This is a genomic window from Gordonia sp. 135, from assembly GCF_009720185.1.
Classification (GTDB): Bacteria; Actinomycetota; Actinomycetes; order Mycobacteriales; family Mycobacteriaceae; genus Gordonia; species Gordonia alkanivorans.
In genome coordinates this window covers 1,438,882-1,669,567 of the sequence record NZ_CP046257.1, presented here as the reverse complement: position 1 = coordinate 1,669,567, position 230,686 = coordinate 1,438,882, and the positions used below count along the sequence as shown (strand labels likewise).

The 230,686-nt window shown below is 67.7% G+C and carries 206 protein-coding genes, 3 tRNA genes and 9 pseudogenes (2 of these 218 running past the window's edge); 95 read left to right on the top strand and 123 right to left on the bottom strand.

Annotated elements, in window-relative coordinates; genetic code table 11:
• On the top strand, positions 1-380 hold the 3' portion of the coding sequence (gene greA / locus GKZ92_RS07660) for a transcription elongation factor GreA (RefSeq protein WP_005195705.1). The gene continues 115 nt to the left of window position 1, outside the view; the window shows 380 of its 495 coding nt (coding positions 116-495); its start codon lies off the left edge, out of view; its stop codon occupies positions 378-380.
• A 142-nt stretch (positions 381-522) separates the two neighbouring features.
• Here greA and GKZ92_RS07655 read toward each other — a convergent pair whose 3' ends face one another.
• Both GKZ92_RS07655 and GKZ92_RS07650 read right to left on the bottom strand, forming a co-directional pair.
• Positions 523-960 (bottom strand): Ltp family lipoprotein, encoded by a 438-nt coding sequence (locus GKZ92_RS07655; RefSeq protein WP_035750500.1) that lies wholly within the window; start codon positions 958-960, stop codon positions 523-525.
• 115 nt (positions 961-1,075) lie between these two features.
• Entirely contained in the window at positions 1,076-2,005 is a 930-nt protein-coding gene (locus GKZ92_RS07650) for a type IV toxin-antitoxin system AbiEi family antitoxin (RefSeq protein ID WP_155225157.1), read from the bottom strand.
• A gap of 183 nt (positions 2,006-2,188) precedes the next feature.
• On the opposite strand from GKZ92_RS07650, the gene GKZ92_RS07645 reads away from it, so the two are divergent.
• Positions 2,189-2,707, top strand: coding sequence for an SRPBCC family protein (locus GKZ92_RS07645; protein WP_155225156.1), 519 nt, complete (start codon positions 2,189-2,191; stop codon positions 2,705-2,707).
• A 15-nt stretch (positions 2,708-2,722) separates the two neighbouring features.
• Here the strand turns inward: GKZ92_RS07645 and GKZ92_RS07640 are convergent, their stop codons facing one another.
• Genes GKZ92_RS07640 through GKZ92_RS07625 form a run of 4 tightly spaced genes read right to left on the bottom strand, consistent with a single transcriptional unit; the run spans position 2,723 to position 7,270 of the window.
• The gene (locus tag GKZ92_RS07640) at positions 2,723-3,472 is read right to left on the bottom strand and encodes a hypothetical protein (RefSeq protein ID WP_155225155.1); all 750 of its coding nucleotides are present in this window, start codon (positions 3,470-3,472) and stop codon (positions 2,723-2,725) included.
• A 10-nt stretch (positions 3,473-3,482) separates the two neighbouring features.
• Entirely contained in the window at positions 3,483-4,685 is a 1,203-nt protein-coding gene (gene ilvA / locus GKZ92_RS07635; protein WP_155225154.1) for a threonine ammonia-lyase, read from the bottom strand.
• A gap of 5 nt (positions 4,686-4,690) precedes the next feature.
• Positions 4,691-5,863: a cystathionine gamma-synthase gene (locus GKZ92_RS07630; RefSeq protein WP_005195687.1), complete on the bottom strand. Its 1,173-nt coding sequence runs from the start codon at positions 5,861-5,863 to the stop codon at positions 4,691-4,693.
• Between the two features lie 12 nt (positions 5,864-5,875).
• Positions 5,876-7,270, bottom strand: a complete 1,395-nt coding sequence (locus GKZ92_RS07625; RefSeq protein WP_005195686.1) for a cystathionine beta-synthase — start codon at positions 7,268-7,270, stop codon at positions 5,876-5,878.
• A gap of 98 nt (positions 7,271-7,368) precedes the next feature.
• Between GKZ92_RS07625 and GKZ92_RS07620 the strand changes: the two genes are divergently transcribed.
• On the top strand, positions 7,369-8,316 hold the full coding sequence (locus GKZ92_RS07620; RefSeq protein ID WP_196222036.1) for an SGNH/GDSL hydrolase family protein: 948 nt from the start codon (positions 7,369-7,371) through the stop codon (positions 8,314-8,316).
• A gap of 50 nt (positions 8,317-8,366) precedes the next feature.
• Complete coding sequence (locus tag GKZ92_RS07615) at positions 8,367-9,590, top strand: acetyl-CoA C-acetyltransferase (protein ID WP_006357692.1); 1,224 nt, start codon at positions 8,367-8,369, stop codon at positions 9,588-9,590.
• Here GKZ92_RS07615 and GKZ92_RS07610 read toward each other — a convergent pair.
• The 5 genes from GKZ92_RS07610 to GKZ92_RS07590 all read right to left on the bottom strand — a co-directional run bounded on the left by GKZ92_RS07610 (position 9,583) and on the right by GKZ92_RS07590 (position 15,537).
• Complete coding sequence (locus GKZ92_RS07610) at positions 9,583-10,143, bottom strand: DUF6790 family protein (RefSeq protein WP_006357691.1); 561 nt, start codon at positions 10,141-10,143, stop codon at positions 9,583-9,585. The genes GKZ92_RS07615 and GKZ92_RS07610 overlap by 8 nt on opposite strands.
• Positions 10,144-10,279: 136 nt before the next feature.
• Positions 10,280-11,146, bottom strand: a complete 867-nt coding sequence (locus GKZ92_RS07605) for a Bax inhibitor-1/YccA family protein (protein ID WP_006357690.1) — start codon at positions 11,144-11,146, stop codon at positions 10,280-10,282.
• Positions 11,147-11,272: 126 nt separating this feature from the next.
• Positions 11,273-11,974 (bottom strand): TetR/AcrR family transcriptional regulator, encoded by a 702-nt coding sequence (locus GKZ92_RS07600; protein ID WP_035750487.1) that lies wholly within the window; start codon positions 11,972-11,974, stop codon positions 11,273-11,275.
• Positions 11,931-14,258, bottom strand: coding sequence for an MMPL family transporter (locus tag GKZ92_RS07595; protein WP_035750484.1), 2,328 nt, complete (start codon positions 14,256-14,258; stop codon positions 11,931-11,933). The genes GKZ92_RS07600 and GKZ92_RS07595 overlap by 44 nt, the downstream gene beginning before the upstream one ends.
• Before the next feature lie 61 nt (positions 14,259-14,319).
• On the bottom strand, positions 14,320-15,537 hold the full coding sequence (locus GKZ92_RS07590) for an oxygenase MpaB family protein (RefSeq protein WP_042375960.1): 1,218 nt from the start codon (positions 15,535-15,537) through the stop codon (positions 14,320-14,322).
• Positions 15,538-15,628: 91 nt separating this feature from the next.
• Here GKZ92_RS07590 and GKZ92_RS07585 point away from each other — a divergent pair.
• Positions 15,629-15,702 (top strand) — tRNA-Leu (locus GKZ92_RS07585).
• A gap of 14 nt (positions 15,703-15,716) precedes the next feature.
• Here GKZ92_RS07585 and GKZ92_RS07580 read toward each other — a convergent pair.
• Positions 15,717-16,577: an SGNH/GDSL hydrolase family protein gene (locus tag GKZ92_RS07580; protein WP_230461918.1), complete on the bottom strand. Its 861-nt coding sequence runs from the start codon at positions 16,575-16,577 to the stop codon at positions 15,717-15,719.
• A gap of 84 nt (positions 16,578-16,661) precedes the next feature.
• Complete coding sequence (locus GKZ92_RS07575; protein WP_006357685.1) at positions 16,662-17,501, bottom strand: SDR family NAD(P)-dependent oxidoreductase; 840 nt, start codon at positions 17,499-17,501, stop codon at positions 16,662-16,664.
• A 131-nt stretch (positions 17,502-17,632) separates the two neighbouring features.
• Between GKZ92_RS07575 and GKZ92_RS07570 the strand changes: the two genes are divergently transcribed.
• The 4 genes from GKZ92_RS07570 (at position 17,633) to GKZ92_RS07560 (ending at position 21,001) form a co-directional block, all read left to right on the top strand.
• Entirely contained in the window at positions 17,633-17,878 is a 246-nt protein-coding gene (locus GKZ92_RS07570; protein WP_006357684.1) for a hypothetical protein, read from the top strand.
• A 129-nt stretch (positions 17,879-18,007) separates the two neighbouring features.
• Positions 18,008-18,286 (top strand): TetR/AcrR family transcriptional regulator, encoded by a 279-nt coding sequence (locus GKZ92_RS23945; RefSeq protein ID WP_006357683.1) that lies wholly within the window; start codon positions 18,008-18,010, stop codon positions 18,284-18,286.
• Positions 18,283-18,648, top strand: coding sequence for an acyl-CoA-like ligand-binding transcription factor (locus GKZ92_RS23940; RefSeq protein ID WP_006357682.1), 366 nt, complete (start codon positions 18,283-18,285; stop codon positions 18,646-18,648). Before GKZ92_RS23945 ends, GKZ92_RS23940 begins: the two co-directional genes overlap by 4 nt.
• Position 18,649: 1 nt before the next feature.
• Positions 18,650-21,001, top strand: a complete 2,352-nt coding sequence (locus GKZ92_RS07560) for an MMPL family transporter (RefSeq protein ID WP_155225153.1) — start codon at positions 18,650-18,652, stop codon at positions 20,999-21,001.
• A gap of 12 nt (positions 21,002-21,013) precedes the next feature.
• Here GKZ92_RS07560 and GKZ92_RS07555 read toward each other — a convergent pair whose 3' ends face one another.
• The gene (locus GKZ92_RS07555) at positions 21,014-21,334 is read right to left on the bottom strand and encodes a putative quinol monooxygenase (RefSeq protein ID WP_006357680.1); all 321 of its coding nucleotides are present in this window, start codon (positions 21,332-21,334) and stop codon (positions 21,014-21,016) included.
• 184 nt (positions 21,335-21,518) lie between these two features.
• Between GKZ92_RS07555 and GKZ92_RS07550 the strand changes: the two genes are divergently transcribed.
• On the top strand, positions 21,519-22,943 hold the full coding sequence (locus GKZ92_RS07550; RefSeq protein ID WP_006357679.1) for an aldehyde dehydrogenase family protein: 1,425 nt from the start codon (positions 21,519-21,521) through the stop codon (positions 22,941-22,943).
• An 82-nt stretch (positions 22,944-23,025) separates the two neighbouring features.
• Here GKZ92_RS07550 and GKZ92_RS07545 read toward each other — a convergent pair whose 3' ends face one another.
• Positions 23,026-24,261, bottom strand: coding sequence for a benzoate/H(+) symporter BenE family transporter (locus GKZ92_RS07545; RefSeq protein WP_006357678.1), 1,236 nt, complete (start codon positions 24,259-24,261; stop codon positions 23,026-23,028).
• A gap of 118 nt (positions 24,262-24,379) precedes the next feature.
• Here GKZ92_RS07545 and GKZ92_RS07540 point away from each other — a divergent pair, with 118 nt between their 5' ends.
• The 3 genes from GKZ92_RS07540 to GKZ92_RS07530 all read left to right on the top strand — a co-directional run bounded on the left by GKZ92_RS07540 (position 24,380) and on the right by GKZ92_RS07530 (position 27,327).
• Positions 24,380-25,183, top strand: a complete 804-nt coding sequence (locus tag GKZ92_RS07540) for an alpha/beta fold hydrolase (protein WP_006357677.1) — start codon at positions 24,380-24,382, stop codon at positions 25,181-25,183.
• 94 nt (positions 25,184-25,277) lie between these two features.
• Positions 25,278-26,777: an alpha/beta hydrolase gene (locus GKZ92_RS07535; RefSeq protein ID WP_035750474.1), complete on the top strand. Its 1,500-nt coding sequence runs from the start codon at positions 25,278-25,280 to the stop codon at positions 26,775-26,777.
• A gap of 106 nt (positions 26,778-26,883) precedes the next feature.
• Positions 26,884-27,327 (top strand): hypothetical protein, encoded by a 444-nt coding sequence (locus GKZ92_RS07530; protein WP_035750471.1) that lies wholly within the window; start codon positions 26,884-26,886, stop codon positions 27,325-27,327.
• A gap of 12 nt (positions 27,328-27,339) precedes the next feature.
• Here the strand turns inward: GKZ92_RS07530 and GKZ92_RS07525 are convergent, their stop codons facing one another.
• Positions 27,340-28,179 (bottom strand): alpha/beta hydrolase, encoded by an 840-nt coding sequence (locus GKZ92_RS07525; RefSeq protein ID WP_035750468.1) that lies wholly within the window; start codon positions 28,177-28,179, stop codon positions 27,340-27,342.
• Between the two features lie 50 nt (positions 28,180-28,229).
• Positions 28,230-28,610, bottom strand: a complete 381-nt coding sequence (locus tag GKZ92_RS07520) for a hypothetical protein (RefSeq protein ID WP_005195626.1) — start codon at positions 28,608-28,610, stop codon at positions 28,230-28,232.
• Positions 28,611-28,738: 128 nt separating this feature from the next.
• Between GKZ92_RS07520 and GKZ92_RS07515 the strand changes: the two genes are divergently transcribed.
• Genes GKZ92_RS07515 through GKZ92_RS07505 form a run of 3 tightly spaced genes read left to right on the top strand, consistent with a single transcriptional unit; the run spans position 28,739 to position 30,924 of the window.
• Positions 28,739-29,710, top strand: a complete 972-nt coding sequence (locus tag GKZ92_RS07515) for a pirin family protein (protein ID WP_035750462.1) — start codon at positions 28,739-28,741, stop codon at positions 29,708-29,710.
• 3 nt (positions 29,711-29,713) lie between these two features.
• A complete protein-coding gene (locus tag GKZ92_RS07510) occupies positions 29,714-30,196 on the top strand; it encodes a MarR family winged helix-turn-helix transcriptional regulator (protein WP_035750459.1) in 483 nt (160 codons plus the stop codon).
• Positions 30,196-30,924 carry a pirin family protein gene (locus tag GKZ92_RS07505; RefSeq protein WP_035750457.1) on the top strand — a complete coding sequence of 243 codons (729 nt, stop codon included), beginning with the start codon at positions 30,196-30,198 and terminating at the stop codon, positions 30,922-30,924. The genes GKZ92_RS07510 and GKZ92_RS07505 overlap by 1 nt, the downstream gene beginning before the upstream one ends.
• A 13-nt stretch (positions 30,925-30,937) precedes the next feature.
• Here the strand turns inward: GKZ92_RS07505 and GKZ92_RS07500 are convergent, their stop codons facing one another.
• Positions 30,938-31,870 (bottom strand): LLM class F420-dependent oxidoreductase, encoded by a 933-nt coding sequence (locus tag GKZ92_RS07500; RefSeq protein WP_035750455.1) that lies wholly within the window; start codon positions 31,868-31,870, stop codon positions 30,938-30,940.
• A 139-nt stretch (positions 31,871-32,009) separates the two neighbouring features.
• Between GKZ92_RS07500 and GKZ92_RS07495 the strand changes: the two genes are divergently transcribed.
• A complete protein-coding gene (locus GKZ92_RS07495; RefSeq protein ID WP_035750453.1) occupies positions 32,010-32,426 on the top strand; it encodes a DUF6764 family protein in 417 nt (138 codons plus the stop codon).
• An 81-nt stretch (positions 32,427-32,507) separates the two neighbouring features.
• Here the strand turns inward: GKZ92_RS07495 and GKZ92_RS07490 are convergent, their stop codons facing one another.
• The gene (locus tag GKZ92_RS07490; RefSeq protein WP_035750450.1) at positions 32,508-33,011 is read right to left on the bottom strand and encodes a mycothiol transferase; all 504 of its coding nucleotides are present in this window, start codon (positions 33,009-33,011) and stop codon (positions 32,508-32,510) included.
• Between the two features lie 149 nt (positions 33,012-33,160).
• Here GKZ92_RS07490 and GKZ92_RS07485 point away from each other — a divergent pair.
• The 5 genes and pseudogenes from GKZ92_RS07485 to GKZ92_RS07465 all read left to right on the top strand — a co-directional run.
• A pseudogene (locus GKZ92_RS07485) lies at positions 33,161-34,614 on the top strand (LLM class flavin-dependent oxidoreductase); the annotation flags it as partial.
• Positions 34,542-35,546 (top strand): annotated as a pseudogene (locus tag GKZ92_RS07480) (methionine ABC transporter ATP-binding protein); the annotation flags it as partial. The pseudogenes GKZ92_RS07485 and GKZ92_RS07480, both read left to right, overlap by 73 nt.
• The gene (locus GKZ92_RS07475) at positions 35,543-36,250 is read left to right on the top strand and encodes a methionine ABC transporter permease (RefSeq protein WP_042375949.1); all 708 of its coding nucleotides are present in this window, start codon (positions 35,543-35,545) and stop codon (positions 36,248-36,250) included. The pseudogene GKZ92_RS07480 and the gene GKZ92_RS07475, both read left to right, overlap by 4 nt.
• Before the next feature lie 73 nt (positions 36,251-36,323).
• Positions 36,324-36,969 (top strand): annotated as a pseudogene (locus GKZ92_RS07470) (MetQ/NlpA family ABC transporter substrate-binding protein).
• An 89-nt stretch (positions 36,970-37,058) separates the two neighbouring features.
• Positions 37,059-38,390 (top strand): YibE/F family protein, encoded by a 1,332-nt coding sequence (locus tag GKZ92_RS07465; protein WP_035750444.1) that lies wholly within the window; start codon positions 37,059-37,061, stop codon positions 38,388-38,390.
• 11 nt (positions 38,391-38,401) lie between these two features.
• On the opposite strand, the gene GKZ92_RS07460 is transcribed toward GKZ92_RS07465, so the two are convergent.
• Positions 38,402-39,247, bottom strand: a complete 846-nt coding sequence (locus GKZ92_RS07460; RefSeq protein ID WP_139319433.1) for a serine hydrolase — start codon at positions 39,245-39,247, stop codon at positions 38,402-38,404.
• Between the two features lie 244 nt (positions 39,248-39,491).
• On the opposite strand from GKZ92_RS07460, the gene GKZ92_RS07455 reads away from it, so the two are divergent.
• On the top strand, positions 39,492-40,691 hold the full coding sequence (locus GKZ92_RS07455) for a TerD family protein (RefSeq protein ID WP_035750885.1): 1,200 nt from the start codon (positions 39,492-39,494) through the stop codon (positions 40,689-40,691).
• 3 nt (positions 40,692-40,694) lie between these two features.
• Here the strand turns inward: GKZ92_RS07455 and GKZ92_RS07450 are convergent, their stop codons facing one another.
• The 4 genes from GKZ92_RS07450 to GKZ92_RS07435 form a co-directional block, all read right to left on the bottom strand.
• Positions 40,695-41,942 carry an SfnB family sulfur acquisition oxidoreductase gene (locus GKZ92_RS07450; protein WP_035750441.1) on the bottom strand — a complete coding sequence of 416 codons (1,248 nt, stop codon included), beginning with the start codon at positions 41,940-41,942 and terminating at the stop codon, positions 40,695-40,697.
• Positions 41,939-43,051 carry a dimethylsulfone monooxygenase SfnG gene (gene sfnG / locus GKZ92_RS07445; protein WP_035750440.1) on the bottom strand — a complete coding sequence of 371 codons (1,113 nt, stop codon included), beginning with the start codon at positions 43,049-43,051 and terminating at the stop codon, positions 41,939-41,941. Before sfnG ends, GKZ92_RS07450 begins: the two co-directional genes overlap by 4 nt.
• Before the next feature lie 44 nt (positions 43,052-43,095).
• Positions 43,096-44,274, bottom strand: coding sequence for an LLM class flavin-dependent oxidoreductase (locus GKZ92_RS07440; RefSeq protein ID WP_035750437.1), 1,179 nt, complete (start codon positions 44,272-44,274; stop codon positions 43,096-43,098).
• Between the two features lie 338 nt (positions 44,275-44,612).
• A complete protein-coding gene (locus GKZ92_RS07435) occupies positions 44,613-45,272 on the bottom strand; it encodes a TetR family transcriptional regulator (RefSeq protein ID WP_035750435.1) in 660 nt (219 codons plus the stop codon).
• A gap of 160 nt (positions 45,273-45,432) precedes the next feature.
• On the opposite strand from GKZ92_RS07435, the gene GKZ92_RS07430 reads away from it, so the two are divergent.
• From GKZ92_RS07430 to GKZ92_RS07415, 4 genes are all read left to right on the top strand, one after another.
• Positions 45,433-46,557, top strand: coding sequence for a ferredoxin reductase (locus tag GKZ92_RS07430; RefSeq protein ID WP_042375946.1), 1,125 nt, complete (start codon positions 45,433-45,435; stop codon positions 46,555-46,557).
• Positions 46,558-46,619: 62 nt separating this feature from the next.
• Positions 46,620-47,834, top strand: coding sequence for a fatty acid desaturase family protein (locus GKZ92_RS07425; protein ID WP_035750430.1), 1,215 nt, complete (start codon positions 46,620-46,622; stop codon positions 47,832-47,834).
• Positions 47,835-47,958: 124 nt separating this feature from the next.
• Positions 47,959-48,459 (top strand): hypothetical protein, encoded by a 501-nt coding sequence (locus GKZ92_RS07420; RefSeq protein ID WP_035750429.1) that lies wholly within the window; start codon positions 47,959-47,961, stop codon positions 48,457-48,459.
• Positions 48,460-48,563: 104 nt separating this feature from the next.
• Positions 48,564-49,061, top strand: coding sequence for a DUF4395 domain-containing protein (locus GKZ92_RS07415; protein WP_035750883.1), 498 nt, complete (start codon positions 48,564-48,566; stop codon positions 49,059-49,061).
• Positions 49,062-49,184: 123 nt separating this feature from the next.
• On the opposite strand, the gene GKZ92_RS23550 is transcribed toward GKZ92_RS07415, so the two are convergent.
• From GKZ92_RS23550 to GKZ92_RS07390, 6 genes are all read right to left on the bottom strand, one after another.
• Positions 49,185-49,358: a hypothetical protein gene (locus GKZ92_RS23550; RefSeq protein WP_006867454.1), complete on the bottom strand. Its 174-nt coding sequence runs from the start codon at positions 49,356-49,358 to the stop codon at positions 49,185-49,187.
• 27 nt (positions 49,359-49,385) lie between these two features.
• Positions 49,386-50,333: a Ppx/GppA phosphatase family protein gene (locus tag GKZ92_RS07410; protein WP_035750427.1), complete on the bottom strand. Its 948-nt coding sequence runs from the start codon at positions 50,331-50,333 to the stop codon at positions 49,386-49,388.
• Complete coding sequence (locus GKZ92_RS07405) at positions 50,330-50,860, bottom strand: DUF501 domain-containing protein (protein WP_035750424.1); 531 nt, start codon at positions 50,858-50,860, stop codon at positions 50,330-50,332. The genes GKZ92_RS07410 and GKZ92_RS07405 overlap by 4 nt, the downstream gene beginning before the upstream one ends.
• A gap of 11 nt (positions 50,861-50,871) precedes the next feature.
• Positions 50,872-51,570 (bottom strand): septum formation initiator family protein, encoded by a 699-nt coding sequence (locus GKZ92_RS07400; RefSeq protein WP_035750422.1) that lies wholly within the window; start codon positions 51,568-51,570, stop codon positions 50,872-50,874.
• Positions 51,571-51,582: 12 nt separating this feature from the next.
• Entirely contained in the window at positions 51,583-52,866 is a 1,284-nt protein-coding gene (gene eno / locus GKZ92_RS07395) for a phosphopyruvate hydratase (protein ID WP_035750420.1), read from the bottom strand.
• Positions 52,867-52,992: 126 nt separating this feature from the next.
• On the bottom strand, positions 52,993-53,763 hold the full coding sequence (locus GKZ92_RS07390) for a lytic transglycosylase domain-containing protein (RefSeq protein ID WP_035750419.1): 771 nt from the start codon (positions 53,761-53,763) through the stop codon (positions 52,993-52,995).
• Positions 53,764-53,921: 158 nt separating this feature from the next.
• Between GKZ92_RS07390 and GKZ92_RS23865 the strand changes: the two genes are divergently transcribed.
• The 4 genes from GKZ92_RS23865 (at position 53,922) to efeB (ending at position 57,691) form a co-directional block, all read left to right on the top strand.
• Complete coding sequence (locus tag GKZ92_RS23865) at positions 53,922-54,047, top strand: hypothetical protein (protein WP_268902891.1); 126 nt, start codon at positions 53,922-53,924, stop codon at positions 54,045-54,047.
• Between the two features lie 139 nt (positions 54,048-54,186).
• Positions 54,187-55,164: an iron uptake transporter permease EfeU gene (gene efeU, locus GKZ92_RS07385; RefSeq protein ID WP_035750417.1), complete on the top strand. Its 978-nt coding sequence runs from the start codon at positions 54,187-54,189 to the stop codon at positions 55,162-55,164.
• On the top strand, positions 55,161-56,369 hold the full coding sequence (gene efeO, locus GKZ92_RS07380) for an iron uptake system protein EfeO (protein ID WP_035750415.1): 1,209 nt from the start codon (positions 55,161-55,163) through the stop codon (positions 56,367-56,369). Before efeU ends, efeO begins: the two co-directional genes overlap by 4 nt.
• Complete coding sequence (gene efeB, locus GKZ92_RS07375) at positions 56,366-57,691, top strand: iron uptake transporter deferrochelatase/peroxidase subunit (protein ID WP_035750412.1); 1,326 nt, start codon at positions 56,366-56,368, stop codon at positions 57,689-57,691. Before efeO ends, efeB begins: the two co-directional genes overlap by 4 nt.
• Before the next feature lie 26 nt (positions 57,692-57,717).
• Here the strand turns inward: efeB and GKZ92_RS07370 are convergent, their stop codons facing one another.
• The 5 genes from GKZ92_RS07370 to GKZ92_RS07350 form a co-directional block, all read right to left on the bottom strand.
• The gene (locus GKZ92_RS07370; protein ID WP_035750409.1) at positions 57,718-58,623 is read right to left on the bottom strand and encodes a MazG family protein; all 906 of its coding nucleotides are present in this window, start codon (positions 58,621-58,623) and stop codon (positions 57,718-57,720) included.
• A 56-nt stretch (positions 58,624-58,679) separates the two neighbouring features.
• The gene (gene mfd, locus GKZ92_RS07365; RefSeq protein ID WP_042375942.1) at positions 58,680-62,255 is read right to left on the bottom strand and encodes a transcription-repair coupling factor; all 3,576 of its coding nucleotides are present in this window, start codon (positions 62,253-62,255) and stop codon (positions 58,680-58,682) included.
• Positions 62,256-62,302: 47 nt separating this feature from the next.
• Positions 62,303-63,559, bottom strand: a complete 1,257-nt coding sequence (locus GKZ92_RS07360) for a Dyp-type peroxidase (RefSeq protein WP_006359490.1) — start codon at positions 63,557-63,559, stop codon at positions 62,303-62,305.
• Positions 63,552-64,097 (bottom strand): copper chaperone PCu(A)C, encoded by a 546-nt coding sequence (locus GKZ92_RS07355; protein ID WP_006359491.1) that lies wholly within the window; start codon positions 64,095-64,097, stop codon positions 63,552-63,554. Before GKZ92_RS07355 ends, GKZ92_RS07360 begins: the two co-directional genes overlap by 8 nt.
• A gap of 76 nt (positions 64,098-64,173) precedes the next feature.
• Entirely contained in the window at positions 64,174-64,713 is a 540-nt protein-coding gene (locus tag GKZ92_RS07350) for a hypothetical protein (RefSeq protein ID WP_035750405.1), read from the bottom strand.
• A 74-nt stretch (positions 64,714-64,787) separates the two neighbouring features.
• Here GKZ92_RS07350 and GKZ92_RS07345 point away from each other — a divergent pair, with 74 nt between their 5' ends.
• Positions 64,788-65,336: a GNAT family N-acetyltransferase gene (locus GKZ92_RS07345; protein WP_006359493.1), complete on the top strand. Its 549-nt coding sequence runs from the start codon at positions 64,788-64,790 to the stop codon at positions 65,334-65,336.
• 7 nt (positions 65,337-65,343) lie between these two features.
• On the opposite strand, the gene GKZ92_RS07340 is transcribed toward GKZ92_RS07345, so the two are convergent.
• A complete protein-coding gene (locus GKZ92_RS07340) occupies positions 65,344-66,927 on the bottom strand; it encodes a cation:proton antiporter family protein (protein ID WP_006359494.1) in 1,584 nt (527 codons plus the stop codon).
• Positions 66,928-67,092: 165 nt separating this feature from the next.
• Here GKZ92_RS07340 and GKZ92_RS07335 point away from each other — a divergent pair, with 165 nt between their 5' ends.
• Complete coding sequence (locus GKZ92_RS07335; protein WP_035750403.1) at positions 67,093-67,887, top strand: dioxygenase family protein; 795 nt, start codon at positions 67,093-67,095, stop codon at positions 67,885-67,887.
• Between the two features lie 33 nt (positions 67,888-67,920).
• Here the strand turns inward: GKZ92_RS07335 and GKZ92_RS07330 are convergent, their stop codons facing one another.
• The gene (locus GKZ92_RS07330; protein ID WP_006359497.1) at positions 67,921-68,622 is read right to left on the bottom strand and encodes a TetR/AcrR family transcriptional regulator; all 702 of its coding nucleotides are present in this window, start codon (positions 68,620-68,622) and stop codon (positions 67,921-67,923) included.
• Positions 68,623-68,727: 105 nt separating this feature from the next.
• Positions 68,728-69,390 carry a vitamin K epoxide reductase family protein gene (locus GKZ92_RS07325; protein WP_006361225.1) on the bottom strand — a complete coding sequence of 221 codons (663 nt, stop codon included), beginning with the start codon at positions 69,388-69,390 and terminating at the stop codon, positions 68,728-68,730.
• 197 nt (positions 69,391-69,587) lie between these two features.
• Between GKZ92_RS07325 and GKZ92_RS07320 the strand changes: the two genes are divergently transcribed.
• From GKZ92_RS07320 to GKZ92_RS07305, 4 genes are read left to right on the top strand one after another with little or no spacing between them, the layout of a single operon-like run.
• The gene (locus GKZ92_RS07320; RefSeq protein ID WP_035750881.1) at positions 69,588-70,232 is read left to right on the top strand and encodes an ABC transporter permease; all 645 of its coding nucleotides are present in this window, start codon (positions 69,588-69,590) and stop codon (positions 70,230-70,232) included.
• Positions 70,229-71,554 (top strand): ATP-binding cassette domain-containing protein, encoded by a 1,326-nt coding sequence (locus GKZ92_RS07315; RefSeq protein WP_006361223.1) that lies wholly within the window; start codon positions 70,229-70,231, stop codon positions 71,552-71,554. The genes GKZ92_RS07320 and GKZ92_RS07315 overlap by 4 nt, the downstream gene beginning before the upstream one ends.
• Positions 71,551-72,366, top strand: coding sequence for an ABC transporter permease (locus GKZ92_RS07310; protein ID WP_006361222.1), 816 nt, complete (start codon positions 71,551-71,553; stop codon positions 72,364-72,366). The genes GKZ92_RS07315 and GKZ92_RS07310 overlap by 4 nt, the downstream gene beginning before the upstream one ends.
• Complete coding sequence (locus tag GKZ92_RS07305) at positions 72,363-73,331, top strand: glycine betaine ABC transporter substrate-binding protein (protein WP_006361221.1); 969 nt, start codon at positions 72,363-72,365, stop codon at positions 73,329-73,331. Before GKZ92_RS07310 ends, GKZ92_RS07305 begins: the two co-directional genes overlap by 4 nt.
• 22 nt (positions 73,332-73,353) lie before the next feature.
• Here the strand turns inward: GKZ92_RS07305 and GKZ92_RS07300 are convergent.
• Both GKZ92_RS07300 and GKZ92_RS07295 read right to left on the bottom strand, forming a co-directional pair.
• Positions 73,354-73,425, bottom strand: a tRNA-Gln gene (locus GKZ92_RS07300).
• Positions 73,426-73,544: 119 nt separating this feature from the next.
• Positions 73,545-74,300: an SDR family oxidoreductase gene (locus tag GKZ92_RS07295; protein WP_006361220.1), complete on the bottom strand. Its 756-nt coding sequence runs from the start codon at positions 74,298-74,300 to the stop codon at positions 73,545-73,547.
• 278 nt (positions 74,301-74,578) lie between these two features.
• On the opposite strand from GKZ92_RS07295, the gene glmU reads away from it, so the two are divergent.
• A complete protein-coding gene (gene glmU, locus GKZ92_RS07290) occupies positions 74,579-76,042 on the top strand; it encodes a bifunctional UDP-N-acetylglucosamine diphosphorylase/glucosamine-1-phosphate N-acetyltransferase GlmU (RefSeq protein ID WP_035750880.1) in 1,464 nt (487 codons plus the stop codon).
• Positions 76,043-76,123: 81 nt separating this feature from the next.
• Positions 76,124-77,101: a ribose-phosphate diphosphokinase gene (locus GKZ92_RS07285; protein ID WP_006361218.1), complete on the top strand. Its 978-nt coding sequence runs from the start codon at positions 76,124-76,126 to the stop codon at positions 77,099-77,101.
• Between the two features lie 80 nt (positions 77,102-77,181).
• Here GKZ92_RS07285 and GKZ92_RS07280 read toward each other — a convergent pair whose 3' ends face one another.
• Positions 77,182-78,165: an AraC family transcriptional regulator gene (locus tag GKZ92_RS07280; RefSeq protein WP_081474321.1), complete on the bottom strand. Its 984-nt coding sequence runs from the start codon at positions 78,163-78,165 to the stop codon at positions 77,182-77,184.
• 229 nt (positions 78,166-78,394) lie between these two features.
• Between GKZ92_RS07280 and GKZ92_RS07275 the strand changes: the two genes are divergently transcribed.
• The 5 genes from GKZ92_RS07275 (at position 78,395) to GKZ92_RS07255 (ending at position 82,483) form a co-directional block, all read left to right on the top strand.
• A complete protein-coding gene (locus GKZ92_RS07275; protein ID WP_035750394.1) occupies positions 78,395-78,964 on the top strand; it encodes a flavin reductase family protein in 570 nt (189 codons plus the stop codon).
• A 56-nt stretch (positions 78,965-79,020) separates the two neighbouring features.
• A complete protein-coding gene (locus tag GKZ92_RS07270; protein WP_035750392.1) occupies positions 79,021-80,655 on the top strand; it encodes a 4-hydroxyphenylacetate 3-hydroxylase family protein in 1,635 nt (544 codons plus the stop codon).
• 38 nt (positions 80,656-80,693) lie between these two features.
• Positions 80,694-81,572, top strand: a complete 879-nt coding sequence (catA, locus tag GKZ92_RS07265) for a catechol 1,2-dioxygenase (RefSeq protein WP_006357897.1) — start codon at positions 80,694-80,696, stop codon at positions 81,570-81,572.
• Between the two features lie 85 nt (positions 81,573-81,657).
• Entirely contained in the window at positions 81,658-81,999 is a 342-nt protein-coding gene (gene arsC, locus GKZ92_RS07260) for an arsenate reductase (glutaredoxin) (protein WP_006357896.1), read from the top strand.
• Between the two features lie 133 nt (positions 82,000-82,132).
• Positions 82,133-82,483, top strand: coding sequence for a VOC family protein (locus tag GKZ92_RS07255; RefSeq protein WP_035750874.1), 351 nt, complete (start codon positions 82,133-82,135; stop codon positions 82,481-82,483).
• Here the strand turns inward: GKZ92_RS07255 and GKZ92_RS07250 are convergent.
• Complete coding sequence (locus GKZ92_RS07250; RefSeq protein WP_035750389.1) at positions 82,480-82,917, bottom strand: limonene-1,2-epoxide hydrolase family protein; 438 nt, start codon at positions 82,915-82,917, stop codon at positions 82,480-82,482. The genes GKZ92_RS07255 and GKZ92_RS07250 overlap by 4 nt on opposite strands.
• A 240-nt stretch (positions 82,918-83,157) precedes the next feature.
• Here GKZ92_RS07250 and GKZ92_RS07245 point away from each other — a divergent pair, with 240 nt between their 5' ends.
• The 3 genes from GKZ92_RS07245 to GKZ92_RS07235 all read left to right on the top strand — a co-directional run bounded on the left by GKZ92_RS07245 (position 83,158) and on the right by GKZ92_RS07235 (position 85,501).
• Positions 83,158-83,784, top strand: coding sequence for a 50S ribosomal protein L25/general stress protein Ctc (locus GKZ92_RS07245; protein WP_035750873.1), 627 nt, complete (start codon positions 83,158-83,160; stop codon positions 83,782-83,784).
• A 28-nt stretch (positions 83,785-83,812) separates the two neighbouring features.
• Positions 83,813-84,379 (top strand): aminoacyl-tRNA hydrolase, encoded by a 567-nt coding sequence (pth, locus tag GKZ92_RS07240; protein ID WP_040004037.1) that lies wholly within the window; start codon positions 83,813-83,815, stop codon positions 84,377-84,379.
• A gap of 105 nt (positions 84,380-84,484) precedes the next feature.
• On the top strand, positions 84,485-85,501 hold the full coding sequence (locus GKZ92_RS07235) for a beta-ketoacyl-ACP synthase III (RefSeq protein WP_006357891.1): 1,017 nt from the start codon (positions 84,485-84,487) through the stop codon (positions 85,499-85,501).
• A 62-nt stretch (positions 85,502-85,563) separates the two neighbouring features.
• Here the strand turns inward: GKZ92_RS07235 and GKZ92_RS07230 are convergent, their stop codons facing one another.
• Positions 85,564-86,433: a type IV toxin-antitoxin system AbiEi family antitoxin domain-containing protein gene (locus GKZ92_RS07230; protein ID WP_035750870.1), complete on the bottom strand. Its 870-nt coding sequence runs from the start codon at positions 86,431-86,433 to the stop codon at positions 85,564-85,566.
• A gap of 142 nt (positions 86,434-86,575) precedes the next feature.
• Here GKZ92_RS07230 and GKZ92_RS07225 point away from each other — a divergent pair, with 142 nt between their 5' ends.
• Both GKZ92_RS07225 and GKZ92_RS07220 read left to right on the top strand, forming a co-directional pair.
• Positions 86,576-88,180: a peptide chain release factor 3 gene (locus GKZ92_RS07225; RefSeq protein ID WP_035750387.1), complete on the top strand. Its 1,605-nt coding sequence runs from the start codon at positions 86,576-86,578 to the stop codon at positions 88,178-88,180.
• A 19-nt stretch (positions 88,181-88,199) separates the two neighbouring features.
• A complete protein-coding gene (locus tag GKZ92_RS07220) occupies positions 88,200-88,943 on the top strand; it encodes a hypothetical protein (RefSeq protein ID WP_006357888.1) in 744 nt (247 codons plus the stop codon).
• Between the two features lie 26 nt (positions 88,944-88,969).
• Here GKZ92_RS07220 and GKZ92_RS07215 read toward each other — a convergent pair whose 3' ends face one another.
• Positions 88,970-89,971, bottom strand: coding sequence for an enoyl-CoA hydratase/isomerase family protein (locus GKZ92_RS07215; protein WP_035750385.1), 1,002 nt, complete (start codon positions 89,969-89,971; stop codon positions 88,970-88,972).
• Positions 89,972-90,169: 198 nt separating this feature from the next.
• On the opposite strand from GKZ92_RS07215, the gene GKZ92_RS07210 reads away from it, so the two are divergent.
• The 5 genes from GKZ92_RS07210 to GKZ92_RS07190 all read left to right on the top strand — a co-directional run bounded on the left by GKZ92_RS07210 (position 90,170) and on the right by GKZ92_RS07190 (position 95,710).
• Positions 90,170-91,756 (top strand): ATP-binding cassette domain-containing protein, encoded by a 1,587-nt coding sequence (locus GKZ92_RS07210; RefSeq protein ID WP_040004031.1) that lies wholly within the window; start codon positions 90,170-90,172, stop codon positions 91,754-91,756.
• 128 nt (positions 91,757-91,884) lie between these two features.
• Entirely contained in the window at positions 91,885-93,006 is a 1,122-nt protein-coding gene (locus GKZ92_RS07205) for an MBL fold metallo-hydrolase (protein WP_006357885.1), read from the top strand.
• 67 nt (positions 93,007-93,073) lie between these two features.
• Positions 93,074-93,835, top strand: coding sequence for a crotonase/enoyl-CoA hydratase family protein (locus GKZ92_RS07200; protein WP_035750381.1), 762 nt, complete (start codon positions 93,074-93,076; stop codon positions 93,833-93,835).
• Between the two features lie 57 nt (positions 93,836-93,892).
• Positions 93,893-94,795, top strand: a complete 903-nt coding sequence (locus GKZ92_RS07195) for a LysR family transcriptional regulator (RefSeq protein ID WP_035750379.1) — start codon at positions 93,893-93,895, stop codon at positions 94,793-94,795.
• A 6-nt stretch (positions 94,796-94,801) separates the two neighbouring features.
• The gene (locus GKZ92_RS07190) at positions 94,802-95,710 is read left to right on the top strand and encodes a LysR family transcriptional regulator (protein ID WP_035750377.1); all 909 of its coding nucleotides are present in this window, start codon (positions 94,802-94,804) and stop codon (positions 95,708-95,710) included.
• Positions 95,711-95,800: 90 nt separating this feature from the next.
• Here GKZ92_RS07190 and GKZ92_RS07185 read toward each other — a convergent pair whose 3' ends face one another.
• Positions 95,801-97,024 carry an acetyl-CoA C-acetyltransferase gene (locus tag GKZ92_RS07185; RefSeq protein WP_035750375.1) on the bottom strand — a complete coding sequence of 408 codons (1,224 nt, stop codon included), beginning with the start codon at positions 97,022-97,024 and terminating at the stop codon, positions 95,801-95,803.
• Positions 97,025-97,075: 51 nt separating this feature from the next.
• Entirely contained in the window at positions 97,076-97,834 is a 759-nt protein-coding gene (gene fabG / locus GKZ92_RS07180) for a 3-oxoacyl-ACP reductase FabG (protein ID WP_035750374.1), read from the bottom strand.
• 179 nt (positions 97,835-98,013) lie between these two features.
• On the opposite strand from fabG, the gene GKZ92_RS07175 reads away from it, so the two are divergent.
• Positions 98,014-99,213, top strand: a complete 1,200-nt coding sequence (locus GKZ92_RS07175) for an acyl-CoA dehydrogenase family protein (protein WP_042375935.1) — start codon at positions 98,014-98,016, stop codon at positions 99,211-99,213.
• A 159-nt stretch (positions 99,214-99,372) separates the two neighbouring features.
• Here the strand turns inward: GKZ92_RS07175 and GKZ92_RS07170 are convergent, their stop codons facing one another.
• From GKZ92_RS07170 to GKZ92_RS07155, 4 genes are all read right to left on the bottom strand, one after another.
• Positions 99,373-101,034, bottom strand: a complete 1,662-nt coding sequence (locus tag GKZ92_RS07170; RefSeq protein WP_155225152.1) for a class I adenylate-forming enzyme family protein — start codon at positions 101,032-101,034, stop codon at positions 99,373-99,375.
• On the bottom strand, positions 101,031-101,795 hold the full coding sequence (locus GKZ92_RS07165; RefSeq protein ID WP_006357877.1) for an SDR family NAD(P)-dependent oxidoreductase: 765 nt from the start codon (positions 101,793-101,795) through the stop codon (positions 101,031-101,033). The genes GKZ92_RS07170 and GKZ92_RS07165 overlap by 4 nt, the downstream gene beginning before the upstream one ends.
• 49 nt (positions 101,796-101,844) lie before the next feature.
• Complete coding sequence (locus GKZ92_RS07160; protein WP_006357876.1) at positions 101,845-102,978, bottom strand: thiolase family protein; 1,134 nt, start codon at positions 102,976-102,978, stop codon at positions 101,845-101,847.
• Between the two features lie 166 nt (positions 102,979-103,144).
• Positions 103,145-104,566: an MFS transporter gene (locus GKZ92_RS07155; RefSeq protein ID WP_006357875.1), complete on the bottom strand. Its 1,422-nt coding sequence runs from the start codon at positions 104,564-104,566 to the stop codon at positions 103,145-103,147.
• 392 nt (positions 104,567-104,958) lie between these two features.
• Here GKZ92_RS07155 and GKZ92_RS07150 point away from each other — a divergent pair, with 392 nt between their 5' ends.
• Positions 104,959-106,155, top strand: coding sequence for an acyl-CoA dehydrogenase family protein (locus GKZ92_RS07150; RefSeq protein WP_040004029.1), 1,197 nt, complete (start codon positions 104,959-104,961; stop codon positions 106,153-106,155).
• 38 nt (positions 106,156-106,193) lie between these two features.
• Positions 106,194-107,351 carry an acyl-CoA dehydrogenase family protein gene (locus GKZ92_RS07145; RefSeq protein WP_006357873.1) on the top strand — a complete coding sequence of 386 codons (1,158 nt, stop codon included), beginning with the start codon at positions 106,194-106,196 and terminating at the stop codon, positions 107,349-107,351.
• Positions 107,352-107,398: 47 nt separating this feature from the next.
• Here the strand turns inward: GKZ92_RS07145 and GKZ92_RS07140 are convergent, their stop codons facing one another.
• Positions 107,399-108,283, bottom strand: a complete 885-nt coding sequence (locus GKZ92_RS07140) for a type IV toxin-antitoxin system AbiEi family antitoxin domain-containing protein (protein ID WP_006357872.1) — start codon at positions 108,281-108,283, stop codon at positions 107,399-107,401.
• Between the two features lie 178 nt (positions 108,284-108,461).
• Between GKZ92_RS07140 and GKZ92_RS07135 the strand changes: the two genes are divergently transcribed.
• A complete protein-coding gene (locus GKZ92_RS07135) occupies positions 108,462-109,346 on the top strand; it encodes an SGNH/GDSL hydrolase family protein (RefSeq protein WP_006357871.1) in 885 nt (294 codons plus the stop codon).
• A 32-nt stretch (positions 109,347-109,378) separates the two neighbouring features.
• Positions 109,379-111,184 carry an ABC-F family ATP-binding cassette domain-containing protein gene (locus tag GKZ92_RS07130; protein ID WP_006357870.1) on the top strand — a complete coding sequence of 602 codons (1,806 nt, stop codon included), beginning with the start codon at positions 109,379-109,381 and terminating at the stop codon, positions 111,182-111,184.
• A 14-nt stretch (positions 111,185-111,198) separates the two neighbouring features.
• Here the strand turns inward: GKZ92_RS07130 and GKZ92_RS07125 are convergent, their stop codons facing one another.
• Genes GKZ92_RS07125 through GKZ92_RS07115 form a run of 3 tightly spaced genes read right to left on the bottom strand, consistent with a single transcriptional unit; the run spans position 111,199 to position 114,078 of the window.
• The gene (locus GKZ92_RS07125) at positions 111,199-112,344 is read right to left on the bottom strand and encodes an alpha/beta fold hydrolase (RefSeq protein WP_414538642.1); all 1,146 of its coding nucleotides are present in this window, start codon (positions 112,342-112,344) and stop codon (positions 111,199-111,201) included.
• 55 nt (positions 112,345-112,399) lie between these two features.
• On the bottom strand, positions 112,400-113,350 hold the full coding sequence (locus tag GKZ92_RS07120; protein WP_006357868.1) for a 4-(cytidine 5'-diphospho)-2-C-methyl-D-erythritol kinase: 951 nt from the start codon (positions 113,348-113,350) through the stop codon (positions 112,400-112,402).
• 59 nt (positions 113,351-113,409) lie between these two features.
• A complete protein-coding gene (locus GKZ92_RS07115; protein ID WP_035750868.1) occupies positions 113,410-114,078 on the bottom strand; it encodes an HAD family hydrolase in 669 nt (222 codons plus the stop codon).
• Between the two features lie 109 nt (positions 114,079-114,187).
• On the opposite strand from GKZ92_RS07115, the gene GKZ92_RS07110 reads away from it, so the two are divergent.
• The gene (locus GKZ92_RS07110; RefSeq protein WP_155225151.1) at positions 114,188-115,180 is read left to right on the top strand and encodes an LLM class F420-dependent oxidoreductase; all 993 of its coding nucleotides are present in this window, start codon (positions 114,188-114,190) and stop codon (positions 115,178-115,180) included.
• Positions 115,181-115,323: 143 nt separating this feature from the next.
• Here the strand turns inward: GKZ92_RS07110 and rsmA are convergent, their stop codons facing one another.
• The 4 genes from rsmA to GKZ92_RS07090 all read right to left on the bottom strand — a co-directional run bounded on the left by rsmA (position 115,324) and on the right by GKZ92_RS07090 (position 119,299).
• The gene (rsmA, locus tag GKZ92_RS07105) at positions 115,324-116,226 is read right to left on the bottom strand and encodes a 16S rRNA (adenine(1518)-N(6)/adenine(1519)-N(6))-dimethyltransferase RsmA (protein ID WP_035750359.1); all 903 of its coding nucleotides are present in this window, start codon (positions 116,224-116,226) and stop codon (positions 115,324-115,326) included.
• A complete protein-coding gene (locus GKZ92_RS07100; protein WP_187346474.1) occupies positions 116,190-117,338 on the bottom strand; it encodes a resuscitation-promoting factor in 1,149 nt (382 codons plus the stop codon). The genes rsmA and GKZ92_RS07100 overlap by 37 nt, the downstream gene beginning before the upstream one ends.
• A 153-nt stretch (positions 117,339-117,491) precedes the next feature.
• Positions 117,492-118,418 (bottom strand): TatD family hydrolase, encoded by a 927-nt coding sequence (locus GKZ92_RS07095; protein WP_035750356.1) that lies wholly within the window; start codon positions 118,416-118,418, stop codon positions 117,492-117,494.
• A 41-nt stretch (positions 118,419-118,459) separates the two neighbouring features.
• The gene (locus tag GKZ92_RS07090) at positions 118,460-119,299 is read right to left on the bottom strand and encodes a PhzF family phenazine biosynthesis protein (protein ID WP_035750354.1); all 840 of its coding nucleotides are present in this window, start codon (positions 119,297-119,299) and stop codon (positions 118,460-118,462) included.
• Positions 119,300-119,462: 163 nt separating this feature from the next.
• On the opposite strand from GKZ92_RS07090, the gene GKZ92_RS07085 reads away from it, so the two are divergent.
• From GKZ92_RS07085 to GKZ92_RS07050, 8 genes are all read left to right on the top strand, one after another.
• On the top strand, positions 119,463-120,134 hold the full coding sequence (locus tag GKZ92_RS07085; RefSeq protein ID WP_262338886.1) for a GntR family transcriptional regulator: 672 nt from the start codon (positions 119,463-119,465) through the stop codon (positions 120,132-120,134).
• Positions 120,135-120,192: 58 nt separating this feature from the next.
• Positions 120,193-120,915: an HAD family hydrolase gene (locus GKZ92_RS07080; RefSeq protein ID WP_035750865.1), complete on the top strand. Its 723-nt coding sequence runs from the start codon at positions 120,193-120,195 to the stop codon at positions 120,913-120,915.
• Positions 120,912-123,263 carry a glycoside hydrolase family 65 protein gene (locus GKZ92_RS07075; protein ID WP_035750352.1) on the top strand — a complete coding sequence of 784 codons (2,352 nt, stop codon included), beginning with the start codon at positions 120,912-120,914 and terminating at the stop codon, positions 123,261-123,263. The genes GKZ92_RS07080 and GKZ92_RS07075 overlap by 4 nt, the downstream gene beginning before the upstream one ends.
• Positions 123,264-123,345: 82 nt before the next feature.
• Positions 123,346-124,002: a HEAT repeat domain-containing protein gene (locus GKZ92_RS07070; RefSeq protein ID WP_035750348.1), complete on the top strand. Its 657-nt coding sequence runs from the start codon at positions 123,346-123,348 to the stop codon at positions 124,000-124,002.
• On the top strand, positions 123,996-124,976 hold the full coding sequence (locus tag GKZ92_RS07065) for a HEAT repeat domain-containing protein (RefSeq protein ID WP_035750346.1): 981 nt from the start codon (positions 123,996-123,998) through the stop codon (positions 124,974-124,976). Before GKZ92_RS07070 ends, GKZ92_RS07065 begins: the two co-directional genes overlap by 7 nt.
• A gap of 58 nt (positions 124,977-125,034) precedes the next feature.
• Positions 125,035-126,624, top strand: a complete 1,590-nt coding sequence (metG, locus tag GKZ92_RS07060) for a methionine--tRNA ligase (RefSeq protein ID WP_035750344.1) — start codon at positions 125,035-125,037, stop codon at positions 126,622-126,624.
• A 15-nt stretch (positions 126,625-126,639) separates the two neighbouring features.
• Entirely contained in the window at positions 126,640-127,788 is a 1,149-nt protein-coding gene (locus GKZ92_RS07055; RefSeq protein ID WP_035750342.1) for an aminodeoxychorismate synthase component I, read from the top strand.
• Positions 127,789-127,850: 62 nt separating this feature from the next.
• Positions 127,851-129,098 carry a helix-turn-helix domain-containing protein gene (locus tag GKZ92_RS07050; protein WP_006357854.1) on the top strand — a complete coding sequence of 416 codons (1,248 nt, stop codon included), beginning with the start codon at positions 127,851-127,853 and terminating at the stop codon, positions 129,096-129,098.
• Here the strand turns inward: GKZ92_RS07050 and rsmI are convergent.
• Entirely contained in the window at positions 129,022-129,921 is a 900-nt protein-coding gene (rsmI, locus tag GKZ92_RS07045; RefSeq protein ID WP_006357853.1) for a 16S rRNA (cytidine(1402)-2'-O)-methyltransferase, read from the bottom strand. The two genes, GKZ92_RS07050 and rsmI, sit on opposite strands and share 77 nt — an antisense overlap.
• A 38-nt stretch (positions 129,922-129,959) precedes the next feature.
• On the opposite strand from rsmI, the gene GKZ92_RS07040 reads away from it, so the two are divergent.
• On the top strand, positions 129,960-131,543 hold the full coding sequence (locus GKZ92_RS07040; RefSeq protein ID WP_006357852.1) for a dolichyl-phosphate-mannose--protein mannosyltransferase: 1,584 nt from the start codon (positions 129,960-129,962) through the stop codon (positions 131,541-131,543).
• Between the two features lie 31 nt (positions 131,544-131,574).
• Here GKZ92_RS07040 and GKZ92_RS07035 read toward each other — a convergent pair whose 3' ends face one another.
• From GKZ92_RS07035 to GKZ92_RS07005, 7 genes are read right to left on the bottom strand one after another with little or no spacing between them, the layout of a single operon-like run.
• Positions 131,575-133,350, bottom strand: a complete 1,776-nt coding sequence (locus GKZ92_RS07035) for a BCCT family transporter (protein ID WP_230461917.1) — start codon at positions 133,348-133,350, stop codon at positions 131,575-131,577.
• Positions 133,351-133,382: 32 nt separating this feature from the next.
• On the bottom strand, positions 133,383-133,760 hold the full coding sequence (locus GKZ92_RS07030; RefSeq protein ID WP_006357849.1) for a GntR family transcriptional regulator: 378 nt from the start codon (positions 133,758-133,760) through the stop codon (positions 133,383-133,385).
• Between the two features lie 9 nt (positions 133,761-133,769).
• Positions 133,770-135,038: an arginine deiminase gene (locus GKZ92_RS07025; protein WP_006357848.1), complete on the bottom strand. Its 1,269-nt coding sequence runs from the start codon at positions 135,036-135,038 to the stop codon at positions 133,770-133,772.
• A gap of 3 nt (positions 135,039-135,041) precedes the next feature.
• Positions 135,042-136,277 (bottom strand): MFS transporter, encoded by a 1,236-nt coding sequence (locus tag GKZ92_RS07020; protein WP_035750334.1) that lies wholly within the window; start codon positions 136,275-136,277, stop codon positions 135,042-135,044.
• Positions 136,274-137,293: a patatin-like phospholipase family protein gene (locus tag GKZ92_RS07015; RefSeq protein ID WP_035750331.1), complete on the bottom strand. Its 1,020-nt coding sequence runs from the start codon at positions 137,291-137,293 to the stop codon at positions 136,274-136,276. The genes GKZ92_RS07020 and GKZ92_RS07015 overlap by 4 nt, the downstream gene beginning before the upstream one ends.
• A gap of 49 nt (positions 137,294-137,342) precedes the next feature.
• Complete coding sequence (gene soxR, locus GKZ92_RS07010) at positions 137,343-137,789, bottom strand: redox-sensitive transcriptional activator SoxR (protein WP_006357845.1); 447 nt, start codon at positions 137,787-137,789, stop codon at positions 137,343-137,345.
• Positions 137,790-137,814: 25 nt separating this feature from the next.
• On the bottom strand, positions 137,815-138,678 hold the full coding sequence (locus GKZ92_RS07005; protein WP_035750863.1) for a universal stress protein: 864 nt from the start codon (positions 138,676-138,678) through the stop codon (positions 137,815-137,817).
• Positions 138,679-138,832: 154 nt separating this feature from the next.
• Here GKZ92_RS07005 and GKZ92_RS07000 point away from each other — a divergent pair, with 154 nt between their 5' ends.
• Positions 138,833-139,147: a hypothetical protein gene (locus GKZ92_RS07000; RefSeq protein WP_006357843.1), complete on the top strand. Its 315-nt coding sequence runs from the start codon at positions 138,833-138,835 to the stop codon at positions 139,145-139,147.
• 51 nt (positions 139,148-139,198) lie between these two features.
• Positions 139,199-140,689: a serine/threonine protein kinase gene (locus tag GKZ92_RS06995; protein WP_006357842.1), complete on the top strand. Its 1,491-nt coding sequence runs from the start codon at positions 139,199-139,201 to the stop codon at positions 140,687-140,689.
• A gap of 25 nt (positions 140,690-140,714) precedes the next feature.
• Here GKZ92_RS06995 and GKZ92_RS06990 read toward each other — a convergent pair whose 3' ends face one another.
• From GKZ92_RS06990 to GKZ92_RS06970, 5 genes are read right to left on the bottom strand one after another with little or no spacing between them, the layout of a single operon-like run.
• Positions 140,715-141,527 (bottom strand): protein kinase domain-containing protein, encoded by an 813-nt coding sequence (locus tag GKZ92_RS06990; protein WP_006357841.1) that lies wholly within the window; start codon positions 141,525-141,527, stop codon positions 140,715-140,717.
• A 1-nt stretch (position 141,528) separates the two neighbouring features.
• Positions 141,529-143,649, bottom strand: coding sequence for a cation:proton antiporter (locus GKZ92_RS06985; protein ID WP_006357840.1), 2,121 nt, complete (start codon positions 143,647-143,649; stop codon positions 141,529-141,531).
• A 17-nt stretch (positions 143,650-143,666) separates the two neighbouring features.
• Entirely contained in the window at positions 143,667-145,070 is a 1,404-nt protein-coding gene (locus tag GKZ92_RS06980) for an FHA domain-containing protein (protein ID WP_006357839.1), read from the bottom strand.
• Positions 145,067-145,516 carry a hypothetical protein gene (locus GKZ92_RS06975; RefSeq protein WP_006357838.1) on the bottom strand — a complete coding sequence of 150 codons (450 nt, stop codon included), beginning with the start codon at positions 145,514-145,516 and terminating at the stop codon, positions 145,067-145,069. Before GKZ92_RS06975 ends, GKZ92_RS06980 begins: the two co-directional genes overlap by 4 nt.
• Positions 145,516-147,111, bottom strand: a complete 1,596-nt coding sequence (locus GKZ92_RS06970) for a hypothetical protein (RefSeq protein ID WP_006357837.1) — start codon at positions 147,109-147,111, stop codon at positions 145,516-145,518. The genes GKZ92_RS06975 and GKZ92_RS06970 overlap by 1 nt, the downstream gene beginning before the upstream one ends.
• Positions 147,112-147,538: 427 nt before the next feature.
• On the opposite strand from GKZ92_RS06970, the gene GKZ92_RS06965 reads away from it, so the two are divergent.
• From GKZ92_RS06965 to GKZ92_RS06945, 5 genes are all read left to right on the top strand, one after another.
• Positions 147,539-148,582, top strand: a complete 1,044-nt coding sequence (locus GKZ92_RS06965) for an AurF N-oxygenase family protein (RefSeq protein ID WP_006357836.1) — start codon at positions 147,539-147,541, stop codon at positions 148,580-148,582.
• A 48-nt stretch (positions 148,583-148,630) separates the two neighbouring features.
• Entirely contained in the window at positions 148,631-150,229 is a 1,599-nt protein-coding gene (locus tag GKZ92_RS06960; protein ID WP_006357835.1) for a 4Fe-4S binding protein, read from the top strand.
• Positions 150,150-150,623, top strand: coding sequence for a hypothetical protein (locus GKZ92_RS06955; protein WP_042375924.1), 474 nt, complete (start codon positions 150,150-150,152; stop codon positions 150,621-150,623). Before GKZ92_RS06960 ends, GKZ92_RS06955 begins: the two co-directional genes overlap by 80 nt.
• Positions 150,620-151,570 carry an EamA family transporter gene (locus GKZ92_RS06950; protein WP_155225150.1) on the top strand — a complete coding sequence of 317 codons (951 nt, stop codon included), beginning with the start codon at positions 150,620-150,622 and terminating at the stop codon, positions 151,568-151,570. The genes GKZ92_RS06955 and GKZ92_RS06950 overlap by 4 nt, the downstream gene beginning before the upstream one ends.
• Positions 151,571-151,726: 156 nt before the next feature.
• Positions 151,727-152,533 carry a maleylpyruvate isomerase family mycothiol-dependent enzyme gene (locus GKZ92_RS06945; RefSeq protein ID WP_155225149.1) on the top strand — a complete coding sequence of 269 codons (807 nt, stop codon included), beginning with the start codon at positions 151,727-151,729 and terminating at the stop codon, positions 152,531-152,533.
• A gap of 1 nt (position 152,534) precedes the next feature.
• On the opposite strand, the gene GKZ92_RS06940 is transcribed toward GKZ92_RS06945, so the two are convergent.
• Together GKZ92_RS06940 and GKZ92_RS06935 are read right to left on the bottom strand one after the other, a co-directional pair.
• Complete coding sequence (locus GKZ92_RS06940; RefSeq protein WP_052362819.1) at positions 152,535-154,184, bottom strand: DEAD/DEAH box helicase; 1,650 nt, start codon at positions 154,182-154,184, stop codon at positions 152,535-152,537.
• Positions 154,185-154,494: 310 nt separating this feature from the next.
• The gene (locus tag GKZ92_RS06935) at positions 154,495-155,058 is read right to left on the bottom strand and encodes a helix-turn-helix domain-containing protein (RefSeq protein WP_006357830.1); all 564 of its coding nucleotides are present in this window, start codon (positions 155,056-155,058) and stop codon (positions 154,495-154,497) included.
• A gap of 57 nt (positions 155,059-155,115) precedes the next feature.
• Here GKZ92_RS06935 and GKZ92_RS06930 point away from each other — a divergent pair, with 57 nt between their 5' ends.
• Together GKZ92_RS06930 and GKZ92_RS06925 are read left to right on the top strand one after the other, a co-directional pair.
• Positions 155,116-155,844 (top strand): AzlC family ABC transporter permease, encoded by a 729-nt coding sequence (locus GKZ92_RS06930; protein ID WP_155225148.1) that lies wholly within the window; start codon positions 155,116-155,118, stop codon positions 155,842-155,844.
• A complete protein-coding gene (locus tag GKZ92_RS06925; protein WP_155225147.1) occupies positions 155,841-156,164 on the top strand; it encodes an AzlD domain-containing protein in 324 nt (107 codons plus the stop codon). The genes GKZ92_RS06930 and GKZ92_RS06925 overlap by 4 nt, the downstream gene beginning before the upstream one ends.
• An 86-nt stretch (positions 156,165-156,250) precedes the next feature.
• Here GKZ92_RS06925 and GKZ92_RS06920 read toward each other — a convergent pair whose 3' ends face one another.
• Positions 156,251-157,555: a family 1 glycosylhydrolase gene (locus GKZ92_RS06920; RefSeq protein ID WP_372512901.1), complete on the bottom strand. Its 1,305-nt coding sequence runs from the start codon at positions 157,553-157,555 to the stop codon at positions 156,251-156,253.
• Between the two features lie 5 nt (positions 157,556-157,560).
• Complete coding sequence (locus tag GKZ92_RS06915; protein ID WP_005194021.1) at positions 157,561-158,505, bottom strand: esterase/lipase family protein; 945 nt, start codon at positions 158,503-158,505, stop codon at positions 157,561-157,563.
• 158 nt (positions 158,506-158,663) lie between these two features.
• On the opposite strand from GKZ92_RS06915, the gene GKZ92_RS06910 reads away from it, so the two are divergent.
• The 3 genes and pseudogenes from GKZ92_RS06910 to GKZ92_RS06900 form a co-directional block, all read left to right on the top strand.
• Positions 158,664-159,023, top strand: a complete 360-nt coding sequence (locus GKZ92_RS06910) for a nuclear transport factor 2 family protein (protein ID WP_155225145.1) — start codon at positions 158,664-158,666, stop codon at positions 159,021-159,023.
• Positions 159,024-159,069: 46 nt separating this feature from the next.
• The gene (locus GKZ92_RS06905; RefSeq protein ID WP_196222035.1) at positions 159,070-159,993 is read left to right on the top strand and encodes an LLM class F420-dependent oxidoreductase; all 924 of its coding nucleotides are present in this window, start codon (positions 159,070-159,072) and stop codon (positions 159,991-159,993) included.
• Positions 159,994-160,057: 64 nt separating this feature from the next.
• A pseudogene (locus GKZ92_RS06900) lies at positions 160,058-160,558 on the top strand (SDR family NAD(P)-dependent oxidoreductase); the annotation flags it as partial.
• 492 nt (positions 160,559-161,050) lie between these two features.
• Here GKZ92_RS06900 and GKZ92_RS06895 read toward each other — a convergent pair.
• The 4 genes and pseudogenes from GKZ92_RS06895 to GKZ92_RS06880 all read right to left on the bottom strand — a co-directional run.
• Positions 161,051-161,351: pseudogene (locus GKZ92_RS06895) on the bottom strand (MaoC/PaaZ C-terminal domain-containing protein); the annotation flags it as partial.
• 2 nt (positions 161,352-161,353) lie between these two features.
• Positions 161,354-162,244: pseudogene (locus tag GKZ92_RS06890) on the bottom strand (NADH:flavin oxidoreductase); the annotation flags it as partial.
• 81 nt (positions 162,245-162,325) lie between these two features.
• Entirely contained in the window at positions 162,326-162,751 is a 426-nt protein-coding gene (locus GKZ92_RS06885; RefSeq protein ID WP_005193946.1) for a DUF5994 family protein, read from the bottom strand.
• Positions 162,752-162,960: 209 nt separating this feature from the next.
• Positions 162,961-163,036 (bottom strand) — tRNA-Ala (locus GKZ92_RS06880).
• A gap of 90 nt (positions 163,037-163,126) precedes the next feature.
• On the opposite strand from GKZ92_RS06880, the gene GKZ92_RS06875 reads away from it, so the two are divergent.
• A complete protein-coding gene (locus GKZ92_RS06875; protein ID WP_155225143.1) occupies positions 163,127-163,876 on the top strand; it encodes a hypothetical protein in 750 nt (249 codons plus the stop codon).
• Between the two features lie 59 nt (positions 163,877-163,935).
• Here the strand turns inward: GKZ92_RS06875 and sepX are convergent, their stop codons facing one another.
• From sepX to GKZ92_RS06850, 5 genes are all read right to left on the bottom strand, one after another.
• Complete coding sequence (gene sepX / locus GKZ92_RS06870) at positions 163,936-165,123, bottom strand: divisome protein SepX/GlpR (protein ID WP_155225142.1); 1,188 nt, start codon at positions 165,121-165,123, stop codon at positions 163,936-163,938.
• 126 nt (positions 165,124-165,249) lie between these two features.
• Entirely contained in the window at positions 165,250-165,903 is a 654-nt protein-coding gene (locus GKZ92_RS06865) for an SIMPL domain-containing protein (RefSeq protein WP_155225141.1), read from the bottom strand.
• A 13-nt stretch (positions 165,904-165,916) separates the two neighbouring features.
• Positions 165,917-166,573 (bottom strand): GNAT family N-acetyltransferase, encoded by a 657-nt coding sequence (locus GKZ92_RS06860; protein ID WP_035755654.1) that lies wholly within the window; start codon positions 166,571-166,573, stop codon positions 165,917-165,919.
• 38 nt (positions 166,574-166,611) lie between these two features.
• Positions 166,612-167,916 carry a molybdotransferase-like divisome protein Glp gene (glp, locus tag GKZ92_RS06855; RefSeq protein WP_155225140.1) on the bottom strand — a complete coding sequence of 435 codons (1,305 nt, stop codon included), beginning with the start codon at positions 167,914-167,916 and terminating at the stop codon, positions 166,612-166,614.
• Between the two features lie 93 nt (positions 167,917-168,009).
• Positions 168,010-168,951 carry a UTP--glucose-1-phosphate uridylyltransferase gene (locus GKZ92_RS06850; protein ID WP_042378629.1) on the bottom strand — a complete coding sequence of 314 codons (942 nt, stop codon included), beginning with the start codon at positions 168,949-168,951 and terminating at the stop codon, positions 168,010-168,012.
• Between the two features lie 134 nt (positions 168,952-169,085).
• Between GKZ92_RS06850 and GKZ92_RS06845 the strand changes: the two genes are divergently transcribed.
• Complete coding sequence (locus tag GKZ92_RS06845) at positions 169,086-169,664, top strand: 5-formyltetrahydrofolate cyclo-ligase (protein ID WP_196222034.1); 579 nt, start codon at positions 169,086-169,088, stop codon at positions 169,662-169,664.
• Positions 169,665-169,765: 101 nt separating this feature from the next.
• On the opposite strand, the gene GKZ92_RS06840 is transcribed toward GKZ92_RS06845, so the two are convergent.
• Positions 169,766-170,083: an FmdB family zinc ribbon protein gene (locus tag GKZ92_RS06840; protein ID WP_155225138.1), complete on the bottom strand. Its 318-nt coding sequence runs from the start codon at positions 170,081-170,083 to the stop codon at positions 169,766-169,768.
• Between the two features lie 239 nt (positions 170,084-170,322).
• Here GKZ92_RS06840 and GKZ92_RS06835 point away from each other — a divergent pair, with 239 nt between their 5' ends.
• Together GKZ92_RS06835 and GKZ92_RS06830 are read left to right on the top strand one after the other, a co-directional pair.
• The gene (locus GKZ92_RS06835; RefSeq protein ID WP_155225137.1) at positions 170,323-171,894 is read left to right on the top strand and encodes an alanine/glycine:cation symporter family protein; all 1,572 of its coding nucleotides are present in this window, start codon (positions 170,323-170,325) and stop codon (positions 171,892-171,894) included.
• A 128-nt stretch (positions 171,895-172,022) separates the two neighbouring features.
• Positions 172,023-173,115, top strand: a pseudogene (locus GKZ92_RS06830) (IS110 family transposase).
• Between the two features lie 306 nt (positions 173,116-173,421).
• On the opposite strand, the gene nhaA reads toward GKZ92_RS06830, so the two are convergent.
• Complete coding sequence (gene nhaA, locus GKZ92_RS06825) at positions 173,422-174,711, bottom strand: Na+/H+ antiporter NhaA (protein WP_230461916.1); 1,290 nt, start codon at positions 174,709-174,711, stop codon at positions 173,422-173,424.
• Between the two features lie 228 nt (positions 174,712-174,939).
• On the opposite strand from nhaA, the gene GKZ92_RS06820 reads away from it, so the two are divergent.
• Entirely contained in the window at positions 174,940-175,611 is a 672-nt protein-coding gene (locus GKZ92_RS06820; RefSeq protein WP_155225136.1) for an SAF domain-containing protein, read from the top strand.
• 154 nt (positions 175,612-175,765) lie between these two features.
• Positions 175,766-176,605 carry a large conductance mechanosensitive channel protein MscL gene (mscL, locus tag GKZ92_RS06815; RefSeq protein ID WP_155225135.1) on the top strand — a complete coding sequence of 280 codons (840 nt, stop codon included), beginning with the start codon at positions 175,766-175,768 and terminating at the stop codon, positions 176,603-176,605.
• 770 nt (positions 176,606-177,375) lie between these two features.
• Here mscL and GKZ92_RS06810 read toward each other — a convergent pair.
• The 8 genes from GKZ92_RS06810 to GKZ92_RS06775 form a co-directional block, all read right to left on the bottom strand.
• Positions 177,376-177,993, bottom strand: a complete 618-nt coding sequence (locus tag GKZ92_RS06810; protein WP_155225134.1) for a hypothetical protein — start codon at positions 177,991-177,993, stop codon at positions 177,376-177,378.
• A 711-nt stretch (positions 177,994-178,704) separates the two neighbouring features.
• Positions 178,705-180,012 carry an ISL3 family transposase gene (locus tag GKZ92_RS06805; RefSeq protein WP_006358292.1) on the bottom strand — a complete coding sequence of 436 codons (1,308 nt, stop codon included), beginning with the start codon at positions 180,010-180,012 and terminating at the stop codon, positions 178,705-178,707.
• A gap of 587 nt (positions 180,013-180,599) precedes the next feature.
• Positions 180,600-181,286, bottom strand: a complete 687-nt coding sequence (locus GKZ92_RS06800) for an MspA family porin (RefSeq protein ID WP_155225133.1) — start codon at positions 181,284-181,286, stop codon at positions 180,600-180,602.
• Between the two features lie 69 nt (positions 181,287-181,355).
• On the bottom strand, positions 181,356-181,997 hold the full coding sequence (locus tag GKZ92_RS06795; RefSeq protein ID WP_155225132.1) for an MspA family porin: 642 nt from the start codon (positions 181,995-181,997) through the stop codon (positions 181,356-181,358).
• A gap of 692 nt (positions 181,998-182,689) precedes the next feature.
• Entirely contained in the window at positions 182,690-183,358 is a 669-nt protein-coding gene (locus GKZ92_RS06790; RefSeq protein WP_075862812.1) for a MogA/MoaB family molybdenum cofactor biosynthesis protein, read from the bottom strand.
• A gap of 90 nt (positions 183,359-183,448) precedes the next feature.
• Positions 183,449-184,918 (bottom strand): trypsin-like peptidase domain-containing protein, encoded by a 1,470-nt coding sequence (locus tag GKZ92_RS06785; RefSeq protein WP_075862811.1) that lies wholly within the window; start codon positions 184,916-184,918, stop codon positions 183,449-183,451.
• Positions 184,919-185,148: 230 nt separating this feature from the next.
• A complete protein-coding gene (locus GKZ92_RS06780) occupies positions 185,149-186,645 on the bottom strand; it encodes a HAMP domain-containing sensor histidine kinase (protein ID WP_396246694.1) in 1,497 nt (498 codons plus the stop codon).
• Positions 186,646-186,662: 17 nt separating this feature from the next.
• Entirely contained in the window at positions 186,663-187,349 is a 687-nt protein-coding gene (locus GKZ92_RS06775; RefSeq protein WP_155225131.1) for a response regulator transcription factor, read from the bottom strand.
• 239 nt (positions 187,350-187,588) lie between these two features.
• Here GKZ92_RS06775 and GKZ92_RS06770 point away from each other — a divergent pair, with 239 nt between their 5' ends.
• From GKZ92_RS06770 to GKZ92_RS06760, 3 genes are all read left to right on the top strand, one after another.
• Positions 187,589-191,692 (top strand): bifunctional nitrate reductase/sulfite reductase flavoprotein subunit alpha, encoded by a 4,104-nt coding sequence (locus GKZ92_RS06770; protein WP_042378615.1) that lies wholly within the window; start codon positions 187,589-187,591, stop codon positions 191,690-191,692.
• A gap of 298 nt (positions 191,693-191,990) precedes the next feature.
• Positions 191,991-192,287, top strand: a complete 297-nt coding sequence (locus tag GKZ92_RS06765; RefSeq protein ID WP_155225130.1) for a GIY-YIG nuclease family protein — start codon at positions 191,991-191,993, stop codon at positions 192,285-192,287.
• Positions 192,288-192,526: 239 nt separating this feature from the next.
• The gene (locus tag GKZ92_RS06760; RefSeq protein WP_196222033.1) at positions 192,527-193,840 is read left to right on the top strand and encodes an IS110 family transposase; all 1,314 of its coding nucleotides are present in this window, start codon (positions 192,527-192,529) and stop codon (positions 193,838-193,840) included.
• A gap of 500 nt (positions 193,841-194,340) precedes the next feature.
• On the opposite strand, the gene GKZ92_RS06755 is transcribed toward GKZ92_RS06760, so the two are convergent.
• The 6 genes from GKZ92_RS06755 to GKZ92_RS06730 all read right to left on the bottom strand — a co-directional run bounded on the left by GKZ92_RS06755 (position 194,341) and on the right by GKZ92_RS06730 (position 200,564).
• Positions 194,341-194,661 carry a Rieske (2Fe-2S) protein gene (locus GKZ92_RS06755; protein WP_155225128.1) on the bottom strand — a complete coding sequence of 107 codons (321 nt, stop codon included), beginning with the start codon at positions 194,659-194,661 and terminating at the stop codon, positions 194,341-194,343.
• Positions 194,658-197,156, bottom strand: a complete 2,499-nt coding sequence (nirB, locus tag GKZ92_RS06750) for a nitrite reductase large subunit NirB (RefSeq protein ID WP_155225127.1) — start codon at positions 197,154-197,156, stop codon at positions 194,658-194,660. The genes GKZ92_RS06755 and nirB overlap by 4 nt, the downstream gene beginning before the upstream one ends.
• Positions 197,156-197,503: a hypothetical protein gene (locus GKZ92_RS06745; RefSeq protein WP_042378812.1), complete on the bottom strand. Its 348-nt coding sequence runs from the start codon at positions 197,501-197,503 to the stop codon at positions 197,156-197,158. The genes nirB and GKZ92_RS06745 overlap by 1 nt, the downstream gene beginning before the upstream one ends.
• A 111-nt stretch (positions 197,504-197,614) precedes the next feature.
• Positions 197,615-197,965 carry a DUF2834 domain-containing protein gene (locus GKZ92_RS06740; RefSeq protein WP_042378813.1) on the bottom strand — a complete coding sequence of 117 codons (351 nt, stop codon included), beginning with the start codon at positions 197,963-197,965 and terminating at the stop codon, positions 197,615-197,617.
• A 59-nt stretch (positions 197,966-198,024) separates the two neighbouring features.
• Complete coding sequence (locus GKZ92_RS06735) at positions 198,025-199,641, bottom strand: 4Fe-4S binding protein (protein WP_155225126.1); 1,617 nt, start codon at positions 199,639-199,641, stop codon at positions 198,025-198,027.
• Positions 199,641-200,564, bottom strand: a complete 924-nt coding sequence (locus tag GKZ92_RS06730) for an AurF N-oxygenase family protein (protein WP_155225125.1) — start codon at positions 200,562-200,564, stop codon at positions 199,641-199,643. The genes GKZ92_RS06735 and GKZ92_RS06730 overlap by 1 nt, the downstream gene beginning before the upstream one ends.
• Positions 200,565-200,752: 188 nt before the next feature.
• On the opposite strand from GKZ92_RS06730, the pseudogene GKZ92_RS06725 reads away from it, so the two are divergent.
• A pseudogene (locus GKZ92_RS06725) lies at positions 200,753-201,521 on the top strand (SDR family oxidoreductase).
• 121 nt (positions 201,522-201,642) lie between these two features.
• Positions 201,643-202,585: pseudogene (locus tag GKZ92_RS06720) on the top strand (hypothetical protein).
• A 57-nt stretch (positions 202,586-202,642) separates the two neighbouring features.
• On the opposite strand, the gene GKZ92_RS06715 reads toward GKZ92_RS06720, so the two are convergent.
• From GKZ92_RS06715 to GKZ92_RS06700, 4 genes are all read right to left on the bottom strand, one after another.
• A complete protein-coding gene (locus GKZ92_RS06715; RefSeq protein WP_040004240.1) occupies positions 202,643-203,251 on the bottom strand; it encodes a trimeric intracellular cation channel family protein in 609 nt (202 codons plus the stop codon).
• Positions 203,252-203,375: 124 nt separating this feature from the next.
• A complete protein-coding gene (rpmF, locus tag GKZ92_RS06710; RefSeq protein WP_005193867.1) occupies positions 203,376-203,549 on the bottom strand; it encodes a 50S ribosomal protein L32 in 174 nt (57 codons plus the stop codon).
• Between the two features lie 179 nt (positions 203,550-203,728).
• Positions 203,729-204,763, bottom strand: a complete 1,035-nt coding sequence (locus GKZ92_RS23705; protein ID WP_006359672.1) for a DUF4190 domain-containing protein — start codon at positions 204,761-204,763, stop codon at positions 203,729-203,731.
• Positions 204,764-204,910: 147 nt separating this feature from the next.
• Complete coding sequence (locus tag GKZ92_RS06700) at positions 204,911-205,648, bottom strand: DUF4190 domain-containing protein (protein ID WP_035755621.1); 738 nt, start codon at positions 205,646-205,648, stop codon at positions 204,911-204,913.
• A 61-nt stretch (positions 205,649-205,709) separates the two neighbouring features.
• On the opposite strand from GKZ92_RS06700, the gene GKZ92_RS06695 reads away from it, so the two are divergent.
• Complete coding sequence (locus GKZ92_RS06695; protein ID WP_035755619.1) at positions 205,710-206,645, top strand: AEC family transporter; 936 nt, start codon at positions 205,710-205,712, stop codon at positions 206,643-206,645.
• Between the two features lie 27 nt (positions 206,646-206,672).
• Here the strand turns inward: GKZ92_RS06695 and GKZ92_RS06690 are convergent, their stop codons facing one another.
• Positions 206,673-207,311, bottom strand: a complete 639-nt coding sequence (locus GKZ92_RS06690; RefSeq protein WP_006359675.1) for a DUF1707 SHOCT-like domain-containing protein — start codon at positions 207,309-207,311, stop codon at positions 206,673-206,675.
• A gap of 133 nt (positions 207,312-207,444) precedes the next feature.
• Between GKZ92_RS06690 and GKZ92_RS06685 the strand changes: the two genes are divergently transcribed.
• Positions 207,445-208,062 (top strand): hypothetical protein, encoded by a 618-nt coding sequence (locus GKZ92_RS06685; RefSeq protein ID WP_006359676.1) that lies wholly within the window; start codon positions 207,445-207,447, stop codon positions 208,060-208,062.
• A 16-nt stretch (positions 208,063-208,078) separates the two neighbouring features.
• On the opposite strand, the gene GKZ92_RS06680 is transcribed toward GKZ92_RS06685, so the two are convergent.
• The 18 genes from GKZ92_RS06680 to GKZ92_RS06595 all read right to left on the bottom strand — a co-directional run bounded on the left by GKZ92_RS06680 (position 208,079) and on the right by GKZ92_RS06595 (position 230,453).
• Complete coding sequence (locus GKZ92_RS06680; protein WP_035755617.1) at positions 208,079-210,082, bottom strand: vWA domain-containing protein; 2,004 nt, start codon at positions 210,080-210,082, stop codon at positions 208,079-208,081.
• A gap of 11 nt (positions 210,083-210,093) precedes the next feature.
• Complete coding sequence (locus tag GKZ92_RS06675; protein WP_035755615.1) at positions 210,094-211,539, bottom strand: sigma 54-interacting transcriptional regulator; 1,446 nt, start codon at positions 211,537-211,539, stop codon at positions 210,094-210,096.
• A gap of 39 nt (positions 211,540-211,578) precedes the next feature.
• Positions 211,579-212,154 (bottom strand): maleylpyruvate isomerase N-terminal domain-containing protein, encoded by a 576-nt coding sequence (locus GKZ92_RS06670; RefSeq protein WP_006359679.1) that lies wholly within the window; start codon positions 212,152-212,154, stop codon positions 211,579-211,581.
• Between the two features lie 3 nt (positions 212,155-212,157).
• Entirely contained in the window at positions 212,158-212,652 is a 495-nt protein-coding gene (locus GKZ92_RS06665; RefSeq protein WP_035755613.1) for an SRPBCC domain-containing protein, read from the bottom strand.
• Positions 212,649-213,032: an ArsR/SmtB family transcription factor gene (locus GKZ92_RS06660; RefSeq protein WP_006359681.1), complete on the bottom strand. Its 384-nt coding sequence runs from the start codon at positions 213,030-213,032 to the stop codon at positions 212,649-212,651. Before GKZ92_RS06660 ends, GKZ92_RS06665 begins: the two co-directional genes overlap by 4 nt.
• A 154-nt stretch (positions 213,033-213,186) precedes the next feature.
• On the bottom strand, positions 213,187-214,098 hold the full coding sequence (locus GKZ92_RS06655; RefSeq protein WP_051406014.1) for a TauD/TfdA dioxygenase family protein: 912 nt from the start codon (positions 214,096-214,098) through the stop codon (positions 213,187-213,189).
• Positions 214,099-214,377: 279 nt separating this feature from the next.
• Positions 214,378-215,121 (bottom strand): sulfite exporter TauE/SafE family protein, encoded by a 744-nt coding sequence (locus GKZ92_RS06650; protein WP_081474351.1) that lies wholly within the window; start codon positions 215,119-215,121, stop codon positions 214,378-214,380.
• Positions 215,108-216,682: a bifunctional phosphoribosylaminoimidazolecarboxamide formyltransferase/IMP cyclohydrolase gene (purH, locus tag GKZ92_RS06645; RefSeq protein WP_035755609.1), complete on the bottom strand. Its 1,575-nt coding sequence runs from the start codon at positions 216,680-216,682 to the stop codon at positions 215,108-215,110. Before purH ends, GKZ92_RS06650 begins: the two co-directional genes overlap by 14 nt.
• The gene (gene purN, locus GKZ92_RS06640) at positions 216,679-217,302 is read right to left on the bottom strand and encodes a phosphoribosylglycinamide formyltransferase (protein ID WP_035755607.1); all 624 of its coding nucleotides are present in this window, start codon (positions 217,300-217,302) and stop codon (positions 216,679-216,681) included. The genes purH and purN overlap by 4 nt, the downstream gene beginning before the upstream one ends.
• A gap of 45 nt (positions 217,303-217,347) precedes the next feature.
• Positions 217,348-218,943 carry a cell division protein PerM gene (locus GKZ92_RS06635; RefSeq protein WP_051406017.1) on the bottom strand — a complete coding sequence of 532 codons (1,596 nt, stop codon included), beginning with the start codon at positions 218,941-218,943 and terminating at the stop codon, positions 217,348-217,350.
• Between the two features lie 146 nt (positions 218,944-219,089).
• Positions 219,090-220,193, bottom strand: coding sequence for a DUF5336 domain-containing protein (locus GKZ92_RS06630; protein WP_035755604.1), 1,104 nt, complete (start codon positions 220,191-220,193; stop codon positions 219,090-219,092).
• Between the two features lie 213 nt (positions 220,194-220,406).
• Positions 220,407-222,374, bottom strand: a complete 1,968-nt coding sequence (locus GKZ92_RS06625) for an acetoacetate--CoA ligase (protein WP_035755603.1) — start codon at positions 222,372-222,374, stop codon at positions 220,407-220,409.
• Complete coding sequence (locus GKZ92_RS06620; RefSeq protein WP_035755602.1) at positions 222,371-224,026, bottom strand: AMP-binding protein; 1,656 nt, start codon at positions 224,024-224,026, stop codon at positions 222,371-222,373. The genes GKZ92_RS06625 and GKZ92_RS06620 overlap by 4 nt, the downstream gene beginning before the upstream one ends.
• Before the next feature lie 81 nt (positions 224,027-224,107).
• Complete coding sequence (locus GKZ92_RS06615) at positions 224,108-225,022, bottom strand: HpcH/HpaI aldolase/citrate lyase family protein (protein ID WP_005201196.1); 915 nt, start codon at positions 225,020-225,022, stop codon at positions 224,108-224,110.
• A gap of 5 nt (positions 225,023-225,027) precedes the next feature.
• The gene (locus GKZ92_RS06610) at positions 225,028-225,528 is read right to left on the bottom strand and encodes a MaoC family dehydratase (protein WP_155225124.1); all 501 of its coding nucleotides are present in this window, start codon (positions 225,526-225,528) and stop codon (positions 225,028-225,030) included.
• Complete coding sequence (locus tag GKZ92_RS06605; RefSeq protein ID WP_005201192.1) at positions 225,525-226,670, bottom strand: acyl-CoA dehydrogenase family protein; 1,146 nt, start codon at positions 226,668-226,670, stop codon at positions 225,525-225,527. The genes GKZ92_RS06610 and GKZ92_RS06605 overlap by 4 nt, the downstream gene beginning before the upstream one ends.
• 85 nt (positions 226,671-226,755) lie before the next feature.
• Positions 226,756-228,816: an acetyl/propionyl/methylcrotonyl-CoA carboxylase subunit alpha gene (locus tag GKZ92_RS06600; RefSeq protein ID WP_035755600.1), complete on the bottom strand. Its 2,061-nt coding sequence runs from the start codon at positions 228,814-228,816 to the stop codon at positions 226,756-226,758.
• Positions 228,817-228,875: 59 nt separating this feature from the next.
• Entirely contained in the window at positions 228,876-230,453 is a 1,578-nt protein-coding gene (locus tag GKZ92_RS06595; RefSeq protein ID WP_155225123.1) for a carboxyl transferase domain-containing protein, read from the bottom strand.
• 213 nt (positions 230,454-230,666) lie between these two features.
• Here GKZ92_RS06595 and GKZ92_RS06590 point away from each other — a divergent pair, with 213 nt between their 5' ends.
• Positions 230,667-230,686, top strand: the beginning of a protein-coding gene (locus GKZ92_RS06590) for an indolepyruvate ferredoxin oxidoreductase family protein (RefSeq protein ID WP_155225122.1). The gene runs 3,559 nt beyond the window's last position; only the first 20 of its 3,579 coding nucleotides appear in the window; it begins with the start codon at positions 230,667-230,669; its stop codon lies off the right edge, out of view.

Genomic DNA, 230,686 nt, shown 5'->3' with positions numbered 1-230,686 from the left:
GCGAAGAGGGCGACCTCAAGGAGAACGGTGGCTACCACGCCGCCCGCGAAGAGCAGGGCCAGCAGGAAGCGCGCATTCGCCAGCTGCAGGAACTGCTGAACAACGCGAAGGTCGGCGAGGCCCCGACCCAGTCCGGCGTCGCACTTCCCGGTTCCGTCGTCACCGTCTACTACGACGGCGACGAGAAGGACACCGAGACCTTCCTCATCGCGACCCGCGAAGAAGGCGCCTCGGGCGGCAAGCTCGAGACCTACTCACCCAGCTCGCCCCTGGGTTCGGCCCTCATCGACGCCAAGGTCGGCGAGACCCGCGAGTACTCCGTCCCCAGCGGCGCGACCGTCAAGGTGACCCTCGTCAGCGCGGAGCCGTACCACGGCTGATCCAGACCACGAAGCGAGCCCGGGACGACGGTTGTCCCGGGCTCGCTTCGTCTGATGAACCTCAACCCGACCGGCAGACGTCGATCGACGTCTGCCGGTCGGGACTGAGGTTCGTCGGTCCGTGTCAGAGCGGACGGATCCGCTAGCTGTGGTCAGCTCCGTAAACCGCCTGCTGATAGGTGAATCCCTCGAACTCCAACTGTTCGATCAGTCCCTGCCTGGAGAACGGGGAATACTCGCGGTACTGACGGGCCGACTTTGCTGCCTGTACATACCAATTCACCTCGCCATCGGCCTCGAGCTGATCGACGGCGGCCGACGAGTCCGAGTACGAGAAGCCCTCGAACTCCAGCTGGTCGACCAGCCCCGACTTCGAGAAACTGGTGTACTCGAGGTATTCCCTCGCCTTCGCGACCGCGTTCGACTTCTCCGACACGAGCTTGATCGCGGGAGCCTGCACGCTCGGCGATGCCTGTGAGGAGACGTTCGTGCCGAAGCCGGCCACGACCCCGATCATCATCACGAACGCCGCCAGGACGCCTGCCGCCCACGGCCATCTCTTCTTCTGGGGGTTGCTCATCGTTCTTCCTTCTCTGCTCACGGTTCTGGGAAGCTGAACCGCGTCTGAGAGAAAGGTGTCACGGGGGTACGACAAAAACGTTGGCGCACAGTGTCATCCGATCAGATGATTCCGGTCAGGCCGCTGCGAACGCATCCAGCCACGGACGAAGCAGCCCCACCAGCTCGCCACGCTCGAGCGTCGCCCACGTCCAACGCACGACCATGATCCCTTGCGCTCGAAGGGCGTCCTCGCGTCGCTTCTCGCGGATCAGCGCGTCGCGCGGAGTCTCCCCCGGACGCAGCAACCGTCCGTACTTCTGCAGGCCGTCGAACTCGCCGACAAGCTCTCCCTCCCAATCGAAATCGGCACGCGCAGGTCCATCGCTCGTCTGGAACGTGTGCTGCAGACGCGGAATCGGCAGCCCGGCTGCGATCATCTGGGCACGACTCCACGATTCGCCGACGCTCTCCGACGCGGCGTCGGCAAGCAAGAGTGCGCGTCGTGCAGTACCCACGCCCCGCCATCGATCCTGCAACTCGAGGATCGTCGTCATTGCTGCGCGGTCGGCTTTCAGTGCGAGTGCTCGGTCGAAGACGACCAGAGCTCGTTCGAAGTCGCCGGCCATCGCGACATCGACGGCGGTGCGCTCGAGGGTGGTGACCGGAACACCGTCGACGTCGGTGATGTCGTCGGGCGACAACGGGCCGGCGTGGACGATGCGGTGGCCACGCACGAATCCGCCGCGCACATGTGTCTTCGTGAGATGGATGAGCTCGCGCTCCGGATGGAGCTGCGACAGTCCGAGCACGGCTGCCGCCGAGTCATGACTGAGCGTCGACGTGTCTTGGTCGCGTGCAGAGGTCGCGACAGCGATCGACTTCAGGCGGTACAGCTCATCGTCGGCGGTGTCGGATTCCGGCACCGGCACCGCACATACGCCGGGAGCAAGCCGGACGAGTTTACCTCGCCGGACCGCACCTGCGACGACATCGTCGGATATGCCCAGCCTGAGGGTGGCCTCGCGTCGGATGAGTCCGTGCCGGTCGGTCGGGAAAGCAGTCATATCTCTTGGACGCAGCACAGCCCCAATCGGTTCACTCGTATTCGCCGAGCGGCCGGCGTCCTGACCGACGAACCTCGACTCGGCAGGCAGACCTCGATCGAAGTCTGTGAGTCGAGTTGAGGTTCGCCGGTCCCATCGCGGAAGCACCTGTAGGACCGACGGGTCGATGCTTCAATGGGCCCCATGGGACGTTCCTATTCGCTGGAGACCTTCGACCTCGACTTCTTCGACGACGCACCGGTGCGCCACGTGATCGACGTCCACTTGCCGGTCACGCCGCAGCGCGCCTGGACGGAGTTCACCCGTCAGAACACCCTGGACTGGTGTCGCGCGATCAAGAAGATCGAGTTCACCTCTCCCCCGCCCTACGGAGCCGGCGCGACTCGGAAGGCGGTGCTCGGCCCGGGCTACGTGACGCTTGAAGAGGACTTCTTCCACTGGACCGAGGAACCCGAAGCGGGCAGTTTTCACAACGCATTCCGGGTCAGGAGCGCCAATGTGCCGGGTATCCGACGATTCGGCGAGGCCACCCAGATCGACCCCGCCGACGTCGGCTGCCGCCTCCAGTGGACCTTCGCTCTCGAGCTGCCCACCGACTCCAAGATAGTCACCGCTTTCTCGGGTCCGGCGTCGTCGACCGTGTACAAGACCATCGAGGCGGACACACTCAAGCACTTCGCGAATCTCTTACCTGCTACCTAGACGCCGCTGCCAGGATCACGCAGCGGAGACGATTGAGGTGTGACGATCGATCGTCTCGACCCTCAGCGATGAGAACCGATCAACGTCGAGCTCACCGACGAGACCTGCCAAGAGCTGTACTGGCAACTGACTGCGCCGCAGCCTGGAATCAACGGATGTGAGCGGCAGGGTCACCGTTCCGGCGTCGACGACAGACAATCCGTTCAACCCACGCTCAGCCGAACGCCGGAACGCTCGATGTCTCGTCAGAACGTGAATCACGAGGACGCCGAACTCGTGATCCAACTCGAGCTCATCGTATTCGTCATTCAAATCGTCGTAGTACTCACACATTTCGGCGTCCGTTGCCTCGCGCCGAAGCCAGAGGAGTCCATCGATGGAGACCTCGCGTTGTCGGAGCCCGAGATGGACGTCCCCAGCCTGATATCGACCGACGGACGATTCGAAGAGTGCAAGTCCACCTTGCTTGGCCCTGTTCCGCCCGAACATGAAGACCAGATCATCGAAGTCATAGCAGTCGAGTAGCCCTTCGACGACGTCCAGTGCGGAGTCGGTCACCCATGCGAGCGGCATCGATGCAACCTCACGCCGTGCGCGAAAGGAATTGAGAGTCAACGCATAGACCTCCTCCGAGGTCTTCCGTAGATGAGCCCACCGCTTGAGGTTCGCCAACAGTTCGTCGACGGACAATTTCTTCAGATCCGCTTCGGTGACAGCGCTGACGCCCGACGACCAGAAGACTGCACAGGTGACCGCTCCGTCCACAAACTGACGGTCACACCTCCCGCAGAAAACCTGCCTCGCTCAACGCGCGACGGACGTCGTGCTGATGGTCGGGGCCGCGAGTCTCGACGCTGACCGTCACCTGCACCTCGCCGAGGTAGAGGTCGTCGGCGACGCGTGAGTGCACGATGTCGATGACGCTGACGCCGAGATCGCGGAGCAGCTCCAGTAGTGCGAGGAGCCCGCCCGGGCGGTCGGAGACGGTGGCGGTGAAGGTCAGGAACCGGCCGGCCGCGGTGAGGCCGTGGGTCGTGACGTGGCGCAGCAGCAAGGGGTCGATGTTGCCGCCGGACAACACGACACAGACTTTCCCCGACAGGTAGAGGGTGCCGCCGACCGCCGCGGCAACGCCTGCTGCACCGGCGGGTTCGACGACCATCTTCGCCCGTTCGAGCATCAGCAGCAGCGCAGTGCTGAGTTCTTCCTCGCTGACCGTGACGACCTCGTCGACGTACTCGGTGACGTGGGCGAACGGGACGTCACCCGGCCGGGCCACGGCAATACCGTCGGCCATGGTGTTCATCGACCCCGCAGGTACCGGACGCGTCGCGGCGAGCGACGTCGGCCAGGCCGCGGCCTGCGCTGCCTGCACACCGATGACGCGGACGTCCGGCCTCGACGCCTGTACCGCCGCGGCGACTCCGGCGAGCAGACCGCCGCCGCCGAGCGGTGCGATGATGGTGCTGACGTCGGGCATCTGCTCGAGGATCTCGACCCCGACCGTCGCCTGACCGGCGACGATGTCGAGGTGATCGAACGGATGGATCAGCACCGCACCGGTCTGATCGGCGTACCGCTGGGCTTCGACGAGGGAATCGTCCACCGTCTCACCGGCCAGAACCACTTCGGCGCCATAGGCTTTCGTCGCCGCGATCTTCGGCAACGACGCGCCGGTCGGCATGTACACGCGTGCGGTGATCCCCAGCTCGGTCGCCGACCAGGCGACACCCTGCGCGTGATTGCCGGCGCTCGCCGCGACGACGCCGCGGGCACGTTCCTCGGCCGTCAGCCGAGAGATCCGCAGATAGGCACCCCGCGGCTTGAACGAGCCGGTCCGTTGCAGGTTCTCGCACTTGAGCAAGACGTCAGCCCCGCTCCGCTCGGATAGCACACGGGACGCGACCATCGGCGTCCGCCGGACGACGCCGGACAGCTCGGTGGTCGCCTTCTCGATGTCAGCCGGGGTCAGCAGCATGGCGCTCAGCGCAGCGCGTTCTCCAGGTCACCCAGGATGTCGTCGATGTCCTCGATTCCGACCGACAGGCGGACCAGGTTGGCGGGGACCTCCAGCAGCGAACCGGCCGTCGACGCGTGGGTCATCGCGCCGGGGTGTTCGATCAGCGACTCGATGCCACCCAGCGACTCCGCGAGCGTGAACACCTCGGTGCGGGCGCAGAAAGCCTTGGCCTCTTCGATGCCGCCCTTGACCAGGACCGACACCATCCCGCCGTAGCGCTTCATCTGCTTCGCCGCGACCGCGTGGCCCGGGTGGTTCTCGAGTCCCGGGTACAGGACGGCCTCGATCTTGTCGTGCGAGTTCAGGAACTCGACGACCTTCTCGGCGTTGTCGCAGTGACGGTCCATGCGGACGGCGAGCGTCTTGGTGCCGCGCATCGTCAGGTAGCCGTCGAACGGTCCGGGAACCGCGCCTGCGCCGTTCTGCAGGAACGCGAAGGCCTCGTCGAGTTCTTCGCTGTCGGTGACCAGCGCACCGCCGACGACGTCGGAGTGACCGCCGAGGTACTTGGTGGTCGAGTGCAGGACGACGTCGGCACCCAGCGTCAGCGGCTGCTGAAGGTACGGCGAGGCAAAGGTGTTGTCCACCACGAGCTTCGCGCCGGCCTCGTGCGCGATTGAGGCGATCGTCTCGATGTCGCCGACGTTGAGCAGCGGGTTGGTGGGTGTCTCGGTCCAGACGAGCTTGGTCTCCGGACGGATGGCGTCACGGACGGCGGCGACATCGGACACCGGTGCCACCGAGTAGGTGATGCCCCACTGGGTGAACACCTTGTCGATGAGACGGAAGGTGCCGCCGTAGGCGTCGTTGGGGATCACCAGGTGATCGCCAGGGCGCAGCGTCGAACGCAGCAGGCAGTCGGTGGCGGCCATGCCGGACGCGAAGGCGCGGCCGTAGGTTCCGTGCTCGAGGGCGGCGAGGTTGGCCTCCAGCGCGCGTCGCGTCGGGTTGCCGGTGCGGGCGTACTCGAAGCCGTCGCGCAGTCCGCCGACGCCGTCCTGGGCGAAGGTCGAGCTGGCGTAGATCGGCACGTTCACCGCGCCGGTCTGAGGGTCCGGATCGTAGCCGGCGTGGATGGCGCGGGTCGAGAAACCTTGCCAGCGAACCGAATCCGCGGCGCTGCGTCGTTCACTCACAGTGTGGTGCTCCTATCCGACGATCGGGTGGCTCGAGACGAACGCGAGCAGGTCGTGGCGCGTGATGACGCCGATGGGCTTGCCGTCCTCTACGACCATCAGGGCATCGCTGTCGCCGAGCGCCTTGGTGGCGGCACTGACCGGCTCACCGGAGCCGATGAGCGGGAACGGATCTCCCATGTGCGCCGAGACGGGATCGGCCAGGCTGGCACGGCCCTCGAAGACGGCGCTGAGCAGATCGCGTTCGGTGACCGCGCCGGCGACCTCGCCGGCCATGACCGGCGGTTCGGCACCGACGACCGGCATCTGCGACACCCCGTATTCACGGAGGATCTCGATGGCGTCGCGCAGCGTCTCCTGCGGGTGGGTGTGGACGAGGTCGGGCAGGGCGCCGGTCTTGCCGCGCAGCACGTCCCCGACCAGCGACTCCTTGGTGTTGGCGTCCAGCGGCGTGCGGAGGAAGCCGTAGCTGCTCATCCACTCGTCGTTGAAGATCTTCGCCATGTAGCCGCGTCCGCCGTCCGGGAGCAGGACGACGACGACGGCATCCGGTCCCTCACGCTCGGCGACCTGGAGGGCGGCCACGACGGCCATGCCGCACGAACCGCCGACGAGAAGTCCTTCCTCGCGGGCGAGGCGGCGCGTCATGTCGAACGAGTCGGCGTCGGAAACGGCGATGATCTCGTCCGGGATGCTCGGGTCGTAGGCGGCCGGCCAGAAGTCCTCACCGACACCCTCGACGAGGTACGGGCGTCCGGTCCCGCCGGAGTACACCGAACCCTCGGGGTCGACACCGACGACCTTCACCGCGCCGTTGGAGACCTCCTTGAGGTAACGCCCGGTGCCGGTGATGGTGCCACCGGTTCCGACGCCGGCCACGAAGTGGGTGACCTTGCCGTCGGTGTCCGCCCAGATCTCCGGGCCGGTGGTCTCGTAGTGGCTCTGCGGACCGGCGGGGTTCGCGTACTGGTTGGGCTTCCACCCACCCTCGATCTCGCGCACCAGGCGATCAGAAACGCTGTAGTAGCTGTCCGGGTGCTCCGGCGGCACGGCGGTCGGGCAGACGACGACCTCGGCACCGTAGGCACGCAGCACGTTACGCTTGTCCTCGCCCACCTTGTCGGGGCAGACGAACACGCATTTGTAACCGCGCTGCTGCGCGACGAGCGCGAGGCCAACCCCGGTGTTGCCGGACGTCGGCTCGATGATGGTGCCGCCGGGCTTCAGTTCGCCGGAGGCCTCCGCGGCGTCGATCATCCGGACCGCGATGCGGTCCTTGCTGCTCCCGCCGGGATTGAGGTATTCCACCTTGGCCGCGACCAGCCCGGATCCGGGCGTGGTGACAGAGTTCAGCTTGACCAGAGGGGTGTTGCCCACCAGGTCCACAACGTGATTGGCGATGCGCATGTCTCCATGGTCCCAGAACCGCCGTCGTCCCCGTCACTCGGCCGTCGTCAACCCGCGGGTCCCTCTGCCGGCCTGCCGTTCCCTCTAGACTGGCGGCCGTGTCCGGTTTGAGTCGCAGGGTCGGTACCGACGGTCGATTCTGGGGTCGGGTCGCCCGCGACGTCGGGGCCACGGCGGCAGCCACCGCGGCTGGAGCAGGCGCCGGCTGGGCGGTGTGGAACTACCTCATCGGCCAGGCCGCGACCGCCCGCACGGTGATCCCCCACCGCACCGACAACGCACCCGACGGCGACGGCGTCTACCACCCGGACGGCCGGGTCACGCGCTACACCCGCGACACCCCGATCGACCTGTTCCTGACCGTCTTCGGCGATTCCACCGCGGCCGGGCTCGGCGTCGACACCGCCGACGAGACACCCGGCGTCCAGGTCGCTCGGCGCGTCGCGGCCGAGACCGGCAGGACGGTCCGCTACGCCAACAAGGCCATCGTCGGTGCGACGTCGAAGGGTCTGGCCGCCCAGATCGACGCGATGTTCATCGCGCGCGAACGACCGGACGTCGCGATCATCCTGATCGGCGCGAACGATGTGACCTCCCGCAACGGCATCCGTGCGTCAGCCCGTCGGCTCGGTGACGCCGTGCGCCTGCTCGTCGGCGGCGGCGCGAAGGTCGTCGTCGGCACCTGTCCCGACTTCGGGGTGATCACGGCCATCCCCCAACCGTTGCGAACCGTGTTGCGGCAGTGGGGCCTTCGACTCGCAGCCCTGCAGCGCTCGGCGGTCCGCGCCGCAGGTGGACACCCGGTTCCGCTCGCCGATCTGATGGCCAAGGAATTCCGGGCCCAACACGATTTCATGCTGTCGCCGGATCAGTACCACCCGTCGGCGGCGGGGTATGCGCTCGCCGCCGAGATCCTGCTGCCGCCGGTCCTCGACGCCATCGGCGAATGGGGCTCGGCCCCACTGCCCGAGCCCCCGGAGGAATCTCCCGCCGTGGAGGAGACGCGAGTGGCCACCGGGCTCCGCCGCCTGCTCAAGCAGGTGTGATCTCCCACCCAATGCGACCAAGCATCTGCTTGGTTGGGTAGCGTGAGCGCATGGCTGAAGCAGTTATCGTATCCACCGCCCGCTCCCCGATCGGCCGCGCCGCCAAGGGATCCCTCAAAGACGTCCGTCCCGACGAACTGTCCCGTCAGATGGTCGAAGCGGCCCTCGCGAAGGTGCCCGAACTCGACCCGGCTGACATCGAGGACATCCACTGGGGCATCGGCCAGCCCGGCGGACAGGGCGGTTACAACATTGCCCGCGTGATCGCCGTCGAACTCGGTTACGACCACGTCCCCGGCGTGACGGTCAACCGTTACTGCTCGTCGTCGCTGCAGACCACCCGCATGGCGCTGCACGCCATCAAGGCGGGAGAGGCCGACGTCATCATCTCCGGCGGCGTCGAGAGCGTGTCGAGCTTCGGCGTCTCCGGCGGTGCCGACGGCGCCCCGAACTCCAAGAACCCGCTGTTCGACGACGCGATGGCGCGCACCGAACTCTCCGCCGCCGGCGACGCCGGAATCTGGCACGACCCCCGCCAGGACGGACTCATCCCGGACGTCTACATCGCGATGGGCCAGACCGCCGAGAACGTCGCCACCTTCACCGGCATCTCGCGTGAGGACCAGGACCGCTGGGGCGTCCTCAGCCAGAACCGTGCGGAGGAGGCCATCAAGTCCGGCTTCTTCGAGCGCGAGATCGACCCGGTCACCCTGCCCGACGGTACGCAGGTCACCACCGACGACGGCCCGCGCGCCGGTACGACGTACGAGAAGATCTCGCAGCTGAAGCCCGTCTTCCGCCCCGACGGCACCATCACCGCGGGTAACGCCTGCCCGCTCAACGACGGCGCCGCCGCACTGGTCATCATGAGCGACACCAAGGCCAAGGAGCTGGGCCTGACCCCGCTCGCCCGGGTCGTCGCCACCGCCGCCACCGGCCTGTCGCCGGAGATCATGGGCCTGGGCCCGATCGAGGCGATCCGCAAGGTGCTCAAGGTCTCCGGGATGTCGCTGTCCGACATCGACCTCGTGGAGATCAACGAGGCCTTCGCCGTCCAGGTGCTCGGCTCGGCGAACGAGCTCGGCATCGACCACGACAAGCTGAACGTGTCGGGCGGCGCCATCGCCCTCGGCCACCCGTTCGGTATGACCGGCGCGCGGATCACCACGACCCTGCTCAACAACCTCCGCACCCACGACAAGACCTTCGGCATCGAGTCGATGTGTGTCGGCGGCGGTCAGGGTATGGCCATGGTGCTCGAGCGCCTCAGCTGACGCGAGTCTCGACTCCTTCTTCGACGCCCCTCGCCGCGTTCGGTCCCAGGATCGCAACGCTGCGGGGGGTTGTTCGTCGGTAGATCGCCCACGCGATGACCGTGACGCCGACGATGTAGATCTCCGCCGGGATCGCCCACGCGTTGTTCGTCGCGTGGTTGTCGTGGAGGTAGTACTGCGAGATGTGGCCGGCGAGGTCGCCGCCGTAGCTGATGGCCAGCGCCCAGACCGCGGCGTCGAGCCATCCGCCGCGGTTGCGGACCCGGAAGGTCAGCACGCACAGCAGCCCGATCGCGATGTCGTTCCAGCCGAGTTCCCATTGGAACATGCCGGGAACGTAGTCGGGTCCGATGTCCTTGGCGAGCTCCGCAGCGTTGGGGCCGACATGGCCGACGCCGGCGAGGACGCCGAAGACGCCGCCGGGTACGAGAATCCACAGCAGCACCAGTTCTGCCACGCGGCCGGTGGTGCGTCTCCGCGCCGACCGGTCCACCAGTATGTGCACGATCGCGCCGACGACCATCAGCGCCAACTGAAACAGGAACCAGACCATGCTCGATGGTCGGCATGTTTCCGGTTCGCCGAGGTGCGCTTGACGACGATTTCCCCCGCTCAGATGACAACGAACCCCGCACTCGAGAGTGCGGGGTTCGTCGTCGGGTCCGGTGCGGCCGTCGCCGCGTCGGGAACTAGTCCGAGTTGAAGTAGCTCAGCAGACGCAGGATCTCGACGTACAGCCAGACCAGGGTGACGGTCAGACCGAGGGCGACGCCCCAGGCGGCGCGGTCGGGTGCGCCGGCGCGGATCAGGCGATCCGCCGAGTCGAAGTCGAGCAGGAAGCTGAACGCCGCCAGCGCGATGCAGACCAGCGAGAAGATGATCGCGATCGGGCCGCCGTCGCGCAGGATGCCGGCCTCACCGGTGAACAGGCCGATGACCAGGTTGCCCAGCATCAGCACGAGCACGCCGATCATGCCGGCGAACAGCATGCGGGTGAAGCGCGGCGTGACGCGGATGGCGCCGATCTTGTAGACGAACAGCATGCCGAAGAACACGCCGAACGTACCGAGGACCGCCTGCCCGATCAGGGCTCCGGCCGAGATGTCACCGCCGACGACCAGGTTCGCGAAGACGAACGAGATCGAACCGACGAACAGACCCTCGAATGCCGCGTAGGCGAGCACGATGGCCGGGTTGTCCTGCTTGCGACCGAAGGTCGCCACCAGGACGAGGACGAGGCCGCCGATCGCGCCGACCATCATCAGCGGCAGCGCGAGGCTCGTCTGAGCGGCCTCGGTGGCCCGGCTGGAGATGCCGAAGTAGGTCGCGATCGCGACAACCGTGAGGACACCCAGGGTGATCGCGGTCTTGGTGACCACGTCGTCGATCGTGAGCTGGCGGGTGGCCGACGGTGCCTGCGGGCTGTACGGATCAGTGGCCTGACCGTATTTGTTCATCGAGACGCCGGCGCCGGCCATGCCGGCCCCGAATCCCGCGTACCCGGATTGATTGTCGCGGACCACACCGCGCATCACCGGATTGCTGCTCTCTCGCACGAAGCGCTCCTTAATCGGTACGGATGTATACCGTCTCAACGTCGGGTCATTCCTGTGAGTTCCCTGACGGGATCACAAGACGACCGTGTCGAATGCGACTTTACCGGCTCTTGACCATTCTGTCGTTCACGACCGCTCCCCGTCCTGCCGGGAACGGAGCGTCATCAGCCAGGACCGAGCGGTTTCGGAGTCCCGAGTTCCTGCGTTCACGGTCATCACCGCACGTCCCAGGCACACGGCCTTCAGCATCGACTCGGCCCGCTCGAACTGGTCTCCCCAGCCCAGGCCGGGCTTGGCGAGCATCAGCGAGGCGATGCCATGCGCGGCGGCCCAGAGTTCGAGGACGACGTCCTTCACCTCGTCGTGGTCGAACATGCCCTCGTCGGCGAGCTCGGTCACCGTGTCCACGAACCGCGTGTAGGCGCTGGCGGTCAGCACCTGGTCGACCTTGGAGGGATGTGCGGCGTCGGCGGGCTTCCCAAAGGCGACCCGGTAGAGCACCGGGGTCGCGACGGCGAATCGGATGTAGGCGAGCCCGAGTTGCAGCGCACGGTCCAACGGGTCGGTGATGTCCTCGGTGGCGGCGTCGAGCTGGGCGTCGAGTCGCTCGAAGTATCGGGCGCACACGGCGTCGAGCAACGCGCCCTTGTCGGCGAAGTGCAGGTAGATCGACGGCGGGGTCACCCCGACGCGAGTGGCGACCGCCCGGATCGACATGGCGGTGTCGTCTCCGTGCTCGACCAGGAGGTCACCCGCGGCCTCGATGATCTCCTCGGCGAGGATCTCACCTGCCCCGCGAGGCGACCTCGCCCGTCTGCGTGTCGTCACTGTTCTCCTGCGCTCGATCCTTCTCCTGAGTCCGGTACCGACGGGATGTGTCGTCCCCCGGGAGGTCTTCGGCAACTTCCTCGGACAACCCGAAGCGGTCGTGGAGCTTCCGCAGCGGGGGCGGCGCCCACCAGTTGGCGCGTCCGACGAGGCGCATGAATGCCGGCACCAGGAACATCCTGACCAGGGTCGCGTCCATCACCACGGCCAGCGCCAGCCCCACTCCGAACATACGCATGAACGACACCTGGGAGGCCGCGATCGCGGCGAAGACGATACTCATCAACAGGGCCGCCGCGGTGATCACCCGGCCGGTACGCGCGAGGCCTAACGCGACCGCGTGGTCGTTCGCCCCGCGGGTGCGGTCGGATTTCAGCCATTCCTCTCGCACGCGTCCGAGCAGGAACATCTCGTAGTCCATGGACAGACCGAACGCCACGCAGAACAGCAGGACAGGCACGGTCGCGTTGAGTGTCCCGGTCGCCGTCGTGCCCAGGCCGTCGAGGTGACCCTCCTGGAAGAACCAGACCATCGCACCGAAGGTCGCCGACAACGAGAGGATGTTGAGCGCCAGTGCCTTCAGTGGGAGGACAACGCTGCCGGTGAAGAGGAACAGCAGCACGAATGTGGCGACGGCGATGATGGCCAGCACCCAGGGCGTGTGGGCGAAGATCGAACTGACGGTGTCATCGGTGGTCGCCGCCAGACCGGTGAACAGGGTGTCGGTTCTCTCGGGTGCGGGTACCGCACGCAACGCGTCGAGCTGAGCCATGCCTGCATCGCTCGTCGGGTCGCGATCGGTGGACACGTTGACGACGTGCACGTCGCCGCGGCTCTCGTCGGGACTGCCGGGCGCGAGCGGCTCGCCGCGGACGAAGGTCCCCGCCGACGAACCGGCCGAGTTGACGTCGTCGACCTGCGACAGCGCTCTCGTGTACGCGGCGAGCGATTCCGGCCCCGCCGGCCCCTGCACGACAATGGTGATGGCCGAGGAGAGGTCGTCCTCGTAGTCGTCGCGGATCTCCTGCTGGATGGCGTGCGAACTGGCGGACTCCGGGAGCACGCGGTCGTCGGGGAAGCCCATCCGGAGTGAGAGGAACGGTGCGCCGAGGACCAGCAGGAAGATGGTGACCACCGCGGCGACCGGCAATGCATGGCGCAGCACCCACTGGACGAGGCGGTACCACCTGGTGTCCTCCGGCTCGCGCGGCTGCGGCGGCGGCAGACGCAGCAGCCGACGCACGGGTTTCCGTGCGTCGAGAGCGTCGATCCGATCCCCGAGGACCATCAGCACGGCCGGGGTGATGATGAGCGCGGAGAACGCCGCCACGGCCACGACTCCCAGGCCGGCGAAGGCGAAGGAACGCAGGAAGTACTGCGGGAACAACACCAGCGCACTGAGCGAGAGCGCCACGGTCACGGCCGAGAACGCCACGGTCCGACCGGCGGTCGCGAGAGTACGGACGATCGCGTCGGGACGTTCGAGTCCCCGGTCGACCTCCTCCCGGTAGCGCGTGAGCAGCAGCAACGTGTAGTCGATGGCCAACGCGAGACCCAGTGCGGTGGTCAGGTTCAGCGCGAACACCGAGACGTCGGTGACCGATCCGATCGCCCGCAGCAGCGCGAACGTCAGGATGATCGAGATGATCCCGATGCCGACGGGCAGGGCCGCCGCGATCAGTCCGCCGAACACGAAGATCAGCACGAGGAAGGTGATGGGGATGGCGATCGCCTCGGCCATCAACAGGTCGGACGAGGTCTGCTCGTTGACCTGGGAGTAGACGAGCGCCTGGCCGCCGACCCGGATCGAGAACCCGTCGCGTTCCCCGGTGAACTCCTCTTCGATCTGCGCGGCCCGGGCGGGGGCCAGGTCCTCGCCGCCCTCGAGGGCGGCGATGATCAGCGTCGACGTCCGGTCGCGGCTGACCAGCGCGGAGTCGAGGGCCGGGTCGGCCCAGACCGACAGGATCTGGTCTTGCACATGCTCGTTCGCATCGAGTTCACGGATAATGTTGTCGGCCAGGGCTTTCGCGGTCGGGTCGCGCGAGATGTCCACGCCGTCGGGACCGTCGAGTTTGAGGACGACCTGGATACCGCCGCGGTTGAACGTCTCGGCGAGCACCTTGTCGGCTCTCGCGGATTCGGCGTTCGGAGCGCTGTAGCCACCGGCCAGGAGATGTTCGGCGGCGGTCGCACCGTACGCGCCGCACACCACGATCAGCACGAAGGCGCCGAGCAGCACCCTCCTCGGCATCGCGATGATCAGCCGTGTCGATCGAACCACCGTGCGTCCCCCTCGCCTCGGTCGACTTACGGCGTTAAGTTATCAGCAGTAAGTTAGCGGGTCAACGGCGTTTCCCGGCGTGAACTTCCATCCCGAGCCCGCGACGCACGGTGCGGAGCTCGCGTTCGATGACGGCGGACTCCGAGCCGAGCAGCCCGGTCGTACGGATGATCTCCCGCAACCGGATCGCCGGGCGCGCGACGTCGACGAGGTGATGCAGCGGCGAACGACGTAAGCCCATCCGCCGCGCAACCGAGCGTTCCACCCACCGCGTCGAGATGGCGGAGAACGACGATCGGAGAACGGGACCGGTCACCGCATCGAGCGCGGAGACCAGGATCGAGGGCACCGGGATCGGCGCGGCACCGTGTACGACGCCGGGCAGGTCGTAGCCCTCGTGCAGCAATGCCTTGATGAGCACCTTCGACGAGTCGTCGGGCTGGAGTTCGAATTCGGCGGCCACCCGGAACAGGTCGGCTGCCTCGGCGTGGCTGGCCGGGAGCAGGTCGTCGTCGACGCCGATGACCCAACCGATCCACCGCCACAGATGCGTGATCGCCTCGCGTTCGGCGCTGCTGTAGTGGATACCGAAGTCACGTGCGACCAGCAGCGGCAGCGCGAGGAAACCGCAGGAGATGGTCATGACCGAATACGTCTGGTTGATCGGTACGCCCCACTCGGCTTCATCCCAGCCCGGCGCACCCTCGTCATGTGGGTGGCGAAGGACATCTCGGATGTAGGCGTGAAGCAACCGAATGCGCAGTGTCCCAACCCAACCCGGGTTCCCTGGAAGCATCGCGCCCGGTGTGGTGGCCTCGGCGACCCAGCGCGCGGTCGACTGCCCCCGATCGCGGGTTCCCAACCCGAGGCGCCCGGTCGCGACCAACGGCCGGACGAAGCCCTGCGCCTTGTATCCGTAGATCAGCGATTGGTAGAGCGTCGACGACTGAAGCGTGCCGAATCGCCACCACGCACGGGCCCCCGACGCCGCGAATGCCGCGTCGAACCAGGGTGGCGGGGCGCTCGTCACCTGCAGCAGGCGACGCATCGACGCCAGCATCTCGATCCGGTCGGGATCACCCGCCTCCGAATCCGCATGGGACTCCAGGAGATCGACGAGTGTCGAGAACGACATGCCCCGTTCGCGGGCCTCGACGACCACCGCGTCGGCAAGCGGATCGCCCTGCAACAGGCCGACCTCCAGACGGTCGACGAGTTCGGGATGCCGCGTGCGGACAGCCTCCCAGTTCCGTGCGCCGGTCACCGCTGCCGCGTCCATCCTCCGATGATCACCCGCTCAGGTGAGCGGGTCAAGGAAAGACGGGTCGAGGAACAAGCAGGTCACGGAGCCTGACTATGCTCACTCCGAAGCCCCCATAGCCCAAATGGCAGAGGCAGCCGACTTAAAATCGGCACAGTGTCGGTTCGAGTCCGACTGGGGGCACCGGGTTGTCGAACTCAGCGCGAGGTGCCGAGGTCCTCCGGCAGCGCCTCGGCGATCAGGCGAGCCATGGCCTCATTCCCCTTGAGGTTCTGGTGGAATCCGAGGTAGATGCTGGTCGGCACGAAGCCCTCGAACCACTTGTCCCCGGAGCAGGCGTCATGCCCGACGACCCGGTTCTGGATGTCGACGAAGACGGCGCCGTGACGTCCGGACACCTTCTCCAGAATCGTGTTGTACCGGGCCAGGAAGCCGTTCCGGATGAACCTGATGTCGGCGTCGCTTGCCGGGTTGGCCGGATAGCATCCGCGGTCGCCGAAGTACCCGCCCTGTCCGATCACAGCGATGACCGCCTTGGGCGCCCGCTTCCGGACGGCCTCGAGCGACGAGTCGACCGAGGCCTCGAGCGCGCGCAGCCCGTCGTTGATCCCGGTGACGTAGAAGGGATTGGTCCGGCAGCGCGAGTCCATGCCCTGGATCGGCGCGATACACCAGCGCGAGAGGTTGCCCCAGTTGGCGTCGTTGGCGCCGATCGAGATCGTGATCAGGTCCGTGTCGGGACGCACCGCCTCGATCTGCGGTGGATGGAATCCGTCGAACCGCAGCTGCGGCGCCGTGGTGATGTTCTCCCCGCGGGCGCCGACACAGGCCACCGTGCGGAACGACGTCGCAGCGATGGTCTTCGCGAGCAGGTTCGGGTAGGCCGTCTCCGACCGTGAGCATCCCTGGAACTGGGTGAGCGTGGTCGGGCTGGCCGCCCGCGAATCACCCAGGGCGACGTAGCTGAGCGACCTCCGCTCCCCGGCCGACGGAGCGGCGAGCGCCGGAGCGGCACCGAGCCCCACGACGACGGACATGGCAATCGCAGCGGTAACCACACGGGTCACGATGATGCGTGCAGCAGATGACCGGGAAGATCGCATGGTCGAATTCAACCAGTAGCCTCGGCTCCCGGCTCGATGTCATCCGTTCCGACGACGCACCGGCCGATAGACGAATCGGCCCACCTGTGCATACGCCATCCGCTCGCTTAGTCGTGAACTCAGCCTGCGTGCTCCGTTGAACACGTGGGCGTCCTTGCCGACCACCGCGCGCACCCAGCCGGCGAGCGCGGCGTCGATGATCAGGCGTGCAGCCTTTTCCGGGGCCATCGCGAAGTTCTTCGCCAGGGCTTCGGGGGTGCCGAGGGCCTTGGAGGTGTTGCGGACGAGGTCGGTCCAGATGGTTCCGGGGAGGACCGTGGTGGCGGTGACCTTCGATTTCTTCCCCCGCAGATCCTGTGCGAGGCCGTATCCGAAGAACGCAACCGCCGCCTTGCTGGCTCCGTAGAACGCCGCGCCCGGGAACGGTGCGAGCCCGGACAGGCTCGACGTGATGAGGACCAGTCCACCGTCGGGACGCTGTTCCAGATGCGGCAGGAAGGCCCGGGTGAGCCACACGGTGCCGTAGTAGTTGACACGCATGAGCAGGTCGATGCGGTCGTCGTCGACCTCGGCGATGGGTTGGGTGTCCTGCGGGATGCCGGCCATGTTGAACAGTCCGTCGACCTGCTCGACGTCAGCGAGCACGACCTCCGGAAACCGTTGCACCGCTTCGCGATCACTGATGTCCAGCTTGTGCCCGTGGAACCGGGAGTCGCCCACCAGCCGTCCGGTCTCCGCGAGACCGACCTCGTTGATGTCCGCGCCGACCACCCTCGCACCGCGGGAGATCAGTTCCAGTGCGACGCACCGGCCGATACCGTTGCCCGCACCGGTCACCACGAAGACCTTGCCCGTCAGTCCCTTGCCGTCGACGTCCACGCATCCTCCTCGACCGAGCCGATGCGGGAACCCTAGCAAGCGCTTGGTTGCCCTGTCTGTCCGGTGGTCGTACACGTAAGCCGCCCGGGTCAGCGGCGGGGTGATGCTGCGGTGGTGATGTACTCGGGGACATGTCCACCCGGGTTCTGGCCGTCGACTCCCCAGCCGCCGACGCTGTAGCCGCCGATTCCTCGGCCGCGCTGCTCACCCTCGGCATCTCGCTCTACTCGATCGCGATTCTCGTGTGCCTCGGCGTCGCGATCAACGCCGCACGGTTCCGTCGCCGTCGGCTTGCGATCACCATGGCGTGGGTGGTCGGCGTGCTGACGGTCGCGGGCGTGATCATCGCGATCCTCAGCAGCGTGCACGGAGGTTAGCCCGAACGCCGCCCCGGCGGCCTGATCCAGCGTGAGCCCCACCACTCCCGGCGTCGAGTGAGAGAACACACTCAATTTTGCACACGTCTGCAAGTTTGCATGGCTCTGCAACTTCCGTACCGTGGAGGAGTGCACCCGTCAGGACTCCGTGAGGCGAAGAAGGCCGCAACGCGTAAGGCGCTCGCCCGTGCCGTGCTCCGCCTGTCGACGCGCGACGGGATCGACCACGTGACCATCGACGCGGTCGCCGCGGAGGCGAACGTCTCGGTCCGCACCTTCCACAACTACTTCGCGGCAAAGAAGACGCCCTCCTCCACCTTGTGGACCTCCTACTGGATTCGGTCATCGAGCGGATTGAAGCCCGGCCGGCCGAGGAGAGCTTCTGGTGTTCGGTCCGGACCGCGGTGACCGAGACCGCCACCTCACTCGACGTCGGCGAGCCGGCCGAGATCGTTGCATTGCTGAGGCTTCTCGACACCGACCCGGCCCTGACCGCCCGATCCCGCGACATGGACCTCGACCAGACGGTCGAATCCCGGCTCACGCTGCTCTACGCCCGCCGCGGCCAGCGGACCGATGCGATGTATCCCCACCTGGTCGTCCACACCGCAATCACCGCCGCGCGAGTCGCCCTCGAGTTCTTCGTGGCTCGCGGCCGACCCGACCTGCCTACCGTGCTCGAGTCCGCCTTCGACCAGATGTCGGCGGGTCTGGAGCATTCCATTCCGCTCATGAGCCGCCCGGCCGACGCATCCCACAAGGAGCCCTGACGTGGCAACACACCTGTACCGACTCGGACGCTGGACGTACGAGAATCGCCTCAAGACGATCACGATCTGGGTTCTCGTCCTCATCGGATTGGGTGTCGGCGCAACACTGCTGGCCAAACCCACGTCCGAATCGTTCTCCATCCCGGGCATCCCGTCGGAGAAGGCGCAGGACCTGATGGTCGAGCGCTTCCCCGACGAACCCTCGTTCGGCTCGGACGTCGGCGTCACCTATGTGGTTCGCGCACCCCAGGGATCGACGCTCACCGAGCCCCGGTACCAGCAGGCGATCGACGACATGGTCGCCGACCTCAAGAACGTCGACGGGGTGTCGAGTCCCGACTCGATCGTCAATCCGTTCGTCTCCTACGGCACCGAACAGTCCCCCGGTCGACTCCGGGAACTGTCCCAGGCCTTCCAGGAGCAGACCTTCGGCAAGAGTGCCGCCGAGGCGGCGGCCGATGCCCAGGCGACCTCACCCATCAACTCCTCGGCCACCGTCGCGCAGTTCGGTACGTCCTTCGCCGTGGAGGCGTCGTCGGACATCACCGAGAGGTCCCGCGAGCAGATGGACGCCGTCGCGGAGGACGGGCGAGCCGCTGGACTCACCGTCGAGATGAAGGGCACTGCCACACAGCAATTCGAGCTCGGTATCACCTCCGAACTCATCGGGATCGGGGTCGGCGCACTGATCCTGATCCTCACCTTCGCCTCACTCGTCGCGTGGGGCATGCCGATCATCACCGCGATCGTGGGCGTGGCGATCGGCATGCTCGGCATCCAGATGGGCACGCACTTCTTCGATCTGAGCAAAGAGACCCCAATCCTCGCCACGATGATCGGACTCGCCGTCGGCATCGACTACGCCTTGTTCATCGTGTCGCGGTATCGCCACGAGGTCCATCGATCGTCGAACCGAGCTGACGCGGCCGGGCGGGCCGTCGGCACCGCAGGCTCGGCTGTCGTGTTCGCGGGTAGCACCGTCGTGATCGCGCTCGCGGCGCTGGCGATCGTCAACATCCCGTTCCTCACCGCGATGGGTGTCGCGGCGGCGGCCACCGTGATCGTCGCGGTGCTGGTGGCCCTGACCTTGCTACCAGCGATTCTCGGCCTGTTCGGCGGCAAGGCCTTCGGCGGGCGACTCCCTCGCCTCAACGCGCCCGATGTGGAACCGCACGAGGCCGAGCGCGTGCACAACGGCCAGCGCTGGGTCCAGCGCATCGTCGCCCATCCGCGCGCCGTCACCGCTGCGATCGTCGGCATCCTCGTCGTACTCGCGGTCCCGATGACCGGCCTCAAGCTGGCTCTGCCCAACGACGGGACCGCCGAGCCGTCGACGACACAGCGACAGGCGTACGACATGCTCGCCGACGGCTACGGGCCCGGGTTCAACGGCCCGCTCGTCGTCGTCGCCGATGGGCGCGGTATCGAGGACACGGGTGACCGGCTCCGCACGTTCGGCACCCTCGTCGACGACTTCGCCCAGATCGAAGGGGTGGAGATCGCGCAGATCGGCGCCGGCGGACTGAACGAGGCCCGCGACACCGCGAAGATCACCATCATCCCCTCAACCGCCCCGTCGGACGAGGCCACCCCGCAACTCGTCCAGACCCTGCGCGACATGGAGCCCCGCGTCGCCGCGGCCACCGGCATCTCGTACGGCGTGACCGGTCAGACCGCGATCGAGCTCGACATCTCCGACCGGTTGTCCGACTCGCTCATCCCCTACCTGCTGGTCGTGGTGGGGCTGGCGTTCATCCTGTTGATCATCGTGTTCCGGTCGATCCTGGTGCCCTTGACCGCCGCGCTCGGATTCCTGCTCAGCGTTGCCGCCACTTTCGGTGTCACGGTTGCGCTGTTCACCGACGGAGCCCTGGGCATCGTCGGGAATCCCCAGCCGGTGGTGTCATTCCTGCCGATCATGCTGGTGGGCATCGTGTTCGGACTCGCGATGGACTACCAGGTGTTCCTCGTGACGCGGATGCGGGAGGCCTACGTCCACGGCGCCGATGCGAAAACCGCCGTCGTCGAGGGTTACCGACACAGCGCTCGCGTGGTGGCCGCCGCTGCAGCGATCATGATCTCCGTGTTCGCGGCGTTCATGTTGCAGGACATGGTCTTCATCAAGGTGATGGGCTTCGCGCTGGCCGCGGCGGTGTTCTTCGACGCCTTCGTCGTCCGCATGACACTCATGCCCGCGGTGCTCACGGTGCTCGGCGACAAGGCATGGTGGCTGCCGCGGTGGCTCGACCGCATCCTGCCCGACGTCGACATCGAAGGAGAGAAACTCCGGCTCGACGACTCGGGCCCGTCGACCGACACCGCCCCGGATGCGGCGGTCCGCACCGGGCCCTGACGGCGGCGTCGGTCAGGCGACCTCGAACTCGCCCAGTTTCGACCACTCGTCCCCGTCAATGGTGGTGTTGATGACGTCCGGGGTCCGCTGCAGGTACTTGGGCAGCTCCTGCTGCGCCTGCTTGAAGTGCGGCGAGGTCACATGCGCCTCGGCCGCGTCGTCGTCGAATGCCTCGACCAGCACGTAGGTGTGCGGGTCGTCCAGCGAACGCGACCAGTCGAACCACTTGTTGCCCGGTTCGGCGCGCGTCGCCTCGGTGAACTCGCGCGACAGCTCCGGCCATTCGTCCGCATACTCGGGCTTGATGGGCCATTTCACGACGATGAGAATCATGCCTCGACCTTAGTCCCCGACCTCGGGACGAACTGTCGCAAAATGCGACTGGGACGGCTGTCCCAAAATGTCCCACCCGTCGACCTCTTCCGGCTACCGGAATCGCGAGACCTCCGCCGCCTCAAGGCATAGAGTGTGAAATCGACAACAAATGTCCTCACATCAGTGCGACAACGGAGGCGATATGCCGGACATCACCAAGTTCTACATCGACGGCCGGTGGGTGGAACCCGCCGAGCTCAACGTCATCGACGTGATCAACCCGGCCACGGAGAAGGCCGCCGGCCAGGTCGCGATCGGAAGCGCTGCCGATGTCGACGCCGCCGTGGAAGCCGCCCGTCGCGCCTTCGAGACCTGGGGCCAGACCACCGTCGAGGAGCGACTCGAGGTCATCAACCGGATCATCGCCGAGTACCAGAACCGCATGGGCGATCTCGCCGCCGCGGTCACCGAGGAGATGGGCTCCCCCGTCGGCCTCACCAACGCCGCGCAGGTTCCGATCGGCCTCGGCCACCTGATGACCGCCGCCGCCCAGCTACCCGGCTTCTCCTTCAGCGAGGACCGCGGCGGACACCGCATCGTCAAGGAGCCGATCGGCGTCTGCGGTTTCATCACGCCGTGGAACTGGCCGCTGAACCAGGTCATGTGCAAGGTCGCCCCGGCCCTGGCCACCGGCTGCACCATGGTGCTCAAGCCCTCCGAGGTGGCACCGTTCTCTGCCGCCATCGTGGCCGAGATCTTCGACGCCGCAGGCGTTCCCGCCGGTGTGTTCAACCTCGTCAACGGTGACGGACCGGGCGTCGGCGCCGCGCTGGCCGCCCACCCCGACATCGACATGATCTCGTTCACCGGGTCCACCCGTGCGGGCATCGAGGTAGCCAAGACCGCGGCCCCGTCGGTCAAGCGCGTCGCCCAGGAGCTCGGCGGCAAGAGCCCGAACATCATCCTCGACGACGAGGACTTCGCGAAGAACGTCGCCGGCGGCATCGCGGCGATGATGATGAACTCCGGCCAGTCGTGCAACGCCCCGAGCCGCATGCTCGTGCCGTCCTCCCGTCTCGACGAGGTCGCCGAGATCGCCAAGTCGGTCGAGCCGAACATCACCGTCGGCGATCCGACGACCGATGTGCAGCTCGGCCCGGTGGTCTCCGAGGCACAGTTCGAGAAGATCCAGGGCCTCATCGAGCGTGCGATCGCCGACGGCGCCACCCCGGTCATCGGCGGCGCGGGACGCCCGGAAGGTCTCGAGACCGGCTACTACGTGAAGCCGACGGTGTTCACCAACGTCACCAACGACATGGAGATCGCCCGCACCGAGGTCTTCGGTCCGGTCCTCGTCGTCATCGCCTACGACTCGATCGACGAGGCGATCAAGATCGGCAACGACACCGAATACGGCCTCGCCGGTTACGTCTCCGGCAAGGACATCGACGAGGTCCGCCGCATCGGTTCGCGCATCCGCGCGGGTTCGATCGGTCTCAACGGCGCCACGGTCGACCCGGTCGCCCCGTTCGGCGGTTACAAGAAGAGTGGCAACGGCCGCGAATGGGGCGACTACGCCTTCGACGAGTTCCTCGAGGTCAAGTCGCTACTCGGCTACGGCGCCTGACGCCACATCCTCTCTCAGGTCCGGCGGGCACATCCACATGTGCCCGCCGGTTTCCGTCTGTCGGTGCCGCGTCCGTCGGTGCTCAGACCGGGTCCTCGGCGCGGAAGTCGTTGCGCTCCACGACCCAGGACACCGCCATCCCGGCGACGAGCCCCCAGAAGGCCGAACCGATGTTCAGGACCGTCAGGTCCGACACCGAGACCAGGAAGGTCAACAGCGCGCCCATCGTGAACCGAGAGCCGAATGCCCCGCGGAACGCTCCCTGCAGCGCACCGAGGAGCGCCAGACCGCCAACCGTCGCGATGAACGCGGCCGGCATCGCCTGCATGAGCGTGACGAACACCGGCGCGAACACACCGATCACGATCGCGAGAACACCGAAGGTCAGTGCCGCGATGTACTGACGGTCGCGACGGCCGCCCGCCACCAGCAAGGCATTGGTGGGGCCGGTCAGGCACGACGAGATGGCCCCGACAGACGCCGCGAGTGCCGACCACAACCCGCTCGCCACGGTGATCACGTTGACCGGCGGACGGTGTCCGGCGCCGCGCAGCACCGCGACCCCTTGTCCGTTCTGTACGACGATCACGGTGATGGCGAGCGGCACCACCAGTTCCATCGCTGCCCGGACGGTGAACTCCGGGACCGTGAAGACCGGCACCGCCACGATCGACGACGCCGGGGTGTCGATGTGAAAGGACCCGGTCGCGACGACCGCGATGGCACCCACCACGAACGCGCCGATGATCGGCGGGACCCGCCGGCTCACCGTCTGATGGCACTGGAGCGCGAAGAAGGCCACCACGATCGGTACCGCGACCCAGGGGTCGGTCCCGACCGCGCCCACGACGTCGAGGCCGAACTGCAGGAACACTCCGGCGACCATGCCCATCACGATGGGCATCGGTATCGCCGACATCGCCTGTCGCACACGCCCGGTCAGACCCACCAGGACGATCAGCAGGCCGGTCAGGAGAAACGCACCGACGACCTCTGCCCACCTCAGGTGCGCCGAAGCCGAACCGACGAGCACCGTGCCGGGGATCGTCCACGCGAACCCCAGCGGCATCTGATACACCCAGCTGGCAACCACCGTCAGGATGCCGTTGAGCACGAAGACCCCGAAGATCCACGACGACAGCTGCGCTGTGGTGAGATCGCCCGCCGCACCCGCCGCGAGGATCACCGCCACCGGTCCCGACGCGGCAAAGATCAGTCCGATCAGGCCGTTCGCCAGGTAGGTCCCGCCTGCATCGCGCAGCATCGACGACGGGCTCGGCCGGGTACCGGTGGGCCGCTCGAAGCCGGTTGCGTACATGTGGGCGAGGCTAGCTCCGTATCCGGCGAGGACAAGGACACAGATTCCCGGGATTGATCGCGTGTGTTTATCGCACGACGCCCACGCGTCGCAGGCGCCGTGAGTACGATCGGCCTTCATGCTGATCCCCACCCACCCCGACTCGACCACCGTCCTCGACGTCGAGGTGACCGGCACCGGCGAGCCGCTTCTGCTCATCGCGGGCATGTCCGCACACCGGGAGATGTGGACCGCCGAACTCCTCGACCGACTGACCCCGCATTTCCAGGTCGCCGTCTACGACCATCGCGGCATCGGCGGGAGCAGCCGCGCGGAGGGTTCGTTCACCATCGCCGACCTCGCCGACGACGCGCGTGGTGTCCTCGACGGCCTCGGCTGGGACACCGCGCACGTCCTGGGCACGTCGATGGGCGGCATGATCGCCCAAGAGCTGACCCTCGGCCACGCCGACCGTGTGCGCAGCCTGGTCCTCGGCTGCACCACCGCGGGCGGTCCGGGCGCGATCGGCACCTCAGGCGCGCTGCGCCTGGTCGAGGCCATCGCCTCCCGCGACGCCGCGCGCGTCGCCCGCACCGCGTTCGAGGTCAACCTGTCCCCCGGATTCTGTTCCGATGACGGCGCATTCGAGAAGTTCACGAAGTTCTCCACACTGCGCAAGGTGCCGTCGGCGGTGGTCGCTGCCCAGGCAGCGGCCTGTGCGGGCCACGACACCCGCGATCGGCTGGCCGCCATCGACGTCCCCACGACCGTCATCCACGGCGACGTCGACGACGTCATCGGCGTCGCCGAGGGCGAACGGCTCGCCGCGGCCATCCCCGACGCCTCCCTCGAAAGGTGGGCCGGCGTCGGGCACATGTTCTGGTGGGAACGCCCCGAGCAGACGGCCGAGGTCGCCATCCGAACAGCGAAGGCAGCAGGCTGAACAGAGCCGGCGTAACGCCGGTCGGGTCGTCGAACGACATTCTTGACATCGGCACCGACGCGATCTTCGGGTGGCCACGTATGTCAGGAGCTCTATGTCGCACTCATCCCAGGCCAGCCCTTCCGAGGCCCCCGGTTCCGAGGCCCCCAGCCCGAAGCCCCGTCGTCTCTCGCCGCGCCGGCGGGTGTTGACCGGTATCTCGGTCGTCGCCATCCTCACGCTCGGCCTGTTCGGGGCGAGCACGCTGTTCGACTCGTCGAACACCGCCAGCGCCCTGCGCGGGCATCCGGAGAAGTTGCGCCCGGGCTGCACCTGGGACTCCTCCGGATATTTCGTGCAGAACTGCAAGGTGTGGTCGGAATCCCAGCAACGTCACGTGATCGTCCAGATCCGCGCCTCCAGCGGCAGCGACAGCGGCGTCTACCTGCTCGACGGCATGCGCGCCAGCGAGACCCGCTCGGCGTGGACCACCGACGTCCAGGCCGCCCGTGTCTACGACGCCAAGGCCGACACAACGCTGGTCATGCCGGTCGGCGGCGCGTCGTCGTTCTACACCGACTGGGACGGTGGCGCAGGCAGCAACAACACCATCATCAAGCAGGAGACCTTCCTGACCTCCGAGCTCCCCGCGTACCTGGAGGAGCAATTCGGCGTCGCCCGCAACAACAACGCGATCGTCGGATTGTCGATGTCGGGCGGCCCCGCGGTGACGCTCGCCGAGCGGCACCCCGAGCAGTTCAAGGTCGTCCAGGCGATGTCGGGTTACTACCAGACCGACAACCCGATCGGCGCCCTCGGCGTCTTCGCGACGCAGAGCCTGGTGTCGAACTACGTCAGCGGCATCGTCAACATGTGGGGCAAGCCGGGCGGCACCCGCTGGACCGACAACGACCCGTCGAAGAACGTCGGCAAGCTCGCGGAGAACGGTCAGGTGCTGGTCATCTCGTCGGGCAACGGTTTCCTCACCCCGTCCGAGCTGGCGAAGCTCGCCCCGCAGGATCAGATCTCGGCGATCGCGCTGGAGATCCTGTCGGCGGTGTCGACCGTGCTGATGCAGCTGCAGGCCAAGCAGTCCGGCGCGTCGGTGATCTCGCTGCCCAACTACGGCGGCCACACCTGGGAGAACTGGGGTCGTGCTCTCGGCGACGGCAAGGGTCACGTCCTCGAGGCGCTGCGCAACAACCCGCCGGTCACCGCGAAGACGACGGTCGTGTCGGCATCGGGCAGCCCTGATCCCGAGGCCCCCGCGAAGGTCACGATGGCCGTGAAACAGGCCGCCGCGGCCTCCCCCGCCCTCGACGCCACTGTCCTGGCCGCACTGGAGTCGACCGACGCCTCCTCCCCGTCGTCGGAGACCTCGTCGTCGGAATCGGCCGGCCCGTCCGACGCCTCGGAGTCGGCTGCACCGTCGAGCGATGACGTGTCGGCATCCGTACCCGCCGCACCCGAGTCGGCAGCGGCCGAATCCGCCGCCCCTGCAGAGCAATCCGCCGCGACGACGACGGACCCCTCCGCACCGGAGCCCGCGCCGTCGGCTCCGCCGGTCTCGGAGCAGCCCGCGTCGTCGACGACGACCACGACACCGGTTCGGTAAGCCGGCTCCGTTGAGGGAGTCAGCACTAGGTATCGCTGAGCGATACCTATTGCTGACCCATCTGTCGGCCCTCGTCGCCACCGCGCACAGCGGATAGGTTTACGAGGTGAACTCCGCCGATCTGGCCGACCTCGTCGGCACCGACACCATCGCCGTGGTGATCGCCTCCGGGCTCATCCTGGTCTGGGGTCTGGCACTGGGTGTGTGGAAGTACCACGGGATCCGCACGTCGCCCGAACACACCGCGCACGTCTACGTCGACATCGCTCATCGGGCGGCGCTGATGTACTCGTTTGCGACCCTCGTCCTCGCGGCCCTCGTCGAGCTGAGTGCGTTTGGACCGGTGGTCAACCTGGTGGCCGCCGCGGTGCCGATCGTGTTCTTCGTCGCCGCGATCGCCGCGTACTGCATCCACGGCGCACTGCGCGACACCACGAATCAGTTCGAGAAACCGATGCCGGGGACGTATCTGTTCATGCTCGCGCTGATCGTCGGCGAGATCGGCGGCGTGCTGGTGCTTCTCGCCGGCGTCGCTGTCCGCCTGACCTGACCGGCGGCTGCGTTACGACGCTGCGGGCGAGTGCCGCTCCAGCCAGCTCACGACCTCGCCGAGGACCACGTCCTGCTCGGGTTCGTTGAAGATCTCGTGGAACAGGTCGTCGTAGATGACCAGCGTCTTGTCCTCCGAACCCGCGAGCCGCTCGACGAGTTCGCTGCCCTTCGGGTCGGTGAGGGCGTCGGCGCCGCCATGCATCACGAGCACCGGCAGCTGCAGTGACGGCAGGCGCTCCGGGAACGACTGCATCGTGGCGATCATCGCCCCGCCCAGCCCGGCCGGAATCTTTCCGCGCGAGACGAGCGGATCGGCGTCGTAGTCCGCGACGACGGCCGGGTCACGGGAGATGCTCGACGAACTCAACGCAGTGGTCGGCAACCCCGGCGCGATCCGCCCGAGCACCGGCGCGACCTTCACCGCCAGCGGAGACAGGTCATCCCCGGGCAGCACCGCCGCGCCCGAGAGGATGAGACCGTCGAGCTTCTCCTGATGGTCGAGTGCATAGTCGAGCGCGATACAGCCGCCCATGCTGTGCCCGATGAGGAACGTCGGGAGCGCATCGTCGGAGACGTGAGCGATGACGGTGTCGAGGTCGTCGGTGAACTCGGCGAAGCGGCGCAGGCGCATCCGCTTTCCGCCGGAGCGTCCGTGCCCGATGTGGTCGGGGATCGCCACCAGATAGCCCGCGTCGACGAGGCGCTGGGCCACGTGGCCGTACCGTCGGCCGTGTTCGGCGAGCCCGTGGGCGATCACCACGACGCCGCGCGGATCGCCCTCGGGCCGGTGCACGTCGTAGACGATGTTCTGGCCGTGCGGTCCGCGGAAACTGTGCTCTTGCGGTGTCATTCCCTGCTCTCTCGTTTCCTGCTCTGGCGCCCTGCTCACACGAACGCGGATCAGTGGAGGCCCAGCCGCGCCGCGACCGACTTGCCCGCGGACTCGAGCACTCCGAGCGGACGAAGCGCGGCCTCGCCGATCCCCACCAGCACCTCGACCCGGGCGACGACCCGCTCGAGCCGCGCCACGACATCGGACATCCGGCCGACGGTGGTGTCCACCTTGTCGAGTGTTCCCGACATCCGTACGAGAGTCGCATCCAGCTTCTCGATCGTCGCGTCGAGATTCCCCATGGTCGGGCCGAGGCCCTCCAGGGTCTCGCCCATGTCGGCGAGAATCCCCTCCAGCTGCTCGACCGTCACGTCGGCATTGAATGCGGCCTGCGCCAGCTTCTTGATGCGTTGACGCTCGGGCGGCTTCGATGACGAGGTGTCGACCATGGGCTGGATTATCGCCCACCGGTCGCCCACCGGGAGAGCGAACGCGTGAGGAATAGTCCGGCGCCCTCGACGGTTGAGGCACACAGAGTTGCTCAAATTTGAGTGACTCACGAACGAAGGAGCACCTCATGCCTGCCGTCTCCGCCGACACCTTGACTCTGGCGCGCCTGTCCTCGCCCGGGGTCGACGCCATCGAACGACCCGTCCGCTCGGTCACGCGCGGACCGCGCGGATACGAAGGAGAAGGGTTCCCGGTGGTGCGCGCCTTCGCCGGCGTCTCCGCCGCCGACCTCGATCCCTTCATCCACATGGACCAGATGGGTGAGGTCGACTACGAACCCGGCGAACCGCGGGGCACCTCCTGGCACCCGCATCGCGGCTTCGAGACCGTGACCTACATGATCGACGGCCGGTTCGCCCACCAGGACTCCGCCGGGGGCGGCGGCCTCATCGAAGACGGTGCGACGCAATGGATGACGGCCGGGTCCGGCATCCTGCACATCGAGACCCCACCGGCCGAGCTGGTCGAGTCGGGCGGGCTGTTCCACGGCATCCAGCTGTGGGTGAACCTGCCCGCCAAGGACAAGTTCCTCCCGCCCAACTACCAGAATCTCGAGGGCGGTCAGGTGGGCCTGGTGACCTCCCCGGACGCCGGGTCGCTGATCCGGATCATCGCCGGCGAGATCGACGGCCACCGCGGGCCGGGATCGACCCACACACCTATCACCCTGGCCCACGCCACGGTGCAACCGGGTGCAGGGGTGTCGATTCCGTGGAATCCCGAGTTCAACGCGCTGGTCTACGTGCTGTCCGGGCGTGGGCGGGTCGGCGCGGAGGGTCCTCCCATCGAACAGGGGTCGCTCGCGGTGCTCGGCAAGGGTGACCGGATCACCGTGGCCGCCGACGGTTCGCAGGACAGCAACCGTCCCGCGCTGGAGGTCCTGCTGCTCGGCGGCCGGCCGATCCGCGAGCGTGTGTTCCAGTACGGTCCGTTCGTCATGAACACCAAGCAGCAACTCGTCGAGGCGATCGAGGACTATCAAGCCGGCCGACTTGGTGTCATCCCCCCGGATGCGCTGATGCCGCACACCGTTCGCTGATCCATGGCCCGACACTCCCCCGCCGGGTCCGACGATCTGCAGGCCGCGTGGCGCGTCTTCATCGAGACCGCCGCGCGGCTGCAGACCATGCTCGACGACGACCTGCGTGCCACCGCCGGGATGAGTCTCGCCGACTACAGCATGCTGCTCATCCTGCACGAGAGCGAGGGCGGCCGACTGCGGATGCGAGACCTGTCTTACCGCATGGTGTTCTCCACGTCGCGTCTGTCCTACCAGGTCGACGCGATGGTCAAACGTGGTTGGCTGCAGCGCGAACGCGCCGCCGAGGACCGGCGTGGTAGTTACGCGGTGCTCACCGAGGCCGGGCGTGCCGCTTTCCGCGAAGCCGCCCACGACCACGGTCGGTGCGTCGACGACCTGTTCTTCACCGCACTCCGCCCCTCGGACGGACGCGAACTGCGTGCGGTGATGGAAAGACTCGCCGCGCATCTCGACGCCACCCACCCGAGAAACCAGGAGACCTGATGTCGCTCACCATCATCCGTGCCACCGAGCGCCATCACTGGCGCAACGAGTGGCTCGAGTCCTGGCAGTCTTTCCCGGCGACGGGCAACTTCGACCTCGCCGCGAACGCCCACGGAGTCCTGCTCGTGCACAACGACGATCGGGTCGACGCGGGCGAGGGACTCGACCGCCACCAGCACCGTGACGCCGAGATCGTCACGTGGGTCCTCGACGGAGCACTGCGCCACCGCGATTCCACGGGCAACGACGGCATTCTGAAACCCGGCGTGGTACAACGCATGACGGCCGGCCGCGGGATCGCCCACAGCGAGGGCAACGCGACCGGACGCCTGAACGGCACCGACCTGCGTGTGGTCCAGATGTGGGTAGCGCCGGACGAGGCGGGCCTGGCACCCGGGTACGCCGAGGCCGACGTCACCGACGCACTGGCGAGCGGCGAACTCGTGGTCGTCGTCTCCGGACTGTCCCGCCACGCGACGACGGCACCGGTCACGATCAACAACTCCGCCGCCGCCCTGCATGTGGCGCGGATGCCCGCCGGCAAGACGGTGACGCTGCCCGCCGCACCCTACGGTCACCTGTACGTTGCACGAGGGAGCGTCGACGTCGACGGCCACACCCTCGGCGAGGGTGATGCCGTGCGCACGAGAAAGGCCGGCGAGATCTTGCTGAACAGCCCCGGCGGAGCCGAGATCCTGTTCTGGGAGATGCACGCCGGCGTCGCCTGAGCCCGCTGCCGGGTCAACCGCCGAGCTGCGGTGCCACCTTCGACGCGACGAGGTCGAGATGGTCGAGGTCGTCGAGATCCAGTGTCTGGAGATACATCCGGGTGATACCGAGTTCGCGATAGCTCTCGATCTTGGCCGCAACCTCGTCCGGTGTGCCCGCGGCGCCGTTCTCGCGCAGTTCGTCCGGCTCCCGGCCGATCGCCTCGGCGCGACTGCGGAACTCGGCTTCGGTGCTGCCGCAACACAAGACGAGTGCTCCCGAGTATGTCATGGTCTCGGGGCGACGCCCCGCCGCGGCGCAGGCTGCCCGCACGTTGCCGATCAGCTCGCCGGCGACGTCGACGGGCTGGAACACCACGTTGAACTCGTCGGCGAACCGCGCCGCCAACGCCGGGGTGCGCTTCTTGCCGCTGCCACCGACGATGATCGGCGGGCGCGGGTTCTGCACCGGCTTCGGGAGTGCCGGCGAGTTGGTGAGCCGGAAATGCTCACCGCGGTAATCGAACTGACTACCCTCGGGCGTACCCCACAGCCCGGTGATGATCTCGAAGCTCTCCTCCAGACGATCGAACCGTTCCTTGATCGACGGGAACGGGATGCCGTAGGCCTCGTGTTCGGGCTCGTACCAGCCGGCGCCGAGCCCGAGTTCGATTCGGCCGCCGCTCATCTGGTCGACGTTGGCGACCGCGATCGCGAACGGGCCCGGAAGACGGAAGGTGGCCGACGAGACCAACGTGCCCAGACGGATGCGCGAGGTCTCACGCGCGAGACCTGCCAGCGTGATCCACGCGTCGGACGGGCCCGGCAACCCGTCGCCACCCATGCCGCTGTAGTGGTCGGAGCGGAAGAAGGCGTCGTAACCGAGATCCTCGGTCGCCTTCGCCACGGCGAGCAGCTGGTCGTAGGTCGCACCTTGTTGGGGTTCGGTGTAGATTCGCAGTTGCACGGTTTCAACTTACGCGCAGTGGGCACTCACCTCGTGGACGAGTTCCCCGGCCGCCCATCCGGCCCCGTGGCGAATCCGAATCGCATGTGTACGACACCCAACCCGGTACTCGCCGGGTACTCGACAAAGGAGTCCGAAAATGAAGACAGTTGCGCGTACAGCCCTCGGTTTCGTCGTCGCGGCGGCAGGTGCCACCGCAGTATCGCTCGCCGCCGCCCCGTCGGCGGGTGCGGCACCGTCGGTGTGTCCGGCCCTGCCCGGTCAGAGCTCCTCCACGACCTCCTGTAGCGCCGAGTCCGGCCCCAACGGTCTCGCACTCGCCATCACCGACAACGGCGGTAAGGCCAGCTCCACCGCGAACAACTTCGCCGGCCCCGCAGCCATCGCCCTGGGCCCCGGTGCCACCGTCACCATGACCGGTGAGCGCGGTGGTCTGGCCATCGGTATCGCCGGACCCGGCGCCGAGGTCGTCGTCGACGGCAAGAACGGCCCGACCTGCAAGGGCGGCCCCGCATTCGCCGGTGACTTCCAGACCTTCAAGGGCTGCATGTCCTGATCCTTCGCGCCTGACGGGTGCGAACGGGGCGACCGGCCTGGAGCCCTAGGGTCGGCCTGCCTCTCTATCCGGTACGGCGTGTCAGCCGAACAGCCCGCGCAGATATGCGGCCTGTCCGATGTGTTGCGCGTCGTCGTCGACGACGCTGACCAACCGGACGCCGAGCGTCACCGGCGGGTCCCAGTTGGTGTCGACGATCCGGTCCAGATCCGAATCGGTCAGCGCCGCAATGTAGTCCACGCTGACGGCGTGCGTGGCGTCGTAATAGTCGCGGAGCAGGCCCGCATCGTCGACGACCACCCGGGCCACCTCATCGGTCGAATGGCCATACCCGGTGTCGGCCGGCGAGAACGGCAGATCGAATCGCTCGGCCCAGCCGGCGCTCACCCACACCTCGTCGGCGCCGGCGACGTCGGCGACCTGCGCATCCTGAACGCGTGTCAGATGCCAGACCAACCAGGCGATCGTGTTGGCACCCGACGCCGGGGCCCGGTTCAAGACCTCGGGTTCCAGGCCGCTGAGCACTGCGTGAACATTCTCGGAGACGCGACCGAGACCGTCGATTAGCACATCTGTGGCACGCATGCGGCAATTTTAGTTCGCCGTGCGCGCAAAGATGGCGGGTCCGCACATCCGTCAGCATCATTCTTCCGGTGTCTGAACAGAACCAGCCTGCCGTGACCCCCGACAACGGCACGCGCTCCACCCGCAAGATCCGCTTCAACGCGTTCGACATGAATTGCGTTGCGCACCAGTCCCCCGGCCTGTGGCGCCATCCGAGCGACCGGTCGTGGAACTACAACACCATCGACTACTGGGTCGATCTCGCCCGCTTGTTGGAGACCGGCGGCTTCGACGGCCTGTTCATCGCCGACGTCCTCGGGACTTACGACGTCCTGTCCGGCACCGACGAGGCTGCGATCCGACAGGGCTCCCAGATCCCCGTCAACGACCCGCTGCTGCTGGTCTCGGCGATGGCACACGCGACCAAGAACCTCGGCTTCGGCGTCACCACCGCAACCGGTTTCGAGCACCCCTACCCGTTCGCGCGCCGCATGTCGACGCTCGACCACCTGACCCGTGGTCGCGTCGGGTGGAACGTCGTGACCGGTTACCTGCCGTCGGGTGCACGCAACATGGGCGACGACGACCAGCTCGCACACGACCGCTACGACCACGCCGACGAGTACCTGACCGTGCTCTACAAGCTCTGGGAGGGTTCGTGGGAACGCGACGCCGTGCGTCGCGACCGTGAGGCGGGCATCTTCGCCGACCCGGCCAAGGTGCACCACATCGGACACGAGGGCAAGCACTTCAAGGTCCCGGGCATCCATCTGTCCGAACCGTCGCCGCAGGGCTCCCCGGTCATCTACCAGGCCGGCGCGTCGCCGCGCGGACGCCGGTTCGCGGCGGAGAACGCCGAGGCCATCTTCGTCGCCGCTCCCACCAAGGCCATCCCGCGCGACGTCGTGAGCAAGATCCGCGAGGAACTCGTCCTCGCCGGTCGAGACCCCTACGACGCCAAGATCTACGCACTGCTCACCATCATCACCGACTCGACGCCCGAGGCCGCGCGCGCGAAAGCCGCCGAGTACCAGTCCTATGCGAGCGAAGAGGGCGCGCTGGTGTTCATGTCCGGTTGGATGGGCATCGCCCCGCGAGCTACAACATCGACGAGCCGATCGGCAACGTGGAGAGCAACGCCATCCAGTCGGCGGTCGCCGCGTTCCAGCAGGCCTCGGAGAGCGGCGAGGAGTGGCGCGTCCGCGACATCGCGGCCTGGGGCGGCATCGGCGGTATGGGCCCCGTCCTGATCGGCTCGGGCGACGAGGTCGCCGAGCAGCTGCAGGACTGGGTGGCCGAGACCGACGTCGACGGCTTCAACGTCGCGTACGCCGTCACCCCGGGTTCCTTCGAGGACATCGTCACCCACGTGATCCCCGCCCTCGAGCGCCGCGGCGTCTACGACCGTGAGTACGTCCCGGGCACATTGCGCCACAAGCTCTTCGGTCGTGGCGACCACCTGCCCGAGAACCACCGCGGTTCGACCTACCGGGTCGGCGGCGTGAACTCGACGGTCGACGACTCGATCCGTGAGCGCAACCACCTCGCCACGAAGTGGAGTTCACCGTCGACTCCGGCGAGATCTTCGCCGTCGTCGGCCCATCCGGCGCGGGCAAGAGCACGCTCGCCCGCTGCCTCAACCTCCTGGAGCGCCCCACGTCGGGCAAGGTCGTCGTCAACGGTGAGGACCTCACCGCCCTCGGCACCTCCGGATTGCGCGACGCGCGGCGTCGGATCGGCACGGTCTTCCAGTCGGCGAGCCTCCTCTCTCGGCGGACCGCCGCCCAGAACGTCGCCCTGCCGCTGGAATACCTGGGTGCGACGAAGGCATCCACGAAGTCACGGGTCGCCGACCTGCTCGACCTGGTCGGCCTGGCCGACAAGGCCGACCTGTACCCCCATCAGCTCTCGGGCGGGCAGCGTCAGCGTGTGGGCATCGCACGTGCTCTGGCGCTGAAGCCGTCGGTGCTGCTGTCGGACGAGGCCACCTCCGGACTCGACCCGGCCGCCACCGACACCTTCCTCCGGCTGCTGACCGAGGTTCGGGACGAGTTGGGCCTCGCGGTCGTCTTCATCACGCATGAGATGGACACCATCGTGCGGGTCGCCGACACCGTCGGCCGACTCGATCACGGCCGGATCGTCGAACACGGACGCCTCGAAGAGCTCGTGTTGGACCCGGATTCCGTTCTCGGACGGGCACTTCGGCCTCGTGGTCCCAGTGCGTCCGCGTCCGGCGACCAGACCGCGGTCAACGTCGTCTACAACTCGACGACCGTGCCGGCCGACTGGCTCACCCGTATCGGCGGAAGCCTGGGCATCCCGATCTCGGTCCTCGGAGCCAACGTCCAGACCATCGACGGCACCGCCTTCGGCGATCTCACCGTCTCAATCCCGACCGGCCATACCTCCGCATTCGTCGGTGCGGCGAGCGAGCTCGGACTCGCCGCGCGCGTCGGGGAGACACCCGCACCGGACACCGATCCCGTCGGCGGTCTCGAGAACCAGGCCGACAGCGTCGCGCTCGAGAAGAAGAAGGCGGGGGTGGCAGCATGAGCACGATCAACCTGGCCGCCATCACCGTGCCGCTCGACGAGATTCCCGATCTGCTGTGGCCGGCGTTCATCGACACGGTCCTCATGGTCAGCATCGTGATGGTCGTCGTCCTCGTCGTCGGCGTCCCGCTCGGTGCGCTGGTCCACAATCTCGCTCCCGGTGGACTTTTCGAGAACCGGGCGCTGCCCACGCCGCTGTCGTGGCTCATCAGCATCGGCCGCTCGTTGCCGTTCCTGGTCCTGATGACGGCGATCATCCCGTTCACCCGCCTCGTCACCGGCACCAACATCGGCATCGCCGCGGCGGTGGTCCCCATGTCGATCGCCGGTATCGCCTTCTTCACCCGCATCGTGGAGAACTCGCTGCGGTCGGTGCCTGCGTCGACCATCGACGTCGCCCGGGCCTCGGGCGGTTCGAACGCCCAGATCATCTGGAAGGCACAGGTTCCCGAGGCACTGCCGAGCATCGTGGGCGGCCTGACCATCAACACCATCGCGATGATCGAGTACTCGACCATCGCCGGCACGATCGGCGCCGGCGGCCTCGGCTACGTGGCGGTCACCTACGGCTACCAGCGCTTCGACCAGGGCGTCATGGTCGCCACGATCATCGTGCTGGTGATCACCGTGGCGCTCATTCAGCTGGCCGGCGACGCACTCGCCCGCAGCCTCAATCCGGCGACCTCCAAGCGCGTCAACCACTGACCCCAGGCCTTTCCGGGTCACCGCACGTACACCCCTCGCATCACCCCTCACCACACACTTGAAAGGTCCAACCATGTCTCAAGACACCGGCTCCGCCACCGGCGTGTCGGGCACATCGTCCGAAACACCGCCTCCCGCAGGCAATTCCGACATCGAGATCTCCCAGCGGCGGCGCTGGCCGCTGATCGCCGGCGCCCTGGTCGTCGTCGCCGTGCTGGCCGGTGTGCTCGGGTGGCGCTTCCTCGGATCGGATGAGGCCTCCCCAACGAGATCCCCGGCGCGACGCTGACCGTGGTCACCGCCGCTCGCTCTACTCCGATCCCGCGAACGAGGCCCAGGGGCTCTGGCTGCTGGAGCGCGCCGGCCTGATCACCCTCAAGCCCGGCATCGACAAGTGGAAGGCGACCCAGAAGGACATCGCCACCAATCCGCGCAACCTGCAGTTCGTGCTGCTCGACTTCGCTGCCCAGTCACGGTCGCTGGCCGACCTCGACGCCACCGTCGGCTACACCGAGTACTACCTGGCCGCGAACATCCCGATCGAGAAGCAGATCTACGCTCCCCCGGCCCCCGACGAGTTCGCCGGACAGCTCACCATCGGCACCGAGTGGGAGAACACCGACAACATCAAGAACCTCGTCGCCGCGTTCCAAGATCCCGCGGTGCAGGAGTTCCTGGCCACCGATCCGCAGGTGAAGAACATCCTCCTGCCGCTGTAGGCCACGATCTGTGACGCGTTTCCCCACAGGTACGCCGGGCGCCCGGGTCGCATACCGCGATCCGGGCGCTTGCGCATAGGCTCACCGGCGTGGAGCGCAAACATCACGGTCACCCGCATTCGCTGACCGACATCTCCCACATGCTGTCCCCGTTCGCCCGGTGGCTGGTCATCGGGACGCTGGCCGTCACCGCGGTGGCCGTGACCATCGGCATGATCGTCCTGTGGCCGTCGGATTCCGAGCATCCGGTGCCCACCCAGTTCCGGTCGGCCGACGGCGGGTCGATCCAGACGGTCAACGGCGAGGTCGTCGATCAGTTCCGCGCCAACTGCCTGAACCCGGCGGCGGGCTCGGTCCTCGAGACCGCCGACATCCCCATCAACCCGGTCGCCGGCGGTCCCTGCATCCTCAATGCGGTGCGCTTCGACTCCGGTGAGGTCGAGGGCCGGTACACAGTGCTGGAGATCCCGACGAAGGGTGCGCAGTCCGGCGCCGAACCGGGACGGGACGGCGCGCCCGTACCGGGATCGGTCGACGAGCCCCAGGCCGGACAGCCGACACTGCACGTCGGTGACGCGATCCGCCTCTCCACGGTGCCCGGCCCAGAGGGCAACCGGTACACCTTCTTCGACTTCCAGCGCGGCACCGCCACGATCATCTGGGCGATCCTGTTCATCGCGGCCATCGTGCTGGTCGCGGCGTGGCGCGGTTTCCGATCGATCATCGGCCTCGCTTTCGCCTTCATCGTCCTCGGCGGGTTCACCCTGCCGGCCATCCTCGACGGCTCGTCTCCGGTCGCGGTGGCAGTGGTGTCGTCGGCGGTGATCCTGTTCGTCGTGCTCTATCTCGCGCACGGCGTCAGCCTCCGCACGAGTTCGGCCCTACTCGGCACGCTGGTCTCGCTGCTGATGGCCGGTCTGCTGAGCTGGCTGGCGATCGAGACGATGAACCTGACCGGCCTGTCGGGCGACCAGACCACCAACCTGCAGGTCTATCAGGGCAACATCTCGGTCAGCGGCCTCCTGCTGGCCGGGTTCATCATCGGAACCCTCGGTGTCCTCAACGACGTCACCATCACGCAGGCGTCCGCGGCCTTCGAGTTGGCCGCCGCCGGTGAGCCGACCCGACTCGCGACGTTCAGGGCCGCGATGCGCGTCGGCCGCGATCACATCGCGAGCACCGTCTACACACTGGTGTTCGCCTACGCCGGCAGCGCCCTGCCGCTGATGCTGCTCTTCTCGGTGGCCCAGCAGCCGCTCGGCGGGCTGCTCACCACCGACGTGGTGGCCGTCGAGCTGGCCCGGTCCTTCGTCGGCGGCATCGCGATCGCCCTGTCGGTTCCGCTGACCACCGCGATCGCCGCAGCCCTCTGCCGGCCCGCGGGCGCACCGTCATCCGCGCCTGCGCATGCGGCGAGCTGAGCTCCGACCGCTCAGCAGCGTCCCTTGGGCAGCTCGGCCAGGTTCTTGCCGAGCCAGTTGCCCAGTCGGGTGAGCATCTTGGTGCCGTCGGTGAACGATCCGCTGCGCGGGATCGCCGCCATCGACACCGCGACCTGACCGTCGACCGTGCTGATGACGCCGAGCTGACGCACCAGATGAGCGCCGGACTTCGACGTGGCCGGTCCCCAGCCGCCCTTCACCGCGGTCACCGCCCCCTTGTTCCGTCCGACCTTGGCAATGCCCCATTGCTGGTTCGGGGCGACGTCACTCATCAGGCGGATGATGTTCTCGCTGCCGGGGAGACACGGCAGGTGCGCACCGAACAGTGCCTGATCGCGCAGGGCCCACGAGGTGTATCCCGGGAACGACGCCGGGGTGTCGACCTCCGACGAGACGTGCGTCCGGGTGTCGTGTCCTTCGCGCAGCACCGCGGTCACGGCATCCACGGAGGCATGACCACCACCGAGCACACCCCACAGCTCACCCGCGGCGTCGTTGTCGGAGAAGGTGATCGCCTTGTCCTCCATCATCGCGACGGCCGGCCCGCGCTTGCGTTGGGCCGCCAGCGAGACCGGCACCTTCAACGTCGACCACGCCCGCCCCGTCTTGAGTGATCCCAGCGAGATGACCTGGTCGCCGCCGACCGGCGCGATCGCGACGCCGAGCTGCCCGGGGAGCGACTTCTTCATCGACTTCTGGAGTGCGGCGTAGCTCTTGGCCAGCTTCTTCTCGACCGGTACCGGCGGGGTGAACCAGGACGCGAACGGCTCGGGCAGCGGCGGCAGCGCCGGGAGTGGGACAGCGTTCGCACTCCCCGCGCCGACGACGACGGACATCAACAGGGCAGCGACGACCAGCGCACACCGAGTCACAACTTTCACAATATTCTCCTGAGTCACTCTAGACACATGAGAATACGAGCCCCGTGGGTCGGGTGACCAGCTTGTATACCCAATCGGGACCTTGTTGCGACCGACGCCACGCCTGCGTCGTCGTGCAATCCGGCCTCCGGCGGCGCACTGGTGTCACCCGGCCGATCGCATACGGACACCGTCGGAGCCGGTGACTACCCTGGTCACCATGCCATCGCTGACCAAGGGCCAGAACGGCCCGCTGTCGACCTCCCAGATCGTCGTCACCGTCGACCTCGCGACCGCCGCGGACGTCTCGGCCCTGCTGGTGACCGACCGTGGCGTCGTACGCAGTGACGACGACTTCGTGTTCTACAACCAGCCGACCGGCCCCGGGGTCTCGCTGCAACCAGCGCCCAACGGACCGGCGCGACTGCACATCTCGACCAACCAGATCCCGGCGGACATCGACGCGGTCCGGGCCGTGATCACCCTCGACGACACGACGTCCACATTCGGCAGGTTCGCACCCCCGGTCGCCCGAGTCACCGACGCCGGCGGCCGCGAACTCTTCGACTTCACCGTCACCGGCCTCACCACCGAGTCCGTCGTCATCGCGTTGGAGGTGTACCGACGCAACCAGGACTGGAAGGTGCGGGCAGTCGGGCAGGGTTATGCCGGCGGGTTCGCCGACCTGGTGCGCGACCACGGCGTCAGCGTCGACGAGGAGCCCACGCCGGCACCGGCACCGGCCCAGACCGCACCGGCTTACTCGAAGCCATCGACCCCGACGCCACCGGCTGCGCCGGCCGCCCCGACGCCGCCCCCTCCCCCGGCACGCCCCTCGGAGATCAACCTCAGCAAGGACCGGCCGGTCAGCCTGACCAAGGGCCAGAAGGTGACTTTGCGCAAGGAGGGTGGCGTCCAGCTCACCAACATCCAGATGGGACTCGGATGGGACCCGGTGCGCGGCGGTCTCCGCGGGGGTTCGATCGACCTCGACGCCTCGGTGCTGATGTTCTCCGGCGGCAAGTGCGTCGAGACGGTCTACTACGGCCACCTCAACAGCAAAGACCGATCGATCCTGCATTCCGGTGACAACCTCACCGGGGCCGGCGACGGCGACGACGAGGTCATTCGCGTTGCACTGCAGTCGGTTCCGCCGCACATCGACGCATTGATGTTCATCGTCACGTCCTACCGCGGGCACACCTTCGAGAAGATCGACAACGCGTACTGCCGACTCGTCGACGAGACCACATCCGCCGAACTCGCCCGGTACACGCTCAAGGGCGGCATGCCGTTCACCGCGATCGCGATGGCGGTCATCAGCCGGGACGGCGCCGAGTGGAAGCTCCGCGCCATCGGTGACGGCTTCAACGCCAAGACACCGAAGAAGGCGCTGCCCCACGTGGGGCAATACCTGTAGGCGTCAGATCACGCCGTGCAACGGCGGATCCTCCCCGCGGAGAAGCCAGCGACCGATGTGCTGGTACTTCCACCGGACGGGGTCGTGCAGCGTGTGCGTCCGCGCATCGCGCCAGAACCGATCGAGCCTCGTTCCGGCTGCGGCACTGCGGGTTCCGCTGACCTCGAACAGTGCCGACGCCACCGGCGTCGCGACCCGGTCGGCCACGGCCTTGGCACGCGCCACCGCGATCGATGCCTCCGCGACGAGTTCACGACTCGGCGCCCCGGCCGAAGCCTCGATCGCCTCGTCGACCTTGCGACCGGCGGCGACGAGCATCGCCTCGGCGGTCGCGACATCGACCTCGAGTTCACCGAAACGCTGGACCACCAGCGGATCGTCGACGGCGCGGTCGACGCCGGCCTCGAACCACGGACGGGCCTTGGTTCGCACGAACTCGACGGCCTCGGTCAGCGCGCCGCGGGCGATCCCGGCGTCGATGGCCACGTGCAGCAGCCGCGCATACGCCCCGTAGGCGGTCGGCGCGGCAGTCGCCGACGCACGGGCCACGAGATCGGCGGCCATGACCTCGACACCCGAGAGCCGTACGGTTCCCGAGCCGGTGGTCCGCTGCCCCACGGCATCCCAGTCGTCGACGATCTCCACGCCCGGCGAGTCCGCGGGGATGAACGCCACGTACTCGCCCGGCGCGAGGTCGACGGCCGGCGCATCGAGCTTCGCCAGGACGGCGAGCGTGTGCGCGAACAGCGAACCCGTGCAGTAGAACTTCTCACCGTCGAGGACGAACCGGGCTGCGTCGCCGTCGGCCGGGGTCAGCCGCGTCGAGATGTCCGCAATGGTCTTCCCGCCGCGCTCCGACTGGGCGTTGGCCACCCGGCCACCGGCGAGAACGTCGGTGAAGATGCGCTCCTGCAAGGCCTCTCCCACGGAGAGGCGCACCAGGTTTAGATAGACGAAGTGGCTGTGCGGGATCTGCGCGATGCTCGGATCGGCGGCGGCGAGGATCGAGATGACCTCGGCCAGCACGCTCGGCGCCGCGTCGAGGCCGCCGAACCGTGCGGGCACGGTCAGCGCGAGAAGACCCGATTCCGACAGGCGATCGATCTCGGCGAACGGCAGCCGGCGGTCGCGATCACGCTCGACGGCACCTGCGGCGAACGACACGGCCAGTTCCCTTGCCACGGAGAGGGCTTCGGCGGTCGATCCGATCCGGCTCGCCAAATCGGGTCGGGCCTGACCGACAGTGGTCACGAAACCGCGACCGGGGTCTGCGATGCCTCGATCTCACGCACGAGCGGGAGCACCTTCTCGCCGAAGTACTCGATCTCCTCCTGGAAGTGGAGGAAGCCACCGAGGATCAGGTCGACGCCGAGGCGCTTGTAGGCCACGATGCGCTCGGCGATCTGCTCCGGGGTACCGATCAGCTGCGTCTTGAAGCCGTCGTTGTACTGCACGAGATCCTCGAATTTCGAGTCCGCCCACATGCCCTTCTTGTCGCCGGTCGAGTTGCCTGCCTGCTGCACGGCATCGCGGAAGCCTTCCACCGCAGGACGATTCGCCTTCTCGACGATCTCGCGCAGGGTGTCGCGGGCTTCCTTCTCGGTGTCGCGCGCGATGATGAAGCCGTTCAGACCGAACTTCACCGAGCGGTTGTGTGCCTGGGCGACGGCGCGCAGGTCGTCGATCTGCTCGGTGACGCCGTCGAAGTCCTTGCCGTTGGAGAAGTACCAGTCGGCGAAGCGGCCGCCGTTGTTGCGGGCCGCGGTCGAGTTGCCGCCCTGGAAGAGCTCCGGGTTCGGACGCTCGGGGGTGTTGAGCGGCTTCGGTTTCAGGGTGAAGTCGTGGATTCGGTAGAAGTCGCCGCGGTAGTCGACGTTGTCCTCGGTCCAGATCTTGCGGATGACCTCGAGGAACTCGCCGCTGCGGCGGTAGCGCTCGTCGTGCTCGAGCCACGGCTCACCGAGGTGGGTGAACTCGTCCTTGAACCAGCCGCTTACCACGTTGATGGCGAAACGACCCTTGGACAGGTGGTCGGCGGTGGCGCCGAGCTTGGCGAGGACCGCCGGGTGCCACAGTCCGGGGTGAACGGCGGCGATGACCTTCAGCCGCTGCGTGGCGAGGAGCAGCGCGAGGCTGAAACTCGTCGACTCGTGCTGGTTCTCGGCGCCATAACTGGCCTCGTAACGGACCTGTGAGAGGGCGTATTCGAAGCCGTTGTCCTCGGCGGTCTGGGCGAGCTTGATGTTGTAGTCGTAGCCCCAGTCGGTGCGCTGTTCGATGGTGCTGGTGACCAGGCCGCCGCTGACGTTCGGCACCCAGTAGGCGAACTTGATCTGGTCCGCGATGGATTCGGTGGACATGGTGTTACCTCCGGAGGTGATTTCTCAGGTGGAGCGTGGGTCGATCAGGACGATGCGGCCTGCAGGCGCGGCAGGAACGCGGTGCGGACCTCTTCGCTCGGGCGGGCGTCGGCCGCGTCGAGCAAGCCGCGTCGGGCGAGCGCCGGCCGGACGCCTTCACCGAAGTGGTAGGCCTCCTCGAGATGCGGGTAGCCGGACAGGATGAAGTGGTCGAGACCGAGTGCGGCGTACTCACCGATGAGTTCGGCGACCTCGTCGTAGGAACCGACGAGCGCGGTGCCGGCACCGCCGCGCACCAGGCCGACGCCCGACCAGACGCCCGGATGGATCTCCAGCGAACGCGGGTCGGGCGAACCCTCGAAAGCGGCTCCGCGGCCATGCAATTCGGACATACGACGCTGCCCCTCGGACTCCGACTGGGCGAGGTTCCGCTGCGCTGCGGCGACCTGTTCGGGATCGAGGTTGCCGAGGAGGCGTTCGGCCTCGGCCCAGGCCTGCTCGGAGGTCTCGCGGGCGATGACGTGGAAGCGGATGCCGTGATCGAGGGTGCGGCCCTGGGCTGCGGCGAGTCCGTTGATCCAGGCGATCTTCTGGGCGACGGCCTCGGGACGCTCACCCCAGGTGAGGTAGGTGTCGGCGTACTTGGCGGCCACATCACCGGCAGCAGGCGACGATCCACCGAAGAAGACCGGCGGGGCCGGGGTGGGGCGACGGCCGAGCAGGGCGTTCTCCACGCGCAGGTGCTTACCGACGAAGTCGACGGGCTCGTCCTGGGTCCACAGCCGACGGATGATCTCCAGGTATTCGCCGCAGCGCTCGTAGCGCGCGTTCTTGGCCAGGAAATCGCCGAAGGCACGCTGCTCGCTCGACTCACCGCCGGTGACGACGTTGATCAGCAGACGACCCTCGGAATGCCACTGGAAGGTCGCCGACATCTGCGCGGCGAGCAGCGGCGAGATGAGGCCGGGACGGAAGGCGATCAGGAACTTGAGGCTCTCGGTCGAATCGATCAGAGCCGCGGTAGTCAGCCACGCGTCCTCACACCACAGTCCGGCCGGGGTCAGGACGGCTTCGAAGCCGTTCACCTCGGCCGCACCGGCGAGCTGCTTGAGGTAACGAAGGTCGGCCGGCCGGTCCCCGTTCATCTGGCTGCCGTGCCCGCCCGCGATCAGGTTGCGGGAGTCACCGTAGGTGGGCAGGAACCAGTGGAAATGCAGAGACACCGCGAAGGCACCTTTCGTCGTAGAGCATCGGGGGTGGAGCGGCAGGCATGATCGGCAGTGCAGGTCGAAACCCGTGCTGCGACACACATGTCGGCCCCAAGTGTCTGGCACCGGCGAGACACGAGGCCACCATTGAAATCTCCGTGACGCCAAGTGGACATTGGTCCGCCCGGTTCGGTAGAGGCACCGTTTCCACAGGTCGGCATCACGACGGGGAGTCGGCAGGCGGCGTCGTATCGCACGCGCCGCCCATGGATCCGGCGAGCAGATCCCGATCACGCCAGACCCCGTCGCACTCTTCGGAGGGGCCCGGTCGGGACCCGTTCAGCGGGTCGAGCTCACTCGGACGGTCGCCACTGGCCCATTCCGAGGAAGACCATCACCAGTTGGCGTTCGGTGCGCTCGACGATCTCCTGCTCGGCACCGCGTCCGCGGTACTCGCCGTCGAGGAGATCGGCCACGGCGGTCAGCATGATCGTGACGATGAGCTCGGCCGCGATCTCGAGGTCTTCGGGCTGCCACGGGGCGAGGTCCGGGATCCGGGCGAGGTCGATCGTCAGCTCCTTGGAGAAGAGCCGGAGTTCGGTGTCGATGGCACGCCGGATCTCCGCGATGCCGCCGTGCTGTTCGCGGATGAGGAATCTGAACTGCGACTCGTTCTCGCGGACGTGACGCAAGAGGATGTCGAGGGAGTTCTTCGCGGTCGGCATCGCCTGACGCGCGGCGAGATCACGCCGACCCTCGCGGAGTGCGCGTCGCAGGACACGCATCGAGTCCTCGACGACGGTGACGCCGAGATCCTCCATCGAGGCGAAGTGTCGATAGAAGGCCGTGGGGACGATGCCCGCGCCGCGGGCCACCTCGCGCAGGCTGATGCTGCCGAAGCTGCGCTCGCCGACGAGGGACCTCGTGGTGTCGAGGAGCGCCTGCCGCGTCTGGTTCTTCTTGTCCGCACGCGTCTGCGCATCGCGCTGGTTCGAACTCCGCGTGCGTGTCACAGACCCGAGTGTATTCGCCACGACCTCCGGTCCCGGCCACGACCTCCTCGAAGACAGTGACAGCCGTCACACAGATCCACGCTTGACGACCCAGGGCGCCGTCATGTCACACTCGTTTGTGTACACCTGTACACCGAAATCATGTGAACGGAGCCCTTCCATGAGCATCCGCACCTCCCACAACCCGACCCCGCGCACCTCCGCCGGCAGCCCCGGCCGCTGGAATCGCCTGGTCGGCTCGATCGTCGAGGCGGCACTGTCCCCGCATCCGGTCGACCGTTATCTCGAACTGCTCGACCCGATGCTCACCTGGCGCGACCTGCGCGGCGAGATCGTCCGGGTCGAGCACCCGACGCCCCGCACGGTGCGTCTCACCATTCGTCCGACACGACAGTGGCGCGGACACCAGGCAGGACAATACGTGCAGCTCAGCGTCGTCATCGACGGCGTACGGCACACCCGTTGTTTCTCGCCGGCCAACGCCGCCGCCGGCTCGGACGGCGCCATCGAGCTGACCATCACCGCCAACGACGACGGCCTCGTCTCCAAGTACCTTGCCGCCGAGGCCCGGACCGGCGACGTCGTCGGACTGTCCCAGGCCGACGGCGACTTCGCACTACCGGAGACCGACCCGACGTCGGCCGTCTTCATCAGCGGGGGCAGCGGAGTTACACCTGTGCTCTCAATGATGAGGACGCTCGTGGCCCGAGGCTACGCAGGACCGATCACGTTCGTGCACTACGCACGCACGGCGTCGGAGGTGGCGTACCGGGACGAGCTCGCCGCCCTGGCGGCCGGGCATCCCAACCTCGACCTCCGGATGCACCACACCCGCGAGGCCCACGACGGCCACTTCACCGCCGCGCACCTCGACAACATCCCCGGCCTGGCCGACGCCGACGTCTTCGTCTGCGGACCGCAGGCCTTGATGGATGCCGTCGCCGAGGCACATACCGAGCTCGGCATCTCGCAGCCATTGCACAGCGAGGCGTTCACCCTGGCCGCACCGACGGTCGTCGACCCCGATTCGGTCGAGGGCGAACTGACGTTCTCACGGTCGGGGGCAACGGCGACCAACGACGGTCGTCCGATCCTCGACCAGGCCGAGGCCGCCGGACTCACCCCGGAATCCGGCTGCCGCATGGGGATCTGCTTCTCCTGCACCGCCGTGAAGAAGTCGGGCTGCACCCGCAACGTCCTGACCGGCGAGACCGACACCGAGTCCGACACCCAGATCCAGCTGTGCATCAACGCCCCGGTCGGTTCCGTCGACATCGAGATCTGACGGTCGGCCACCACACGCCGACCTCCACCCAATCCACTCTCCTAACTAGCAGGAGGCACACCATGACCATCGACATCGCCAAGGACACCCGTCCCGCGCCCACCGAGAACCTGCCGGCCGTAGTCGAGGCCGAGAAGATCAACACCGGAAACACCGACCCCAACACCGTCGTCCTGTCCTATGAACAGGTCGAGGCGCTGGGGCGTGACCTGGACGAGCTGCGCTCCCGGATCGTCGCCGACCTCGGCCAGAAGGATCGCGACTACCTGTACGCGGTCATCCGCGCCCAGCGCGGCTTCGAGATCGGCGGCCGCGCGCTCATGTACCTCGGGTTCTTCCCGCCGGCCTGGATCGCCGCCGTGGGGGCGCTCTCCGTGTCGAAGATCCTCGACAACATGGAGATCGGCCACAACGTGATGCACGGCCAGTACGACTGGATGCGCGAGGACACCTACAATTCGCGCGAATTCGAGTGGGACACCGTGTGTCCGGCTGACCAGTGGAAGCACAGCCACAACTACCTGCACCACACATTCACCAACATCGTCGGCGAGGACCGCGACATCGGTTACGGCATCCTGCGGATGGCGCGCGACCAGAAGTGGAATCCCTACTACCTGGGCAACCTCGGCTATGCGACCGCCCTCATGCTCCTCTTCGAGTGGGGTGTCATGCTCCACGATCTGGAGGCGGAGAACGTGATCCAGGGCAAGCGCAAGTGGAGTGACATCAAGGGCCTGGTGAAAGGTATGTGGCGCAAGGCCGGTCGACAGGTCCTCAAGGACTACGTCGTCTTCCCGGCGCTGACCGGTCCGCTGTTCGTGCCGACCCTGATCGGCAACGCAACCGCGAACCTGGTGCGCAACGTATGGACGTACTCGATCATCTTCTGCGGCCACTTCCCCACCGGTGCACAGACTTTCACCCCTGAGGAATGCCAGAACGAGACCCGGGGCCAGTGGTACCTGCGCCAGATGCTGGGTTCGGCCAACATCACCGGCAGTCCGCTGTTCCACATCATGAGCGGCAACCTGTCCCATCAGATCGAGCACCATCTGTTCCCGGACATCCCTGCCGGCCGCTACCCGGAGATGTCGGCCGAGGTGCGCGAGATCTGTGATCGCTACGGCCTCCCGTACAACACCGGCTCACTCAGTCACCAGCTGGCGTCGACCTGGAAGAAGATCGCGAAGTTGTCGCTGCCGAACTGGATGACCCGCGACGACGACGACCTCACCGTCATCGTCGAGCGTGAGAAGCCCGCGTCGGTCGCCTGATCAGCTCCTCTCCGCACCGTTTCGCCGGCTGGTCCCGGGGGTATCCTCGGGACCAGCCGCGTCGGACGGGCGTGCGCACACTCTCATGTGGGGGCAACACCCTTCAGGAACCCAGGGGGTCTAGATGGTCGACAGCATCGAACGGAACAAGGATCTGATGCAGGAGCTGATCGAGTCCACGGCAACACACGTGGGTCGCATCGCCACGATCATCACCGGTGCCGTCGCCGGGGTGACCCGCGAGATCGGCGAGATCGTCACCGACGGGTTCGAGATGCGGGAGGCCGCCCGCAAGGCGAAGGCCGACGAGCTCGCCCGCGACCCGGAGTGGGGAATCATCGACGCCGAGTTCGCCTATGCGGAGTCGATCAACGACGTCGACCTGTCCGAACCGTTCTCCGAATCCGAGCAGGCGCGAGAAGTGACTGGAGTCGACATGGACGAGATCCCCGATCGCATCGACGTCGGTGAGCAGGCCGGCATCGACCAGGAGGGAGAGGTCTCCCGAGAGGCCGAACTCCCCAGCGACGGCGGCGTGACCGACCAGGACGAGCCCGACGTCGACGACCCGCGGGAGATCGCCGCGGAGGAGCCCCGGATCGCACCCGACATCGATCACTTGTGAGACCGCGCTCACCCTCTTGAGATCTGGGTGGATACAACCTTTGCCAAACGGCGGACTCACCCGTAGCTTGGTCCTGGTTTTCCTAGTTCATGGAGGTTCTGTCGATGTCGGTGCGTGAGGTTCTCACCTTTCCCAACCCCGTGAACGACTATGCGGCCCGCACGACTGCCGGCCTGGTCGTCGCCTTGGCCGTCATCGCGGTCGCGGTCAACAACCCGATCCTCTACGGCGTGCTGGCCCTCGGTTTCGCGCTGCGCGTGGCGTCGGGCCCGACGCTATCCCCGTTCGGACAGCTGTCGGTGAAGTTCATCGTCCCGAAGATCGTCCGCAAGGAGAAGCTCGTCCCGGGTCCGCCGAAGCGTTTCGCCCAGACCATCGGCCTGGTCGTCAGCGGCACGGCGTTCGTGCTCAGCCTCTTCGGTTTCGGTCTGGCCGCACAGATCGCCACCGGCATCCTGATTTTCGCTGCGACTCTCGAGGCCGTGTTCGGATTCTGCCTCGGCTGCACCATCTTCGGATTCCTGCAGCGTGCAGGCATCATCCCCGAGTCGGTGTGCGAGGCCTGCAACAACATCTCGCTGCGCAATCCCGCGGCCGTCTAGCGCCGACAAACCCTCCCTTTTTCCGTAGACCCACCCACCCGCGCGGGGGTGGGTCTACGGAAAAAGGGAGGGTTTGCCTTGCTCCCTGAGGAGCCCGGAGCTTGCGGAGGGCGTCTCGAAGGGTCAGTCGGACTTCACCGCGCGGTCGGGCACGGTCATCGCCATCATCATGATCTCGGTCTCGCTGTAGTCCCGGCCGGGGTGTTCGGCCGCGAGGTGGGCCTGGACCTTGGGGACGAAGTCGTCTTCGAGGGCGGTGATGGACTCGCCACAGGGGCAACGCAGGTTGTATGCCATGCGTCACATCCTATCGGGGCCGGACGGTCAGTCCAGGATTCCCAATGCGATCCCGTCCAGGATGTCGTGCTCGCTGACGACGAGTTCGGTGATGCCCGCACGCTCGGCCAGCACCCTCGCCAGTTCCAGCGTGACCAGCGATCCCCCGCCGATGACGTCGACGCGACCGGGGTGCATCGGCCCCAGGGCGGCGCGGTCGGCGCGCGTCATGTGGACGAGGTCCCAGCACACGCGGTCCAGGTCGGCCAGCGAGATGCGGGAGAGGTGGATCTTCTCCGAGTCGTACTCGGTCAGCCCGGCGCCGAGCGCGGCGAGCGTCGTCATCGTCCCGGCGACGCCGACCCACGTCCGTGCAGGTTCGACGGGCACCCGCGAGAAGGCCTCGGCCAGCCGCTCGGCGGCGAACGCCCGGGCGGCGGCGATCTCCTCGGCGGTCGGCGGATCCGACGGCAGGGTGCGTTCGGTCAGGCGCACGCACCCGATGTCCGCCGAGTACGCCGCGTGGACACCGTCGGTGTCGCCGAGCACCACCTCGGTCGAGCCGCCCCCGAGGTCGGTGACCACGAAAGGTCCGGTGGCAGGGTCCAATTCACCGACAGCCCCGCGGAAGGACAGCCGCGCTTCCTCGTCCCCGGAGATGACCTCGGCGATGGCGCCGTCGGAGACACAGCCCAGCAGGTCGGCGGTCATCGCGAAGAACTCGTCGCGGTTCGACGCATCACGCGTCGCCGATGTCGCGACCATCCGAACCTTCACGACGCCGAGCGATTCCATCGTCTTGACGTAGTCGGCGAGCGCGATGCGGGTGCGTTCAATCGACTCCGGTGCGAACTGACCCGTGGCGTCGACGCCGTAACCCAGTCGTACGACGCGCATCTCGCGATGCAGGTCGACGAGGCGACCGTCGTCGCCGGCCCGGGCGACGAGGAGACGGATCGAATTGGTACCGCAGTCGACGGCGCCGACGACCGTCACGCGTCGTCTCCGGTGGCCTCCGTGGGCGGAAGCGTGTCGGGCCAGTCGGTCGGGATCGCGGTGCCCCGCAAGCCGTTTGCAGCGGCGAGAGCCACCGCCTCGTCGCCGAACGGGTTGAGACCCGGCCCCTTGGCGAGCGAATGCGCGATCAGCACGTGCAGGCACTTCACCCGGTCGGGCATCCCGCCGCCGGTGAAGTCGGTACCCAGCGACTCGATGGCGTCGCGTTCGGCGAGGTAGTCCTCGTGCGCACGACGATAGGCAGCCGCGAGCTCCGGATCGGACGACAACCGGGCGGTCATCCCTCGCATCACGCCCGCCGATTCCTGACGGCTGGCCTCGGCGGTGAGCCGCGGATCGGTCAAGTAGTACAGCGTCGGGAACGGCGTGCCGTCGGGCAGCCGCGGCGCGGTCTTGACGACGGCCGGCTGCCCGTCAGGTGTGCGGTAACTGATCTCGATGACGCCCCGCGGTTCGCGCCCCAGCTGGGCTGCGACGGTGGCGAGGTCTTCTTCTGACACGCTCACGGTCTCTGACCTCACTGCGCGGCGGGCGGAGTCGACAGGGTGTCCCAGAGGTTGCCGTACCAGGGTGCGCGGGCGCGCTCCTCGGCACGTTCGGCGGCCTCGCGGCGGGCCTGGTCGGCGGGGAACAACATCACGAGCGGGATCTCTCCTGGCTTGACGAACTGCAGACGCGTCCGCGCCTGGGCCTCGATGTAGGCGGGGTCGTTCTGCTCGTTGACCTTCTGCTGGTAGTCGGCGACCTCGCGCCGCAGCTGTTCGTTCGACGCGGTCAGTTGACGGAACTCCGACCGCTGAGTGAAGTAGGTCCGCAGCGGCATCGCCAGCGTCAGGGCGACGACGCAGACCACGACGACCGTGATGACGAGTGTCGCCACGGTCGCCGGGGTCATCTCGAAACGACGCAGACGAGCACTCAAACCGGACCGCATCCGGCTGCGGGACGCGTTCGGCCGGGGACGACGAACCGGTTCGGCCGGCGGGGCGGCTGTGTCGGCCGCGGTCCTCTGGGCTTCGTCGGCGGTGTCCTTGGTGGCGTCGGTGATCAGCTCCTGCTCACCGGTCTCGACGACCGAGGCCGGTGCGACAGGTCGGGCCGGACGTCCGGACCGATCGTGCCGTCGCGTGCGACGGGCGTCGCGTACGCGCGGATCGGCCTTCCGATCACGCGCACGCTGACGCCCGTCACCGCGGTGACGTCGCTCCGAACCCATGAAGACAGCTAATCACGAACCAAACGAGAAACGCGGGAAGGCGAGGTCGCCCGCGTAGCGTGCCGCATCGCCGAGACCCTCTTCGATGCGCAGCAGCTGGTTGTACTTGGCGACACGCTCGGAACGAGCGGGCGCGCCGGTCTTGATCTGGCCACAGCTGCAGGCGACGGCGAGGTCGGCGATGGTGGTGTCCTCGGTCTCACCGGACCGGTGGCTCATCATCGACTTGTAGCCGTTGTTGTGCGCGAGGGCGACGGCATCGAGGGTCTCGGTCAGCGTGCCGATCTGGTTGACCTTGACCAGCAGGGCGTTGGCGATGCCCTTGGAGATGCCCTCTTCGAGGCGCTCGGGGTTGGTGACGAACAGGTCGTCGCCGACGAGCTGCACCTTGTCACCGATCGACTCGGTCAGCTTGGCCCAACCGGTCCAGTCGTCCTCGGACAGACCGTCCTCGATCGAGACGATCGGGTAGTCGGCGATGAGCTTCTCGTAGAACGACACCATGTCGTCGGCGCCGAGCTCCTTGCCCTCGAGCTTGTAGGCGCCGTTGGAGTAGAACTCGGTCGACGCGGCGTCGAGCGCGATGACGACGTCACGGCCGAAGTTGTAGCCGGCCTTGCCGACGGCCTCGCCGATCACGGCGATCGCAGCCTCGGTGTTCGGCAGGTCGGGGGCGAAGCCGCCCTCGTCGCCGAGCGCGGTGTTCAGGCCCTGCTTGTGCAGCACCGACTTGAGCGCGTGGTAGACCTCGGCGCCGCAGCGGAGGGCTTCCTTGAAGGTGGGAGCGCCGACCGGGGCGATCATGAACTCCTGGAAGTCGATGCCGTTGTCCGCGTGCTCACCGCCGTTGATGATGTTCATCATCGGGACCGGCAGGATGTGGGCGTTGGGGCCGCCGATGTAGCGGAACAGCGGCAGACCGGCCGACTCGGCCGCGCCCTTGGCCACCGCGAGCGACACACCGAGCAGCGCGTTGGCGCCGATGCGGCTCTTGTCGGGGGTGCCGTCGCAGTCCAGGAGTGCCTGGTCGACGAGACGCTGTTCCTCGGCCTCGATGCCGATCACCGCGGGTGCCAGCTCGCCGAGGACACCCTCGACGGCCTTGGTGACCCCCTTGCCCAGGTACCGCTCGCCGCCGTCACGGAGCTCGACGGCCTCATGTTCGCCGGTGGAAGCGCCCGACGGAACGGCGGCGCGGGTGAAGGTGCCGTCGTCCAGGACGACCTCGACCTCGACCGTCGGGTTTCCCCGCGAATCGAGAATCTCGCGCGCACCTACCTGCTCGATGATTGCCACGGCTGAACCCCAATCTCGGTGGACGTGCCGGCTGTGATGCCGGTCGGTAGGTCAAAGAGTAGTGGCTGCACCCACGGTCCACGAGACAAGGTCTCGTGCCACGGCCGGAACCGTCCGGCTCCCGGGTCAGAAACGGACGTTGATCGAGTAGGCGTTGGCGTGATCGCGCACGTCGAGGACGTAGGCCATCGAATTGTTGTACCTGCGGACCGCCTTCTCCCAGCCCTCGGCGACGGTCATGTCGTTGCCCGAGGAGACGCACAGGTAGCGGGCGGCGGACAGCGCCGCGTCGTCGATGTTGTCCGGGTCGGGGACGCCGTCGCCGCTGGCGTCCACGCCGTAGCGCTTCCACGTCTCCGGAATGAACTGGAACGGTCCCATGGCGCGGTCGTGGGTGGAGTCGCCGTCGAGGCTGCCGCCGTCGGTGTCGCGGATCTCCATGTTGCCCTTGGTGCCGTCGAGCTGAACCCCGCGGATCGGCGGGCTGACGTCGCCGTTGGCGGCGACACTGGAACCCCGATAGTGCCCGTGCTTGCTCTCGACGCCGGCGATGCCGGCCAGCGTCGTCCACGCGATGCCGCATTCGGGGTGCTGCTGCCGCTGGATCTCCGCGGCGTTGCCGTATGCCTGCAGGGACACGACGGGGATGCCGGTCGACTCGGAGATGGGGTCGGCCCACTCGCGCATCTTGTCGGCGGTGCGGCCCGGTGCGTTGATGTCGATGTAGGGCTGCGGCACGCCCGCGCCGGGCGGGATGCCCTCGGGGATGTCGGGCCTGTTCAGCGACGGGAGGTCGATGCATGCGGAGAGCAGCACCGTCGAGGCGACCGCCACACAGCCCGCCACCAGCCCGTTCCTCCACGAGCGACGGTTCCGCCCCCGGCCCAACACACGCATTCCCCGTTCACTCCTGTCTCAGGTCTGTCGAATAGATCTGGGGCGAGCCGATGCCCGCCCGAGCGACCACGATCGCACATGCCGCGGCGTGCTCGCCTCGGCAACACACAGCGACCCGGTCACAGGGGACAACTGCCGGCGGTCGCCTTCGGTTCCCGATGGTCGGTCGGGACTTCGACGCGGCGTCGCCCACCGTGCGGAATCCGATGCTCGACGCCGATCCCGACATACCGGTCACGGCACCGGCGGAGGTCTGGAAATCACAGTGCGTCGAATCCCGCTGATCAGGCCCCCTCTGGCAGGGATCCGGCCCACCGGTGGGGCGATGTGCCCTATGCGACACACCCTCTCCGGTCTAACGTTCCTATGGCTAGCCTCACCACACACGTCGCCGCTGGGCGTCGAGGAGATGGACCACCGGGAATGTATTACGTATCGGCACTCGCCTCGAGCGGCATTGCGGTCCTGGCTGCCGACGGACCGTCGGTCTGGACGCAGATGGTAGGGAGCGCGCTCATCGGTCTGCGCGAAGGCCTCGAGACCGGGATCGTGGTCATGGTCCTGATCGCCTTCGTCGTCAAGACCGACCGCCGAGACGCCCTCAAGTGGATCTGGGCGGGCGTGGGTGCGGCGGTGGCGATGACGCTCGTGGTGTTCCTCGTGATCCACTTCGGCACATCGACGATGACGCCGCTCGCGGCGGAGACCATCGCCGGCGTCGCGTCGCTGGTGGCGGTCGGGATCGTGACGTTCATGGTGCTGTGGATGAGCGAGGCCTCCTCCCACATCTCCGCCGATCTCAAGAGCGGGATGTCGAAAGCGCTTCTCGCCGGCGGCGCCTCGGTGCTGGGTCTGGCGTTCCTGGCCGTCGGCCGCGAGGGCTTCGAAACGGCGCTGCTGATGGTCGGTTACGCCGAGAGCGTGTCGGGCGGACTGTGGCCGTTGCTCGGACTCGTGATCGGCATCCTCGCCGCCGTCGCGCTGACAGTGCTGATCTACCGCGGAGCGATCCGCATGAACCTCTCGGTGTTCTTCACCTACACCGGCCTGTTCCTGATCGTCGTCGCCGCCGGAATCCTGACCTACGGCATCCGGGCCTTGCAGACGGTCGGCTGGCTGCCCGGCCTCGGCAACACCGCCTTCGACATCTCGGCGACCTACGACGCCTCCTCCTGGTACGGCACGATCCTCGGCGGCATCTTCAACGTGCGCCCGGATCCGACAATCCTGCAGGTGATCGCCTGGATCGTCTACGTGGTGGTCGTGACCACGATCTTCTTCCGTCGACAGCGCGCCGGCCATCGGGCCCCCACCTCGAAGACCCCCGCCGCCCGGAAGAGCGCAACGCCCGACGAGAGCTCCGCGCCCGCGGAGCCCGCCCCCGAAAGGAATCCTCAGTGACTCGTAGACCCGTGGTGGCCGCAGCTGCGGCCGCGGTGGTGATCTCCCCTGTGCTCCTCGCCGGTTGTACCGAGAAGGGCAGCTCCGAGGGCGCGATCGCGGTGACCTCGACCGCCGACGCCTGCGATCTCGCGACCACCGAAGCGACGACCGGCAACGTCGATTTCGCGATCACCAACTCCGGCGACAAGGTCACCGAGTTCTACGTCTACGGCAACAACAACCGCGTCCTCGGCGAGGTCGAGAACATCGGCCCCGGACTGTCCGGCAATCTGACCGTCGAGATCGTCGAACCCGGCACCTACACGGTGGCGTGCAAGCCCGGCATGGTCGGCACCGGCATCCGAACCGAACTCAACGTCGGCGGCGAGCGCAAGGAGAAGGCCGACGTACCCGCAGACGTGACCGCCGCCAAGGCGCAGTACCTCGAGTACGTCCGCAATCAGCTGAACACCCTGCACGCCCAGACGACGTCCTTCGTCGACAGCGTCAAGAAGGGCGATCTCGACGCGGCGCGTGCGCAGTTCGGTCTCACGCGTACCCCGTACGAACGGATCGAGCCGGTCGCCGAGTCCTTCCCCGATCTCGACCCCGCCATCGACATGCGATGGGACGATACCGAGGACGGCACCCAGCCGTTCACCGGCTTCCACCGTCTCGAACGGTTCCTGTGGCCGCCGCAGCCCGCCGAGATCGGCGATGCAGCCGGCCAGATCACGCCGTCGGATGCCGCGAACGCCAAGGCGACCGACAATCCGCAGGCCATCGCCGAGATCGCCGACGGTCTGCTCGCCAACGTGACCAGGCTCCGCGACTCGGTCAGCAAGCCGGACTTCGAGTTCGAGACCCTCTCGTTCGTGAAGGGCCCGCAGGCCCTCATCGACGAGGTCGCCGCCACCAAGGTCGACGGTGAAGAGGACCGGTACTCCCACACCGACCTGTGGGACATCGCCGCCAATCTCGACGGGTCGGAAACCGCGATCGCGACGATGCAGCCGATCATCTCCGCCAAGAACCCGGCACTGATGGACAAGATCACCGCGCAGTTCACGACCGCGCGCGACTCGGTGAACAGATACCGTAACGGCGACGGCTACGTGTCCTACATCGAGGTCACGCCCGAACAGCGCAAGGAGCTGTCCACTCAGATCGACGCGCTGTCGGCCACCCTGTCCCAGGTGCCGGGAATCGTGTTGCAGCAATGAGTGATCCGGCCCGCCACCCCGACGACGCGCAACCAACCGAGCCCGTAGGCCGCACGACGCGACGTGGTCTCTCGCGTCGTGCGATCCTCGGCGGCACCGGTGCCGGACTGCTCGTCGCCGCGGGCGGGATGGCCGTCGGCCGTGCCACCACGCAGGCCCCGGCGACCGACCACATCGTCGAATTCCGGGGTCCACGGCAGGCCGGGATCATCACCGCCGCACAGGATCGGCTGCATTTCGCGAGCTTCGACGTCGTCACCGACAACCGAGACGAGCTCGTCGCGGTGCTGCAACGCTGGACCGACGCGGCCGACCGCATGACCCGCGGCGAGGAGACCGTCCCCGACGGCGCCACCGGCCTCGGTGAGTACACACCACCCGCCGATACCGGGGAAGCGTTGGGGCTGAGCGCTGCTCACCTCACGCTCACGATCGGCTTCGGTCCCGGGCTGTTCGGTCCCAGCGCGTCGGCTCCCGACCGCCCCGACCGGTTCGGTCTCGCCGACCGTCGACCGCCGGCGCTCGTCGACCTGCCGATGTTCGCCGCCGAGAAGATCGACCCCGCACGGTCGTACGGCGACATCTGCGTGCAGGCCTGCGCCGACGACCCGCAGGTGGCGGTCCACGCCATCCGCAATCTCGCCCGAATGGCGGTGGGCGTCATGGCCGTCCGCTGGTCGCAGCTAGGGTTCGGCCGCACGTCGTCGACGACGCAGTCCCAGGACACTCCCCGAAACCTGTTCGGGTTCAAGGACGGCACCGCGAACCTGCGCGCCGAGGACACCGACCTCCTCGACCGCTGGGTCTGGGTCGCCCCGGAGGACAATCCACCGTCGGCGCAGTGGATGACCGGCGGGACCTACCTCGTCGCCCGGCGGATCCGGATGGACATCGAACCGTGGGACCGCGCCAACCTCTTCGAGCAGGAACAGATCGTCGGACGCACCAAGCGATCCGGCGCACCGCTCGGGAAGGCCGGCGAGTTCGACGACCCCGACTTCGCGATCACTTCCGGTGGGACCCCGATCATCGCGCGCAACGCCCATGTGCGGCTGGCACATCCGGACAACCTCGGCGGGGTGCAGATCCTCCGCCGGGGTTACAACTTCACCGACGGGACCGACGGCTTCGGCCACCTCGACGCCGGGCTGTTCTTCATCGCCTTCAACCGCGACACCGGCAAGCAATTCGTGCCCATGCAGCAGGTCCTGTCCCGGCAGGACGCGATGACCGAGTATCTGATCCCCAACGGCTCGGCGAACTTCGCCATCCCACCCGGCCTCGGACCCGGCGAATGGTGGGGGCAGCGGCTCTTTGAGTGACCTTCCGCGACGGCGGTCGCTCACCATCAGTCCGGGAGCACGCTCTCCCAAGCTGCACGCGAATCCAGTTCGATGCCCAGCTCTTTCGCGCGCGCCTCGGCGTCCCGGACCGACGCCATCAGCGCCAGGGCCTTGTCTCGGGTCTGCGCCTCGACGCTGTCGTCGCTCGGGGCGACGGTGACCGTCCACGTCTCGGCCGGAATGGTGTCCACCGGATACGACGCCGCGGTGAGCCGTTCGAAGATCTTCTGCAGCAGGGCGAGCGACGGCTGCGTGGTGGCAACGCCGTCGAGGACGGAGCCGCGCTTCTTCTCCGCGGCCTTGCGTTCCTCCCACTCGCGGATCTGGGTCTCCAGGTCGGAGTGGGCGCCGGACAGCACGCCGGGGGTGCGGCCCATCACCTTGGAGGTGAAACTGCGTGCGACGTCGTCGATGTCGAACGGCGCGTCCGGGTCGTCGGCGGCGATGCGCGCGTGGAAGAGCACCTGCAGCAACAGATCCCCGAGTTCTTCCTTGAGCTCGAGCTGATCACCGGCCTCGATGGCGTCGAGCAGCTCGTAGACCTCCTCGAGGAGGTAGCGACGCAGCGAGTGATGGGTCTGGGTGCTCTCCCAGGGGCCGTCGCGGCGCAACGTGTCCATGAGCGCGACGGAATCGAGGAGCGCCATCCCCGAGACCTTCTGCGTGGCGATGACCTGCTCACCGCGGGCGGCGCGGGCACGCACGAGGGGGTGATCGGCGTCGGTGCTCACCAGCACGGAGTCGACGGGCGTCTCACCGAGCACCTCGTCGAAAACCGGTTCGACACGGTCGAACTCCCAGAGCAGGGCAGCGGGCACGTCCTCGGTGACCTTGACCGATCCGGTGAGCCAGGCGCGCGCCCGGATGGGGATCAGGTCGGGCCGTGCCGGGTCCAACAGCACCACCGTCATTCGTTGTACGCCCTCTCTCGACCCCCGTGGATTTTCCTGCCCCGCTGAGTGGTGTTCTAAGCGTTCGGCTCCGGCTTGAGCTGCGTGAGGAACGTCGTGAGGTACTCGATGAGCTCGTCGTCGCGCAGACGTGCCGAACCGACTCCCCCGGTCCGCGGAATCGGGAGCGTGACCACCGACGTCGTCGCGCGGAAGGTCGCCGAGGAGTAGAGCCTGCGGAGACGCACCTGCTCGCTGTCGAGGAGCGGCAGCGGCGAGATCTTGACGCCCTGTCCGGCCAGTCCGATCTCGGTGATGCCGCGCTCGCGGCAGCGCAGACGCAGGCGGGCGATCGACGCCAGACGCGTCGTCTCGACCGGCGGCGGACCGTAGCGGTCGTTGAGTTCGACGAGCACCGCGTCGACCTCGGCGTCGTCGGTGGCCGACGCCAGCTTGCGGTACGCCTCCAGACGGAGACGGTCCGAGTCGACGTATTCGACCGGGATGTGCGCATCCACCGGCAGGTCGATCCGCACCTCCCCGGTCTCCTGGGTCTCGACGGGCTTGCCGTCGGCCGCGGCGCGATACGCCTCGACGGCCTCGCCAACGAGCCGCACGTAGAGGTCGAAACCGACGCCCGCGACGTGGCCGGACTGTTCGGCGCCGAGAACATTTCCGGCGCCACGCAATTCGAGGTCCTTGAGCGCCACCGCCATACCGGCGCCGAGTTCGTTGTTCTGCGCGATCGTCGCGAGCCGGTCGTAGGCGGTCTCGGTCAGCGGCCGGTCCGGGCTGTAGAGCAGGTAGGCGTAACCGCGTTCACGACTACGTCCGACTCGTCCGCGCAGCTGATGGAGCTGCGAGAGACCGAGGTTCTCGGCGCGGTCCACGATGAGCGTGTTGGCGTTGGAGATGTCGAGACCGGTCTCGATGATGGTCGTACAGACCAGCACGTCGTACTCGCGGTTCCAGAACCCCGACACCGTGCGCTCCAGCTGATCCTCACCCATCTGACCATGCGCGACAACGACTCTCGCCTCGGGGATCATTGCGGCGATGTCCTTGGCCGTCTTGTCGATGGTCGAGACGCGGTTGTGCACGTAGAAGACCTGGCCGTCGCGGAGCAACTCACGACGGATCGCCGCGGCCACCTGTTTCGGCGCGTAGGCGCCGACATAGGTCAGCACCGGGTGGCGCTCCTCGGGTGGGGTGAGGATCGTCGACATCTCGCGGATGCCGGCCATCGACATCTCCAGGGTGCGCGGGATCGGCGTCGCCGACATGGTCAGCACGTCGACGTGGGTGCGCAGCGACTTGATGTGTTCCTTGTGTTCGACGCCGAATCGCTGCTCCTCGTCGACGATCACGAGGCCGAGGTCCTTCCACGTGATACCGGTCTGCAGGAGGCGGTGGGTGCCGATGACGATGTCGACCTCGCCCTTGGCCATCGCCTCGGTGATCTCGCGGGATTCCTTGGCATCGGTGAAGCGCGACAGTCCGCGTACCCGCACCGGGAAACCGCTCATCCGCTCGGTGAACGTCTGCAGATGCTGTTGCGCGAGAATGGTCGTCGGCACGAGGACGGCGACCTGTTTGCCGTCCTGCACCGCCTTGAACGCGGCGCGCACCGCGATCTCGGTCTTGCCGTAACCGACGTCGCCGACGATGACGCGGTCCATCGGGACCGGACGTTCCATGTCGGACTTGACCTCGGCGATGACGGTCAGCTGATCGACCGTCTCGGTGAAGTCGAAGGCGTCTTCCATCTCCTGCTGCCACGGGGTGTCGGGCCCGAAGGCGTGGCCCGGGGCGGCATGACGCGCGGCGTAGAGCTGCACCAGCTCGCCGGCGATCTCGCGAACGGCCTTGCGCGCCTTGCGCTTGGTGTTCTGCCAGTCCGACCCGCCCAGCTTGGACAGCGACGGCTGCTCGCCACCGACGTACCGGGACAACTGGTCGAGCGCGTCCATCGGCACGTACAGCCGGTCGGCGGGCTGGCCGCGTTTGCTCGACGCGTACTCGAGGACCAGGTACTCGCGACGCGCACCCGAGACGGTGCGTTCGATCATCTCGACGAACTTGCCGATGCCGTGCTGGTCGTGCACGACGAGGTCGCCGGCGGCCAGCGCCAGCGGGTCGACCTGGTTGCGGCGCTTGGCCGGGAGCTTGCGTCCGTCACGGACGTTCGCGACGCGCGTACCGGTGAGATCCGCCTCGGTGACCACGACGAGTCCGGCGTCGGCACAGACGATTCCGGCGCGGAGCGTGGCCCCGAAGACCGTGACCTCGCCCGGTTCGGGACGATGCCCCGGCTCGGCGATCACGTACGGCACCTCGGCCTCGGACAGCCGCTCGCCGACTCGCTGGGCGGTGCCCTTGCCGGTGACGACGATCGCGGCGGTCTTGCCGTCGGACACATGCGCCCGGAGCTGGGCGAACGTGGCCGCGATCTCGCGCTCGTCGCCGCGCGGTGCGGGTCCGGGGGTGAGGTCGAGTTCGAGTTCGTTCCCGCTGCCGGTGGACAGCGGTGACAGCGTCCACCACGGGCGTTTGGCCTGTAGTGTCGCTTCGCGCACGTCGCCGAGCGAACGATAGGCGCTGGCCTGCAGGTCGATGCCGGTTCCTGACCGCGGGTCGATCGGGGCGTTCGCGCCCATCGCCGCGGCCGTCCACGACGCCTCGAGGAACTCCGCACCGGTCTTGGACAGGTCCGCGGCGCGGGTCCGGACCTTCTCGGGGTCGAGGATCAGCACGCGTGTCCCGTCGGGGACGACCTCGGTGAGGAGTTGCATCTCGCCGTCGACGAGCGCCGGGATGAGCGCTTCCATTCCCTCGACGGGGATGCCCTCGGCCAGTTTGCCGAGCATCTCGGTGAGTGCGGTGTCGTCGGGGTTCTTCGCCGCGAGATCGCTTGCGCGCGTGCGCACCTTCTCGGACAGGAGTAGTTCACGACCCGGGTGGATGCGTACCTCGGACGCGTCGACCTCGGGCTGGCTGCGCTGGTCGGCGACCGAGAACGCCCGGATCTCGGTGATCTCGTCGCCCCAGAACTCGACGCGGACCGGGTGGTCGGCGGTCGTCGGGAAGACGTCGAGGATGCCGCCGCGGACCGCGAACTCGCCGCGGCGTCCAACCATGTCCACCCGTTCGTAGGCCATCTCGACGAGCTGCGCCAGCAGTCCGTCGAAGTCGACCTCGATGCCCTCGCGCAGCGTTACCGTGGCGACCTCGCCGAGGCCCGGCGCCATCGGCTGCACGAGCGAGCGGACCGTGGTGACCACGACCCGCAGCGGGTTGTCGCCGGGATTGGCGAGACGGTGCAGCACCGCCAGTCGCTGGCCGACGGTGTCCGCGCTCGGCGACAGCCGCTCGTGCGGGAGGGTCTCCCACGAGGGGAACTGGGCCACCGAGTCGGCGTCGTCGAGGAGTTCGGCCAACTCGGCCGTCAGGTCATCGGCCTCGCGACCGTTGGCCGAGACGACCAGCAGCGGGGCCTCGGCGCCGGCGGCCAGACAGGAGACGAGGAACGGCCGGGCGGCGTCGGGTGCGGTGATGTCGAGGCGACGTTCGGCACGGCGTTCGTGCACCTCGCGGAAGGATTTGTCCGCACACGCGAGCGCGGCCAGACCGGACAGGGCACGGGGCGTCGACACTCCGCCGATTGTATGTGCCGCGCCTCGTGCCCCCTCAGGCCGGTCGATCAGCCCAGCAGGCCCTGCCCCAGTACCTCTCCTCGACGAGCCCCGGGAAGGACGGCGTAGACCGCCGATCCGATGGGCGTCGTCCATTGATTCAGCGCGTCGTGTTCGGCCAGCCGCGCCTGGACCGGCACGTATTGGGCGTCGACATCGCGCTGGTAGGCGGCGAACAGGAGGCCGCTGTTGGAGATGGGGATGGTCCCGTCGGCATCGGGTTCCGGCGGGTCGTCGTAGTTGTAGCCACGCCGCAGGAATCGCTCCGTCGGTGTCCGGTGACGGGCGCGGGCGATGTGCGACGACGCCGGGATGGCGGGCAGCCCGTCGACGATCTTGTCGAAGTCCGGGTCGTCGTGTTCACCTCCCCCGCTCAGCGGCGCACCGTCGGTGAGGGTGCGTCCCACCGACAGTTCCTGGCTGCGCGGGTCGACCTCCTGCCATCCGTCGAGATCCATGGCGATCCGACGCAGCACCATCGACGTCCCGCCGGCGAACCACGGCTGTTCGGCGCCGTCGTCCCAGACCAGGGTGTCCGAGTCGGCGGGCCCGAGGTTCACGGTTCCGTCGACCTGCCCCATCAGGTTGCGCATGGTCACCTTCTCGTCCTGGCTGCCGCGGGAGTTGCGGAAGCCGCGCTGGACCCATCGCAGTCGGACCCGTCCCGCCACGTTCGCCGTCAGGACCCGGGTCGCGTGGGCGACGGTGACCGGGTCGTCGGAGCAGATCTGCAGCAGCAGGTCCGTCTGTCCCCAGCGCCGCTCGTCGAGTCGGTCGATGGGGTACGCCGGAAGCGGATGCAGCCACCGGGGCCGTCGGCCCTCCAGTCCCGTCGCGGTGAAGGCGCCGGGGCCCAGGCCGACCGTGACGGTGAGCCTGGCGGGCAATCGGGCGAGTTCCGGTTCGCTGTCGGCCAGCGCCGGCGTACCCCTCGTGAGCCGGGCGGCGTCCTCGGTCCAGACCCGGAGAATCCCGGCGAGCGCCTCCCGCGCCTGCGGCCCCCGATCTGCCGAGAGATCGAGTCCGACGTAGTTGACGTGCGCGGTGGGCGGGGTCGTCACCCCGGCCTGGTGCACGCCGTGGAACTCGACGACGTCGCCGCCGTGCGTGGCGTCCCCGGCTGCGTCCGTGGACCGCGCTGCGATCGCCGTGGCTCCGACACCGAGACCGGCGGCTCCCGCGACGCCTGCGATCAGGCTGCGTCGCGAGAGGGCCGGGCCCCGGCCCCGTCTTCTGCCGTCACCGTGGCTGGTGGACTCAGCCATCACTGCCGGTGTCCGACGAGCCGTGGCCCGGCGTGTACTCCTCGTTGGCTCCACGGAAATCGCGTGCGTGCGCGACCATCTCGCGTGTGGAACCGTCGCCGAAGCGCAAGGTGATGGTGACCGTCTGACCGGCCTCGATCGGCCGCTTCAGGTCCATCAGCATGATGTGGTTCCCGCCGGGTTCGAGCGAGACCGTCTGACCGCCGGCGATCTTCAGGCCGCCGTCGACCTGGCGCATGGTCATGGTGCCGTCGCCGGCCGGGGCCATCTCGTGCACCTCGACGCGGTCGGCGACATCGGTGTCACCACCGGTGAGGGTCACCTCGCGGTCGGAGGTGTTGGCCACGGTGCCGAACGCACCGGTCATCTGCTTGTCGGATGCCTTTACCCACTGGTCGGTGATGGTCACCGAGTCGGCCTGGGTGGCGGGGGTGTCGTCGGAGGAGCATGCGGTCGTGACGGCCAGCGGAAGTGTCAGCGCGGCGAGGATCGCCAGCGGGCGACGAGCCCGGCGGGTCGTGGAAGTGCTTGAGAACATGGATGTTTCGCCTTTTCGGGTACGCGAGTCACCACCGGGGCTCCTGGGCGCCGGCGGGAAATGGAGGAATCAGGGGTCAGACCGGGAGGACCGGCGGACCCCGAGTCCAGATACCCCTGCGACCGAACAGCGGTCGCAGCGGATCGACCGCACCCGCGACCACGAGGACATCCCCGACCGCGATCAACGGAGGCGTCGTGGACGCCAGGATGCGTGAGCCGACACGGCGTGCACACTCCTGCGCGCCGACGAGCAGACCTGCGGAGATCAGCAGCGCCGCAACGTGAAAACCGATCATCGTCGGGCCGGGTAGCAGCGGCGTCGACGCGTGGTGGCCGCCGGTGTGCATCGCCAGATGCCCGAGAAGCTGCGCGACGGTGAGTGCCGCACCGACGGAGAGGATCTCGGTCGCGCGTCCCCGCGTCCCGCCCACCGCCCCGCTCACCCAACCGAGTCCGGCACTGATGGCGACCAGAAGGACAACGTGCGACGACGTCGGGAGGCCTCCCCCGGCGAGCGCGTGCGCCCCGACGCTCAGCGACCCGGACGTCATGGCGGCGACGACCGACCAGTGCACGCGCACAAGTCGTTCGGCCGGATCGGACGCCACAGGCATACCCCCGAGCGTACGCCCGCTATTACGCGGAGTAGTAGCCAAGTGGTGGCCCACACACCACTAGTCTCGTCAGAATGCAGGGAGCCCGGACCGACGACATGGGGGTGACGGTGCGCGACGCCGTCGAGACCGACCTCGCGGGCGTGGCGGACATCTACCGCCACTATGTGGAGAACACCGTCGCCACCTTCGACTACGTGGTCCCCTCGCACACCGCTTGGCTGGCGAAGTACCGCACGATCCGCGAGGCGAACAGGCCCTTCGTGGTCGCGACACTGTCTGCGGAGTCCGACCAGCACATCGTCGGCTACGCCTACCTGGGCACATTCCGCGCCATGCCGGCCTACGACCGCTCCACCGAGGACTCCATCTACGTCCGCCCCGGCCTGGGGGGCCGCGGCGTCGGATCGGCGCTCATGGCCGGGCTGCTCGATCGGGCCGATCCTGAGAACGTGCGACAGATCGTGGCGGTGATCGCGGCGACCGGTGGCGAGGGATCGGTCGCCCTGCACTCGCGGTTCGGGTTCACCGAGGTCGGTCGCCTGCGGTCGATCGGCCACAAGGCCGACCAGTGGATCGACTGCGTCTACATGCAGAAGGACCTCTGGGAGCCGTCCTCGTAGTCGGATCTCAGCGGTCGAGGCCCGCGGCCTCGGCGGCGGCGTCGGCCAGACCGACGCCGGTGCCCTCGTAGATGTGGAAGGCGACGTCGGCACCCCGCCCGAGCAGTTCGTCGCGTTCGTCGTCGTACTGCGCGACGACGGCGATGGTCCCCTCGAATTCACGCTCCTCGACTCGATCCAGTGCCACCAGGTTGGACCCGTGGAACGGCATGGCGAACACGAGGATGTCGAGGTCGGAGACGCCCTCGCACCGTTCCCAGAACCCCGTCTCGGTCGCGTCGGCCTCGATCACCCGTAGTCCGCGCGCACGAAGATCGGCGACCTTCAGCGGATCGTTCTCGACGCCGACGACATTCAGCCCGTACTCGTCGACGAGACGGTTGTAGACCGAACTGCCCACCCGGCCGAGACCGAAGACGACGGCACGGGCGGGAGCGAGGTCGATCGCCGCGTCGTCGGGATGGGCGCTCGCGGCGGCTGTTCTCGGGACGTAGGCCGAGAGCCGGGCCACCAGCCCGGACCCCCGACGGTTGACGAGGGTCGAGAACACGAAGCTCGCCGCGACCGCGACCGAGGTGACCACCAGCCAGTCGTCGTCGAGCAGGTCGTTGCTCACGCCGTTGGAGATGACGATGAGGCCGAACTCGGAGAAGTTCGCCAGCGCCAGACCTGCCAGGATCGAGGTGCGCCGACGTAGGCCGAACATGGCCAGCACGAGGGTGAACAGGGCCGCCTCGAGCGGCAGGAGGACCACGAGGACCAGGCCGAGGAGCACGGTGTCGAGGGTGGGCGTGACGTGGAGTCCGATCGAGACGAAGAAGCCCACCAGGAGCAGTTCTCGGAGACCGAACAACGTGCGGGACAGCTCTCCGGCACGCGGATGCGAGGCCAGCAGCACGCCGACGACCATGGCACCGAAGTCGCCTTTGATGCCGACCGATTCGAACAGCCAGTATCCCGGTACGAGCGCCATCGTCACGCCGAAGAGGGTCTGGAGTTCGCCGTGTCCGAGGCGGTTCCACAGTCGCCGGACCACCCAGGCACCCGGGATCAGCAGGACCAGCGCGAACGCCCAGGGACTCGGCGGTTCCCCGCTCATCGACGTGAGGTAGGCGACGGCGACGACGTCCTGGAGGACCAGGATGCCGATCGCGATTCGGCCGTACAGCGAGCGGGACTCCGAGCGTTCGTCGAGCACCTGGACCACGAACACCGTGCTCGAGAAGGACAGCGCGAAACCGAGGAGCGCGAGCGTCTGCCAGCCCTCACCCATGAGCATCCGGACGCCGATGGTCGAGAGCAGTCCGAGGAAGCCGGTGGTGAGACCCATGATCACCGCGAGGTTGATGGCGGTGGTGAGGAAGACCTCGCGCCGGAACAGCATCCGGAGGTCCAGCTTGAGGCCGATGGTGAACAGCAGGATCGTCACGCCCAGATCTGCGAGCGTGTCGATGATCGGCAGGTCGTCGATGCCCGGGGCGTGCAGGATGAATCCGGCCGCCAGGTACCCGACCAACGTCGGCAGACGGACCAGTCGAGCGAGGAATCCGCATCCGAAGATGACGACGAGATAGATGCCGACTGTCTCCACGCGCCGGGAGTCCCTTTCTCTCTGGGCCGCGAGCGGCCGACGGGGATGTCTGGAACGTTATAGCCGCACGCGAGACGACGTGCGGCGGCCACGCCGATTGCCCGACCAGAGCGGGCATCCTGGGCCTCGGGAACAAAACGGACCACAGTCCGGTTAAGATCGGGTATGTCCAGCTCGAACTCCCCCACCCGGCAGCCGGCCCTGTTCCTGTCCCACGGCGCCCCACCCCTCGTCGACAGTCCCACCTGGGTCCGCCAGCTGAAGAAGCTCGCCGGCGGCCTCGCACGGCCGACAGCGATCCTCATCGTGTCGGCGCACTGGGAGGCGGCGCCCCTCACCATCGGCTCCACCGACTCCCGGACGCCGCTGACCTACGACTTCGGCGGCTTCCCGGAGAAGTACTACCGCGTCCAGTACCGGTCGCCGGGCGCCCCGGACCTGGCCCGACGCGTCGCCGCGATGATGCCCGACGGCGAGACGATCGCCCACGACCCCAACCGTCGCCTCGACCACGGCGCGTACGTGCCGATGACCGTCATGTACCCCGAGGCGGACATCCCGGTCCTGCAGATCTCCCTACCGACCCTCGACCCGGAGCGGCTGCTCGACCTCGGTCGACGCCTCAAGCCGCTGCGCGACGAGGGCGTGCTGATCATCGGGTCCGGTTTCACCACCCACGGCCTGCCGTTCCTGCGCGACTGGCGACCCGAGGCGACTCCCCCGAGCTGGTCGGCCGAGTTCGACTCGTGGGCCGCCGAACGATTTGCCGCGGGAGATGTGGAGTCGCTCATCAGGTTTCGCCAGACCGCGCCCGGGATGCCGTATGCGCATCCGACGATCGAACACTTCGCGCCGCTGTTCGTCGCGCTCGGTGCCGGCGACGACGTCGAACAGCGTCCGGATCAGGTCATCGACGGGTTCTGGATGGGACTCTCCAAGCGGAGCCTGGTACTGGCTTGACTGCTGCCTCAGGTGCGAGGAAGCCTCGAAGCGTCAGGAGTCCTCGGCGGTGGTCCGTTCGCGGGGCTCGACGTAGTCGGGGCCGACGAGATCGGGCGACGGGTCGAGGCGGGTGAGCCCGTTCCAGCAGAGGTTCACGAGGTGGGCGGCCACGACCTCCTTCGACGGCTCGCGGACGTCGAGCCACCACTGCGCGGTCGACGACACCATGCCCACCAGGGCCTGGGCATACAGCGGGGCGAGGGCGGGGTCGAAGCCGCGGCGCTCGAAGTCGCCGGCCAGGATGTGCTCGACCTGGCTGACGGCATCGTTGAGAAGGCTTGAGTAGGTGGCCGTCTCGCCGGTCGCCGCGGTGCTGTCGCCGCGGACGAGGATGCGAAACCCGTCCGTGCGCTCCTCCATGTAGGTGAGCAACGCGAGCGCGACCTGCTGGATGCGGTACAGCGACCGGTTCTTCGACAGCGAGGCGGTCACCATCTCGAGCAGCGTCTCCATCTCGCGGTCGACGACGACCGCGTAGAGACCCTCCTTGCCGCCGAAGTGCTCGTACACGATCGGCTTGGAAACGCCTGCGCGCTGCGCGATCTCCTCGATGGAGGTGCCCTCGAAACCGCGTTCGGCGAACAGCCCGCGCGCCACCTCGATCAGCTGTAATCGCCGCTGCGCACCGGTCATCCGCGCCCGGGGCGCGCGCTGCACCTCGGTCGCACCCTCCGCCGGACGTCCGATCGCCATGGGCCCAGCCTAGGACGAGTCGTCGCGGAATCAAGAATGTTGCGCCATTTTTCGCTCCCTGAGGTGCGAGGAGCGTAAGCGACGAGCCACGAAGGGTCCCCGCCCTCAGTACAAGCTCGACCAGTACGACCAGAACCGGATGGCGATGAGCACGATCACGAGCCCCACGGCGAGGACCAGGATCAGGGCGTGGCTACGGGCGACCGCGAGCGCCGCCCCGGATCGCGAGGTCAGTCCGCTCGCATGGAGGTTGCGCACGCTGACGAAGACGAAGATCGGCAGGGTCGCCGCCCACACGACCATGCAGTACGGGCACAGTGCGCCGATCGAGTAGAGGCTCGAGTAGATCAGCCAGCAGATGAAGGCCATCGCCAAGGTCACACCGACCTGCAGACCCGCCCAGTACCAGCCCGCGAGACGTGCACCCGCGAGGATCGCCACGCCGGTGGTGATCACCACCGCGAATCCCGCGATGCCGAGCAGCGGGTTCGGGAACCCGAACAGGGCAGCCTGCGGCTTGGCCATCACCGAACCGCAGCTCAGGACCGGATTGAAGTTGCACGACGGCACGTAGTCGGGGTTCTTGAAGAGTTCGATCCGTTCGACCGTCAGCACGAACGACGCCACGAACCCGATCGCGCCGCCGACGCTCAGGACCCAGGCGACGATCCGCGTCCAGGAACGGACGGCTTCGGCCAGAAGGGCCCGGTCGTCCGGATCGAGCTCTGCTGTGGTCGGTGTTGCATCGGCGGGGGCGCTCTCACTCACCCATCCAGGATGACACTGCCCGACGTGGTCACCGACGGTCGGCGTGCACCGAATCGTGCCGACTCTGCACCGGCCGCAACCGGTGGAGGGTTATCCGCCCACGGTGAGGGTAAAGGCACGCGTGATCGGACAAACGTCGGCACCGGCCCACGCCGATGCGTAATGTCGGATTCACCAACGGGGATGGGAACACAACCGTGCAATTGTGGGATTACATCGGCGACAACGCTCGCTCTCTCACGTTCTTGACATATCAACACGCGTCGCTGTCATTCCAGACCGTGCTCGTCGGCACCCTCGTCGCCATCGCGGTCGCCGCGCTCGTCTACCGGCTTCCGCTGGCCGCCGCGCTCACGCTGACGTCTAGTCGTGTGGCACTGACGATTCCGTCGCTCGCCCTGCTCGCGCTGCTGATCGTCCCGTTCGGGCTCGGCGTGACACCATCGTTCCTGATGCTGGCGTTCTTCGCGATGCTGCCGGTGATCGGCAACGCGGTGGTCGGCTTGCGGTCGGTGCCGCCCGCGGTCGTCGAATCGGCCCGCGGGATCGGGCTTTCGCGGTGGCGCATCCTGCTGACGGTCGAACTACCGATCGCCTGGCCGGTGATCCTGACCGGAATCCGGGTGTCCACACAGATGATCGTGGGCGTCGCGGCGATCGTCGCCTACGTCCTCGGCCCCGGCCTCGGATCACTGATCTTCAACGGGCTCGCACGGCTCGGCGGCGCAAACGCCCTCGAATCAGCGCTGGCCGGAACGCTTCTCATCGTCGTCATCGCGCTCGTCTTCGACGCTCTCCTGGTTCTGCTCGGCCGACTCACCATCTCCAAGGGACTCTCATGACCGACTCCACCACCGCCCCGCCGTCGAAATCCTCGGCAGGCCAACCGTCGTCCGGCGCGAACGGTCGCGTCGTCACCGGCGAATCGATCCGTCTCGAAGGCGTCGTCAAGCGCTACCGGGGCCAGACCAAGCCTGCGGTCGCGCAACTCGACCTCGAGATCGACGCCGGTGACATCGTCGCCTTCGTCGGCCCGTCGGGCTGCGGCAAGACGACGACCCTGAAGATGATCAACCGGCTCATCGAGCCCACCGAGGGTCGTATCTACATCGGCGGGCGTGACGTGACCGCGGAGAACCCGGACAAGCTGCGCCAGTCCATCGGTTACGTCATCCAGTCCGGCGGGCTCTTCCCCCACTGGTCGGTCAGCAAGAACATCGGCACCATCCCGCGAATCCTCAAGTGGGACAAGAAACGCATCGCCGAGCGCACCGAATACCTCATGGACCTGGTCGGACTCGACGCCGCGACCTTCGCCGACCGTCTGCCCAAGGACATGTCGGGCGGTCAGCAGCAGCGCGTCGGTGTGGCCCGTGCTCTGGCGGCCGACCCGCCCGTCCTGCTGATGGACGAGCCGTTCGGTGCCGTCGACCCGATCACGCGAGCCCGCCTGCAGGACAAGCTCATCGCCATCCAGCACGAACTGGGCAAGACGATCGTCATCGTCACCCACGATTTCGAAGAGGCAACCAAACTCGGCGACAAGGTCCTGATCCTCTCCGAGGGCGGGCACATCGAACAGTTCGCCCCGCCAGAAGAGATCCTCGCCAACCCGGCCAGCCCGTTCGTCGAGGAGTTCGTCGGTTCCGGTGCGACACTGGCTCACCTGACCCTCACCCGCGTACGCGATGTCGAGATCCGCCAGGTGGTCACCGCCCGCGTCGGCGAAGGGTCCGGCACCGTGGTGAACCGCGCCCGAGCCGCCGGCGAGGACTGGCTGGTCGTCGTCGACGAACACGGCCGGCCGCGAGCCTGGCCCAGCATCGCGGAGGTCTCCGCCAAACCCGAGGTGTCGGATTACCTCGACCCGCGCCTACCGGTCGTCGCACAGTCGTCGACGCTCAACGACGCGCTCGACTCGATGCTCGCGACCAGCCAGGGCGGCGTCCTCGTCACCGACGGACGCGGCGCGGTCATCGGCGCGCTGAACATCGCGTCCGTGATGGAGGCCATCCGCGGACAGCTCGCGGATGTCCGCGACGACGACCACGTCGGCTATCTCGACCACACCGAGGGGTCCGCACCTGTCGACACACCGGTCATCGCAGCCGAGGACGAGTCGTCCGCCGCCGACACGGCCGACGAACCGAGCGCCGAACGATGACCTCCGTCGCCGACGAGTCCGCGCGGGTCACCGCGGCAGCAGAGGCACCGGTCCAACCACCTCGGAGCGGTTTCCGACGCCGGTTCGCGAAGCTGCCCATCGACGTCTGGTTCGAACCGCTGGTCATCATCGTCATCGGCGTCGGGTTCCTGATCTGGTATCAGCGCACGACGTTCACCTCCACCGAGAGCGCCTCGATGGCATGGCCGGCGCTCCGAGCGACCATCCTCGACCACATCGAGCTCACGCTCGTCGCCACCGTGATCGTCGTGTGTATCGCCATCCCGCTCGGCATCGCACTGACCCGACCATCCCTCAAGTGGCTCAACCCGATTGCGGTCAACATCGCCAACATCGGGCAGGCCGCTCCCGCCATCGGCCTGCTGGTGCTGTTCACGTTCTGGCTCGGCACCGGTTTCAACACGGCGGTCATCGGTCTCGTCGTCTACGCGGTGCTCCCGATCCTGCAGAACACGATCGTCGGCCTCCGGCAGGTCGACCAGCGCACGGTCGAGGCCTCCCGCGGCATCGGATTGTCCGCGGTGCGAACGCTTTTCCAGGTCGAGTTGCCGCTCGCGGTGCCGGTCATCCTGAACGGTGTGCGCACGGCGCTGGTGATCCTGGTCGGCACGGCGACCCTGAGTACGTTCATCGGCGCGACGAGCCTCGGCACGCTCATCACCACCGGTATCACCCTGTTCCTGCCGAAACTGCTGGTCGCCGGCGCGGTGCTCGTCGCACTGCTGGCGATGACGATCGACTGGCTCGGACGGCTCGTCGAGTTGGCCGCGACACCGCGGGGGATCTCATGAGAAAGTCCGTCCTGGCCGTCTTCACGGCGATACTCATGGTCGTGGTCGCAGGCTGCGGGCTGGTCAGCTCGTCGGGCACCTTCCGCGAGGCATTCCTCGCCGACGGCTCGACGCCCTTGGAGGGTACCGAGATCCGGGTGACGTCGAAGAATTTCAGTGAATCGGTGCTGCTGGGCAAGATCACCGCGACCTACCTCGGCGCGGCGGGGGCGTCGGTCAAGGATCTGACGAACGCACCGGGTTCGATGTCGTCGCGCCAGGCACTCCTCAACGGCGACGCCGACATCCTCTGGGAGTACACCGGAACCGCCTGGCAGACCTACCTCGGCGAGACCGAGACGATCTCCGACCCGAACGAGCTGTGGAAACGGGTCCGCGACGCCGATCGCGCCAACGGCGCCGAGTGGTTGCCGCCCGCGGCGTTCAACAACACCTACGCGTTCGCGGCGTCGGCACCAACGGCCAAACGTCTCAACGTGAAGACGATGTCGGACATCGCGAACCTGCCGGTGTCGGAGCGGACGTTCTGCATCAACGACGAGTTCCTGAGCCGCGCCGACGGAATGATCCCGATGCTGGAGGCCTACGGAATCCCGCTGGGCACGCCCGATGGCGTACCGAAGGACAACGTGACAGTCATGGACTCCGGGGTCGTCTACACCTCGACGGCGCGCAGCGAACCGTGCAACTTCGGCATGGTGTATTCCACCGACGGCCGGATCAAGAACCTCGATCTCGCGGTACTCACCGACGACCGGAAGTTCTTCCTGCCGTACAGCGGTTGCGTGGTCTTGAGCACGCGCCTCAACAAGGAGGCTCCCCAGATCGCCGAACTCATGGCACCGGTGTCTGCGAAGCTCACCGACTCGGTGATGCAGGAACTCAACGGCCGCATCGACATCGACGGTGAGGACCCCGCCGACGTCGCCTACGACTGGTTGCAGGCCGAGGGCTTCGTCGCCTAGCGGCGCACACACTTCGCAAGAGCTCCCCCACCAGGACTCGAACCTGGAATGCCTGAACCAAAATCAGAAGTGTTGCCGATTACACCATGGGGGAATACTGCGCTGACGATTGTGCCACAGCGCTCCGGCGGCGACGTGACGCCACCGGTCGACCTCATTCCGACTCCCAGACTTCGATCGAAGTCTGGGAGTCGAGACGACGTCTGTAAGTCGTCAGTCCTTCGGGCCGCCGGCGACGTAGACGACCTGACCGGAGACGAAGCCCGCACCCTCGCTGATGAAGAACGACGCGGTGTGGGCGATGTCCTCGGGGACGCCGACGCGGTTCACCGGGATCTGGCTGGCCGCGGCCTTCTTGAAGTCCTCGAAGGGCACGCCGACACGCTCGGCGGTGGCGGCGGTCATCTCGGTCTCGATGAAGCCGGGAGCGATGGCGTTGGCGGTGACGCCGAACTTGCCCAGCTCGATGGCCAGCGTCTTGGTGAAGCCCTGCATGCCGGCCTTGGCGGCCGAGTAGTTGACCTGGCCGCGGTTACCGAGGGCCGAGGTGCTCGACAGGTTGACGACGCGGCCCCAGCCGGCGTCGACCATGTACTTCTGGGCGGCCTTGGTGACGTTGAAGGCACCTCGCAGATGGACGGCCATGACGGCGTCCCAGTCGTCGACGGTCATCTTGAACAGCAGGTTGTCGCGGGTGATGCCGGCGTTGTTGACGACGACGGTCGGCGCACCGAGCTCGGCGGCGACCTTCTCAACGGCCGCGTTCACCGACGCCTCGTCGGCGACGTTCGCGCCCACGGCGATGGCCTTGCCGCCCTTGTCGGTGATGGCCTTGACGGTGTCGGCGCAGGCATCGGCGTCGAGGTCCAGGACGGCCACGGCCAGGCCGTCGTCGGCGAGTCGCTTGGCCACGGCAGCACCGATGCCCCGTGCCGCGCCGGTGACGATCGCGGTCTTCTGCGTGCTCATTAATACCTCCGTTGGTCAGGTGTGCGGGCCGGGTCACCCGGCCCGCGCTGGTCCGCTCCCCGCCTGCGCGTCGAAGCCGAACGCCCATGGCGCACCGATCGAACGCTCGGGGAATCGCGGTCCCTTGTGTTCTATCAGGTGACGTCGACAGACGTGTGTTCCATCACGTGACAGCGTCGCATTCAGCGAGAACGGTACGGCGCGTTATTACACCGCCGTACCGGTGCGTAGGATCGCACCCGACGTGAACACCGATGAAGGAAGAGGGTGGGCATTCGATGTCGGGAACGTCGCCATCTGTGGCCGTGATCGTGCTGGCCGCGGGTGCCGGTACCCGGATGAAGTCCAAGACCCCCAAAATCCTCCACACGATTGCCGGCCGATCCCTCCTGGGTCACTCACTCCACGGCACGTCGGGTATCGATCCCGAGCACCTCGTCGTCGTGGTCAGCCATGAGCGTGAACGGGTCTCCGCGGCCGTCGCCGACATCGCCGCCGCGCTGGGCCGCGACATCGCGATCACCGAGCAGGACGAGCCGCGCGGAACCGGCGACGCCGCCCGCGTCGGACTGACCGGACTCCCCGAAGACTTCGCCGGAACCGTCATCGTCACCGCGGCCGACGTCCCGCTCCTCGACGCCGACACCCTCCGCGGGCTCATCGACACCCACACCGCCGACGGCGGCGCCGCGGTCACCCTCACCAGCTTCATCGCCGACGACCCGACCGGCTACGGGCGGATCATCCGCGCCGACGACGACTCCGTGCGCGCCATCGTCGAGCACAAGGACGCGACCGAAGAACAGCGTGCGATCACCGAGGTCAACGCCGGTGTCTACGCCGTCGACGCCGCCGCGCTGCGGGACGGGCTCTCGAAGCTGTCGACCGACAACGTGCAGGGCGAGTTCTACCTCACCGACATCGTCGAGATCGCGCGCGACGCGGGCCAGGCCGTCCGCGGTTTCACCGTTGCGGACCCCGTCCTCGTCGCCGGCTGCAACGACCGCGCACAGCTCGCCGACCTCGGCGCCGAACTCAACCGCCGGATCATCCGCCGCCATCAGGTCGACGGCGTCACCGTCGTCGATCCGGCCACCACCTGGATCGACGTCGACGTGACGATCGAGCCGGATGTGCGGATCGAACCCGGCACGCAGCTCTACGGCCGCACCCACATCGCCGCCGACGCGGTCGTCGGGCCCGACACCACGCTCACCGACGTCACGATCGGCGAAGGCGCCCACGTCATCCGCACCCACGGCAGCGACGCCGTCATCGGCGGCAACGCCTCGGTCGGCCCGTTCGCCTACCTGCGACCGGGAACCGTGCTCGGCGTCGCCGGCAAGATCGGCACCTTCGTGGAGACCAAGAACTCGACGATCGGCGACGGTTCCAAGGTCCCCCACCTCACCTACGTCGGCGACGCCACGATCGGCGAGCACACGAACATCGGCGCGTCGAGCGTCTTCGTCAACTACGACGGCGTGAACAAGTACCGCACGGTGATCGGCGACCATTGCCGCACCGGCTCGGACAACATGTTCGTCGCCCCGGTGAGCATCGGCGACGGGGCATACACCGGAGCCGGAACCGTCGTGCGGCAGAATGTACCGCCGGGAGCCCTCGCGGTCTCGGCGGGAACACAACGTGTCATCGAGGACTGGGTCGTGCGCAAACGGCCCGACACCGCGGCGGCACGCGCGGCACTCGAGGCACGCGACAAGAACTCCGGGTCCGCATAACGGACCCGAGCAGTCCTGCCGTTCACGGCAGGTAGCCCAACTGATCGACCCATAGATCGACCGAACGGACAGAAGAGTTTCATGACCTGGACCACCGACAACCAGAAGAACCTGATGCTGTTCTCTGGTCGTGCCCACCCCGAACTGGCTGAAGCAGTCGCCGACGAACTGGGCATCAAGGTGACCCCCCAGACGGCACGCGACTTCGCCAACGGCGAGCTGTTCGTCCGTTTCGAGGAGTCCGTCCGCGGCTCGGACGCGTTCGTGCTGCAGAGCTGCCCCTACCCGCTGAACCAGTGGGTCATGGAAGCCCTGATCATGATCGACGCACTCAAGCGCGGTTCGGCCAAGCGCATCAGCGTGATCCTGCCGTTCTACCCCTACGCCCGCCAGGACAAGAAGCACCGCGGACGCGAGCCCATCTCGGCCCGCCTCATCGCCGACCTGCTCAAGACCGCGGGCACCGACCGCATCATCACGGTCGACCTGCACACCGATCAGATCCAGGGCTTCTTCGACGGTCCGGTCGACCACATGCACGCCCTCGGCCAGCTCGCCGGCTACGTCTGCGACAACTACGGCACCGACAACATCACCGTCGTCTCGCCCGACTCCGGTCGTGTGCGCGTCGCCGAGAAGTGGGCCGACGCCCTCAGCGGCGCTCCCCTGGCCTTCATCCACAAGACCCGCGACCCGCTGGTTCCCAACCAGGTCAAGTCGAACCGCGTGGTCGGTGAGGTCGAGGGACGCACCTGCGTCCTGATCGACGACATGATCGACACCGGTGGCACCATCGCCGGCGCGGTCCGCGTGCTCAAGGAGGCCGGTGCCGGCGACGTCATCATCGCGACCACCCACGGCGTCTTCTCCGACCCGGCGGCCGAGCGTCTCGCCGGCTGCGGCGCCAAGGAGGTCATCGCGACCGACACGCTGCCCATCCCGGCCGAGAAGCGTTTCGAGAACCTCACCGTCCTGTCGATCGCCCCGCTGCTCGCGCAGACGATCCGCGAGGTCTTCGAAAATGGTTCGGTCACAAGCCTGTTCGACGGCATCGCCTAGTCTTTCGATTCCCTCTCACCACGGCGCCCGGATGTTCTCACGAACATCCGGGCGCCGTGGTTTTTGTCGTCGTCGGCTCCTTAGGCACCCGCCATCCGCCGCGTCTCCGACGGCGCGACCCCGTACTTGCGTCGATACGCGGCGGCGAAGCGGCCGGTGTGCATGACGCCCCACCGGGTGGCGATGTCGGTGACGGTCGAGGTCCCGCCGCGAGTCAGCAGGTCGTTGTGGATGCACTCGAGCCGAACGTCGAGCACGTACTCCATGGGACTCATCCCCACGCACTCGCGGAAGCTCTGCTGCAGGCGTCGAGCGCTGACCGCCCCGATCTCCGCCAGCTCACCCACGGTCCACGGTCGCGCCGGGTCGGCGTGGATGGCGTGGATGGCGTCGATGACGCGCTTTACCATGCGCGGGCGGGTTCCGGCCATCGGCTCATCACTCTCGGGCAGTGCGGCCAGCACCAGGGCCGTGGTGAGCATGCCGCCCAGCTGCTCCGCCATTCGCGGGTTGCGCAACAGGATGCCCTCGCACTGCGCGACCTGCTGACGCGCCGACCTCAACAGCCCCAGCCATTCGGCGCCGGCACCGGTGCGCAGATCGAGCTGGCGGGTCAATGACCGGCCCGGGCGGCCGGCGATCCGGTCGATCTCGCGCTGCAGGTAGTCCCGCTCGACCTTGAAACCGATGATCTCGCAGGTCTTGCTCCAGTTGGTGATGACCGTCGAGGTGTCCGGCGGGTTGAGCGTCGCCTGACCTGGTTCGGAGACGATCTCCCGGCCGTCGGTGACCGACGCGATGCTGCCGGACAACGGAACGTTGATGGCCCATGCCCCTGGATGGTCGGTGTCGATCGACACGTCTGCGCCGAAACCGATCCGCGCGAGCACCGTCGGACCGATCGCCGTCGACTCCAGGCGGTAGTGGGAGGCGTCGTCACGGGACAGCGGCCGCAGCTCATGGGGGAAGTACGCGTCCGCGACGACTTCGTGGACCTCATCCCAGTCCGCGATCCCCGACCCCACGACACGACGGGGCGGCGGCGTCACCTGCGACACCGACACCCGCGGTTGGTTGGTCCCCGAAATGGGCGGCCCTGCGCTCACGTCGTCCAGCGTAACTGTGACCGCTGTCACTAACTGCCGTCGGGAGCGATCCAGATCGCAACGTTGCGCACATCGGATCGACGGTTCGCAATGCGGATCGACGGGATGTGATCGCGGTCATACGTTTGGTCGCACCGTCACACCAGACACCCCACCAGCCACTGCCAGAGCAAAGGAGCTGATCCCCATGGACCAACGCACGATGCGCAACATCTTCGGACAGTTCGCCACCGGCGTCACCGTCATCACCTGCGCGAACGACCAGGGCACCCCGCACGGCGCGACGGTCACCGCGTTCACCCCGATCTCGATCGAGCCCCGCCTCTGCCAGGTCACGCTGACCCGCAAGTCGAAGGCCTGCGGCTACCTCGACGACGCGCCGTTCGCGGTCAACATCCTCAAGTCGGATCAGCTCGACACCGCCATGCACTTCGCCGGCAAGCCGCAGGAACACGGGCCCGAATGGAGCTCGGAGTGGCTCGTCCCCGCGCTGGCCGGCAACGCCGCGACCCTCATCTGCAACCCCTGGGCGTCCTACGACGGCGGCGACCACGTCATCTACGTCGGCGAGATCGTCGGCGCCCACGTCGACACCGAGGCGGAGCCGCTCCTGTTCTACCGCAGCAAGTTCCACGACCTCGGCGAGACCTCCGGCGCCGCCGCCTACTGCGGCAGCCTCGACGATCCGCACAGCCGCTGGTTCGACGCGACCGCGCGGTTCACGCCGAGCTGCGTACCGCTATCCGCAGTCTCTTGACCGACCATCCGTCCACCGATCAACTCTACTGTCGCACAACCGAAGTGAGGATAACCATGACCGCAACCGACATCGCCCCCGACACCGAGACCACCGAAGCGACGATCGTCGACCGCTCGAAGGTGAACGTCGCCGCCGACAGCGAGGCGAACCGCACCGAGAACTTCGCCTCCAAGCCGATGACCGGCGACGAGTACATCGAGTCGCTGCGCGACGACCGCGAGATCTGGCTCAACGGCGAGCGCGTCAAGGACGTGACCACCCACGAGGCATTCCGTAACCCGATCCGGATGACCGCCCGCCTCTACGACGCCATGCACGACCCGGCGACCAAGGACAAGGTCACCGCCCCCACTGACACCGGCAACGGCGGCGTGACCATGCCGTTCTTCCGCGCACCGAAGTCTGCCGACGACCTGCGCGCCGACCGCGACGCCATCGCCACCTGGGCGCGGATGACCTACGGCTGGATGGGCCGCAGCCCCGACTACAAGGCCAGCTTCCTCGGCACCCTGCACGCCAACTCCGAGCTGTACGCACCGTTCCAGGCCAACGCCGAACGCTGGTACAAGGAGTCGCAGGAAAAGGTTCTGTACTGGAACCACGCGATCATCAACCCGCCCGTCGACCGCCAGCTGCCGCCGGACGAGGTCGGCGACGTGTTCATGAAGGTGGAGAAGGAGACCGACGCCGGTCTCATCGTCTCCGGCGCCAAGGTCGTCGCGACCGGTTCGGCAATCACCAACTACAACTTCATCTCCCACTACGGACTCCCGATCAAGAAGAAGCAGTTCGCCCTGATCTGCACCGTCCCGATGGACGCCCCGGGCGTGAAGCTCATCTGCCGCTCGTCGTACACCCAGCAGGCCGCTGTGATGGGCACGCCGTTCGACTACCCGCTGTCGAGCCGCATGGACGAGAACGACACCATCTTCGTCTTCGACAAGGTGCTCGTGCCCTGGGAGAACGTCTTCATGTACGGCGACGTCGACAAGATCAACGCCTTCTTCCCGCAGTCCGGCTTCCTGCCCCGCTTCACCCTCCAGGGCTGCACCCGTCTCGCGGTCAAGCTCGACTTCATCGCCGGCCTGCTGATGAAGGCCCTCGACTGCACCGGCGCCGGCGGGTTCCGCGGCGTGCAGACCCGCGTCGGCGAGGTCATCGGCTGGCGAAACCTGTTCTGGTCGTTGAGCGATGCCATGGTCAACAACCCCGAGCCGTGGATCGGTGACACCGTCATCCCGAAGCTCGAGTACGGCCTGACCTACCGGATGTTCGCCCAGCAGGGCTACCCGCGCGTGAAGGAGATCATCGAGCAGGACGTCGCCTCCGGCCTGATCTACCTGCCGTCGAGCTCGGCGGACTTCAAGAGCCCCGACGTCCGTCCGTACCTGGACAAGTACGTCCGCGGTTCCGACGGCATCCTCGCCGTCGATCGCGTGAAGGTGATGAAGGCGCTGTGGGATTCGATCGGCAGCGAGTTCGGCGGCCGCCACGAGCTGTACGAGCGCAACTACGCCGGCAACCACGAGGGCGTGAAGGCCGAGCTTCTCATGTTCGCCGACGCCCGCGGCACCGTCGGGGAGATGAAGGGTCTCGCCGAGCAGTGCCTGTCCGAGTACGACCTGGACGGCTGGACCGTGCCGGACCTCATCGGCAACGACGACGTCAGCTTCTTCCGGAACCGCTGACCGACCCTCTCGCACAGCCCTTTCGAACAGGAGACATCATGACCACCATCGAGCGGCCCGCCCCGGTCGCATCAGCGACCACCGTCGAATCCCCGACCGCCGCCGGTTCCGGAAGTGCGGCCACCGCAGCGTTTGCGGGCCATCGGTTCACCGCCGACACCTCACCGGAACGTCTGTCGGCCATCGCATCCGAGGCCTTCGCCGGTTTCAGCGCGCTCATCGACAAGTACGAGATCACCTACGACGAGTACCGGGTCCTCAAGCAGTGGCTCATCGACGTCGGTGAGGGTGGTGAGTGGCCGCTGCTCCTCGACGTGTTCGTCGAACACGACATCGAGGAGGTCAACTCACGGAAGTACCAGGGCACCAAGGGAAGCATCGAGGGTCCGTACTATCTGCCGGATTCCCCGCTGCTGCCCGCACGCTGCACACTGCCGATGCGCAGCGTCGACGCCCGCGAGACACCGTTCGTGATGCACGGCCAGGTCACCGATCTCGACGGCAACCCGATGGCCGGCGCGACGATCGAGATCTGGCACGCCGACGCCGAGGGCTACTACTCGGGATTCGCGCCGCACATCCCCGACTGGAACCTGCGGGGCACGATCGTCACCGACGGTCAGGGCCGCTACGAGATCACCACCATCCAACCCGCGCCGTATCAGATCCCGACCGACGGTCCGACCGGCAAGTTCATCGAGGCCGCCGGGTGGCACCCGTGGCGACCTGCGCACCTGCATCTGCGCGTGGCGGCGAAGGGCCGGCATCCGATCGTCACCCAGCTGTACTTCACGGGTGGGGACTGGCTCGACAGCGACGTCGCCTCGGCGACCAAGCCGGACCTGCTCCTCGACCCGAAGCCGGACGCCGACGGCCGGAACGTCGTGCAGTACGACTTCGCACTCGACCCCGAGTAGCGATCCCCCGCGGAACGGGTACGCGAGCGGTCCGGGTTCTCCCCCTCTGGGGCCCGGGCCGCTTTGCGCTGGGTACGGTGTCTTCGTGGACGCGACGATCTATCACAACCCGAAGTGCTCGACCTCGCGCAAGGCGCTGCAGGCTCTGCGCGACGCCGGCATCGAGCCGACCGTCGTCAAGTACCTCGACGAGCCGTACACCCGTGAGCAGCTGGTGCAGCTGTTCGCCGACGCCGGGCTCACCCCCGCGCAGGCCGTGCGCAAGCGTGAGGCCCTCTACAAAGAGCTCGACCTCGCGTCGGCCACCGATGAGGCGATCCTCGACGCGATGGTCGAACACCCCATCCTCGTCGAGCGTCCGATCGTGGTGACCCCCAAGGGGACCCGCATCCCGCGGCCGTTCGAGAAGCTCGACGAGATCCTCTGAAGGGGCGTCGGTCCCCCGACACCCGGGACTTTGGTCGCGCCGATCGGCAGACCGATGACCGATGGGTACAGCTGTGTGCCAGAACGCGTTTCAGACGCTTCGGTCACCGGCGATCGCGACTAGCATCATGCACATGAGCTACGAAGCCAAGATGATCATCCTGTCCACCGAGAACCTGGACGAGTCCATCGAGTTCTACACCGAGACGCTGGGCATGTCGCTGAAGTTCCGCGACGGCGCCCACTTCGCCGCCCTCGACGGGGGGCCGGTGACGATCGCTCTCGCCACTGCGGTCGACCACCCGATCCCCGGCAAGGTCGTCGTCGGTATCAAGACCGCCGACGTCGACGCCGCGGCGAAGGCGATCGAGGCCGACGGCGGCGCCATCGTGAAGGGCCCGTACGACGACGCGCACGAGCGTCGTGCCGTGGTGTACGACAACCAGGGCAACGGACTCGTGTTCTACAGCCCGCTGAACCGCTAGGCCGCAGCCGGCAGCGGTTTCTGCACCGACGGCAGGGCCAGTGCCGCGATACCGCGCAGCAGCTCCTTCGTCATGTCGAAGTAGTCGAAGTAGTCGCGCCACACCACGATCCGTCCCTCACGGATCTCGAAGCGGCCGCACACCCAGAACTGCAGATGCAGCCGCCCGAAACGCAACTCGTCGACGCGTTCGGTGAGCACGACACCCGCCTCGTCGGAACTCACGTTGAGCATCCGGTAGTTGAAGCCCACCCACGACTTCTTCGCGACACCGCCGAGCACACCGGCCACCTTGCGCTTGCCGTTGATGGTCGGCAGCGAGACGTTGGTGTACGCGATGTCGTCGTCGATGGTCTCCAGCGCGCCGGCGATGTCCTCGCGCGCGAATGCGTCGAGCAGGGCCGTCACGATCTCGATCGGGGTCTGTGAGGTCATGGCAGCCCAGTATGCCGGGACCGCATCCGGCGAGGGGTGCGATGTGACATCTCGGCAGGTCCTCGACTATCCTTGCCACCGTTGTCTCGGCGAGGGTGACCCAGTCACCGTGATCGGCGCGACCATCGCAGTCTCCTCGGGTGCCCACGTGTGGCCCGGTGGGTGTCCGCGGTCGGAATGCGTGCCCGTTGCTCGTCGCGACGGACGAACGACCGCAACCACCGATCAGAGGAGATCCTCATGGCTACTCAGACCTCCAAGCTGTCTGTCAGCACCCGCACCGAGAAGGGCAAGGGCGCCGCTCGCCGCGCTCGCCGCGAGGGCAAGGTTCCCGCCGTGCTCTACGGCCACGGCACCGACCCGCAGCACCTGCACCTCCCGGCCCGCGACTTCGCCGCGATCCTGCGTAACAACGGCCTCAACGCCATCATCGAGCTCGACATCGAGGGCACCAGCCAGCTCGCGCTCACCAAGCAGGTCGACGTCCACCCGATCCGCAACTACATCGAGCACGCCGACCTGCTCCTCGTCCGTCGCGGTGAGAAGGTGACCATCGAGGTCGCCATCGTCGTCGAGGGTGACGCCGCCCCGGGCACCCTGGTCGTGTCCGACGCCAGCGTCGTCGAGGTCGAGGCCGACGCCCTGTCGATCCCCGAGCAGATCGCCGTCAGCGTCGAGGGTGCCACCGCCGGCACCGCCATCCACGCCTCCGATCTGGACCTGCCGGAGGGCGTCACCCTGATCGCCGATCCGGAGACCCTGATCGTCGCCGTGAACGAGGCCCAGGCCGCGGCCACCGAATCCGACGCCGACGCCGCCGAAGGTGCCGAGGGTGAGGCTGCCGAGGCTCCCGCGGAGTCGGAGTGATCCGACCCCCGACTGCTCTACTCGAGTGGTGAAAATCGTTGTCGGACTCGGTAATCCCGGGTCCAAGTACGAGAAGACGAGGCACAACGTCGGCGCGATGGTCGCCGACGGCCTCGTCGACTCGGCAGGCGAGCGCTGGAAGGTTCACAAGAAATCCGGTGCGGAGGTCGCCGAGGTTCGCCTCGGCGGCCAGTCTGTTCTCGTGGCCAAGCCACGCGTCTACATGAACGAGTCCGGCCGGCAGATCGGCCCGCTGGCCAAGTTCTATTCGGTCGCGCCCGCCGATCTCATCGTCGTGCACGACGAACTCGACATCGACTTCGGTCTCGTGCGCCTCAAACGCGGCGGCGGCGAGGGCGGCCACAACGGGCTGCGTTCGATCAGTCAGGCCATCGGCACCCGCGACTACCTGCGCGTGCGGATGGGTATCGGCCGTCCGCCGGGGCGTCAGGATCCCGCCGACTTCGTGCTCAAGCCGTTCCCGTCCGCGGACCGGGCCGAGGTCGAGCTGATGATCCGCAACGGCTGCGACGCCATCGAACTCCTGGTCTCCCAGGATCTGGAGAGCGCACAGAACACCGTGCACGCCTGGTAACCCGACAATCGATCGGTAACGATGTGCCACGGGAATGCGGTACTTCCCAGTAAGTGGCCGGGTGAGTACCGTCGTATGTCGGGTCACATAATCGGAAGGAAGACCATGGCAGTCATCGCGGACACCTCAGGGATCAACAACATCGGCATGCTCGGGATCGGCGCCTATCGCCCTGAGCGTGTGGTCACCAACGACGAGATCTGCGAGCACATCGACTCCTCCGACGAGTGGATCTACACCCGCACCGGCATCAAGACCCGCCGCTTCGCGCGCCGCGACGAGAGCGTCATGGAGATGTCGGTCAACGCCGGACGCAAGGCCATCGCCAACGCGCTGCTGCAAGGCTCCGACATCGACGCGGTCATCCTCGCCACCAACACGCACCTGCTCCTGACCCCGGCCGGCGCGACCAAGGTGGCCACCGAACTCGGCTGCAACGGCGTCCCCGCCTTCGACGTCACCGTCGGCTGCGCGGGCTTCGGTTACGGCATGGCCCTCGCGTCGGACATGATCCGCGGCGGCAGCGCCACCAACGTGCTGGTCATCGGCGCCGAGCAGCTCTCGGTGGCCCTCGACATGACCGACCGCACCAACTGCTTCATCTTCGGCGACGGCGCGGGCGCCGTGGTCGTCGGACCCACCGAGGAGCAAGAACTCGGCCCGGTGGTCTGGGGTTCGGACGGCTCGCAGTTCAACGCCATCCGCCAGGACTTCGACTGGGTGACCTTCCTCGACGGTGACCGCGTCCAGCGCCCCTACCTCCGCATGGAGGGCACCGCGGTGTTCCGCTGGGCCGCCTTCGAGATGGGCAAGGTCGCCGTCCGCGCCCTCGAGGCCGCCAAGATCGGCTCCGAGGACCTCGACGTCTTCGTCCCCCACCAGGCCAACGCGCGCATCAACGAGCTGCTCGCCAAGAACCTCAAGCTCCGCGACGGCGCCGTCGTCGCCAACGACATCGAGTACACCGGCAACACCTCCGCCGCGTCGATCCCGCTGGCCATGGAGGATCTCCTCTCCACCGGCAAGGCGCAGCCGGGCCAGACCGCCCTCCTCCTCGGCTTCGGTGCCGGACTCTCCTACGCCTCCCAGGTCGTCAAGCTTCCGCCGGTGCCGTTCGAGTAAGTCTCCTTCTTCCAGTTGCGGCAGTTGGTTCCGGTTTCCGGAACCAACTGCCGCATCTGTTTTCAGGCACCGAGCGCCTGACGTACGCGCTCGACGACGTAAGCCGGACGTTCCCTGAGGTCCGCCCAGGTGTAGTTGAGGACCGTCCACCCGAGCGCGATGAGGTCGTTGCGACGACGCCGGTCACGCTGGAAGGTCTCGGCGTCGCGATGAAAGGCCATGCCATCGATCTCGACGGCGAGCATCCTCTCCGGGAACGCGACGTCAACGTAGTAGCCGCCGACCGGATGGTTGCACACGAAGCCGTCGACTCCGCCCTGCCGCAACAGGTCGACCGCGAGCCGCTCGGCCTCGGACCGCGCTCCGGCCTCGACCCCGGCAACCAACGCCGCGATCTCCGTCGCGTCCTCCTTCCTGCGACGACGCTCGGCAGCGGTCCGCAACTGCTCGATCGACACCCGACGCAACAGCAGCGCGGCGTCGAGGATGCTGCTGCCGCTCTCGACCGAGGCCTCCAGCACCGACAGGGGCAGCGAGGTGACGACGAGGTGGTCACGGGTGACCGTCTCGGCATCTGCGAGAGCCCGGTAGCGCACCTGGACTCCATCGACAGGCGATCCGTGCCGAGATCGCGGCGCAGTGACAGTGAACCTCTTGGGTGGCTCGTCGACGATGCCGTGCCACCACGCGGCACCGACGCCGGACAGCGCCGCGTCGTTGCCGACCGCGGCCACCGCGAGTCGGGCCCGGGTCCGCGGCGTAAGCGGATGATCAGCCAGCGTGTACACACCACGCGATTGCGGCGTCCACACGCCGGCCCCCACACGTCGGTGGATACCCGACTTGGTCAGCCCGAACTCCAGAGCTTCGGCGATCGTCACGACCCCGTCGCGCGTGAGCGCGTGGCGTCGGAGGCGGGGTGGCGTCTGCACGTCGATTGGACGCGACGACCCTCCCGCCGGTTCCCAGATCGTGGGTTTGCGGCAGTTGGTGCCGACTACCGGCACCAACTGCCGCATAGTCCGAACGCCATCAGTTTGGAGCCCCCCGACCAGCCGAGTAGCCTCGGATCTCGTGAGTTCTGACGTCGCAACCGAGGTCAAGCGCCGACGTACCTTCGCGATCATCTCCCATCCGGACGCCGGTAAGTCGACGATGACCGAGGCCTTGGCGCTGCATGCGCGCATGATCAGCGAGGCGGGTGCGATCCACGGCAAGGCAGGACGCAAGTCCACCGTCTCCGACTGGATGGAGATGGAGAAGGCCCGCGGCATCTCGGTCAGCTCCACCGCGCTGCAGTTCAACTATGCCGCCGAGCACAGCGACGACGGCATCCCGAGCGTGATCAACCTGGTGGACACCCCCGGTCACGCCGACTTCTCCGAGGACACCTATCGCGTGCTGACCGCGGTCGACGCGGCGGTGATGCTCATCGACGCCGCGAAGGGCCTCGAGCCGCAGACGCTCAAGCTGTTCCAGGTCTGTCGCCACCGCGGCATCCCGGTGATCACGGTCATCAACAAGTGGGACCGTCCCGGCCAGACGCCGCTCGAACTGATCGACGAGATCACCGAGCGCATCGGCCTCACCCCCACCCCGTTGTTCTTCCCGGTCGGCATCGCCGGCGACTTCCGCGGCCTGCTCGACCGCCGCACCGGCGAGTACGTGCACTTCACCCGCACCGCCGGCGGCGCCAAGATCGCCCCCGAGGAGATCATGAGCGCCGACGACGCGGCCGCGCGTGAGGGCGACGAGTGGACGGCCGCCGTCGAAGAGAGCGAACTGCTCTCCGAGATGGGCCAGGACCACGACCAGGAGATGTTCCTCGCCGGCCAGACCTCGCCGATGATCTTCGCCTCGGCGATGCTGAACTTCGGTGTGCGGCAACTGCTCGAGGTGCTCGTCGAGCTCGCTCCCCCGCCCGCCGGCCGCGTCGACGTCGAGGGCAGGGAACGTCCGGTCACCGACCCGTTCAGCGCCGTCGTGTTCAAGGTGCAGGCCGGAATGGACTCGAGCCACCGAGATCGCCTGGCGTACATGCGGATCGTGTCCGGCGAGTTCGAGCGCGGCATGGTCGTCACCCACGCGCAGACCGGAAAGCCGTTCGCCACCAAGTACGCCCAGGCCGTCTTCGGCCGGGACCGTTCCACCGTCGACACCGCCTACCCGGGCGACGTCGTCGGCCTCGTCAACGCGACCGCGCTGGCCCCCGGCGACACCCTCTTCGACGGCCCGAAGGTGCAGTTCCCGCCGATCCCGTCGTTCGCGCCGGAGCACTTCTCGACGCTGCGCGCGACCACCGCCGACAAGTACAAGCAGTTCCGCAAGGCGATGGACCAGCTCGACAGCGAAGGTGTGGTGCAGGTACTGCGCAATGACACCCGCGGCGACATGTCGCCGGTGCTGGCCGCGGTCGGCCCCATGCAGTTCGAGGTCGTCACCGCCCGCATGAAGGCCGAGTTCAACGTCGACACCATCATCGAACCGCTCGGCTACACACTGGCCCGACGCACCGACGCCGAGAGCGCACCCGAACTCGACCGGCAGCGCGGCGTCGAGGTGTTCACCCGCACCGACGGTGCGATCCTGGCGCTCTTCAGCGACAAGTGGCGCCTGCAGTACATCGAGAAGGAACACCCCGACCTGACGCTGCAACCCCTTGTCGCCGCGGCGGATTGAGCCGATGAGGCGTCCCCTCGTGCGCACCTCCGGTGTCGGCGCGCTTGCCGCGGTGTCCGCGGCTGCGCTCCTGATGTCGGGTTGCGCCGGAAATCCGGCACCGGCACCGACGTCGACAAGCACAGCCCCCACCCCGACCGCGCGCCCGATCGATCCCGCGAAATGCGCGGAGAAGCCGCCGCAGGGCAAGGTCGACCGCGGCGGGCACGACCTCCGATTCCGTTCCGGCGACATCCGGATCGCGATCACCGAGCCGGCGGCCACGACGTCCGGACTCCCGGCCGCCGGAAGCGGCGCGAGCGCCGACAAGGCGACGAGCTGCTACGAGTTCAACCGCTGGGGCCCGGAACGACCCGACGTCCCGCCGGACTCATTGTTGTTAGTGTTCAAGGGAATCGGGACCGACGGCGCCCAGATCGAGTTTCCCATCAGCGAATTGACCGGCGGCACGGTGCCACCCGTGGGCGGCGGACCGCGCCCCACCGCGGGTCCGCTGACCAAGCCGATCAACGCGCAGATCGGCGTCTCCGTCGACGGTGTCTACCACCAGTCCTCGGCGTGCCAGCTCAGCATCAGCGGGATGTCGGGCAAGCTCGCGGCCGGGTCGTTCACCTGCTCGGAGGCCTCCCGCGTCGACGCCAACCCGTTCGCCCCCGACGACGACGTGGCCTACGACGCCGACGAGTCGTCGACGAGCCCGCGGCCCGACACCGGCACCCCGCCGACCGTCGTACTGTCCGGGCGGTTCCAGCTCACGCCGTAGGTTTCGACACGGCTCGTCGCACGCGCTCACGCACCCACGATCCGCGCGACGACCGCCGGATCGACGTCGTCGATCGCGGCGGGGTCGAAGACCGGGTTGCGGTCCTTGTCGACCAGCACCGCCCGCACTCCTTCACGGAAGTCGTGGGTGGCGGTGATCTGTTCTGCCGCATGCAGTTCGCGGTCGAAGCACTCGTCGATCCCGGACTGCGCGCCGGCGTTGATCATCGCGGCCGTCACCCAGAGGCTAGTGGGTGAGGCCTTCTCGAGCAGGCCGATCATCTCCTCGGCCCACTCGTCGCCGATCGCTCCGCGCAGACCGCCGACGATGGCGTTGATGTTGTCGTCGGCGAAGTACTCCCCGACCTTGCGGAGGGGGACGTCGCTGGTTTCCGTGGTCCCCGAAGTCGCCAGCGCATCGGCCAGCGGATCTCCGGAACGGATCGACTCGGCGACGCCGGCGATATCGGCCGATGCCACGAAATGCGTTGCCAGGCCGACGGCCACCGCGTCGATGCCACGGATGCGCGCACCGGTGAGACCGAGCCACATGCCGACGCCCTCGGGCAGCCGCGGCAGGAAGTAGGTGGAACCGATGTCGGGGAAGAAGCCGATCGCGGTCTCGGGCATCGCGATCATCGCCTTCTCGGTGACCACGCGGATCTCGCCGTGCACGCTGATGCCGAGTCCGCCGCCCATGGCCGCGCCGTCGATGAGGCTCACGTACGGCTTGGGATAGTCGGCGACCATCTGATCCAGCCGGTACTCACTGCTGAAGTAACGGGTGATGGCCGCGGTGTCGCCGTCGAGCGAATGCTCGCGGATCGCCCGGATGTCGCCGCCCGCGCAGAAGGCGCGGTCGCTCGCGGAGGTGACGAGGACGGTCTCGATCGAGTCGTCGTCACCCCAGTCGCCGAGCGCGGCGTACATGTCGTCGATCATGGACTGGTCCAGCGCGTTCAGGGCTTTCGGCCGGTCGAGGACGATCTCGCCGACACCGTTGGACACCGAGGTGCGAATGAAGGACATGCCCCCAACCGTAGCGGTGAGGGAAGACAAGCCGGAGAAAACCCGTTGGCAGACCCGGACGCGTCCACTACCGTGGACCCCGCACACGCAGCCGACCCGAGGAGTGATCCCGCACGATGAAGAACTGAAGTGGCCCCGGCCGGCGCGCGATGTCGTTGCGACACCCGTCGGTGAACCCGAACCACTTCAGGAGATCTCGTGTCTACTCCCCTGCCCCTTTCTTCCCAGCCGTCGGTGGTGCTGTCCGATGTCTCATTCGTCTGGCCCGACGGCACCGCGGTCTTCGATCGCCTCAATCTCGCGCTGGGAGCGTCCACCTATTCGCTGATCGGCGCCAACGGCGCAGGTAAGTCGACGTTGCTCGGCCTGATCTCGCAGCGTCTCCGCCCGGCGTCGGGCAGTGTCAGCATCTCCGGGGCCACGTCCGCGCCGGAGGTGGGGATCGTTCCGCAGGACCCGCAGTCGGATCCGGAGTCGACGGTGTCGGCAGCTCTCGGCATCGACGGCATCCGCAGTGCGATCGGTCTCATCGAGGGCGGCTCGGTCGACGCCGACGACTTCGATGCCGTCGGTGACGACTGGGATGTCGAGGAGCGGGCGATCGGACTCCTCGCCCAGATGGGTCTCCCCACCGACCTCGACCGTCGGGTCGGCGCCATGTCCGGCGGCGAGGCGACGCTGCTGTCGATCGTCGCCGCACTCATGCGCCGACCCTCGGTCCTGCTGCTCGACGAGCCGACGAACAACCTCGACACCAGCTCACGGGCAAGGCTTTTCGACGCCATCGGCGCCTTCGCCGGCACGGTGATCGTCGTGAGTCACGATCTCGAACTTCTCGAACGCGTCGACGCGACGCTCGAGTTGTACCGGGGCCGGGTCCGGGTGTTCGGCGGCCCCTACTCGCATTACCGCGAGATCGTGGACGCCGAGCAGGAGGCGGCCGAGGCCGCGGTGGCAACTGCGGCCGGCGATCTCCGCAAGCAGCGTCGGGAGCTGGTCGACGCCCAGATCAAACTCGACCGGCGCGCCCGCACCGCGTCGACCGCTGAACGGGAGAAGCGAGTGCCGAAGATCATCGCGCACTTGCGTCGCGGTGAGGCGCAGGTGTCGGCGGGGAAGCTGCGCAACGCCCATCAGGACGACGTGGCTGCGGCCGCCTCCCGCCTCGACGGGGCGCGCGAGGAGGTTCGGAAAGATCGCACCGCCCGGATCGTGGTGCCGGAGGCCGACCTGGCCTCGCGGACCCAGGTCGTCACCGACGACCGGCTGCGCATCAACGGCCCGGAACGGATCGCGCTGGTGGGGCCCAACGGTTCCGGGAAGTCGACACTCATCGCCGACCTCGTCGCGCGCGAGGCGATCGTGGTGCCGTATGCGTATGTGCCGCAACAGATCGTCTTCGACAACCCGTCGATGTCGATCGCCGGCCTGGTGTCGGCACATCATCCGGACATCAGCACGCAGGAGGTGCGTTCACATCTGGCCCGGTTCCTGTTCCGGGGTGCACGTGCCGACCGCGCGCTCGAGGAGCTCTCCGGCGGCGAGCGTCTGCGTGTGGGTCTCGCAGACGCACTACTCGGCGATCCCACCCCGAAGCTGCTGATCCTCGACGAGCCGACCAACAACCTGGATCTCGACACGGTCAGCCAACTGGTCGCCGCGCTGGAGCTTTGGAGTGGCGCGCTGCTCGTCGTCTCCCACGACGCGGGATTCCTGGATCGGATCGGGATCGACCGTCGCGTCGAGGTGGGCGGGTCGTCACCAGAGCTGGCCCCCGACACATAGGCAGTTCCTCAGGGCGCCTGAGCCGCCCCCACTTTGAGCATGACGGGGCTCGCATGATCGGATGACTGTTGCGCGTCGCAACTCTTCGTCCGATGCGCCGGGAACGATGACGGCTCAGGAGGTCAAGGATGGCCACGATCGAGGTGACCGGTCGGCGTCAGCAGCAGGCTTGGGCCGACAAGGTGCTCCCCCCTGTCGAGGAGGTGCGCCCGGGTCTGTGGTCGATCCCGGTGCCGATGGGCCCCAACCCGTTGCGCTACGTCCTGGTCTACGCCCTCGCGCTGCCCGACGGCGGCCTGGCGCTCATCGACGTCGGGTGGCCGTCGGACGAGTCCTGGCGAGCCCTTGTCGACGGCATCCGCAGCACCGGTCACGACGTCACCGACGTGCGATCGGCGGCCATCACCCACTTCCATCCCGACCACTTCGGCTTGGTCCCGCGCCTGCTCGAACAGACCGACGTGGAACTGTTGATGCACCGCGCCGACGCGTGTCACCTCCGCTATCACTCCGACGACGAGGTGGAGAGTCAGCTCGACGACGCCCGGTGGGAGTTGCGGGTGCTGGGTGCACCGGCCGACGTCGCCGGGCTCGGGCTCGTCGACTTCGTGCGGCTGCCCGACGGCCGGACCGTCGACCGGGAGCTGACCGCCGACGCCCCGCTCGACATCCCCGGCTGGAATCTGCGCGCCATCTGGACGCCCGGTCACACACCTGGCCATCTGTGTTTCGCCGACGACGACGCGGGGATCATCTTCACCGGCGATCACCTGCTGCCGCGCATCAGCCCCAATGTCTCCACGAGTCCGATGCAGACGGAGAGCCCACTCGCGGACTATCTGGTGTCGCTGGCCAACACCGAGAAGATGCGGGACCACGAGGCCCTGCCATCGCATGAATACCGCTTCCGCGGTCTGGGCGCCCGGGTGACCGGACTCCTGTCGCATCACGAGGATCGTCTCACCGAGATCACCGAGGCGGTCGCGGCCCGGCCCGAGTCCACGGCGTGGGAGATCACCCAGGCCGTGAGCTGGTCCCGGCCGTTCAGCGACCTCAACCTCACGATGAAGCGGCTCGCGCTGCGCGAGACCGACGCTCACCTGCTGGTCTTGAGCGAGCGCGGAATACTCGCCTCGACACCCGCCCCCACCCTGGCCGATCTCGCCGACGTCACCGTCGAGCCGGTCCGGTGGTCGCTCTCGCCGGTGTCCGAACACCGCACCGCGTCGAGCCTGTCGCTACCGAACTGACCGCGACCCGTGTCCCCGCCGGTGGACGTCCCACCGGCGTTCCCCACCGATCAGAGGAGGATCCCCCATGAGCGCCGTGCTCACCGAGTTCGCCGACGGAGTCGCCGTCATCACGATCAACCGGCCCGAGGCGAAGAACGCCGTCAACCTCGAGGTGTCCGAGGGAATCGCGGCCGCCATCGACGAGCTCGAGTCGCGCGACGACCTCACCATCGGCATCCTCACCGGCGCCGGCGGCACGTTCTGCGCGGGAATGGACCTCAAGGCGTTCTCGCGCGGCGAGCAGGTCTCGCTGAAGGACCGCGGTTTCGGCGGTCTCACCGAGGCCCCGCCCAGTAAGCCGCTGATCGCGGCGGTCGAGGGCTGGGCCCTGGCCGGTGGCTGCGAGCTCGCACTGTCCGCCGACCTCGTCGTCGCCGCCGAGAACTCCAAGTTCGGCATCCCCGAGGTCAAGCGTGGTCTCGCCGCGGCCGCAGGCGGTCTACTGCGTCTGCCGAAGATCCTCCCCTACCAGGTCGCGATGGAACTGGCCCTGACCGGAGACCCGCTGTCCGCCGCGCGCGCCCACCAGTTCGGCCTGGTCAACAAGGTCACCGCGCCCGGCGAGGCCCTCGCCGGTGCTCGTGAGCTCGCCGCGAAGATCGCCGCCAACGGACCGCTCGCCGTCAAGGCCACCAAGCAGGTCACCTCGATGGCGATCAACTACACCGACAAGGACCTGATCAAGAAGCAGTGGGAGTACCTGACCCCGGTCTTCTCCTCCGAGGACGCCCAGGAGGGTGCCAAGGCATTCGCCGAGAAGCGCGCACCCCAGTGGAAGGGCCGCTGATCCAGACAGTGGAAGGGCCGCTGATCCGCGAAAAGGTCGGTAACTAGAGTGGCTGAGGTGGACCTGCACCTCGTGACCTACTTCGTCGCAGTCGTCGACCACGGAGGGATCACGAAGGCCGCCCAGTCGCTCTACATCTCGCAACCCTCCCTGTCGCAGGCCATCCGGACGCTCGAGAAGCGTCTCGGAGTCACGTTGTTCGACCGGACCGGACGCCGCCTCGAACTGACCGAGGCCGGCCGCAAGCTCGACGACGCGGCGCGGCGCATCCTCGCCGACGTCGAGCGCGCCAAACGGAAGGTCGACGCGGTCCGGGAGCTCCGGTCCGGGCGCGTCGACGTGGTGACGTACGCGGCGTTCAGCATCGATCCGCTCGTGAACGTCGTCCGACTCTTCCGGGAGCGCTTTCCCCGGCTCGCGGTCCGCGTCCTCGCGGCCGACGGTCCGGCCGGTGTCCTCTCCGCGTTGCGGTCCGGCGACGCGGAGATCGGGGTCATCGACTCCTCCGCCGAACACGCGACGTTCTCGGCCATCCCGATGACGGAGCAGGAGCTCGTGGTGGCGTCCCCCGACGCCCTGGTCGCGGGACTCCCGGACACCGTGCCGCGCAGCGCCATCCGGTCGGTCCCATTGGTGATCGATCACAGCGATCAGCACACCGCGGCCTTGCTCGCCGATCTCCTCGACGACGCCGCCGGCAATGTGGTCGTCGATTGCCCGTTGCCCGCGGCGGTCTGGAATCTCGTCGAACGCGGTACGGCCGCAACGGTTGTCCCGCGTACCGTGGGCGACACACAGCTCGCCGGTACCCGGCAGCTCCTACTCGATCCGCCGTTGACGCGACCCTGGGGACTCGTGCTGCGTTCGGGTCTCCCCTCGCCTGCGGCGCTCGCGTTCATCTCCGCGGCCCGGGCCCACTCCGGCCTGAGCCAGGAGCCGACCGAACTCCCGGACTGGTAGGCCACCATGGAATTACGCCAGGTCGAATACTTCCTCGCGGTCGTCGAGAACAAGGGCATCGGCGGCGCCGCCTCCGCGCTGGGTGTCGCGCAACCGACGGTCTCACAGGCGTTGCGGGCACTCGAACGCGAACTCGGCGTCCAGCTGTTCCACCGCATCGGTCGCGGCATGGTGTTGTCGGCGGCGGGCCGCACGATGGTCGGCCCGGCCCGCCAGATCATCCGCGACGTCGACGCCGTCGGCGATCTCCTCGCCGCCGAGGAGGACGAACTCACCGGACACCTCGATCTGCTCGCGTCCCCGGCCACGGCCGTCGGCCCGGTCGTCGACCTCGTCGCCCGCTTCCGTGCCACCTATCCGCGAGTGTCGGTGCGGCTCGGCGACCTGCGTGACGAGACGCGGGCCGCGTCCACCATCGAGGACGGGCACTGCGAGTTCGCCGTCGCCCACCTGCCGATCGCCGGCGACGCGCTCGAGGTCATCGAACTCGGCGAGCAGGAGTACGTACTCGTCTATCCCGAGGGATCCGAGGTCCCGGACGGACCGATCCCGCTGGGGAATCTCCCGTCACTCCCGATGGTGTTCGTACCGCGCGGCCAGTCGGTGGCCGACGAGCTCGAGGAGGCCATGCGGGTCGGAGGCGCCCGGCCACCGGTCGCCGTGCTCTCCGAACATCGCGAGGAACGGCTTCCCATGGTGCTGGCCGGGATCGGCGGCAGCCTGCTGGAACGTTCGATGGCCGAGTCTGCTGCGGACCGCGCCGTCATCCGCGAGACCGAACCCCGCTTCGTGCGGCCGTTCGCGATCGCCTTCGATCCCGCGTCCCTGTCGCCGGTGGGTCAGGCTTTCGTGGAACTCATTCGCGCGCAGGTGGATGAGAACGTAACGGCGCCCCCCACCCCGCCGGCCGAGTAGCGTCGCCCCAGCAGAGCAACGCGACGCCCCACCCCCGTCGGCCGAGTAGCGTCGACCGAGCGAAGCGAGGGCGCCGCGTATCGAGGTCCGTCAAGCAACCCGCTCGAAGACCGCGGCGAGACCCTGGCCGCCGCCGATGCACATCGTCTCGAGGCCGTAGCGACCCTCGCGGCGCTGCAGTTCGCGGGCCAGCGAGGCCAGCATGCGGCCGCCGGTCGCGCCGACCGGATGGCCGAGCGAGATGCCCGAGCCGTGGACGTTGGTGCGGTCGAAGTCGCCTCCGGAGCCGAAACGGCCGAAGCCCCATTCGCGAGTGACGGCGAGCGCCTGGGCGGCGAAGGCCTCGTTGAGTTCGATGAGGTCGATGTCGGCCAGGGTCAGACCGGCCTTGGCGAGTGCCTTCTCGGTGGCCGGCACGGGGCCGATGCCCATGGTGCGCGGCGGGACGCCGGCGAGACCCCACGAGACGAGCTTGACGAGCGGGCGCAGGCCCAGCTTCTCGGCGACCTCGGTGGTGGTGACGATGGCCATCGACGCGGCGTCGTTCTGGCCGCTGGCGTTGCCCGCGGTGACGGTGGCCTCGGGATCGGCCTTGCCCATGATCGGCTTGAGTTTGGCCAGCGACTCCAGCGAGACGTCCGGGCGGGGATGTTCGTCGGTGTCGATGATCGTCTCACCGTTACGTCCGGGAACGGTGACCGGGATGATCTCCTCGGCGAGCACGCCGTCCTTCTGGGCACGGACTGCCCGCGTGTGGGATTCGACGGCGAGCTCGTCCTGCTCTTCGCGCGAGATCTCGTACTCCTTGCGGAGGTTCTCGGCGGTCTCGATCATGCCGCCGGGCACCGGGTAGTGCCTGCCGCCGGCGGTCGAGCGGGCGCGGACGAGGCTGTCGTGCATGGCGATTCCGGTGCGCGCACCACCCCATCGCATGTCGACGGAGTAGAACGAGGCGTTGCTCATCGACTCTGCGCCACCGGCGACGACGAGATCGTTGTCGCCGGCGGACACCTGGTAGGCCGCCTGGATGACGGCCTGCAGACCCGAGCCGCAGCGACGGTCGATGTGCATGCCGCCCACCGTGATCGGCAGCCCGGCGTCGAGTGCGATGACGCGACCGAGGGCCGGCGCCTCACTGTTGCCGTTGCAGTGCCCGAGGATCACGTCCTCCACCTTCTCCGGGTCGATACCCGTACGCTCGATCAGACCCTTGAGCGCGGTGACGCCCAGGTCGACTGCCGTGAGGCTCTTGAACATCCCGCCGTAGCGGCCGATGGGGGTACGGACCGGTTCGCAGATGACGACGTCGCGCATGGGTGAGACCTTTCGCAGATCAGAGTGGAAGTATGTGCGTGAGAACAGGTCTCACATGAAGCGACCGCCGGTCACCTCGAGCACGGTGCCGGTCATGTACGAGGACATGTCCGAGGCGAGGAACAGCGCGACGCTGGCAACCTCGCCGACCTCGCCGGCGCGGTGCATGGGGATCTCCGACATCTTCTGGTCCCAGGCCTTCTGCGGCATCGCCTCGGTCATCGCCGAACGGATCAGGCCGGGCTGGATCGCGTTGACCCGCACGCCGTGGTGCGCCATCTCCTTGGCGGCAGCCTTGGTCATGCCGACGATGCCGGCCTTGGCGGCGGAGTAGTTGGTCTGGCCGACCATGCCGACCTTGCCCGACAGCGAGGAGATGTTGACGATCGCGCCGGACTTCTGCTCGCGCATGATCGCGGCGGCCTTGCGGGTGCCGTTCCAGGTGCCCTTGAGGTGGACCGAGATGACGAGGTCGAAGTCCTCTTCGGTCATGGTGCGCATGGTGGCGTCGCGGGTGATGCCGGCGTTGTTCACCAGCACATCCAGCGAACCGAAACCGTCGACGGCCTCGGCGAGCAGCGCGTCGACCTCGTCGCCGTCGACCACGTTGCACTTCACGGCGCGGGCGACGTCGCGGCCACCGAGCTTGTCGGCGGCGGCCTGCGCGGCGTCGAGGTTGAGATCACCCAGGACCACCTTGGCGCCCGCGTCCACAAAGGACCGGGCGATCTCGAAGCCGATGCCCTGGGCGCCACCGGTCACGACGGCGGTTCGTCCCTCGAGCAGCGGCTGGGCGGTGGTGGATGACATCTTCGGTCCTTCCGATGGGGTTCTGGTGCAGACACCAGCGGCGGCGTGAGGCGCCGGGTGATGCCAGTAATCTAACCCGCGAATCCGGCGTCGAACGCGTTCGTTTCATACGCAACGGCTATCGGAGCGATCCCGGTTTCGTATTGGACCCCTCACCGTGGACGCGCAAGAGTGGCACCATGACCGGAGTGACGCAACAACCGACCGCCACCTCTCAGGTGAGCGCGGAAGACTTCGCCGACATCCTGGCGGCGACTCGAGAATTCGTGCGTGAGGTCGTCGTGCCACGCGAACAGGAGATCCTCGACACCGACGCGATTCCCGAGGATATCCGCCAAACCGCCAAGGACATGGGCCTTTTCGGTTACGCGATCCCGCAGGAATGGGGCGGGCTCGGACTCGACCTGACCCAGGACGCCGAACTCGCCATGGAACTCGGCTACACCTCGCTCGCACTGCGCTCGATGTTCGGCACCAACAACGGCATCGCCGGCCAGGTGCTGGTGAACTTCGGCACCGACGAGCAGAAGGCCGCCTGGCTGGAGAGGATCGCCTCCGGTGAGGTCGTCGCCTCCTTCGCACTGACCGAACCGGGCGCCGGTTCGGACCCCGCGGGCCTCCGCACCAAGGCCGTTCGCGACGGCGACGACTGGGTCATCTCCGGCGAGAAGCGCTTCATCACCAACGCCCCGCTGGCCGATCTGTTCGTCGTGTTCGCCCGCACCCGCCCGGCAGACGAGAACGGCACCGGCATCGCGGTGTTCCTCGTCCCGGCCGACTCAGCCGGACTCACGGTCGGTGCCAAGGACCGCAAGATGGGACAGGAGGGCGCCTGGACCGCCGACGTCCACTTCGATGGCGTGCGTGTCCCGAACGCCGCGCTCATCGGCGGCAGCGAGGACGTCGGTTACAAGGCCGCGATGATGTCCCTCGCCCGCGGTCGCGTGCACATCGCCGCACTGTCGGTCGGCACCGCCCAGCGTGCGCTCGACGAATCGATCGCCTGGGCCGCGACCGCCACCCAGGGCGGCCGCCCGATCGGCGAGTTCCAGCTGGTCCAGGCCATGCTGGCCGACCAGCAGACCGGCGTGATGGCCGGCCGCGCCCTGGTGCGCGAGGCCGCCCGGGCCTGGGTCGACAACACCGACCGGCGCGTCGCCCCGTCGGCCGCGAAGCTGTACTGCACCGAGATGGTGGGCAAGGTCGCCGACCTTGCCGTCCAGATCCACGGCGGCAGCGGCTACATGCGCGACGTCCCAGTGGAGCGCATCTACCGCGAGGTCCGCCTGCTGCGTCTCTACGAGGGCACCAGCGAGATCCAGCGCCTCATCATCGGACGCAACCTCTACAAGCAGGGCACCAAGAACGCCCAGCGCTGAGCGCAACGACAACAGCGGCCCATCCTCGCGAGAGGATGGGCCGCTGTTCGCGCGGGACCAATTCCTTCCCGCTGATCGGCCGGCACACGCGGGAAGGAAGCGAGCCCGCGGGAGGGAAACCCTCCCGCGGGCTCGTGGCTCAACCGACGAGGGCGTGGCTCAGGCGTGCGTCAGACGCTCCCGCAGGGCGACCTTCTGGACCTTGCCGGCCGCCGAGGTCGGCAGCTCCTCGACGACGACGACGTCGCGGATCTTCTTGTAGGGCAACACCTGTTCGGCGACGAACGCGGCGACCGCGTCCTCGTCGATGACGTGGCCGCCCTTGGGGACCAGGAACGCCACCGGTTCCTGGCCGACGGGTCCGGCCTCGCGTCCGACGACCGCGGCAGCCGCGACGTCGGGGTGGGTCACCAGGATCTCCTCGAGCTCACGCGGATACACGTTGTAGCCCTTGTAGATCAGCATGTCCTTGGCGCGGTCGCAGATGTAGATGTAGCCGTCGGCGTCGCGGAAGGCGATGTCGCCGGTGTCGAGCCAGCCGTCGACGAACTGTTCCGCGGTCTTCTCGGGATGTCCGAGATAACCGTCGGTGACCTGCGGCCCGCGGACCCAGAGCTGTCCCCGCTCCCCGGCCGGCAGGACGACGGCCGGGTCGTGGGCGGCACGGATCTCCACCTCGGTGTCGAAAGTCGGGAGTCCGACGCTGCCGAGCCGGTACTGGCCTTTCGCGGTGAGCGGCGCCGAGGAGACCAGGCACGTCGCCTCGGTGAGGCCGTAACCCTCGACGATCGCCGCCGCGGGAAACGCCTTCTCGAGCTGCTCGAGCGTCACCAGGTCGATCGGGGCGGCGCCCGAGGAGACCACCCGCACCGAGGTCAGATCGCGCGACTCGACGTCGGGGTGGACGGCCAGTGCATGCCACATCGCCGGGCTGCCGGTCACATACGACGCCCGGTGCTGCTCGATCAGCGCGAGCATCCGCCCGGGTTCGAATCGTCCGGCGAACACATGCGTTGCGCCGCACAGCAACAGGAACGTCATGTTGATCAGCGCGTGGGCGTGGAACAGCGGTGACACGACGACGGTCGCGGCATCACCCGGGACCACTCCGCGATCGGAGCCCGCACGCGGTGTCAATCGCAGCAGACCGTGGTCGCCGACCTCGATCGCGTGCCCGGCACGCCACCCGATCATCTGGGTGGCGTTGCCCAGAACGTTGCGATGAAGAACCCGAACGCCTTTCGAGACGCCGGTGGTCCCACCGGTGAACGCCAGATGCGCGACGTCCTCGGAGGTCACGGTGACGGCGGGAGCTTCAGCGTGCCCGGCGACGAACTCGTCGAGCGAGGTTACCCGCACGCCCTCGGCCCCCAGGCCCTCGACCGCCGCGGCCGAACCGTCGACGACCACCACGGTGGACAGCGGCGAGTCGGCGGCGGCCGACAGGAGCCGACCGGACTGTTCGAACTGCGTGAAGCCGGCCACCGCACCCGTTTCGACGATCTGACGATGCAAGCCGGGTACCGGCTGCAACGGGTTGACGAGGGTGACCGTGGCACCGGCGCGCAACGAACCGTAGTAGGAGACAACGAATTCGATGCTGTTGGTGAGGTAGATCAGCACCACGTCTCGTTCGGCGACACCCGCCGACCGGAGCGCCGACGCCACCGCCGCCGACCGCGCGTCGAGATCGGTGTAGGTCAGCGTCGTCTCGCCGTCGACCACCGCCGCACGGTCGCCGTACAGCGCGGCCATGCTGGCGGGGACGACCGCCATGCTCGTGTCCGGGTAGTTGAGCGTCGTCGGCGTGCCGCCGCTCATCGCGGTGCCATGCGGATCGCGCCGTCGAGTCGGATGGTCTCGCCGTTGAGGTACGCGTTCTCCAGGATGTTGGCCGCGAGCTGGCCGAACTCCTCGGGGCGGCCGAGACGCGACGGGTTGGGGATGCTCGCCGCGAGGGATTCGCGCACGTCGTCACGTAAGCGGGCCAGCAGCGGGGTGTCCATGGTGCCGGGCGCGATGGTGTTGACGCGGATCAGCTTGCTGGCCAGGTCGCGGGCGGCCACGAGGGTCATGCCGACGATGCCGGCCTTCGAGGCCGAGTAGTTGATCTGGCCGATCTGGCCCTCGAACGCGGCGACCGAGGCGGTCATGACGATGGCGCCACGCTCGCCGTCGATGGGTTCGAGGCGCGCGATGCGCTCGGCACCCAGCGACAGAGCGTGGAACGAGCCGACGAGGTTGAGCTTGATGACGAACTCGAAGTCCTCCGCCGATCCGGCCTTGCCCTCCTTGTCGAGGATGCGCATACGACGCCCCGCGCCTGCGCAGTGCACGAGTCCACGCAGTCCACCGCGCTCGTCGGCGACATCGAGTGCGGCCGCGAACTGTTCGGCGTCGGTGATGTCGGCGGCGGCGAAGGACGCCGCCGAACCCAGACCGTCGGCGACGGACTGGCCGTCGGAGGACGGGAGGTCGATCAGGGTGACCAGGCCGCCGGCGTCGACGACGCGCTTGGCGGTGGCGAGGCCCAGACCGGAGGCGCCACCGGTGATCGCGACCGAGAGTCCCTTGAGTTCCATTGTGCTGTTGTGCCTTTCGAAGTGGGGTGACCCGGATCAGGGGTGTAGGTCAGAGGAGTTCGAGGATGGTGGTGTTGGCCATGCCGCCGGCCTCACACATCGACTGGAGGCCGTAGCGGATCCCGTTGTCGCGCATGTGGTGCACGAGGCGGGTCATCAGGATGGCACCCGAACCGCCGAGCGGGTGGCCGACGGCGATCGCGCCGCCGAGCGGGTTGAGTCGCTCGATGTCGGCGCCGGTCTCGGCCTGCCAGGCCAGCGGCACCGGCGCGAAGGCCTCATTGATCTCGAAGGCCCCGATGTCGTCGATCGACAGACCGGAACGCTTGAGCGCCTTGGCCGTCGACGGGATGGGGCCGGTCAGCATGATGACCGGGTCGTCGGCGGCGACGACCGCGGTGTGGATTCGGGCGATCGGCGTCAGGCCATGCGATTTCGCCGTCTCCGACGACATGATCAGCAGTGCACCCGAGCCGTCGGAGATCTGCGAGGAGTTGCCGGCGTGGATGACGCCGTCCTCGGCGAACGCGGGCTTGAGCTTGCCGAGCGACTCCAGGGTGCCGCCGCGGCGGATGCCCTCGTCACCTTCGAGCACACCGGGGATCGGGGCGAGCTGACCGTCGAATGCACCGCGGTCGACGGCGGCGGCCGCGAGTTCGTGTGAGCGCAGGGAGTACTCGTCGAGGCGGGTGCGGTCGAAACCCCACTTCGAGGCGATGGTCTCCGCGCCCAGGCCCTGGCTGAACTTGTCGATGCCGTAGCGGTCGAGGACGGTGGCCGGCTGGTGCTCGCCGTTGGGGGCCGAGCTGCCCATCGCGACCCGGCTCATCGACTCCACGCCACCGGCGATGACGACGTCCTGCTGGCCCGAGATCACCGCGGCGGCGGCCTGGCTGACGGCCTGCTGACTCGATCCGCACGCACGAGTGACGGTGGTGCCGGGGACCGATTCCGGCCATCCGGCCGCGAGGATCGCGGTACGCGCGATGTTGCCGGCCTGCTCCGACGACTGGCTGACGCAACCCCACACGACGTCGTCGACGATCGCGGGTTCGACCCCGGTCCGCTCGACGAGAGCCTCGAGGACATGGGCGGACAGGTCGGCCGGGTGGATTCCGGACAGGGCTCCGCGGCGGCGTCCGATCGGGGCGCGGACGGCGTCGACGATCACTGCATCGCGCATGAGGTCTCCTAAGAATGTCGGGCAGTGGATGTGCGTTGTGGGTGGAACCGAGGACGTCCGTGAGCGGAAGTCACCCGTCCTATCGAGCCGACCACGAACGGGTCTGGCGGACAAGTCGATTCCCGCTCACGGACGATGAGGCGCTGCCTATGGGCGAGGTGCTTCCTCAGGCGGTCAGGACCGCATGCGGGCGCAGACGCTTGCGGTCGCGCACCGGGTTGGCGAAGACCAGCGTCAGCACGGCACAGACCGAGGCGACCAGTCCGAGCACCTGGAACGCGGTGGCATAGCCCTCGGCCGGGGTGGCCGCGGCGTCGACGATGACACCCGTGGCGTACGGCGCAACGAGGCCGCCGATGGCCATGATCGCCAGGAAGACACCGAGGGTGCCGGCGGTCTGGCGCGGCGGACAGATCTCCGCAACAGCTGCGTTGAACAGCGGGAACACCATGGCGGCGAACCCGTAGCCGACCGACAGGATCAGGACACAGATGATCGGGGTGCTGATCGACGGCAGCAGGAAAAGCATCACACCGGAGATCAGGACGCCCACCGACGGGACGACGATGCGGAGCACCCGCGGTGACGCGCCCTTGGTGATCATGCGGTCGCTGGTGACCGAGCTCAGCAGCATCAGGGCGAGGCCGACGATCGACGGGAACGCGAACATCGAACCGGACTGCAGCTGGCTGTATCCGAGGCCGTCCTCGAAGTACGACGGCAGCCAGGTCAGCACGACGGACACCAGTGCATAGACACTCATGACGAGCAGGGCTCCGGTGATGAAGGTCGGCGCGAGGAAGATCTTGATCCACGGGGTGGCCGGCTCGGCGTCGGCCGGGGAATCCTCACCCTTCTCACTGTCGTCGACCTTCTTGGTCTTGCCGCTCGCGATGTAGGGTCCAGGGCGCCAGACCGAGAGCCACACGACGGCCCAGACGACACCGGCGGCGGCCAGCGCGAACAGTGCCCAACGCCAGCCGAAGCTGACGGTGATCACGGTGAGCAGCGGCGCGATGGCGATCTTGGAGATCGACGCGGAACCGGCCAGGAGTGCACCGGGCAGCGCGCGGCGGGCGGGCGGGTGCCAGGCATAGGCGGCCGTGTGCAGCAACGCCGACGACGGCCCCTCGGCGAGGCCGAGGAACAGCCGGCTGATGAGGAGGACCGCAAAGCCCGCGACCGCGATCATCGGGAGCATCGCGGCGGCCCAGCACAGTCCGAGGAGGACCAGCGACCAGCGCAGCGTCATCCAGCGGTTGAGCAGGCCGGCGAAGAACCCGCCGATGGTGAAGGTGAGGAAGAACAGGCTGCCGACGAGGCCGATCTGCGAGGCGCTGAGGCCCAGTTCCTCACGCAGCGGCTTGGCGATGATGCCGAGCACGGCCTTGTCGGCATAGTTGATGACGTACAGGCTGACCAGCAAGGAGGTCAGGCTCCAGGCGGTGAGCCGGGATTCGCCGAGCGGGCCGACGCCGCCGCGCTGGGCGGCGAGCGTCTCGAAGTCGGAGGTGGTGGGAGCGTCGGCAGCGGCGGAGGCCGAGGGCTTCCTGCCGGGGCCGGATCCGGAGGCGGTCGTGACCGTCATAGGGGTGTACCTCTTCCAGGGGGAATGGAATCGGGGGTCTGGGGGACGATGCGAATCAAGTGTGGTGGATCACATCTGCACCCGATTGGACGGGGCGTGTTCCCATCGCCGCAACAGGCGCTCGATGAAGGCTCCGACTGTCGCAGCCTATGTGTCAGGGGTCACAACGCCGTGAACAGGCCGCATTGGTCAGCCCTATCGGAGGGTTAGGCGCGAACACTGTCCGATCCGCTTCCGGAGACGGTCGTGGGTCATTGGCCCGCGCTATCGCACCCTTAGCGCATCGCGTCTACTTCCGCCGGACGCCGGACGGCATGCTTGGGTATGTTGCGTCCCACATCCGCCCGTCGGTGCGACCCGCACCGCCCACTCACGGGAGAGAACTCACCACCATGACCCGTCTCGCGCAGACCCTGGGCCTCACCGAGATCCAGACGGAGATCGTCGCCAACGTGCGATCTTTCGTCGACAAACAGATCATCCCGAATGCGCAGGAACTCGAGCATGCGGACGAGTACCCGCAGGCCATCGTCGACGGCATGAGCGAGATGGGCCTGTTCGGCCTGATGATCCCCGAGGAGTACGGCGGCCTCGGCGAATCGCTGCTCACCTACGCACTGTGCGTCGAGGAACTGGCCCGCGGCTGGATGAGCGTCTCGGGCGTCATCAACACCCATTTCATCGTCGCGTACATGCTGCGCCAGCACGGAACCGACGAGCAGAAGCAGCGGTTCCTGCCGCGGATGGCCACCGGCGAGGTGCGCGGCGCGTTCTCCATGTCGGAACCCGAACTCGGCTCCGACGTCGCGGCGATCAAGACGACCGCCAAGCGCGACGGTGACGACAATTACGTGATCAACGGTCAGAAGATGTGGCTGACCAACGGCGGGTCGTCGACTCTGGTTGCGGCCCTTGTCCGTACCGAGGAGGGCGAGGAGCGCCCGCACAAGAACCTGACCACGTTCCTGGTGGAGAAGCCCGCCGGTTTCGGCGAGGTGGTCCCGGGCGTGACCATCCCCCGCAAGCTGGACAAGATGGGCTACAAGGGAATCGACACCACCGAACTCGTCTTCGACGGCTACCGCGCGCCGGCCACCGACATCCTCGGCGGCGTGCCCGGCAAGGGTTTCGCGCACATGATGGACGGGGTCGAGGTCGGCCGCGTGAACGTGTCCGCGCGGGCGTGCGGAATCGCCCAGCGCGCCTTTGAACTCGGCGTGAAGTACGCCCAGCAGCGCTCCACCTTCGGCAAGCCCATCGCCGAGCATCAGGCCATCGCCTTCTCGCTCGCCGAGATGGCGACCAAGGTCGAGGCCGCGCACCTGATGATGGTCAACGCTGCGCGGCTCAAAGACTCCGGCGAACGCAACGACGTCGCCGCCGGGATGGCCAAGTACCTGTGCAGCGAGTACTGCGCCGAGGTCACCCAGGCGTCGTTCCGCATCCACGGCGGCTACGGCTACTCCAAGGAGTTCGAGATCGAACGCCTGATGCGCGACGCCCCGTTCCTGCTCATCGGCGAGGGCACCAGCGAGATCCAGAAGCAGATCATCTCCAAGGGACTCCTGCGCGAGTACCGCGAGCAGTAATCAATCCCCCTCTTCCCCAACACCTTTAGGAACTGACCATGCAGCGTCGCATCTTCACCGAGGACCACGAGGCCTTCCGCAAGACGATCCGCGATTTCATCGCCAAGGAAGTCACGCCCGTCTACCACGACTGGGAGAAGCAGGGGCACCCCCCGCGCGAGTTCTACAACCGGCTCGGCGATCTCGGCGTCCTGGGCATCGAGGCCCCCGAGGAGTTCGGCGGCGGTGGCGTCAGCGACTTCACCTACTCACTGGTGATCGCCGAGGAGACCTCCGCGGCCGGCGTCACCTTCGGCAGCTATTCGGTGCACTCGAACCTGATCCTGCCCTACCTGATGGAGTACGGGACCCAGGAGCAGAAGGAGCGCTGGATCCCCGGATTCTGTTCCGGCGAACTCATGTTCGCGATCGCGATGACCGAGCCCGGCACCGGTTCGGACCTCGCGAACATCGCGACCACCGCGAAGCTGTCCGAGGACGGCTCGCACTACGTACTCGACGGCGCGAAGACCTTCATCACCGGCGGCGCCCTCGCCGACCGCATCCTCGTCGTCGCCCGCACCACGCCGTTCGATCCCGAGAACCGTCGTGCGGGACTGTCGATCCTGGTGGTGGACACCAAATCCGAGGGCTTCGCGGTGGGCCGCAAGATCGAGAAGATCGGGCTCAAGGCGTCCGACACCGCCGAGCTGTCCTTCGACTCGGTGAAGGTGCCGGTGGAGGATCTGCTCGGCGAGGAGGGCGCCGGCTTCACGTACCTGAGCCACAACCTCGCGCAGGAGCGTCTGACCATCGCGATCGGGGCGTCGGCCACCGCCGCCGCGGCCGTCCAGCACGCCATCGCCTACACCAAGGAACGCGAGGTCTTCGGCAGGCCGGTCGCGGCGTTCCAGAACACCAAGTTCGTGCTCGCCGAGTGCTCGGCCGAGGTCGAGGCCATCCGCGCCATCGTCGACCGTGCACTCGAGCTGCACAACGAGGGCGAACTGACCGTCCCCGATGCCGCGCGCGCCAAGCTGTTCGCGACCGAGACCGCGGGCAAGGTCATCGACAAGTGCCTGCAGCTGCACGGTGGTTACGGCTACGTCCTCGAGTACCCGATCGCCCGCCTGTACGCCGACACCCGCGTCACGCGCATCTACGGTGGCACCAGCGAGGTCATGAAGACGATCATCGCGAAGGATCTGGGGCTCTAGGTTCCCGCTCTCGCCCAGAGTGCGGGATGAGTGCTGGATTCCAGCACTCATCCCGCACTCTGTGTTTGGCGTAGAGCGTATTCGACCTGCGCCGCAACGTACCCCGGCTTCTCCAGCAGGTCCGCCCAGGTGAAGTTGAGAACCGTCCACCCGGCGGTGATCAGGACGTTGCGTCGGGTGCGGTCGGATTGGAAGACCTCAGTGTCGCGGTGGTAGGCCATCCCGTCGATCTCGACGGCCACCTTCTCGGCAAGGAAGGCAAAGTCGATGACGTAGCCTGCGGCGGGATGATTGGCGACCCACCCGGTGATGCGGTGCTCCTCGAACACGTCGACGGCGAGTCGCTCCGCAGCAGATCGGGCACCCGACCCGACCAGGACGAGCATCTTTCCCATCTCGGCAGCGCCCTGGCACTTGCGTCGACGTTGATACACCGCGACCAACGCCTCGACCGTCACCTTCTCGCGCTGGAGTGCCCGATCGATCACGTCCATGCTGTCTTCGACAGCGCCCTCGAGGACGGACAGTGGAAGCGCCGTCACGCGAAGGCCCTTGTGAACGACGACGTCCGCGCCGCTCAGGGTTCGCCGGATGACCTTTCTGCCCTTCACTGCCGTGCCCTTCCAACTCTTGGGACCGGTGACCGTGACGACGGCGGGCCGCTTGGTCGCCACACCGTGCCACCAGGCCGCTGCCAGCCCGCTGAGTACCGCGTCCTGAGACACCGACAACGTCGCGACCCGGGTTCGGGAGCGGTTGGTGACCGGATGATCAGCCAGGCGGTAGAGCCCGTGCGCCTCACGAACCCACTCCCCGGACTTCACCCGACGCGCGATCGCGCCGTTGCTCAGGCCGTGCTCGTGAGCCTCGTCGACGGTGACCAAGCCGTCATGGGCGAGGGCGAGGGTGCGGAGCGCCGTCGGTATCACCATGCTTCGTTGGACGCATATGGGCCGTTGCTGGTTCCGAAGTAACGCCGTCCCCACATAATGCGAAATCAGTGCCGAGAGGCAGCACCAATGACGCACTCTGCGTACGGGCGTGATCTGCTTGCCTTAATATTCGCTGAGCGAAGCAGTGGGTCGGGACGTGGGAAAGTGCGGGAAACAGTTGGTGCGGGAGTCTAAGCGCGGGGTACGTCTGCTGGCGGCGGTCTTGATCACCGCATTCGTGACAGCACTGGTGGCCGCAACGGCATCCCCCGCGCAGGCGGCGCCCGCCCGCTACACCGGCGGCCCGTACATCGCCATGGGCGACTCGCGCGCGTCGGGCGGGTTCTTCACACCGACTCCGGGCTACTTCGACGGCTGCAAACGGTCGGCGCTCAACTATCCGAAGTACGTGGCGGCGATGACGCTGCCGCGGCGCTTCGTCGACATCTCGTGTGCCGGGGCGCAGTCCGCGCATCTCTATCGCGCCGCGCAGCACACCCCGCGCGGGGCGAAGACGGCCCAGCTGAACCTGGTTCCCCGCGATGCGCAGCTCATCACCGTCAGCATCGGCGGCAACGACATGCAGTGGGCCGCGATCCTCTCGCAGTGCAAGATCCGCCAGCCGCTCACCGACCGACGCTGCCGGAACAATCCGCGCCTCGAGAACGAGGTCCGGTGGCGCGTGCAGCGCATGGAGGACCGCGTCACCCCGGCGCTGCGGGCGATCCGCAAGAAGGCACCCCGCGCACAGATCATCGTCGTCGGCCTCGGCGGGTTCATCGGCAACAGCGGTTGCTGGCCGCTGATCCCGCTCAGCGATCCCGACGCCCGGTGGATGCGGCAGGTGTTCCACCGCGCCAACGACGCCCTGCTGCGCGCGACGACCAAGGTCGAGGGCCGTTTCGTCGACGCCAATCGCGGGTCGCTCGGGCACGATCCGTGCAATCTGATCACGCCCTGGTACGAGAGCGCGCTGTCGAACCGGATCGCGATGCCCTATCACGTCAACCAGGCGGGAGCATTCGCGATCGCCATGATGATCAACGGCGCGATCCGCCGGTAGCTCGCACATGACCGGTCACTAACCTGGTCGGCGTGGCTCATCTTCTCGGCGCGGAAACCCTAGGTCTGGAATACCCGACGACCAAGGTCTTCGACTCGGTGTCCCTCGGCGTCAACGAGGGCGACCGGATCGGCATCGTCGGGCGCAACGGCGACGGCAAGTCGAGCCTGCTGGCGATGCTCGCGGGCCGCAAGCAACCCGACTCCGGCCGCGTCACGGTGCGCGGCGGGGTGCGCGTCGGCGTCCTGGACCAGGTCGACCGCTTCGACGACGACGAGACCGTCGGACACGCCGTCGTCGGCGACCGTCCCGAACACGAATGGGCAGGCGACGCGAAGGTCCGCGACGTGATCGGTGGACTGCTCGGCGACGTCGACTGGAATGCCACGACGGGTTCCCTGTCCGGCGGTCAGCGCCGCCGCGTGTCACTCGCCCGGCTCCTGGCCGGCGAACACGACGTCCTCGCGCTCGACGAGCCGACCAACCACCTCGACGTCGAGGCCATCACGTGGCTCGCCGACCACCTCAAGCGCCGCTGGCCCGCCAACGCCGGCGGACTGCTGGTCGTCACCCACGACCGCTGGTTCCTCGACGAGGTCTGCACGGTCACCTGGGAGGTGCACGACCGGATCGTCGAACCGTTCGAAGGCGGATACGCCGCCTACATCCTCCAGCGTGTGGAACGTGACCGGCAGGCCGCGACCATCGAGGCGCGGCGGCAGAACCTGGCACGGAAAGAACTCGCGTGGCTGCGCCGCGGCGCACCGGCCCGCACCTCCAAGCCGAAGTTCCGCATCGACGCGGCCAACGCCCTCATCGCCGACGTCCCGCCCGTCCGCGACAAGGTCGCCCTCCAGTCGCTGGCCACCGCACGCCTCGGCAAGGATGTCGTCGACCTCCTCGACGTGTCGGTCTCCTACGGCGACCGCGACGTCCTCGACGGAGTCGAATGGCGCCTCGCCCCGGGTGAACGGACCGGCATCCTCGGGGTGAACGGTGCAGGAAAGTCGACGCTGCTCGGGCTCATCGCGGGCACGGTCGAAGCGACCGGCGGAAAGGTCAAGCGCGGCAAGACCGTCAAGGTCGCCACCCTCACCCAGCGCCTCGACGACCTCGACCGCTTCCTCGACGACCCGGTCCGGAAGGTGATCGCCGACCTCCAGACCACCTACACCTTCGGCTCCGGCTCGAAGGCGCAGGAGCTCTCCCCCTCGCAGCTGCTCGAACGCCTCGGCTTCGACAGTGCCCAGCTGTCCACCCCGGTCAAGGACCTGTCCGGTGGTCAGAAGCGTCGTCTGCAGTTGCTGCTCATCCTGCTCGATGCCCCGAACGTGCTGATCCTCGACGAGCCGACCAACGACCTCGACACCGACATGTTGGCCGCCCTCGAGGATCTCCTGGACTCCTGGCCCGGCACCCTCATCGTCGTGTCGCACGACCGGTACTTCCTCGAGCGTGTCACCGATCAGCAGTTCGCCGTGATGCACGGCAAGCTGCGCCATCTCCCCGGCGGTGTCGACGAGTTCCTGAAACTCCGTGCAGCACAGCAGAAGGAATCTGCGTCCGCGACGCCGTCGGGCTCAAGCGGCTCGTCGAGCGAATCCACCTCTGCACTCAGCGGCGCGGAACTGCGGGCAGCGAACAAGGAGCTGGCGGCACTGGAGCGCCGGATCGACAAGCTGCACAGCAAGATCGACGAGGCCCGCACCGCTCTCGCCGACCACGACCAGTCCGACTATCAGGGTCTGGCCGCCGAGACCGAACGCATCCGGGAGATGGAGTCCGAACTCGCCGAGATCGAGGAACGCTGGATGGAGCTCGGCGAAGCCCTCGAGTGATCAGCCGAACCCGCCTAACGACCGAAGGCCTCTCGGACGGCCGCCATGACATCGGGCAGTGACCCGTCGACGACGCTGCTGTGGTCGGCGCGGGCATAGGTCTTCAGGTCGACGCTCGTGCCGTTGCGCTCCATCGCCGACCGCAGCGAACGGCTCAGCGGATACGGCAGGACCGGGTCGAGGATGCCGTGGGCGATGGTGACCTTGGCCGGGTAGCCGGCGGTCGGGACCTCGGCATAGGCACGCAGCGCGTCACGGAACCTCTGATCCTCGGTGAACGACGACGCGACAAGCGATCCCGGCGACACCGACCGCAGCGCGGCGACGACGTCACCGTTGCAGCGGGCGCGGGACCGGTCCAGGAACCGTTTGCCGCTGTCGGTGAGAAAGTCTTCGATCTTCAATTCCGGCTGCGAATGGTCGAGGCCCGCAAGGGTGTAGAGGAACGGCGCGCTCAGGACGTTGAGGGCACCGAGTCCTGGAATCCGGGGTCCGAAGAGACCGAACAGGTTCTCCAGAGACGACACCGGGGCGATCGCGACCGCACCCTTGACCGGGAGCTCCGGGGCATACGCCGGTTGACGGTGCGCCGCATGCAGAGCCGCGTGGCCACCCTGGGAATGTCCGACCGACACCCAGGAATCGCCGAGCGCGGCGTCGACCGACCGTGCAGCGCGGATCATGTCGATGACCGAGTACGCCGCGGCGGCACCGCCGAGATAGTCGGTCTCCCCGGCCGATCCGAGTCCGGCATAGTCGGTGGCGGTCACCGCGTAACCGGCGTCGAGCGCGGCCCGCACGGGTGCTTCGACCCCGTCCCCCAGCCGGTGCTTCGTGGGCGCACAATCGTCGGCGATACCGACGGTGCCGTGTGCCCAGGAGACCACCGGCCATCCCCCGGCCGGCGGTGTGCCGCGCGGGACCCAGAAGACACCGGTCGCCATCGCCGGACGTCCACGCTGATCCCGCGTCGCATAGGTCAGACGGGTGCCGGCAGCCGCTGCCGACGGGAGCTGATCGTCGGAGACGTCGGTGGTGGCGAAGACGAATCCGTTGTCGGGGGCCGCGGCCGACGACAGCGGCGTCGATACGAACGACCCGAGGCCGACGAGCACGGCGACGAAAAACGTCAACACGGCGGTCAGGAGTCTGCGGAGCACCCGCACTACTGTAGTGACTCGCCCGAGAAGACGAGGTCAGGGAGTTGTGCCGGTCTCAGTCCGTGCCGAGGACGCGGGTTCCCGGTGCGGGACCACTCGCGGTGCGGACCGCGCGCGCGACGCCCGCTCCCGACAGCTCGGCGGCGACGTTCACCGCGGATTGCTCGTCCGCACACAGGAACGCACACGTCGGGCCCGATCCCGACACGATCCCGTTGAGGGCACCCGCGTCCACCCCGGCACGCAGCGTGCGACGCAGCGTCGGCTGCAGACTCAGCGCGGCCGGTTGGAGGTCGTTGTGCAGCAACGGTGCCACCGCGCGGGGATCACCGGAGGCGAGCGCCTGCATCAGGTCGTCGGGGGAACGCAGGAAGTCGCCCTCCTCGTCGACGTCACCAGACCTGGTGTCGCGCAACCGGTCCAGCTCCTTGTACACCGCGGGCGTCGACAAACCCTCGCGCGCGAGGGCGAGCACCCAGTGGAACTCGCCGCGGGAGAGCACCTGCATCAGCTGCTCACCGCGGCCGGTGCCCAGCGCCGTGTTGCCGTGGAGGGCGAACGGGACGTCGCTCCCGAGACCGGCTGCGATCTCGGCGAGTTCGTCACGCGAGATGTCGAGCTTCCACAGATGCGCGAGCGCCACGAGAGCCCCGGCCGCATCCGCGCTGCCGCCCGCCATGCCCCCGGCGACCGGGATCGTCTTCTCGATCCCGATCGCGACGTACCCCGCACGGTCCGCCCACCCGGCCAGGGCCTGAGCCGCACGGGCCGCGAGGTTGGAGGCGTCGGCGGGCACCGAACCGGCGCCCTCACCACGAACTGTCACGGACAGCTCGTTGGCACGCGCGACCCGGATGTCGTCGTGCAACGAGAGCGCTTGGAACACGGTGACCAGATCGTGGTACCCGTCATCCCGGCGCGGGCCCACACCCAGGTGGAGGTTCACCTTCGACGGGGCGCGCGCGGTGACCGAGTCGGTAACCACCGACAGCGACGTTCGCGACACAGTGAGTCAGACTAGTCGGGCCGATACGGATACGCGCTCAGGGCTGCTCCGCGGCGATCTCAGGGCCGCCATCCGCGGCGCGCGAGTTCACCGACGTGGTCGACGACCAGGACGGCCCCGGCATCGCGGAGCTCGGCCTCGGCGAATCCCCCGGACCGGACCGCGACACACTCGGCGGGGAGCCGATGTGCGGAGGCGACATCCCACACCGTGTCCCCGACCACGATCGCCCGGCCGCCGCCGGCCTCCGTCAGCGCCACTTCGAGAATGTCGGGTGCGGGTTTCGAATCGTCCGCATCGTCCGACGAGGTGACCGCCGCCAGGTCGTCCCGCTCGAAGCCCATCACTTCCAGTGCGGCATCGGTGAATTCGGCCTTCCCCGACGATGCCAGCGCCACCCGATAACCGGCATCGAGCAGGCCCCGGACGAAGTCGACGGCACCGGGCAACGGTCGGACGTCGGGTACCAGCTTCCGATAGTGGCGCTCCCAGTCGTCGCGCAGCGTGTCGCCCAGCGACTCCTCGACCTCGTCGCCGCAGATCTCGCCGACGAGGCGGTCGCCACCCATTCCGATGGCGCGGTGGACCTCCCACCACTGCGGGGTGAGATCGTGCGCGGTGAAGGCCTGCATCCAGGCGAGCGCGTGGAGATACGTCGAGTCGATCAGTGTCCCGTCGACGTCGAGCAACACGGTGTCAACAGATCCGCTCTCGTTGGCCTGGGTCATCTGCACCTGCTTTCCGGGTCGGAGCACTGCGAGCCGTCCGTTTACCCGAACGGCTCGCTGGCTACACCGGAGCGACCGATCTCGACGAGAGACCCGCAGAGGAGATCTGATGACAACCCGATTCGGGTACACCCTGATGACCGAGCAGGCCGGCCCCAAGGACCTCGTCCGCTTTGCCATCAGCGCCGAGGGCGCCGGCTTCGATTTCGAGGTGTCCAGCGACCACTACTTCCCATGGCTGTCCTCGCAGGGGCACGCCCCGTACGCGTGGTCGGTCCTGGGCGCGGTGGCCCACGCGACCGAACGCGTCGAGCTGATGACCTACGTGACCTGCCCGACGATCCGCTACCACCCGGCCATCATCGCGCAGAAGGCCGCGACCCTGCAGATCCTCGCCGACGGCCGCTTCACCCTCGGCCTGGGTTCGGGCGAGAACCTCAACGAGCACGTCGTCGGTGCGGGCTGGCCCGCGGTCACCGACCGCCAGGACATGCTCGCCGAGGCCATCGAGATCATCCGCAAACTGCACACGGGCGACCTCGTCGACTTCCGTGGCGAGTTCTTCCAGGTCGATGCCGCGCGCATCTGGGATCTCCCCGAGCAGCCCGTGCCGATCGGCGTCGCGGTGGCCGGCGACGCCGGGATCGAGACCTTCGGTCCGCTGGCCGACCATCTGATCGCGGTCGAACCGAACGCCGACCTGGTCTCCTCCTGGAACGCGCAGGCGGCCACGGGGACGATCGACGGCAAGAGCACGCGTGCCATCGGGCAGATCCCGATCAGCTGGGACCCGGACCGCGATGCCGCCGTCGAACGGGCCCACGACCAGTTCCGGTGGTTCGCCGGCGGCTGGGATGTCAACGCCGACCTCCGCACCACCGCGGGCTTCGCGGCCGCGACCCAGTACGTCACCCCCGACGACGTGGCCGCCAACATCCCGTGCGGTCCCGACCTCGATCAGATCGTCGACGCCGTGAAGCCCTTCTGGGAGGCCGGGTTCACCGACGTCGCGCTCGTGCAGATCGGTGGCGAGACGCAGGACGATTTCCTGCGGGACGCCGCCCCGGAACTGCTGGAGAAGCTGCGCGCGGCGCCGAGCTGATAACTGCGCGCCGAGAGCTCAAGCGCTCCTCGCACCTCAGGCGGCTGGAGTGGGACCGGATTCCCTACTGCCGAACCTCATCTCGACCGACAGACGTCGATCGAAGTCTGGCGGTCGGGGTCGAAGTCGACCGGAGCGATCCGTCAGACGGTGCGGGCCAACCGCACGAAGTCGTCGACGTCGAGTTTCTCACCGCGGATGCCGGGATCGATGTCGGCGGCGCGCAACCGGCGCTCTGCCTCGGCCGGGGAGCCCGCCCAGCCGGCCAGTGCCGACCGCATCGTCTTGCGGCGCTGCGCGAATGCCGCGTCGATCACGGCGAACACCGTCTGCCGGAACACCGGGTCGATCGGATAGTCGTCGGTGCGCTCGATGCGCACGAGTCCGGACTCGACCTTGGGTTCGGGCCAGAACACGTTGCGCCCCACCGCGCCCGCGCGAGTCACACGGCCGTGGTAGCGGGCCTTCACACTCGGTACGCCGTAGGTGCGGCTGCCGGGCGGTGCGGCGAGCCGGTCGGCCACTTCCGCCTGGACCATCACCAGGGCGGTCGCGATCTCGGGGAACAGTCCGAGCAGGTGCAGCAGGACTGGGACCGAGACGTTGTAGGGGAGGTTGGCGACGAGAGCCGTCGGCACGACGGGCAGGTCGTCGCGGGTCACCTGCAGGGCGTCGGCGAGCACGACGTCGAAGTCGGCGCTCTGCGCCGGTGCGTACTCAGCGACGGTCTGCGGAATCCGTTGCGCCAGAATCGGATCGATTTCGATCGCGACGACCCGGCCGGCCGTGCCGAGAAGGGCGAGGGTCAGCGACCCGAGTCCGGGGCCGACCTCGAGGACGACGTCCTGGGAACCGACGCCGGAGGCCGTGACGATCCGGCGCACGGTGTTCGCGTCATGGACGAAGTTCTGGCCCAGTGTCTTGGTCGGCCGGACACCGACCTCGGCGGCGAGCTCGCGGATCTGCGCGGGTCCGAGCAGTCGCGGTGCGTCGCCTGGCGTGTCGTCGTTCAGCGCAGGCCCAACTTGGACGTGCACGACGGCCATGCGCCCCAGCCCTGCGCGGCCTGGGTCTTCTTGGCGATCGCGATCTGCTCTTCGCGGGTGGCGAGGTCGGCGCGCGGTGCGTACTCGAGACCGCCCCAGCGCTCCCAGGTGTTCTGGTCGAACTGGACGCCGCCGTAGAACCCGTTGCCGGTGTTGATGGCCCAGTTCCCGGTGGCCTCGCACTGCGCGAGGGCGTCCCAGACGGAGCCCGGCGGGACGAACGGCGCTCCCGGCTTGGTGCCGATGCGGACGGTGGCGGCGACGGGCTCGCTGAGCACCTCGCTCGTCAACTTGTCGCGCTTCACGACTCGTCCGTTCACCTTGGTGACCTTATACGTCACCCGCGCCTCACCGGGGGTGCCCTTCTTCTCGACGACCTTGCGGTCGCGGACGAGGGTGGGATCTTCCTTCTTGACCTCCGGCGGGGCGACCGGCTCGGTGACGGTGACGTCCTCGGTCTTGATGCGCGTGACGATGATCTTCAGGTCCGGGGTGACCTCGGTGTCGGCGGCCGGGACGACCTTGTCCTCGGCGCCGAGCGGCGTACCGAGTGCCTCCAGGAGGTCCTTGACGGTGTGGGCGGCGACCACCGGGCGCTTCTTGGCCGGACCGTCGACCAGTTGCACCGGCTTGGGGAGCGCGACGTCGATCTTGCCGCCGTCGACGGGCAGTTCCTCGGTGCCGAAGTCGGCTTCCTCGGCGGCGTGCTCCAGGCCCCGCTCCTCGAGCAGCTGGTCCACGGTGGACGCGTTGGTGATGATGGTCTCGCGCTTGCCCTCGATGTCGAGGGTGAGCTTCTTCAGACGGTTGACCTTGATGGTCTGGCCCTCGCCGAAACCGGAGTCGAGCGACGGGTTGACCTTGTCACCGTCGGCCGGGGCGAGACCCTCGGACTCGAGCAGGCTCTCCACCGACATCGCCATCGTGGAGACCTGACGAGTCTGCCCGTCGACGTCGATGGTGACGGTCTTGTGCATCGCGACGCCCATGACACCACCGGCGGCGACGGTCGCGCAGACGGCTCCCACCGCCAGGCGGGCACGCAGGGAATCGGTCCCGTTGATCTTGGAGAAGACCGACGTGGGCGAGACTGAGGGAGGCAGAGAAGGCAAGGCACAACAATCTGGTCGGGAACAAGGCGCCGCCGCGACCGGAAGACCATCCGAGCTGTTCGGGATGCGTGAGCATCGCAAGCGTGAACCGCTGAGAGCCGGATGTATCGCTCTGGCCGAGCGGGATCACAGTACGATAACGAACCGGCCAGATTATGGCAAAGGGATGTTGTAGGCGCGTCGCGCATTGATGCCTAACAGACGGGCCATCTCCTCTTCGGGCACCCCTCTGACCTCGGCGATCGCCCGCGCCGTGTAGGGCAGGCAGTACGACTGATTCGGCTGGCCACGGTAGGGATGCGGCGTCAGGAACGGCGCGTCGGTCTCTACCAGGATCTGTTCGTCGGGCACCAATTCGGCCGCGACGCGCAGTTCGTCGGCATTGGCGAAGCTCACAGTCCCGGCAAAGCTCAGGATGTACCCGCGGTCGACGCATTCTCGGGCAACGTTCCGGTCACCGGAGAAGCAATGCATGATCACGGTCTCGGGGGCACCTTCGGCGGCCAGGATGTCCAGCAGATCCCGGTCGGCCTCCCGGTTGTGGATCATCAGCGGCTTGCCGACCCGCTTCGCGAGATCGATGTGCCACCGGAACGTCTCGTGCTGGACCTCCGGCGACGCGCAGTCGTCGGACTTACCCGGCCAGTAGTAGTCCAGTCCCGTCTCACCCACCGCGACGACCCGCGGATGACGGACCATCTGCTCGAGTTCGGCGGCGGTCTCGCCGTTCAGGTCGCCCGCATGCATCGGATGCAGTGCGACGGCCGCATAGACCCGGTCGTCCCACTCCGCCGCGGCGACCGCCCAGCGGGCGTCGACCATGTCGTCGGCAACAGTCACCATCTGGTCGACGCCGACCGCCTGCGCGTGGTCGAGGATGGCGCGGACCGACTGGGCATCCCGCCCGCCGCACGCCGCGAGGTGGGTGTGGGCGTCGACGAGGCCCGGCAACGGCGTCGGATCCGGCGGCGGCTCGCGCCGGCGGCGCTTCTTGGCCGCCTTGTTGCTCAGGGTCTCGGCAGGAGCGTCGGCGGTGGCTCCGGTCGGGGGTCCGGCTGCGGCGTCGCTGGCGTCGCTCATGGCAATCACCTTGGCACAGACCGCGGACGTCTCGTGCCGGACTACAGCGCGACTGTGCCCTCGATCACGGTCGCGGTGTCGCCACCGACCCAGATGTTCTCCCCGTCGTCGTGGACGTGGACGCGACCGGCGCGACCGATTGCCGCACCCTGGGCGGCGACATAACTCTCCGGCGCCTGCCCGGTTGATCGGAGCCAGGTCGCGATCCCCGCGTTGAGGCTGCCGGTGACCGGGTCCTCGGGAACGCCGATGCCCGGGACGAAGGCGCGGACCTCGGCGAAGACGTCGCCCGACGAGTAGAGACCGAGCAGGCCGACCTCGTGGTGGCCGAGGGCGGGGATGTCGGGGCGGACCTCGAGCACCCGCTCCCCCGATCCCAGCTGGATCACCATCCACTCGGGACCGTTGTCGACCCATTCCGCCGCGAGCACCTCCCCGGGATCGACACCGAGCGCCGCCACGACCTCGTCGACGGTGTCGGAATCGACCGGCCCCGACCGGCGCAGCGGCGGCGCCGCGAAGGCCAGCCGTGGGCCCGATCGGCGGATACGGACGAGTCCGACGCCGCATTCCTGCACGATGTCCTCACCCTTCGGCCGTCCACCCGAGGTCAGCCACGCATGCGCGGACCCCAGCGTCGGGTGGCCGGCGAACGGCAGCTCCCCGCCCGGCGTGAAGATCCGCAGTTTGTAGTCGGCGGCCGGATCGGTCGGCGGCAGCACGAAGGTGGTCTCCGAGAGGTTGGTCCAACGCGCGAAGGCCGCCATCCGGTCCTCCGCGATGGGAGCACCGGGACCACCGCCATCGACGACCACCGCCACGGGATTGCCCTCGGTGCCGGTGGACGAGAACACATCGACCTGAGCGAAACGACGAGTCATGTCGCCATCGTCTCATCGGGGTTCACGCACCGGCCACGGGATTTCCGGCGAAGTGGACCGGCCAGTAGGGTCCCGCGCCGGTTAAGGTCGATTGAGCGACGCGAACGGACGGAACGATCGATGCCCCCCGGGACCACTACACAGGACACAGCTGGCCGTCGAGGTGGCCGACTACCTGCGCACGCGCATCATGACCGGTGTCCTGCGGCCGGGCGACTTCGTCCGGCTCGACGAGACCGCATCGGTACTCGGGTGCAGCGTCACCCCGGTCCGCGAGGCGCTCGCGACCCTCCGCGGCGAGGGACTCGTCAAGCAGTCCCTGCACCGCGGCTTCATCGTCGAGACGCTCACCCGTGGCGACATCGTCGACACCTTCTGGATGCAGGCCGAACTCTCCGCACGCCTCGCGAGTCATGCCGCCCAGAACCCGCATCTGGACGAACATCTTGGCGAACTGGCTGCGCTCGTCGACGACCTCGAGACTGCCGTCGACTCCGGGCGAGCCGACCAGGTGCTGTCCGCGGAGTTCGCCTTCCACCGCAAGGTGCACCTGATGGCCGAGAGCAAGAAACTCGCCTGGTTCCAGTACTCGGCCAGCAAATACAATCCGCTGCAGCTGTATTCGAGCGACACGGAGTGGGGCCTGTCCGCCGCGGCCAGCCACCGGCGACTCATCGAACTGCTGCGCGAGGGCGACACCGCCGGCATCAAGGCCGAGATCGTCTCCGCCTTCGAGGACGCACGCGACCGCCTGATCGCACAGCTGGAATCCATCGGTTTCTGGGACGACGGTCGTTCGCCGGCAACAGGAGCCCAGTCGGTCAGCTCCGCCTGACGCGCGCTATCGCGCTTCATCGCGCCTTACCCGACTCAGGCGGGTAGCGTTGCGGATCGTGTTGGGATTGCCAGAAGTGATCACTGTCGCGCTCTTCGATCTCGACGGGGTCCTCACCGAAACCGCGGTACTCCACCGCAAGGCTTGGAAGAAGACGTTCGACGCCTTCCTCGCCGATCGCGCGGGCGGCGTGGACGCGCCCGGCTTCGTGGAGTTCACCGACCAGGACTACCTCGACTATGTCGACGGGCGTCCCCGCGAGGACGGGGTACGGGCCTTCCTGGCGTCGCGCGGGATCACCGACGTCGACCCCGCGACCGTGGCCGCGATCGGGAACGGCAAGAACGACATGTTCCTCGTCAGCCTCGCCGAAGACGGAGGTCATGCCTACCCCGGTTCGGTGCGGTACCTCAACGCGGCACGCGATGCCGGTCTGCGCATCGCGGTCGTGACGTCGTCGAAGAATGGAGGACCAGTGCTCGAAGCTGCCGACCTGTCGGGATTCGTCGAGGTCCGCGTCGACGGTCTCGAGATCGCCGCGCGTGGCCTCAACGGCAAACCCGCTCCCGACTCCTATCTCCTGGGAGCCGAACTGATGGGCGTCGAACCCGCTGCGGCCGCGGTCTTCGAGGACGCCATCTCCGGCGTACGGGCCGGTAGCGCAGGCAAATTCGGCTACGTCGTGGGCATAGATCGTGTCGGCGGGGGTCAGGCCGAGGCGATGCGCGCCGCCGGCGCCGACATCGTCGTCAACGATCTCGACGAATTGCTGCCCGCATGAGCGCGGACAAGGCACACGGGTTCGAGATCCACCCGTGGCAGCTGAAGTGGAGCGGCGGAGTCGACCTCGACATGCTCGGCCGCACCGAAACGTTGTTCGCGTTGTCCAACGGGCACATCGGTTTACGCGGCACCTTCGAGGAGGGTGAACCGGTCGATCATCCGGGTACCTACCTCAACGGCTTCTACGAGTTGCGCGGTCTCCCCTACGCGGAGAGCGGTTACGGCTACCCGGAATCGGGCCAAACGGTCGTGAACGTGACCGACGGCAAAATCATCCGCCTGCTCGTCGAGGACGAGCCGATGGACCTCCGGTACGGCCGTACCGAAGAACACGAACGGACACTCGACTTCCGCACCGGCACACTGCGTCGCCACACCCTCTGGACGTCCCCGACCGGGCGCACCGTGCGCATCAAGTCCGAACGTCTCGTCTCGTTCACCAAGCGCACCATCGCGGCCATCCGCTACGAGGTGGAACCCGTCGACGAGGACATGAAACTCGTCCTGCAGTCCGACCTCCTGGCCAACGAGCCGGTCCCGGCCCCCGGGAACGACCCGCGTCTCGCCGCCGCACTCGACGCCCCGCTGGTGTCGGACCTCGCGACCTGCCGCAACTACTGGGGCATGCTGGTCCACCACACCAAGCAGTCCGGTCTGCACATCGCCGCCGGCATGGATCACGAGATCTACTTCCCGGACAAGGCCGACACCTTCATCCGCGCCGACGGCGACCTCGCCCGCCTCACCATCGCGGCGAACGTGCCGAAGGGCAAGAGCCTGACCCTCACCAAGTACATGGGTTACGGCTGGTCGGCCCGACGCTCGGTCCCGGCGCTGCGCGCACAGGTCGACGCGGCGCTGGCGATGGCGATGGAGACCGGCTGGGACTCGCTCAAGGCCGATCAGGTCCGCTACCTCGAGGACTTCTGGCGCGACGCCGACATCGAGCTCGACGGCGATCCCGAACTCCAGCAGGCGGTTCGGTTCGCCCTGTTCCACGTCCTGCAGGCCGGCGCCCGCGGGCAGTCCCGCGCGATCCCGGCCAAGGGACTCACCGGTCCCGGTTACGACGGCCACACCTTCTGGGACACCGAGAGTTTCATCCTGCCGATGCTCACCTACACGGTGCCCGCCGCGGCCGGCGAGGAGCTCCGCTGGCGTCACGCCACCATGGACAAGGCGAAGGCCCGCGCCGCCGAACTCGGCCAGCGCGGTGCGATGTTCCCGTGGCGGTCGATCAACGGCGACGAGTGTTCGGGTTACTGGCCCGCGGGCACGGCCGGTGTGCACGTGTCCGCCGACATCGCCAACGCCACCGCCCGCTACCTGCGCGCCACCGACGACGAACAGTTCGAAACCGAGTGCGGCGTCGAACTTCTCGTGGAGACCGCCCGGTTGTTCGCCGGCCTCGGACACCACGACGTCAACGGCAAGTTCCGGATCGACGGCGTGACCGGGCCGGACGAATACACGGCGGTGGTCAACAACAACGTCTTCACCAACCTCGCAGCGCAGCAGAACCTACGCGACGCGGTGGCGGCGGTCCACCGCCGCCCCGACCTCGCCGAACAGTTCGGGGTGACGACAGCCGAAGCAGCACACTGGGAATCGTGCGCGGACGACATGTCGATCCCCTATGACGAGGCACTCGGGGTGCATCAGCAGTGCGAGTCCTTCACGCTCCTCGGCGCTTGGGATTTCGAGTCCTCAGTCGGTCGCTACCCGTTGCTCTTGAACTATCCGTATTACGACCTCTACCGCAAACAGGTCGTCAAGCAGGCCGACCTGGTCTATGCGACCTACTTGTTCGGCGATTCGTTCACCGCCGAACAGAAGCTCCGCAACTTCGACTACTACTACCCGATCACCGTGCGCGACTCGTCGCTGTCGGCGTGCTGTGAGGCGGTCACCGCGGCCGAGGTCGGCTACCTCGACCTCGCCTACGACCTGTTGGCCGAGTCGGTGTTCACCGATCTTCACGACCTGCACAACAACGTCAACAGCGGCCTGCACATCGCCGCGCTCGCCGGCGCGTGGACCGACTGTGTCGCCGGTTTCGGCGGCATGCGTGACTTCGGCGGGCAGATCACCTTCGCACCGCGGTTGCCGAGCCGGTTGACGTACATGTCGTTCCGCATGATCGTGCGGGAGTCGAAGTTCGTGGTCGCGGTGGACAAGGAACACGCCACCTACCGTTTGCTGTCCGGACCGCCGATCGACCTCTCGCACCACGGCGAGAAGTTCACCCTCACGTCGGCACCGGTGAGCATGAAGATCCCCGACCTCGAGTATCGGGAACCGCCCAAAGCGCCTCCCGGTTGCGAGCCCTACCGCCGCGAGATCTGAGCAGACCTCGACACCTCGTCGTCACCCTTCTTGACCTTCACACTGTGACAGGGTCTGTAGTGGGTGCGAGGAGGTGTTGACGATGACCCAGACGATCACGGCCGCACTGTACGCACCCGACCCGTCGACGCGTCTGCGTGCGGCGCTGGCGGCGGGCACCCAGCCGGACCCGCTTCTGACCGGCGATCTGATCGCGCGCTGCGGCGTCGAAGAAGACTTCTTCGTCCGGGACATGCTGACATGGGCGCTGACCAGGCTTCCTGCGGAGGTGACGGTGCCGCGGCTCGTCGGCGAGCTGGTCTCGGACCTGCCGCAGGCCCGCAGCCAGGCGCTGCACACGCTGTCGAAGGTCGGCGACCGGTCCGCGTGGCCGGCCGTCACCACAGATCTGCTGCACGACGCCGATCCCGAGGTCGCCCGGACCGCATGGCGCGCCGCAGTGGCCCTCGTCCCGTCGGGCGAGGAGCCGGCACTCGCGGGCGAACTGGCCCGGGAACTCGGGCGAGGCCCGATCGAAATGCAGCGCAGCCTGAGTCGGGCGCTGGCCGCCCTGGGTGAGGCGTCCCTCGAGGCACTCACCACGGCTCGTCGCCATCGAGAGCCCAGGGTCCGTGCGCATGCCGAGGCCACCGCGCGACTCCTCGACGACCCGGACAGCGACTTCGCCGCTGCGCTCGAGCATGCCACGCGGATGACGAAAATCGGCGCGTCCGTGGAGGATTCGAGTCCGCCGTGCTGATCGGCGAGGTGGCGCGGCGTTCGGGTGTCAGCACCCGGATGCTGCGTCACTACGACGCGCTCGGCCTCGTCCGGCCGACCGGCCGCACGACGGGCGGTTACCGCGAGTACTCCGACGCCGACATCGAACGTCTGCTGCACGTGGAAAGCCTGCGGTCGCTGGGGTTGTCGCTGCGCGACGTCGGCCGCGCCCTCGACGATCCGTCCTTTGCGCCGGACGCGTTGATGGAGAAGCTGATCCAGGACACCAGGGATCGGATGGCCGCCGACGCCCGGTTGCTGAATCGACTGCAACAGATCCGGGTGACCGGCGCCGACGACTGGCCGGCCGTGCTCGACGTGGTCGGCCTGCTCCGTGCGGTGCACTCCGAACACCCCGCCCACCGCCAGCGCGCGGCGCTGCGAGCAGGCGAGGCCGGACTGTCCGCCGAGGCGCTGACCGACGCCCTGCTCGCCGAATCCGACGAGAACGTCGCCGGCGCGCTCCGCTGGGCGCTGGCGCAGACTCCGGGAGCGCTCGACCAGCTCGCCGCCCGGCTGACCGATGGCGACGCGACGGTGCGGCGACGCGTGACCACCGCACTCACCGCGATCGACGACGCTCGGGCCACCGCGGTGCTCGAGGCGTCGTTGACCGACCCCGACCCCGGGGTCCGGCGAACGGTCGCCCTCACCCTCGGCCGTCGCGGCGTCGACACCGCGGTGGACGTCCTCGTCGAACTCGTCGCCGCCGGGGACCGCGATGTCGAGGCCGCCGAGATCCTGGCGACGCAGGACGACAACGGCGGGATCGTCGCCCGGCTCGTGGACCGCCTCGGCACCGATCCGGACCCGTCGGTACGGCTGCGCCTGGTCCAGGCACTGGCGGAGATCACCGGCGATGCGGCGTCGAGGACCCTGACCGAGCTGGCCGACGATGCCGACGAGACGGTCGCCCGTACCGCGCGGGCGATCGGGCCGTTCCGATCCCGGTGAGCGGGGCCGACCCGCGATTGGCTGTCGGCGGCTGCCGGTCGGTACTCTGTGGAGCACTATGGCACCCGATCTGACCAGCCCTGATCTGTCCGGCCCGGCCGAGGACGGCACCTCGTACGGCGCGGGGCGGCCGTACTACCTCACCACCGCGATCGCGTATCCCAACGGCGCACCGCACATCGGGCACGCCTACGAGTACATCTCCGCCGATGCTCTCGCACGGTTCAAGCGACTCGACGGATTCGACGTCCGGTTCCTGACCGGCACGGACGTCCACGGGCAGAAGATGCAGCAGACCGCGCAGGCCGAGGGCATCCCCACCGCCGAGCTCGCCAACCGGAACTCCGACCGCTTCCAGTCGTTGCAGGAACGCCTGGGCTCGAGCTTCGACCGTTTCATCCGTACCTCCGACGAGGACCACAAGAGGGCGTCGGAGGAACTGTGGAAGCGGATGAGCGACCGCGGTGACATCTACCTCGACAAGTACTCCGGCTGGTACGACGTGCGCGACGAGACCTTCTACGCCGAGGCCGACACCGAGATCAACGACGCCGGCGAGCGCGTCGCCTCCGACACCGGACACGTGGTGACCTGGACCGAGGAGGAGACCTACTTCTTCCGGCTCTCGGCCTACCAGGACAAGCTCCTCGAGCTGTACGAGGCGCAGCCCGACTTCATCGGTCCCGACGTCCGCCGCAACGAGGTCATCAGCTTCGTCAAGGGCGGGCTGACCGACCTGTCGGTGTCGCGCACGACGTTCGACTGGGGTGTCCCGGTCCCCGACCATCCCGAGCACGTCATGTACGTGTGGGTGGACGCGCTGACCAACTACCTCACCGGTGTCGGCTTCCCCGACGACGCGGTGACCTTCGAGCGTTTCTGGCCCGCCGACCTGCACATCATCGGCAAGGACATCATCCGGTTCCACTGCGTGTACTGGCCGGCGTTCCTGATGAGCGCGGGCGTCGAACTGCCCAAGCGGGTGTTCGCGCACGGCTTCCTGTTCAACAAGGGTGAGAAGATGTCCAAGTCGGTCGGCAACGTCGTCGACCCGGAGAACCTCATCGACGAGTTCGGCCTCGACCCGGTGCGCTACTTCTTCCTGCGCGAGGTGTCCTACGGCCAGGACGGCTCGTACTCCGCCGAGGCGATCGTGTCGCGCATCAACGCCGACCTGTCCAACGAGTTCGGCAACCTCGCCCAGCGCACCCTGTCGATGATCGGCAAGTACTTCGACGGCGTGGTCCCAGCGGTCGCCGATCTGACCGACACCGACAAGGCCCTGCTGGACCGGGCCGACTCGCTGCTCGGCACCGTCCGCGAGCACTTCGACAACCAGGCCATCCACCTCGGGCTCGAGGCACTGTGGTCGACGCTGGCAGAGACCAACCGGTACATCTCCGCGCAGGAGCCGTGGAAGCTCGCGAAGACCGACCTCGACCGCACCGGCACCGTGCTCTACGTGTGCGCCGAGGTCGTGCGCATCGTCGCGGTGCTGAGTCAGCCGGTGATGCCGGAGTCGTCCAACAAGATCCTCGACCTGCTCGCGGTCGGCGACGACCGTCAGTTCAGCGCCGTCGCCACCCGCCTGGCGGCGGGAACCGCGCTGCCGAAGCCGTCACCCGTGTTCCCGCGTTACGAGAACTGACCGACCTCGCCACACATGGCCGCGTCCGCGCTCGATGCACTCCGGGCCCTCCACGCCGAGACCGTCAACCGGGGACTCCCGCCGCCCGCGGCGCTGATCGGCGACTGGCTCGGCGCCGACGCGGTGATCGCGCCGAGCGTCGAGATCGTCGCGGGCTGCACCCCGCCCGACGACCCGGACCGCTTCTGGTTCGGGCACATCGGCTTCCCGGTGCGCGCCGACGAGTCGGCGCTGCCGACGAATGCCGGCGGCCTCACCGACGGTGTTCTCGTCCTCCGCGACGGCGAGTGGTCCACACTCGGCACCGGCATACCCGACTGGGCGCACGCGGTGCTCGACGCCCCGCACCCGCAGGTCGAGCGCCCCACGACGACCGCCTGGAACCCGCCGGCACGCGAACCGCATCTGGCCGCGATCGGACACTGTCTCGACGCCATCCGCGCCGGCGAGGTGTATCAGGCGTGCGTGTGCACCCGGTTCACCGGCACGTTGTCTTCAGACCCGGTGGACTTCTTCGCCGACCTCGCCGGAGCCACGGCCCCTCCGAAAGCGGCTTTCCTGCAGGGTGTTTGGGGTGCGGTGGCAAGCCTGTCGCCGGAGACCTTCCTGCGTCGTACCGGCAACATCATCAGTTCCTCACCGATCAAGGGGACACTGCCCGCACACGCCGACCCCGACGCACTGTCCGCCTCCGCGAAAGACATCGCGGAGAACATCATGATCGTCGACCTCGTCCGCAACGACCTGGGGCGGATCGCGGTCACCGGCAGCGTCCGGGTGCCCGAACTCCTGTCGGTGGTGCCCGCGCCCGGCGTCTGGCACCTGGTCTCGCGAGTCGAGGCGATCGTGCGGCCCGGCACCGGCAACGACGCCGTGCTCGACGCGACCTTCCCGCCCGCGTCGGTCACCGGCACCCCCAAGCTGCGCGCGATGGAACTGCTCGCCGATTGGGAGCATGCCGCCCGCGGCGTCTACTGCGGGGCGATCGGCATCGCCGGACCCGACCGGGCCCTCGATCTGAACGTGGCCATCCGTACGGTCGAGATCGCGCCGGACGGCAGTCTCGGACTCGGCGTCGGCGGCGGCATCACGATCGACTCCGTCCCGGAGAGCGAGTGGCAGGAATGTCTCGACAAGGCTTCCAGCATCGTCGCTAACATTTGACCGCATACGCTGCAGCATCCTAAATTCCGGACTTGATCGTTGATTTCGGTAACATTCCGTCCATGACTCTGTCCATCCAGGCGACAACCGACCTCACGGAGCTCGTCCGGGAGATCAATCGCGACCGCGAGGCCATCATGTCCGGCGCGACACCGCCTCCCGGATTCGCGGGTGAGGTGGTCGAGTCCTGGAGCCGCGTGCAGGCCGCGGACCATCCCTCGACGGTCGACGATCACCATCGCGGACGCATCAGCCGCGACGAGCTCGAAGCCCGCCGGGCCGCCCATCCGCTCCGCCACGCGGTGGACTCCCTCAAGCGGGTGTTCGCCCAGTCGACCGACGACCCGCTGATGGCCCTGGGCATCTTCGACGCCGACGGCGTGATGCTGTGGCGCGGCGGCTCGCCCGCGGTGTTCCCCGAGGCGAACCGCCTCGGTCTCGTGGAGGGCAGCCGGTGGGACGAGGATTCCGCCGCGACCACCGCCGTGGGTTTGGCGATCCGCAACCGCCGACCCAGCCGTCTCTTCGGCCCGGAGCACTACAGCCGATCGCTGCACGGGTTGTACTGCACCGCGACACCGGTTCACGACCCGCGCACCGGCGAGATGATCGCGGTCGCCGGGCTCGCCGGCCCGGCGATGCAGATGCAGCCGGCGGTCTCGGCGTTCACGGCCGCCCTGGCCACGCTGGGCGAGCACGAGGTGACGCTCGCCCATCAGCGCGCACTCGCCGACCTCCGCTACCACGGCGCGGCCCAGCTGGCCGGCCTGCACGGGCCCGGACTCCTCATCGACGACGACGGCTGGGTCGCCGAAGGTCGTGGGTGCACGCCACCGGTCCGGGTGGCCGCGCCGACCGAGGACATGCGTCAGTTCGTACCCGGACTCGGGATGTGCGTCGTCGAACGACTCGGGACGGGCTGGCTGGTGCGTCCGGCGGGCCCCTCGGGCCCGGTCATCGCCGAACTCGACCTCGACGGAGAGCCGACGATCACGGTCTCCGGCGACGACGACCCGTGGCGCACGGTCCTCACCCGTCGCCACGCGCAGATCCTGCTGCTGCTGGCCGATGCGGGCGACCAGGGACTGACCTCACAACAGTTGAGCCAGTTGCTCTTCGGCGACCAGAATCACACCGTCAGCGTGCGCGCCGAGCTGTCGCGACTGCGCCGCGTCGTGGGTGCGCTCGTCTCGAGCCGGCCCTACCGGCTGGCGCCGCGCGTCGAGCTGCGGGTCAGCTCGGATCAGCTCGACGCCTATCGAGAACCGACTGGTAGACGTCGCGCCGCGAGGCACCCGAGCCCTGCGTGACCTCTGCGCAGGCGTCTTTGAGCCGCATCCCGCCGGCCACCAGTTCCTCGGCGCGGTCGGCCAGTTCCTCGACGTCGGGTTCGGTGGGCACCGCGCCGGCGATCACCACCGTGATCTCGCCCCTGACGCCGCCCGCCGCCCAGTCGGCCAGTTCGGCCAGACCGCCGCGGCGGACCTCCTCGTAGGTCTTCGTCATCTCCCGGCACACCGCGGCGCGCCGGTCGGGTCCGAGGATCTCGGCCGCCGCGGCCAGGGTGTCGGCCAGCCGGTGCGGCGACTCGAAGAAGACGGCCGTGCGCGGCTGGGTGACGAGTTCCCGCAGCCAGTCCGCGCGGGCCCCCGGCTTGCGTGGCGCGAATCCCTCGAAGCAGAACCGCTCCGACGGCAACGCCGACACCGCGAGTGCCGTCGTCACCGCCGACGGGCCGGGCAGTGCCGTCACGGGCAGGCCGGCCTCGGCGCAGGCCACCACGATCCGGTAACCGGGGTCGCTGACCGACGGCATCCCCGCGTCGGTGACGAGCAGGACCGTCTCGCCACCGGCGATCGCTTCGACGAGTCCGGGTGTCCGGGCCGCCTCCACCTGGTCGTAGTAGCTGACGACGCGTCCGCCGATCTCGACGCCGAGCGCGGTGGCCAGCGCACGGGTGCGGCGGGTGTCCTCGGCGGCGACGATGTCGGCCGTCTGCAGGGCCGACCGCAACCTGGGCGAGGCGTCGCCGACCTGCCCCATGGGTGTGGCGGCCAGCACCAGCCGGCCCGTCGTCCCGGTGTCGGGTGCGGGGTCGTCGGTGGAGTGCGTGTCGGGCTCGGCGGCATTCATCGTCAGCCAGCTTACGAGGGCCCACTAGGATCGAGCGGGTGACCATCACCGCCGCGCGTGACACCTCTGTGCCCGCCGGTGTCCCGGTCCCCGCCGCGGTCCCGCCGCCCCGCCTCGGACCGGAGGTCCCGGCCCCGCTGTTCGGTGCGCCGGATCGCGGTCGCGGCCTGGTGGTCGGCGTCGTCATCACGCTCGTCGCCGTCCTGACCCGGTTCTGGAATCTGAGTCACCCCACGGACAAGGGCACCCCGGTCTTCGACGAGAAGCACTACGTGCCGCAGGGCTGGCAGGTGCTCACCGGCGGCAACTGGATCGAGGACAACCCGGCGTACGGGCTCGTGGTGCATCCACCGATCGGCAAGTGGATGCTCGCAGCATCAGAAGCCGTGTTCGGATACGGCCCGCTCGGCTGGCGGGTCGCGCCGGCGATCTCCGGCGTCCTCATCGTCGTCCTCGTCTACTGCGTCGTGCGCCGGCTGACCCGGTCCACACTCGTCGGTGCGATCGCCGGGATCTTCGCGATCTGCGACGGCGTGTTGTTCGTGCAGTCCCGGATGGGGATGCTCGACATCTTCCAGGCCCTGTTCATCGTCGCCGCCTTCGCCGCGCTCGTCGCCGACCGCGACCAGGTCCGCGAACGGATGTATCGCGTCTACCTCGAGGGCCGGGTGGGCGACAGTCCGTTCGGACCGCGCCTCGGTTTCCGCTGGTACCGCTTCACCGCCGGCGTCATGCTCGGTCTCACCTGCGGGACCAAGTGGTCCGGCGTCTACTACGTCCTCTTCTTCATGGCGCTCGCGATCGGTTTCGACGTCGCGGCCCGCCGCGCGTATCACGTGCAGCGCCCGTGGGTCGGCACGCTCGTCCGCGACGTCGTGCCCGCCGGTGCGAGCCTCGCGGTGATGCCGGTGGCCATCTACTTCCTGACCTACATCCCGTGGTTCAACAGCGAGACCGCCGTCTACCGCTACTCCGAGGGCAACTCCATCGGTACCGGCGGCACCTTCTCCTGGGTGCCCGGGGCGTGGCGTTCGCTCTGGTACTACGAGTCCGGCATCCTCGAGTTCCATTCCGGGCTGACCAACTCGGCAGGCAACCAGCATCCGTGGGAGTCCAAGCCCTGGACCTGGCCGATGAGCCTGCGCCCCATGCTCTACGCCCTCGAGAACGGGCCCGACCAGTGCGGCACGGGTGAGTGCGTCCGTGCGCAGATGCTGATCGGTTCGCCCGCGCTGTGGTGGCTCGCACTGCCCATGCTGCTGTGGGGTCTGTGGTCGTGGATCGTCCGCCGCGACTGGCGTTACGCCGCGGTCGTCGTCGGCTACTGTGCCGGCATCCTGCCGTGGTTCGTGTCCCTCGACCGGCAGATGTACTTCTTCTACGCGACGGCGCTGGCCCCGTTCCTCGTGATGGGTCTCGCGCTCTGTTGCGGTGACCTGCTGCGCGCGACGGCGACCACGGCCCGCGCGCGGCCGGAACGCCGGGTGCTGTCGATCATCGTGGTCGCCGTCTACGTGGCGCTGGTCGTCACCAACTTCGTGTGGCTGTGGCCGATTCTCACCGCGTCCCCGATCTCACCGGGACTGTGGCGGCAGCAGATCTGGCTGCCCAGCTGGGGCTGAGTACTGCCGCCACAGTGCATCGGCCGTGCCGTCAGGCCGGGGAACCGTCCTTCTTGGCGGCCGGGACCGTCCCGTCGCCGTTGAGTCCGGCCTGCTCGACGATCTCGGGTTCGATGATCTCGAGATGCCGCACGGCGTCGGCGTGGATGGAGTCGAGTTCTCCGGTGGCGATCGCCTCGGCTTGTTCTCGGACATGCTCGTCGACGCGTGCGGACAACACGGTGCGGGACACGATGAGCGGATCGTGCCGGAGGTCCGAGTACAGCGACAGGCACATGCCGATCATCACCAGGACGAACGGCAGGGCTGCGATGATGGCCATCGTCTTGATGCCGTCGAGGGCGTCATCCCCGCTGATCGCCAGGAGCAGTGCGGCCACCACGCCGGTGAGCACACCCCAGAACACCGTGATCAGGCGTGAGGGTTCCTCCGCGCCGCGCTGTGACAGCGTCCCCATCACCAGCGAGGCGGAATCGGCGCCCGAGACGAAGAAGATCGCCACCAGGATCATCACCAGCGCCGACGCGACGCCGGCCCACGGCAGGTTCGCCAGCACGTCGAACAGGGTGTCCTCGCTGGCGTCGTTGGCCGCGTCGAAGTCGAGCACCCCGGTCATCTGTTCCCGGATCGCGGTACCGCCGAACACGCAGAACCAGACCAGCGACACCGTCGTCGGGACCACCATGACGCCGATCACGAACTCGCGGATGGTCCGCCCGCGACTGATCTTGGCCAGGAACAGGCCGACGAACGGGGTCCACGAGACCCACCACGCCCAGTAGAAGATGGTCCAGTCGGAAAGCCACTGCTGGCCTGCCTCGGACGCCACGGTCGCATCCGAACGGGCCGCGAAGGTCGTCAGGTCGGTGAAGTAGGCACCGAGTGTGGTCGGCAGCAGGTTGAGGATGAAGATCGTCGGGCCGACGACGAAGACGAAGGCCGCGAGCACGACCGCGAGCACCATGTTGATGTTCGAGAGCCACTGGATGCCGCGGGCGATGCCCGAGACCGCGGAGGCGACGAATGCGGCGGTGAGGATCGCGATGATCCCGACCAGGAGGAGCTTCGTGGGTTCATGAACCCAACCGATCTTGTCCAGGCCCGAACCGATCTGCAGTGCACCGAGACCCAGCGACGCGACCGTGCCGAACAGCGTCGCGAAGATCGCGAGGATGTCGATGACCTTGCCGGCCGGACCGTTGGACACCTTCGGACCGAACAGTCGCTCGAACACCGAGCTGATCAGCTGCGTGCGCCCCAGCCGGAATGTGCTGTACGCCAGGGCCAGTCCGACGACCGCGTACATCGCCCAAGGGTGGAATCCCCAGTGGAACATCGTGGTGGCCATCGCGGCGCGCACGTCCTCGGCGCCGATCTCCGGTGGCGGACTGACGAAGTGGAAGAGCGGTTCGTAGGCACCGAAGAACATCAGGCCGATACCCATTCCGGCGCTGAACATCATCGCGATCCAGCTGATGGTACGGAACTGCGGCGTCTCGTCGTCGCGGCCGAGAGGGATGCGCCCGTACTTGGACACCGCGAGGAACACCGCGAAGATGACGAAACCGGTCGCGGAGAGGATGAACAACCACCCGAGGTTGGTGGTGATCCACCCCAGGACGTCGGCACTCGTCGAGTTGAGGCCGTCCTTGTCGGCGAGACCCCAGGCGACGAAGGCGATGACGATGAGGGCAGTGACCGAGAAGACCACGGGATCCAACCGTGGTCGTGCGGGCCGACTCCCCCCACCACGTCCGTGCGAGGAGTCCCGCGCACGGCCAGACGGCACGTTCTGTTCACTTGTCATGAGTCCACCAAAGCAACGTCGGTGCTGCCATTTCAAGTCGCGCGCAGCGCCCGCTCCACCAGAGCGACGATCGTTTTGTCGTCAAGACCCAGGTCACGGGCGGTCTCGACGTAGGTCGTCGCCGCCGCGAACCCGGCATCGTGGGCGTCGTGCCGGCCGGCCCTGATGAACGAGCCCGAGCGTCCGCGGGTCTCGATCACCCCGGCCGCCTCGAGTTCGCGGTAGGTCTTCGCCACGGTGTTGGGGGCGAGGTCGAGATGCGCGGCGAGTGCCCGGACGGTCGGCAGGCGTTCACCGGTGAGCAGCGTGCCGTCGGCGATCAGTTCGATGATGCGGAGCCGCACCTGCTCGAAGGGTGGCCGGTCCGAAGCCGGGTCCACCGTCAGATTGTCCAGCAGCGATGAGCTCATGGCCGGTCCTCACAACAGATCCCGCGCCAGCGGACACGACATGCACCGGGGCCCACCACGACCCGAGCCGAGTTCACGACCCTCGATCTCGATGACCTCGATACCCGAATCACGCAGGCGTCGATTGGTTTCCACGTTCCGGTTGTAGGACACGACGACACCCGGGGACAGGGCGAGGGTGTTGTTGCCGTCGTCCCACTGCTCGCGCTCGGCGGTCACCGGGTCGAGGCCGGTGTCGATCACCCTGAGCTTGCCGATACCCATCGCCTCGGCGGCCGCTTCGACGAAAGGCCGCTCCCCCGTGACGTGTACGGCGTCGGTGGCCGGGTCGTGGGCGAGGGTGAACGCCGACATGTGGTCGCGGATGTTGGGATACATCACCACCGCATCGGTGTCGACCATGGTGCAGACGGTGTCGAGGTGCATGAACGCCCGCGCCTGTTCGATGGGCACCGCGAGCACGGTGTGCGCGAGATGATCGTCGAAGAGGCTGCGCGCCAGCGCTTCCGCACCGGCCGGCGTGGTGCGCTCCCCGACCCCGACGGCGACGACACCCGGGGCGAGGAGCAGCACGTCTCCGCCCTCGACCGGCGCGACCTGCGACTCGTAGGCGCGTCGGGCACCGGTGAAACGAGGGTGATGCGCGTAGATGAGGTCGGTCAGCGATGTCTCGCGTGCCCGCGCGGGAAGTGCCAGGGAGGTGATCGCGAACCGCGAACCGATCCAGAACGAGCTGTCGCGGGTGAACAGCAGGTTCGGCAGCGGTTCGATGGCGAACTCGGGGCCGTGATGCATCCGGCGGACCAGCGACGAACGCTCCGCCGACGGCGTGATCGGGAGCTCGTCGAAGGTCATCCCGGCGGTCAGGACGTGTGACAGCTCCGCGGGCGCGAGTCCGCGCAGGTGCCTCGCGAGATCCTCGGCGAGATGCGTCCCCAGACGGCGTGCGCTGACGGCGGCCGCGATGCCCTGGATGCGGGCGGCCCCGCTGTGCGCGATCGTCTCGGTGAGCAGGTCGCCGAGCAGATAGACGTCGACGCCGCGATCCCGCAGCACCGCGGCGAACGCGTCGTGTTCCTCCTGCGCACGGTCGACCCAGGGCAGCCCGTCGAACAGCAGTTGATCGTTGTTGCGCGGCGTCAGGCGCCGCAGCTCGTCACCGGGACGGTGCAGCATCACCGCACGCAGCGTGCCGACCTCGGAATCGGCCCCCAGGGCGTAGTCCCACCCGGTCGCGGCACTCCCGTTCGCAGCGTCCTGCTGCCCGTCACGCGTCATCGCTCAACCGTAATTCGTTCCGTCACGATCGGCCGCCTCATCGTGGGTGAACGTCGGACCCTGACCGACGATCGCCGGCGCGGTCTCGCGGGCGAACAGCCACGTGACCAGAGCGATCGACGCGACCACGCCGGTCAGCACGAACGCGGGGCCGAAGCCGACACGGTCGGCCACGAACCCGACGATCACCGGCCCGGTCACCGCGCCGAGGTCGGAGGACATGCCGAACGCCGCGAGTGCCGACCCACCCTGCTGGCGGTTGCCCAGAACATCGGCCAGCGCGGCCTGATGGGTGGGGGCGAACAGCCCGGACCCGACGCCGGCGAGCACCGACAGCGCCAGCGCGACGGGCACGTTCGGCGAGAACCCGAGTGCGATGGTGGCGACGACGGTGATCGTCAGCCCCGGCAGCATGATCGGCCGACGACCGAACCGGTCGGAGAGCCTACCCGCGACGAGGATCGCGAGGACGTTGCCGGCCGCGTAGACCGCCAGCACGATCCCGGCCATCCCCGCCCCCGCACCGAGCCCCTCGGTGATGAACAGCGGGACGACCGCGACGCGCACGCCCATCGATGCCCAGCCCTGCGTGAAGTTCGACGCGAGGATGGCCCGATAGGCGCTGTCGCGCAGGGCGGTCCGGAAACCGATGAGGCCGGCCGTCGGGCCCTCGGCCTGATCGGGGGCGATCACCTCGCGCAGCTGCGTGGCCACGACCGCCGATGCAACCAGCAGCGCGACGGCGTACACGACGAACGGCACGCGCAGGCCGAAACCCACCAGGGCGGCACCGATCAACGGTCCGGTGATGCTGCCGATCAGGAACCCCGCGGAGAACAGGCCCGACACCCGACCCCGAATGTCGCTGGGCGACATCCGGATCAACAGTGCCATCGCCGAGATGCTGAACATCGTCGACCCGATGCCGCCCAGACCGCGGAAGACCAGGAGCTGCCAATACGACTGTGCGAAGGCACAAGCCAGGGTGCTGGCCGCGACGATGAGGAGCCCGGTGAGGTAGATGCGTCGTTCGCCGAACATCGTCACGAGACGTCCGCCCGTCGGGGCGAACAGCAGGCGCATGATCGCGAAGGCGGACACCACCGCGGTGGCCGCGGTGAACGAGACGTTGAACGCGCGAGCGAAACTCGGCAGGGCGGGCGCGATGAAGCCGTAACCGAGTGCGATGACGACGTTGGCCGACAGCAGCACCCAGATGCCGCGAGGGATCTGCCTCATGGCAGCTCGGGCAGATCGTCGAGAGCCTTCGCGGTGAGTTCGCGTCCGAGATCGATCATCTCGGTGGCCTTGTGGAAGTCGAGGGTGCGCACCGCACGGCGCGGCACGCGGATCAGGACGTCCGGCGGATAGCCGGCGACCTGATAGCGGGTCAGGGCCTCCTGCATGATGTCGAGCGACCGGCTGAGCACCTCGACGCGACCCATCCGCTGAGGCTCGTCGGCGGTGTCCGGGGACACCGCGGCGGTATCGACCACGACCGCGCCCTCCTCGTCGGGGACGGCAGCCGGCGCGACCTCGTCCGCGCCGTCGGTCGCGACCTCGGTATCCGCGAGGTCGCCGGTCTCCGAACCGAAGCGGTCACGCACCGAGCGCACGAACTCGTTGTCGAGGATGGGCGCGACGTTGCGTCGGAGCAGGCCCTTCGCCTTGGGCTGCCGGCTGGCACCCGTCTCGGGCCCGCCGTCGGAGCCGAGGATCACGCCGATCGTGACGTCGCTGGGGACGCCCGAGGTCGGCGCGACGGGCAGCGGGTCGAGGATGCCGCCGTCGGCGAGCAGTCGCCCCTTGTGTTCGTGCGGGCTGATCACGCCCGGGATCGCGATCGAGGCACGGAGCGCGTCGGCGAGGTTGCCGCGCTGGAACCACACCGCACGACCGGCGGACAGGTCGGTGGCGATGGCCGTGAACGGGATCGGCAGATCCTCGATCACGGTGTCGCCGAGGATCTCCCGCACGCGGGTGAGGATGCGTTCGGCACCGATGACGCCGGGTTTGGTGAGGGAGACGTCGAGGAGCCGCACGACGTCGAGCTGGGACAGGCCCGAGGTCCAGTCGACGTAGTCGTCGAGCTTGCCCGCGCAGTACAGTCCCCCGACCAGCGCACCCATCGATGATCCGGCGACGGTGACGATCTCGAATCCACGTGCCTCGAGCTCGGCGATCACGCCGATGTGCGCGTACCCGCGAGCGCCGCCACTTCCCAGAGCCAGCGCCACGCGCGACGGTCGAGCCATGCCGCAACCCTACCGCCGCAGGTTCGCCCGCCGAGATCGCGGGAGGTGATCACTCGGTCATGAGGCGGCGGGGGCCGGGACCGAGTTTGTTCAGTTCGTCTCCCGGGTTGAGCAGGTGACATTCGCCGAGCGACAGGCATCCACACCCGACGCAGGAACCGATCATGTCGCGCATGCTCTCGAGCAGGGAGATGCGGTGGTTGATGTCGTCCATCCAGCGTTTCGACGCCGCCTCCCACATCGACTTCGACGGGGATTCGTGGTCACCGAGTTCGGCGAGCACCTCGCCGATCACCGACAGCGGGATGCCGGCGACCTGCGAGGCCCGGATGAACGCGACCCGGCGCAGCATCGCCCGGTGGTAGCGTCGCTGGTTGCCGGCGGTCCGCCGGCTGAAGATCAGCCCCTGCTCCTCGTAGAACCGGACCGCCGACGGTGCGATACCCGCCCGCTGCGCGAGCTCCCCGACCGAGAGCTCGAGTCTCTTCAGCGTCATGCGTCGATGGTAGGCACCGCCCCGGTCAGTTGCGCACCACCATGACCGGACATTCGGCGTTGTGCATGACTTTCTGGCTGGTCGAGCCGAGCATCAGTCCGCGGAATCCGCCGCGTCCGCGGCTGCCCACGACGACGAGCTGGGCGTCGGTCCCGGCCGCGTCGAGCAGCGCCTTCGCCGGTTCCTCGGGCAACACGCGTCGCTCCACCCGGACGTCCGGGTAGTCCTGCGCGTACCCGGCCAGTCGCTCGGCGAGCACCTCGACCGCGTCCTGGGTCATCCGCTCGACCTCTTCGGGGCCGATCCCGTACCCGTGCAGGGCGTCGGCGTCGAGCGGGGTCCAGGTGTGGACCGCGACCAGCGGGGCGTTGCGCAGCGACGCCTGCCGGAACGCCTCGGCCACGGCCACATCGCTGATCGGCGAGCCGTCCACGCCGACCACCACCGGACCGGTGTCGGAGCCCTCCGCGGCGACGACGGCCACGCGGCCGTGCGCGTGGGCTGCGACGTTGATGCTCACCGAGCCGAGGAACAGGCCCTTCACGCTGCCCAGCCGCCGGGTGCCGACCACGATCATCGCGGCGTCCTTGCCCAGCTCGAGGAGTACGCGCGCCGCGTCCCCGTCGACGATCGACGTCGTGACACTGACGTTCGGCGCTGCCGTCTTGGCGACGTCGTTCGCAGCATGCACGGCGTCCGATGCGTCCTGCCGGATGGCGTCGACGACATCCTGCGGGATGATCAGGCCGGGCGCGTAGTCGCTGGTGCTCGCGTCGTAGGCGCCGACGATCTTGAGATCGAGACCTTCCGCCGCCGCAGCCTTGGCCGCCCATCGCACCGCGCCGGTGGCCGCCTCCGAACCGTCCACGCCAACGAGTATCGCGTTCATGTCGGTGATCTCCTCTGGGCTCATCTCGTCTCGTCACGACCCCCTCGTGGAAGCCGAGTCCTCGACCTCCATCCTGCTCCGGAGAACTGCCGGCATCAATGAGCACTAAGTCCTTCCGACCGGCGTGTCGGGGCCGTGTAGCGTGGTGTTCACCATGACCTCCCCGACTCCGCAGAACTCCAACGACTTTCGCGCAATCGTGATCCACGTCGCCATCACCGTCGTGTTGGGACTGGGCCTCCTCCTCATCGGACTCGCCGCGTCGGAGTCGGTGCAGAACGTGCTCGTCATCGCCTCACCCGTGGTGGTGATGATCGGTGCGATCGCGATGCTGGTTCGTGCCTACCGGGTCTGGAAATCCGGTGGACGCTGGCAGATGTGGCAGGGCGGGGCATGGTTCCTGCTGGTGTTCTTCATCGTGATGCTGTTCAATTCGGCACCCGTGCTGTTCGAGTCGAACACCGAATAGCGCCTCCGGCGGCCGGTAGAATTCGAGCTCTCACACCACAGGGAGCCAAGCGTGTCCTTCGACCTCACCCGCGGCGCGTCACCCGCCCACGGCTCGGTCGTTCCCGGATCGGTGGTCGCCGGGCATCGCATCGAGCGGGTGCTCCGTGAGTACGAGGTCGGCACGACCTGTCGCGCGATCCCGGTGCCGCCGGTTCCTCCTCCCGCGGGCCGACCGGAACCCGACCCGGTCGTCCTCACCGTCATCGACCGCGCACGTTCGACGGATGCGCGGTTCCGCAACTGGTTCGCCCACTCCAATGAATTGGTCTCGGGCATCAGGCATCCCGCGATCGCCCGGATCGCCGGGCACGGTCTCACCGACGGCCGGCTGTGGGTCGCCACCGCGCCGATACCCACCACCGACGCCGCGGATCTGATCCGACGCCACGCGAACGGTGTCGACATCGACCTGGCCGTACGGATCGTCGCCGCGGTCGGCGAGGCACTCGACGCCGCCCACCGTCGAAGGCTCGTGCACGGCGGAGTCACCACCGCCGACATCCTGATCACGACCCGCAGAGACCCCGCCGCCGAGATCACCGCATCCGACCTCACCGACCCCGGTGCGGTCACACTCCGCGGCTTCGGCCTGACACCACCCGCGCCCGGGGAGACCACCCCGCACCCGGACTCCGACGTGGCCGCCCTCGGCCGCACGCTCGTCGAACTCCTGACCGGGACCACATCGGTTGCCCGGCACCGGATCTCCGGCGCGGTGTCCCCCGCCTTCCATTCCGTCCTGGCGCGGGCCCTCGATCCCCGGCCCGACCACCGTTATCGAACCTGCGCCGAGTTCGTCCGGGCCGCCGACCTCGCCCTCCACCTCACCCACACCGACGGGGAGCCACCGACCGAGAAGATCGACTCGCCACCGCGCGTCTTCCAACCCGCCGGCAATGCCGACCGGCTGACCGAGCTCGTCGCCGGCCGCCCCGAGGATCGTCGCCTGGATGTCGAGTCACGTCCTGTCCGGCCGCCAACCCGGTCTGCCGCCGCGCGACGACACCGGAATCTCACACCGATCCTGGTGGCGCTCGTCGTGGTCTCGGTCTGTGTGGGCGCCGTGATCGTCCTCGGCGCGCGCAACGCGCCACCACCGTGGCCGGCGTCGGTCGGACCGATCGCCGACGCGTTCCCGCGACTGCTGCCCGACTCCCCCGATCAGCAGGGCTGGCGGGATGCGTCCTGCCAGGCCACGTTCCGCGACGGCCTCGACGCCATCTCCTGCTCCGACGCCGAGCAGGTCACCTACGTCGTCTGGCACACGGCCACCCCCGGCGCACGGAACAGCGTCACCGCACCGCTCAAGGGTTATCCGGGTGACGAGATCCAGTGGCGGGACGGTCCCGCGTCGTCGAGCCGCGACAGCCTCGCCGACGGCTGGGTGGTCACCAACTTCGTCGAGCCGGTGCGCGAGCCGTACACGGTGATCACCACGTGGCCGGGCCATTCCGGCCGGCAGATCCTCGACGCCTGGTGGCGATCCGCACCACTCGGGTGACCGGCGCCCGGTTCGGCAACGATCCTCAACGACCCCGCAGGGCGTCGATCCGTTCGGCCACCTGCAGCGCGGTCGACGGCCGGCTCCCGGCCAGCGCCAGACAGTTGGCGATCAGTGTGCGCTCGTCACGATCGAGCTTCTCCGACAGCGCAGGTGGGGTCGACAGGGCGGCTCGGATCGCCAGCAGCGGCTGGGCGTCGGGCACCTCGCCATACACCCCTTCGTCGGTGAGAGCACGGTGCAGACACGCACCGAGAGACCAGATGTCGGTCGCGCGGGACGGCACGTCACCGGCCAGAAGTGCCGGGTCCATGTACTGCACGGCGCCCGGCTGGGCGAAACTGGTGATCGGCTCCTCGGCCGCGAGCACCCGGGCGAGACCGAGATCGGAGATCTTCCCGCCGGTCTCGGTCACCATGATGCTCGACGGGGTGATGTTGGCGTGGGCGATCCCGGCCTCGTGCAGGGCGTCGACGCCGCGCGCCGCGTCGGCGACCGCGGCCAGGCGTTCGTCCCGGCTGAGGGGACGCGCCGGCGTTCCGAGCGAGCCCATCGGGAAGTACTCCATCGCATACATGAACTGGCCCTGGAGGACCGCGTCGTACAGACCGGCCAGATAGGGCGAGGCGACCGCGGCGAACGCCCGGAGTTCGCGCACGCCGCGACGGTAGGCGTCGTCGCTGCACACCCCGCTGAAGACCTTGACCACCACGCGATCGGCCGCCAGGCCGAGACGTGCAGGAGGCACCGCGAGGTAGAAGGTTCCGTTGCCGCCGACTCCGAGCTTCTGGAGCACGGTGAAATCCGCAAGCTGTTGCGGGATCTCGACAGTGGCCATGTCAGTGCCTCTCTGGTGATGACGTGGTGTGAGTGGTACCGGCGTTCGGCGTGGGATCGGTCGATGCCGTCGCCTCGGCGTACAGCGTGGTCATCCGGTCCCCCAGTGCTTCTTCGCTGGTCTCGGTGTGGTCGACGACGATCACGGGCGTGTCCGGACCACGCCCGTGGGTGGGGTCGTCGGCGGCGGCAACGGTGAAGGCGGCGTCCTCGCCGCGGTGACGCTTCGGCTCGACCAGGGAGACCCGGACACCGCGATCGATCACGGGCCGCAGGTCGGCGAGCCAGCGCCGCCGTGAACCGGTGGACACGATCGTGAGGGACCTCGACCCGAACAACGCCAGACCGGCTCCCACCACGGCGGCGGTCCGACCGCTGCGGCTGTCGGCGACCACGCAGGTGATGACGCTGCGGCTGGGTGCCGCACCGGCCGCGGCGTTCTCGTCGACGATCGCCACCGGCGCAGCGCGCAACATCTCGCCGAGTTCGCGGTCGGCGGCGTCGATGACGATCACGTCGGCGTTGGCGTTGCGGGTCATCGCGTCGAGGTCGCTGGCCGGGTCGGAGCCGAAGCGGCACAGGACCGACACCGATCCGGCTCCGCTCAGCGAGGCACCGAGCAGGTTCAGCTTCTCCACGGCCGAGGCCATGGCCGCGAAGTCGGGCACCACCGGCACGCCGACCTCGAGGCGTTTGGCCGGGTTGTCCGTCGTGGTGAGCAGGCCGGCCAGCACGACGTCGTAACCCGTTGTGCAGTCGAACAATCGACGGTGTCGAGCGCGCAGGTCCTCGACCGTGCCATCGGGGTCGCGCAACACCACCAGCACCCGCGGGGCGGTCGCCGCGGCCAGCGCCCGACGTTCGGCCGCGGCGATGTCGTTGGCCACCACCGTGTCCGGGTAGACGAGCCGCAGCAGTGGTTCGGTCAGCACCGTCGTCACCAGCGCCATCACCACGAGCATCGCGAAGAGGTCGTCACTGAGGACACCGAGATCGCGTCCGGCCGAGAGGATCACCAGCTCGGTGAGTCCGCGGGTGTTCATGAGAACGGCGATGGCCGCGCTCTGCCGTGTGGGGATCGCCGAGACCCGGGCGCCCGCATAGGCGCCGAGGAACTTGCCGGCGATCGCGACGACGAGCACCAGGCCCAGCTGCCACAGCCCCGACAGTCCGATCCCGGCGAGATCGACGCTCAGGCCGGTGACGACGAAGAACATCGGCAGCAACAGCAGCACGCTGACCTGTTCGAGCCGTTCCAGGATCTCGCGATGCAGCTGCTCGGCACCGACCTTCGGCATCACCGCGCCGAACATGAAGGCACCGAAGATCTGGTGGATGCCGATGACGTCGGTCGCCGCCGAGGACAGGAACACGCCGATGAGGATGACCGCCAGGATGTCCGGGGTCAGGCGTCCCGCCGAGTCGCGCCACTCGACCAGCTTGGCCAGCAGCGGGCGCACGATCCCGAACATGATCGCGGCGTACACCAGGGTCATCCCGACGATCTTGGCCACTTCCAGCGGACTGCCGCCCTCGATGATCGCGATGATGAACGCGAGCAGGGTCCAGGCGAGGATGTCGTCGACCGCGGCGGCGGCCAGGCTGAACACCCCGGGGACGGTCCGCATCATCCCGCGGTCGGCGAGGATGCGGGCCAGCACGGGAAACGCGGTGATCGACATCGCGACGCCCATGAACAGGACCATGCCGAGCCGTTCGATCTCGACTCCCCCGACGGTGTCATGCGACGGGTACAGCAGAAGTCCCAGTGCGGCACCGAGTCCGAACGGCAGCACGATCGAGCACGCCGAGATGCTCGCCGCCGCACGCTCACGCCCGCGGGTCAGTCGCATGTCGAGTTCGAGTCCGACGATGAACATGAAGAGCACGAGCCCGATCTGGGCGAGTCCGCCGAGGAGTGGCCGCACCTCTTCGGGGAACAGCCACTGGTCGGGGTTTCCCGGGAGGAGCCCCAGAAGACTCGGCCCAAGGGCGATCCCGGCCGCGATCTCGCCGACGACGGCCGGCTGCCGCACCGCGCGCGCGATCATCCCGCCGATGCGGGCGACCGCGATGATGACCGCGACATCCAGGAGGAGGAACGCGACCGTGTGCTTGTCCATCTCAGATCCCGGCTGTCTCAGATGCGCGCATGATGCGACTCGAAGATGAAGTGGCGTCCTCCGATTCGTACGTGCGACCCCGGGACCAGGACATGCGGACGGTGCGGGAGCAGGCGCACCTCCCGGTTACCGCTGCTCGGGTCGGCGACGAACGTGCCGTTCGCCGAGCCGAGGTCGACGAGCTGAACGGTCCACTCGACCAAGCGGATCTCGACGTGGCGACGCGAGAGCTGTCCCGTCTCGTCCTGCACGCGAATCGGTTTCGGGGAACCTACCCGTCCTCCGCCGGAGGATCCGGGTTCACGACCGATGACCAGGTCCTCGTCGAGCAGGAAGGTGAAACCGTTGTCGAGCAACAGCCAACCCAGCGGCGGGCGCTCCCCCTCGACCAGGAATGTCGTCAGCTGATCCATCCGGATGCCGCAGACACCGCACAACCAGGATTGCGGGTGGTTGAGATGTCCGCGCGAGCATCGGATGCCGTGCACCTTCGCCCGCGACGCCTCGATCTTCACGACCTCGGTCGCGGGACGCTGATGTTCTTCCTTCGGCAGCGGGGCGCGCGGTTCGAGGGGTTCGGCGAGCGGGTTCGGTCGAGCAGCGGGTGCGACCGGCATCGGGTCCGTCGGGAGCGGCTCACCCGGCTCCGGCTGTTCTACCGGCGTCCCACCGAGGGGGGTCGACGTGAACGGCAGGGGTTCGGCGACGTCCGGTCGCATCCGCTCGGTCGTACCCATCGGGTCGGGTTCGGGAACAGCCGGTTCAGACGGGGCCGGCGCAGGCGGGGTGGGCGGCGCGGACCGAGACGGGAAGTCGGCGAACGAGTCAGATGCCGGCTCGGGCTCCGGCTCGGGCTCGGGCTCGGGCCCGGGTTCCGGCGCCGCGGTCTGCGTAGCCGCGGGCAGCGGGTGGAATTCGGTGCCGCGCAATCCGAGCGGCGTGTGCAGCAACGTCCCGGAGGCGGGCACGACACCGTCGACGAGGTCGAACCGTTCCTCCCCGACCTCGGCCGGGACGGAGCCCTCGAGGTACAGGCCGAGCCCCTCGAAGGGCCACGGGATCGCCTTGTCGTAGGCGTCGCCGGGTGGCGGTTCGATCCGTTTGCCGTCGGTCTCGCCGTAGACCCTCCCCGACATGAAGATCGCGATCCCCACGTTGTCCGGCGCGGCGAAGGCGATGTCGATCTGCTCATCGGCCGTTAGCACGAGCTGCGCCAGTGCGCGGACGAGATGGCGGCCGCGCCGGGGTGCCGAATCCGGTACGGACACTGCGGATTCGATGTCGAGCAGGTCCGTGATGAACGCGGCGGGCACCGTGTCGGAGATCAGGCAGAGGAACGCCGGCTTGCGGATCACGATCCCGGCGCCGGGGATCAGCGTCACCGTCGGGGTCACGCTCGGGATGTCACCCGGAATGGTCACAGGAACCGGCCTCCTCGGAATCGCCAGTGCGGGAAGACCGCTCGCAACGGGCCGTTGACCGCGACCCACACCAGCAGCCAGGTGGTGAGGAACTGGACCGTGAACACGAACGGCGACGGCCGCAGTTCCTCCGGCAGCAGACCCGTCCCGTCCACGACGAGCCACACCACGACGCCCTCGTTGATCGCGGTGAGCAGACCGAACAGGGTGGGCCAGTCCTTCTCCCAGCGGAACTGCTGCAGGAAGTGGTAGACGAACTCCCAGGCGACGCCGAGCACGATGACGGTGAACAACACCGTGAACGCGACGCGGTAGACCTCGACGACGGTGGGGTCACCCGACGAGATCAACCACAGGAACGGCACCAGGACGATGGTCCACGCCCCACCGAGGATGCCGAGCACCAGCACGCGGGTCTGGATCCGCCCCCACAGGGTGGGCAGCATCAGTCGACTCCCTTGTTGTTCATCCACCGCCACCACTGGGCGGTCGAGCGCCACGGTGTGAGTCGTTTGCAGAAACCCTGCCGCGCGAGGTCGTCGACGATCTCGAGAGCGGCGATCTGCAGACCGAGGAAGGTGTCGACACCCGGGAAGTACCCGCCGAGCGTCGCGCTGCCCGATGCGTACAGCTTCCCGTCGCCGTTGCGGGTGCCCTTCAGCTCGAAGTCGCGTTCGACGTCCATCCGGCCGACCGGGTTGATCCCCGCCCCGGTGTGGTCGAGAAGGTCGCGCAGCAAGCGGTGTTCGCGCACGTCGGCCTCGAGTCCGGTGCAGTCGATGACGTAGTCGGCGTACAGCTCGAAGGTGCCGTCCGGCCGGTGCTCCTGCCTGATGGGGGCGTGCGGGTCGACGCGAACCGTCGTCACCACCCCCTGGCCGCCCGGCCCGGGTACCAGGCGCTCGGCCTTGCCGACCGCGGCGCGGTACCACCCTTCGCGGCGGCCGCGCGCGAGCTGTTCCTGCCAGTCGTCGCGGACCGGGGTGTTGGTACCGCCCATCTGTTTGTACGCCTCGGCACGGTCGTGGCCCTCGAGTTTGCGGATGCGCGCTTTGAGCTGACCGCCCCACACCGATTTCGGGTAGTTGAATCCCTGGTAGGCCCAGCCGTCTTTGCCCTTGCGCCGCATGAAGATGTGCGGGCCGTGCGGTTTGTCGTAGTACGTGCGGAACAGGTGCACGATCTGCGTCTGCAGGCCGAGCGCGTCGCGGTCGTCGATGAGGCGTTGCAGCACACGGGATGCGACGATCCCGGCGCCGCGGATCAGGACGGTGCCCGGCTTGCGCTGCAGCGACTGGTAGACGTGTTCGTGGGATTCGTAGGCGTTGACGACCTTGCTGGCATCGCGATAGGTCTCGCGGAAAGCCTGCAGGTCCGGCAGCAGTTTGATCCCCGGATACCCGATGGCCACGTGCACCCAGCGACTGCGGAACGCCACCCGTTTGGTCGGCGAACTCCCCTGTGGCGGTGTGAGGATCGTGAAGTAACCGCCGCCCGCGCGGCGTCGGATCATGCGCACCTGCCCGCGGCGCAGGCAGTTCAGGTAGCCGATGCGGTGGCACTCCTTCTCCATCGACTCGAACGCCTGCCCCGCCTTCGGGGTGTAGTAGTTCGCGAAGATGGGTTCCACCAGGACGTTCCAGAGCGGTTTGAACTTCCTGTCGGCCCACGCCTCACGGACCGCATAGGACGGAAACCCCCAGATGTTGTCCGGTGTCGACGCCGAGTCCGACCGGAGCCGTTCGCCGCGCGGGATCTGCGACACCCGGGTCAGGTACTCGTAGCTGTGCCACGGCACGTCCTGCGGACCGAGGACCGCGATCTGCTCGAGCGGGACACCACAGATCCGCAGATAGTCGACGGTCACGAAGGAACCGATCCCCGAGCCGACGGTGACGAACGGGACGTCGACGATCGGGATGCCCGCCGCCTCCACCATCGCCTCGGTCCAGACGTCGGTGTCGACGAGTTCCGGGGTGAGATCACCGAGGCCGCCGGGGACGGGCCGCGCGGCGCGCCGGGGCGGGACCGTTCCCGGCATCCGGGGCGGATCGGGTACGCGGGGGCCCGGCGGGAACTGACCCGGGGCGGGGAATCGCGTCGGTCCCTGCGGGGGTCGGCTCACCGGCGTCCCCGGACGGATGCGCGCGCACCGGGACCCGGTTTGCTCGGCGCGTACGGGACACGACGGGACATCGCTGGTTCCTCCGATGAGGTCGGGTGGCACGGGATCGTGCGGTAACTCTAGCGCGCGAAGCGGTCCGGAACGGTGTGAAACCAACCGATCGAATTACGGCCGTCTCGGCTGGTCAGCGGGTGAACCGGACATGGTCCGGCGCGCCCCGCGAACCCGCCCCGACCACGGAACGTGACATTGAGTGTTGACAAATAGCGGAGCGTCGAAATACGTTCGGATCATCCGCTGTGGCCGCCCTCACGCGGCCCGGCCCACCTCGAAGGACGCGACGATGACCAAAGCATTGACGAATCCGAACTCCGTTCACACCGCCGGCGACGGCCCGGCACGCTACGTTCCCGAACACGACAAAACGGGCAGCGAGCAGGACTACGGACAGGTGCTCGACGACCTGTCCTCGGCCTCGGTCCACCGGAATTTCGATCCCTACGTGGACATCGACTGGGACGCGCCGCACATGGCGATCACGGAGAACGATCCGCGCTGGATACTCTCCTACGAGGTCGACCCGATCGGGCGACATCCCTGGTACCAGCAACTCCCGGAGAGCAAGCAGATCGAGATCGGCATGTGGCGTCAGGCCAACGTCGCCAAGGTCGGCCTGCAGTTCGAGTCCGTGCTCATCCGCGGCCTGATGCAGTACAGCTTCAAGCTCCCCAACGGCGCACGCGAATTCCGGTACACCACGCACGAATCCAAGGAGGAGTGCAACCACACCCTGATGTTCCAGGAGTTCGTGAACCGCGTGGGCATGGACGTTCCCGGCGCGAAGGTCGGGTACCGACTGATCTCGCCGTTCGTCCCACTGGTCTCGACGGTCTTCCCGATCGTGTTCTTCTTCGGCGTACTCGGCGGCGAAGAGCCGATCGACCACATCCAGAAGGACTTCCTGCGGACCCGCGCCCGCCTGCACCCGACGATGGCCGCGGTGATGCAGCTGCACGTCGCCGAGGAAGCACGGCACATCTCGTTCGCCCACCACTTCATCCGCGAACAGGTCCCACAGCGCAACCGCTTCCAGCGTTTCCTGCTGTCGCTCATGCTGCCGCTGACCATGCGCACCCTGTGCAGCGCGATCGTGGTTCCGCCGCGTTCCTTCGCCAAGGAATTCGACGTCCCGCGCGAGGTCATGAAGGACATCTTCTGGCGATCCGAGGAGTCGAAGCGCTTCCTGCGCAACGTCTTCGGCGACGTCCGTATGCTCGCCGACCAGAGCGGGCTGATGAACCCGGTGTCGCGCCTGCTGTGGCGCGTGCTCGGGATCAGCGGCCGCCCTTCGCGTTTCCGTAGCGAGCCGACCTACACGGCCGCCTGACCCGCCGGCGGAGATCCGCCCCTCACACACAGGTAGCGAACCGACCTCATGCCTCACGTCGTCACTCAGGCGTGCTGCGGCGACGCGTCGTGCGTCTACGCATGCCCCGTCAACTGCATCCACCCCACCCCGGAAGAGCCGGATTTCGGCATCGCCGAGATGCTCTACATCGACCCGGCGACCTGCGTCGACTGTGGTGCGTGCGTCAGCGCCTGCCCCGTCGGCGCCATCGTTCCCGGTCACCGCCTGCCCGCGGGGCAGGAGCGATTCGCCGAGGTCAACGCCTCGCAGTACCGCGAAACCGTCGACGGTGCAGCACGTTTCCCCGTCGATCCCGCACGCCGGCTCCCGCTCGCCCCGATCGACCGGCCGCGTCAGCTGGCAGTCGAGGAGAAGGTGTCGATCGGCATCGTCGGATCGGGCCCGTCGGCGATGTACGCCGCGGACGAACTGCTGCGGCATCCCCAGGTCTCGGTGACGATGTACGAGCGTCTCGACCGGCCCTTCGGCCTCGCGCGCTTCGGCGTCGCCCCGGACCATCTGCACACCCGCAAGGTGATGCGCCTGTTCGACGACATCGCACGCAACCCGAACCTGGAGATCCTCCTCGACACCGAGGTGGGTCGCGACATCACGCTCGACGACCTGCGGTCCCGCCACCAGGGCGTCATCTGGGCCGGCGGCGCCCCCACCGACAAGACACTGGACCTGCCGGGGATCGGCCAGGCAGGAGTCACCAGCGCCACGTCTTTCGTCGGCTGGTACAACGGCCATCCGGATTTCACCGACCTCGACGTCGACCTGTCCACCGACCGCGTGGTGGTCGTCGGCAACGGCAACGTCGCTCTCGACGTCGCACGCATCCTCGTCGCCGACCCGGCTGCACTCGTCGACACGTCCATCTCGCCGGCCGCGCTGGCCGCCCTGAAGGAGTCGTCGGTGCGCGAGGTGGTCGTGCTGGGACGACGCGGACCCGCCCATGCCGCGTTCACACTGCCCGAACTGATCGGCCTGGTGGATTCGGGCGTGGCGGTGACCGTCGATCCCGCCGATCTCCGATCCGCCCAGGTGGACGGCGAACTCGACGCCACCATTCGCGCCAAGCTCGACATCCTCGCCGAATGCGCCGCCGCCGGCGAACCCGAGGGTCGTCGTATCCGGTTGGCGTTCTTCTGTTCTCCGCTCGAAGTGTCCGGCGAGGACGGACGCGCGACCGGCGTCGTCGTGGGCCGAAACCGGCTGACGGTCGACGATGCGGGTGTCGTCACCGGAATCGAACCCACCGGTGAGATCACCACCCTCGACGCCGGCCTCGTGCTGACCTCGGTCGGTTACCGCGGCGTCGCCGTGCCGGGTTTGCCCTTCGACGACGCCACAGGTGTCATCCCGCACCGCGCCGGCCGGGTGATGGACGGCGAGCAGCCGGTGCCCGGCGTGTACGTGACCGGCTGGATCAAGCGCGGACCGTCCGGCTTCATCGGGACCAACAAGACCGACTCCGCGGAAACCGTGGCGTCGTTGCTCGCCGATCTCGAAACCGGTGCGCTCTCGGATAGATTGATCGACCATGGGGCCCGCGTACCAGCGCACCACCGTGCGCGCCGATTTGTCCGCTCTTCCGGCCGACCTCGCGGCGGCGTTGCGTGATCATGCCGAGTCGCGCCAACTGACCATCACCGACGATCTGCCCGCCTGGAGCACCCGGAGCATCAACCCACCTGCCTCGTCCACGATCGGCAGACTGCTCGGCCGGCGCGCGAACCCCGTCGACCCCGACTCGGAGAACCAGACGCTCGTTGTCCTGCATCCGACGCACCTGCTGATCGTCAACTCCGGGGCGAAGCGCGGGATCTCGGCACTGTCGGTACCGCTGGGGATCGCCTCGATCGGGACGCCGGAATCCCCGGACGGGTTCGCGGTGACCGGCTTCGCCGGCGAGAGCGGTCGTCCGGGCAGCTACTACCTGGGCGTCGGCGAACCGCAGGGCGAGGAATGCCGGGAAGCGGTGCGTGCGGCGATCGTGGCCGCGAAGAACCCGTGAGCAGCCCTGTTCAGACCCGTGGCCGCTCCCGGCCGTCCATCGGAATCGCATTGGCGCTGTTCTCGTCGGCGTGCTTCGCCATCTCCGGGGTCCTGGCGCGGGCGATGATCGAATCCGGGTGGTCGGCGGGAGCGACCGTGACCGTGCGCATCGCGGTGGGCGCCGCCGTGCTGGCGATTCCCGGGTTGGTGGCCTTCCGTGACCGGCAGCCACTCTTGCCGCCGCCACCGCAACCCGGCCACCGATCCGGGTGGGTCGTGATCGCCTACGGACTGCTCGCCGTCGCGGGGTGCCAGCTGGCCTACTTCTATGCCGTGACCTACCTGCAGGTCGGGGTGGCGCTGCTGATCGAGTACACCGCACCGGTCGCGGTGCTGGTGTGGATGTGGTTGCGGCACGCTCAGCGACCCACCCGCGTCACCGTGTTCGGCGCCGCTCTCGCGCTCGCCGGCCTCGCCCTGGTCCTCGACCTGACCGGGGAGGTCTCGATCAGCGTGGTGGGCGTCCTGTGGGCTCTGGCCGCCATGGTGGGCGCCGCCGCCTACTTCGTGATCTCCGCCGACGAACGAACCGGCCTGCCGCCTCTCGCACTCGCGGCCGGCGGCCTCGTGATCGGTGCGATCACGCTCGCCACGGCCGGGCTCGTCGGAGCGCTGCCGATGACGGCGTCGACCTCGGCGGTCCGCATCGGCGACCTCTCGCTGCCCTGGTGGGCTCCCCTGCTGATGCTGGGTGTCGTGTCGGCCGCGATGGCGTACGCCTTCGGGATCGCGGCCGGCCGGATACTCGGCGCCCGGGTGATGTCGTTCGTCGCCCTGTCCGAGGTGTTGTTCGCGGTGCTGTTCGCCTTGCTCGCCCTCGACGAACTCCCGGCACCGATCCAGCTGCTCGGCGGTCTGCTGATCGTCGCCGGTGTCGTGTTCGTCCGATTGGGCGAGGCACCCTGAACCCGGACTCCAGACCTTGGATCACCGCGGCTCGATATCGGATGACGTTGTGCGCGTTCCGCATAGGCGCCGTGAACCGACCCCGTTCCGAAGGATGTGTCGCACGTCGCATCACGCACGAGTAGTCTTGCGGCCCATGTGGGGGAGGAACCACGCGTGACGGGGATGTTCTCGAGGTTTGACTACACCGACGCCGCGCTGACCACCGGGGAACGCTTTCTGGACCTCGTCGAGGGGGTCGACGAGCCGGAGACGCGTGTGCCGCACACACCGGGCTGGACGCTGGTCGACTGTCTGGGTCACGTCGCCCTGGCACCGACGCGATTTCTGGCGCTCGCGCGCGGTGAGGGGGAATGGTGTCGTCAGGCGATCGACGTCCCGGACTTCAACGCGAAACAGATCGCGAATCTGCCGACCCGTGAGGTCTCGGCTCTCGCCCGCCAGCTGAGAGAAGACCTCGACACGCTGGTCGACGCCGTCTCGCACTTCAACGCGCAGGTCCCGAAGATGCGATTCGACGGTGACCGGCACATCCGGGCCGACGCCGCGCTGGGCATCCTCATCGGCGAGTTCGTGGTGCACGGCTACGACGTCGCGCGTGCGGTGGGTGCCCGCTGGTGGGTCGAGCCCGAGGTGGTGCTGATGATCATCCGCGGACGACAGCAGATACTGCCCAGCTGGGTGGACACGACGGCGGCGGTCGGACACCAGGCCACCTACGACATCCGGCTGCGGGGATGTTCGGAACGCTATGTCTACGAGTTCACCGACGGTGAACTGATCATCAACCCCGACCAGCCCCGACGCCCCGACGTCCACATCAGCGTCGACCCGACTGCCGCACTGCTGACCGGCTACGGCCGAATCTCACCCACCTGGGCCGCGCTGACCGGCCGGGCCTTCGCATGGGGAAGCAAGCCGTGGCTTGCGCCACGGCTTGCTCAGAAGTTCTTACCCGCCTGACTCAGCGGCTGGTCGGCGAACCGGCCGGACGGCTGGAGGAACGACGCCCGCCCTGTGCACGTCCACCGGCACGATGCTGGTCACCGGTGCGGGGCTGACCCGCCGAGCGACCCTGCCCTGCCGAGCGCGACTGTCCTGCCGAACGGGACTGACCGGCCGAGCGACCGTCGGTGGAACGCTGTCCACCCGAGCGGTGCGACGATCCGGTGCCACCGGTACGCGACTCGCCGCCCTGACCGCGTGCGCCGCCACGGCTCTCACCGCGACCAGCACTGTTGCCACGGCCTTCGCCGCGAGCGCGTCCCGGGCGTCCGCCGCCACGGCGACCACCCTGGGAACGACCACCCTGCGAACCACCGCGCTGGCCGCCACGAGCGGCTTCGGCAGCCGCACGCTCGGCAGCGGAGACGCGGGGTGCACGCTCGCCGACGAGCTCGTCGACGGCGCCGGCCTTGGCGTCGACCTGCTTCGGGGTGACCTTGATCTTGGCCTTGCGCAGCAGCTGCGAGACCTCACGACGCTGCTCCGGCAGGCACACTGTGACGACGTCACCGGAGCTGCCCGCACGCGCGGTGCGGCCCGAGCGGTGCAGGTATGCCTTGTGCTCGGCGGGCGGATCCACGTGGACGACCAGCTCGATGCCGTCGACGTGCACACCGCGGGCGGCGACGTCGGTGGCCACCAGCACGCGGACGTCTCCCTCACCGAAGGCGGCGAGGTTGCGGTCGCGCTGGGCCTGGCTGAGGTTGCCGTGCAGATCGACTGCCGGGATGCCCTGTTCGCTCAGCTTCTTGGCGAGCTTCTTGGCCTGATGCTTGGTGCGCATGAACAGGATTCGACGACCGGCGCCGGACGCGAGTTCGGCGACGAGGTCGGCCTTGCCCGCGGACGACACCTCGAAGACGTGGTGGGTCATGGCGGCGACCGGCGACTCGGCGGAGTCGACCGAGTGCAGGACCGGATTGTCGAGGAAGCGCTTGGCCAGCTTGTCGACGCCGTTGTCCAGGGTTGCCGAGAACAGCATCCGCTGGCCCTCCGCCGGGGTGGCGGCGAGGAGCTTGGTGACGACCGGGAGGAAGCCGAGGTCGGCCATGTGGTCGGCCTCGTCGATGACGGTGATCTCCACCTCGTCGAGCTTCACGATGCCCTGGCGCATCAGGTCTTCGAGGCGTCCCGGGCAGGCGACGACGATGTCGACGCCGCGGCGGAATGCCTGTTCCTGACGGGCCTGCTTGACGCCACCGAAGACGGTGGTGACGGTGAGGCCGACCGCAGCGGCGAGCGGCTCGACGACGGCGGCGATCTGGGTGGCCAGTTCGCGGGTCGGAGCCAGGATGAGGCCGGTCGGTGCACCGACGTAACGCTTGACCTCCATCTCGGCCAGTCCGGCGACCAGCGGGATGGAGAAGGCGAGGGTCTTGCCCGAGCCGGTCTTGCCGCGGCCGAGGACGTCCTTGCCGTCGAGGGTGTCGGGCAGGGTGTCGGCCTGGATCGGGAAGGCGTCGGCCTTGCCCTGCGATGCCAGGACCTCGACCAGTTTGCTTGGCACGCCGAGGGATTCGAAGGAAACCTGGGGGGCGGTGGTGTCGGCGGGAATGGTCTCGACGATCTGGGTTGCAGTTGCCGAGGGGGTCTCGAGGACAGCAGTCATTATGTGAGCGGAGCTCTTCCTGTGCGTGGCACGCGAGCAGGACGGCAGATCACTGCCGAAGGTCGGTGCCGATGGCGAACACGCGGGTACGCGGGCTCGTTCGCCGTATGAAGTCAATGGCAGGCGGTGGACATCTCGAGTGTCCGACCTCGGCGACCACGTTCAGTGGGCCCCGACCTGCGAGAGAAGCGTTCTACGACGCGTTGATGCAACCAATCAGGGTGCAACACTGCGATCGACACTACGCGCCGGTAACGAAAGAAGCGAACCGGTGTGACCGACGTCGCGGTCACCCGCCCCCGCAGACCGGTCAGAACGCCTCACTCAACATGACCGCGACTGTGCCGGGTTCCAGGGCGTCGAAGACATGCTCGACATCGCCGGGGTAACAGATGTAGTCACCGGGACCGAGGACCTCGGCGGCATCGCTGGGCCCGAGGCGGGCGCGACCTGCACTGATGACGACATGTTCGAGGACTCCGCGGGCATGCGGCGCGGACACCCGCGGCTTACCCGGTTCCGCCCGGATGACGTACATGTCGCGTCGAGAACCGGGCGCGGCAGTCGACAGAAGCGTGGCCGAGTAGTCGGCATCGGCGGCCGGGATGACCGGCCCCTCTCCGAAGCGGATCACCTCGACGGTCGGCGCCGGCGAGTCCAGCAGCGCCGAGAACTGCACGCCCAGGGCGGTGGAGAGTGCCCACAACGTCTCTACGCTGGGGTTTCCTTCTCCGGATTCAAGCTGGGACAGCGTCGACTTACCGATTCCTGCACGTCGCGCCAGCTCCGTGAGGGAAAGGCCCGCACGGGTGCGTTCGCGCTTCAGCGACGCGGCGACCAGCTCTTTCGGATTCACCTGCCCGGCATTGTTCATCTAACCGTCCGATCGTCCATCTTGACGAACACTTGTCTCGTGTTCACTATGATAGTCATGCGTTCGGCATGGAGAACACTCGATTCGGCGACTCTGCGCGCCGTGGTCGTGATGTGCCTGTCGGTGCTCGTGATCGGCGCGTCGTACGGCGTTGCCGCGCACAGCGCCGGGCTCGCACTGTGGCAGATCGTGCTCATCGCGACCGTCGTACTCGCCGGGTCGTCGGAATTCGTGTTCGTCGGCGTACTCGCCGCCGGTGGCGTCCCTGTCGTTGCAGCCCTCGCCGGACTTCTGGTCAACACAAGGAACTTCGGATACGGCCTCGCGGTGGGTAAGCACCTGCGCGGACTGCCGGAAATGGTTCTCGGGGCGCATCTCATCAACGACGAGACGGCGGCGATGACCACCGCGGAATCCGAGCCGCGTCGCGCCCGGGCCGCATTCCTGCTGTGCGGATCGGGAATTCTCGTCTGCTGGCCCGTCGGCGCCGGACTGGGCGCTCTACTCGGAAGCAGCGTCGCCCGCCCCGAGACGCTGGGGCTCGACGCCGCGTTCCCCGCCCTGCTTGCCGCACTTGCCGTTCCGGCGCTGCGCACGCGCACCACCTGGGCCGCGGTCGCCGTCGGCGGTGCCGTCGCGATCGCCTCGACACCGTTCCTGCCCGCCGGACTGCCGATCCTTTGTGCGCTGGCCGGATTCGCCGCCGTCGAAGCCGTCCGGAGTCTGCTACCGCGCCCGGCCCCTACCCCGCCCCGAACTCTCGTCGGCAGCGACGCGCCCCGATGACCTCCGGACTGTCCCTCGGCATCGGAATCGCGGTTCTCGCCGTCGGCACCTACCTGATCCGACTGGCCGGACCACTCCTCCGCAACCGTCTCACCGTGTCGGCGAACACGGAGGAGCTGATGGACCGGGCCACCGTGGTGTTGCTGGTTGCGGTGGCGCTGACCGGCGCCTTCTTCGTCGACCACGACTTCGCCGGATGGGCACGACCAGCCGGCGTCGCCGTCGGAATCCTCGCGGCCGTCCTGCGAGCACCGATCGCACTTGTGGTGATCCTCGCCGCAGCGACCGCCGCCGGACTCCGCGCGGTCGGGATCGCTTGACCCACAAGAAAACTCACCCCTTTTCCGTATTTCCACCCTCCATCGTCCTGGTGGGAATACGGAAAAGCGGTGGGTTTGCGGAACACTCAGCGGACGAGGGCGGGCTCGGCGCAGCTGTCCGGGACGGCGACCAGTGAACACGGCACGGGCAGCCGCGTCGGGCGGTATCCGGCCGGGACTCCCCCGGCCCGCGTGATCTCCCGATATGCGGCCACGGCGTCGGTAGGGCGTCGGGTCAGCGTCGGATCACTTTGAGCATCAACGGTGTACAGACCGAACCGGGAGTCGAAGTCACCCCATTCGTAGTTGTCGGTGAGGCTCCAGTAGTTGTACGACGTCACGTCGATGCCGTCCTGTCTGGCGCGCTGCAGCCAGTACACGGTGTCGCGCAGGTGGTCTGCGCGCCGGTAGCCGTCGGGGCGTCGACCGTCCGGGCCGGTGGCCAACCCGTTCTCGATGACGCGGATCGGCTTGCCCGGGAACTGCCGCGCCACGTGCCGAAGCACGTAGTAGATGCTCTCCGGCGCCTGCGAACTCTTCCAGAATTCACCGAGGGCTCCGTAGGCCACCGACGCATCGGTGACCGAGAAGGAGTAGTAGTGGTCGACGCCGACGAAGTCCAGGGTGTCGCGCATCCGTTGCGGGAAGAGGGATTCCAGCCACGGCTGCAGGCCCACGATCGGATAGTAGGCGAAGTTCGACGACACCTGCGCACCCGGCTGTATGCGATGGATGTGCCGGTAGATCGCTCGATGAGCCGCGACGATGCCGTCGGCCATCCGGCCCATGTTCTGTGGTGCGAGCCCGCCGTACTGGGTCTCGCGTCGAATGTATTCGGTCGGTTCGTTGAAGGTGATCCACAGCGGGTCGGCCCAGGCGTACCGGTCGACGACCCGCCCGGCGAACGCCACCATGTCGTCGGTCATGCCGGGCCGGTTCCAGCCACCGAGATCCACGGCCCACCCGGGATGCACCCAGTGATTGAGGGTGATCATCGGCCGCATCCCGGCATCCACGACCTTGCGGATCACACGGTCATAGAACGCCCAGCCCGCCGGATCATCTCGCCCACGCGTGGGTTCGACCCTCGACCACTCCACCGACGTGCGGTAGATGCCCACGCCCAGCGACGCTGCGCGATCGATGTCCTCGGCGTAGCGGTGGTAGAAGTCGACGGCGTTGCCGACGGGTTGATCGACCTTGCCCTGCTTGCCGTACCGCAGCCAGTTCGAATCCCGGTTGTGTCCCTCGGACTGGAAACCGGATTGGGCGACGCCGAAGGCGAAGTCGGGGCCGAGCGGCGGAACCGCTGCCTGCGCAGGCGAAGTGACGCCGACGAGCAGCAGCACCGCCGCCGCCGCCGCGATCACGGGATGGACGGCTCTGCGCACCACGCTCAGAACGGGCTACCGGTGAACGGTGCGACGCGTTCACAGGGCACGCGACGTGGATGTTCGGGGTCGAGCGCGTTCAGCACGAAGTACGCCGTGCGTCGCGACCCGGCCATCCCCGCATGCTCGGTGTAGTCGACCGAACATCCGTCCTGCACGACGATGTTGCGGACGTTCTTGCCACCCGGCGGCAGTCCGTACCAGTACGGGACGACGAGTTCGTCGTGGCGGGTGGCAATGTTGGTGTACTGGATGCCCGGCTCGTAGTACCCGCCGTCGGCGACCTTGCGGAGGAACGCAGCACCCGGATCGAGGTCGAAACACGCTTGGCACAACGGAACCTGCTCGGGTCGCACGCCGAGACCCCGGACGAACGGGCCGATGGCATCGGCAGCGGCGACGGTCGTTCCACGCCACACCGGTGCCAGCGACACGTACTTGTCGACGCTGTCCTTACCGCCGAGGTACTTGACGTAGTAGGCCGGGACCACGGTCCCCTGCGAGTGCCCGATGATGTCGACCTTCGACGCACCGGTCGTGCTCTTCACCTTGGTGATGAAGCCGCCGAGTTCGCGCGCACTCTCGGACATGAGGCCCATTCCGCCGATCGCGCTGATCGGCCACGGGGCTCCCTTGATCGCACCGTACGTCGTCGTGAAGACGCAGTAACCCTCGTTCTTCAGCAGCGGGACATACGTTCCCCAGTTGGTCTGCTGCGATCCACCGGTTCCGTGCACCAGGATCACCGGGTTGGGATGACGGGGCGAGGGCTTGCAGTTCCAATCGTTCGCCCCGGGCAGCGAACCGCCCGGGTTGGTGAGTTCTCCGGGGATACCGGAGAGGAAGTTGTAGGTGACGGGTAGGTCGGCCCGCGCGGGTGCGGCGGTGGCGACGAGCAGTCCGGCCATCGCCGCCACGACCAGCCCCAACAGCAGCTTCGAGGTCCTCATGGCTGGAAGCTAACAAACACCTGGCGAGCTGGTCGGGCGTTTGCCCAGACCGGTTGCCGCACTCCCGATCAACGGGAACCGACTGGCCGGGACGTGCCAATCTCTGATGGCGTAGGACAGTGACGCGAACACAGAGAGCTCAGTTGGACCCTGCCGCGATGGCCGACGTGGTATCCCGGTATCTGTCATTCCTCGGCGCAGGCACCGGTGAGGACATCGCGGGCCTCTTCGCCGCCGACGCCGTGGTCGAGGATCCGGTCGGCGGGCAGATTCTGCAGGGACGCGACGCCCTCACGTCGTTCTACTCGCGGGTGGCCGCCGCCGAGAACTCCGCGGAGTTGCTGACCCTGCGCCTGGCCGGCAACTCCGCCGCGTTCCATTTCCGGGTGGTCACCACGACCGCGGACCAGGTGATCACCATCGAACCGATCGATGTGATCACCTTCGACGACCACGGTCTGATCACCGGTCTCCGTGCCCACTGGTCTACCGAGGACGTCCACCCCGTCGCACGATGAGAGAGTCACGTCGCACAATGAGAAGTCGACGGGAGGCGATGCGGACATGCGCCTAGGGATCACCAGTCCGGTCCTGGTCCAGCACCCGAGCACGCGCTCGGAGTGGGAACGGACGGCGACCATCGACGACGTCGCCCGGATCGCGCGACGCGCGGACGAACTGGGCTTCAACCACCTCACCTGCAGCGAACACATCGCCGTACCCGTCGAGGTGGCCGAGGTCCGGGGCGGAACCTACTGGGATCCGTTGGCCACCTTCGGATACCTGGCGGCCGCCACCAACCGGCTGCGCCTGGTCACCAACGTTCTCGTGCTGGGTTACCACCACCCGCTGGAGATCGCGAAACGATACGGAACCCTCGACCGGATCAGCCGCGGCCGATTGGTGCTGGGGGTGGGCGTGGGCACGCTCAAAGAGGAGTTCGACCTCATCGGGGCACCGTTCGACGATCGCGGCGCCCGCGCCGACGACGCGATCGCGGCCCTGCGCGCCTCGTTGTCGACTGCCCGGCCGGAATACCACGGCCACTTCTACGACTATGCAGACCTGGTGGTGGAGCCGCACGCCGTGCAGGATCATGTGCCGATCTGGGTCGGCGGCCGCACCGGGCGATCGCTGCGTCGGGCCTGCGCGCACGGCGACGGCTGGGCCCCGTTCGGCCTCGGCACCGACCAGTTGCGCACGATGCTGGCGGACGCCCCGATTCCACCGTCGTTCGACGTGGTCCTGTCCTCGCCCCGGGCGCTCGATCCGCTCGGGGCGCCCGACACCGTGACCCGGACTCTGAACGATCTGCGCGACGCGGGCGCGACCATCGCCGGCACGTCCGTGGCCGCCCGCGACGCGGGACACTACGTCGATCAACTCGACGAGCTCCACCGCCTCGCCCACCTCGAAGGCGTGGACTTCGACGGGCCGGCAGAACCACCGGGATCCGACACACACCCCGAACAGGAGTCGAGGACATGACGAACACATACGAGGGTCAGGTCGCACTGATCACCGGCGCCGCCCGCGGTCAGGGACGCAGCCGTCCATGACCACCGACCAGTGGTCTGAGGTCATCTCCTCCAACCTGACCAGGGTCTTCAACACCGTCGGCGCGGTGGCGAGCCGGATTATCGAACGGAACTACGGACGGATCGTCACCATCTCGTCGATGCTCGGCCGGGCCGGCGACACCAACATGACGGGATATGCGGCATCCAAGTGGGGTGTCATCGGTTTGACCAAGAGTTCAGCCCTCGACCTCGCCGGCCACGGCGTGGCCGTCAACGCCATTGCGCCCGTCAACATCTCGACGCCGATGATCCACAACGACGCGCTGTACTCGATGCTGCGCCCCGACCTGGAATCCCCGACGATCGACGACGTCGCACCGGCCTTCGAGTCACTGCATGCCCAACCGGTCCCCTGGCTGGAGGCCGCGGAGATCACCCGGGTCGTGTTGTTCCTGACCGACCCGGCCAACGCCCACATCAGCGGAACGGTCATCCCGGTCGATGCCGGCAACGCCGCTCGCGTCACCGGCTGACGCCGGCTCCCTTCAGGCGCATCCGGAGCCTGCGGAGGACGCGACGCCGCTGCGGCTGTAGGACCACGGCCGATGTCGTTCACCCTGCCGCGAACTGGACGCGGGTACGGATGCTGTGCAGCGGGCCGGGCAGGACGACTTCGCGTCCCCGTCAGTGGGTTTCGAGGGCAATGTGCCCTTCGACGGTGCTCACGGGGACGGAGCCCGCGGAGGATGCGTCTCGAAGGGCCGGCGAGGACATCTCACCAGGCCCTTCGAAGCAGTGAGAATGGTTGTGGGTGGCTGGCCGGGTTCAGGGCTGACCTACTTCGAGGCTGACGGTGCTGTCGTGGGCGAGATCTGTCGTTCGTGAACCGGGCTGGTCACCTACGCCCTGAACTGTGAGGACCGGGGCGGGTGTGACCTGTTTGGGACCGTTTCTGGCTGCTGGGCCGTGACTCTTCACTGTCCTGTCCACGCGCCCCGGTGAGGTCATCCAACACGCGAGCGAAGGATGGGTGCCGCGAACCGCCCCTTCGAGCCTGGTCAGGTCTGCGGGATGCGCCCCGACCGCACGCGCCAGCTCCACCGCCGCCATACCGAGCGTGCACAGCCCGTGCATGATCGGCCGCGGCTGCCCGATCCGCGCGGCAGCCGCCGGGTCGATGTGGATGTGATGCCGGTCGCCGGTGAGCCGGTACAGGGCGGCCTGGTTCGGAGCCGTCTGTATCGGACGGCTCGCAACCGGCTCGCCCTCCGGACCTGCCGGACGCGACGGGCCGCGATCACCGCCAAATCCCCCGGCGCCGGGCGCGACGGGCCGTCGGTGAAGTTGGAGAACGGGTTTCGGGCCCAACCGGTGACGTGGATGGCATCGGCACCGGCGGCCTGGAAGAGCTTGGCCGCGCCGACCGCCTCCTCGGTGGTCAGCCCGTTCTCCTCGCCGAACTCCCGGCCGGCGACGCGGACGATGACGGCCAGCGAGTCGCCGACCCGCTCCTTCACCGCGGCGATGACCTCGCACGCCAACCGCGCCCGGTTCTCCAGCGGTCCGCCGTAGCCGTCGGTCCGCTGGTTGTCGGCGCGGCTGAGGAAGCCGCCGAGCACATAACCGTGGGCGCAGTGGATCTCCACCGCGTCACCGCCCGCGGCCTGCACCCGGCCGGCGGCGTCGGCGAAACACCTTACGAGCCAGTCGATGTCGTCTTGCGTGGCCTCGTGGTAGGTGGCCGACTTCCCGCCGGACACGGCGGCCATCTTCTGCAGTTCACCGGGGGTGTTGTCGGCCAGCGCCGACATGTCGCGAGTACCCGACGGCATCGTGGGGACCAGGAGCGGACGGTCGTCGATCGTGTCGATTCGCGCCACCCGGCCGTGATGCGTCATCTGCACACACAGTTTGCTGCCTTCCGCGTGAACCGCGTCGGCCAGAGCCGCGAGACCCGGGATGAAACGGTCCTCGGACAGTCCCGGTTCCTTGGTGCTGGCGCACCCCACCGGATAGGCCACCGCACAGCAACCGGTGATGATCAGGCCGGTCCCGCCGGCGGCGCGAGCCGCGAAATGGGCGACATCACCCTCTTCGATCTCGCCGTCGACGCACAGGTTCATGTCCATCGCCGGCAGAACAATGCGATTGGGTACCGCCATCGGGCCGATGACGCCGGGCGCGAGCAGGTGGGCATACCCGCTGGATCGGATCTTCACCACCGCACGGTAAATCGTGGTCGCAACGTCCGGCGCGAACGGGTCCCGGTCATCGGGACGCCCAGGGGCAGACCTCGGGCGTCAGGACGTGGACAGCGACCGACGTGCGAGTTCCAGAATCCGTTCCGCACGACGAAATTCCAGCGAATGCAGCTGACTGTCCGGGGACACGGTGTTGCTCGCCTGACGCAGCAGGATCGCGGCCAGCGACGATGCGGTGCGCGGTGGGATCACCAGAAGCGTCACGACGACTCCTCCTGCGGTCAGTGTCATCAGCGGGGGCGTCATGGGAGAGTCCGGGGAATCCAAGCCGGGGAACCGGCGGAAGCTGCTCCAGTTGACGTCCATCCCGGTGACGTCGCCGATCTGCGGTCGAGCCGCGGCGAGCACGCCGGGCAGTTCGTCGGCGAGCTGGACCGTGTACGGGTACCACGCGCCGCCGATCGGAGCCGACGGATCTACACCGAACCGCACCCGGGGCGGTCCCAGAAGCGGAGGGACGCTCATCGTCGCGCCTCCTCGACGACGGCAACGATGCTGAGGGACTCGGAGGTCACATTCCCACCTGACGTGTTCATCAGACGGAGAGTGGATTGTCTACGGTCTGACACCGGAGAGGCCGACAGAGATCTGTCGGATGTTCGAACCGGATACTGAAAAGGTTACCCCGGCAGCGCGACGGCGAGCCCGGCGGCTCGGCATGACCGGCGTGAGAATGGTGGAGCTAAGGGGAATCGAACCCCTGACCTACTCGATGCGAACGAGTCGCGCTACCAACTGCGCCATAGCCCCGGAGGGTCGTCGTGCGACCAACCGGGAGCCACTCTAGCAGCCCCACCGCGGTGGATCCCAAACACCCGAGCTCATGGCTAGGCTGGGCCGGTGCCTCGGATGTCTGATCAGCAATTGGCCGGTGTTCTCAGCAACGTCGTGGGGGTGATCAACCCTGTTCTCGACGTGCTCGCCGAACGCGACCCGTTTGGCCTCAAGGGCCATACGTTCCATGAGCATGACCACCCCGATTCCCGCATCGAGCAGGCCCAACACGCGGCTGCCAAGCTCCTCGACGTCGCCGACTGGCCCGGCACCAAGGGCTGGAGCGAGCGGTCGATGCACAAGCGAGCGAGCTGGTGGGTGACCCGCATCGGGACCCTCAACACCACCGCGGTCGCCTTCCCCGGGGTCTTCGGCATCTGGGCGAAGCGCCTGCCGATCACGCCGTACCTGGGGTTCGCCAACCAGGCTATGGTGCTCGTCGCGATCGCCCGCGAATACGAGGTCACCGACCGTGGCCGCCAGGTCGCACTGCTGGCGTCGGTCCTGTGCGGGCGGGACATCTCCACGCCCGATCTGTCCTCCGAATCAGGTGCGCCCCTGCCCAGCGAACCCGAAGAGCGCAAGAAGTCGTTGCTCGGCGGGATCTGGGATGCCGCGAAGCTGCTGCGGGCCGTCGACGACGAGTTCGAGAAGCGACCCCAACCGATGATCCTGTTCCGCATGCTCGGGTACATCCCGGTCATCGGCGCGCCGGCGACCTACCTCGGTGAGCGTTTCGCACTGTCGACGGCCGCCAAACGCGGTCAGGCGTGGCTGGATTCGCACGGGAAGGCGTCGGTGACCACAGGTCGCTGAAACGAACCAGCAGTAGGTTTCGGTGAGCGAAACCTACTGCTGGTCGAGTCTGCTGCGGGTCAGCCGACCCGGCGGTACTCCAGGTCCTCGCGGTCCATGCGGCGACGCTGGAACGGCGGCAGGTGGTCGAACACGGGGTCCTCGTCGTCGATCTCGAGAACCACTGCGCCACCGGGACGCCGGAGTCGCGGGGGCGGCGGGGCGGCGGCGAACTCGGGCACCGCGGCGGCGCGTCGACGACGCTCCTCTTCGGCACGCTGCGCACGCTTGGCGCGGGCGAGTCGCTGAGCCCGGATCTGCTGCTCGACCTTCACCGCCCGACGCAGGTAGGCGAGATAACCGACCAGCATCAGCCCGACGACACCCGTCGCGACCCAACCGGGCATCCCGATCAGGAAGCCCGTCACCAGCGACAGGATGAACAGCACGAACAGACCCAGCGTGACCCGCTGACGCTCGCGGTACTTCAGCTCGCGTTCCTTCTCCGACGAGTAGATGCTGCGGCGAACCCGCTCGGACTGCGGGGTACGCCCGGCCGGCCGCTCGTCTTCCAGCTCGTCGACGACCGACTCCGGTTCGACCTCGGTGTGCCGGGACGCGCGGGCGTAGTCGTCGTACTCGTCCTCGTCGAGATCGTCGGTCGCGTCCTCGTACTCGGCTTCGTCGTATTCGGATTCGTCGTATTCGGATTCGTCGTCGTACTCGGCGGCTTCCGAATCATCTTCGTACTCAGCCTCTTCGGAGTCCTCGTACTCGGCCTCGTCGGAGTCGCCGGCCTCGGAATCCTCCGCATCGTCGACCAAGTCGTCGTCGGTCTCGGCGGTTTCGTCGTCCTCGACCTCGTCGGTTCCATCGGCGAGGTCCTCGAGGTCGGTGTCCTCGGCGTCGGTGTCATCCGTGGCCTCGACGGTCGGCTTGTCCGCCTCGACATCTGCGACGCGCTGGACCTTCGTCGTGACGTCGGCGTGCTCGGTCTCGGTCTCGGCGTCGTCCTCGACCTCGTCGACGACGGCGGTCGCGGTCGCCTTACGGGAGGACTTCCACGACGGGTCGTGCGGGTGGCGAGCCGACGAACGGCGTCGCGCCGTCGACGGTGCCGTCGCGCGGGATCCACCGCGGTGCAGCAAGCGCGTCTTCTTCGCGGCCTCGGTCGACTTGAGGATCTGGGGACGACCCTTGATCACCATCGGGACCAGCACGAAGAGCCAGACCGCGACGAGACAAACCCACAGTACGGAGTTGGGCATGCGACTCTCCCTTCATTCACTCTGGTCACACGAGGCCACTCCACAATCTAGGGCCCGAAAGTCCCAGTTCTGTGCAGACGCGCCGGAACGCGACCATGTCGGCGCGGATTCACATGCCGCTCTCAGTCACTCGGCGCGAAAACGCGCGTCCACCGCGACGCGGATCTCGATGTCATCGGCCCGCAGTTCGAGGCTCGGCGACGGCGCCGATCCCGGGATGGCGGCACTCATCACCCGCCCGCGCGGTGACGGTGCATGGTCGACCATGCCCGGGTCGGACAGGAGAGTCGGTATCACCGGCCCGCGCCCCACGGCGTCGGAATAGGCCTGCGCCTTGGCTATTGCGTCCTCGACCGCCTCCCGACGCAGCTCGCGTTCGTGTGCGCGGCGACTGGTCTCGTGGACGTCCCAGCGAACGTTTTCGACCGCCACCCCTTCTTCCCCGGACCAGGTGTCGATGAACTCCGACAGCTTCTCGAAGTCCACGAACTCGGCATCGAGACGAATGCGGGTGTTGTACATCGGGTCCCGCGGCTCACCGTCCTGCGAGTAGGCCCGGGACGAGTACACCCGTACCGATTCGGCGGTCCACCGGTTCACCGCACCGGCCGACTCGAGCTCGCCCAGAGCCCCGGTGATCCGCGAATGCAGTGCCACCGCAGCCTCGTACACGGCCGCTTTCACGGGACCTTCGAGATGGACGGCGAGGTCGATCGCGCCGCGTTCCGGGGCGTACCGACCGCGTGCGTTACCGCGAACCACGATTTCGAGATCAGTCATGCCGTGAGCTTAGTTATGAAAAGGACGCCCGACCCGAACGGACCAGCGCCTCGGCCGCGGACCCGACGACCTCCTCGGCCGTCAACGCGAACAACATGTGGTCGCGCCAGCGCTTGTTGACGTCCATATACCGGACCAACAGGCCTTCCTGTCGAAAACCGATGTTCTTCAACACCTTTTGGGACGCCTCGTTGGCCGGCTGCACCGTCGCGTCGAGCCGGTGCAGCCCGACCGGACCGAAGCAGTGGTCCACGCCGAGTGCGACGGCCGCCGTCGCGATGCCCTGGCCGGCGTGCGCGTTGTCGACCCAGTAACCGATCCACGCGCTGCGCACGGCTCCGCGCTGGATGTTGCCGACCGTCAGCTGCCCCACGTACTGACCGTCGAGCTCGATCACGAACGGCAGGATGGCGCCGCGCTTGGCCTCCGACTTCAGCACCGCGAACAGGGGCGGCCACGACGCGGGCTGATGGCGGTCCGCCCAGCTCCCGACGCCGGTGGGTTCCCAGGGCAACAGCGAGTTCTGGTTACGGATGCGCAGTTCGCTCCAGTTCTTGCCGTCGCGGACCTTCACCGGCCGCAACGTGACCGTCCCGGCCTTGGTGCGCAGCGGTCCGAGGGTCGCCGGCCAACCCGGGCTGCCCGCACTGCCGCTCAACCACCTGAACACGATGAGTCAGTTTAAGCGCAATCACGCCCCGGATGCGGTCAGCCGCGCTGGGCGAGGAACGCGACCTCGACCTCGTCGCCGGTGCTCATCTCCTCGACCTCGGGGTCGACCATGATGAGACAGTTCGCCTCGGCGAGTTCGGCCAGCAGGTGCGACGAGCCGGTCGGCGACGCGCCGAGCACCTGGACGAGGTAGTCCCCGGTCCGTTCGTCGCGCATGAGCTGTCCGCGGAGGTATCCCTTGCGACCGCGCACCGAGGCGATCGGCCCGATGGTGCGGGCCTTGATGATCCGACGCATCGGCTGCCGCTTGCCGAGTGCGATGCGGATCAGCGGGCGCACCATCACCTCGAAGGTGACCAGCGCGCTCACGGGGTTCGCAGGCAGCAGGAAGGTCGGCACCTCGTCGCGACCGAGCCGGCCGAAACCCTGTACCGATCCGGGGTGCATGGCCACGCGGACGATCTCGAGTTCACCGAGGTCGGCGAGGGCGTCGGCGATGGCCTTCGACGCACTGCCGCCGACCGCGCCGCAGATCACCACGATCTCGGACCGGATGAGCTGCGCCTCGACCACCTCACGCATCCGGGAGGCGTCGCGTTCGGCGATGCCGACCCGGTTGACGTCGGCGCCGGCGTCGCGCGCGGCGGCCGCGAGGGCATAGCTGTTGACGTCGTAGATCTGTCCCGGTCCGGGAGTGCGGTCGATGTCGACGAGTTCGCTGCCGACCGAGATCACCGACAGACGCGGTCGGGGATGCACCATCACGCGCGACTGTCCGACGGCGGCGAGCAGACCCACCTGGGCGGGACCGATGATCGCGCCGGCGCGGACCGCGACATCACCGGGCTGCACGTCGTCGCCGACCCGGCGCACGTAGTTGCCGCTCTCGACGCCGTGACCGATCTTGACCTTCTGATCGCCGCCGTCGGTCCAGCGCAACGGCACGACCGCGTCGGCGAGCGTCGGCATCGGCGCACCGGTCTCGACGCGGACGGCCTGGCGCGGTTGCAGTCGGGTCGGGGTCCGCGACCCCGGGCCCACCTCCCCGACCACAGGCAGCGACACGATCATGGGCTCGCCCGTCTCGAGGTCGACGAGTTCGGCACCGTTCGGATCGAAATCCTCGAGATCCTCGGGGGCCAGAACACCGGCCAGGGCCACGTCGACCGCACGCACCGCGTAACCGTCGATGGCCGCCTGGTCGAAACCCGGCATCGGATGTTCGGTGACCACTTCCTCCGCGCACATCAGACCCTGCGCCTCGGAGATCGCGACACGCACCGGCCGCGGCGCCACCGCGGCGACGGTCACGAGCGTCAGATGATCTTCGACCGACCGCATCTCACCGCACTTCCCGCACTGCTCGATACAACACAGACGAACGGTATCGGTCCCGCGCGCCGGAACGGCCGAGGCGCGCGGGAGCCCGGGCGATCAGCTGTCGGCGAGCCTCTTCTCGAGCCACTCACGCAGATCAGGGCCGTAATCGTCCCGATCGAGCGCGAAGTCGACGGCGGCCTTGAGGTAGCCACCCGGGTTACCCAGGTCGTGGCGGGTACCGCGATGCACGACGACGTGCACGGGCTCACCCTCTTCGATGAGCAGCGCGATGGCGTCGGTGAGCTGGAGCTCGCCGCCCGCGCCCGGCTTGATCCGACGCAGCGCGTCGAAGATCTTGCGGTCGAGGATGTAGCGTCCGGCCGCGGCGAGATTCGACGGCGCGTCCTGCGGCTCCGGCTTCTCGACCATGCCCTTGAGCTTCATGACGTTGGGGTTGTTGGCGTCGGGCAGCGGCTCGACGTCGAAGACGCCGTAGGCGCTGATGCGGTCCTCGGGGACCTCGATCGCGCACAGGACCGAACCGCCACGACGCTGCCGCGTCCGGGCCATGACCTCCAGCACGCCACCGGGCAGGACCAGGTCGTCGGGCAGCAGCACTGCGATGGCGTCCTCGTCGTCGTCGAGGCGGTCCTCGACGCAACCGACGGCATGGCCGAGGCCCAGGGGCTTCTCCTGGACGACCGATGCGACCTCGAGCAGGTTGGGCGCCTTGCGGACCTTGGCCAGCATCGCTTCTTTACCGCGCTTGGCGAGGGTGCTCTCGAGGACGAGGTCTTTCACGAAGTGCGCGACGACGCCGTCCTTGCCGGGCGAGGTGACGATCAGCAGTCGCTCCGCGCCGGCCGACTTGGCCTCCTCGGCGACCAGCTCGATGCCGGGGGTGTCGACCACCGGCAGCAGCTCCTTGGGCACCGTCTTGGTGGCGGGCAGGAAGCGCGTCCCGAGACCCGCTGCCGGGACCACCGCCGTGCGCGGGATCGGCGGGGTGTTGGGTACGGATTCGTACTCACTGAAGCCATCTTTGGACGCAGTCATGAAACCACCCTAAGACAGGTGTCCCCGAGCGGCCGGACGGACAGGAGTGACTCAGACCTCACCCGCGCCGGGGCCTGCGTCCGATACAGTTCGGGCGTCGGCGAGCCACCCACGGCATGAAGGACGGTCGCGTCGTGCGAACCCTGAAGGACCAGCGGCGAGAGAATGCTGCGGAACGCCGGTCGGGCATGTCGGCGGCCGCGCGCGAGCGGGCTGCCGAAGACCTCGCCGAGTGGATACACACCTGCCCGTTCCGGCTCGAGTACGACGTCACGGTCGCGGCCTATGTACCGGTCGGCGACGAGCCGGGTTCCACGGCGATGCTCGACGCGCTACTCGATCGCGGCGTGACGGTGCTGCTTCCGGTGGTCCCCGCCGGCGAACCCGCCCCGCTCGACTGGGCGCGCTACACCGGTCCCACCTCTCTCGCCCCGGGGCGCTGGGGCCTGCTCGAACCCACGCACGACCGTCTCGGCGTATCCGCGATCCGCGCGGCGTCGGTGGTCCTGATCCCCGCGCTGTCCGTCGACAAGACCGGCGTCCGCCTGGGCCGGGGGGCCGGATACTACGACCGCACCCTCGTCGGGCTGTCCGCGGAACTCGTCGCCGTCGTCTACGACGAGGAGCTCGTGGATTCCCTACCCGCCGGAGATCACGACGTCGCCGTCGGCTGGGCCCTCACCCCCGGCGGCGGGTTTCTGCAACTGAGCTGATCCTCGACACCCCGCCCGGGACAACAAAACCCGGGCGGAGCGTCCGGCAAGTACCGGAGGGGCTCCTGCCCAGGTTCTGGTGTGCAGTTGTGCGGACCCGCTCAGGCGGGAGTCGCGGCCTTGCTGTCGCTCTTGGTGGTGCTGCTCGAACTCGACGACGACGAATCCGACGAGGCCGAGGAACTGCTCGACGACGAGCTGTCCGACGACGAGGACGACGCGGTGTCCGAAGAGGACGAACCCGACCGCGAGTCGGTGCGGTAGAAACCGCTCCCCTTGAACACGATGCCGACCGAGTTGAACAGCTTGCGCAGGCGACCGGTGCACTGCGGGCATTCGGTCAGCGCGTCGTCGGAGAACGACTGGACGATGTCGAACTTGTTGTCGCACTCCGTGCAGGCATACGAGTAGGTGGGCACCTGAACCTCCGAAAGTCAGTAAACGCTGACAAGTGTAACCGATTTTGGCACTCCCACATTCCGAGTGCTAACGCCGGGTCCGATGACGACGCCGATGCCCCCTCGATGGGACAGTTCGGGCGACATCAGGCAAGGTGTTTTCCACACTGCGGCCACACCCCGGTCGTTCACCTGCCAAACTACCGTCACCTTCCGATGGCCTGAAGCAACCAGGGCTGCTGACCTATCGCTGGAGTGAGATGACCGACTTCCTCAACGACCTCAACAGCCTGATCTGGAGCAATCCCCTGATCTACCTGTGCCTCGGCTCAGGCGTGTACTTCTCCATCCGGTCACGCTTCATGCAGATCAGGCAGATCCCGGAGATGATCCGCGTGATGATCCGCGGCGAGAGCTCGCCGGACGGGGTGTCGTCGTTCCAGGCACTGATGATCTCGCTGGCCGGTCGCGTCGGCACCGGCAACATCGCCGGCGTCGCCACCGCCATCGCCTTCGGTGGCCCCGGCGCACTGTTCTGGATGTGGGCGATGGCCTTCCTCGGCGCGTCGACCTCCTTCGTGGAGTGCACGCTCGGCCAGATCTACAAGACCCGCGACCGCCTCACCGGCGAGTACCGCGGCGGACCCGCGTACTACTTCAGCCAGGCCTTCGCCCACACCAAGGCCGCCCCGTTCTTCAAGATCTACGGACTGCTGTTCGCGGCCGTGACAGTTCTCGCCTGCGGCCTGCTCATGCCGAGCGTCCAGTCGAATTCGATGGCGGTCGCGATGAGCCAGGCCTGGGGCATCGCGGACTGGGCCGTCGCCATCGGCATCGTGATCATCCTCGCCTTCGTCATCATCGGCGGCGTCAAGCGCATCGCGACCTTCGCGTCGATCGTCGTGCCGTTCATGGCGGTCTTCTACATCCTGTTCGCCCTGGTCGTCGTCTTCACGAATGCGTCGCAGATCCCCGATGTGCTTCGACTGATCTTCGCGAGTGCCTTCGGCGCCGACGCGGTGTTCGGTTCGATCATCGGCGCGGCGATCATGTGGGGCGTCAAGCGCGGTATCTACTCGAACGAGGCCGGTCAGGGCACCGGACCGCACGCGGCAGCCGCCGCCGAGGTCTCCCACCCCGCCAAGCAGGGCTTCGTCCAGGCCTTCGCCGTCTACATCGACACGCTGTTCGTGTGTTCGGCCACCGGCTTCCTCATCATCTCGACCGGGGCATACCGGGTCTTCGAGGGTGAGAGCGCCGACGGCGCGGTCCTGTCCGACGGCGGACTGCTCCCCGATGTCGTCGACGTCGGCCCGACCTACGTTCAGGTGGGTTTCGACAGCGTGTGGAGCGGCGCGGGGTCGACGTTCGTGGCGATCTCGCTGGCCTTCTTCTGCCTGACCACGATCATCGCCTACTACTACATGGCGGAGACCAACCTGCGGTTCCTGCTCGGCAAGGCCGCGACCGTCTACATCCACCCGCTGCGCAGCACCGTCGGCTCCAACCTGACGATGCTCCTGCAGGCCCTCATCCTGTTCTCTGTCGCCTACGGCGCGGTGTCGACGGCGAAGGACGCGTGGACCCTCGGCGACATCGGCGTCGGCCTGATGGCGTGGCTCAACATCCTCGGCATCCTGGTCCTGCAGCAACCCGCGTTCAAGGCGCTGCGCGACTACGAGCGCCAGAAGAAGCAGGGCAAGGACCCGATCTTCGACCCGATTGCGCTCGGCATCGTGGGTGCGACCTTCTGGGAGACCTACGAGCACAAGGACAGGTTCCGTGAGGAGGAGCCGATCACGCGCGCGGGAGGCGTGAACCCCGACGTCTAGACGGTATGGGTGACTCCCCGATGGTGTGTTGGGGGGGGGTTGCGGGCCGGAGCCTCACGCACAAAGACTCGTGGGTTACCGAGCAGGAGGCGCCTGCCCGGCCTATCCGACATTTGTGGGAGGCCCCGGTGTTTACAGAGCGTACGAGTGTAGGACTCGATGTGCACGCACGATCGATCGTCGCGGCTGCTCTTGACGGCCAAACAAGTGAGCTTCATCAGGCGCGGCTGACGCCGTCGTTTGAGCACGTCAGATCATGGCTGGCGACGTTGCCAGGCCCTGTCGCGGTGGCCTATGAAGCCGGTCCGACCGGCTTCGGGCTGTACCGGGACCTGACCGCGGCAGGGATCCGCTGCGAGGTGGTTGCGCCGAGCAAGCTGCAGCGTCCGGTCGGTGACCGGGTCAAGACCGATGTGCGCGACTCGATTCACCTGGCGAGGTTGCTGCGGCTTGGCGAGACCACTTCGGTGTGCATCCCGACTGTCGCCCAGGAAGCCGCGCGTGATCTGGTCAGGGCCCGCGAGGACTGTCGGGGTGATTTGATGCGGGCACGTCATCGGTTATCGAAGCTGTTGCTGCGTCACGGCCTGGTCTATGACGGTGGGACGGCCTGGACCGGCGCGCATGACCGGTGGTTGCGAACAGTCGCAGCGTCGGCGTTGACCGGGGCGGCCACACGGGTGGCCTTCGATGCCGATTACGAACACGTATTGACGATGAAAGCTCGACGTGACCGTTTGGACGTGGCGATCGTAGCGATGGCCGGTGATAGTGAGTTCACCCCGATCGAGCGGCGGATGTCGTGCCTGCGTGGAGTGAGCACGCTGACCGCGTTCGCGTTGACCGTGGAGATCGGTGATTGGGATCGGTTCACCGGCAACAGCATTGGCTCATTCGTCGGGTTGGTTCCCAGCGAATATTCTTCAGGAATGTCGCGGGTGCAGGGGGCGATCACCAAGACCGGCAACACCCATGCCCGCCGATTGCTCGTCGAAGCAGCCTGGCACCATCGGGCGCGCTATCACGTCGGTGCGGTGATGCGGGAACGCTGGGAACAGGCTCCCGCAGCGGCTCGGGTGCGTGGCGATGAAGGTAACCGTCGCCTCCATCAGCGGTGGGTGAACTTCCTTGACCGCCGGAAACGCCCCGTCATTGCCAAACGTCGCCATCGCGCGTGAGTTGGCCGGCTGGTGCTGGTCGTTGGCCGTGATGGACTGCTGACAGCAATTGGCCTGCTTTATGAGCCGATCGGTGGTGACAGCGCGTGGATCGACCCGCGATACAACTATGAGCAAACCCGGTCACGGGTTGACGCTCGACCCTAGACACGCGGTCGCGATCCAGCCGAAACCCCGTCCTGCGGTACCCAATCCGCGAATATCAGTCTGACCGCGCGTCGTGATACGACACGCTCACCACACAGATCGCTCATGAAGCACAGAGGTACCGCCGGGATAGCTTCCCGGCGGTACCTCGCCCTGCGAACTTGACAAACTTCTCTACATATCAGTTGTAGTGACCCGAGACCTACCCGCCGATGACATCCCGGTTGATGTCCGGGATGTCATCGCGGTTCATGTCGGCGTCGCGCGCCTGGCGTGCATCCCAGCGCAGGAGCGCCGCGGCGAGTGCCGCCGAGATGACCGAACCGGCGAGGATGGCCGCCTTGGCGGCCGCGGCGTGGTCATCGGAGCCTCCTTCGAAGCTGAGTTCGGCGATGAGGAGGGCGACGGTGAATCCGACGCCGGTGAGCATGCCGATCGGCAGCAGGTCACGGAGTCCGATGGCGTCCGGAAGGCGTAGGGGCGTGAACTTCGTCATCAGCCACGTCGATCCCAGGACGCCGACGAGTTTGCCGACCACGAGTCCGAGCACGATGCCGCTCGACACGGGCTGCACGATCGATCCCTCGCCACCGATCACGGTGACGCCGGCGGCCGCGAACGCGAAGACCGGGAGCGCGATCGCCGCCGAGTACGGACGCACCGCCTCGTCGAGCCGTTCCGTGCGCGGCATCTCCTCCCCGCGGATCGCGACGGCGGGTACGACGAAGCCGAGCAGGACGCCCGCGACGGTGGCGTGCACGCCGGATGCGTGCATCAGCGCCCAGGCGACGACGCCGACCGGGATGAACAGCGGCCAGAGCCGCCACGAGCCGCGCACCAGAACCGCGAACACCGCGACCGTGACAAGTGCGCCGCCGAGCATGACGAAGTCGATCTCGTCGGTGTAGAAGGTCGCGATCACCACGATGCCGAGCAGGTCGTCGACGACGGCCAGCGTGAGCAGGAACGTCCGCAACGGCATCGGGAGGCCACGACCGAAGATGGCGAGCACGGCGAGCGCGAAGGCGATGTCGGTGGCGGTCGGGATGGCCCATCCGCGTAGGGCTTCGGGGTCGCCGAGTGCGACCACGACCACGTAGAAGAGTGCAGGGGTGACCATGCCGCCCACTGCTGCTGCGATCGGCACCCCGGCGAGCTTGAGGTCGCGGAGGCTGCCGGCCACGAACTCGTGTTTGAGTTCCACACCGACGACGAAGAAGAAGATCGCCAGCAGTCCGTCCGACGCCCAGTGCGCCAGCGACAGATCCAGTTGCATGAAGTCGGGGCCGACCTCGGTGTGCAGCAGCGACGAATAGCTCTCTCGCCAGGGCGAATTGGCCCAGACGACGGCGATGGCGGCGGTGATGAGAAGCAGCACGCCACTGGTGGTGTCGAGTGCGGCCCACTGCCTCAGTCGGTTCCGCCGGGTGGGGTCTGCCGCCTCGGAGGCGGTGACGGTCGGTGGCTGGTCGGTTGGTGGATGACCGCCCATGGGAGCTCCTCTGTCCTCGGCGCACGCACACGCCCTCTTCTGACGCCACCCGGCACCGGGCGACGGCCGACCAGACTTCCCGGCACACCATGATCTGTTTCCGACGTCACCCTAGCGGAGGACAGACCTGGCAGCCGATTGTGCACAGCGCGACGCCGAGCCTCATGACTGTCCACAACACGTCCGCGCCGCCGTCTGCCCGGGGACGACGGACCTAACGTCCCGGTCATGCCACTGACTCGGATATCGCTATCGCGCGACCGGCTCGGCCCACGCCTCCGCGACCGGTGTGCCCAGGCAATCCGTCCCGGCTGGACGCGCGGCCTGGCGGTTCGGCGGCTGGTCGCCGCCGCGCTGATCGTCGCGGCCGGCGTCATCGGGCTGGCCGGGATGCGCGCCGACGGTGAGTTCGAGGTGCTGGTCGCGGCCCGCGAACTGCTGCCCGGGCATATGGTCGACGCCGGCGACCTGGCCCCTCGGCTGGTCACGGGGAGCACGGTTCCCGAGGGGGCGATCACCGAGCCCGCACTCGCGACCGGACGAACCGTCACCGGTCGCGTGCGGACCGGGGAGATACTCACCGACACCCGGTTGTTGTCCTCGCGTCTCCCGGCCGAGCTGACGGGAGTCGACGACGCCCGTCTCGTACCTGTCCGACTGTCGGACGAGGCGGTCACGTCCCTGCTCCGGCCCGGGGATGTGGTCGACGTCCTGACCGATTCCGCCGATGTCCTCGCACGACGCGCCGTCGTCGCGATGCACACCGGCCAGTCCGCGGCGGGCGGGATCTCCTCCGGTAGGAACACGGCGGCACCGGTTCTCCTGGCGATGAATGCGGCGGCTGCCCATCGAGTGGCCGCCGCGGGTCTGGATTCCTCGCTTGCGGTCGTCCTGCACTGAACGCGCGACACTCCGGAGGATTCAAGGCAAATGGATCGCTCTGTTCACGATCGTGGATAGTGTAGTACGAGTTCGCACAGCAAATGTCGGATTTGCACCGACCGAGACCGAATCGCCGATCAAGAGCGGGATAACCAAGGAGAGGCCGCACACCGTGCTCAAGGGATTCAAGGACTTCATACTCAAGGGCAACGTCGTCGAGCTGGCTACCGCAGTCATCATCGGTGCGGCCTTCACCGCCATCGTGACCGCGTTCACCGACGGCATCGTCCAGCCGATCATCAACTCGATCCCGATCGGCTCCGACGCCGCACAGGGACTCGGCTTCCAGATCACCGACAACGCCTCGACGTTCGTCGACCTCGGCGGCGTCATCACCGCCGTCATCAACTTCCTGATCATCGCGGCAGTGGTGTACTTCATCATCATCCTGCCCTACAACAAGCTCGCGGAACTGGGCGGATTCGGCAAGAAGTCCGAGGTCACCGAGGTGGCTCTGCTCACCGAGATCCGCGACCTGCTCGATCCGGAGGGAACATCGAAGGCCAAGGCCGAGGCGGAGAGCGATCTGCCGCCGCATCTGGCCGAGCCGTCCGCACCTGCGGGCGACCCCTACGCACCCCAGTCGGGCCCCCTCGCGCCGTACGAGTCGCCGTCCGGCGCCGGTACCACGCAACGTATCTCGACTCCCCCGTCCTCGGGCCAGCCGTTCCAGCAGGGATCGCCCCAGCAGGGTTCACCGCAGTCGGGACCGCAATCGTCGCCCCTGTTCAACCCGTCGCAGGGTCACCCCGGGGGGCCGGGCGGTCAGCCCTATCCGACGCCGCAACCGGCTCCGGGTAACTACCCCCCGCCCGGGAACTACCCGCCCCCGGGCAATTACCCGCCCCCCGGGTCCCAGTACCCCGGCGAGCAGCAGTATCCGGGCGAGCAGTATCCCGGTGAGCAGTTCCCCGGTGACGGTCCGGACGCCCCGGGACGCCATTCGCGCTGAGCCGCGTCGTCGTCAGGCGCCGGCCGGCGCGCGCCGCTCATCGGACGTCGAGCCCCTGCCGCAGGTCGCGGCAGGGGCTCGACGCTGTTCTCGGCACACCTCCCAGCAGGACGAGCGACCGTTTCTGCTCGGTGACGCGCAAGCCCCTCAGCGAGAACCGACCTCAGACCGCCACTGGCAACCCTCTGAACTACAGACAAAATGTTCGTAAACAATGAACTTTGCTGAAGCGACGCCTAAACGAATTCATCCGCCGCTAGATTCGCGACGACCGTCATACCAGATGCGCCACAGCCATTTTCGGTGCCGAAGTCGTGGCCTTCGACACATCGGGCGCCAGATCTTCCTCCACGACTCAAAATTGTCGGCGTTCCACTCGCTATCAGGCATTAACATGTCGTAGGGTCATGGACACTGCAGTCGGGGAATGTCCACCTGCAGATCATCGATGACGGAGGGCATGAAATGGCAGATATCATCCAGGGCGCGATCACCGACGCTATCGTCGAGCTGGTCCAGGGAGCAATCGAGTCGGGTTCGGACAGCACCGACACCGAATAGAGCGCTGCCTCGGCGGCCGCCGCGAAGCCACGCTTCGCGGCGGCCTCTTCTCGTTGTACCGGAGATGCGTCAGGACGGCCCTGGCAGCAAGATCGCGGTCCACGGAACTTCCGTGCCGCAACTTCGACGACGCGCAACCGTGATGACCAGTCACGCCGCGATCAGCGTGCCCGGTCCTCATGTAGTCACCGGAACCGCCCCTGAAACGCCTAGATATCGCGGCGCTGAACCCATACCGTTGGACCATCTGTCAGGTTGAACTCCTTGCGCACCAAGCAGTTCCACTTGAGCGCATACAGCTCAGACAATCGCGGGTCGGACGTGCTCGCCGTTACGGGCAAGCCGAGCCGTCGAGCGCGCTCAACCACCGGGTCCACCAGCTCGGCGAGCGTCCCACCACCACGATGATCCGGGTGCACCAGCGCGAAGATCACCCGAACGGCGTCGCCCGCGACCTTTGTTTCATCGGCCTTACTCTGCAACTCTTGGAAACGATCCGCGAAACCGTCGATCGCTCGGACCCACCGGCGGGTACGGCTCTTCAGGTCGTCGTCGATCCGCCCAGCCTCGTCTGGCGACCCGGAAACGGCTATCAGGGCAATCAATCCACCCGCGCCGTCGAAGATGCCCTCGATACCGTTGATGCACTCCACGAACAGCACTTCGCCATACCATCGATACGCGTCGACAGGAGCTTCGTCACCGATCAACCATCGATAGACGGGCACTTCACGCAAGCCATTCTCCAGCAAGTCGAGCGCGGCGTCCCGGTCGGAGGCACAAAGTTTGCGACGCACTCGGTTGCCTGGGTCGTGATGGGTCACCAATCCATATCAACACATCAAGACCCGTCGCGACGACACGGCTCGGAATACCGCCGAGTTCCTGGTCGATCCCTTGCAAGCTATTCGTCACCGAAAATTCAGCATTCGCTGACCACGACAGCCGGGATGTTGTGCGGTATTGTCGGGCCCGAGGCCGCCTCAGGACGGGCGACTGTACTTGACCCACGAAGCGGTAATGACGATAGGAGATTCACGTGTCCGACGCGATCAGTATTTCTTGGATCCGCTTGTACATCGAGGAATTGGTAACCGGGTCCGCTGAAGGCGACACCGCACCAACAGACGATTAAGAACCGTCGGCGGGGACCGCCGACGAAGAGTTACACGACGATCACTACGACAAAGGAGATTTTCATGGGCGAAGTTGTCGGCGGCGGGATCGAAGACGCCATCAAGGACCTCCTGACGGGTTCCCTTGACAGCGATGGGGTTCCGATCGATCCCGAGGACTAGAAGCACCGCCCTCAGGGCACCCGGCACGTTTCACACCACTGAAGGAGACCACATGGCCACCGGAATCGAAATCAACATCTCCGAGCTCTTGAAGGAACTGCAGAGCGGATCCGCGGAATCAGAGCCGGAAACCACCACCTAGGTTCATCGAGCTTGCGGACCGCCTTCTGGCCCTGCCAGGAGGCGGTCTTTGTTTCCACGTTGTCCCCGCGCCGAAGCACTATAGTGGCTCTTCCTGATTCAGAGTGCGTCGAGGTGTTGTGCGAGGCCGCCGGAGTGGATGAGTGACCGCAAGATGTAGTGGTTGAGGTTGCGGAAGCCCAACGCGATCCCGCGGAGGTGTTCCAGGCGGCCGTTGATCGCTTCGACGGGTCCGTTGGAGGCGCCGGTGTCGAAGTAGGCCAAGATCTCGGCACGCCGCGCCCATAATGATCGGCCGAGTTGGGCCAACTCTGCCAGCCCGGACGGAACGCCGGTATGAATCCGTTTGAGCAGCTTGTACATCGCGATCTTGCCGTCACGCTTGTTCTCCTGGCCGTAGGCGTTGATCAGCTCTTGGTAGATCGCGTAGGTGACCGAGACGGCCACGTGCTCCTCGTGAGCCTCCAACCCGCTACGTAGCCGGGCCTTCTGCTTGTCTGTCAGCAACGCGATCCGGGTCAGCAGTGGTCGGCGGATACCGTAGAGCGGATCACCCGTGCGGCCGCGGTGCCCACACGTATCGTGTTGCACGCGTTGACGACACACTGTGAGCTTCTCGGCGGCCAGATGGACCACGTGGAACGGGTCCATCACCGCCCGCGCCTTATCCAATGCCTCGGCGGTCGCGGTGCGATACCCGGTGAATCCGTCCATGGTGACCACCCGGATCCGGTCCCGAAAGGAGTCATCGCGGGCATCGAGCCAGTCCTTCAACGCCGCTTTGGACCGGCCGCCCACCATATCCAGCAAGCGCGCCGACCCGGTCCCATCCACAATCGGTGTGAGGTCGACCAGCACGGTCACGAAACTCGAATCACCATTGCCGCGAACATGTTTCCACTTGTGCTCATCAACACCGAGAACCCTGACACCGTCGAGTCGGCCAGGCGCCGAAGCCACCGTACGCGCCGCCTGCAACGCGAGGGCATTCACGGTGTTCCAGCCCAACCCGACCGACGCGGCGACCGCAGAGACGCTCATCTTGTCCAGAATCATCCGCCGAAGAATCCACGCGATCGTGCGGCGCGTCACCGCCGCGCGCGGCGCGACGATCGCCGAGATGTCGGCGCGAAAGATGCCCTGACCACACGCGCCGTTCTCGCAGGCGTAGCGCGGCACCCTCAGATGCAACCGGGTCGGATGGCCCACGATCGGTAGATCTGCCACCTCACGATCGACATGATCACGCAACCGACCCGCCCGCTCGCACCTCGGGCAGCTACTCTTCGGGGCCAAGACCTCGCAGAACAGGTGTGTGCGATCCTCGCCGTCGAGAGCGGCATCGGTGATCGTCACCCCGAGTTCGATCGTGCGGCAAATCGTGTCGGCAATGGCGCTACGCTGCAACGAGGGTCCTGTCGGTGTGAGTGATGAGGTGTAGGGGCTTTCATCTTCACACCACAGGACCCGCCCGCATCCCCGGCTCGCCGCCGCCGAACCCGACCTACATCTTGTGCCCGGTAGAACCCGTTCTACGCACCGTCAATCAGGAAGAGCCACTATAGTCGGCGCCGAAATCCGCCGCGCAACCACTCAACTTTCCGCTATTCGACATCCTCATTCATGATTTGGTGATCATTCACTACCTATCCTGTTCGCCAACCGAAATTGCGAATCTAAACCAACGCATCAGTTGCGATCCGCGGAGCAACAACGCTGCTTAGTTGCGATCCGCGGAGCAACAACGCTGCGGACGACGCCGACCCAGCCGACAAGTACGGCCCCTGGATTTTGGACGACCGAATTCTGGGATTTCAGTGCGATTCGCGCCGGGTACCATGCCCGACGCCGCGTGACAAGAAGCACTTGAAGCCAAGCTCCGCATTCGGCGGTGAGGCACACAGAACTCGGCGGGCAGCGACAGCCGAATCACCGCGGGGCGGGAATCCACTGTGGATTCCCGCCCCGCGGTGATGCTGGGGTCAGCGTGCCTATCAGCCGAGGCTGAACGGCTTGCCATTGAGCATGACAACGCCCTTCACGGAGTCGGTGCTGACCGTGACCTGGACGATGGAGCGAGCCGCTGCGTATCCGATGCAGCCATCAACCTTGAACTGTTCCTGGCTGTACACCACGCCGCCCTTGGTGCCCTTGAAGGTGAAGGAGTTCAGGTTGTAGTCGCTGTACGAGGTGTCAGAACCGGAGGTCTCGTTGATGAGCCAGTACCGGCTCACCTGTCCCGGGCCGATCTCGACGTTGCCGCCAACCGAATCACCGGTCAGGCCGGCGCCCGCGGTGATGTTCGACGGGTCTGAGTAGTCAAGTCCGCCACTGACACCCGGAACCGAGGCGCCACCTTCCTTGAAGTCGATCTGGCAACCGACCTCCCAGCCGACCTTGATCGATCCGCCCTCGGCCTTGCCGCCGACGGTGACCCGAACCTTTCCGGATCCCCACACCTCACGAGAGGTCGGCACATTGCTGACCGCACGCTGGACGTTGGCGTACTCGTCGAACAGCTGGATCGTGACCGGCGTTCCGTCGACGAGCTTCTTCGTGATCGTGCCGCCGGGCAGCGGGCCTGCGGTGGCTCCGCCGGCACCCAAACTGGTCAGGCCCATCGCGACAGCACCGGCGATGCCGGCTGCTGCAACCACGCGACGCGTGATGTTCTTCTTCATGATTCCCCTTCGTGGAATATCAATCTGCTCAGAGCAGGTAAGTCAGGTAGTGCTAGTTATCTGCGCCGGTCAGTTGATACTGAAGGGCTTTCCGTACAGGGTCGACTGGATGAGGGTTCCCTCGCCGCTCAGCTTGCCGTCCGCGGTGTCGTAACCCTTGGCGCCGATGACCTTGACCGCGGAACGGGCCGAAGCGAAGCCACCGCAACCGGGAAGGGTGAACGAGAGCTGGGACAGCTGGACGGCTGCGATTCCCTTGTCCGACAGGTCCTTGTCCGTGATGTCGACGACGGCAACCTGCCCGGGCGCAAGCGGAAGGCCGAAGGAACCCGAAAGTGTTGCAGCCGAGAGGCTGATCGCGCCGTCGAGGCCCAGAGTGAACCCACTGACGTCGACCTGACAGCCGATGATGTACTTCACAGCGAGCTTGCCGCCGACTCCTTCGGAAGCTTTCGCGGTGTAGGTGCCTGATATCACGAACCCACGGGACGTCGGATTGTTCGCCACGGTGGTGATCGGGTAAGCGCTCTCGCCCGTGCGCCAGGTCTGGATCGACTCGCCGTCGATGCCCGACGCCTTCTTGTATCCATTCGGCAGACCGGCTGCCGCCGCATCACCGGCGCCCATGCCGGCCAGGCCCACGACCGCGGCCGAGGCGATCGCGACGGCGCCCGCGGCGCGGCGCAGCCCAAGCTTGCTGAACTTGCTCATTCGTTCCCTCTCACAGGATTCGGCTGTTACCCCGCGGAATGTGTTCACATCCGCAAGTCATGACCCTCGACGTTCGATGGTGTTCCACACAGTAATGCTCAGTCTGCTCACACGCAGGACTTGGCTTGCGTTAAGGATCCATCGAATTCCTGGTCACTGCTGCGTTGTCACTCGCGACAGATCGCAGGACGCTGCTCAAGCCCCGTTCACAGGGGACCGAGCGTTGTCGAGGCGAACGTTATCGGAGGGGTCTCAGAACGGGCAACAGCTGGACTCGGCCGTGTCACAAACCGGATACGCACCATCGCAAATAGTGAATACGTGATCTATCGACGGACGAAAGTTAACGGTAGATAAACACGCTGATGCGGCTATGTACAGCTGGTCGCATTTCACTCGTAATGGGGCGGCCGCTGGGCCTCGAACCAATCCTGAGAGTGACCTTTGTGATCTTCGCCACACGCGTCACTCGTGATGTCCGGGAGGTCGTCCCCGAACACCGAATCAAGCTTCGCGCGACGGGCAGCACGATGAGCAGCAGCGTCATCGCTGCTGCTCACCGGTCGGTTTTCGGGGTTGCCGCGGTCACCCGTCATCGCAGGGAAGTCCTATTTCCGGTCGGTCGATCGTCCTGTCGGACCCGAGATCTCCAGCGCTGCTCGTGGTCCCCGCCACACGCAGCGGTGGCGCGCTCAGAACTCGCTGATGGACTCGATCACATACTTCGCGAGAGGGGCGGCCGTCGCCATTCCGTCGCGCACCGCGGCGCGGGAATCGGCGATATTGACGACCAGGGTCTGCCCGGAGATTCCGGCCAGCCCGCGCGAAAGTCCACCGTCGGTCGCCCCGGCGGCGAGCCCGGAACTACGGATCGCCTCCTCGATGCCGCGCAGCCGGCGGTCGAGCAGCGGTTCGGTGGCCTCCGGGGTCACGTCGCGGGCGCCGACGCCCACACCGCCCACCGAAACCACCAGGTCGACACCACCGATCACCGCGGTGTTCAGAGCGTTCCGGATCTCCACCTCGTCGCCGGGAACAACAACGGCGGCGTCGACGTGGAATCCTGCCTCGGCGAGCAGTTCGCTGACGAGAGGCCCGAGCAGACGCTGGTCCTCACCGTGCGCGGCCTCGTCGTCGACGACGACGACGAGAGCCCGGCCGATCTCCTCGCCCGGCGGGCGATGCGCGGCCTGCTCGTGACGCGCGACGAACTCCCGCGCCGCGGCGTCGGCGGCCACGACATCGGCCGGATCGACCTGACCCGGATCACCCGCGAGACGGACGTCCAGGGACTGTCCCTCCTCGACGGTGTCGCCGGAGATGGCGGTGTTTCCGGGAACGGGGGATCCGGCATCAGACATGGCAGGCCCTTTCTCTCTCGTCTCTGACCGTCCGCTGGACGGTCGTGCGGGGCTGTGTAGTTGTGTGTGGTCGGGCGGTGGCGCCGCGTGTCACTTCACCTCGAGCGTGCCCAACTTGACCTGTGCGGTCTTGGTGTTCGCGCCGTCTGTGTAGGTCACCGTGACCGTGTCCCCCGGCGCATGCGACCGGATGGCCGCCACGAGTGCGTCGCCCGACGGGATCGGACGGTCGTCGACCTTGGTGATGACCGCGTCCTTCGGGATGCCCGCGCCCGCCGCAGGTCCGCCCGGGGTCACATCGGTGACGACGGCGCCGGGCGCGTCGGAGTCACCGCTCGGGCGCACGGACACACCGATGTTGGCGTGGCTGGCCTTGCCCGTGGACTCGAGCTGCTTGGCCACGCGGATCGCCTGGTCGATGGGGATCGCGAACCCGAGTCCGATGCTGCCACCGGCCTGCTGCTCGCCTCCACCGAGGGTGGCGATGGCGGTGTTGATACCGATCAGTGCTCCCCTGGCGTTCACCAGCGCACCGCCCGAGTTGCCGGGATTGATCGCGGCGTCGGTCTGGATGGCATCGATCACCGAGGTGGTGTTGGTGCCCGGATCGCGGGAGGTCAGGACAGGTCGGTTGAGCGCGCTGATGATGCCCGTGGTGACCGTTCCGGCGAGTCCGAGCGGCGAACCGATGGCGATGACGTCCTGCCCGACCGCGAGGTTGTTCGAGTTGCCCACCGTGACCGGGGTCAGATCGTTCCGGTCGACCTTGATGACCGCGATGTCGGAGATCGGATCGGCGCCCAGGACCCGGGCCTGCGCCCGTGAACCGTCCGAGAAGTTGACCCCGACCTTGGCCGCGGGGCCGTTGTCCCCGGCGCTGACGACGTGGTTGTTGGTCATGATGACGCCGTCCTCGGTCAGGACGACACCCGATCCCGAGCCCAGCGCGCCACCCGAGGCGACCTCGATGGAGACCACCGATGGCAGTACACGGGCCGCCACCTCCTGGACCGATCCGGCCGGCGCCTCGACGGGCGCGGTGTTCCCATTCGCCCCGGGGTCGCCGCCGAGCGGACCGCTGCTCGTGCTGCTCGACGACCCGTTGGAACCGTCGGCCAGGGTGTAACCGATCGCACCGCCGGCACCACCGGCGACGAGAGCGACCACCAGCGCACCGGCGCCGAGTGCGGCCAGGCGTCCGCCGCCCTTGTTCTTCGGAGTCCGGGGCGGCGGGTTGCCCCCCGACCCGCCGAACGCGGACTGCGAGTAGGCACCGCCGCCGGGCCCGCCATACGAGGCCTGTGGGGGAAACGGGCTGGTCCCGGGGTTGCCGTAGACAGACGTGGGTGCGTTGTTTCCCCCGTAGCCGGGTCGACCGCCCTGCGCGGGGAATGCTCCGGAGGCCGGACCCGGGTAGCCGTGGCCGCCATGGGACTGCGTCGGTGACTCGGAGCCCGGGGGTGTGGAGGGAGCGCCGCCCCCGGTAAACGGGCCGGCCTCGTGCTGACCGTGCTGGCCACCCCCGTACGGACCGCCACCCTGCGAACCGCCAGTCGTCATCTTCGTCTCTTCCTCGTCGTCTGACCGGCACAGTGCCGGCTGTGGTCGCCACCGGCTGCTGCCGGGTCGGTTCGGTCGGGGTCATCGGTCAAACCACTCGACCGGCGTACCCGAACAACGCCTTCGGTCAACCCTATGGGATCGATGACCAGGTCACACCGGGTAACCACTCGGCTGTCGATGATGTGGACGACGGCCGTCGTGACCCGCCGATGCACGGCGCTTCATCCTTATTGACGAATCACTTGCGGAGATGGTTCCGCAGGAGTTGCCCGGCCGGGCAGAGTCATCCGGATGAGCGCACCGCCGCGTGGCGAGGTGTCGGCCGTGACGGTGCCGCCGTGACGTTCGACGACCTGCCGCACGATCGCCAGGCCCAGCCCCGATCCCGGCATCGACCGCGATTGCGTCGAACGATAGAACCGCTCGAAGACGAGACCGCGGTCCTCCTCGGGGATTCCGGGACCGGCGTCGGCGACGGTGAGCTGCGCTGTCGACATCCCGGTCTGTGTCAAGCCGACGGTCACCGACGTGCCCGGCGGACTCCATTTCGCCGCGTTGTCCAGCACATTCAGTACCGCACGGGAGAGGCCGTGCTGTTCGCCGAAGATGTACCAGGGGGCGAGGTCGAGCTCGAAGTCGATGTCGTTGCGGCGCCGCCGGACGCGTTCGAGGGCCTGCTCGACGATCTCCGCGAGATCGACTTCCTCGTAGACCACCTCGGGCGCGTCCTCGCGGGCGAGGTCGACGAGATCGCCGACCAGCGTGGACAATTCCTCGATCTGAGCCATCACGTCGGCGCGCAGGTCGACCATGTCCTGTTCGGGGACCGCCGGTGCGCCCGGTCGGCTCGCCGCGATCAGCAGTTCCAGGTTGGTGCGCAGCGAGGTCAACGGCGTTCGCAGTTCATGTCCGGCGTCGGCGACGAGACGCGCCTGACGGTCCCGGGATTCGGCGAGCGCCCGCAGCATCGCGTTGAAACTGGCTGTGAGCTTGGCCAATTCGTCGTTGCCGGTCACCGGTATGGGTGTCAGGTCGTTCGTTCGCGCGACCCGTTCGACGGCCCGGTTCAACCGGGCCACCGGTCTCAGTCCGGCACGTCCGACCGTCGTACCGGCGAGAGCCGCCAAAGCCACTCCGCCACAACCGACCACGAGAAGCACCCAAGCCAGGCGTTTGAGAACGCGGTCGGTCTGGATGAGACTCTGCGCCAGGACGAGGGTGTTGCCGTCGTCGAGTTTGCGCGTCAGCACGCGCTGATTCCGGGTGGTGCGCAGGCTCTGCGGATTGGTCCCGGCGATTGCCGGCGCCCGCACGATCTCGCGTTCGGGGTCCTCGAAGGGGACCTGCCCGATGAGATATGTCTGACCGCTCGGGGTCACGAGCGCGACCGAGATGTTCGTGGAGAACACAGTTCCCGCCACCAGCTGCTCGGGCTGGTTGCGCAGCACACCGGCCCGCGCCAAGGCCGCCATCCCGTCGGCACGGCTTTCCAGCTGCTGGTCGACCTCGTTGTACATCGCCCGGTACACCACGAAGTACGCGGCCGCGGCCATCAGGCTCACTGACACCAGCACGACGGTCGCCGAGAGGATCGTGACACGCGAACGCAGCGACACCGCTCGCGTCAACGGCATCGGTGCCCGCATCTCCTTCTCCCCGGACGGGCAGTTCTCCCTGGAGGAGCCAGGTCCGTTGGCGAGCACGTGGGTCAGGCGGTCACGCATCCGCGAGGACGACGACACTAGGGCGGGGTCTCCCGCAGTACGTATCCGACACCGCGCACGGTGTGGATGAGTCGCGACTCCCCGTCCGCCTCGGTCTTGCGGCGCAGGTAGCCGACGTAGACCTCGAGAGCGTTGCCCGAGGTCGGGAAGTCGTATCCCCACACCTCTTCGAGGATGCGGCTGCGGGACAGCACGCGCCGCGGGTTTGCCATCAACATCTCCAGCAGCGCGAATTCGGTGCGTGTGAGGCTGATCGACCGCTCGCCACGGGTCACGTCACGCGTCACCGGGTCGAGCGACAGGTCCGCGAAGGTGAGGGTCTCCGAGTCCGCGTCGGCGTCGGGTGCCGCACGACGCAGCAGCGCCCGCAACCGGGCGAGTAGTTCTTCGAGTGCGAACGGCTTCGGCAGATAGTCGTCGGCGCCGGCGTCGAGCCCCGAGACCCGCTCGGAGACTGAATCACGGGCGGTCAGGACCAGGATCGGCAGGTCGTCACCGGCGGAACGGAGTCGGCGGCACACCTCGAGGCCGTCGAGGCGTGGCATCATCACGTCGAGGATGACGACGTCGGGACGATCGGCGAGGATCTTCTCGAGTGCCTCGATGCCGTCGCCCGCGGTCTCGACGGTGTATCCGTTGAAGTTGAGCGACCGTCGCAACGACTCCCGGACCGCCCGGTCGTCATCAACCACGAGGATGCGCATGGCATACAGTCTTATCCGCCTCGGCTGAGATCCGCCTGAGCAACGCCGCAACTCCGGCTATCCGGTCTCGGAATTGCGTGCGACCTGCAGTTCTTTTCCCTTCACAGCCATGGCCGTCGACTGTGAGGTCAAGTTGATGGCTGTGTAACCCCGGCCTTCGGGTTGCGAAACATCCGACTTCGACGCTGGAGACCGTGACCGCCTCCCCCACCACGCACCCCGTCATGTCCCGGTCGGTCATGTCCCTGTGCGCCTACTGCGGCGTCGGCTGTGGCCTGGAGATGCGGCTCGGCGACGCCGGCGAGCTCGTCAGGACCGTCGGGCGCGCCGACCACCCCACGAACTTCGGCCGGCTGTGCACCAAGGGATCGACCACCGTCGACATGCTCGCCGCCGGCGGACGCCTCGACGCCCCGCTCGTCCGGGACGACCGCGGCGGTGAGCTCCGCCGAAGCGGCCTCGATGCCGTCATCACCGACACCGCGCGCCGGTTGCGCGCCATCGTCGACGAACACGGTCCCGACGCCGTGGCGCTGTACGTCTCCGGCCAGATGTCGCTCGAGGCGCAGTACCTGTCCAACAAACTGGCCAAGGGTTTCATCGGCACCAACCAGATCGAGTCGAACTCGCGCCTGTGCATGGCCAGCGCCGGCACGGGATACAAGCTGTCGCTGGGCTCCGACGGTCCGCCCGGGTCGTATCAGGACTTCGACCACGCCGACGTCTTCCTGGTCATCGGATCGAACATGGCCGACTGTCACCCCATCCTCTTCCTCCGGATGATGGACCGGGTCAAGGCGGGCGCCAAGCTGATCGTCGTCGACCCGCGGCGCACCGCGACCGCCGACAAGGCCGACCTGTTCCTGCAGATCGAGTCCGGTACCGACCTCGCCTTCCTGAACGGCCTGCTGCACCTGCTGATCTCCGGCGGTCACACCGACGACGAGTTCATCGCGTCGTTCACCGACGGTTTCGAGCAGATGCCCGAGTTCGCGGCGCAGTATCCGCCGGAGGTCGTCGAATCCATCACCGGCATCGCCGCCGACGACCTGCGCACCGCGGCCACGATGATCGGCGAGGCCGGCGACTGGATGAGTTGCTGGACAATGGGTCTCAACCAGTCGACGCACGGCACCTGGAACACCAATGCTCTGGTCAACCTGCACCTCGCGACGGGCGCCATCTGCCGCCTCGGCAGCGGACCCTTCTCCCTGACCGGCCAGCCGAACGCGATGGGTGGCCGCGAGATGGGTTATATGGGGCCGGGATTGCCGGGCCAGCGTTCGGTGCTGTCCGAGGCGGACCGCACGTTCGTGGAGACCGCGTGGGGCATCCCGTCCGGCACGCTGCGCACGGACGTCGGGGGCGGCACCATCGACATGTTCCGCAGGATGGCCGACGGCGACATCAAGGCCTGCTGGATCATCTGCACCAATCCTGTTGCCTCGGTGGGCAACCGGAAGACCGTGATCGAAGGCCTGGAACGAGCCGATCTCGTGATCACCCAGGACGCCTTTGCCGAGACGGAGACCAACCAGTACGCCGACGTCGTACTGCCGGCGACGCTGTGGTCGGAATCGACCGGGATCATGGTGAATTCGGAGCGAAACCTCACCCTGTTCGAGCCTGCTCTCGCCGCACCCGGGCAGGCGATCCCGGACTGGGAGATCATCACGCGCATCGCGTCGGAGATGGGGTACGCCGAGGCGTTCTCCTATTCGAGTGCCGAGGAGGTCTTCGACGAGATCAAACAGTTCGCCAATCCGAACACCGGCTACGACCTGCGGGGCGTCACCTACGACGGTCTGCGCCGGACTCCGATGCAATGGCCGTGTCCGCCGTCGTCCGACGGAGCCGACCTCCTCGCCGACGGTGCGCGCAATCCGATCCGGTACCTGAACGACGGCCGGAGTCAGACCCTGCATCGTCTCGACGACGGGACGGTGCCTCGGCTGGCATTCGCCACACCGACGCGCCGCGCCCAGTTCTTCGCACGGCCTCACCTCGACGCCGAGGAGCTACCGGACGACGACTATCCGTTCCTGCTCAACACCGGTCGGCTGCCGCATCAGTGGCACACGATGACCAAGACCGGCCGGGTCGCCAAGCTGAACAAGCTGAACCCCGAACCGTTCGTCGAACTCCATCCGGAGGATGCCGCACGCCTGGACCTCGGAGCGAAGGACAAGGTCGAGGTGGCGTCGCGTCGCGGACGAGCGGTGTTGCCCGCCCGGATCTCCGACCGGGTGCGCCCCGGGAACTGCTTCGTGCCGTTCCATTGGAACGACGCCTTCGGCGAACACCTCTCCATCAACGCGGTCACCTCCGATGCCGTGGATCCCCTGTCGCAGCAGCCGGAACTCAAGGTGTGCGCCGTGACACTGACCAAGGTCGCGGGGTCGCCGTCAGCGGTGCCACCGGTCACCGGTTCGTCCGAGTTGGCTGATGCACTGGGCGTTTCGGAGGTCGCCGTTCCGGAGCTGTCACCGGCGGAACAGCTGTATCTGGCCGGGTTGGCCGCAGGAGTCTCGGCTTTTGGTGCTTCCGGAACTCCACCGGGTGTTCCCTCGATCCCGGCCGACGCGCCGCTGAGCGCGGAGGTCCGACTCTGGGCGTCCGGCCTGCTGGCCGGGATGTACTCGCGCGCCGACGCCGCCACGCCGCCTGCGCCGACACCGGATTCGAATGATCCCACCAGCACGATCACCGTGCTGTGGGCGTCGCAGATGGGCAATGCGGAGGAGCTGGCCGCCGAGACCGCTGAACGCATGACGGCGAACGGTCTCCGGGCCGACGCGAAGTCGATGGACGAGGTCGAGGTCGGCGAACTACGGGGTACCGCACTCTTCGTCACGTCCACCACCGGCGACGGCGATCCGCCGGACAACGGCGCAGCGTTCTGGGAGGCGCTGAACGGTGCTGAGGCACCGGACCTTTCCGAGGTCGACTATGCGGTGCTCGCCCTCGGCGACTCGAACTATGACGACTTCTGCGGCCACGGACGCAAACTCGACGAACGGATCGGCGAGCTCGGCGGTCGTCGGATCGTCGACCGGGTCGATTGCGAACCCGACTTCGAGGAGACGGCCGGGAGCTGGCTCAACGACGTGATCCGTGCGATCAGCATCGGCAACCGTGCGCCGGTCTCCGGCGTGACCGACGATCGGGTCACCGTGGTCAGCGAGCCCGCGGACTCCGCGGCCGCCCCGTCGGTTCGGACCGCGCCTGCCTACTCCCGCAAGAAACCGCTGGTCACCTCGCTGGTTCGGAACGTGAAGCTGAATGCCGAGGGCTCGCAGAAGGATGTGCGCAACTTCGGGTTCCGGCTGCCGGCGGACACCCTGACCTACCAGGCCGGCGATGCGCTCGGCGTGTGGCCGTTGAACAATCCGGCCCTCGTGGAGGAGTTCCTCGACCGGACCGGACTCGACGGCGGACACACGGTGACGGTCGGTGGCGACGACATGCCGCTGTACCAGGCGCTACGCGAACGGCTCGAGTTCGCGCGGGTCACACCCGACCTCGTCCGATTCGTCGGTGAGCGTTCGGGTTCCGACGACCTGAAAGCCCTGGCCACTGCGGGCAACAAGTCGGAGTTCAATGACTGGTCCTGGGGACGACAGTCGGTGGATGTCCTCGCCGAGCGCCCGATCCACGCCGACGTCGACGAATGGCTCGCGGTCCTCAAACCGCTGGCCCCACGGTCGTATTCGATCTCGTCGAGTCCGCTGGAAAGCCCCGACGAGGTGCAGCTGACCGTGAATGCGGTGCGCTACAACCGATGCGGCATCCAGCGCGGCGGCGTGTGCTCGACCTTCCTCGCCGACCACGCCGAGGACACCGAGGTCGGGGTCTTCGTCACCTCGACCACGCACTTCCGCCCGCCCGCCGATCCCGACACCCCGATGATCATGATCGGGCCCGGCACCGGCATCGCCCCGTTCCGCGGCTTCCTCCGCGAGCGGGAGGCGTTGGGCCACAACGGCAAGAACTGGCTGTTCTTCGGCGAACAATATTCGGCCACCGATTTCTACTATCGCGACGAACTGACGACGATGCTCGGCGACGGCCTGTTGACCCGCCTCGACGTCGCATTCTCCCGCGACCAGGACCGCAAGATCTACGTCCAGGACCGCATGGTCGAACACGGCGAAGAGCTCTACCAGTGGCTGCACGACGGCGCCCACGTCTACGTCTGCGGCGACGCGTCCCGGATGGCCAAGGACGTCGACGCGACCCTGAAAGGCATTGTTGCGCAGTACGGTCGCCGCTCCCCCGCGAGCGCCGAGGCCTACGTCAAGGCCCTCGCCGCCGACAAGCGGTACGTCCGGGACGTCTACTGACCGCCCCGCACCCTGAGGCGCGAAGCGCACCACCACCGCCCCCTGAGTGCGAAGCGCACCACCACCGCGCCCTGAGTGCGAAGCGCACCACCACCGCCCCCTGAGTGCGAAGCGCACCACCACCGCCCCCTGAGTGCGAAGCGCACCACCACCGCCCCCTGAGGTGCGAGGAGCGCAAGCGACGAGCCACGAAGGGCTGGTAACCCAAGAACTCCCCAGAAGCAGCGGCTTCGTCAAACCTGTCCACAGCTGCCAACAACCAAGCCGATTCCACCCATCCGAACCGCATGATCCCCACATGGCATGGGTCTACATCCTCGAGTGCTCCGACGGCTCGTACTACGTGGGCAGTACCCGCGATCTCGCGAAGCGACTTCGCGAACACGACACCACTCAGACCGGGTACACGTCCCAACGACGCCCTGTTCGTCTGGCGTGGTCAGCGGAACTCGATCTCGCCGACGCCTACCGAATCGAGCGGCGGCTTCACGGATGGTCCAGAGCGAAGAAGAGAGCGTTGATCGACGGCGAGATCGATCATCTGAAGATGCTGGCGAAGCGACCAGGTGCGCAGGAGCGTCGTACTCCTGGTTGAGAGCTTCAATCCTGCAGCGACAGCGCGGAGTCCGAGGTCGCCAACCCTTCGTGGCTCGTCGCCTACGCTCCTCGCACCTCAGGGAACGAGGGGCAAATCGTCGCTATCGCTCCTCACACCTAGTAATAGCTAGAAGGTTGTGACAACGGGACATCCTCCTGTTGTGGTCGTAAGGGCTTGGTGTCCCAACCACAACAAGGAGGATGTCGATGTTTGAGGCTAGTCCGTTGAGTCGAGGAGTGAAACGCCGTAACGACCGTCTGAGCCGACTGCGACAGATCGTGCGCCGTGATCATGCGGTGGTGGCGATTGATCTGGCGTCGAAGAAGCAGGTGATCGTGGTCGCCGACCACGACTCCCGCATCCTGGCCCGCAAAACATTTGCCTGCACACCGTGGAAGTTGGGGCCGGCAATCGCCTGGGCCCGCACCCAGGCGAAGGCGGCCGGGTTCACCGGCATCGTCCTCGCGTGTGAACCGACCGGGTACCGGTGGAAAGTGGTAGGCGATGTGGCCGCCGCAGCCGGGGTGCAGATGGTGTGCGTGCAACCGATGATGGTCGCCCGCGCCCGGGAGACCGAAGACTTCACCCGCGACAAATCCGACGACAAAGACGCCCTGCTGATCGCCCGACTGACCACCCAACTCCACGTCTACCTGCCCGAACACGCCGACCCGCACTGGGCACGGCTCCGGCACCTCGGCGTCCGACGAGCTGATCAACTCACCCGCCGGGCTGCGGCCCGTCAGCAAGTCCGCGACCTGCTCGACAGTGCCTGGCCCGACGTGCTCGACTGCGCCGCCCAACCCCTTGACTCGAGTACGTGGTTGGCCACCATGACCGTGATCGGTTGCGACCCAAGCACCATCACCGCCTTCGGTACCCCCGCCCGTGCCCACACCCGGCTACGGGCCCGGCTGCGGCGTGAGCTTCCCCGCTGGGGCGCCCACCGGATCCACGGGCCGATCCTGACCGCGATCATCAACGCCGCCTTCACCACCACCGACAGCCCGGACCGGGCTGGCGCGTTGGAACGTGCCCACTACGGTCTCAACGACTTTCACCACGCCGCCGCCCAGTGCCGTGAGGCCGAGACCCGCATGCTGGCGGTGCTGGACGACCTGCAGCTCGCCACGCTGGCCACCAGCATCCCCGGCGTCACCGCGGTCTCGGTGGCGGCGATCCTCGCCGAAACCGGTGATCTGAGCCGGTTTGATTCCGCCCGTGCGGTGGTCAAACACGCTGGGCTGTGCCCGCGCGAGAACTCCTCGGGCAGCTACCAGGGCAAAACCACCATCAGCGGACGCGGGCGCCCCCGGCTACGTACCGCCGCCTGGCGTGCCGCGTTCGGTGCGCTACGACACAACCCGGTCTACGCCGACCGCTACCAGCACCTGACCACCCGCACCCACAAACGACTCGCACCCAACCAGGCCTACGTGGCCATCGCCGCGGCCCTGCTGCGCCAGCTCTACATCGTCATCACCACCGCCACACCCTGGGACCCCGCGCTGGCCGGACCGCCCCAAACTGCGGAGGTGAGCGCCGCCTGAACCACCAATCCCCACCGACCGGGACAAGCTCGCCGCACCTAGGGAACAACCCGACCCTGAGCCTGAGCAGTCCCACCCGGCGCGACCCGAGCTCGGATGAAGGCTGTTGGGTAGCAACCCGTTTGACCGCTAGGTAGAGCCCGCGCCAGGCACGACCCCGGCCGCAGACCACCACCCTCGCACACCACTCACACCCCGGACAGCCACACATGCCGCCCGGCAACCCCACACGCCCACACCCCACCACAGGCCCCATTGACACAAACCCTCATAGGCTGCTAGTAAACGAGAATGGTGTCAGCGGCGAGCATTCGACTCACCAACCCTTCGTGGCTCGTCGCTAACGCTCCTCACACCTCAGGGAGCGGGGTTGGCTCGTCTCACACCTCAGGAGCGGGGTTGGCTCGTCTCACACCTCAGGGGAGCGGGGTTGGCTCGTCTCACACCTCAGGGAGCGGGGTTTGCGGCAGTCGCCAACCGGCGGACTTCGAGCGAGCGGCTCAAACCCAGACGATGATGTCCCCGCCGCGTTCCTCGACGCGGTACACCGTCACCGATCCGATACCTTCCGACGTGCACGCACCATCACCGAAGGTGAAGGCGTACTGATGCAGCGGGCACACGACCTTCGCGGCGTCGAACTGGCCGTCGGCGAGCGGACCGCCACGGTGCGGGCAGACGGCGCCGGTGGCGCGCAACGAGCCGTCGGTCATCCGGAACACCGCGATCTGGTTCCCGCCCAGGACATATGCGCGGCTCTCCCCCAGCTCGAGGTCGGCAACTGCCCCGATGACCACTCCGGGTTCGGCGATGCTGGTCATCGGACCGGCACCTGCGGGAGCGGCAGCAACGGCAGCGCAGGGGTGAACTGTGCGGGCGACTTCGGTTCGGCGCGATCCAGCCAGGGATCGACGTAGGCGGCGACCGCCTCGTCGATCCGCCCCTGGAGGCCGGCCACCAGGCCGTCGCGGTCGTCGACGATGATCGCGCGCAACTCTTCGATGCCGATGCGCGGTACGAACGCGTAGGTCCGCTCGAGCCATTTGCCCTGTTCGCGGTAGTACTGAATGAAGATGCCGCACAACCGGATCACCTCGCCGGGCGAGTCCACGGTCGCGAGCAGATCGCCCTTGCGGATGTGGGCGCCGGCGGCACCGCCGACGTAGATCTCCCACTTGCCGTCGCCGATGGCTACCACACCGAAGTCCTTGCACAGCGCCTCGGCACAGTTGCGCGGGCAACCAGTCACGGCGAGTTTGAGTTTCGCCGGCGACTCCAGCCCCTGGTAACGGGTCTCGATATCGATACCGAGCTGCGTCGAATCGCCGAGACCGAAACGGCAGTAATCGGTTCCGACGCAGGTCTTCACCGTCCGGAAGGACTTGCCGTAGGCATAGCCCGACGGCATGCCGAGGTCCTCCCAGACCTTTGGTAGGTCTTCCTTCTTGACGCCGAGGAGGTCGAGTCGCTGACCGCCGGTCGCCTTGATCATCGGGATCGAGTACTTATCCGCGACGTCGGCGATCTTGCGCAACTGGTCGGGCGAGGTCACCCCACCCTTCATCTGCGGCACCACGGAGAACGTGCCGTCCCGCTGAATGTTCGCGTGCACACGGTCATTCACGAACAGAGCACCCGGCTCACGCTTCCAGTCCGACCCCCAGATGATCCGAAGCAGCGAGGCGAGTGGCATCTTCGCGGTCGCGTCCTCCCCCTCCGGGGCCAGCTTCTCGAAGACCTCACTGACCGACCGCAGGTTCTGCCGCCGGATCGCGTCGATCAGTTCGGGTTTGGTGAGTGGGATCGCGGGGACATACCAGTCGGCCGAGGCGTCGGCCGTCAGGGTGTCGCCGGCCGCGTACTCGACGATGTCGGCGACGAGTCCCTTACACGATCCACATCCCTTGCCCGCCCGGGTCTTCGCGCACACCTCGCCGACGCTGGTGCAGCCCGACGCGACGCAGCTCATGATGTCACCCTTGGTGACCCCGTTGCAGTTACAGACCTGTACGTCGTCGGCGAGTTCGGCCGCACCGGTCGCCGCGCTCGGCGTCCCCAGGTCGAACAGCATCGAGATGCGCTCGTCCGGCAGCGGCACCTTCTCGTCGAAGGCCTGGGTGAGGAAGTTCGCCTTGGAGATGTCGCCGAGGAGCATGGCGCCGATCAGCTTGTTGTCCCGGACCACGACACTCTTGTAGACACCGCTGCGCGGTTCGTAGAACTGGACGAACTCGTCGTCGTCCCGCTCCGGACCCTTGACACCCATCGCCGCGACGTCGACGCCGGCGACCTTGAGCTTCGTGGTCAGGCGCGAACCGTGGTACTCGGCCCGGGGATTCGCGCCGGTCAGCACGTCGGCGAGAACCACCGCCTGCTCCCACAGCGGGGCCACGAGTCCGTACACCTCACTGCGATGCTGCGCACACTCCCCGACCGCATAGATGAATGCCTCGTCCTCACAACGCATCTGATCGTCGACGACGATCCCGCGTTCGACGACGAGCCCGGCTCCGCGCGCGATCTCTACGTTCGGCCGGATACCGGCGGTCACCACGATCATGTCGGCGGGCAGCGAATCACCGTCGGTGAAGCCGACTCCCGCGACAGTCCCGTCGTCGTTGCGCAGCACCGACGTCGTCCGCTTGCCGGTGTGGACACCCACGCCCAGAGACTCGATCTTGTTGCGCAGCACGCGCCCACCGCGCTCGTCGAGCTGCTGGTTCATCAGGTGCCCGGGCGAGTGCACGACGTCGACGGCCACTCCCTGCGTCTGCAGGCCGTAAGCGGCCTCGAGACCGAGCAGGCCGCCGCCGATCACGACGGCGCGCATGTGATCACGCGAGGTCGCCATCTGCAGCATGCCGTTGGTGTCCTCGATGGTCCGGAAGCCGAACACACCGCGGGCGAGCTTGCCGTCGGGTTCGCGCAGGCCATCCATGTTCGGGAAGAACGTGTGGGAGCCGGTCGCGATGACGAGGACGTCGAAGTCGATGGACCGGCCCGACGCGCATGTCACCGTCTTGGCGAACCGGTCGATGGATTCGGCACGGTCGCCGGCGTACAGGGTGACGCCGTGCTCGCGGTACCAGGCCATCGGGTTCAGCATCAGGTCGTCGTCGTCGACCGTGGCCTCACCGGCCAGCACATGGCTGAGCATGATGCGGTTGTAGTTGCCGTACGGCTCGTCGCCGACCATCGTGACGTCGAACTGGTCAGCGCCACCGCGTTCGAGGATCTCCTCGACCGTGCGCGCGCCGGCCATACCGTTTCCGACGACAACCAGGCGCCGCCGCTGCTGACTGTGGGAGTCCGTCATCAGAAGACGACCATCCCGAAGTCGATCACGACGTCGCCGCTCGTGCCCTCGGGGGCCGCGATCACGAGTTCGAGTGTCGCGTCGGGGTCGACGTCCTCGACCACCCGCAACGGCACGTTGACCGACGACCGGGCCCCCATCGGGAACATCCGCATCGGCACCCCGTCACGCAACAGCGTCACACAGATCAGCTCGTCGGAGCTGTTGCCTCCGCGAAAGTACAACGGCTGGGCCGTCATTCCCGACGGCACCACGAACGTCAACGACGGGTCGATGGGCCCGGACTTGGTCAGGCCCGCTCCCGCGAACGGGAAGACACCCTGCAGAAAGTGCGGAGTACTCGACATGCCGCCACTATCCGCGCGCCGCGTGAAATGCGACTTGCCTCGGTGTTACGTCGGCGTTGTCTGGTCCTCACGCCGCATCCGCAGCCACGAGAGCAGTGCGGATCTGGGAGTTCAGCGTCGCAGAGCGCGTTCGCGGGCGAGGAAGAAGAACGGGATCGCCGTCGCGATACCGACCCCGAAGGTGAGGACCACCGACGAAAACCACCAGGGCATGATGCGCAATCGCCTGGCCTCGCCGAACGCCCACAGATGGAAGGCGATCACCACGAAGAGCAGGTCGACCATCGCGAAGCGGCCCGGGGTGGTCTTCATGATGTCGCCGACGAAGAAGTCCTTCACCGACTCCGGCCCGTTGCGCTGAACGTACGGGATCGCGATCGCGTTCTGGGTGACCAGCGCGGTCACGAACACGGCGAACAGCGAACGCTCCCGCCACTTCTGGTTCATACCCTCGTACGCCATTGCGCCTCCTCCGAATGTGTGTCGTGTGCCCCGATGGTGACACGAAGAGGGAACGGCGCTCAGGCCTTTCGCCAGCCGGCAGCACCGACCATGTCGGCGACCTGGGTGAACTTCACGCGAGGACGACCCTGCTCGACGCCGCGGCGGCGTTCACGGCGGTCGATGGCGCGCATGCCGCGGTAGCCGATGACGGTCCGCACGCGCTTGCGCACCAAGGCGGTGAACTCACCCTTGCTGCGCTGGGTGCGCTGCAGACGACCCGACGCGGCGTCGGCGATGAAGTCCTCCACGGTTTCGGTGGCGCACTTCTTGTTTGCGCCGATCCCGCCACTCGGTCCGCGCTTGGCCCAGCCCAGTACGTAACCACCGGGGACGACCTCGCCCGACTCGTCGACGAGTCGGCCGTCGGCGTTGCGGAAGATGCCGCGCTCGTCGTCGAAGGCCAGACCCGGGATCGGGGTCGATCGGTATCCGATGGAGCGCACGACGAGGTCGGCGGCGACGTGGTGCCGGCCCTCGCCGGTCCGGACGGTCACCGCCTTCACCTGCGGGTTGCCGACGATCTCCTCCGGTGTGCTGTGGAACAGGAAGACGATTCGACGTCGCGACGGGTCCGCGGGTTCGCACAACGACGGTACGTGCCCGTCGACACCGTCGAACACCTCGACCTCGACACCCGGGATCTCCGACAGCGCACGGTATTCCGCTGCGGTGTACGCCGCGGCGGCCTGGTCGCGACGACCGAGCAGCACCACCTCGTGGACGTTCTGTTCGCGCAAGATCTCGAGCGCACGATCGGCGATGTCGGTGGTGGCCAGCAACTCCGGCGGCGACACGAGGATGCGTGCGACGTCGAGCGCGACATTACCCGTGCCGACGACGACCGCGCGCCCGGTTGCCGGATCGTCGGCGGTTCCCCGGCGCAACGGCGGCCCCTCGTCGACACCGGGCACGCCGTTGTACCAGGCCACCAGATCAGTGGCCGACGTCGAACCAGGCAGATCCTCGCCCGGAATACCCAGGCGACGAGACTCGCTGGCGCCCACGGCGTAGAACACGGCGTCGAAATGCTCGGCCAGTTCGGCCGGGGTGATCTCGTCCGGGCCGTCACCGACCGACACATTGGTCAGCATGGTGACGCGTGGGTCGCGGTAGAGGAGGTCGAATCCGCGGAGCACACCCTTGGTGCCGGGGTGATCCGGTGCCACACCGGCGCGGACCAGTCCGCCCGGAGTCGGCAGCTTGTCGATGACGGTGACGGTCGCCTCGGTCCGGTCGAGCAGTGTCCGTAGCGCGTAGCCGCCCGACGGCCCGGTCCCGACCAGCGCAACCCGTAGGCCGGCAGGCAGTTTCGGGATATCCGGGTAGGTGACGCCCGCCGCCTCGTCGTCGGCCGGAGCGACCCATCCGGACCGGACGTCGGGGTTGCGCTTGTAGTAATCGGCGTTGATGTCGATGAACACCTTGTCGCGCGCGCCGAGCTTGTCCGCCGGGTAGATCGCGTCGACCGGGCACGCATCGGCGCAGGCTCCGCAGTCGATGCACGCCTCCGGATCGATGTGCAGGATGTCGGAGCTGCCGAAGCCGCGTTCCTCAGGGGTGGGGTGAATGCAGTTCACCGGGCATACGGACACGCATGCCGCGTCACTGCAACATGATTGGGTGATGACGAACATCAGAGCATGTGCGCTTTCCGGTAGTACCGCATGGCGGGCTTGGTGAGCAGTCCGACCTCGTCGAGGAACTCCATGAGGTGAACGCAACTCGAGCGGATCATCGAGTGGAAGTGCGAGTTGTGCCGCATCTCGCGGGCGGCACGGTCGGCGTCGAGGCCTGCGTCGGCAAATGCCTTGCGCTGCACCAGACTCGTGACGATGTAGTACGCGCCGATGGAGACCGCCAGAGCGCTGAACTGGCGTCGTGCCCAGCTCACGCCCTCCAGCGAGTCCCTCACCTCTTCACGCGCGAACTTCATGTGGCGCGATTCCTCGAGGACGTGGATCTCGTTGACCGTGCGGATGAAGTCGAGCACGCGGTCGTCGCGCATGCAGCCGCGCTGGAAGACGTCCAGGACTTCTTCGGCGACAAGGATTCCGGCGTAGGAGACCTCGTTCTTCGCGGTCTGCATGAAGATCTTGCCGAGGCGGGCGACCTTCTTCGACGGCCGGTAGGAGGTACCGACCATCTTCTCCGAGGCCTTGGCGAACATCAGCGAGTGCCGGCATTCGTCGGCGACCTCGGTGAGTGCGAACTGGAACTCGGAGCCGTGGTAGTCGCCGAGGTACTGATCGCGGATGACCATTTCCTGCAGGATCATCTCGAACCAGATCCCGATGTTCATGATCGAGGCGAACTCGTGGCGGGTGACCGAGATCCGCTGCTCCTCGGTCAGTTCGTCCCAGTAGTCGGTGCCGTACAGCGACGACCACTCGGGGCTGCACCCGTACTTCGTCGGGTCCATCGGCTGGGACCAGTCGATCTCGGTCATCGCATTCCGGGACAGACGGGCAGCCGACGCCAGGAGACGTGCGGAAACCTCCTCGGTGCCCTGGTCACGCATGCTGATGACGTTCTCGGTTCGTTCCATCGCGGCAGTCATGCGAACTCGCCTTCCGGTCGTCGACCATGACAATGATCGATGTAATGACAATGTGTGTTGTCAAGATAGCACCGCGGCGTGACCCAGTAAACGAATCGATGAATATACTGACGAGTAAGTTCGGCGCCTGAAACGGTTGTCGCAGGTCAGCGCCGTCGATGCCGTCACGATCAACCATGGGGGTTCGCATGTCATCCATCTTCATCACCGGCGGGGCGGCCGGGATCGGCCTCGCCACCGCCGAACGCTTCGACCGCGAGGGCTGGACGGTCGGCGTATACGACGTCGATGTCGACGCCCTCGCGAAGGTGAAGGCCGACCACCCCGACTGGATCACCGGCACCCTCGACGTCCGCGAACCGGAACAGTGGGCCGACGCTCTCGCTGAGTTCACCTCCCACACCGGTGGCAAGCTCGACGTCCTCGACAACAACGCCGGAATCCTGCACGAGGGCAAGATCGACGCCATCACGCCCGAGCAGATCAAGCGCCAGATCGACATCGACGCACTCGGCGTCGCCTCGGCGCGCAGGCCGCCTACCCGTACCTGAAGAAGACCCCGGGTGCACACCTGGTGAACATCGCATCGGCGTCGGCGATCTACGGCCAGCCGGGCATCGCCGTCTACTCGGCCACCAAGTTCTTCGTCGGCGGATTCACCGAGGCCCTGGAACTCGAGTGGGAGCACGACGACATCCGCGCCGTCAGCATCTGGCCTCTGTGGGCCAAGACCGCCCTGGCCACCGGCGGCTCCAAGTCCAACAAACCCTTGGCATCCGTATCACCCCCGAGCAGGTCGCCGACAAGGTCTGGGAGTCCGTGCACCCCACCCGCCAGGACAAGCTCCTGCACCGCACCAGCTACTCCGTCGGCGCGCAGACCCTCTTCCTCGGCAACGCCGCGAAGTTCATCCCGAACTTCCTGAACCGAACCGTCAACAAGTTCATCGCGCAGTAGCCACCCTGCAAACCCACCCCTTTTCCGTAAACCCACCCGGCGCGGTCTGGGCGCGTTTACGGAAAAGGGGTGGCTTTGTCGGAGGGTGGGTCCGCAGCGTGCGCTCGTGCGTCTGATTGGTATGGACCTGCCCACCGATCGACACGGCCTGATCCTTCGCAGAGAAACCGTCGGCACCCACATCACCGACGAACAGTTGCAGCGCAGGGTCGAAGGCAAAGCCCTCTATCGCCTCTGGCCGGGTGCGATGGCCGACTTCGCAACGGTCGACGATCTCGACGCCGTCGAGAAGCACCGGCTGACCGTCATCGCCGCCGCGAACGCGGGACGCCCGGGCCGTCTGTTCAGCCACGTCTCCGCCGCTGCCATGCACAGGTTGCCGATGCTCTGGCCGGATCTGTCGCAGGTTCATGTGACGTCGCCGAAGGTCGGGAAACGAACCAAGAGCATCGTCAAGCATCAGGCCGACGTCGAGCCGCAGGACGTCGGGGTCGTCGACGGGGCCACCGTGACGAGCATCGAGCGCACAGCGTGCGACGTCGCCAGACTCGGAACCAGCCGCCAGGCGCTCGTCGTCCTCGACGCCGCACTGCGACGTGACGCCGACGTCGAACGGATGCACCGAATCCTCGATTCGTGTCGAGGGTTCAAGGGCGTCGAGATGTTGCGCCGCATGTTGCCGCATGCGAACGCACTGTCCGAGAGTGTCGGCGAGTCCCTCAGTCGCGCAGTGATGCTCGAGTCACCCGACCTACCTGTGCCGCGGCAGCAGGTCGAACTCTTCGACGACCGCGGCACGTTGATCGCGCGCGTCGACTTCCTGCTGGCCGACAGGGTCGTCGGCGAGTTCGACGGCATGGTCAAGTACAACGGCACGATCGGCGACAAGCCCGCGTGGAAGACGGTCGTCGACGAGAAGATCCGTGAGGACCGTTTGCGTGCAGAGGGTTACACCGTCATTCGGTGGGACGTGGCAGGATCTGGCCGACAAATCCCGTTTCCACGCGATGCTCAAGAAGGCACTGCCCTCGCCTGACGCTGACAGCCCCACCCCTATTCCGTAAACCCACCCGTCGCGGATCGGGCGCGTTTACGGAAAAGGGGTGGGTTTGCGGGCGGGGTCAGCGGCGCGCGGTCGGGAGTCGCCAGCCGAACTTCAGGCCGAGCAGACGCAACCCGGTGGCGAGGATCGATCCGACGATCAGCCAGACCCAGTCCGGGACCGGAGTGTGGTACGACCCGACGGCGACCACCGTGGCACCCAACAGTGCGGGAACCGCGTAGAGGTCGGCGGGCTGGAGGAGGAGCGGGATCTCGTTGGAGATCACATCACGTAGGACGCCTCCGCCGACCGCGGTCAGCAGCCCGACTGCGGTGGCGGCGAACGCACTGGCACCCACTTCGACGGCGATCGACGCCCCGGTCGCGGCGAACAGACCCATGCCGAAGGCGTCGAGGACGAGGATCGACCGGCGGAGCTTGGTGAAGGCGGGATGAAAGGCGAAGACGAGCAGGCTGGCGATCGTGCCGGTCAGCACATTGCCGAAGTTCTCGATCGACGAGGGTGGGGTGATGCCGAGCAGCACGTCCCGCAGAACGCCGCCTCCGGCGCCGGTGAGCACCCCGACGGTCACGATGCCCCACATGTCGAAGTCCTTGCGGACACCGACCATCGCACCCGAGGCCGCGAACACCGCGACACCCGCGAAGTTCAAGATGTCGAGAAGCACCTTCCACTCCTGTCACGACGGGGACGACCAGGGCGGCCGGACCACACACACGAATGGCCGCCCCCGGTAAACGGGGACGGCCGTCCATGTGAAATTCGCGGTGCCGAGGCGGCAACCGGAAAGGCTAGCGACGATCCAGATCGATGATGCCCGCGCGAGCGGCCTTCACGAGTCGACGCGGAATCCGCACGGGGACGCCGTTGACCTTTTCTTCCTGCAGTGCCGGGTTTTCCGCCTTCCACTGCGAACGACGGCTACGGGTGTTCGCCCGCGACATCCGGCGCTTCGGTACAGCCATGGTTGAGCCCTTCTCCTACTGTGGTCTGCGTGGCCGCTGGCAACGCAGAGCGTCACCGATCGACCCGAGTCAGTGCGCCAATCGGCCCCCGCGGGCGCGGCACACAACCCGACCAGACTACCTGGCGAGACCGCCCAGCTCCAAAATGGTGGTCGACGCCAACAGCTCGCAGGTCCGCGTCAGAAGTATGACCAGGGACTTTCGACGCCGGTGAGCAGCACCACCAGCCAGTACGCCACCCAGACGACGATGATGAACAGGCCGATGATGATGGCCGTCAGCGCGAGTCCGTCGCCGGTCTGCTTGCCGCCCGACGCCGCGATCTGCTTGCGCGCCACCAGGCCGAGTACGAGTCCGATCAGGCCGCCGATGCCGATGCACACCAGACCGAGCAGTGAGGCGACCAGCGCCGCCACCGCGAGGGTGTTGGTCTTCGGGGTCTCGTCGGCCTGACTCTCACCGTGGAAATTGTCGACGGCGTGCTGGTCGCCCGCCGGCGACTGCCCGTGTGCCTGCTGGGCGTGTGATTGCTGCCCGTACGACTGGTAACCCGGCGGCGGACCGTATCCAGGCCGGCCCTGCGGTCCGGGTGCCGGCTGCCCCGGCTGTCCGAAGCCCGGCTGCCCATACCCCGACGGACCAGGCCCGCCGTACCCGGGCGGCGGGCCGGGTTGTCCGTGACCCTGCTGGGCATATCCCGGCGGTGGGCCGTACCCCGGCTGCGGGGGGCCACCTGGTCCGGCAGGTCCACCACCGGGCCCGACAGGCCCACCCGGCGGCCGCGTCGAGATGACGCGCGTCGAGTCGTACCCCGACGGCGCCGGGCCGGGCGGGGCCTGCGGCGAGTTGGACGCGGGCGGAGCCGGAGGCACGGGCGGAGGCGTCTGGCCCGGTGCCCCCGCGGTACTGATGACGCGGGTGACACCGTCGGCCGGGCTGTGCGACTGCGCGACCTCGGTGCCCTCCGGACCGGCGCCCGGGGTGGAGGTCAACGGCGTGGTCGTGCCCGGGGTCGACTGCACCGGCTCGGTGGTCTCCCCCGAACCGGTGTCGTCGTCGGCCTGACCGAGGAGTTCCGCCCGCGACACCTTCTGCGTCGGCTCGTACGGAGACTGGTTCGGATCGGGTGCCGAACCCGGCGGCACCTGATCCGACTGGGACTGGGGTGTGGAGGACGGATCCTGTGGATCCCCGCCTCCGGTCGGGTTCGACATCAGATGCCTTTCACAAGCCGTGCGTCGTCGCGGCGCGAGGATCGTTCGTGCGCGGCGCCATGCCTGCGCAGGTCACAGAGTAGTGAGAAAGAGCCTCGAACTGGCCAGAAGTCGACGATCGCAGGCTCAGATCGGCCCGAAATTCGTTCAGTAGTAGTAGACCGAGTCCATCGAGTTGCCGGCTGCGATCAGGATGATGATCAGCACGGTGGCGATGACCGCACCCAGGATTCCCAACCCGCCGGTGATGATCCCGGCCAGACCCATGCCCGTGCCGGTCTGGTTACCTGCCGACTGCTCGACCTCGCGTCGAGCCATGAACCCGAGGACGACGCCGGCAATGCCGAGCGGCAACGCCAGCGGGAAGCAGGCGGCGAGCATCACCAGAGCGACGATGCCGCAGATCAGCGCGCCGATCGCCTTGCCGTTGGTGGACGTCTGCGGAGCCCCGTAGCCGTACCCGCCGTAAGGCGCAGCGCCATAAGGATTCTGGGTGCCGTAGGCGGCCGACCCGTAAGCGGGTGCCTGGCCGGCCTGGTACGGATCGCCGTACTGGCCGTAGTTCGCGCCCGGCGGCTGACCGTACGGATTCGGGTTGTACGGGTCCTGCCCCTGGGGCTGGCCGTACGGGTTCTGCTCATACGGGTTCTGACCATAGGGGTTCTGTCCGTAAGGATTCTGCCCCTGGGGATCAGATGAGGGTCCCGGCTGGTAGGTCTGCGCGAACTCGGTCGGCGCATAGTCCGGGGAGCTCTGCCCCTGATCACCCTTGCTGAGGTTCGGACCCGATCCCCCGGACTGCGGTCCTCCCGAGGAACCGGAGCTCGGCACCGTCCCCCAGTCGTCCTGGCCCTGGCCCGATCCCTGTCCTGGTGGATATGACATCCGTAACCCCCTCGTTCGATCCGATAAATCCGTTCATCACCCTAATGAATAGACTCGAGCGGTGTCTGGCGTCATCTCCGGCTTCACGGTGATCTTCATAGTAGTCGGGGTCGGTTATCTGCTCGGTCGGACGCACGTACTCGGCGACCACGCGCATGAGGTCCTGTCCCGCCTGGTGTTCTTCGTCTTCACTCCGGCACTGCTGTTCCATTCGCTGGTCACCTCGGACCTGTCGGTGATCTTCTCCTCGACGCTGGTCATCGCCGGCGGCAGCGCGTTTCTCATGGCGGGCGTCTATCTCGTCATCGCCAAACTGTGGCTACGACGCCCCGTGCCAGAACTCGTCATCGGGTCGCTCGCGGCGTCGTATGTGAACAGCGTCAACCTCGGCCTGCCGATCGCGATCTTCGTCCTCGACGACGCGTCGTTCATCGCGCCGCTGCTGATGTTCCAGATCCTCATCCTGTCGCCGATCGCATTGGTGACACTCGACCTCACCGCCCTCGAGCCCACTGCCGGCCGTTCCCTCGTCCGCAATTCCCTGATCGCTCCGATGACCAACCCGATCGTCGTCGGCGGGATCGCCGGACTGATCGTGTCGGTGCTCGGGCTGATGCCACCGGCGGCCGTGATGTCGCCGCTGAAGATGCTCGGCGACGCGTCGGTGCCGGCGGCGCTGCTGGCCTTCGGTATGTCGCTCACCGGCGTCCAGGTGTTCAAGAAGGGCGAGAGTCCGCGCCGCGACATCGCGCTCGCCGCGGTGTTGAAGATGGTCGCGATGCCGCTGACCGTGTACGTGATCGCGCGCTGGGGGTTCGGTCAGACCGGTCAGGCGCTGTTCGCCCAGGTCGTGATCGCCGCGCTTCCCACGGCCCAGAACGTCCTCGTCTACGCCACCCGCTACCGGCGGGGACAGATCATCGCCCGGGACACCGCTCTGATCACCACGCTCGCCTCGATCCCGACGATCGCCGTCATCGCACTGCTGCTGGCCTGAGCCCGGCGGCGCGCCGGCCGGGCACCGTCACTCGTCCGGGTGCTCGCGCGGAACGACCTTCACCTCGACGCCGCCCATCAGTGCGAACCCGGTCACGCGCACGACAGGTGCGCCCGGGCGCGGCGACTTCTGCGACTTGCCGCCGAAACCGCCCATGATCCCCAGTCCGCCGACCTCGACGGTCACCCCCTCGGGCACCTTGATCTCGACGCCACCCATGATCACGACGCACTCGACAGTGAGAACGGGTGCGGTGAACTCGACCTCGCGCAGGTCGATCTCGACACCGCCCATGATCGCGGTGGCGGTGAGGGCGTCGGCGACCACCGCCGTCCCCGACAGCTCGCTGCCGGACATGATCGCCAGTCGATGTCGCACCGCGGCGTCGGAGCTCCCGCCGGTCACCCGCGGGCCGGGTGACATCGTCGCCGCCGGCATCGCCACGCCGAGCTGCGCGACCGGGAGGTCGTCGGTCAACTCGTCCAGGTCACCGAAAGTCTTGGCCCTCACCGCTTTTCCCGCACGCTCCTCGTACTCGACGAGCGAGAGGCTGCCGTGGGCCATGGCTGCGGACAGGATTTCGTGTACCAGTTCCCGATCGGCGTCGGCGGCACGCAGACGCGCCCGTCGATCGTCGGGTACGGGCAGATCGCCGGAGGAGGTCACATCTGGAAACCCTAGTGGCCACTCCGCAGTCCGACCACCCTGATTTCCACCCTGAGTCGACCCCGACGATCAGCCCACCGACCGACGCGCGGAGGGGCATAATCCATTCACCCCTACCCCCTGGAGGCGACCCATGGGCCAGCCCTACGATCCCGGCCAGTACGGCCCTGGCAACCCCTATCAGTCGGGCCCATACGGCGCGCCCGGCGGCTATCCACCGCCCACACCGCCCAAGGACCGCAGCGGAATGCGGCTCTGGGGCAAGATCCTCACCGCCGTCGGCATCGTCGTCCTCGTGGCCTCGCTGGCGATCGGCATCGCACTCGCCGTCGGCGGGATCAGCCAGGTGGTCGACCAGGCGGAACAGGCCTTCGTCGTCGACCCGACCGGCGAGCAGAACTACGCCGCCGGAGACACCTTCGCGCTCTTCACCCCGGAGTCGTCGGCCGGCGACCCCTCCTGCGAGATCACCGGTCCCGCGGCCCTGGAGCGCGAATCGGGGGTGACCACCGAGTTCACCTACGACGGCACCCAGGTGAGGTCCTTCGAGTCCTTCGGGGTGAAGGAGTCCGGGACATACTCCTTCACCTGCAGCGACCGCGTGGTGGTCGCATCCATCGACCTCGGCGGGATCTTCAGCGGCGTAGGCGGAGTTCTCCTCGCCGTCTTCGGCGGCGGCTTCGGCGCAGTCCTGCTGTTGATCGGAATCGTGTTGTGGGCCATCGCCGGACGGAAGCCGCGCACCGTCTGATCCGGCGCTCGACTCTTCAGCCGCGTCGACGACCCTTCCGCGACTTCAGGTAGTCACCGACCACCGCGGCACCGAGGCCGTCGACATCGGGGGCGACCACGCGACCACCGATCCGGCGGGCGATCTGATCCATGAAGTGGGCCAGGCCGGGGTCCTCACCGAGACGGAAGAAGGTGACCTGTGCGCCGAGCCGGGCCACATGGTCGAGTTCGCGCACCGTCAATGCGATCGTCTGCGGGTGCGGCGGATAGAAGAAGAACGGTTCGCCGCTGGGGTCGAGGTGGGCGGTGGGTTCGCCGTCGGTGACCACCAAGACCACCGGCTGTGCGTTCGGGAAGCGACGCAGGTGTCGCTGTGCGAGCAGCAGCGCGTGGTGCAGGTTGGTGCCCTGCTCCATGCGCGGTTGCAGTCCGGTCAGTTCGGCGATGTCGATGGACCGCGCGTAGCGACCGAAGGCGATGAGATGGAGTTCGTCGCTGCGGAACCGGGTGGAGATCAGGTGGTTCAACGCGATCGCAGTGCGTTTCATCGGCGTCCAGCGACCCTCCATCTCCATGGAGAACGACGTGTCGACGAGGAGTACGACCGCCGCCTGGGTGCGGCTCTCCGTCTCGGCCACCTCGACGTCGCGCACATCGATCCGCACACCTGAGCGCGCCATCTCCGACGTCGCCAGCGACGGTTCGGTGGTCTCGGAGACGTTGCGCAACACCGCATTCGACACCGTGCGGGTGACGTCCCACGGGTCGGTGTCGCCGAACTCCCATTCGCGGCTGGCCCCGGTGGGTTCGCCGAGGAGCCCGGTCTGCCGGGTCTGGCGGTCGCCACGACGCCCGGACAGTTGCTCGGCGATGTCGCGGAAGATCGACTGCCCGAGCTGACGCATCGCTTTGGGACTCAGCCGGAGCTGACCGTCGGCGGTGCGATCGAAGAACCCCTGCTCCGACAACGCCTTCTCGAGCTCGGCGAGCATCCGGGCGTCGACGGCCGCCTCGTCGCCGAGTTGGCGGGCAAGTGCATCGAGGTCGATGTCGTCCATCTGGGCCCCGGCGTACTGCTGGGACAGCTGCTCGGACAACGCTTCGAGTTCCGAGATGTCACGGAGCGCCGCGGCGCCCTCCCCGAGTCCCATCGGCTGGTCACCCGAGAACGACTGCGCGTCGTCCCAGTCGAGCCCCGGTCGCGCCGCACGCAATTGCGAATCCATCTGCGCGAGTTGACTCATCAGGTCCGGCGAACCGAAGGCCTGCTGCGCCAGCTGATCCAGTTCGGCCCGCTGCTCCGGGGTCAGCGAGTTGTAGAACTGCTGGGCGGCCGCGGCGCGTTGCGCCAGTGAGTCGATGAGTTCCTCGGTGTTGCGCGGGTTCTCCGGGAAGAAGTCCCCGTGGGAGTCCATGAACTCGTCGAACTTGTCCGAGGTGTCCTCGCCACGGTTGTGCGCCTCGAGCAACTCGTTGAGGTCTTTGAGCATGTCCGAGACCCGTTGCCGGTCGGCCTCGGTGGCACCTTCGAGGGCCTCCTTCATGCCGGCGAACCGCTGGTCCAACAGCTCGCGGCCGAGGAGGTCCTTGATCTTCTCGTAGTCCTCCCGGGCCTGCGGGCTGCGCCAGTTGTATTCCGACAGCTCTTCGACGGCCTGCGCGGTCGACGGCGGGAGGCTGCCGATCTGCATCTCCGCGAAGCGCGCGTCGTCGTCGAGGTCGCGGGCGAGTTGCTTGCGCTCTTCGAGGACAGCGCGGTCGAGCAGCTCGCGGATCTCGGCGAACGTGCCGTCGAGGTTGCGCTTCTTCAGCAGTTCCTGCCGACGCCGGTTGACCTGTTCCCGGAGCTTGTCGAGGCCGCGCATGTTCGGGGTGCCACGACGCAGCAACTCCCGGAGGGCACGCTGCGGCGACGCACCGGCCATGACGTCGTCGCCGATCGTCTCCAGCGCCTCACGCAGATCCACCGGCGGGGCGAGCGGATCGGGCCCGCCGCTGTACCGCTGGTAGCGCGAACGATGGAAGCTCTTGCGCGCCAATGTGTTCTCCCTCAGCCGTAGATGGTCTGGCCGGCCTCGTCGGCTTCCTTGCCGATCCGACGCGCCAGGAACAGACCCTCGAGTGCCAGTTCGACGGCACTCGCCCGCTCGCCCTCGATGTCGGCGTCCAGACGCTCCGCGATCGCGTCGAGCACGGCGCCCGTGGTCTCCGGCGACGGAATCGAACCCAGGAAGTCGCCGGCCCGGACACGGTCGCCGGTCACGACCGGTTCACCGTTCTCCAGCGCCTCGACGAGCGCTGCCAGGTCGATCCCGCCGAGATGTGCCCGCACGGTGTCGGCGACGGACTTGCGCATGAGGTGCTCGAGGATCTCCAGCTCGCGTCCCTCCTCGCCGGACTCGAACTCGATCTTGCCGCGCAACACCTCGACCACCGACTCGAGATCGACGACCCGCGCGACCGCCTGGTCCTCACCGGTGACCGCGGCGCGGTGAAGTGCCGCGGCGGCAACGGTTTCGGCGGCGGCGATCGAGAAGCGTGCGGAGACGCCCGACCGCTGGTCGATGGACGGATGGTCGCGGGCGTAACGGGTGAAGCGTGCCAGGATCTCGGTGATGAAGGTCGGGACACTCGCGGTGAGGTCGGCCTCCTGCTCGATGACGGCAACCTCGTCGTCGAGTTCGAGCGGGTAGTGCGTGCGGATCTCGGCGCCGAAGCGGTCCTTCAGCGGGGTGATGATGCGACCGCGGTTGGTGTAGTCCTCCGGGTTCGCGCTCGCCATCACGAGCACGTCGAGCGGCAGCCGCAGCGTGTAACCGCGGACCTGGATGTCACGCTCCTCCATGACGTTGAGCATCGACACCTGAATGCGCTCGGCGAGATCCGGGAGCTCGTTGATCGCGACGATGCCGCGATGCGCGCGCGGGATGAGTCCGAAGTGGATGGTTTCCGGATCGCCGAGGCTGCGCCCCTCGGCCACCTTCATCGGATCGATGTCGCCGACGAGGTCGGCCACCGATGTGTCGGGGGTGGCCAGCTTCTCGCTGTACCGCTGCGAACGGTGACGCCACTCGATGGGCAGATCGTCGAGCAGGTTGGCGGCCTTGCGGATCGACGCCGGGGTGATCGGCTCGTACGGGTGCTCGCCCAGTTCCGATCCGGCGATCACCGGCGTCCACTCGTCGAGGAGTCCGACGAGGGTGCGCAGGATGCGAGTCTTACCCTGGCCGCGCTCGCCGAGCATCACGACGTCGTGGCCGGCGATGAGTGCGCGTTCGAGCTGCGGGATGACGGTGGCCTCGAAGCCGACGATCCCCGGCCAGGGGTCGCGGCCCTCGCGGAGGGCGGTCAGCAGGTTGTTGCGGATCTCGTCGCGCACGCTGCGCTGCACGTGGCCGCTGGCACGCAGTTCACCCAGGGTGCGGGGTGACGGGTGGCGGGTTTCGGTCGACTGAGAACCATGGGTGGTGAAATTGTCCTCTGGCACGTGATCCACGCTACTCCGAGTTGTGATGTGCGTGCGTGCCGTAGGGGTTCAGGCAGTACCCGGCGACCAGGCCGGGTCGCGGCCGACGAAGCCCATCAGGCGGCTGACGGCGTCGGCGTCGGCCGGCACCTCGACCGCGGGCCCGTACTGTCCCGAGCTCCGCAGCAGCTCGTCGATGGGGATCATCCCCTCGAGCAACACCCTGGCGTAGTCGGGATCGAGGCCCGGGGTGACGCCCTGCGACCGGGCGAGATCCCAGGAGTGCATGTACACGTCCGCGGTGTAGAACCGGTCGACCGCGTCGGCGAGGCGGTGCTCCCCCGCCATCGGATGGGTGAAGGTCTCCTGCGCCGACGGGCCGTCGAGCAGGTCCTGCACGGCTGCCGCATGCGCCGACCACGCTCTCGCAGGATCGTCCGCAACTCCGGGCCCACCCGGCAACCGCACGCCGCCGGCGTCGAGGAATCCGGTGAACCAGTCGACGAGGTGGGCGACGACATCACGTGCGGCCCACCCGTCGACCGGTGTGGGGGCGTCCCAGTCGGCGACGACGGCGATCGCGTCGGCGAATCCGGCTGCGACCTCCCGATGCCGGGCGGCGGGATCGAGTTCGGTCAACGACATGGGTCAGATCTCGCCCGACTCGAGCAGCTTGTCGATGCCGGCGTACCCCTCGTTGACGCCGACCTCCATGCCCGACGACAACCAGCCGTCGCGTGCTTCGAAGCTGTTGCATAGGGATTCGGCGTGCAGGCGCGTCGTTCCGTCACCCAGGTCCTCGAACCAGAGTGTCTCCAGCGACACCTGGTCGGGCATTCCCAGCCAGGTGAAGGTCTGCACGATCTTGTCCTCGCCCACGGTGTGGAAGCAGCCGCGGAATCCATGCTCCTGCCCCTCATGCGTGGAGATGTAGTGCCAGCTGCCGCCGTCGCGGACGTCCCATTCGACGATGCGGTTGGCGACAGAGTCCGGACCGTTCCAGCGGACGAACAGTTCGGGATCGGTGTGCGCTTTCATGAGTTGGGCGGGCGTGCCACGGAAGTCTCGGGTGATCCGGATGGCCGGGACTTCCCTGTCGGCCTCGATGGCGGCTTCGGGATAACGGGTTGCGGTGGTGCTCATGATGCCTTTCCTCTCCTTGTGGTGTTGTCGTTCTCGACTCGGGGACGTTCCGCCTCGGGGCCGTCGTTCATCTCCGCGAGCAGTGCGTCGAGGCGCTGGTAACGCTCCTCCGCCCGCTGCCGGTATCGCTCGATCCACTTGGTCATGAGGTCGAACACCTCTGCTTCCAGATGGACCGGACGTGTCTGGGCCTCCCGGGTTCGGGACACCAGACCGGCGTCCTCGAGCACCTTCAGATGCTTGGAGACCGCCTGGATGCTGACGTCGTACGGCTCCGCGAGCTGGGAGACCGTCGCGTCGGACACCGCCAGTCGCGCGACCATGTCGCGTCGGGTGGGGTCCGCGAGTGCGGCGAACACCTTGGACAGCTCGTCGGCCATTCCGCACCCTCCTAAACCGTTTGGTTGAATACGACGATGCGCCTGTCCGCGCGCTTTGTCAACCCCTTGGTTGAATACGCGGCTAAAGAAGATCCGTATGACGTTGTGCCCGGTAGCCGGGCGCAACGTCATACGGATCTCGGCTCGTGTCGGCTCAGGCAGGCCCGACCGGCGCGTCACCGCGCAGCGTGATGCGGTGCATGACCCGGCGGTTGTCGCCATAGTCGCGGTTGGCGTAGTGCAGGGTGTTGCGGTTGTCCCACAGCACCAGGTCGCCGAGGCGCCAGCGGTGCCGGACGATGTGCTCGGGCTTGGTGATGTGCGCGTAGAGCAGGTCGAGAATGCCGCGGCTCTCGGCCTCCGACACTCCCTCGATGTGAGAGGTGAAGCCCGGGTTGACGAACAGCGACTTGCGGCCGGTTTCGGGATGCACCCGCACCACCGGATGGCTGACCGGCACGAGTTCGGTGACTTCCCTGCCGTCCCAGTTGTTTCCGCGTCCGTTGCGACGCTGCTTGAGGTAGTAGCCGAACTCGCGGCTGCCGTCGTGCACGGCGGTCAGCCCGTCGACGAGGCGTCGGATCGGCTCGGACAGCGACTGATACGCGAGTTCGGCGTCGGCCCAGTTGGTGTCACCGCCGTTGCGCGGCAACACGACCGGGCGCAGGATCGAACCCATCGGCGGACGCGGCATGAACGTCACGTCGGTGTGCCACACATCGGCGAATCCGTTGTCGGCACTGTCGAGTTCATAGACCTCGTCCGGCACGTCCCCGCTGTCCCACACCGGATGCCCGAAGGTGAGGTCGCCCAGCCGATTTCCGAACTCGATGTGCGACGCGTCGTCGAGCTGCTGATTCCGCAGCACGATGACCTTGTAGTCGATCAGCGCCTGACGGACGGCCCGCACCTCGTCGTCCGACGCGGTGGCGACGTCGAGACCGCGGATCTCGGCACCGAAGCTGGGCCCGAACTCGTCGACGTCGAGTTCGACGCCCGAGGAGACGATGCCGGCAGCGGGAGCAGTGGTGCGGCGGACGTCAGAAGCGGGATGGGAGATGGTCATGACGGTTCCTTCTCGAAGATGACTGGTGGTCGCGAGGGGCAACAGCCGCCGGCGGGGATCCGTGGTGAGATCCGTCGGACCAGTTCATCGAGTGGACCGTCATCAGACGCATCGACTCCGTTCCGTCCGCCGGCCCGGTACACGACATGCTCGACGAGCAGTCGTGGTGCGGGGCGGACGGTTCGAAAACGGACACCCGTACTTTCTAATCCCCCGTCACCCGCTCGGACAGGGTTCGGCCCAGGGTGAGGAAAACACCCCGCGGCACCGACACGATCCTCAGCCGACCGCGAGCCACACCGCGAGGCCGAGACCACACAACCCGACGACGATCCGCAGCGGGCCGGCGGGCAGGCGTTTGACGACCGGCGGGCCGCACCAGCCGCCGAGCAGGCACCCGATCGCCATCGCGAGGGCCGCCCACCAGTCGACGGGGCCGAAGATCATGAAGCCGACCGCGGCGACCGCGTTGGCGACTCCGAGGAACACCGACTTCGACAGTGCAGCGCGCCAGAGCGGCTCGCTGGTGACCACCAGCATCAGAGCCAGGATCATGATGCCTGCGCCGGCGCCGAAATAGCCGCCGTAGATGCAGATCAGCGTCAGGCCGACGACGAAGATCCAGGGACGCTCGGCATGCGAGGTCGCCCATCGTCGCAGAACCGGTTGTACGAGAAGCGCTATGGCCGCGATGGCCACCAGGAACGGGACCAACGCCTCGAAGGCCTCGGCGGGCGTCAGGAGAAGCAGTACCGCACCGAGGGTCCCGCCGATCAGGGCGGCGATCAGCCCGATGACGAGGCGACGACGGTCGCCGTCGAGCAAGGCCTTCCCCGACTGGGCGGTGCTGCCCACCCCGACCGCGACGAGTGCGACCGTGTTGGTCACGTTCGCCGCGATCGGGGTGAGACCGACCGCGAGAAGTGCGGGATAGCTGACGATGGACGCCAGCCCGGTGATGTATCCGATCAGGCCCGCGCCGAAACCGGCGACGACCAGTAGTGCGAGATCAGTGAGCGAAATGGCGTGCCCCGGTGAGGTAGAGCGTCACGCCCGCCTCGTCGGCCGCCTCGATGACCTCGTTGTCGCGGATCGAACCGCCCGGCTGCACGACCGCCTTGACGCCCGCGGACAGCAGCACCTGCAGACCGTCCGGGAACGGGAAGAAGGCATCCGACGCCCCGACGGACCCGGCCGCGCGATCGCCGGCACGCTGGACGGCGAGGTGAGCGGAGTCGACACGGTTGACCTGGCCCATGCCGACGCCGACCGAGGCGCCGTCGGAGGCGAGCAGGATGGCGTTCGACTTCACCGAACGGCAGGCGCGCCAGGCGAATTCGAGGTCCGCGAGGGTCTGGGCGTCGGCCGGCGGGCCGGCGACGAGATTCCAGTTGTCCGGGTTGTCGCCCTCGGCGTCGATGACGTCGCGCTGCTGGATCAGCAGACCACCCGAGACCGGCTTGGTCTCGACCCCGGTGGCCGACGGCGGTGTCGCGACCAGCACGCGGATGTTCTTCTTGCGGGTGAGGACCGAGAGGGCGCCGTCGGCGAAGCCCGGCGCGACGACGACCTCGGTGAAGATCTCGGCGACCTGCTCGGCCATCTCGACGGTGAGCTCGCGGTTCGCGGCGATCACGCCACCGTAGGCGCTGACCGGGTCGCAGGCGTGGGCCTTGCGGTGCGCCTCGGCGATGTCGGCGCCGACCGCGATGCCACACGGGTTGGCGTGCTTGATGATCGCGACCGCCGGGGCCTCGAAGTCGTAGGCGGCGCGCCAGGCGGCGTCGGCATCGGTGTAGTTGTTGTAGCTCATCTCCTTGCCGTGCAACTGCTCGGCGGTGGCGAGGCCACCTTCCCCGGCGTTGCCGACGTAGAGAGCGGCCGCCTGGTGCGGGTTCTCGCCGTAACGCAGGACGGCCGAACGGTTCCAGGTGGCACCGGCCCAGATCGGGAACTGCGAATCGTCCTCGGGTGCGACGACACTCGACATCCACGAGGCGACGGCCACGTCGTAGTCGGCGGTGTGGCGGAATGCCTTGGCGGCCAGCTTCTTCCGGTCGGCGAGGGTGAACCCGCCGGCCGAGATCGCCTCGGTCACCTGTCCGTAGTCACCGGGGCTCGTCACGACGGCCACCGACGGGTGGTTCTTCGCCGCGCCGCGCACCATCGACGGGCCACCGATGTCGATCTGCTCGATGCACTCGTCGGGGGTCGCGCCCGAGGCGACGGTCGCGGTGAACGGGTAGAGGTTCACGACGACGAGATCGAATGCGGCGACGCCCAATTCGGCGAGCTGCGCGACATGGTCGTCCTTGCGGGTGTCGGCGAGGATCCCGGCGTGCACCTTGGGGTGGAGGGTCTTGACCCGGCCGTCGAGGCACTCGGGGAAGCCGGTCAGCGTCGACACCTCCACGACCGGGACACCGGCGTCGGCGATGGTCTTGGCGGTCGATCCCGTCGAGACGATCTCCACACCGGCGGCCTGGAGTGCGGTCGCGAGATCGGCCAGGCCGCTCTTGTCGTAGACACTCACCAGCGCGCGCCGGATGGGTCGGCGGGCGCTGTCAGCGGGCTGTGCGTTCACGGGATGCGGGCCTTTCGTCCATCGATGACTACTCCACGGGTGACCAGTGCGGTCACCACTTCGGCGAGCAACACGCACTCGACCGTCTTGATGCGTTCGTGCAAGGTGTCGACGGTGTCTTCGTCGTCGACCGTGACCACCTGCTGCGCCAGGATCGGCCCGGTGTCGACGCCTTCGTCCACGAGGTGGACGGTCGCACCGGTGACCTTGACGCCGTAGTCGAGTGCCTCGGGCACACCGTGCGCGCCGGGGAATGCCGGCAGCAGCGCGGGGTGGCTGTTGACGATCCGTCCACCGAAGCGTTCGAGGAATGCGGGACCCAGGATCTTCATGAAGCCCGCGGTGACCACCCAGCCGGGATCGACGGCGGCGACCGCCTCGGTGAGCGCGGAGTCCCACGCGGCACGATCGGCGTGGTCGGCGACGCGGCAGGTGATCAGCGGGATCTCGTTGCGATTCGCGATCTCCTGGGCCCGGCAGACGCGATCGACCACGATGGCCGCGACCGCGAACGGGGCGTCGTCGGCGGCGGCGCGGGCGAGCAGCGACTCGAGCAGAGAACCGGTACCCGACGCCATCACCACGACGGGTGTTCGTACGGGCGCGGTCTCCGATGTCACGCTTGGGAGCCTAATAGCAGCACGTCGAGCGGGAATCGGCGGGTCTCAGCGCCGACGGCCGGCACCGGGTGTTCCCGGGTAGAGGTCGTAGTCGGCGTCGTCGACGAGATCGCTGTCGTCGACGTCCTCGGCCGGGATCCGGTTGGCCGAGGGCACGGTGTCGTCGCCGGCGGCAGGCACGAACCCGTCGGCCTCGTACCCCGCGTCTTCGTACCCCGAGTCTTCGTGGTCGGCTTTCTCGTAGACGGTCTCTTCGTACTCGCCGTCCTCGTAGGCCGCGTCGTCGTACGCGCCCTCGTATTCACCCTCCGCGTCCGTGTACTCGACGTACTCGTCGTCCTCGTCGAGGTCGGCGACGATGACGTACTCGTCCTCGAAGCCGAGGTCGTCGAAGTACTCGTCCCCGACCGCGGCGCGGGCGGCCCGGGTCGAGGGCAGGAAGGCGTAGACGATCGCGAGGAGGATGCCGATCACCGCGATCCAGCCGAGCGTGAACACGCCGGCCGCGGAGACGGTGACCGCGACGTCGCCGAATTCGCCCAGCGTTCCGCCGGCGGCCGCGGTCAGGATCGCCATCGCCGAGGCGGCAACGGCGGCTGCGACCCCGATCGAGCGCACGTGCGCGACCGGATTGAGGTCGCGGCAGCGCCAGCCCACGAAGCCCGCGACGGCGGCGGGGGCGATCAGGCCGAGGAAACCCCAGCTGCCCGCACCGGTTCCGTCGGGTAGGACCGCGAGTGCGGGGACGGGCGGCACCGCTCCCCCGCGGACGGTGAACAGGTCGACGGTCATCGCGCCGATCTGGACATCGGAACCGACGAGGATCGCGGTCGCACCGATCATCAGGTTCGGCAGATACATCAGCGACAGCAGGCTGAGCCCGAGGAAACCGTCGAAGTCGTAGCCGGTGTCGATCAGCTCGCCGATCTCGCCGTGCCGCATCAGCATGCGCAGACACACCAGCACCGCGCCCGCGACCACCAGGGCAAGCACGGCGACGAGGCCGTACCGGAAGCCGCGGCGGTCGGCGTAGGACATCCCCCACCGGGCCGCGAAGTCGTGCCGTCGTACCCATGTGACCCCGGCCAGCGCCGCACCGCCGTGGATGCCGATCGTGTAGGCGAAGGCGAGCAGCGCGTTGGGCGTCTGCACCGGCAGCACCGATCCGCCGTCCATCACGATGGCCAGCGACATCGCGGTGATCAGCAACGGGCCGACGATCGCCGAGCACACCACCGCTCCGACGTCGAACAGATCGTGCGCGGATCGTTGCGTGGGGCCGCTGCCGCCGATCGCGCGGGCCGTGAGGCGGGCGGTGCCGATCGCGACGACCAGGGTCGGCAGCAGCGGCAGGACACCGATCGTGACCCCGCTGATGGTGACCGGCACCTGGTGGATCGCCAGCCAGCTCGAGGCGATCGCACTGGGCAGGCCGGTGAGTCCGCTGCCCGCGAGCAGCAGCACCGTCAGCATCACGACGATGAGCGTGACCAGGGCGAGAGCGGGGACGGTGAACGCGACCACGGCCAGCTGCCGGGCCGACCCCTCGACGTCGTTGCGCTGGGCACGACGGGATCGTCGCAGTGCACGCAGCTGCGACGCCAGGTTCTCCGCGGTCGAGTCGGGCCTGAAGGTGGGCATCGTCATGAGCGTGGCATGGTCGGCCGCCGGGCCGTCGGAGACGCGCCGCGATGAGACGGAAAGCGTCTCACGTCACCGACCGCTGTGCCGAGAGACGACGGTGCCCCGCCGACGTGTGTCGGCGGGGCACCCCGGAGATACTTCGATTAGCTACCGCTGCTGGTGGGCGGTTCGGGCTTCTGGAAGACCGTGGTCGAGTGGTCGGCGGCCGGGCCGGCCTCCGACTCGGACGCACTCGCGGATGCGCCACCCGATCCCGCGCCGCCGGAGGCACCCGCCGAGTACTGGCCGGGGTTGTAGGCGCCGTAGCCGGACTCACCGGGCGCCGACGCCTGACCCGACTGAGCGCTGGAGTAACCGCTCTGACCGGTGCCGGACGTCTGCGAGTACGCGGACGGGTCGTAGTTCGCCGAGGACTGCTGGCCGTACTGCGACTGTCCGCTGCCTGCGCCATAGGCGGTGGCCTGGGCGTCGCCGTGGGCCTGGCCCTGTCCGGCGGCCTGCTGGCCCGCCGAGGCCTCGGTGCCCGACGTCGCGGCCGTGATCGGTCCCGTGGCCGATGACGGGGCCGCGAGCGCGGGCGCCACCTTGACGACGTCGGCTTCGACGAGCAGCCACACGATCGCGAGGAGCGCCGACAGCAGCGAGAAGATCAGCAGGACGATGGCGCCGGAGGCGTTGTTGTCCACGCTGAGGAACAGGAACAGCGTGATCAGGAAGGCCGGAATGGTCAGCGCTGCGACGATCGGAGCCGCCGCGACCTTGACGCCCGGGATCAACGAGATGAGCGCCAGGACACCGGCGACGGCGACGAGCGCGTACGGGGCGTTGAACGGCGTCTGGAACAGCTCCACCGAGAAGTCATAGGCCCGTGCGGCGGCGAGGAACCCGGAGAACAGCACGACGAGACCGAACAGACCGATGACACCGGCCAGGATCGTCGGGGTGATCGCGGGCAGACCCTGGCTCGGCGGCTTCGCCGGCTGCTGCTGGCCGTAGCCGTACTGTCCGTAGCCCTGCTGCTGGCCGTACTGCTGCTGTCCGTAACCCTGCTGCTGTTCGTAGCCCTGCTGCTGTCCGTACTGCTGGCCATAACCCTGCTGCGGATTCTGGCCGTACTGCTGTCCGTAGCCCTGCTGCGGATTCTGGCCGTAACTCTGCTGGCCGCCCTGCGGGTACTGCTGGCCGTACTGGCCGTGGGACTGGCCGGACTCGGGCTGCTGCCCGTAGCCCCCCGTTGGATACGTCATGGCGATCTCCTGGTCGGCTCGTCTGGGTTATCTGGCTCAGGTCGCGCGCCGGTGATGACAGCCTCGGCCGTCACCGCCCCGACGGGCACAACACCCGGCCCACGGTAGTACATGTGACCGGCGGGCCACATGGACCGTTCGGCGCCTGCCGTCGACGACACCGTCCACGCTAGGTCATGCGCGACGATGCCGTGGTGCGGCCGTGCACAGCCGTCACCAGCGATGAGCTCGGCCCTGTTCGGCGTACCAGTCGACAAGCGAATAATCGTCCACCGACTTCGGATCGATGTTGACCTCCGACCGGCCGGCCAGAATCGCCGTGACCGGAACCTCGAGCTTCTTCCCGGTGCGCGTGTGCGGGATACCCGGGGCCTCGATCACCTCATCGGGCACATGGCGTTTCGACAACCGGTCGCGGACCGCTGCGGCGATCCGCGCGGTGAGGGCGTCGTCGAGGACGGCACCGGGGACGAGGGTGACGAACAGCGGCATCCAGTAGGCGCCGTCGGGTCCGTCCACGCCGAGGACGAAGGCCTCCGCGATCTCGTCGAGCGCCTCCACGACCTCGTAGATGTCGGCTGATCCCATGCGGATTCCGTGACGGTTCAACGTCGCATCGCTGCGGCCGTGGATGACCAGGGAACCGCGTTCGGTCACGGTCACCCAGTCGCCGTGACGCCACACCGGCCCGTCGGGATGCGCTGTCGGCCCTTCCCACTCGTGGTCGAAGTAGGCGGAACGGTAACGCGCGCCGTCCCGATCGTCCCAGAAGTGCACCGGCATCGACGGCATCGGCGCGGTGACGACCAGCTCGCCGACCTCGCCGACGAGGGGCGTACCGTCCGGCGCCCAACTCTCCAGCGCGACACCGAGATAGCGCACCGACAGCTCACCGGGTACCACCGGCACCCCGACCGATCCGCCGGCGAAGGCCGACACGATGTCGGTGCCGCCGCTGATCGACGAGATCGGCAGTCCCTGCTTCACGTGGTCGTCGACCCAGGTGAACAGGTCGGCGGCGAGCGAGGAACCCGTACTGCCCAGGGCGCGAAGCGGAGCGAGGTCGTCGTCGCGGCCCGGTTCGAGCCCGGCCTTCCGCGAGGCCTGCAGCTGCCCGGGCGAGGTGCCGAAGTAGGTGACCTTCTCGTCGGCGACGATCTGCCAGAGCCTGTCGGCGTCGGGGTAGAGCGGCGAACCGCTGTAACAGACGATCCGCGCCCCGCAGAGGAGACCGGCGACCTGGTAGTTCCACATCATCCAGCTGAGCGCGGTCTGCCAGAAGAAGACGTCGTCCGACGACAGGTCACCGTGGAGCGCACCGGCTTTGAGGTGCTCGACGACGACGCCGCCGTGCCCGTGGACGATGCCCTTCGGGCGGCCGGTGGTGCCCGAGCTGAACAACACCCAGAGGGGATGGTCGAAGTCGACGAGCACAGGTTCCGCGTCGCCGGCCTCCGCGGTGAGCGCGTCGGCGTAGTCGATCCGCGTCGTGCTGTCCGCCGTCGGGTCGCCCGCGTCGCCGCCGATCGTGATGTGCGCGACGAGTTCCGGCAGCAGGCTCGCGAGTTCGGCGCTGTCCGAACGCTTGTCGATGTCCTTGCCGCCGTATCGGTATCCCGCGGCGCTGAACAGGATCTTCGGCCGGAGCTGCCCGAGCCGGCTCGCGGCGCCCTGCGGCGCATAGTCCTGGCCGCAACCCGACCAGATGGCGCCGAGGCTGGCGGTGGCGAGGAAGGCGACGACCGCCTCGGGGATGTCGGGCAGGTAGGCCGCGACAACATCGCCGGTTCCGATCCCCTGTGCCCGAAGCGTCGCGGCCAGGGAGGCGACCAGGCCGGGGAGTTCCGACCAGGCGATCTCGGTCCGTGCCCCGGCCTCGTCGAGTCCGACGACGGCGGCGCCCGGAAGGTCGGCGTGGCGCAGGATCTGGCTCACGTAGTTCAACCGGACACCCGGGAACCACTGGGCGCCGGGCATCCTCGGATCGGCGAGAACGGCTGCGTCACCCTCGGCGAGGGGTTCGGCGGCCAGGGCGTCGAGGTCGAAGAACTCCCACACCGCTCGCCAGAACTGCGCGGGCTCTCGTACCGACCACTCCCACAGCTCGTCGTAATCCGCGGCGGCCGTGCCGAACCGGTTCTCGACGTGCCGGCTGAACCGCTCGATCGCGGCACCGGTCATCGCAGGTCCTCCAGGATGTGCGTGGCCTCTTCGCGCATCGCGACCTTGCGCACCTTCCCGGTGACGGTCATCGGGAATTCCTTCACCACGTGGACGTATCGAGGGATCTTGTGCCGAGCGATCTTGCCGTCGGCGAAGGCTCGGACGTCCTCGACCGTGAGGTCGGTGGCGTGATCGCGGAGCCGGACCCACGCCATCAGTTCTTCGCCGTACTTCTCGTCGGGGACGCCGATCACCTGGGCGTCGAGGATGTCGGGATGGGTGTAGAGGAATTCCTCGATCTCTCGCGGATAGATGTTCTCGCCGCCACGGATCACCATGTCCTTGATCCGGCCGGTGATGCGCACGTACCCGGCGTCGTCCATCTCGGCGAGGTCGCCGGTGTGCATCCACCCGTCGGCGTCGATGGCCTCGGCGGTCTTCTCCGGATCGTTCCAGTAGCCGGTCATCACCGAGTAACCGCGCGTGCACAGTTCGCCGGTCTCGTTGCGGCCGAGGGTCTCCCCTGTACCGGGTGCGACGATCTTGATCTCGAGATGCGGACCGACCTGACCCACGGTGGTGACCCGGAGTTCGAGCGGGTCGTCGACCCTGGTCTGGGTGGACACCGGCGACGTCTCGGTCATGCCATAGCAGATCGAGACCTCGCTCATGTGCATCCGATCGACCACCTGACGCATCACCTGCTCCGGGCACGGCGAGCCGGCCATGATGCCGGTACGCAGCGACGACAAGTCGGGTGCGTAGCCGTCCGGGGCGGCGTCGAGCAGTGCGAGTTCGGCGATGAACATCGTCGGCACGCCGTAGAGGCTGGTGCAGCGGTACTCGGCGACCGCGTCGAGCGTGGCCTTCGGGTCGAAGGCGGGACCCGGGATCACCATGGCCGCACCGTGACTCGTGGCGGCGAGGTTGCCCATCACCATGCCGAAGCAGTGGTAGAACGGCACCGGCAGGCAGATGCGGTCGTCAGCGGTGTAGTCGAGCAGCTCACCGACGAGGTAACCGTTGTTGCCGATGTTTCGATGCGACAGAGTCGCGCCCTTGGGGAATCCCGTTGTGCCCGAGGTGTACTGAATGTTGATCGGGTCGTCGGCGGACAGCGAGGCGGCGATCTCGGCGACCCGTGCCAGTTCCTCGTCGGACGGGGCCGCGGTCAGTTCGGTCCACGCCGCGGACTCGAACGTCACCACCTCCCGCAGATCCGGACAGTCCGGACGGGCCTCCGCCAGCATCGACGCATAGCCGGAGTCCTTGAACCGTTCGGCCGCGAGGACGACGCTCGTGCCGGACTGTTTCAGGGCGTAGGAGACCTCGTTCTGCCGGTAGGCGGGGTTGAGGTTGACCAGGATCGCGCCGATCTCGGCGGTGGCGTACTGGACGAGCACCCACTCGAAGCGGTTGGGCGCCCACAGTCCGACCCGATCCCCCTTCTTCACGTCCGACCGCAGCAGACCCGCGGCCAGCGCCCGCACGTCGCGGTGGAACTCGACGTAGGTCCACCGACGCCCCGAGGGGGCGTCGATGAGCGCGACGCGATCGGCGTACTTCTCGACGGTCCGCGCCAGGGTCACGCCGATGGTGTCCGTCAGCAGAGCAGGACTCTGCGGCCCGTGGGTGTGGGCGAGGTTCTGGGGGTGAGCGTCATTGCTCATGAGCGGGCTCCGGTCTCTCGGTGGTGTCGGGGGAACGAGGGGTGTCGGAAAGCGTTTTGGCGCAGCGGGATCAGGCGTGGATCAGGCGTCGGCGTCGGCGGGGCGTTCGGCCACGCGGGACAGCACGACCTCCGCCTGCCGGAGCACCGGGCCGTCGATCATCTGACCGTCGAGGCTGAAGACCCCGCCACCGTGTTCGGCGGAGCCGTCGATGACCTTGCGCGCCCACGCGATCGACTCCTCGGACGGCTGGTAGCCGGCGCGGATGTGCTCGACCTGCGACGGGTGGATGCACGCGGTCGCGGTGTAACCGAGGGCCACCGCGTCGCGAACCTCGGCGACGAGACCGTCGACGTCGTCGATGTCGAGATGCACCGAGTCCACGGCGAACTTGCCGTGCGCCGCGGCCGCGATGCGGACCATCGACCGGACCCAGGCGGCGACGTCGCGGTACTCGCCTGCGCGCGGCTCCCCGGGCCCGAACCGGCTCGACGTCCCGCCGAGTCCGGCGACCAGGTCCTCGGCGCCCCACATGAGGCCGATGCAGTTCGACGTGGCGGCGATGTCGTTGGCGCGGGTGGCACCCAGCGGCGTCTCGATCAGCGCGATCGTCTGGAACGCGGTGTCGAGGATCGACGCCACGTCCTCCGACTTGGCCTGCATGACGACGCGGTAGTTCGTCTCCGAGACCGCGGCGAGGTCGCGGCGGTAGTCGCCGGTACCGGCCGGGTTGATCCGCACGATGGTGCGGTCCGGGTCGATCGGGTTGGCGATCAACGCTTCCCGTGCGGCGGCACGATTCTCCGGCGAGACCGCGTCCTCGAGGTCGAGGATCACGACGTCGGCACGGTCAAGGGCCTTCTGGTAGCGCTCGGGCCGGTCCGCGGGGCAGAACAGCAGTGCGGGCCCGGCCGGCAGCCAGGCGTTGGACAGCTGGGAATCGCCCAGGCTCGATCCGCTCACGAGCGAATTGTCGGCGGGTCCGTCGAAGAACATCGTCGTCACTCCGTAGGTTTCTTGCGCACCAACGTGGCCCGCGCGGCTCGCGCGACGACCTCGCCGTGCTGATTGCGTCCGATGTGGGTCAAGTTCACCACGCCCTCCCCCGGCCTCGACCGGGATTCGCGTTTACCGGTGCACAGTGTCTCGGCGTAGAGGGTGTCGCCGGCGAACAGCGGCGCGGGGAACGCAACCTCGGAAAAACCGAGGTTGGCCACCAGTGTGCCCTGTGTCAGCTGGCTGACCGAGAGACCCACGATCGTCGACAGCGTGAACATGGAGTTGATCAGTCGCTGTCCACCGAAACCGGGCTGCTGTGCCGACCACGCGGCGTCGAGGTGAAGCGCCTGGGTGTTCATCGTGAGCGTCGTGAACAGCACGTTGTCGGCCTCGGTCACGGTGCGTCCGGGACGGTGCTCGTAGAGCGTTTCCTCGGTGAACTCCTCGAACCACAGGCCGAGCTGAACGACCCGGTTCACGGGTGCCTGTTCGTTCTCGCTCATGCGAAACCCAGCTCACGGGCGATGAGCATGAGCTGCACCTCGGTGGTGCCCTCACCGATCTCGAGGATCTTCGAGTCGCGGTAGTGACGGGCGACGGGGTACTCGTTCATGAAGCCGTAGCCGCCGTGGATCTGCGTGGCGACGCGCGCGTTGTCCATGGCCGCCTCGCTGGCCACCAGCTTGGCGATCGACGCCTCCTTCTTGAAGGGCTTGCCCGCCAGCATCTTCGCGGCCGCGTCGTAGTAGGCGGTGCGGGCGACGTGGGCCCGGGCCTCCATCCGCGCGATGGCGAAGGACACCGACTGGTACTCCCCGATCGGCTTGCCGAACGACTGACGCTCCTTGGCGTACTTGACGCTCTCGTCGACGCAACCCTGCGCGGCACCGGTTGCGAGCGCCGCGATCGCGATGCGGCCCTCGTCGAGGATCGACAGGAAGTTGGCGTAGCCGCGGCCGCGCTCGCCGAGCAGATTCTCCTTCGGCACGCGCACATCGGTGAACGTGAGCGGGTGGGTGTCCGAGGCGTTCCAACCGACCTTGTTGTAGGCCGGTTCGGCGGTGAACCCGGGGGTTCCCGACGGCACGATGATCGTCGAGATCTCCTTCTTGCCGTTCTCCTTGACCCCGGTGACCGCGGTGACGGTGACCAGCGAGGTGATGTCGGTGCCCGAGTTGGTGATGAACTGCTTGCCGCCGTTGATGATCCACGAGTCACCGTCGTCGCGAGCGGTGGTCGCGGTGGCACCTGCGTCGGAGCCGGCCCCAGGCTCGGTCAGGCCGAAACCGGCAAGCGCGGTACCGGCGGTGAGGTCGGGCAGGTACTGCTGCTTCTGCTCCTCGGTGCCGAACCGGTAGATCGGCATCGCACCCAGGCTCACGCCGGCCTCGAGGGTGATGGCGACCGACTGGTCGATCTTACCGAGTTCCTCGAGCGCGAGGGCCAGCGCGAAGTAGTCGCCGCCCATGCCGCCGTACTCCTCGGGGAACGGCAGCCCGAAGAGTCCCATCTTGCCCATCTGGGCGATGACCTCGTACGGGAAGGTGTGGTCGGCATCGTGTTTCGCGGCCACCGGTGCCACCACCGTCTGCGCGAAGTCGCGCACCGTCTCGATGAGGTCTGTGTACTCCTGCGTGAGTTCCATGAGAGTCCTGTTCACTCTTGTAGCTTCGATTCGATTGGTAGCAAGCCTCCGCTCCCTGAGGAGGCCCGGAGCTTGCGGAGGGCCGTCACGAAGGGGCGGGAACGGGCTCCCGGCTCTCCGCGGGGGTGACCACGGCGAGGATCTGTCCCGCATCCACTTTGTCACCCACCTTCACCGTGATGTCGACGGTTCCGTCGACGGGTGCGGTCAGCGCGTGTTCCATCTTCATCGCCTCGACGACCACGACGGCCGCGCCGCTGCTCACCGCATCGCCGGACGCTGCTCCGACGGCGACCACGGTGCCGGGCATCGGGCTGGCGATCTCACCGGCACGATCGTCGGCGGCCTCGTCGAGCAGCGGACGGGCGAGGTCGAGGACCCAGGTGCCGGACGGTCCGGACACCCACCAGGATTCGCCGATCAGCGTCGACGACCAGGACTGGCTGATCCCGCCGACGATGAGACGGTCGGATTCGCGGCCGTCGCCCGATTGTGCGGGGAGGTAGACCACCTCGGCCGTCCAGGACTCGCCCTCGGCTCCGTCGCCACCCTCGGTGACCACGGTCGCCGAGGCCGAGATCGACTGCGCATCAGTGTGTTCGACGCTGATCGACACAGCGGAGTGGTGTCCGCCGCTCACGAGCCTGGTGATCACCGGAGCCGGTTCGCCGACGCGCCAGCCGACCGCCGACGACCAGACGTCGCCGCGGTCCCGGACCCCGATTCGGGCGAGGCCGACGAGGGCCTGCGCCTCCGGGGAGGGTTGCGGCACCACGTAATCGGCGACCAGGCGGTCGAGCAGTTCGGTGTCGAGTTCGGCGTCGACGACGGCCTGCTGCCGGAGCACGAAGCGGCAGAAGTCGATGTTCGTGACGACCCCGAGTACGCGGGTGTGTGCCAGCGCCTGGTCGAGGCGTTCGAGGGCCTCCTCGCGGTCGCTGCCGTGCGCGATGATCTTGGCGAGCATCGGGTCGTAGTCGCTGCCGACGCGCAGTCCCTCGAGCATGGCGGAGTCGACGCGGATGCCGCTGCCCGACGCCGTGTCCGGGTGGACGAGGTGCTCGATGGTGCCGCCCGTGGGGAGGAAGCCGCGGGCGGGATCCTCGGCGTACACGCGGGCCTCGACGGCGTGGCCGGTGAGCGTGATGTCGTCCTGGGCGAAGCCGAGGACCTCGCCGCGGGCGACGCGGATCTGCTGCTCCACCAGGTCGATTCCGGTGACGAGTTCGGTGACCGGGTGCTCGACCTGCAGTCGGGTGTTCATCTCCATGAAGAAGAACTCGTCCGGCTTGTGGGCCGAGACGATGAACTCGACGGTGCCGGCGCCGGTGTAGCCGACGCTGCGGGCGGCGTCGCAGGCCGCCTCGCCGATCCGGGCACGGGTGACGGCGTCGAGCAGCGCCGACGGTGCCTCCTCGATGACCTTCTGGTGCCGGCGCTGCAGCGAGCACTCGCGTTCGCCGAGATGGATGACGTTGCCGTGTGTGTCGGCGAGGACCTGCACTTCGATGTGGCGCGGGGTGTCGACGAAGTGCTCGAGGAACAGGGCGTCGTCGCCGAATGCGGCGCCCGCCTCTCGTCGTGCACGTTGGAGAGCCGCGGGCAGTTCGGCCGGGTCGGCGACGCGGTGCATGCCCTTGCCGCCGCCACCCGCGCTCGGCTTGATGAGGACCGGGAAGCCGATGTCGGGGGCGGCCGCGATCAGGTCCTCGTCGGTGAGACCGGGACGCGAGAGGCCAGGGACCACCGGCACGTCGCGCGCGGTGACCGCGGCGCGGGCGGTGATCTTGTCGCCCATCGTCGCGATGGCTTCCGCTGGCGGACCGATGAAGACGATGCCCGCCTCCGCCAGTGCGGCGGCGAATTTCTGGTTCTCCGAGAGGAATCCGTAACCGGGGTGGACGGCGTCGGCACCGGTCTTGCGGGCCGCGTCGACGACGGCGTCGATGTCGAGGTAGCTCTGGGCGGCCGCTGCCGGTCCGATCCGGACCGCGACGTCGGCCTCGCGGACGTGACGGGCCTGCGCGTCGGCGTCGGAGTAGACGGCGATGCTGCGGATTCCCAGGCGGCGCAGGGTGTCGATCACCCGGCAGGCGATCTCGCCGCGGTTCGCCACCAGGACGCTGCGAATGGGTCTGGTGCTCACGGTCTGGAGGTCCTCTGTCGTCGTGGGTGAACTCGGGGATGGCATGTCGGTCTCCGCTCTCACATCCGGAAGACGCCGTAGCGCACGTCGGCCAGCGGTGCGTACCGCGCGGTCTCGAGGGCGAGCCCGAGCAGCGTGCGGGTCTGGGCGGGGTCGACGATGCCGTCGTCCCAGAGGCGTGCGGTCGAGTAGTAGGCGTCGGACTGCCGCTCGAATTGTTCGCGGATGGGTGCCTTGAACGCCTCTTCGTCCTCCGCCGCCCAGGTGTCCCCGGATCGCTCGATCTGGTTGCGGCGCACCGTGCCCAGCGTGTCGGCGGCCTGCGGGCCACCCATCACGGAGATGCGAGCGTTGGGCCACATCCACAGGAACCGCGGCGAGTAGGCCCGGCCGCACATCGAGTAGTTGCCGGCGCCGAACGAGCCGCCGACCATGACGGTGAACTTCGGGACCCGCGCACACGCGACCGCATTGACCATCTTGGCGCCGTTCTTGGCGATGCCGCCCTGCTCGTAGGCCTTGCCGACCATGAACCCGGTGATGTTCTGCAGGAAGACCAACGGGATTCGGCGCTGATCGCAGAGCTCGATGAAATGCGCACCCTTGAGGGCGGATTCGCTGAAGAGGACGCCGTTGTTGGCGATGATGCCGACCGGGTGGCCATGGATGTGCGCGAACGCGGTCACCAGGGTCGTGCCGTAGTTGGCCTTGAACTCGGTGTATTCACCGGCGTCGCACATGATCTCGATGACCTCGCGCACGTCGTACGGGGTCCTGGAGTCGGTGGGCACCACGTCGTAGATGTCGGTCTGCGGACGGAGCGGCTCCCGCGACGGGATGGTCTCCCACTGCGGCGCCTCCCGCGGGCCGAGCGTGGCGACGATCTCACGGACCTTCGCCAAGGCCTGCTGATCGTTGTCGACAAGGTGGTCGGTGACGCCGGAGACCGACGAGTGCATCGCGCCGCCGCCGAGGTCCTCGGCCGAGACGTCCTCGCCGGTCGCGGCTTTCACCAGCGGCGGTCCGGCCAGGAAGATGGTGCCCTGGTTGCGGACGATGACCGTCTCGTCGCTCATCGCCGGGACGTAGGCGCCGCCGGCGGTCGAGGAACCGAGGACGGCAGCGATCTGCGGGATGCCCGCGGCGCTCATGTTCGCCTGGTTGTAGAAGATGCGGCCGAAGTGGTCGCGGTCCGGGAAGACCTCGTCCTGCTGAAGCAGCATCGCGCCGCCGGAGTCGACGAGGTAGATACACGGCAACCGGTTGGCGGCCGCGATCTCCTGCGCGCGCAGGTGCTTCTTCACCGTGACCGGATAGTAGGTGCCGCCGGAGACCGTGGCGTCGTTGGCGACGATCATGCATTCCCGGCCGGCCACGCGGCCGACACCGGCGATGACGCCCGCGGCCGGCGCCTTGTCGTCGTACATCCCGAACGCGGCGAGCGGCGCCACCTCGATGAACGGTGAGCCGACATCGAGGAGGCCGTCGACGCGATCACGCGGCAGCAGCTTGCCGCGCGATACGTGGCGCTCACGCGCCTTGGCCCCGCCGCCGGCGGCCACGGTCGTCAGGCGCTGGTGGAGCAGGTCGAGATTCTGCTGGTGCGTGGCCCGGAAGCCGTCGAGCGTGCTGGTCACCGTCGACCCTTCAGTTAGTTGGGATTAACTGAACGGAATGGTACGCCATCGAGTGGCGCGTGTCACGCCCACGACTCGTGACCAGTCTGCGTGACGCGCGTCACGCCATCTCGTAGGGTGGTGGCAGGCCCACCACCCCCGGGCTCTCACAACCGATGCGTCGATCCGGCACGACCGGAGAAGGCCACCGCACATAGAAGGCCAGGTAATCCCATGACCCTCGCAGACGACCG

Coding starts and splice junctions, on each gene's coding strand:
- GKZ92_RS07650 (WP_155225157.1), bottom strand. CDS start 2,005: ATGACTGCTTTCCCGACCGACCGGCACGGACTCATCCGACGCGAGGCC.
- GKZ92_RS06755 (WP_155225128.1), bottom strand. CDS start 194,661: ATGACCAGCATCGCCGAACCCGGAGTGGTCATCGGGGCAGTTGCCGAC.
- GKZ92_RS06955 (WP_042375924.1), top strand. CDS start 150,150: ATGGGGCCCGCGTACCAGCGCACCACCGTGCGCGCCGATTTGTCCGCT.
- GKZ92_RS06615 (WP_005201196.1), bottom strand. CDS start 225,022: ATGTTCTTCGACGGACCCGCCGACAATTCGCTCGTGAGCGGATCGAGC.
- GKZ92_RS07625 (WP_005195686.1), bottom strand. CDS start 7,270: ATGCGCATCGCCAATCACGTTGTGGACCTGGTGGGCAACACCCCTCTG.
- GKZ92_RS07330 (WP_006359497.1), bottom strand. CDS start 68,622: ATGGCGATCGGACGTCCGGCGGAGGGTGCGACCGAGGTGCAGCGCGCG.
- ilvA (WP_155225154.1), bottom strand. CDS start 4,685: ATGCTGCTGACCCCGGCTGACATCGAGAAGGCGACCACCGAGCTGTCC.
- GKZ92_RS07030 (WP_006357849.1), bottom strand. CDS start 133,760: ATGAGCTCATCGCTGCTGGACAATCTGACGGTGGACCCGGCTTCGGAC.
- GKZ92_RS07110 (WP_155225151.1), top strand. CDS start 114,188: ATGACAACCCGATTCGGGTACACCCTGATGACCGAGCAGGCCGGCCCC.
- GKZ92_RS07035 (WP_230461917.1), bottom strand. CDS start 133,350: ATGACAAGTGAACAGAACGTGCCGTCTGGCCGTGCGCGGGACTCCTCG.
- metG (WP_035750344.1), top strand. CDS start 125,035: ATGGCACCCGATCTGACCAGCCCTGATCTGTCCGGCCCGGCCGAGGAC.
- GKZ92_RS06655 (WP_051406014.1), bottom strand. CDS start 214,098: ATGACCATCTCCCATCCCGCTTCTGACGTCCGCCGCACCACTGCTCCC.
- GKZ92_RS07215 (WP_035750385.1), bottom strand. CDS start 89,971: ATGTCCTTCATTCGCACCTCGGTGTCCAACGGTGTCGGCGAGATCGTC.
- GKZ92_RS07515 (WP_035750462.1), top strand. CDS start 28,739: ATGCCTGCCGTCTCCGCCGACACCTTGACTCTGGCGCGCCTGTCCTCG.
- GKZ92_RS07155 (WP_006357875.1), bottom strand. CDS start 104,566: ATGACGGTCACGACCGCCTCCGGATCCGGCCCCGGCAGGAAGCCCTCG.
- GKZ92_RS06885 (WP_005193946.1), bottom strand. CDS start 162,751: ATGAGCGTCCCTCCGCTTCTGGGACCGCCCCGGGTGCGGTTCGGTGTA.
- GKZ92_RS06625 (WP_035755603.1), bottom strand. CDS start 222,374: ATGACCGGTGCCGCGATCGAGCGGTTCAGCCGGCACGTCGAGAACCGG.
- GKZ92_RS07370 (WP_035750409.1), bottom strand. CDS start 58,623: ATGACGGTGGTGCTGTTGGACCCGGCACGGCCCGACCTGATCCCCATC.
- GKZ92_RS06610 (WP_155225124.1), bottom strand. CDS start 225,528: ATGAGCGAGAACGAACAGGCACCCGTGAACCGGGTCGTTCAGCTCGGC.
- GKZ92_RS07295 (WP_006361220.1), bottom strand. CDS start 74,300: ATGAGCACGCAGAAGACCGCGATCGTCACCGGCGCGGCACGGGGCATC.
- GKZ92_RS06605 (WP_005201192.1), bottom strand. CDS start 226,670: ATGGAACTCACGCAGGAGTACACAGACCTCATCGAGACGGTGCGCGAC.
- GKZ92_RS07145 (WP_006357873.1), top strand. CDS start 106,194: ATGCAGCGTCGCATCTTCACCGAGGACCACGAGGCCTTCCGCAAGACG.
- GKZ92_RS07270 (WP_035750392.1), top strand. CDS start 79,021: ATGACCGCAACCGACATCGCCCCCGACACCGAGACCACCGAAGCGACG.
- GKZ92_RS06765 (WP_155225130.1), top strand. CDS start 191,991: ATGGCATGGGTCTACATCCTCGAGTGCTCCGACGGCTCGTACTACGTG.
- GKZ92_RS06905 (WP_196222035.1), top strand. CDS start 159,070: ATGCGCCTAGGGATCACCAGTCCGGTCCTGGTCCAGCACCCGAGCACG.
- GKZ92_RS06915 (WP_005194021.1), bottom strand. CDS start 158,505: ATGAGGACCTCGAAGCTGCTGTTGGGGCTGGTCGTGGCGGCGATGGCC.
- GKZ92_RS07235 (WP_006357891.1), top strand. CDS start 84,485: ATGGCAGTCATCGCGGACACCTCAGGGATCAACAACATCGGCATGCTC.
- GKZ92_RS06940 (WP_052362819.1), bottom strand. CDS start 154,184: ATGACTGCTGTCCTCGAGACCCCCTCGGCAACTGCAACCCAGATCGTC.
- GKZ92_RS07140 (WP_006357872.1), bottom strand. CDS start 108,283: ATGGTGATACCGACGGCGCTCCGCACCCTCGCCCTCGCCCATGACGGC.
- GKZ92_RS07075 (WP_035750352.1), top strand. CDS start 120,912: ATGAGCGCGGACAAGGCACACGGGTTCGAGATCCACCCGTGGCAGCTG.
- GKZ92_RS06990 (WP_006357841.1), bottom strand. CDS start 141,527: ATGGCCACTGTCGAGATCCCGCAACAGCTTGCGGATTTCACCGTGCTC.
- GKZ92_RS07525 (WP_035750468.1), bottom strand. CDS start 28,179: ATGACACCGCAAGAGCACAGTTTCCGCGGACCGCACGGCCAGAACATC.
- GKZ92_RS06910 (WP_155225145.1), top strand. CDS start 158,664: ATGGCCGACGTGGTATCCCGGTATCTGTCATTCCTCGGCGCAGGCACC.
- GKZ92_RS07490 (WP_035750450.1), bottom strand. CDS start 33,011: ATGCGTGCCACAGATGTGCTAATCGACGGTCTCGGTCGCGTCTCCGAG.
- GKZ92_RS06740 (WP_042378813.1), bottom strand. CDS start 197,965: ATGGCGTACGAGGGTATGAACCAGAAGTGGCGGGAGCGTTCGCTGTTC.
- GKZ92_RS07015 (WP_035750331.1), bottom strand. CDS start 137,293: ATGGCTCGACCGTCGCGCGTGGCGCTGGCTCTGGGAAGTGGCGGCGCT.
- GKZ92_RS07550 (WP_006357679.1), top strand. CDS start 21,519: ATGCCGGACATCACCAAGTTCTACATCGACGGCCGGTGGGTGGAACCC.
- GKZ92_RS07460 (WP_139319433.1), bottom strand. CDS start 39,247: ATGTCCGTCGTCGTCGGCGCGGGGAGTGCGAACGCTGTCCCACTCCCG.
- GKZ92_RS06930 (WP_155225148.1), top strand. CDS start 155,116: ATGCGTTCGGCATGGAGAACACTCGATTCGGCGACTCTGCGCGCCGTG.
- rsmA (WP_035750359.1), bottom strand. CDS start 116,226: ATGGCCGTCGTGCACGTCCAAGTTGGGCCTGCGCTGAACGACGACACG.
- GKZ92_RS07350 (WP_035750405.1), bottom strand. CDS start 64,713: ATGCCTGTGGCGTCCGATCCGGCCGAACGACTTGTGCGCGTGCACTGG.
- GKZ92_RS06850 (WP_042378629.1), bottom strand. CDS start 168,951: ATGACTGCGTCCAAAGATGGCTTCAGTGAGTACGAATCCGTACCCAAC.
- GKZ92_RS07390 (WP_035750419.1), bottom strand. CDS start 53,763: ATGCGTGTGTTGGGCCGGGGGCGGAACCGTCGCTCGTGGAGGAACGGG.
- GKZ92_RS07170 (WP_155225152.1), bottom strand. CDS start 101,034: ATGAGCGGCGGCACGCCGACGACGCTCAACTACCCGGACACGAGCATG.
- GKZ92_RS07175 (WP_042375935.1), top strand. CDS start 98,014: ATGACCGGAGTGACGCAACAACCGACCGCCACCTCTCAGGTGAGCGCG.
- GKZ92_RS06785 (WP_075862811.1), bottom strand. CDS start 184,918: ATGACGACTGGCGGTTCGCAGGGTGGCGGTCCGTACGGGGGTGGCCAG.
- nirB (WP_155225127.1), bottom strand. CDS start 197,156: ATGACGGACTCCCACAGTCAGCAGCGGCGGCGCCTGGTTGTCGTCGGA.
- GKZ92_RS07160 (WP_006357876.1), bottom strand. CDS start 102,978: ATGCGCGATGCAGTGATCGTCGACGCCGTCCGCGCCCCGATCGGACGC.
- efeB (WP_035750412.1), top strand. CDS start 56,366: ATGAGTGATCCGGCCCGCCACCCCGACGACGCGCAACCAACCGAGCCC.
- GKZ92_RS07540 (WP_006357677.1), top strand. CDS start 24,380: ATGCTGATCCCCACCCACCCCGACTCGACCACCGTCCTCGACGTCGAG.
- GKZ92_RS06965 (WP_006357836.1), top strand. CDS start 147,539: ATGACCAAAGCATTGACGAATCCGAACTCCGTTCACACCGCCGGCGAC.
- GKZ92_RS06935 (WP_006357830.1), bottom strand. CDS start 155,058: ATGAACAATGCCGGGCAGGTGAATCCGAAAGAGCTGGTCGCCGCGTCG.
- GKZ92_RS06775 (WP_155225131.1), bottom strand. CDS start 187,349: ATGCGCATCCTCGTGGTTGATGACGACCGGGCGGTCCGGGAGTCGTTG.
- catA (WP_006357897.1), top strand. CDS start 80,694: ATGACCACCATCGAGCGGCCCGCCCCGGTCGCATCAGCGACCACCGTC.
- GKZ92_RS07205 (WP_006357885.1), top strand. CDS start 91,885: ATGGCCACGATCGAGGTGACCGGTCGGCGTCAGCAGCAGGCTTGGGCC.
- GKZ92_RS07335 (WP_035750403.1), top strand. CDS start 67,093: ATGTCCAGCTCGAACTCCCCCACCCGGCAGCCGGCCCTGTTCCTGTCC.
- GKZ92_RS07345 (WP_006359493.1), top strand. CDS start 64,788: ATGCAGGGAGCCCGGACCGACGACATGGGGGTGACGGTGCGCGACGCC.
- GKZ92_RS07310 (WP_006361222.1), top strand. CDS start 71,551: ATGACCTCCGTCGCCGACGAGTCCGCGCGGGTCACCGCGGCAGCAGAG.
- GKZ92_RS07430 (WP_042375946.1), top strand. CDS start 45,433: ATGAGCATCCGCACCTCCCACAACCCGACCCCGCGCACCTCCGCCGGC.
- GKZ92_RS07510 (WP_035750459.1), top strand. CDS start 29,714: ATGGCCCGACACTCCCCCGCCGGGTCCGACGATCTGCAGGCCGCGTGG.
- GKZ92_RS07255 (WP_035750874.1), top strand. CDS start 82,133: ATGAGCTACGAAGCCAAGATGATCATCCTGTCCACCGAGAACCTGGAC.
- GKZ92_RS06975 (WP_006357838.1), bottom strand. CDS start 145,516: ATGCTGCCCACCCTGTGGGGGCGGATCCAGACCCGCGTGCTGGTGCTC.
- GKZ92_RS06665 (WP_035755613.1), bottom strand. CDS start 212,652: ATGAGCACCACCGCAACCCGTTATCCCGAAGCCGCCATCGAGGCCGAC.
- GKZ92_RS07315 (WP_006361223.1), top strand. CDS start 70,229: ATGACCGACTCCACCACCGCCCCGCCGTCGAAATCCTCGGCAGGCCAA.
- GKZ92_RS07095 (WP_035750356.1), bottom strand. CDS start 118,418: ATGAGCGACGCCAGCGACGCCGCAGCCGGACCCCCGACCGGAGCCACC.
- GKZ92_RS06700 (WP_035755621.1), bottom strand. CDS start 205,648: ATGTCATATCCACCAGGACAGGGATCGGGCCAGGGCCAGGACGACTGG.
- glp (WP_155225140.1), bottom strand. CDS start 167,916: ATGCGGTCGGTCGAAGATCATCTGACGCTCGTGACCGTCGCCGCGGTG.
- rpmF (WP_005193867.1), bottom strand. CDS start 203,549: ATGGCTGTACCGAAGCGCCGGATGTCGCGGGCGAACACCCGTAGCCGT.
- GKZ92_RS07305 (WP_006361221.1), top strand. CDS start 72,363: ATGAGAAAGTCCGTCCTGGCCGTCTTCACGGCGATACTCATGGTCGTG.
- GKZ92_RS06685 (WP_006359676.1), top strand. CDS start 207,445: ATGGGCCAGCCCTACGATCCCGGCCAGTACGGCCCTGGCAACCCCTAT.
- GKZ92_RS07420 (WP_035750429.1), top strand. CDS start 47,959: ATGGTCGACAGCATCGAACGGAACAAGGATCTGATGCAGGAGCTGATC.
- soxR (WP_006357845.1), bottom strand. CDS start 137,789: ATGACGCTGAAGAGACTCGAGCTCTCGGTCGGGGAGCTCGCGCAGCGG.
- GKZ92_RS07000 (WP_006357843.1), top strand. CDS start 138,833: ATGACCTCCCCGACTCCGCAGAACTCCAACGACTTTCGCGCAATCGTG.
- GKZ92_RS06670 (WP_006359679.1), bottom strand. CDS start 212,154: ATGTCGTTGACCGAACTCGATCCCGCCGCCCGGCATCGGGAGGTCGCA.
- GKZ92_RS07455 (WP_035750885.1), top strand. CDS start 39,492: ATGCCATCGCTGACCAAGGGCCAGAACGGCCCGCTGTCGACCTCCCAG.
- GKZ92_RS06985 (WP_006357840.1), bottom strand. CDS start 143,649: ATGGACAAGCACACGGTCGCGTTCCTCCTCCTGGATGTCGCGGTCATC.
- sepX (WP_155225142.1), bottom strand. CDS start 165,123: ATGCCCAACTCCGTACTGTGGGTTTGTCTCGTCGCGGTCTGGCTCTTC.
- GKZ92_RS06620 (WP_035755602.1), bottom strand. CDS start 224,026: ATGAGCAATGACGCTCACCCCCAGAACCTCGCCCACACCCACGGGCCG.
- GKZ92_RS06635 (WP_051406017.1), bottom strand. CDS start 218,943: ATGCCCACCTTCAGGCCCGACTCGACCGCGGAGAACCTGGCGTCGCAG.
- GKZ92_RS06730 (WP_155225125.1), bottom strand. CDS start 200,564: ATGACTGCCGCGATGGAACGAACCGAGAACGTCATCAGCATGCGTGAC.
- GKZ92_RS07615 (WP_006357692.1), top strand. CDS start 8,367: ATGGCTGAAGCAGTTATCGTATCCACCGCCCGCTCCCCGATCGGCCGC.
- GKZ92_RS07250 (WP_035750389.1), bottom strand. CDS start 82,917: ATGACCTCACAGACCCCGATCGAGATCGTGACGGCCCTGCTCGACGCA.
- GKZ92_RS06790 (WP_075862812.1), bottom strand. CDS start 183,358: ATGTCTGATGCCGGATCCCCCGTTCCCGGAAACACCGCCATCTCCGGC.
- GKZ92_RS07050 (WP_006357854.1), top strand. CDS start 127,851: ATGACTCTGTCCATCCAGGCGACAACCGACCTCACGGAGCTCGTCCGG.
- GKZ92_RS07200 (WP_035750381.1), top strand. CDS start 93,074: ATGAGCGCCGTGCTCACCGAGTTCGCCGACGGAGTCGCCGTCATCACG.
- GKZ92_RS06820 (WP_155225136.1), top strand. CDS start 174,940: ATGCCACTGACTCGGATATCGCTATCGCGCGACCGGCTCGGCCCACGC.
- GKZ92_RS07190 (WP_035750377.1), top strand. CDS start 94,802: ATGGAATTACGCCAGGTCGAATACTTCCTCGCGGTCGTCGAGAACAAG.
- GKZ92_RS06970 (WP_006357837.1), bottom strand. CDS start 147,111: ATGCCGGGAACGGTCCCGCCCCGGCGCGCCGCGCGGCCCGTCCCCGGC.
- GKZ92_RS07275 (WP_035750394.1), top strand. CDS start 78,395: ATGGACCAACGCACGATGCGCAACATCTTCGGACAGTTCGCCACCGGC.
- GKZ92_RS07570 (WP_006357684.1), top strand. CDS start 17,633: ATGTCCACCCGGGTTCTGGCCGTCGACTCCCCAGCCGCCGACGCTGTA.
- GKZ92_RS06800 (WP_155225133.1), bottom strand. CDS start 181,286: ATGAAGAAGAACATCACGCGTCGCGTGGTTGCAGCAGCCGGCATCGCC.
- GKZ92_RS07610 (WP_006357691.1), bottom strand. CDS start 10,143: ATGGTCTGGTTCCTGTTTCAGTTGGCGCTGATGGTCGTCGGCGCGATC.
- fabG (WP_035750374.1), bottom strand. CDS start 97,834: ATGTCATCCACCACCGCCCAGCCGCTGCTCGAGGGACGAACCGCCGTC.
- GKZ92_RS07025 (WP_006357848.1), bottom strand. CDS start 135,038: ATGACGCGTGACGGGCAGCAGGACGCTGCGAACGGGAGTGCCGCGACC.
- GKZ92_RS23550 (WP_006867454.1), bottom strand. CDS start 49,358: ATGGCATACAACCTGCGTTGCCCCTGTGGCGAGTCCATCACCGCCCTC.
- GKZ92_RS23705 (WP_006359672.1), bottom strand. CDS start 204,763: ATGTCGAACCCGACCGGAGGCGGGGATCCACAGGATCCGTCCTCCACA.
- GKZ92_RS06960 (WP_006357835.1), top strand. CDS start 148,631: ATGCCTCACGTCGTCACTCAGGCGTGCTGCGGCGACGCGTCGTGCGTC.
- GKZ92_RS06780 (WP_396246694.1), bottom strand. CDS start 186,645: ATGCGTGACCGCCTGACCCACGTGCTCGCCAACGGACCTGGCTCCTCC.
- GKZ92_RS07545 (WP_006357678.1), bottom strand. CDS start 24,261: ATGTACGCAACCGGCTTCGAGCGGCCCACCGGTACCCGGCCGAGCCCG.
- efeU (WP_035750417.1), top strand. CDS start 54,187: ATGTATTACGTATCGGCACTCGCCTCGAGCGGCATTGCGGTCCTGGCT.
- GKZ92_RS07245 (WP_035750873.1), top strand. CDS start 83,158: ATGGCTACTCAGACCTCCAAGCTGTCTGTCAGCACCCGCACCGAGAAG.
- GKZ92_RS07070 (WP_035750348.1), top strand. CDS start 123,346: ATGACCCAGACGATCACGGCCGCACTGTACGCACCCGACCCGTCGACG.
- GKZ92_RS07520 (WP_005195626.1), bottom strand. CDS start 28,610: ATGGTCGACACCTCGTCATCGAAGCCGCCCGAGCGTCAACGCATCAAG.
- GKZ92_RS06745 (WP_042378812.1), bottom strand. CDS start 197,503: ATGTCGAGTACTCCGCACTTTCTGCAGGGTGTCTTCCCGTTCGCGGGA.
- GKZ92_RS23865 (WP_268902891.1), top strand. CDS start 53,922: ATGGTCGGTCGGGACTTCGACGCGGCGTCGCCCACCGTGCGGAATCCG.
- GKZ92_RS07360 (WP_006359490.1), bottom strand. CDS start 63,559: ATGGCTGAGTCCACCAGCCACGGTGACGGCAGAAGACGGGGCCGGGGC.
- GKZ92_RS06925 (WP_155225147.1), top strand. CDS start 155,841: ATGACCTCCGGACTGTCCCTCGGCATCGGAATCGCGGTTCTCGCCGTC.
- GKZ92_RS07475 (WP_042375949.1), top strand. CDS start 35,543: ATGAGCACGATCAACCTGGCCGCCATCACCGTGCCGCTCGACGAGATT.
- GKZ92_RS07285 (WP_006361218.1), top strand. CDS start 76,124: ATGACCTGGACCACCGACAACCAGAAGAACCTGATGCTGTTCTCTGGT.
- GKZ92_RS06795 (WP_155225132.1), bottom strand. CDS start 181,997: ATGAGCAAGTTCAGCAAGCTTGGGCTGCGCCGCGCCGCGGGCGCCGTC.
- GKZ92_RS07150 (WP_040004029.1), top strand. CDS start 104,959: ATGACCCGTCTCGCGCAGACCCTGGGCCTCACCGAGATCCAGACGGAG.
- GKZ92_RS07425 (WP_035750430.1), top strand. CDS start 46,620: ATGACCATCGACATCGCCAAGGACACCCGTCCCGCGCCCACCGAGAAC.
- sfnG (WP_035750440.1), bottom strand. CDS start 43,051: ATGTCCACCGAATCCATCGCGGACCAGATCAAGTTCGCCTACTGGGTG.
- GKZ92_RS07055 (WP_035750342.1), top strand. CDS start 126,640: ATGGCCGCGTCCGCGCTCGATGCACTCCGGGCCCTCCACGCCGAGACC.
- GKZ92_RS06735 (WP_155225126.1), bottom strand. CDS start 199,641: ATGTTCGTCATCACCCAATCATGTTGCAGTGACGCGGCATGCGTGTCC.
- GKZ92_RS07005 (WP_035750863.1), bottom strand. CDS start 138,678: ATGAACGCGATACTCGTTGGCGTGGACGGTTCGGAGGCGGCCACCGGC.
- nhaA (WP_230461916.1), bottom strand. CDS start 174,711: ATGGGCGGTCATCCACCAACCGACCAGCCACCGACCGTCACCGCCTCC.
- rsmI (WP_006357853.1), bottom strand. CDS start 129,921: ATGAATGCCGCCGAGCCCGACACGCACTCCACCGACGACCCCGCACCC.
- GKZ92_RS07185 (WP_035750375.1), bottom strand. CDS start 97,024: ATGCGCGACGTCGTCATCTGCGAACCGGTCCGTACCCCCATCGGCCGC.
- GKZ92_RS07115 (WP_035750868.1), bottom strand. CDS start 114,078: ATGACCCAGGCCAACGAGAGCGGATCTGTTGACACCGTGTTGCTCGAC.
- GKZ92_RS07165 (WP_006357877.1), bottom strand. CDS start 101,795: ATGGAACTCAAGGGACTCTCGGTCGCGATCACCGGTGGCGCCTCCGGT.
- glmU (WP_035750880.1), top strand. CDS start 74,579: ATGTCGGGAACGTCGCCATCTGTGGCCGTGATCGTGCTGGCCGCGGGT.
- GKZ92_RS06630 (WP_035755604.1), bottom strand. CDS start 220,193: ATGACGTATCCAACGGGGGGCTACGGGCAGCAGCCCGAGTCCGGCCAG.
- GKZ92_RS06865 (WP_155225141.1), bottom strand. CDS start 165,903: ATGACTGATCTCGAAATCGTGGTTCGCGGTAACGCACGCGGTCGGTAC.
- GKZ92_RS07535 (WP_035750474.1), top strand. CDS start 25,278: ATGTCGCACTCATCCCAGGCCAGCCCTTCCGAGGCCCCCGGTTCCGAG.
- GKZ92_RS06660 (WP_006359681.1), bottom strand. CDS start 213,032: ATGGCCGACGAGCTGTCCAAGGTGTTCGCCGCACTCGCGGACCCCACC.
- GKZ92_RS07415 (WP_035750883.1), top strand. CDS start 48,564: ATGTCGGTGCGTGAGGTTCTCACCTTTCCCAACCCCGTGAACGACTAT.
- GKZ92_RS07655 (WP_035750500.1), bottom strand. CDS start 960: ATGAGCAACCCCCAGAAGAAGAGATGGCCGTGGGCGGCAGGCGTCCTG.
- GKZ92_RS07090 (WP_035750354.1), bottom strand. CDS start 119,299: ATGACTCGTCGTTTCGCTCAGGTCGATGTGTTCTCGTCCACCGGCACC.
- GKZ92_RS07590 (WP_042375960.1), bottom strand. CDS start 15,537: ATGGACGCGGCAGCGGTGACCGGCGCACGGAACTGGGAGGCTGTCCGC.
- GKZ92_RS07555 (WP_006357680.1), bottom strand. CDS start 21,334: ATGATTCTCATCGTCGTGAAATGGCCCATCAAGCCCGAGTATGCGGAC.
- GKZ92_RS07645 (WP_155225156.1), top strand. CDS start 2,189: ATGGGACGTTCCTATTCGCTGGAGACCTTCGACCTCGACTTCTTCGAC.
- GKZ92_RS06835 (WP_155225137.1), top strand. CDS start 170,323: ATGACCGACTTCCTCAACGACCTCAACAGCCTGATCTGGAGCAATCCC.
- GKZ92_RS07020 (WP_035750334.1), bottom strand. CDS start 136,277: ATGAGGCAGATCCCTCGCGGCATCTGGGTGCTGCTGTCGGCCAACGTC.
- GKZ92_RS06770 (WP_042378615.1), top strand. CDS start 187,589: ATGTCCCTGTGCGCCTACTGCGGCGTCGGCTGTGGCCTGGAGATGCGG.
- GKZ92_RS07505 (WP_035750457.1), top strand. CDS start 30,196: ATGTCGCTCACCATCATCCGTGCCACCGAGCGCCATCACTGGCGCAAC.
- GKZ92_RS07400 (WP_035750422.1), bottom strand. CDS start 51,570: ATGGGTTCGGAGCGACGTCACCGCGGTGACGGGCGTCAGCGTGCGCGT.
- GKZ92_RS07355 (WP_006359491.1), bottom strand. CDS start 64,097: ATGTTCTCAAGCACTTCCACGACCCGCCGGGCTCGTCGCCCGCTGGCG.
- GKZ92_RS07495 (WP_035750453.1), top strand. CDS start 32,010: ATGAAGACAGTTGCGCGTACAGCCCTCGGTTTCGTCGTCGCGGCGGCA.